Genomic DNA, 230,686 nt, shown 5'->3' with positions numbered 1-230,686 from the left:
ACGACCGGCGCGGTCAGCAGCGAGGCGCCGTGGCCCAGTTGGGGGCGGGTGAGCGACTTCAGCGCCCGGGTGCGGTCGGCCGTACGGCGCAGGAGGACGGCGGTGGGCGTGCGGCGCCCGTCCACCTCCTCCGGGAGGAAGGCGACGTCGACCAGGCGGGTGCCGTTGCCGATGGGCATGCCGGTGTCGCGGGGGCGGTCGTCCACGGGCATGGTGATGCGCAGGGGGCGCGGGCGGGCGCCGTGCTCCCGGTTCCAGTGGGCCAGCGTCAGGGCCGTGCTGACCATGAGCTGGTCGTTCACGGTGTACGGGGCCGACCTGGGGCGGCGGGGCACCGGCAGTTCGGTGACGAGCAGCCCGTTGCCCGGCGACGCCTCGGGCGTGCCGGGGGCGACCCGGGCCGGCGGGGCCCAGGTGGACGGGGTCTCGGGACCGGCCAGGGGCAGGTCGGCGGTGGTGGCGCGGACCGGGGGCGCGGTGGGGGAGTTGTCCTCGCCGCCGTACAGTTCCGCGGCGGTGGCGAGGATGCGGAGGCAGGCGGGGCCGTCCAGGGCGGTGTGGTTGACGGTGAGGAGGAGGACGGTGCCCGCGTGGTCCGGGCCGGCCGGGGCGGGACGGCCGGCGGCTGCGCGGGGTCCGCGCGGGACGCCGACGGCGTCGAACGCCTCGTCCACCGACGGGCCTGCCTGCGCCACCACCTCCACGCGGATCGGCGGGGAGAGCGACAGCGGCGGGGCCTGGGTCAGGGACCTGGTGCGGGCGTCCCGCAGGGCGTGCGGGCCCGGAGGCGGGAACGTCACCACCTCCACCTCCGGCTCCTCGGTCAGCTCCCACGCGTAGCGGAGGCTGTACCAGCGCGTCGGCGCCTGCCGCATCAGGACGCGGGGGTGCCGGTGGAGGGCCTCGGTGAACGCCTCGCGCAGACGGCCGGGTTCGAGGCGGCCCGGCAGGTGGACCTCGATGTGGACGGTCTCGGGCTCCTCCTCCTGGAGGCAGTGGCGGGAGACCTCGTCGACGACCGGGAACGGGATCCGGACCGGGTCTCGGGCGGCCCCGTCGCGGGCCGGATGGTCCAGAGTGGTCATGTCCGCTCCTCCCTCCCGGCGACGCCGTCGTCGTCGTCCACGGTCCGGGCGCCGTCCCTGGCGCCCGCGCCGCCCCCTCCGCCGCTCGCGCCGCCCGCGGGGGCCGCGTCGCCCCCGCCGTCCGCCGGTGCGGCGGCGTCCGGCGTCGGCTTGGTGAGGGGGATGCGGCGGGTCGGGGTGTCCGGCTCCCGGTACGGCGCGCCGGGGCCGCGCGCGGAGATCGTCTCGCTCGCGGCGGGGCCGGTGGTGCGGCTGCGCCGCGGCAACGGCTCCGTCGGCTCCTCCGCGCCCGGCGGTACCCGGAACTCGCGTGTGGAGCCCGGCCGGTCCGGGGACGGCTCGGCGCCCGACCCCACGCTCACCAGCGCCGCGAACAGTCCCAGCAGGGCGAGGAGTTGGGCCACGGGCCCGAACGCGCCCTGGTCCGCCGCCACCGGTTCGCCCGCTCCGGCCGCCGCCGCGACGCCCGCCCCGGCGAGCGCGAGGAACGCGATCGGCACCAGCAGGGCGTGCCGCTTCCGGGCGAGGAGCGCCAGGAGCGGGACCAGCAGCGCGAGGAACCCCGCGATCACGATGCCGACCAGGGTGAGGGCGACCGTGCCGAGCCACGGGCCGGGCGCCGGCGGTGCCGGCTGCTGCGCGTCCGGACCGGGCTCCCGGCGCCGCCACAGCGCCAGCCCGACGAGGGCCGCGAGAGCCACCCCGGCCACGATCAGCCCGGCCTCGTACGTCACGGACGGCTCGAAGGACAGCGTGACCGTGCCGCCCGACCCGCCGGGGATCCGCCAGCCCTGCTGCCAGCCGTCGAGCCGTACGGGGGTCAGCTCGCGGCCGTTCAGGGTGGCCTTCCAGCCGTCGTTGTAGTTCTCGTACGTGGTGAGGTACGAGGCGGCGCCGTCGCCGACGGTCACCTCGCGGCGGTCGCCCAGCCAGTCCCGTATCCGCAGGTCGCGTCCGGTGGCGGCGGGCGCGGTGACCGTGCCGCGGGTCAGCGTGACCTCGGTGACGGCGAGGGCGCCCGAGTCGTCGGCGTCGACGGTGTGCCGTTCGTCGGCGCCCAGCTCCAGCGCCGCGTCGGGCCGCTGGTTCTGGCAGAGCGTCAACTCCAGCGGGCGGCGCTCGGTGAGGTCCCGCACGGTGCCCTTCGCGCTCGTCTCGTACCGCTCGCCGTCGACCTCGACGACCGGGCCCTTCCCGCACGGGAGGTCGACGGCGCGCGTCGGGGCGGGCTGGGGGGTGCGGTACGGGTCGAGCGCCGGGACGTACGCCTCGACCAGGCCGACCGGCAGCCGCAGGTCGTCACCGGCGACGGGGTTGTGGACGGTGAGCCGGGCCGTCTGCGTGACCGTGATGTCGAGGCGGTCGGTGGTGATCGGGTCGAAGCGGACCCAGCCGTTGTCGTCGACGGCGGCGACGGCCGCGCCGTCCGGGGAGCTGATCGCGACCTCGGTGGCCCGGGTGGACAGGCCGCCCGCCGGGGCCAGCACCAGTGAGCCGATGGGCTGCTTGCCCGTCCAGCGCAGGTGGATCGTGGGATCGTCGCCCGCGATCCACGCGGTGGTCAGGTCCCCGTCGGTCAGGTTGCGCGGGGACAACCCGGCGCCGAGGGAGGCGGTGGAGTCGGCGCTCGCCGTGATCCGGTTCTGCTGCTCGGGCGCCACCTCGTACAGCAGCTCGTCCAGCTCCTCGCCCGGCACGGGCACGGCGCTCGCCCGCACCTCGTACGTGCCCGCCGTGGTCGTGCCGAAGACGCGGTGCAGCCCCGGTTCGGTGCCCGTCGGGGAGAGCCCGGTGGGGTCGGCGGCGCGGCGCAGCGAGACCACCTCGGTGGGGGCGCCGGTGCTGTCGGCGCCCTGGGCGTCCGTCGGCAGCCGCAGGGTCCGGGTCACCCGGACGCCGGGGATGTCGATCTCGGAGAAGCCCGCGCCGCCCAGCCCGGTGTGCCGTTCCGCCGAGTCCAGGATCGTGATCTTCAGCCAGTCGGTCTCGCCCGGCCGGACGCCGACCGTCTGCCGGGAGCCGTCGCCCCGCAGGTCGGTGGCGCGCGCCCCCCGCTCGGTCGCCACCTCGATCCGGGTGGGCGCCGACCGCACCCCGTCCTCGGGCAGCGGGGCGACCTCGATCGTCGACGGGACGTCCTGCGCCTCCTCGAAGTCGATCCGCAGCCACTGCCCGTTCGCCGACCCGGCCGCGCCCTCCGCCCAGGCCGTCGCCGGGTCGCCGTCGAAGGCGTTCACCGGGTCGAACTGGGGGAGGTGGAACAGCCAGTTGCCGGACGTCGACGCCGTGACGGACCTCGCGCCCCGCAGCTCCGCCACCGTCTGGTGGCCGAGCCCCTTCAGGGGGAGGATCTGCCGCGGTTTCCGGCCCGCGTCCTGCTCGCTCCCGCTCGGGTTCCGTTCGTCCGCGGTGTACGTGTACGACGTGTTGGCGTTGACCAGGCCGAAGCGGGTGTCCGCGCGCCGCAGCCCGTCGCCGACCACCTGCACGGCGGGGGTGCCGAGACCGGGATGGTGGTCACCGGTCAGCACGGTCGCGCGGTTGCGCATCGACGGGTCGGCGGCCAGCGGCAGCAGCGACTCGGGGCCGCCGGACACCGCGGCGGTGTCCGCGAGCGCCATCAGCCCGGCCTGACCGGGACGCGGCACGTCCTCGGCCGGCCGGTAGATCTCCACGGCCCGCTGCCGCGCGTACAACCCCTCCACCTGCAACGGGGTGTCCTCGGCGATCACCCCGCCGGTCATCACCGGCCCGAGCCCCTTCACCCGCTCGTACCCCGACTGCTCCAGGGTCCGCTTCACGGTGGTGGTGGGCACGGCGCCGATCTGGTCGGGGTCCAGGTCGTTGCGGACGACGACGTAGTACAGGCCCGCCCGGCTCAGATAGTCGGCGAGCCCCGGCACCTCGGCGCCGGTCAGCAGCGCCTGCTCGACGGCGTCCATCGCGCGCCGGTTGCCGGGCGTGCCGAAGGGGACGTAGTCGCGCTGCGCCCAGCGGGACTCGGCGAGCACGTCCAGAGGCTGGTCGATGGTGGAGCCCCAGGTGTGGATGCCGTGCGCGGTGGCCGGCACGACCAGGGCCCGGGAGTCCGGCGAGTACTTCTCCAGCCAGTCGGCCGTGGCCTGCCAGTACCGGGGCAGCTCCTGGAACGCACCGGGTTGCAGCACCGACCCGTTGAGGTACGGCCACAGCAGCCCCGGCAGCACGACCACGGCCGCGGCCAGCGGCGCGAACCGCCGCCCCCGCACCCGCCGGGCCCCCCGCTCCCGCGCGGCCACACCCACGAGGTGCGCCAGCCCGAGGACCAGGGCGAGCGCCGGCCCGGTCTGGAACTTGTAGATGTTCCGGAACGGCACGAGGACCCCGTCCAGCAGGTCCTGGACCACCCCGTGGAACGGCGCCCCGAACGATCCCGCGTACCCGGCGAGCGTGACGAGCGCGACCGCCAGCACCGTCAGCACCAGCCAGCGCCGCTCCGGTATGTCCCGCCGGGCCAGCCCGGCCAGGCCCAGGCCCGCCGCCAGCGCCGACGACAGGACCACCAGCGCCGACGCGGCCACCGACCAGCCCGCCGGCAGCCACGCCTCACCGAAGTGCAGATAGCCCACCCAGTTCCCGGCGCCCCTGAGCGCCTCGGTGGCGGACATGGTGGCCGTCGTGGTCTGCGAGGTCTCCACGTAGGGGAGGAAGTTCTCCCCGTAGAAGCCGAGGAGCAGCAGCGGGACCACCCACCACAGGGTCGCCAGGACCACCCCCGGCACCCACCAGGTGATCAGTGCGCGCCGCCGCGGCCCGGCCGGCCGGCTGAGCAGGTACAGCCCCACGGGCAGCAGCGAGGCGAGGGTGGAGGCGGCGTTGACCCCGCCCATGAACGGGACGAACAGCGCCGACCGCAGCGCCGCCACCCGCGCGGCGTACCGCTCGTCCGTCAGCGGCAGCAGCACCCACGGCAGGAACGCCCCCGGCAGCGCGGCCGCCGACGTCGACCCGACGACGGTGGTGAACACCGGCCACAGCCCGTACGCGCCGGCCGCCACCAGCCGGGACCCCGGGCCGCCGACACGCAGCCGTTCCGCCAGCCGCAGCGCGCCCCAGAAGGCCACCGACACGATCAGCGACATCCACAGCCGCTCCGCGAGCCACACGGGCAGCCCGACGAGATCGCTGACCCCGTAGTAGGGCAGCATCGGCCACAGGTAGCCGACGTACTGGTCCTGGATCCCGCCGAACCCGCCCCGGTCGTGCCACAACTGCCCGAGGTCGGACACGAACTGCCAGGGGTCGGTGGTCACCCCGAGCTTGGTGTCGAACGTCTGCCGTCCCGGCCGCGCGGCGACCAGCAGCACGAACACCACGGCCCAGAACCCCAGCAGCCAGCGGCGCGACCGACGCCCCTCGGGGGGCCGCCCGGTCGTGCCCGCCGGCCGCACCGGCGCGGGAGGTGGAGCCTGGACCGTGCTCGTCATGGTGGACACCGCCGGAGGATGAGAAGGAGGTTCCAGGTGGCGAACTCGCGGAGCCCCGGCGCCTTCACGACGGTCTCCGCGAGGAACGGCCAGTAGCGGGAGCGCGCCGACACGACCGTCACGTCGTCCCGTTCGCGCACCTGCCGCAGGGTGCGTCCGATGTGCACGGCGAAGAGGTTCTCGCCGAGTCTGTGCTTGGCGTCCTTCCCGGTACGGCGCCGATAGCGGGCCCGCGCCCGCTCCGCCCCCAGGTAGTGCCAGGGCGCCCACTCGTGACCGCCCCACGGGGACAGCCAGTTGGTGAACGACACATAGATCAGCCCGTCGGGCCGGGTCACCCGCACCAGCTCACTGAGGAACGTCGGCGGATCCGCCACGTGCTCCAGCACGTTGGAGGAGAACGTGACGTCCGCGACCCCGTCGGCCAGCGGCAGCAGATACCCGTCGGCGACCACGGCGCCGTCGGGCGGCTTCGCCCCCAGCTCGGCGAGGTCCGGCTCGAAGAGGTACGCGTGGGCCCCGCGCCGCCGGAACTCCTCGGTGAAGTAGCCGCTGCCGCCGCCGACGTCGACGACCGTGCGGCCCTCCAGGGGCCCGCCGTACGCCGCGACCTGGTCGGCGGCGTCCCGGGCGAGCAGCGCGTAGCAGGACGCGGGGTCGTCCTGTTCCCTCATGAAGGCCCGGAAGAGGGCGAGGGACCGCCGCAGGGAGGGGTCCTTCGGGGCACCCGGTCGCGCGTTCAAGAGCCCCCACCCCGTACCGCCTCCGCGGCGACCGCCCGGAACTGCCGCACGGTGTGGCCCCACCGGTAGTGCGCCGCCCGCTCCCGTGCCGCCCCGCCCATCCGCTCCCGCCGGTCGGCCGACAGCGCGAGCGCGCACCAGGCCGCGGCGAACGACGACTCCCCGCAGGCCAGCACCCCGGTCTCCCCGTCCACGACGGAGTCCCGCAGCCCCGGCACGTCGAAGGCGACCGACGGTGTCCGCCGCACCGCGGCCTCGGTGACGACGAGCCCCCATCCCTCCACGGCGGACGGGTGCAGCAGCAGCCAGGCCGCGCACAGCAGCCGGTGCTTCTCGGCCTCGGAGACATGCCCGGTGAACTCGACGCCGGGCCCGGCCATGGCCTTGAGCCGCTGCCGCTCGGGTCCGTCGCCGACGACGACGAGCCGACCGCCGGTGACCGGCCTGACCCGCTCCCACAGCCGCAGCAGCAGATCGATCCGCTTGTACTCGACCAGCCGCCCGACGGCGACGAACAGCGGCTCGGGCGACCGTGCGGCGGGCGGCCCCGGCTCCTCGACGCCGTTGTGGACGACCCGGATCCGTTCGCCGTCCACGCCGATCGCGCGCAGCGCCGCCGCCGTGGACGAGGAGACGGCGACCACGAGGTTGCCGCGCTGCGCGCCCGTCAGCGCCCAGTGTTCGAGGCTTCTGCCGAGCCGGGCCGCGGGCGCCAGCGCCCCGCCGAACCGCATCCGCCACAGATCGGTGTGCACGTGGTTGACGAGGCACAGCGTCGGCCCGCGGTGCCACAGCGGTGTCAGGTACGGCATGCCGTTGCACACCTCGACGAGCAGGTCGCAGTCGCCGACCTGACGGGCGAGGGTGCTTCTGGCCCGGAAGTGGTGGCTCAGGTCGCCGCCCGCCGACACGACCCGGTAGTCGCGCAGAGCCGCCGGGCCCCCGCAGAGCAGGGTGACCTGGTGGCCGAGTCTCGTCAGGCCCTCGGCGAGCCGGTGGACGAGGAGCTCGGAGCCCCCCGCCGCCGGGTTACCGAGGTCACGGCGGGCGAGGAAGACGATCCGGCGTGGCGGTGGGGCGCTCGCCGGGGCGTGCCGGACGCCGCGCGGGAACGCGTCGACCAGCGAGAACGGCACGTGCTGGGGCATGGGTGCTCCAACTCGTCTCGGGGTGCGGAACTCAGCGGGGGAGCGGGAGGTTCGCTGCGAGGGTTGTTCCGGTGGGGCGTGTGGGGCGTGCGGGGCGCATGGGGGGAGTGGGGACGGTCCGGTCGGGGTGGTCGGGTCGTGACGGGCGGGTCGTGGTGTGTGCGGTGGCTCCGGTGGGGGCGGGTTCGTGCGGTCGTCGTGCCGGTGCGGGGAGCGAGGTCGGGGGGCATGGGTGGGCTGTGCTCGGGTGGGGTGGACAGTTTTCGCCGAGAGTTTCGAAGCTGCTACTCACCGACGTGACAATTTCCGGGGTTTGTTGAACTGACGCCCTGTCATATCGTGAGCGGACCCTGGGGCGACTCGGACGTTTCGGGACGCCGCCTGCCGCGCACCACCAGGACGGCGCCCGGCACGGCGAGGACGAACCCCGCCACAGCGGCACCGACCGGCAACGTCCGCCCCACCAGCCGCAGCAGTCCGCTGTCCCGCTTCGCCTGCTCGACCGCGAACTTCTGCGTCCCCGCGGTGAACGCCAGCTTCCGGCTGTCGAGCAGCACGGCCGCGTCCTCGGTGCCGCCGGGCGCCCGCAGGGTCCGGCGCGGCCCGGTCTGGGCGTACAGCACGCGTCCCGTGGCCTGGTCGACGACGAGTTCGAGGCCGTGGTTGGCGTACCACTCCTCGGCCTGCACCTGCGGCCGGCCCGGCTCGTCGACGAGGGCGCCGGGCACCAGCCGCGTGCCGGTCCTCGTCGCCGGGACGGTCCCCGTGAAACGCATGCCCTCGTACCCGCGGATCTTCTTGCGGCCCTGGTAGTGGAGCGTGACCGTCGCGCCGAGCGTGTTGTCCCACCAGCGGTAGGAGCGTTCCCGCACGTCGAAGGGGAACTTCAGGTACGCCTCGCCCTCGATGTACGGCTTCTCGCCGCAGCAGTGCACCGGCCGGTTGGTCCTCCGGTCGCTGACCCAGCGGTGAGGGGCGAAGTCCAGCGCGTCGTGCGGGTCGGCGGCCGGCAGCGACGTGTCCGTGTCGACGCTGGTGATCACGTCCCACACGGCCGCACCGCTGCGCTCGCTCTCGGCCACGTCACCGCGTACCCGCTGGGTCACGGTGATCGTCTGGTCCGGCACGGTCCGCACCTGCTCCACGTCGAAGACGCTGCCCGTGCCGGTGTAGACGGCGGTGGTGTCGATGTCGATCGGGTTCACCGCCGCCCGTGGCTCCACGTACCGGGCCAGCAGGGGTGCGAGGACCAGCAGGAAGGTGCCGAGGCCCAGCAGGACCAGGGACAGGGGCGAGGCTGTACGGCGCATCCGGGCACTCCAGGGGCGTTGGAAGGTGCGACTCGGGTAGGCGTCCCGCACGGGGGGACGCCAAGGGGGGAAGGTGCGCGTGACGTATGGGCCGGGAACCGTAGGCGGAGTCTTGACGCAGTGTCAATGCATTGCTGACACTGGGCCGGAGCCGGTGTCCGCGACGGACGGCCGGCCGAGGGGCCGTCGGACGGCCCCGCGAGGTGGACGAGGTGCCGGGACCGTCAGCTGGTCCCGGGGTGCGGGGTGCCCTGGGTGGGGCCGACCTTTCGACCGAGAGGCTGACCCTGCGATGCCGCATGCCGAGACCACGCACCGGACACCGCCAGGCCCGCCCGCCACGGGGGCGACGGGACTCGCGCGGCGCGCCCTCGCCGCCGCGCTCACCATGGTGGCCGCCGCCGCGCTCGCCGTGGCGGCCGCGTTCGGTGTCGTCGCGCTGCTGGAGGCGACCCCGGACCAGCCGAACACCCCGCTCATCACCTACGAGAACGCCGGTCAGGAGCGCTGAGGGGTGACCGGGCGTCCGGGAACCGTCTCAGCCCGCTCCGCCTGGCACGACGTACCGCGTGACCAGGTACGGGAGTTCGCCGCGATCGCCATGGCCGAGGCGCCCGTCCTCGCCGAGGAGATCCTGGCCGAGATCCGCCGCGAGTACCCCCATCTGCCGGTCGTCCTCGACGACTCGGGCGAGCCGATGGCGCTCGTCGGCATCCGCCGCGCCATCGAGGTCTTCGTCCAGCACCTGCAGACCGCCGAGGGCCGCCCGCGGGTGCCTCCCGGGGTCTTCCAGGAGTTCGGCCGGGGCGAGGGCCTGCACGGCCGGAGCCTGGACTCCCTCCAGGCGATCTACCGCCTCGGTGTCCGTCTCGCCTGGCGCCGCTTCGCCGAGATCGGCCAGCGCGTGGAGATGCCGCCGCCCGCCATGTACGAGCTGGTCGACGCCGGGTACGAGTACCTCGACGGGCTGGTGGACCAGTCGGTGCGCGGTTACGCGGAGGCGGCGGCCCGCCAGGCCGGCGAGCGGCTCCGACTCCAGCGGCGCCTCATGGAGCTGCTCCTCGTCGAGCACCACCGGGGCGACCCGGCGGACGCGCTCACCGAACGCGCCGCCCGCATCGGCTGGCCCCTGCCCGAGAAGGTCGCCGTCGGCGTCCTGCTGCGGCCCGCCCGCGAGGCCATGGCCCCGGCCGTCGGCCAGGGCGTCCTGCTCGACATGGAGTACGAGCAGCCCCGCATGGTGGTGCCCGAACCGGACGCCGCCGGGCGCCCCGAACTCCTCCACCGGGCCCTCGCCGGGTGGTCCGGCGCGATCGGCCCGCCGGTGCCGCTCGCGGAGGCGGCGAAGTCGCTGCGCTGGGCGGAGGCCGCGGTGCACCTGATGGAACGCCGGCTGCTGCCCACCGGGGAGGTGCTGCACTGCACCGAGCACACCGAGGCCCTGGTCCTCCTCCAGCCGGAGGAACTCATCGACGACCTGGCCTTACGCTGCCTGGCGCCCCTCGCGCACTGCGGCCCCACCCACGGGCGCCGGCTCGCCGAGACCCTCCTCGCCTGGCTGGAGACCCGGGGCGGCGCCCCCGAGGTCGCCACCCGCCTCGGCGTCCACCCCCAGACCGTGCGCTACCGCCTGCGCCAGATCCGGGAACTGTGGGGGGACGAGATCGACGACCCCGACCGCCGCTTCGAGCTGGAGCTGGTCCTCAGGGCGCAACGGCTCCGGGGCGAGCTGGGCGACCCGCGCGGCCGCCGCTGACGGGCGCGCGGGGGCACTGGTGCCGTGACCGCGAACCCCGGGGGGCCCTCGTGTCACCTCCGCCAGAACAGGTGGTGCGTCACACCGCTCGGGCTGGGCACGACCTCCAGGTGGAACCGGTCCAGCAGCTCGTCGGGGGACTCCCACAGGCGTAGTCCGGACCCGAGTTCCACGGGCGCGACCGCCACGTGCAGGGTGTCGACGAGGCCGGCGTCGAGGAACTGCCGGATGGTGGTGACCCCGCCGCCGAGCCGGACGTCCTTGCCCCGCGCCGCTTCCCGCGCCCGTGCGAGGACCGTGGCCGGTTCGCCGTCGACGAAGTGGAACGTGGTGTCGGAGAGCGTGAACGACGGACGCTCGTGGTGGGTCATGACGAACACCGGCGTGTGGAACGGGGGCTCCTCGCCCCACCAGCCGCGCCACTCATGGTCCTGCCAGGGCCCGCGCTGGGGCCCGAACTTGTTGCGGCCCATGATCTCGGCACCGATGTTGCGTGCGAAGTCCCGTGTGAAGTAGTCGTCGAGGCCCCGGCTCCCCCCGGGATCCGTGCGCATGGGCCAGCTCGCCGTGGCTCCGGCCCAGGCGAACAGCCTCTCGGGACGGTCGCAGCCGAACGGCCGCTCGAAACTCTGGTCCTCACCGGCACCGATTCCGTCACGCGAGACGTTGAAGTTCATCACTCTCAGCAGTTGATCCACGTGTTTCCTCGTCAGGTCCTGTCGGCGTCATCGTGGTGGCGGACGCCCCACATCATGACGTCGAACGGGACGTGGCCGGATCGACAACGGCCCGCGACTTTTCTCGGAGTCGTGCCAGGAGGGGGCCCGGTGGCGCCGCGCGGCCCTGCGCCCGCGTCGCGGCGGAGGGCCCGCCGGCCGCCCTCACCCACCTGCCGGGAAACACGGGGTGTTCTCGGCCATTGCCCGCCCGCACCCCGTTGATTAGCCTGTGTTCGTCATGCCGATCGACTGTTGAAATTTCGAACAAAGTCGTTACCGAGAACGAAGAAACTGTGGGAGGGGGCCGACCGTGGGACGCCTAGTACCTGCTGTGACCCGGGCGCTCGACATATTGGAGCTCTTCCTGGACGGGGACGGCACACTCTCCGCCCCCGACATCGTGCGCAAGCTCCAGCTGCCGCGCACCACCGTGCACGAACTGGTCACCACGCTCGCCGCCCGTGGCTACATCGTGCCCGTGACGGGCCAGCCGGGACGCTACCGCCTCGGTGTCCGTCCCTACCAGCTCGGCAGCCGTTACGCCGAGCAGCTGGACCTGGCCGCCGAGGGCCAGCAGGTCGCCCGTTCCGTCGCCGAGACCTGCGACGAGACGGTGCACGTGGCGATCCTGGAGGGTACCGACGTCATCTACATCGCCAAGGTCGACTCCACGCACGCGGTCCGCATGGTCTCCGCCGCCGGCCGGCGCCTCCCGGCGCACTGCACCTCCGTGGGCAAGATGCTCCTCGCCTCCCTTCCCGAGGCCGAGCTGAACGCCCGGATCCCGGACGACGCCGACCTGGTCGCCATGACGCCCAACAGCATCACCGACCCGGCCGCGCTGCGCGAGACCCTGGCCCGGATCCGTGAGCGGGGTCTCGCCGTGGAGAACCGCGAGTCCAACCCCGACGTCTCCTGCGTGGCCGCCCCGGTCCGCGACCGCACGGGCAAGGTCGTCGCCGCGCTCTCCATCTCGGTCCCCATGATCCGCTGGAGCGAGGACCGCCGCGGCGAGCTGGAGCAGCTCGCCGCCAAGGGGGCCGCGGAACTCTCCGAGCGCCTCGGACACCGGAGCGTGGCATGAGCGCGTACGACATCGCCGTACGCGCGTACGCGACCCTCGGCGAGGGCCCCACCTGGGACGCCGACGCCCAGCGGCTGATCTGGATCGACATCCTCGGCTCCCGGGTGCACACCTACGACCCGGCCTCCGGCCGCCGCACCGTCCTCGTCACCGAGCAGCACGTCGGCGCCGCCAAGCCCCGCGTCGGCGGCGGCCTCGTCCTGAACCTGCGGGACGGTGTCGGGCTGCGCGACACCGACGGCGGCTTCCGCTGGCTGCACCACGAGCCGGTCCCCGGCCGCCGCGCCAACGACGCCGCCGTGGCGCCCGACGGCTCCCTCTTCGCCGGCACCATGCGCTACGACGAGGCCCCGGGCGGCGGCACCCTCGCCCGGTTCACCGCCGACGGCCTCGCGCAGCCGATCCTCGACGACGTCGCCGTCAGCAACGGCACCGGCTGGAGCCCGGACGGGCGGCTGATGTACTACATCGACTCGCCGACCCGGCGCATCGACGTCTTCGACTTCGCGGACAGCGACGGCGTCCGGCTCCCCGTCGACCGGCGGCCGTTCGTGGCGATCGAGGAGGGCGGCGGCTTCCCCGACGGCCTCACCGTCGACGCCGAGGGCTGTGTCTGGGTCGCCCTGTGGGAGGGCGGCGCCGTCCGCCGCTACACCCCCTCCGGCGAACTGGACCGGGTCGTGGAACTGCCCACGCCCCGGCCCACGGCCTGCGCGTTCGGCGGCGCCGACCTGACCGACCTGTACATCACCACGGCCCGGGTCGGCACCGAGAACCCGCATCCGCTGTCGGGTTCACTGCTGGTGGTGCCGGGCGCGGGCAAGGGCCTCGCGCAGCCCGCGTTCGCGGGCTGAGCCCCACCGCGCCGCACGCCTGCCGGCGGCCCGCCGGCCCACCCGCACCGCGGTGGGCCGGCGGGCCGTCACTCACGCGCGGACACGCTGCTCTCCGCGGCGGGGGCCGCCGGGTCCGCCGATGCGCGGGGACCGGGCGAACCGTTGGGGCCGGCCGCGAGGCTGCGGACCTCCTCGATCTCGGCGGGGCTGCGCAGCGCCCGGGAGACGGCGTCGATGTCCTGGAGGAGACCGGTCAGGTCGGAGTGGACGGTGAACCCGGGGCCGCCCGCGTGGCCCGGACCGGCCGTCAGGCCGGGGACGATCAGCGGACCCGGACCCGGACCCGGCGTGCCCGACGTCAGGGAGACGGCCGGTGGCCCGGCGGCGGGCGACGCCTTCCGCGCGGCGATCGCGTCCTGGATGGTCACCGCGGCGGCCAGCGCCCGCGCCCTGCGGGGACCGTGACCGAGGGCGAGGGCCCCGGCACAGGCGCGGCGGTGCAGATCGTCGTCGACGTGGCGGGCCAGCTGGAGCAGGGCGTCGCGGATGAAGGTCTCGCGGCGGGTGAGGCGCAGCTCCGCCGTGGCGCGCAGGGCGAACGGCACCCCGGAGCCGCTGACCGTCCGGGTGAGCAGGTACAGGGGCCGCAGCCGCCAGTGGCTCACCCGCACCCGCCAGCGTTCGTGCAGGTACTGGCCGCCGTGCGGCAGGATGAACCCGACCGCGATGAAGATCGCCGCGACGGCCACCACCGGCGGCGCCACATGGGTGCTCAGCCAGTCCAGGTCGTGGCCCGTCCAGCGGGCGACCAGCGCCGTCAGCTTCGAGGCGTCGTACACCAGGTTGAGCGCGTAGCCGATCCCGAGCGCCTTCAGACCGCCGCGCAGCCACAGGTCCAGGCCCTGGGTGCGGACCCAGCTGCGGATCAGGTGCCAGGTGATCAGGCAGGCCGCGGTGTGGGCGGCGAGGTAGAGGAGGATCTCCTCGCGCATGAAGGGCGTGGTGGCGTAGTACGTGTCCAGGTCGCGCAGCCGCTCCCGGGGGACGTCCGCCAGAGTGAACAGCACCCACAGGCCGACGATCACCGCCGCGTACACGCTGACGACCCAGCGCATGGCGCGGCGGGTCGTCGGGGAGCGGTCGGCCGGGCCGTTGCGCCAGGCGACGATGAGCAGCAGACAGGCCGCGCAGTACGCGGTGATCAGCGAGTACACCCAGGGCGCGGCGATGTTCGGCACGCCGACGACCCGGTTGGTCCAGGCGATCACCGACGGCACCGCGAACAGGAACACGCTGCACGCGAGCAGCAGCAGACCGCCGACCGCCCGCAGCAGCGGGTCCCTCCACAGCTTCACGATGCTGGGCAGCTTGATCACCAGCGCGGCCGTCAGCACGGCCGTGGGGATCCAGAACGAGATGTACAGCCCGCCGAAGAAGTCGGCGGGGCTCATGGCACCGGTCATGGCCGCGGACACGGTGACCCCCCTCATCCGCGCGGCCCGCGGTAGCCGAGGGACGCCTGGAGTGCCTGCCGCACCGACTCCGCCCGGTCGGCCGCGCCGCCGGGGGCCGCGCGACCGGGGGCCGGACCCGCGGCATCGCCGTGCCCGGTGTCCACCCAGGGCCGCAGGGCGGTGGCGAGCCGGTGACCGAAGTCCTCGGCCTCCTGCTCGGCCGAGGCGTGCGAGCCGTTGCGCGCGGCGACCGTGAGGGCGGACCCGGGCCAGCCCGGCCCACCGGACAGCGCGAACGCGGCGGCGTCCGCGCCCGGCACCCGGTGGTGGCTGTGCCCCGCGTGCAGATGCCACAACTCATGCCCCAGGATCACCAGTTGCTGCACGGGAGCGGCCCGCTCCTCGACGATCACCAGGTCGAAGCCGGGGAACTCCATCCACAGCCCCGTCACCTCGATCTCGTCCGGGAACCGCTCGAACCGCAGCTCCACCGGCCGCCCGCCGCGCCGCGCGCTCATCTCCGCGCACAGCGCCGCCCCCAACTCCCGTACCCCCAGGGGGCCGTCCAGCCGCGCCCGGACCGCCCTGGCGAGCCGGGTGGTCAGTCTGCGCCGCTCGGCGGCGGACCGGGCGGGCAGCAGCGCGGCCCGCACCCGGCCGAGGGCCCCGGCCGCCGCGGCGGCCCCGGTCGATCCGCGCGGCCGTGCGCCGCCCGGTTCATGACGGCTCATCTGCCGGGTTCCTCCTCCTCGTCGACGCCGAGCAGCCCTTCGAGCATCACCGCGAGGGCCTCCTGCTTGCGCCGGGTCAGGCGCATCCGCCCCCCGCGCAGCGCGAGGGTCACCACTCCGTGCCGGGTGGCGAACTCGACGAGCGGACTCCCGCCGCCGTCCCTCTCCTGGCCCTCCAGGCCCTCCAGCACCCGCCGCAGTTCCCGGTCCAGGACGGCGGCGGCCGGGTCGGTGAAGAACCGGACGCCCTCCTCGACCCCGAAGAACGCGGCGAGTTCGGTGAGGTCGGGCACGTTCGGCATCTTCTTGCCGAGCAGCAGCTGCCGGGCCCACTCCGGGCTGATCGACAGCCGCTCCGCGACCTCCCTGCAGACGTCGACGGTGCGCTTCCCGCCGCGCGCGAGGTACGCCGTGTGCAGGGCCCGCACCCGCCCGCGCACCCGGTCGTCGATCCGGTCGCCCGGTGGTTCACCCCCGTCGAGCAGGGTCCGCACCACGTCCTCGCCGAGGGCGGTGCGCTCCGACAGGGCGGCCACGTCGAGGAGCCGCCCGCGCTCGGTCCCGCTCCGGGCGGCGAGCACGTCGAGGCGGGCGAGGGTGCGGGGGAGGGGTTCGGGGAGGTCGGGCACGGCCAGACCCTACGCGCCCGGTTGCCTGAACACCACGGAAATCCAACGATCGTTGAAGGCGGACCAACGATCGTTCGCCCGCGCCCCCGGTCACCCCCCTGCCGAGCCCGCCCCTCGCCAGGTCGCCCCGCCCCCGTCCACCCCGTGGACCCCATTGACTCTCTCCACCGGCGAACATAGCGTCACCGTCCGACTGAACGAGCAGCATCCGTGATCTCGAACGAGAAGGACGTCCATGGTCCGCACCGCCCGCTTCACCCTCGACCCCGCCTTCCAGGTCGGCGAGGTCAACCCCCGACTCTTCGGCTCGTTCGTCGAGCACCTCGGCCGCTGCGTCTACACCGGGATCTTCGAGCCGGACCATCCGGCGGCCGACGAGGCGGGCCTGCGCACCGACGTCCTGGAGCTGGTCCGTGAACTGGGCGTCACCACGATCCGCTACCCCGGCGGCAACTTCGTCTCCGGCTACAAGTGGGAGGACTCCGTCGGCCCCGTCGAGGACCGCCCCCGCCGCCTCGACCTCGCCTGGCGCTCCACGGAGACCAACCGCTTCGGTCTCTCCGAGTACATCGCCTTCCTGAAGAAGGTCGGCCCGCAGGCCGAGCCCATGATGGCCGTCAACCTCGGCACCCGGGGCGTCGCCGAGGCCCTCGAACTCCAGGAGTACGCCAACCACCCCGCCGGCACCGCCCTGTCGGACCTCCGTGTCTCCCACGGCGACAAGGAGCCCTTCGGCATCAGGCTGTGGTGCCTGGGCAACGAGATGGACGGCCCCTGGCAGACCGGCCACAAGACGGCCGCCGAGTACGGCCGGATCGCCGCAGAGACCGCCCGCGCGATGCGCCAGATCGACCCGGGCGTCGAACTCGTCGCCTGCGGCTCCTCCAGTCAGTCCATGCCGACCTTCGCCGCCTGGGAGGCGACGGTCCTGGAGGAGACGTACGACCTCGTCGACCACATCTCCCTGCACGCCTACTACCAGCCCGAGAACGGCGACATCGACTCCTTCCTGGCCTCCGCGGTCGACATGGAGTCCTTCATCGAGAACGTGATCGCCACCGCCGACCACGTGGGCGCGAAGCTCAAGTCGAAGAAGAAGATCAACCTCTCCTTCGACGAGTGGAACGTCTGGTACATGTCGAAGTGGCACGAGATCGAGAACTCGGGCGCGCGGGACTGGGCGGAGGCGCCCCGTCTCCTGGAGGACAACTACAGCGTCACCGACGCCGTCGTCTTCGGCTCCCTCCTCATCGCCCTGCTCCGGCACGCCGACCGCGTCACCGTCGCCTGCCTCGCCCAACTGGTCAACGTCATCGCCCCGATCATGACCGAGCCCGGTGGCCCCGCCTGGCGGCAGACCACCTTCTTCCCCTTCGCCCAGGCCGCGCGGTACGGCCGCGGCCGGGTCCTCGACGTACGGGTGGACTCGCCGACGTACGAGACGGAGAAGTACGGGGAGACGGACCTGCTGCACGCGACCGCGGTGCGCGCCGAGGACGGGTCGGTGACCGTGTTCGCGGTCAACCGCAGCCGTACGGAGGCGCTTCCGCTGGAGGTCGCGCTGGGCGGGCTCGACCTGACCCGCGTGGTCGAGCACAGCGTGCTCGCGGACGCCGACCCCGACGCCCGGAACACGCTCACGGAGCCCGACCGGGTCGGTCCGCACCCGGGCGAGGGGACGACGCTGGAGGGCGGGGTCCTGAAGACCGCCCTCGAACCGCTCTCCTGGAACGTGATCCGCCTCGGCTGACGCCCCGGACCCGGGCGCCTCCCACCGGGGGCGCCCCGCCCGTCACAGCCTTGGAACCAAAACGCAATGCCCCCGGCCCGTGCGGCGGGAGAACGCACCATACGATCAAGCCCGAACGTGAGCACGTGCGGGCGAGATCCGTATATACGTACAGACGCGTCCCGGACCCGGCCGACCGCATCGGCCGGGGGCACCGGCGGCGCCGACGTGCGGCGGGCCGTGCCCGGCGCGCTCGAACTGGGAGAACAGCCGGAAGCTGGAAGCTGGAAGTGGGGAAACCGTGCGCCAGAGAGCCCGGATGATCGTGGCGGCCACGGCCGCGCTGACGCTCGCGGCGGGGCTGTCCGGCTGCGGCGGGGACGCGGACGCCGAGTCCGGCCGGGTCTCCCTGACCGTCGTCGCCACCAACTACGGCGACAACGTCCACAAGAACTCGGAGGGTTACTGGGACCGGGTCGTCCTCGCCTTCAACGCCGAGCACCCCGACATCGACGTCAACGTCGACGTGTACGCCCCGGACGAGGTCGACGAGAAGGTCGCCGAGCTGGTCGAGCAGGGCAGGACGCCCGACATCGTGCAGGGCGACGGCTACTCGCAGTACGCCGCCAAGGGCCTCCTCTACAGCGCCGACGAGGTGCTGTCGGTGCCTGTCCAGGCGTCCTTCGTACCGAGCCTCGCCGAAGCCGGCGAGATGGACCGGGTGCAGTACGGGCTGCCGTTCACCGCGAGCACCCGGCTGCTCTACTACAACAAGGACCTGTTCGCCGCGGCGGGCCTGCAGCCCCCGAAGAGCTGGGACGGACTCCTCACGGCGGCCCGGAAGTTGAAGGAGCAGGGCGTGGAGTCCCCGATCGCCGTGCCGCTCGGCCCGGAGGAGGCCGAGGCCGAGACGCTGATGTGGCTGCTGGCCGGCGACGGCGGCTACACCGACGACTCCAACAACTACGACCTCGCGTCCCCCGCCAACGTGCGGACGCTGACCTGGCTCCGGGACAGTCTGGTCGGCGAGGGTCTCGCCGGCCCGATCCCGCCCGGTCAGCTGAACCGCGGCGACGCCGTGCAGACCTTCCTGCGCGGTGACGCTGCGATGGTCAACGGCCCGCTGTCGCTGATCCGTCAGATCGAGGACTCCTCCGACTCCGTGCCCTACGGGTCGGTCCCGCTGCCGAGCCGTGACGGCCGGGCCACGCCGGCCATGGGCACCGCGGACTGGATCGTCGCCTTCAAGAACGACGACCACCGCGAGGCGATGAGGAAGTTCCTCGACTTCCTCTACAGCGACAAGTACGTGATCGAACAGGCCGACGAGTACGAGCTGCTGCCCGTCACCACGACCGCCGCCGACGCGATGCGTGCCGACAAGAGCCACAAGGCGCTGTGGAGCGGCCTGGACACCCTGCAGAACCTGCGCCTCTACCCCGTCGGCGAGACCAACTGGTCCCAGGTGGCCGCCGCCATCCGCGAGCAGATCGGCGGGGCGGTGAAGTCGAACGGCAACCCGCGGACGGTACTGGAGTCGATCGCGGCGGTCGCGAAGACCGCCGAGTGAGCGCCTGACGCGGCGCCCCCTCGCTCGTCCACCGGCCCCCTTCCGCACCGCGCGGGAGGGGGCCGGGGCCGCAGTGCCCCGATCGGCGCAGTGGCGCTCCGCCGTGATCGACGGACGGAAACCGATCAGCCGAGGTCGAGCGAAAGCGGTCACGGTCCGGTCGAATCCGTACGGTTCCGACCAGGCATCATGCCCTCTCGATCTCCTGGGTACGCATCGGGCGAGCACGGCTGGCGTGGGCGGCGTGCGGCAGTTCGCCTTTGACGTCCAGCGCCCCGTGCCCGGGTACTTCGACCCCCATCGAGAGGAGGCGGCTGCGATGCCGGGCGGGGAGACAGACGGCGCAACCGGTGGCACCGGCGGTCCGGGCGGCAGCGTCCTCGGCGCTCCCGCGGGCCCACCCGCCCGCGCTCCGGTCGGCGCTCCGGTCGGCACCTCTGCCGGCGGCCCTGTCGGTGGCCCGTCGCACCGCCGCGGGACGCTCCTGCTGAAACGGCGTTTCACCGGTGAGAACCTGCCCCAGGTGCGGGCCCAGGTCGAGGACGCTGCGGCCGCGGCGGGCCTCGGGGGCGTACGGCTCGGCGAGTTCACCCTCGCGGTCAGCGAGATCGCCGCCAACGCCGTGGAGCACGCGGGCGGCGGGGGCCGGCTGGAACTGCGCCTGCTCCCCGACGAACTGGAGTGCCGGATCACCGACGACGGCCCCGGCTTCGTCCCCGCCATCCCCGAACTCCTCCCCGGCCTCACCGAAGGCTGCCGGGGCCGCGGCCTCTGGCTCGCCCACCTGGTCACCGACCGCCTGACGGTCACCACCGACACCAGGGGAAAGGGCGCCGTGGTGACCCTGGCCCTCCGGCTCACCTGAGGACACCGGCGCCGAGGGCGGCCTTCTCAGGGCGACGCCCCCGGCAGGGCCACGAGGCTCTGCCGGGGGCATCGCCCCATGGGGTTCGTCGGTGGCGGGGGTCAGCCCACCTGGTCAGCCCACCTGGTTGTAGACCGCGCCCGCCGCGGGCCAGCCCAGCGGCTCCGGCTGCTCCTCGGGGGCCGTACGGCCGCGCACTTGGGCGGCGGTGAGGCCCTGGGCGGCGCCCATCGCGCGCCGGTTCGCGGCGGCGGTGGCCATGCCGGGCATCCCGGTCTGGGCGGCGGGCTCCAGCCCGGTGGCGGGGGCGGGCGCCATGCCCGGGATGCCCGGCACGCCCGGCATGGAGGCCACGTTCGGCATCGACGCCACGTTCGGCATCGAGGGGATCGAGGGCCCCTGCGGCAGGGGAGCGGCGGCCGCCGGCATCGGGGCGGGCATGGGCGCCGGCGCGGGAGCGGGCGCCGGGGCGGGGACCGGGGTCGGCATCGGGGCGGCGGGGGCCGGGGCCGGCACGGGGGCCGGGGCCGGGTTCATGCCGGGCATGCCCCCCTGGCCGGTGGCCTGCGCGGCGAGGCCCGCCATACCGGCGCCGTTGGTCTCGCTCATCAGCCGGTCCACGGCCGCCGTACCCGAGCTGTAGCTGGTCCCGGTGCCCAGCTCGGGTACGGCGGCTCCCCTCCTGGACCCGTAGAGAACCGACTCCAGGCCGGACACCAGGCGACGCACGTCCACCTGGGGCCGGACCACGAGTCGCAGGAAGCGACTGGACGAGCCGACCTTGTTGCCGCACTCGCGGACCAGGATCCGGTGCTCGGTGAGCAGCCGGTCACGGACCACGGTGCCCTCGGCGCCCACGGGCAGGCGCACGAAGAGGAAGTTCCCCTGCGACGGATACACCGTCAGACCGGGGAGGGCGGAGAGCTGACGGGCCATGTCCAGGCGGTCGCGCCGCACCTGGTGCAGGCTCTCCATGTACTCGGGGCCGTGGTTCTTCAGCATGAACACCACGTGCTCCGCGAAGGAGTTGAGGTTCCACTTCGGCAGCATCGAGCGGACCTTCCCGGCGAGCGCCGGGTTGGCGACCAGGTAGCCGAAGCGGATGCCGTGCAGCCCGAAGTTCTTGCCGAGTGAACGCAGCACGACGACGTTGGGCCGCATCACCGCGTCCTGCACCGTGCTCGGCTCGGACTCGGCGTCGGCGAACTCCAGGAACGACTCGTCGATGACGATCAGGTCCAGGTCGGCCATCGCGTCCATGAACTGCACCAGCGCGTGCCGGTGCAGGAAGCCGCCGTCGGGGTTGTTCGGGTTGCAGATGACGGCGACCCGGGTGCCGCGCGCCCGGATGAACTCGGCGTACTGGGCGAGGTCGAGGGCGAAGCCGCTGGACTCCTGCAGCGGGAACATGTCGACCCGCTTGCCGGTCTCCATGGGCTGGTCGGTCCAGCGGCCGAAGGTGGGGACGGGGACGGCGAGGGACTCCCGGACCAGCAGATGGTCGATCCAGGTGATGAGTTCGGTCGAGCCGTTGCCCATCGCCACGCACTGCGGCGGCAGTTGCAGCAGGTTGCACAGCTCCGCGGTGATGGTGTCGGCGCTGCTCGGGTAGTACGTGATGATCTCCCTCAGCCTGCTCGCCATCTCGTCGAACATGGCCGGGGTGGGGAAGTAGGGGTTGCACGGTATGCAGAAGTCCACCGGGCCGACCCCGTCGCCGCCCTCACGCGTCAGCGCCGCCATCGAGGGGCTGTGCGCCGTCGCGCTGCGGAACAACGAGGTGACGTTGTCGGCCATGGAACCTCCGTAGGGGGCGGACCCGTTGGGGACGACCGGGTCCGACGACTGAGGGCGGCCCGTGCGGGGGAGCACGGGCCGCCCCTAGATACGGAGCACGGCGGGACGCTGTTCAACCGTCTGGAAGTTGGCTGGAAGTTGTGAAGAACCTGTGCGTCACCGTCGTCAGGTGCCGAACGAGTGGACCGTCGTCGAGCGGTACGTCCGCCCCGGCCGGAGCACCGTCGAGGGATACGCCGGCTTGTTCGGCGAGTCCGGGAAGTGCTGGGTCTCCAGGCACACGGCGTCGCCCTGGCGGTAGATCCGCCCCGACGGTCCGGCGAGCGTGCCGTCGAGGAAGTTCCCCGAGTAGAACTGCAGCCCCGGCTCGGTCGTGGAGATCGTCAGGGTGCGGCCGGAGGACGGGTCGCGCAGGGTCGCCGCCCGCTCCGGGAGATCCGTCCGCCCCTTGTCGAGCACCCAGTTGTGGTCGAACCCCTTGGCGTACAGCAGCTGCTGGTCGCGGGTGCGGACGTCCGCGCCGATCGGCTTGGCCCGACGGAAGTCGAACGGTGTGCCCGCCACCTCGGCCGGTTCACCGGTGGGGATGAGGCCGGCGTCGACGGGCGTGTAGCGGGAGGCGGCGATCTCCAGCTCGTGGCCGTGGGCGGAGCCGCTGCCCTCGCCGGCGAGGTTCCAGTAGACGTGGCTGGTGAGGTTGACGACGGTCGGCCGGTCGGTGGTGGCCTCGTAGTCGATGCGCCAGTCGCCCTGCTCGGTGAGGGTGTAGGTGACCGCGGTCCGCAGGGTGCCGGGGTAGCCCATCTCGCCGTCGGGGCTGGTGCGGGTCAGACGCAGGCCCACGTCCGTGTCCCGAGCGAACGGTTCGACGTCCCACACCGCCTTGTCGAAGCCGTCGGCGCCGCCGTGCAGGCTGTTGCCGCCGTCGTTGACGGACAGCTCGTACGCCGTGCCGTCGAGGGTGAACCGGCCCCCGCCGACGCGGTTGCCGTACCGGCCGATCAGCGCGCCGAAGTAGGGGGAGCCGGCGACGTACTCCTCGACGGTGGCGAAGCCGAGGGAGACGTTCGCGTACCGGCCCTCGCGGTCGGGGACCTCCAGGGACTGCACGATCCCGCCGTACGACAGGACCCGCAGTCGTGTGCCGCCGTTCTCCAGCGACCAGCGGTGGATCTCGGTGCCGTCGGCGAGCTTGCCGAAGACTTCCTTCACCGGATGCTCCTCTCACGGGAAAGGGGGGCCCCGCCCGCAGGCGAGGCCCCCCTTGCGGGTTCCGTCAGGAACCGCCCTTGCGCTTGTTCCACACGTCGAAGCCGACCGCCGCCAGCAGCACCATGCCCTTGATGACCTGCTGCCAGTCGGTGCCGATGCCGACCAGGTTCATGCCGTTGTTGAGGACACCGAGGACGAGACCACCGATGATCGCGCCGAGGACGGTGCCGACACCGCCGCTCATCGACGCGCCGCCGATGAACGACGCCGCGATCGCCTCCAGTTCGAAGTTGAGGCCCGCCTTCGGCGAGGCGGCGTTGAAGCGGGCGGCGAAGACCAGACCCGCGAGCGCCGCGAGCATGCCCATGTTCAGGAAGATCAGGAAGACGACCTTCTTGTCCTTCACACCGGACAGCTTCGCCGCGGGCAGGTTGCCGCCGATGGCGTAGATGTGGCGGCCGATGATCGCGTTGCGCATCACGTAGCCGAAGCCGACGACCAGCGCGCCGAGGATCAGCAGCACGATCGGGGCGCCCTTGTAGCTGGCGAGCAGCATGGTGACCACGAGCAGCGCGGCGGCGATCGCGACGAGCTTGAGGACGAACAGGTTCATCGGCGGCACGTCGAGCGCGAACTCCTGCTGCCGGCGCCGGTCCCGGAACTCCTGGATCACCACGAACGCGATGAGGGCGAAGCCCAGCAGCAGCGTCAGGTTGTGGTAGTTCGTCTCCGGGCCGACCTCGGGCAGGAAGCCGTTGGCGACCTTCTGCAGGCCCTCGGGGAACGGGCCGAGGGTCTGGCCCTCCAGGAAGATCTCGGTGAGACCGCGGAAGACGAGCATGCCCGCCAGGGTCACGATGAACGACGGTATCCCGAGATACGCGATGAAGAACCCCTGCGCGGCTCCCGCGACGGCGCCCACGGCCAGACAGAGCACCACGGCCAGCGGCCACGGGATGTCGTTGTTGACCATGAACACCGCGGCGATCGACCCGATGAACGCGGTCAGCGAACCCACGGAGAGGTCGATGTGCCCGGAGATGATGACCAGCATCATGCCGATCGCGAGGATCAGGATGTAGCTGTTCTGCAGCACCAGGTTCGAGACGTTGCGCGGCAGCAGCAGGTCACCGTCGGTCCACACCGCGAACAGCGCCACGATCAGGCCGAGGGCGATCAGCATGCCGTACTGACGCATGTTGCGGCGCAGGCCGTCCAGCATCAGCTGGAGCAGACCCCCGCCCGCCGCCGCCCCGCTCTTGCCGGGCGGCGCGGGGGCCGGGCTCTTGGCGGTCACTTCCGTGCTCATCGGGTTACCTCTTTGTCCTTCGTCATCTGACGCATCAGCGACTCCTGCGTGGCCTCGGCACGCGGGAACTCACCTGTCAGCCGCCCTGCGGCCATGGTGTAGATGCGGTCGCACATCCCGAGCAGTTCCGGCAGCTCGGAGGAGATGAAGACGACCGCTTTGCCCTCGGCGGCCAGTTTGTCGATGACCGTGTAGATCTCGTACTTGGCGCCGACGTCGATTCCGCGCGTCGGCTCGTCCAGGATCAGCACGTCCGGCCCCGCGAAGATCCACTTGCTGAGGACGACCTTCTGCTGGTTGCCGCCGGACAGCTTGCCCACCGGTTCGAAGACGGTCGGCGCCTTGATGTTCATGGACTTGCGGAAGCCCTCGGCGACCTGACGCTCCCCGTGCTCGTCGACCACACCCCGCTTGGCGACCTTGCCCAGCGCGCTGAGCGAGATGTTCCGGTTGATGGTGTCGATGAGGTTGAGGCCGTAGTGCTTGCGGTCCTCGGTGACGTAGGCGATGCCGTTGCGCACCGCCTCGGGGACGGTCTTCGTCCGGATCTCCCGGCCGTCCTTGAGGACCGTGCCGGCCGTGTACCGGCCGTACGTCCGCCCGAAGACGCTCATCGCGAGTTCGGTGCGGCCTGCGCCCATGAGCCCGGCGATACCGACGATCTCGCCGCGCCGCACGTGGAGCGACACGTCGTCGACCACCTTGCGCTGCTGGTCGATCGGGTGGTGCACGGTCCAGTTGCGGATCTCCAGCGCGGGGGCCGCGCCCTCCTCGGGCTCGTGCGGCGTGCGCTCCGGGAAGCGGTGCTCCAGGTCCCGGCCGACCATCCCGCTGATGATCCGGTCCTCGGTGGTCTCCGCCGACTTCACATCGAGGGTCTCGATGGTCTGCCCGTCGCGGATGATCGTCACCGAGTCCGCGACCCTGCGGATCTCGTTCAGCTTGTGCGAGATGATGATCGAGGTGATGCCCTGCTTCTTCAGCTCCAGGATCAGGTCCAGGAGCTTGCCGCTGTCCTCGTCGTTCAGGGCGGCGGTCGGCTCATCCAGGATGAGCAGCTTCACCTTCTTCGACAGCGCCTTGGCGATCTCGACGAGCTGCTGCTTGCCCACCCCGATGTCGGCGACCCGGGTGTCCGGGTGCTCGTCGAGGCCGACGCGGCGCAGCAGCTCGGTCGCGTGCTTCAGCGTCTCGGTCCAGCTGATGAACCCGCGCGTGGCGTGCTCGTTGCCGAGGAAGATGTTCTCCGCGATGGAGAGGTAGGGCACCAGGGCCAGCTCCTGGTGGATGATCACGATGCCGTGCTGCTCGCTGGCCCTGATGTCCTTGAACTCGCAGGTCGCGCCCTCGAAGAGGATGTCCCCCTCGTAGCTGCCGTGCGGGTGGACGCCGGAGAGGACCTTCATGAGGGTCGACTTGCCCGCGCCGTTCTCACCGCAGATGGCATGGACCTCGCCCTGCTGGACGGTCAGGGTGACGTCCGACAGCGCTTTGACGCCGGGAAAGGTCTTGACGATCGAGCGCATTTCCAGGACGGGTCCCGCCATGGTCGTGCCTTCCAATCAGTGGTTCGGGATCCGCCGGATTACTTGAGGTCGCTCTCCTTGATGTAGCCGGAGTCGACGACGGCCTCCTTGTAGTTGGCCTTGTCCACGCTGACCGGCTCCAGCAGGTACGCCGGCACGACCTTGGAGCCGTTGTCGTAGGTCTTGGTGTCGTTGACCTCGGGCTTCTTCTTGTTCAGCAGCGCGTCGACCATGTTCGAGGCCACCTTGGCGAGTTCACGGGTGTCCTTGTAGACGGTCATGGACTGCTCGTCGGCGATGATCGACTTCACCGAGGCGACCTCGGCGTCCTGGCCGGTGACGATCGGCAGCGGCTTGCTCTTGGAGCCGTAGTCGTCCGACTTCAGCGCGGAGAGGATGCCGATGGAGATGCCGTCGTAGGGGGAGAGGACCGCGTCGACCCGGTCGCTCTTGTACGTGGAGGTCAGGATGTCGTCCATGCGCTTCTGGGCGGTGCCGCCGTCCCAGCGCAGGGTGGTGACCTGGGTGAGCTCGGTCTGGCCGGACTTGACGACGAGCTGCTTCTTGTCGATGTAGGGCTGCAGGACGTTCATCGCGCCCTGGAAGAAGTAGCGGGTGTTGTTGTCGTCGTTGGAGCCGGCGAACAGCTCGACGTTGAACGGGCCCTTCTTGGAGCCGTCCTTCAGGCCGAGCTTGCTGACGATGTAGTCGCCCTGGAGCTCGCCGACCTTCTCGTTGTCGAAGGAGGCGTAGTAGTCGACGTTCTTCGTGCCGAGGATCAGGCGGTCGTAGGAGATGACCGGGATGTCGGCGTCCTTGGCCTGCTGCAGCACGTTGTTCATCGACTTGTTGTCGATGGCGGCGACGATGAGGGCCTTCACGCCCTGGGTGATCAGGTTCTCGATCTGGCCGACCTGCTGATCGGGGTCGTCCTCGCCGTAGACCAGCTTGGTCTTGTAGCCCATCTTCTCCAGGTTGGAGACGACGTTGTTGCCGTCCGCGATCCACCGCTCGGAGGACTTGGTCGGCATCGCGATGCCGATGGTGGCGCCCTTGGTGCTGCCACCCTCCTCCTTGCTGCCGCCCTCACCGCTCTGACCGCAGGCGGACAGGGTCAGGGCCAGGGAGGCGGCGGAGGCTATGGCGGTGAGTGCGGCTCGACGAGTGCGCATGATCATCATCCTTGATGTCTTGGTGCCTGGAACGTTCTGGCGGTGAGGACGGCGCTTCGCGAGCGAGGGAGGAGCCGAAGGAACGCCAGAAGAAGATGTGGGGGATTCTGTGGGACTGCGTCTTCTTCTGTGAAGACAGTTGGCCGGTTCGTTATGCGGGATGACAAAATCGCTTCAGCTCTCCCGGCAGACGCGAGCCGAGCGGCGCCATGTCGCCGTCCGCACCGTGCCGCGCCAGGAGGTCCAGGGCGAGCCGACCGCGCCGCACCCGCTCCTTGGCGGTGGACAGCGTCAGATCGCGCATGTGGTGCCCGTAGGGGTAGATCCCGGGCGCCTTGGACAGGCCGAACTTCAGGTAGATCGGCGCTCCGCGCCGGATCAACTCGGCGACCTCGTACATCCGCACGTAGCCGCCGAGGTCGTCGGGGGCTTCGATGTACATGTCCATCGGGGCGCCCGACACCCGCCGGATCTCGGTGAGGTGATCGAGCGTCAGGTCGCTCGGCACGTTGATCGAGTCGCCGCCCAGATTCTCGTACACGGCGTACGCGGTCGGGTTCACCGGGCCGATGAGCGCCGAGACCTTGAAGGTGGTGTCGGCCGGCAGGATGCCCGCCTCACGGGCGCGGTGCAGCGTCCAGAGCACGCCCTCGTCGGCGACGAGCAGGCACTTCACGCCCAGCTCGGTCGCACGCACGGCGTCCTCCACGCAGCCGGCGACCGCGTCGTGGCCGCGGGCGCGCAGACCGGCGCCCCGGGAGTCGGTACGGGTGGAGCCGCCGATGTCCCACGTGCCGCGCGGCCCGGTGAACAGGCAGAGCTCGATGTCGCGTTCGGCCGTCGCCTCCACCATCTCGGTGATCTCGGCGTCGGTGAGCATCCAGACACCGCTGCCCTGGCTGATCCGGTGGATCGGCACATCGAGCCGCGAGGCTTCCTTGAGGACCACGGCGAGCGCCTCCGGCCCCTCCACGGAGGGGACCTCGGTGCGCCAGCGGCCGCCGCCCGGGAAGGTGTGCGGAGAGGCGTCGGCGGGGTCGAGAGCGGGCGCGTTCAGGCCGAGTGCGGCGAGCGCCTGCTCGCCGGGCCGGCGCGGCGCCGAAGCGGTGGTGTCGGTCACAAGCTGTCCTTCAGGTTCGATATTTCGGACGAGGTTCGCGGCTCTTCGCACAGAGATCTTGGGTGTACGCCGGCACGACGTCGTCAGGTACCCCGTACCGGCGTACGGCTCAGGGGTGTGTCATGGCCGCAGGAGGACCTTTCCGATCTTCGGGTCACCGGACCCCACCAGCTCGATGGCCTCCGGGAACTCGTGCAGCGGCAGCTCGTGCGTGACGAGCGGCAGCGGGTCGAGGAGCCCGGCCCCGAAGACCCGCACCGTGTGCGCCCAGGCGTCCGGCGGTGCCCCGAACACGGTGTGCACCTCCAGCTGCCGCACGACGAGGTCCGTCGGGTCCAGCCCGTCCGCGCCCGACGCCGGGATGCCCGTCAGGACCAGCCGTCCGCCGCGCCGCAGCAGGGCGGCGGCGGTGACCGCCGCGTCCGCGGAACCGGCGGTCTCGATGACGACGTCGAAGTCGCCGGGCAGTTCCTCGTCCTTCGTACGGAAGTCCGAGGCACCGAACCGCCGGGACAGTTCCGCACGGTCCGGACGGGTGCCCACGACGAGCAGCTCGGCCGGTGAGGCCGCCTTCAAGAACTGAACGGCGAACATGCCGAGCGTGCCGGTGCCCACGACGGCCACCCGCTCCCCGGGGACCGCGTTGGCCTTGAGCGCCGCCGCCGCGATGCACGCGGCCGGCTCCAGCAGCGCCGCCGCCGTCAGATCGCAGTCGTCCGGAAGAACGTGCAGCAAGCGGGCGGGAAGCGTCAGCGTGGTGGCCATGGCGCCCGGCTGGGTGAAGCCGGTCTCCTCGTACCCCGCCGAACACAGCGTGGTCTCGCCCGCGTGGCAGCGGTCGCACACCTGGCAGTTCCGGAAGCCCTCGCCGACGACCTTGCGTCCTACAAGAGTTGAAGGAACGCCGTCGCCGACGGAGACCACCGTCCCGGACCACTCGTGGCCCGGAACGAGGGGGTAACGGACGTATCCCTCGGGCCTGTTGCCCTGGTAGACCTCGCGGTCGCTGCCGCAGATCCCGGAGGCGTGGACACGGACCAGCGCCTCGCCCGCCGCGGGCTGCCGGGGCTCGTGCGGGACGAGCCGGTGCTCGCCCGGAGCCTCGATGACGACGGCGGTGGCCGCGTCGGGCGAGTTCGTCACTTGGTCCCCTTGGGCTTGCGCTGCTCCCAGCCCTCGGCCCACAGGTCGAACCGGGCCTGCTGCTGCGGGAACTCCGCCGCCGCGTCCACGTCCAGCTCGACGCCGAGGCCCGGCTCGTGCGACAGGTGGAAGCAGCCGTCCTCGGGGTCGACCTGCGGGGCGCCCTTGATGACCTTCTTGATGTCGGCGTCCGCGAAGTCGTTGAAGTGCTCCAGGATCTTGAAGTTCGGCGCGGTGAAGCCGACCTGGAGCGAGGCGGCGGTCAGCACCGGGCCGCCCACGTTGTGCGGCGCGACCAGCATGTAGTGGGTCTCGGCGGTCGCGGCCAGCTTGCGGGTCTCCCAGATGCCGCCGATGTGGCCGACGTCCGGCTGGATGATGTCGACGGCCTGGCTCTCGAAGAGCTCGCGGAACTCGATCCGGTCGTGGATGCGCTCACCCGTGGCGATCGGCATGTCCACCTTGGCCGCGACCTTCTCCAGCGCCTTCAGGTTCTCCGGCGGCACCGGCTCCTCCAGCCACGCGGGCTTGAAGGGGGCCAGTTCCTTGGCCAGCCGGACGGCGGTGGACGGGGAGAACCGGCCGTGCATCTCCAGCATCAGCTCGGCGTCCGGCCCGATGGCGTCCCGCACGGCCTCGATCAGCGAGACGGCGTACAGGCTCTGCTCGTGGTCCAGCTCGAAGTGGCCGGTGCCGAAGGGGTCGATCTTGAGCGCCCGGTAACCGCGCTCCATGACGCCCCGCGCCGCCTTGTGGTACGCCTCGGGCGTGCGCTCCGTGGTGTACCAGCCGTTCGCGTACGCCTTGACCTTGTCGGTGACCTTGCCGCCGAGCAGCTGCCACACCGGGACGCCGAGGGCCTTGCCCTTGATGTCCCAGCAGGCCATCTCGATGACGGCGATGCCGGACATCACGATCTCGCCGGCCCGGCCGTAGTCGCCGTACTTCATCCGCTTGACGAGGTCCTCGACAGCGAACGGGTCGGACCCGAGAATGTGGTTGGCCTCTGCCTCGCGCAAGTAGCCGAGCAGGGCGTCGGTGTGGCCCAGCATGCGGGTCTCGCCGACGCCGGTGAGTCCCTCGTCGGTGTGCACCTGGACGTAGGTCAGGTTCCGCCACGGCGTTCCGACCACGTGTGTGCTGATTCCCGTGATGCGCACGGTGCTCCCTGTCCTTTATCGGTCTGTTCGAAATTTCGAAGCTCGTTCGAAATGCTGGCGCGACAGTAAGGACGACCCGCTCCGAGTGTCAATGGGTCGAACGCACAAGGGTCTGTCACGAGGGTCCCGGAGGTGGGCGGTGATCAGGGCCTGAGCCGTGCTGGCGGGCCAGTACACGAGGTTCCTACACAACTTTCACGAGGGTGCCTGGGAACGCCGTCGGCGCGCCACATAATCTTCCGGCGTCATGGACTACTGCCACCCGTGCCAACGGCACCTCAACGGCGCCCTGGCCTGTCCCGGGTGCGGCGCACCGGCCGAAGACGGCCGGATGCACAGGGGCGCATCGCCCCTGCCGGGCGATTTCACCACGGACGGACGCGGCGAAGCGCACGAACGCGACGAAACGCACGAGCACGGTGAAACGTACGCGAACGGCGAAGCGCACGGGCGTGGCGAAGCGTACGAGTACGACGGTCCCGGCGGGCGCGGCGAACCGGACGAGCATGTCGAAGCGGCCGGGCGCGGCGAAACGAACGAGCGTGGTGAAGCCCGCGAACGTGACGGTGAAGTGCCCGCGGTCGGCGGTGGGGCGGACGTCGGCGGGCGCCGGGCCGGCCGTGCCGCACGGTCCCGGTCCAGGGGCCGCGAGCGCGGCGACAGTGCCGCCCGGCGGGACCGGCGGGCGGCCGCGCACCGCCGCCGGCGCAAGCGTGTGCTGCTGGTCGGGGCGGGGCTGGTGCTCGCCGCGGGCGGACTGAGCCTCGCCGAACTCGGCATGGAGGCACCGCCGTCGCACCCGAACGCGGCGTCCGTGGACGACGCGGCCACCCCGTCGCCGGCCGACGCGGCGGACGGCGCCCCCGGCGACGACGGCGCCGCCGTGCACGGGACGGCCGCCGCGGACGGCACGTCGCCGGACGACTCGCCCTCGCCGTCCGCCTCGGAGTCCGGGACGTCCGGGGGCGACGAGGACACCGAGGACACCGAGGCCGAGGACGGGGCGAAGGATCGTTCCGCCTCGAACGCCTCGGTCCGCCCCACCGCCGCGCCCCCCGCCGAGTCCGCCCCCCAGGACCCCGACCCCCCGAACCAGGACCCCACCACCCCGAAGCCCACGCCCACCCCCAGCCCTTCGGAGACCTGCACGCGCTTCCTGTGGTGGTGCTCGTAGGGCGCTGAACGGGGTTTCCCGGGCGGCTTGCGGCTTGCGGCTTGCGGCTTGCGGGTTGCCGGCTGCCGGTTGCTGACGGCTGACGGTGGCCGTCGGGCGGGCACGCGCCCCAAATCCCCGTGTACGCACCCCGATCACCCACCTCGTGAGCGCTACTCATCGTCGCCGCCGCCCGCCCGTCGCCCCTCGATCCCGTTGCCCGCAGCGCCCCTTGAGGGCCCCGGCGGGGATCTCGTGGGCGTGGTGATGGTGCCGTGCACACCCCCGTGGCGCTTGTCCACGGCGGTGGCCCGAGTGGGGGCCGCGCCGGTGGGGAAGCCGGGGGGTCGCGATGTCAACACCGCAGGACCTGGGCGTTTTTCGTGGCCGTAACGTGCGTCCCGGAAGGGCCCCGGCGCGCCCCCGGCGGAGGGCCGCGTTATTCAACCGTGACGACTTCCCTGACGCAGCCCTCTTGACCGCCATGAATTGTTAGCGCTCACAATGACCTCCGCATTCACCAGTCGGTTCCCGACGGCACCCGAGGAGGTACGAGCGTCGTGCCAGCAGTGCTCCAACCCGCTTTCCCCGCCGGTGCCATGGGAACGTCCGGAACCCCGGCGTGAAGCCGACGACGCGGAGCGCTCCGCCCGCCGCAGGAGTCTTATCCGCCGACGACCGCCGAGGAGGTGCGGCCGTGACCCACTCACCGCTCCGGCCGCCCACCATGGCGGACGTCGCCCGCCTGGCGGGGGTGTCCCACCAGACCGTCTCCCGGGTCCTGGGGGACCACCCCAACGTGCGGGACGAGACCCGTGCCAAGGTGCAGCGCGCGATCGAGGAGATGGGCTACCGTCGCAACTCCTCCGCGCGGGCCCTGGCCACCCGGCGCACCCGGACCCTGGGCGTGGTGGCCTCCAACACCACGCTCTACGGACCGGCCAGCACCCTCTTCGCGCTGGAGGAGGCGGCCCGGGCCGAGGGGTACCTGGTCTCGACGGTCAGTGTGCGCAAGCTGACCGTGGAGACCCTCTCCGAGGCCCTGGACCACCTCAGCGACGGCGGGGTGGAAGGCGTGATCGCCATCGCCCCGCAGCGGTCGGCGGTCGAGGCGCTCGCCGAACTCCGCCGCCCCTTCCCGGTGGTGGCCGTCGGCACGGGGTCCGCCTCCACGGTCCCCAGCGCCAACGTCGACCAGCACCTGGGCGCCCGGCTCGCCACCGGCCACCTGCTGGCCGCCGGTCACCGCACGGTCTGGCACCTCGCCGGACCCGAGGACTGGCAGGAGGCCGCCGACCGGGTCGCCGGCTGGCGGGCGACCCTCGAAGAGGCAGGCGTGGAACCGCCGATGCCGCTGAGGGGTGACTGGAGCCCGCTCTCGGGCTACCGTGCGGGCCAGGAACTGGCCGGCTGGGTGGGCCGCGGTCTGACCGCCGTCTTCGTCGCCAACGACCAGATGGCACTGGGGGTGTTGCGGGCCCTGCGCGAGGCCGGCGTACGCACCCCCCAGGACGTCGCGGTGGTCGGCTACGACGACATCCCGGAGTCGGAGTTCTTCGCACCGCCGCTCACCACGGTCCGACAGGACTTCTCCACGGTGGGCCAACGGAGCATCGCCCTGCTCCTGGACCTGATCGAGGGCCGGACCCCCTCGGGAACGGCCCAGATCGCCATCGAACCGCAACTCGTCGTCCGGGCCAGCACCTACCCGTACGCCTCCCCGCCGGGGACCGCGCCACCCGGCTGACCCGGCATCCCCAGATCGACCCGAACCCTCACAAGCCATCAGCGTGGCCGACATTTCGAACAATGATCGACAGGCTGGACGCAGTGCGGCCGGTCCATCGAGTACCAGCAGGTCCGTCCCCGGACCTGCTCTTCAAAGGAGAAGACACATGCTCAACAGACGGAACTTCCTCACCGCGGCGGTCGGCGTGGCAGCGGCGGCGGGCCTGTCCGCCTGCGCCAAGGAGGACGAGGGCGGCTCCAGCGGCTCCTCCGGCGGCGGCAGCAAGAAGATCACCCTCGGCTTCTCCCAGGTCGGCTCCGAGAGCGGCTGGCGCAGCGCCAACACCGACTCCATCAAGTCGGCGGCCAAGGAGGCGGGTTACAACCTGAAGTTCTCCGACGCCCAGCAGAAGCAGGAGAACCAGATCTCCGCGATCCGCAGCTACATCGCGCAGAAGGTCGACGTGATCGCCTTCTCGCCCGTGGTCGTCACCGGCTGGGACGCGGTGCTCAAGGAGGCCAAGGCCGCGAAGATCCCGGTGATCCTCACCGACCGTTCCGTGGAGACCAAGGACGAGTCCCTCTTCGTGACGCTGGTCGGCTCCGACTTCACCGACGAGGGCCGTCGTGCCGCCAAGATCCTGGAGAAGGTCCTGGACAAGGCCGGCCACAAGGGCAAGGTGAAGATCGCCCAGCTGGAGGGCACCACCGGTGCCGCCCCGGCGATCGAGCGCGCCAAGGGCTTCAAGGAGATCATGGACGCCGAGCACAAGGACGACTGGGAGATCGTCGTCACGCAGACCGGCGACTTCACCCGTGCCGGCGGCAAGCAGGTCATGGCGGCCTTCCTGCAGTCCAACCCGGACATCAACGTGCTGTACGCCCACAACGACGACATGGCGATCGGCGCCATCCAGTCCATCGAGGCGGCCGGCAAGAAGCCCGGCAAGGACATCCTCATCGTCTCCGTCGACGGTGTGAAGGACGGCTTCGTGGCCATGTCCGAAGGCAAGATCAACGCCATCGTCGAGTGCAACCCGCTGCTCGGCCCCCAGCTGATGGAGGTCGTGCAGACGGTCAAGGACGGCGGCACGGTCGAGCGCTGGATCAAGACCAAGGAGAGCGACTTCATGCAGGACCAGGCCAAGGACGCCCTCCCCACCCGCAAGTACTGACCCGCGCCTTCCGGCAGGGAGCCTCCGGCCGACCGCCCCGTCGGTTCCGGGGCTCCCTGCGGGCCTGAACGAGATCCAAGAGGAGCGCTGCCATGGCAGAGCCACGGCCCGTCCTGGAGATGACGGGCATAGTCAAGGAATTTCCGGGGGTACGGGCTCTGTCGGGCGTCGACTTCCGGCTCTTCCCCGGCGAGATCCACGCCCTGATGGGCGAGAACGGTGCCGGCAAGTCCACCCTGATCAAGGTGCTGACCGGGGTCCACTCCCTGGACGGCGGCACGATCACCCTCGACGGGAAGTCCGTACGGTTCGCCAGCCCGCTCCAGGCGCAGCAGGCCGGGATCAACACGGTCTACCAGGAGGTCAACCTCTGCCCCAACCTGTCGGTGGCGGAGAACATCTTCATCGGCCGTGAGCCCACCCGCTTCGGCCGCATCCAGTGGAAGCGGATGCGCAAGGAGGCGGCGGAACTCGTCGACCGCCTCGGCCTCGACATCGACGTGACCGCGCCGCTGTCCGCGTACCCGCTGGCCGTGCAGCAACTGGTCGCGATCGTACGGTCGGTGAGCACCGGCGACGGCACCGGCGACGGCGAGGGCCAGGGCACCAAGGTCCTCGTCCTCGACGAGCCGACGTCCAGCCTCGACCGGGACGAGGTCCTCGAACTCTTCCGCCTCATGCGGCGGTTGAAGGACGAGGGGGTGGCGATCCTGTTCGTCTCCCACTTCCTCGACCAGATCTACGAGATCTGCGACCGCATGACCGTCCTGCGCAACGGCACCCTCGTCGGCGAGCACATGGTGAGCGACCTCGACCAGGTCGGACTCATCCAGCTCATGATCGGCAAGGAGCTGGACAAGCTGGAGGAGCTGCACGAGCACCAGCTGCGCGCGGACGTCGGCGAGACCCTGCTGCACGCCGAGGGACTCGGCCGCACCGGCCGGATCGCCCCCTTCGACCTGGAGATCAAGAAGGGTGAGGTGGTGGGCCTCGCCGGACTGCTCGGCTCGGGCCGCACCGAACTCGCCCGGCTGCTCTTCGGCGCCGACCAGCCCGACGGCGGCAAGGTCACCGTGGCCGGCAAGCAGGTCCCGATGAACGCCCCCAACGACGCCATCGACGCCGGGGTCGCGTTCTGTTCGGAGAACCGCAAGACCGAGGGCCTGGTGCCGGACCTGACGGTCCGGGAGAACATCATCCTCGCCCTCCAGGCGGCCCGCGGCTGGACCCGGCCCATCCCGGCCGCCCAGCGCGACGAACTCGTGGCCAAGTACATCAAGGCCCTCGACATCCGCCCGGCCAACCCCGAGGCCCGTGTCGGCCAGCTCAGCGGCGGCAACCAGCAGAAGGTGCTGCTGGCCCGCTGGCTGATCACCGAGCCCCGGCTGCTGATTCTCGACGAGCCCACCCGCGGCATCGACATCGGCGCCAAGGCGGAGATCCAGAAGCTCGTGGTGTCCCTCTCCGAGGACGGCATGTCCGTGCTCTACATCGCGGCCGAGCTGGAGGAGGTCCTCCGGCTCAGCCACACCATCGGCGTGCTGCGCGACCGCAAGCTGGTGGCGCGCCTGACCAACGGGCCGGAGATCACCCCCAGCAGGATCCTGGAGACCATCGCGAGCGGAGAACACCAGTGAGCACCCCATCCGCAGCCACGACGTCCCGCTGGCGGGCGCTGACGCACCACCACCTGTTCTGGCCGGTCGCGGTCCTGGTAGCCCTGCTGCTCGTCAACGTGCCCTTCACGCCCGACTTCTTCTCGATCAAGATGACGGACGGCCACCTCTACGGCAGCCTCGTCTCGATCGTGCTGTTCGGCTCGCCGCTGATCCTGGTGGCGGTCGGCATGACCCTGGTCATCGCCACCGGCGGCATCGACCTCTCCGTGGGCGCGGTCGTCGCCATCACCGGCGCCCTGACCTGCTCGTACATCAGTGACCAGGCCGACCAGAACGCGCTGTCGGCGGTGTTCCTGGCCATGGGCGTCGGTCTCGTCGCGGCGGTGGTCTGCGGTCTGTGGAACGGCTTCCTGGTCGCCCGCATGGGCATCCAGCCGATCATCGCCACGCTGATCATCATGGTCGCCGGCCGCGGTGTCGCCCAGCTGATCACCGACGGCCAGATCATCACCATCAACAGCGAGCCGTACAAGCTGATCGGCGGCGGCTACTGGCTGACCCTGCCGTTCTCCATCTTCGTGGTGGCCGTGGTCGTCGCCGTCACGGTGGCGCTGACCCGCCGCACCGCCCTCGGTCTGCTCGTCGAGTCCGTCGGCGGCAACGCCGAGGCCAGCCGCCTGGTCGGCATCCGCTCCCGCCGCATCAAGATCATGGTGTACGTCTTCTGTGCCCTGTGCGCGGGCATCGCCGGCCTGATGATCAGCTCCAACACCTCGGCGGCGGACGGCAACAACGCGGGTCTGTGGATCGAGCTGGACGCCATCCTCGCGGTCGTCATCGGTGGCACGTCGCTGCTGGGCGGCCGGTTCTCCATCGGCGGCACGGTGATCGGCGCCCTGGTCATCCAGACCCTCACCACCACGATCTACACGATCGGCGTCCCGACCCAGACCAACCTGGTCTTCAAGGCCGTCGTCGTCATCGTCGTCTGCCTGCTGCAGTCCCCGAAGTTCCGCGCGAAGGTCTTCGGCGCCAGGTTCGGGCCCAGGTCCGGTGCGGCGAGCGGCGGCAGCGCCGCCGCCGCACCGGCGAAGACCGTCACGACCGCCGAGGCCGCCCCCAAGATGGAGGTGTCGTGATGAGCGCGACCACCCAGACCCCGACGGCCCCGGACAGCGGTACGACGGCGAAGTCCAGGTTCTCCGCGCTGCTGGGCGACCGCAGGCTGCCCGTCCTGGTGACCGCCACGCTCTTCCTCGCGATGTACATCGCGGGTCTGAGCCGCTACCAGAACTACGGCTTCGGCGAACCGCAGGTCTTCCTCAACCTGTTCATCGACAACGGCTACCTGCTGGTGGCCGCCGTCGGGGCGACGTTCGTCATCCTGTCCGGCGGCATCGACCTCTCCGTCGGCTCCGTCATCGGCTTCACGACGATGTTCACGGCCTGGCTGGTGGAGCGCCAGGGGGTGCCGCTGCCGCTCGCCGTCCTGCTCGCCCTGGGCGTCGGAGCGTTCGGCGGCTTCCTGATGGGCTACGTGATCCACAACTTCGAGATCCAGCCGTTCATCGTGACCCTCGCCGGGCTCTTCCTCTTCCGCGGACTGTGCCTGGTCATCAGCAAGGAGTCGATCTCGATCAGTGACTCCTCGGTGAGCAGCCTGGCCCAGACGCGGGTGTCGCTGGGCCTCGGCGAGCTGTCGATCGGCGCGCTCGCGGCCCTGGTGGTCATCGGTGTCGCGTTCTACGTGCTGCACTACACGCGCTTCGGGCGCCGGGTGTACGCCATCGGCGGCAACGAGCAGTCGGCCATGCTGATGGGTCTTCCGCAGGGCCGCACCAAGATCGCCGTGTACACGGTGAGCGGCTTCTGCTCGGCCCTGGCCGGCCTGCTGTTCATGCTGTACATCCAGTCCGGCGACCCGCTGCACGCCGTCGGCATGGAACTCGACGCGATCGCCGCGACCGTCATCGGCGGCACCCTGCTGACCGGCGGCTCCGGCTATGTCATCGGCACGCTGTTCGGCGTCCTCGTCCTCGGCCTCATCAAGAGCATCATCCAGTTCGAGGGCACCCTCAGCTCCTGGTGGACGAAGATCGCCACGGGCGTGCTCCTGTGCGCGTTCATCCTGATCCAGCGCGCGATGACGTCCCGCAACAAGACCTGACCGCGGCGACACCCCCTCTCGGCCCCGAGCGGCCCGGCACACGAACCCCGTGCGCCGGGCCGCTCTCGCTGTCGTCGCCCCCGGGACCGCTAAGCCTCCAGCATGCGCCGCAGCAGGTGCCGCAGGGACTCCCGTTCCTGCGTCGACAGGCCCGCCAGCGGTTCGCGGGCGAAGTCCAGGGACTCGCGCAGGCTGCGCGCGACCCGGAGTCCCTCCGGCGTCGCGGCGGCCAGTTTCACCCGGCGGTCCTTGGGGTCGGGGCGGCGCTCGACCAGACCCCGGGCCTCCAGCCGGTCGACTATCCCGGTCACGTTCGACGGCTCGCAGCGCAGCTTCTGGGCCAGCTGACGCATGGGGAGGGGCTGGAGGGAAAGGAGACCGAGGAGACGGGCCTGCGCTCCGGTCAGGGCGTGCCCGGCCGCGGCGTCCTCGTACTCCGCGTGATAGCGGGCCACGACGGTGCCGATGAGTTCGACGACCTCAAGGGTCAGCGGGTCGGCGTGCGGGGTCGTCCTCTGTGTGGCCATGCTCTCCAGGCTACCCGTTTACTTGACATCATGAAATATTCAGGAGCATGGTTGTTTCAGGTACTGAAGTAACCGCACGGTATGTACGGGCGACCCCGATGCTCCGTACACCGCACGCACCCGCAGGAAGGCCCCCATGTCCGACACCTCCGCCCTCCCCGCCACCAGCCGTGAATGGCACCTGCTCAGCCGCCCCGTCGGCTGGCCGAAGTCCGAGGACTTCGCCCTGGTCGAGGCGGAGATCCGGCAGCCCGCCGACGGCCAGGTCCTGGTCCGGAACGCGTTCCTCTCCGTGGACCCGTACATGCGCGGCCGCATGAGCGCCGCCAAGTCGTACGTCGCCCCCTTCGAGCTGGGCAAGGTCATGCAGGGCGGCGCCGTGGGCGAGGTCGTCGCCTCCGCGGCGGACGGCATCGCCGTCGGCGACCACGTGCTGCACTTCGGCGGCTGGCGCGAGTACGCCACCATCGACGCCCAGCAGGCCGTCAAGGTCGACCCCGACGCCGCGCCCCTGTCCACCTACCTCGGCGTCCTCGGCATGACCGGCCTCACCGCCTACGCCGGTCTGCTGCGCACCGCCTCCTTCAAGGAGGGCGACTCCGTCTTCGTCTCCGGCGCCGCGGGTGCCGTCGGCAGCCAGGTCGGCCAGATCGCCAAGCTCAAGGGCGCCTCCCGCGTCATCGGCTCGGCCGGCTCCGACGACAAGGTCAAGCTGCTCGTCGAGGAGTACGGCTTCGACGCGGCGTTCAACTACAAGAACGGCTCCGTCGCCGAGCAGTTGCGCGAGGCCGCGCCCGACGGCGTCGACGTCTACTTCGACAACGTGGGCGGCGACCACCTGGAGGCCGCCATCGGGCAGCTCAACCGCGACGGCCGGATCGCCGTCTGCGGCATGATCTCCGTCTACAACAACACCGAGCCCGCCCCCGGCCCGAAGAACCTCGCCCGCCTCATCCAGACCCGCGGCCGCATCGAGGGCTTCCTCGTCGGCGACCACTACGACCTCCAGCCGCAGTTCGTCCAGGAGGTCGGCCCCTGGGTCGCGTCGGGCGCCCTCAAGTACCGCGAGACCGTCGTCGAGGGCATCGAGAACAACCTGGAGGCCTTCCTCGGCGTCCTGCGCGGCGACAACACGGGCAAGATGATCGTCAAGCTCTGATCCGGATCCCGTGACGCGACCCGGTCGCGTTCGATGCGCACGGTGGAGTCCGCACCCCTGGACGTGGGGTGCGGACTCCACCGCGTTCCGGCCGCTCGGGCCCGGCCGCCCGGTCCCTCCGGCCTCGCTCCGTGCGCCCCGTTCCGTGCGCCGCGTTCCGCCCGTTCCGGTCGGACCTCCAGGGCCGCCGAATGGGCCGCCCGCACCAGGCCCGCGTTCTCCGGTGCCGCCCCGCCCGGGTACGCCAGGCGGCCTGGCGCGACGTCCGCGCAGCCTAAACATCTAACCCGCTTGCCTAATACCTTTAGGCAACTGCATAATCGTCCTCACTCGACAGGAGGACGACCATGGCACGCGCGGGGCTCACCCCGGAACGTCTCGTCCGGGCGGGCGCGGAGCTGGCCGACGAGGTCGGCTTCGACGAGGTGACCGTCTCGGCGCTGGCCCGGCGGTTCGACGTCAAGGTCGCCAGCCTGTACTCGCACGTGCGGAACTCCCACGACCTGCGGACCCGTATCGCCCTGCTCGCCCTGGAGGAACTCGCCGACCGGGCCGCCGCCGCGCTCGCCGGACGCGCCGGCAAGGACGCCCTGGCCGCCATGGCGAACGTGTACCGCGACTACGCCCGCGAACACCCCGGCCGCTCAGCCGCCGCCCGGATGCGGCTCGACCCCGAGACCGCCGCCGCGAGCGCGGGCGTCCGGCACGCCCGGATGACCCGGGCGGTCCTGCGCGGCTACGACCTGGAGGAACCGGACCAGACCCACGCCGTCCGGCTGCTCGGCAGCTTCTTCCACGGCTACGTCAGCCTCGAACTCGCCGGCGGCTTCAGCCACAGCCTCCCCGACTCCGAGGAGACCTGGATCCGGCTGATCGACGCCCTCGACGCGCTGCTGCGCGACTGGCCCGCCCCGTCCACCCCTTGACCCCAGGTGAGGCATGCACACCGACGACCACTGGATCAGCACCCCCCTCACGGCCGACCTGCTGCGCGGCGCCCTCGACGTGGAGCGCACCGAGCACGGCCTGCTCCCGCACCGGCTCCCCGCCCGCGCCCGCGCCCAGTGCGCCGACCCCCAACTCGCGATGGCGGAGGCCCAGCCCTCCGGCGTACGCCTGGCGTTCCGCACCCGCGCGACCGCCGTCGAACTCGACACCCTGCCCACCAAACGGAACTACGTCGGGGCCCCGCCCCGCCCGGACGGCGTCTACGAACTGCTCGTGGACGGCGTCCCGACGGGCCGGGGGAGCGTCACCTCCGGCCACACCCTCACCATCGACATGACGGCCGGAACCGCCGAGCGGGCAACGGGAACCCCGGGCACCGTCCGCTTCACGGACCTCCCGGACACCGACAAGACCGTCGAGATCTGGCTCCCGCACAACGAGACCACCGAACTGGTCGCCCTGCGCACCGACGCCCCCGTGGAGCCCGCCCCCGACCCCGGCCGCCGGACCTGGCTGCACCACGGCAGTTCCATCAGCCACGGCTCCGACGCCACCGGCCCCACCGGTATCTGGCCCGCCGTCGCCGCGTCCCTCGGCGGTGTCGAACTGATCAACCTGGGCTTCAGCGGCAGCGCCCTGCTCGACCCGTTCACCGCCCGCACCATCCGTGACACCCCCGCCGACCTGATCAGCCTCAAGATCGGCATCAACATCGTCAACCACGACCTCATGCGCCTGAGGGCCTTCGCCCCCGCCGTCCACGGCTTCCTCGACACCATCCGCGACGGCCACCCCACGACGCCCCTCCTCGTCGTCTCGCCCATCCTGTGCCCCATCCACGAGACGACCCCCGGCCCCTGCGCACCCGACTTCAGCGGCATCGGGGAGGGCCGCCTGCGCTTCCGCGCCATGGGCGACCCGGCCGAGGTGCCCCTGGGCAAGCTCACCCTCCAGGTGATCCGCGCCGAACTCGCCCGCCTGGTCGCGGACCGGTCCGGGAGCGACCCGAACCTCCACCACCTCGACGGCCGCGACCTGTACGGCGAGTCGGACGCCGAGGCCCACCCCCTCCCCGACGGCCTCCACCCGGACGACGACACCCACCGGCTCATGGCCCGCCGCTTCGCCGCCCGCGCCTTCGCCGCGGAGGGCCCGTTCGCCCCCTGAGGGCCCCTTTCGCCCCCTGAGGGCCCCTTTCGCCCCCTGAGGGACCCTTTCGCCCCCTGAAGGGCCGCGGCCCCTCCGGCCCGCCCCGCCCACCCCACGGATAAAGTGCCCCCATGCGCGATCTAGGGGTGGGTTTCCGGTATCTCGTCCAGGGCCAGAAGTGGGTGGCCCGGCACGGCAGGCAGTACGGCTTCGGCCTGGTCCCCGGCCTGATCACCCTGGTCCTCTACCTGGCCGCCCTGACCGCGCTGGCCGTGTGGGGCCCGGACTTCGTCGCCTGGTGCACCCCCTTCGCCGACGACTGGTCCAGCCCCTGGCCCGGCCTCTTCCGCGGCTTCCTCACCGCCGTGCTGTTCGCGCTCGCCCTGCTGCTGTCCGTCGTGACGTTCACGGCCATGACCCTCCTCATCGGCCAGCCCTTCTACGAGAACCTCTCCGAGAAGGTCGACCGCGACGTGTCCCCCGACGGCACCGCCCCGGAGTCCGGCCTGCCGTTCTGGCGGGAACTGTGGATCTCGGCCCGCGACAGCCTGCGCATCGTCGTCAGGGCGGCCCTGTGGGGCGTCCTGCTCTTCGCCCTCGGCTTCGTCCCGTTCGTCGGGCAGACGGTCGTCCCCGTCATCGGCTTCTTCGTGACCGGCTTCTTCCTCACCGAGGAGCTGACGGCCGTCGCCCTCCAGCGCCGCCGGGTCGAACTCCGCGACCGTCTGCGGATGCTCCGCTCCCGCCGGATGCTGGTCTGGGGCTTCGGCACCCCGCTCGCCCTCGCCTTCCTCGTGCCGTTCGTCGCCGTCTTCCTCATGCCGGGCGCGGTCGCGGGCGCGACGCTCATGGCCCGCGACCTCCTCGGCGAGGAGACCACGGGCGACGACGACCGCGACGACCGGAGCGGCGGCGGCCCCGGCGGTCCCGGTGGCGGCCACGCGCCCCGGCCCCGGCCGGCGGACCCCTGGACCAAGCCCGGGGTGCGGTGACCGCCGGGGCGGTTCACGACGCGTCCGCGGCCACCCTCACGACGGCCCGCACCTGCGCGATGATGTCCAGCCGGTTCCGCACGAACTCGGGGTCGGTGACCGTCCCGGTCGCCGGGTCGGTGTTGCCCGTCCCGAACTGCAGCACCGGTGTGTGCACATGCCCGCCCGGCAGCGTGTCGTGCAGGCCCAGCCGGTCCCGCAGCAGCGTCGCCCGGTAGGCGATCTCGTTGGAGAGGTAGTTCCCGCCGCCCCCGGCCCGCGCGGTCGAGCCCGCCGTCGGCCCCTCCGGCCGTACGACCGCCGTGGTGCCGCCCGCCGGTATCTCCGTCACGCTCGTGTTGTCGTACACCGGGAAGCGCCCCGTGGCCGCGGCGACGATGTCCGCGTACGGCAGGGTCGTCGACGTCCACTGCGGCTGCGTGGCGGGGTCGGTCACCGGGACGGTCTCGGTGCGCGCGACGTCGTCGTTGTCGGGGAAGCCGCCCCGCCAGGCCCCGTTGGTGCGCTCGATGTCGAAGCGGCCCACCCGGCCCTGGCTGACGGTGGCGAAGAGGTCGACCCGCGGCAGCCGCCCGCGCAGGGTGCGTTCCACCGTCCCGTCGGCGAAGTCCTGCCAGCGGACGGGGAAGACGGCCGTCTCGATCCGCGCCGGACCGTCGGCGGTGCGGATCACCGTGCCGTCGAGCGCGAGCGCCGTCGCCCCGGACGGGTTGGAGATCCGGATGTCCCGGTCCAGGGTGAACGGGTCGAACCCGGTGACGAGGATCCGCTTCAGCCCCTTCCCGTCGGCGGAGCGGGGGTAACGGATCGCGTCCTGCCCCCGCGACGCCTGCTCCAGCCTCCCCAGCAGCGCGGCCCGCCGGACGTCGCTCAGGGCGAACCCCGGTGTCCACTGCCGGACTTCCCGCGTCATCCCCAACCGGGCCCAGTACAGCGGCCGGTCGTCGTCCCGGCTGAGGTCACCGCCCGCCGGACCCCGGCCCTGCGCCCGGTCCACGGCCCGCGTCCACAGCCGCGATCCGGCACGGACGACGATCCGCTCCGCCTGCTCGTACGACCGCGCCCCGGCGAGCGCCCGCTCCAACTCCGGTGCCGCCCGGTCGAATCCGGACCGCCGCAGAATCTCCTGGGGCACCGCGCGGTCGAGCCGCCGCTCCTCGACGGTGAGGGCGGCGGAGGCGCCCTCGGGCGCGGCCGGTCCCGAGGAGGAAGCCGTTGCGGGGCCGGGCACGGCGAGGCCCGCGCACAGGGCCACCAGCCCCACCGCTCCTCGCGCGCCGGTCCTGCCGCGCCGCCCCGACGTGTAACCAAGTCTCTTGAAATGCAAGGGAGTTCGAGTCCTTCCGTGGCTGCGGCGCGAGCGCGCCGCGGGGGGTGTGGCCCGGACCGCGGCAGTATCGCGTGACGGAAGGGGCGCACGCCATGCCACGCGCCGTGCGGGACGCCGTGCCGGACGAGGGCTCAGCCCTCCCGCTCCTCCCCGCCCACCCCTGGCTCCCCGCTCTCCCCGCTCTCCCCGAGCAGGGTCAGGAAGTCGCGGAACGCGCCCGGCATGTCGACGTTCTCCGGGTCCAGCAGCCACTGGTACTGCAGCCCGTCCATCACGGCCACCAGCAGCGGCGCCGTCCGCTCGGGGGTGAGGCCGTTCGGCAGGCGCTCGCCGTACGCGGCGCGCAGCAGCTCCGCCATGGTCGCCCGGACCTTCCCGTACCGCTCCGTGAAGTACTCCCGCGCCGGATGCCCCTCGGTGACGCTCTCGCCGAGCAGCGCCGAGAACGTCTGGACGATGCCGGGCCGCATCGCGTTGTACTCCACCAGCGAGGCCAGCAGGTCCAGCCGCCACCGGTGGTCCGGCACCGCGTCCCACTGGTCCCGCTCCTCCAGCACGGCGACGAGCAGTGCCTCCTTCGTCGGGAAGTGGTGCAGCAGCCCCTGCTGGGTGAGCCCGACGCGCTCCGCGACCGCCGCCAGGCTCGCCGCGCGGTAACCGCGCCCGGCGATCACCTCCAGGGCAGCCCGGACGATCTCGGCGCGGCGCTCCTCGCTCCTGAGCCTCGCGTTCATGGCGTCACCGTACGGCATCCCCCCGGCCTGAACATAACGGCAGGGTAACGAAACCTACCGGTCACCAGGTGGCGGGTGCACGATGGGCGGACCGCACGGACCCGAGACCCTGGAGGAACCCATGGCGGGCATCCACGCACACCCGGCCGACGAGGCGGCCCGCGAGGCCGTCGTCGACACGGCCCTGGCCGCGCTCGACCTCGACGCGAAGGCCCGGCTCCTCGCCGGCCAGGACTTCTGGACGCTGCCCGCCCTCCCCGAGATCGGCCTGGGCTCCCTGGTGATGTCCGACGGCCCGATCGGCGTACGAGGCATCCGCTGGACCGCCGACGACCCGTCCGTGGCCCTGCCCTCCCCGACCGCCCTCGCCGCCACCTGGGACCCCGAACTCGCCCGTGAGGCCGGGGTGCTGCTCGCCCAGGAGGCCCGCCGCAAGGGCGTCCACGTGCTGCTCGCCCCCACCGTCAACCTGCACCGCTCCCCGCTCGGCGGCCGCCACTTCGAGGCGTACAGCGAGGACCCGTACCTCACCGGGGAGATCGGCACCGGCTATGTGCGGGGCGTCCAGTCCGGCGGCGTCGGCACCACCGTCAAGCACTTCGTCGCCAACGACGCCGAGACCGAACGCTTCACCGTCGACAACCTGGTCTCCGCACGCGCCCTGCGCGAGCTGTACCTGGCGCCCTTCGAGGCGATCGTGGAGAACGCCCACCCCTGGGGCATCATGACCGCCTACAACTCGGTCAACGGCACCACGATGACCGAGCACCACCACCTCGTGAACGAGGTCCTGCGCGGGGAATGGGGCTTCGACGGCTTCAACGTCTCCGACTGGACGGCCGCCCGCTCCACCACCGGCGCCCTCACCGGCGGCCTCGACGTCGCCATGCCCGGCCCCGTCACCGTCTACGGCGAGGCCCTCGCCGCCGCCGTACGCGCCGGTGAGGCCGACGAGGCCCGGGTCGACGAGGCCGTGCGTCGTGTGCTGCGGCTCGCCGCCCGGGTCGGCGTCCTGGAGGGCGCGGACCCGGTCGTCACCGAGCCGCCCGCGCCCGTCGACGGCGCCGCCCTGGCCCGCGAGATCGCCCGCCGCTCCTTCGTCCTCGTCCGCAACGAGACGCGCGGCGAGCGGCCCGTGCTCCCCCTGCAGCCGGGTGCGACGGTCGCCCTCGTCGGCGCCGCCGCCCGCGACGCCCGGGTCCTCGGCGGCGGCTCCGCCACCGTCTTCCCCGCCCGTGTCGTCTCCCCGCTCGACGGCCTCACCGCCGCGCTCCCCGAGGGCACCCTGACCTACGCGGTGGGCGCCGACCCCGAGGAGGAACTCGCCGTCGCCGACCAGGGGTTCGTGCTGCGCGCCGTCTGCCGCGACGCCTCCGGCACCGTCATCGGCACCGGCTCCGCGCCGAGCGGGCAGATCCAGTGGATGGGTTCGGACCTCCCCGACGGTGTGACACACGACTCCCTGCACAGCGTCGAACTGACCGGCACCCTCACCCCGCGCGAGACCGGCACCCACACCTTCGGCATCAAGGGCCTCGGCGCGTTCACCCTCACCGTCGACGGCACCACCCACTTCGACGCCGTCCAGTCCGCCGACAAGGACGACCCCTTCGGCGCGATCTTCAGCGCCCCCGTGCCCCGGGCCCGGGTCGAGCTGACGGCCGGCACCCCGGTCGAGGTCTCCCTCACCCACGTCATCGCCCTCCCGGACGACGTGCCGTTCAGCGGCGTCGGCTTCTCCCTCTGCCACCAGGAGCCGCGGCGCGACCCCGACGAGCTGATCGCCGAGGCCGTCGCGGCGGCCCGCGCCGCCGACACCGCCGTCGTCGTGGTCGCCACCACCGAACGCGTCGAGTCCGAGGGCTTCGACCGCGCCGACCTCCGCCTCCCCGGCCGCCAGGACGACCTGGTCCGCGCCGTGGCCGCCGCCAACCCCCGCACCGTCGTGGTCGTCAACTCCGGTTCCCCGGTGGAGCTCCCGTGGCGCGACGAGACCGCCGCGGTCCTCCTCACCTGGTTCCCCGGCCAGGAGGGCGGCGCCGCCCTCGCCGACGTCCTCACCGGCAGCCACGAGCCCGGCGGACGCCTCCCCACCACCTGGGGCTCCCTCGCCGACGCCCCCGTCACCCGCGTGACCCCCGCGAACGGCGAACTCCCCTACGACGAGGACGTCTTCATCGGCTACCGCGCCTGGGACCGGGCCGGCGCGACACCGGCGTACCCCTTCGGCCACGGCCTCGGCTACACCGACTGGACCTACGAGTCCATCGAGGTGACCGGCACGACCACGGCGACGGTGCGCCTGCGCAACACCGGCACCCGACCCGGCCGCGAGGTCGTCCAGCTCTACCTCGCCCCGACCGCGCCCGACGCCGACCGCCCGCGGCGCCGCCTGGCCGGTTTCGCCGTGGTGGAAGCGGCCCCCGGCGAGACGGCGCAGACCACCGTCGAACTCCCGCGCAGGGCCTTCGAGACCTGGGACGGGACGACGAACTCCTGGACGTACGTGAAGGGTTCCTACGAGCTGTCGGCGGGCCGCTCGATCGCCGACAGCCGCGTCGTCACCACGATCGAGGCGTAGCCGCAGGGGCTACGCGCGCACCCCGAAGCCGTAGACCGTCTCCGACCGGTACACCTCGCCCGGCCGCAGTTCCGTACTCGGGAACCGCGGCCGGTTCGGCGAGTCGGGGAAGTGCTGCGTCTCCAGGGCGATCCCGGCACCCGGTCCGAACGGCCCCGCCAGGTGGTCCGCCGTGTAGAGCTGCACGCCCGGCTCGGTGGTGGCCACGGTCAGCACCCGCCCCGACCCCGGATCGCGCAGCTCCGCCACCGCCTCCGCCGCCGCGGTGACCCCCTTGTCCAGCACGAAGTTGTGGTCGTACCCGGCGCCCACCGGCCGCGCCGTCCGGAAGTCGAACCGGGTGCCGGCCACCTCGGCGGGCTCACCGGTGGGGACGAGGTCCGCGTCCACCAGGGTCACCCGTGCCGCGTCGATCCGCAGTTCGTGCCCGCCCGCGTTCCCGGAGGCCGCGCCGGCGAGGTTCCAGTACGAGTGGTTGGTCAGGTTCACCACGGTCGGCGCGTCGGTCACCGCCTCGTACGCGATCCGCAGCGCACCGCCGCCGTCGCCGTCGTCGTCCAGCGTGTACGTGACGGACACCTCCAGCCGCCCGGGGAAGCCCTCCTCCCCGTCCGGGCTGACCCGCGAAAGCCGCACCCCGCCCTCGACGGCCCGGGTGTCCCACACCCGCTTGTCGAAGCCGAGGGGACCGCCGTGCAGGCAGTTCGGCGGGTTGTTGCGCGCCAGCCGGTACTCCCGGCCGTCCAGCGTGAACCGTCCCCCGGCGATCCGGTTGGCGTACCGCCCGATCAGCGCCCCGAAGAACGGCCCCGGGTCACGGAGGTAGCCGTCGAGATCCGCGAACCCCAGCACCACGTCCGCCGTCCGTCCGTCCCGGTCGGGGACCTCCACGGACTGCACGATCCCGCCGTACGTGAGGACCCGCACCCGGATGCCGCCCCGCTCCAGCGTCCACCGGTGCACAGCCGTGCCGTCGGAAAGTGTGCCGAAAAGTTCGCTCATGAGCGGAACCCTAGGTCACGCGTCTCTCCTGCTGACGATCCGGTAGGCGATCTCGGCCAGCCGCGCCTGGCCGTCGACACTGGGATGGAACCAGTCCCACTGGCTGAGCTGGGCCTGCCCGAAGCGGTAGTCGAAGACCGCGTCCCCGTCGTACCGGCAGTGGCGGTCCTCGGCGCACACCTCCCGCAGCACGTCGTTGTACGCCTCCACACGGCTCTGGACGGTCTCGCGCCGCTTCGTCGCCGCCGTGGTGAGGACATCCGGGTCGGCCAGCATGGACGGGCAGATGCCGAGCTTCCACACCTGCTTGCCGAGCGGATTCGTCCGCCCCTCGGACCACAGCCGCTTCAGGTCGGGCACGCTCGCCACGAACACCTGCGCCTTGGGCAGACTGTCACGGAGCGTGTCCATCGCGTCCTCGAAGTCGGCGCGGAAGTCCGCGACCGGGGTCATCTCGTCGGCGGTCGCCCGGCACGCGTCGTTCGCGCCGATCATCACCGTGACCAGCTCCGGCCTGCGCGTCACCGCCCGCGCCACCTGATGGGGCAGGTCGGCCATCCGGGCGCCGGTGACCGCGTAGTTCCAGCTGCGCTCGGCCGCTCCGGTCCGCCCGAGCAGCCGTACGGCGAGGCTGTCGACCGAGGCGTCGCTGCCGGTCGCCCACGACACCTCGGGGCAGTCCGACAGCACCGAGCACGCGTCGAAGCCACGGGTGATGGAGTCCCCGACGGCCGCCAGCGACCGGGGGGTGCTGTCCCAGGCGGGGGTCGGCGACGCGGAGGGCCGGGCCTTCGCGCCGGTGCCCTCGGGTCCGGGGGAGTTGCCGCCGGTGGCGTCGCAGCCGGTCACCGCGAGCAGCGCGGCCGTCAGCACGGCACCGGACACCGCCCTCGAACGGTGGCGTCGCTTCCGCATCCCCTGGTCCCCTCGTCGGTCGTCCCCTGCAAGTTCCCACCCCACTCAACGTCCGGGGGTTCCCGACACGGACGGCGGCGGGACGGATGTGGCGCGCGAAGCAACTGATCCAGCCATTCCGTACGTCCTCCCGGATGGCTGAGTTCTTCCGGGGTCCCACCCCCCGATGGCTCAACCGAAGGGTCGGACACGCGTCCCGCCGGGTGAAACCGCGCTGCTTCCCGGCGCCGGCTCCGACGGTACGTCACACTCCCCGCCCCGCCGCACGGTAGCCTCGGCCCGTGGCCGCTCTGCCACTGCCGTTCCGTCAAACTGCAAGACGTCCCGCTCTGTGGAGGCCCCGGTGACGACACGTGGAGTTCTGTACGTGCACTCCGCGCCGCGCGCGCTGTGCCCGCACGTCGAGTGGGCCGTCGCGGGCGTTCTGGGCACCCGGGTGAACCTCGACTGGATCCGCCAGCCGGCCGCGCCGGGCACCTGGCGCTCGGAGTTCTCCTGGCAGGGCCGGGCCGGTACCGCCTCCCAGCTCGCCTCCGCGCTCCGCGGCTGGCACCTGCTCCGCTTCGAGGTCACCGCCGAGCCCTCCGCCACCGCCGAGGGCGAGCGCTACAGCTGCACCCCCGACCTGGGCATCTTCCACGCCGTCACCGGCATCCACGGCGACATCCTCATCCCGGAGGACCGGCTGCGCGCGGCCCTGACGAGATCCCGCGGCGGCGAGACGGACCTGGAGGCGGAGATCGCCAAGCTGCTGGGCAAGCCCTGGGACGACGAACTGGAGCCGTTCCGCTACGCGGGCGAGGGCGCCCCGGTCCGCTGGCTCCACCAGGTGGTGTAGATCACGACAACCAGGTGGTGCAGGTCCAGGTGGTGCAGGTCCAGGTGGTGCAGGTCACGACAACGCCGAACGGCCCGGACTCCGCACGGAGTCCGGGCCGTCTTCGGTCAACGCCGGTCTCAGATCGTCCTGAACGCCAGCACCACGTTGTGACCACCGAAGCCGAACGAGTCGTTCAGCGCGGCGATCCGGCCCTGCACGGGCAGCTTGCGGGCCTCACCGCGCACCACGTCCGCGTTGGCCTCGGCCTCCGGGTCGAGGTTGTCGACGTTGATCGTCGGCGGGGCCACCCGGTGGTACAGCGCGAGCACCGTCGCGACGGTCTCCACACCACCGGCGCCACCCAGCAGGTGCCCGGTCATGGACTTCGTACCGGAGACGGCCATGTGGTCGGTGTCGTCGCCGAACACCTTGCGCAGCGCCTTCAGTTCGGCGATGTCGCCGGCCGGCGTCGACGTCGCGTGCGCGTTGACGTGCACGATCTCCGCCGGGTCCAGGTCGGTGCGGTCCAGCAGGTTCTGCAGGGCGTGGGCGATGCCGCGCCCCTCCGGCTCGGGCTGCACGATGTCGTGGCCGTCGGCGGAGATGCCCTGCCCGACCGCCTCCGCGTAGACCCGGGCGCCCCGTGCGGCGGCGTGCTCCGCGGACTCCAGGACCACGACGCCGGCGCCCTCACCGAGGACGAAGCCGTCGCGGGCGGTGTCGTACGGACGCGACGCGGCCTGCGGGTTCTCGTTGTTCTTGGACATCGCCATCATGTTGCCGAACGCGGCGATGGGCAGCGGGTGGATCGCCGCCTCGGTGCCACCGGCGACCACGACGTCGGCGCGGCCGGTGCGGATCATCTCGATGGCGTAGCCGATGGCCTCGGCGCCCGACGCGCAGGCGGACACGGGGGTGTGCACACCGGCACGGGCCCCCACGTACAGACCGACGTTGGCGGAGGGGCCGTTGGGCATCAGCATGGGGACGGTGTGCGGGGACACGCGGCGTACGCCCTTGTCCTTCAGCACGTCGTACTGGTCGAGCAGCGTCGTCACGCCACCGATGCCGGAGGCGATGACCGCGCCGACCCGGTCGGCGTCGACGGTGCCGTCGTCGGCGGAGGTCTCGGTGTAACCGGCGTCGGCCCACGCCTCCTTGGCCGCGATCAGCGCGAACTGCGCCGAACGGTCCAGCTTGCGGGCCTGGGGCCGGGGGATGACCTCGGTCGGCTCGACGGCGATCTGCGCCGCGATACGGACCGCCTGGTCGGCGGCCCAGTCCTGCTCCAGGGGGCGGACACCGGACTTGCCGGCCACCAGCCCCTCCCAGGTGGAAGTCGCGTCGCCACCCAGCGGTGTGGTTGCGCCGATACCGGTGACGACCACGGTGCGATTGGTCGAACTCACGGGAATGTTCTCCAACGGTTACGAGGATTCAGCGGCGCCACCGCCGGGTGGCGGGGCAGACGGACTGGTGTCCGGGGACCGGGCGGCCGGACGGCCGGACCCGGTCCCGGCGGATCAGGCCTGGTGCTTGAGGATGTAGTTGGTCGCGTCGCCGACGGTCTTGAGGTTCTTGACGTCGTCGTCCGGGATCTTGACGTCGAAGCGCTCTTCGGCGGCGACGACGACCTCGACCATGGACAGGGAGTCGACGTCCAGGTCGTCGGTGAAGGACTTGTCCAGCTGGACGTCCTCGACCGGGATGCCGGCGATCTCGTTCACGATGTCGGCGAGACCGGCGACGATCTCTTCCTGAGTGGCGGCCATGTCAGGCGCTCCTTCGTAGATATCCAGAGGGTGTGCGTCCGCCGCGTCAGCGGCAGGTGTTGCTGTACCGCGCCGGATCACAAGATCCGGAACGGTTGCCTAGGGGAGGGTAACGACCGTCGCTGCGTACACGAGACCCGCCCCGAAGCCGATGACGAGCGCGGTGTCGCCGCTCTTCGCCTCGCCGGTCGCCAGGAGCCGCTCCATGGCGAGCGGGATCGAGGCGGCCGAGGTGTTGCCGGTGGTGCGCACGTCACGGGCGACCGTGACGTGCTCCGGCAGCTTGAGTGTCTTCACCATCGAGTCGATGATCCGCTCGTTGGCCTGGTGAGGGATGAAGACGTCCAGGTCGTCCGGGCTGATCCCGGCCGCGTCCAGCGCCTGCTGGGCGACCTTCGCCATCTCGAACACGGCCCAGCGGAACACCGCCTGGCCTTCCTGGGTGATCGCGGGGAACTTGACGTTGCCCTCGCTGTCCAGCGGGAGCGTGTCGACGTTGCCGGCCTGGTACTCGTTCCACGGCACCGTCTGCTTGATCGTCCCGGCCTTGTCGCCCTCGGAGCCCCAGACGGTGGGGCCGATGTGCGGCTCCTGGGAGGGGCCGACGACGACGGCGCCGGCGCCGTCACCGAAGAGGAACGCGGTGGCCCGGTCCTCCAGGTCGGTGAGGTCCGACAGCCGCTCGACGCCGATGACGAGGACGTACTCCGCGGAGCCCTCGACGACCATGCCCTTGGCGAGGGTCAGGCCGTAGCCGAAGCCCGCGCAGCCCGCGGAGATGTCGAAGGCGGCGGCCTTCGCCGTGCCCAGCTTGTCGGCGATCTCCGTGGCCACGGCCGGGGTCTGGCTGAAGTGCGAGACGGTGGAGACGACCACGGCGCCGATCTGCTCGGCGGCGATCCCGGCGTCCGCGATGGCCTTGCCGGACGCCTCGATCGACATGGCGGCGACGGTCTCCTCGTCGTTCGCCCAGTGCCGGGTCTCGATGCCGGAGCGGGAGCGGATCCACTCGTCGGAGGAGTCGATCCGCTCCAGGATCACGTCGTTGGGCACCACTCGGACCGGGCGGTAGCCGCCGACGCCGAGGATGCGTGCGTACGGGGCGCCCTTGCTCGGCCTGATCTTCGACATTTCTGTCTGGCTCCTAAGGTCTCAGGCGCCCGCCGCGTCAGCGGCAGGTGTCGATGTCTCGGCGATGAGCTCACGGGCGGCGTCGAGGTCGGCGGGAGTCTTGAGGGCCACCGTCCGCACGCCGGGCAGCGCGCGCTTGGCGAGACCGGTGAGCGTGCCGCCGGGGCAGACCTCGATCAGCCCCGTCACACCCAGCTCCTTGAAGGTCTCCATGCACAGGTCCCAGCGGACCGGGTTGGCGACCTGGCCGACCAGCCGCTCCAGCACCTCGGCGCCGGTGGCGACGGCCCTGCCGTCCTTGTTGGAGACGTAGGTGACGGTCGGGTCCGCGGGCGTCAGGGCCTCGGCGGCCTTGGCGAGCGCGTCCACGGCCGGGGCCATGTGGTGCGTGTGGAAGGCGCCGGCGACCTTCAGCGCGACGACCTTGCGGACGCCCTCCGGCTTGTCCTCCGCCAGGGCGGCCAACTGCTCCAGGGTGCCCGCGGCCACGATCTGGCCCGCGCCGTTCATGTTCGCCGGGGTCAGCCCCAGCTTCTCCAGGTGCGGCACGGTCGTCTCGGGGGCACCGCCGAGCAGGGCGGACATGCCGGTCTCGGTGATCGCGGCGGCCTCGGCCATCGCCAGACCCCGCTTGCGCACGAGGGTCAGCGCGGCCGTGTCGTCGAGGACACCGGCGAAGGCGGCGGCGGTGAACTCACCGACGCTGTGGCCCGCGACCGCGCCGGGGGAGACGTCCCCGAGGGCGGTGGCGGACAGCAGTCCGGCGGCGACCAGCAGCGGCTGGGCGACGGCGGTGTCCCGGATGTCGTCGGCGTCGGCCTGCGTCCCGTAGTGGGCGAGGTCGAGTCCGATGGCGTCCGACCACGCGGCGAGGCGGTCGGCGGCACCGGGGAGTTCGAGCCAGGGGTTCAGGAAGCCGGGCGTCTGGGCGCCCTGGCCGGGAGCGACGAGTACGAGCACTCTCACACTCTCTCTTGGGGACGGTCGAAGCCGCCCGTGAGGACAGGGACGAAGAACAGCAGGGCCTTTTGTAGCCCTCCGACAAAACCCTAGAGCTGGTGATCCCCATCGACCAGACGCCCCAGGATCAGCGCGATCCGCAACGTGAACGCAGAGCGTACATCGGAGGGCGACCAGCCGGTGACGTCAGTCACACGTCGGAGCCGGTAGCGCACGGTGTTGGGATGGACGAACAGCATCCGCGCGGCGCCCTCCAGGCTGGACGCCTGTTCGAGATAGACGCTGAGTGTCTCCAGGAGCGCGGAGCCCGCCTCCTCCAGTGGTCTGTAGATCTCCTCCACCAACTGCTCGCGCGCATTGGGGTCGCCCGCGATCGCGCGTTCCGGAAGCAGATCGTCCGCCAGCACGGGCCGGGGCGCGTCCTGCCAGGCGGAGCATGCCTTGAGGCCCGCGGCCGCCGCCTGCGCGGACCGGGTCGCGGCCAGCAGGTCGGGCACGATCGGCCCCGCCACGACCGGGCCCGCCGCGTACGGCCCGATCAGCGACTTCGCCACCTGCAAGGGGTCGTTGCTGCCGCCGGCGATCACCACGAGCCGGTCGCCGAGCACACCCGTGAGCACCTGGAGCTTGGCGTGCCGGGCCGCCCGGCGGATGGCCTCCACGGTCAGCTCGCTGTCACCGTCGGGGGCCGTGCCGAGGACCACGCACACATGCTCCGGGGAGTTCCAGCCGAGGGCGGCGGCCCGGCTCACCGCGCCCTCGTCGGCCTCACCGCTGAGCACCGCGTTCACGACCAGGGACTCCAGGCGGGCGTCCCACGCGCCCCGTGCCTCGGCGGCCTGCGCGTACACCTGGGCGGTGGCGAACGCGATCTCCCGCGCGTACACGAGCAGCGCCTCGCGCAGCACGCTCTCGTCACCGGGGGCCGCGACCTCGTCGATCGCGGACTCCATGACCTCGATGGTCGTGCGCACCATCTCGACGGTCTGGCGGAGCGTGATCGCCCGGGTCAGCTCGCGCGGCGCGGTCCCGAACACGTCCGTCGAGATCGCCTGGGGGGCGTCGGGGTGCCGGAACCACTCCGTGAACGCCGCGATGCCCGCCTGCGCGACCAGTCCGATCCACGACCGGTTCTCCGGCGGCATGGCCCGGTACCAGGGCAGCGTCTCGTCCATCCGCGCGATGGCCTGCGCGGCGAGGCTTCCGGACGACTTCTCCAGCCGCTTCAACGTCGCGGAGTGCGCGTGGACGTACGGTGCGGTCTCGGACTTGCTGGCTTCTGGTTCGGGCACGGGACCTAGAGTGCCTTATCGCTCCGCACGCTCGCGTCGTAGGGTCCGTGAGCTGGGGCGGGCGTCAGCGGGGGCCGGTGCGGGCCGGAGGGCGCGTGCGGTGCGGGCCGGGGAGTCAAGGCCCGTGTGGGTCGGGCCGGCCGGGGCTACCGTGGGAGCGTGATGGACACAAGGCGCGCCGACGAGCGCTACCCGGGCGGAGACCCCTCGGCCGGTATCTCCTCGTTCCACGCGTTCTCGTTCGGGGCGCACTACGACCCCGACAACATCAGGTTCGGCGCGGTCATCGCCTGCAACGAGGAGCGGCTCGCGCCCGGCGCCGGGTTCGACGAGCACCCGCACAGCCACACCGAGATCGTCACCTGGGTCGTCGAGGGCGAGCTGACCCATCGCGACACCACCGGCCACGAGACCGTGGTCCGCCCCGGCGACGTCCAGCGGCTCAGCGCGGCGGGCGGCGTCCGGCACGTGGAACGCAACGACGGCACCGAGCCGCTGACCTTCGTGCAGATGTGGCTGGCCCCGCTCGACCCCGGCGGCGACCCCGCCTACGAGATCGTCCGCGGCATCGCCGACTCCACCCCGTACGCCGTCCCCGAGGCCGGCGCCATGCTGCATGTGCGGCGCCTGACCGCGCCGGGGGAGCGGGCCGAGGCGCCGGACGCGCCGCGCGCGTATCTGCACGTCGTCCGCGGCACGGTCCGGGTCGGGCCCCATGAGCTGGGGCCCGGCGACTCGGTGCGGGTGGAAGGGGAGACGGGGCTCGAACTGGTCGGGACGGCCGTACCGGCGGAGGTGCTGGTCTGGGAGCTGGCGGACTGACCCCCGGGCCGGCCGGCGCTCCGGTTGCTCAGCGCAGCCCGTCGACGAAGGTCCGCCAGGCGTGCGGGCCGACGAGCAGGACGGGGCCACCGGTGCTCTTGCTGTCGCGCACGGGGACCGCGCCGGGGAAGCCGTCGGCCACCTCGACGCAGTCGCCGCCGGTGCTTCCGCTGTAGCTGGACTTACGCCACCGTGCGTTCCTCAGGTCGGGGCTGTTCTCCATAACGCTCCTCCATCACACGGGTGATCAACGCCGCCGAATCCTCGACGGAGAGGGCGGCGGCCTGGAGATGAGCGTAACGGCGCGCGGCTTCCCTGATGGCGTCAGGGTTGGCCGTCATATGGCCGGAGATGAGGTCCTCCGTGTAGATGATGTCCGGGTCGCCCTCGAAGCGGAGGAGGTTGAACGCCCCGTCCAGGCTGGTGTGTTCACCGGCCCTGTACGGCAACACCTGGACCCGCATCCACCGGTGCCCGGTGAACTCCAACAGCCGGGCCAGTTGGCCCCGCATGACCTCGCGGCCACCGATGGGCCGGTGCAGCACCGCCTCGTCGAGGATCGCCCGGGCCAGCGGCGGCTGTTCCCGCTCCAGGATGCGCTGGCGCTCCATCCGGGCCGCGACCAGGCCGTCGAGGTCCTCCGGCATGCCGGTGGCCAGGACGGCCTGGCGCGTACTCCTCCGTCTGCAGCAGCCCGTACACCACCTGCGCCTGGTATGTGGAGATGTAGGTGGCCTTCGCCTCCATCTCCGCGTACGGCTGGAACCAGCTGGGCAGTTGGCTGCGCAGCACGAGGCCGATCAGCCGGGAGAAGACGCCGTCCGTGCCGAGCGCCGCGTCCACCCGCTCGGAGAAGTCGCGGGTGGGGATCTTCTTCGTGGTCTCGATCTGCCCGATCAGTGAGCCCGAGCAGAAGATGATGTCGCCGAGCTGGGCCTGTCTGAGGCCGTGTGCCTCGCGCTGCCGACGCAGCTCCCAGCCGTAGTAGTCGAGCGGGGAAGCGCTGGGATCGAGTGATTGGATGTGGGCCACCGTGGTGCCTCCGGCCTCCAACGCCTCGCGGCGTTCGTCTCGTTGCGTGATCGAGCGTAAGCGAAGCGTCGCACCCCGGTGAGGTGAATCACGCAATCGTCCCGCCGGTGAGGGACGTGCCTCAGCCCCGGATCTCGGTGAGCACCGCGTCCGTGAACGGTGTCCACGCCTCGATCGCCCACGGGCCGAACGCGCGGTCCGTCAGGGCGACGCAGGCGAGGCCCGCCGTCGGGTCGATCCACAGGAACGTGCCCGACTGGCCGAAGTGGCCGAAGGTGCCCGGCGAGGACGTCGTCCCGGTCCAGTGCGGTGACTTGGAGTCCCGGATCTCGAAACCGAGGCCCCAGTCGTTGGGGTTCTGGTGCCCGTAGCCCGGCAGCACGCCCTTCGTGCCGGGGTACTGCACGGTCATCGCCTCGGCGACCGTCCGCGGGTCGAGCAGCCGGGGCGCCTGCACCTCGGCGGCGAACCGCACGAGGTCGTCGACGGTGGACACGCCGTCCTTGGCCGGGGACCCGTCCAGCGTGGTCGCGGTCATCCCCAGTGGCGCGAGCACCGCCTGCCGCAGGTACTCGGGGAAAGGGATGTCCGTCGCCTTCGCCACATGGTCCCCGAGCACCTCGAACCCGGCGTTGGAGTACAGCCGCCGCTCCCCGGGCGCCGACATCGCCCGGTGCTCGTCGAAGGCCAACCCGGAGGTGTGCGCCAGCAGATGCCGTACGGTCGCCCCCGCGGGCCCGGCCGGTTCGTCCAGCTCGATCGCCCCCTCCTCGTACGCGACGAGCACGGCGTACGCGGCGAGGGGCTTGGTGACCGAGGCCAGCGGGAAGCGGTGACCGGTGGGGCCGTGCGACCCGAGGACGGCGCCGTCCGCCCGGACGACGGCGGCGGCGGCCGTGGGGACCGGCCAGTTCTCGATCAGGGCGAGGCTCTGCAAGGACATGCGACGAGCCTATCCGCCACGTCCTTCTGTCTTCTCGCCGTATTCGCTTGCTTGGAGCGCACTCCAGGGTTTTAGCGTGGTGGGCATGACGGTGATGGAGACCACGAGTACCACCGGCACAGCCAGTACCGACAGTTGCGCCGGACCGCCGCGGCAGCCCCGGCGGCCGGACGGGCAGGACAAGTACACGATCAGCGAGGTCGCCACCCTCACCGGTCTGACGGCGCACACCCTGCGCTGGTACGAACGGATCGGCCTGATGCCGCACATCGACCGCTCGCACACCGGCCAGCGCCGCTACCGCAATCGCGACCTCGACTGGCTGGACCTCGTCGGCAAGCTCCGGGCCACCGGGATGCCGGTCGCCGACATGGTCCGGTACGCGGAACTGGTGCGCGCGGGCGACCACACCTACGCCGAGCGCTTCGACCTCCTCAAGTCGACCCGGGACGACGTCCTGTCCCGGATCGCCGAGCTGCAGGACACCCTGGCCGTGCTCGACCGGAAGATCAACTTCTACGCGGACGCCGGGCGGGCCCTGGCGTCGGAGAGGGCCTCATGACGAACGGCGCGAACGGCGCGAACGGATCGGACGGCACTAGCGGATCGGACAGCACGAGCGGAGTGATCGGCTCGGACGGCGTGATCGCGAAGGTGCGACTGGGGGCGGACGGCCCCGAGGTCGGCGTCCAGGGCCTCGGCTGCATGGGCATGAGCTTCGCCTACGGTCCCTCGGACGCGGCGGAGTCCCGCGCCACCCTGGAGCGGGCGCTGGAACTGGGCGTCACCCTCTACGACACGGCGCACGCCTACGGCGCGGGCGAGAACGAGAGGTTCCTCTCCCCGTTCGTCACGGCGCACCGCGACGACGTCGTCATCGCCACGAAGTTCGGCCTCGCCGTGCACCCCGACGACCCGACGAGGCGGATCATCCGCAACGACGCCCCGCACATCCGCGAGTCCGTCGAGGGCAGCCTGCGCCGCCTCGGCGTCGAGGCGATCGACCTCTACTACATGCACCGCCGGGACGTGGACGTCCCCATCGAGGAGACCGTCGGCGTCATGGCCGAGCTGGTCCGCGAGGGCAAGGTGAAGCACCTGGGGCTCAGCGAGGTCACGGCCGGGGAGCTGCGCGCCGCGCACGCCGTGCACCCCATCGCCGCCCTCCAGTCCGAGTGGTCCCTCTTCAGCCGGGACATCGAGGCCACCGTGGTCCCCGCGGCCCGGGAACTCGGCGTGGCGCTCGTGGCGTACTCGCCGCTCGGCCGGGGCTTCCTCACCGGGTCGTTCGCCAGGGCCGAGGACCTCACCGCCGACGACTTCCGTCGCCAGCAGCCCCGCTTCACCGGCGACAACGCCGCCGCGAACGCGGCCCTGCTGGAGCCGGTCCGCCAGGTCGCCGAGGCCCACGGCGCCTCCCTCGGCCAGGTCGCCCTCGCCTGGGTCCACCACCAGGCGTCCGTGCACGACCTGCCGGTCGTCCCCATCCCGGGCACCCGCAGGCCGGGCCGGATCGAGGAGAACGCCGCGGCCACCAGGCTCGCCCTGACGGGGGCGGACCTGGCCGTGCTGGAGCCGATCGCGGCCGAGGTGGCGGGCGACCGCTACGCGGACATGAGGTCCACGTCGGCGGGCAGGGAATGACAGGCGGTGAGGAGTCCGGGCCTCACAGCTCCGCGAGGAGTTCCGCCTTCTTCGCGCTGAACTCCTCGTCGGTGACCAGCCCCGCCGCGTGCAGCTCCCCCAGATGCCGGATCCGGTCGGCTATGTCGGCCGGGTCCCGCCGGGGTCCGGCCGCCACCGGAGCCAGGGCCCCCGCGCCCGCGGAGCGCGCCGCGGCCAGAACCGCCGCCGCGAACGGCAGCGACTCGTGCACCGGCCCGTACCCCAGCCCGAACACCACGGCGGCCGGATCGTGGTCCGGCTGGGGCGGCCGCTCACCGGCGGTGTCCCGCCGAAGCAGCCGCAGGTACCCCTCGAAGCCCTCCGGGGACCGCCACTCGACGCCACTCAGCGCGCTCACCGGGAAACTCTGGTCCCCGGCCTTCCACTTCGCGGAGGAGGCGCCCGTCCAGGACCACCGGAACGACACCGACCGCCCGTCGAACGACGCCTTCCCGTCGTACGCCTTGAACTGCCGCGGCACCTCCGGCGCCGCCACCAGGAACCGCTCGGCCGGCCCCGACCCGGTCAGCCGGGCCCGCAGTTCGTCCGCGTAGTACTCGGCGAGGGTCTCCCGCTCGGCCGGCAGCACCAGCCGGTACGGATCGGCGTTCTCCTTGAGCTGCTCGGCCGCCGCCTCCATCAGCGGGTCGGCGCCCGGCCGCGGCACGGCCCGCAGCACGACGGTGCCCCGTTTCCCCGGTGCCAGCGTCACCCCCGCGATCGCCTCCAGGGGGACGCGTCGCTCACCGAGCGCCTGGAACAGCTTCGGTGTGCGGATCCCCCGTTCGAAGCGGATGAGCACGGAGTCGGACTCGAACTCCCAGGCGGCATGAAATCCGGCCAGTACGTCACCCATGCGGCTCATCGTATGCGGACGGGGCGGGGAAGTCCCGACCCGTGGCGCACCGCACCATCGCCGCCTCTACGCGCGTCAGGCGGCGCCGGTGTCCGGCAGACCGGCCCGGCACCCGTCGTTCTTCCGCGCGCACTCCACCAGGTGGTAGGCGCCGATCCCGATCTCCGCGAAGTTGTACAGGCTCACGGTCCCGGGCTCGAAGTAGCCGCTGTGCCCCTCCGCGTCGGACGCCGACAGCAGGCGCGCCCCGAACTCCGCCGACATCGGGTCGGCGCCGTGACCGAGCCCGCCTACCTCCAGGTACGGCACGTCCTGCACCCAGTCGTCGGCGTCCCGCATGGCCCACACCCGGGCGGCCGTGTGCAGCCCGGAGACCTTCGCGGTCCGCATGCCGGGGCTGCCGGCGACCGCGATGTCCGTCACCCGTGACGGCAGGGAACGTGCGGCGACGCCGCACACCACCGAGCCGTAGCTGTGGCACACCAGAGCGACCGTGGACCTGCCGGGCAGCGCCCTGACCAGCTTGTTCAGCCGGATCGCGCCCTGTTCGGCGCGGAGCGCGGTGGCCGAGTCGAGGCCGAGGCCGTCGGGCGCGGTGTAGTCGGCCCAGGCGATCACGGCGGTCCGCGTCCGGGTGCTCGCCGTGCGCTCTGCCCGGTACAGCGCCTCGGCCATGCCGACGGGCGCCGAGTAACGGCGGTTGGTGCGCTGGAAGGTGAGGACGTCGGTGTCGACGCCGGGGACGACGACCGAGACGCGCTCCGCCCGGTCGAGGTCGCCGAAGACCTCGGCCACCCGGCCGGTGCCGTCGGGGTCGAAGGCGAGGATCTGCCGGTCCTCGTCCGCCAGCGAGGCGTAGCGGTGCATGCGCCGGGTCGCCTGGAACAGGCCGGTCTCGGAGAGCCGCTCGTCGTGCGTGAGGGCCCGCTCGCGCTTGCTCTGCTGCCGGAGCGCGATGCGGTTGGCGCGGTAGCGCAGCTCGACGGGGGCGCCGTTCATGTTGCCGACCGCGAGTGGGTAGCGGTGGGCGAGCCGCCGCTGCTGCCGGTCGGTGAGCGAGGCGAAGAACGCGGTCAGCCGCTGCGGGGACGCGTCCGCGTCGGGCAGTTCACGCCCGTCGAGGTGTCCGTGCCGCCACGCCGAGAGCGACGCCTGCAGTGGGGACTGCGCCCGGTGGTTGCGGATCGCCGTCCAGCCGGTGGTCGCCAGCATCACGAAAACCACGGCCAGCGCCAGCAGTGCGCGCCAGACGTTCAGTTGCGGGGAGGAGTCGAAGGAAGTCACTGAAAGGACACACTAGGAGAACGGAAGGGTCTCGCGTTAACCGAGTGAGAGGGATCACGTTTCGACTGCGTCCGTTCCGTACAGTGCGTGCAGAACGCCCTCACGGTGAGGTGCTGCGGGATCTCAGCCGGTCCGCCACTTCTCGGCGAGTGAGGGCCGTACGGCGTCCAGGTGGGCGGCGGTCAGTTCGCGCATCGCCTCCATGCTGAGGTCGCCGCCCATGGCCCACAGGCGCTCGGTGACGCGCATGACCCCGGCGAAGACGGCCACCGCCACCCGCGGCCGGGGGTCGGTGCGCACATCGAGTCCCTCGCGCTCGGCGACGATCGCCTCGATCTCGCGGGCCACCTGGTCCGCGCGGCGCAGATGCGCGGCGAGCAGCGCGGGCGTCGACTCGATCATCCCGTAGCTGCGCAGATAGAGGTCGACGGGGACGATCTCGGCGACGGCCTCACCCATGGCGTCCCAGCCCTCCAGGACGGCGTTGCGCAGGGCCTCCAGCGGGGCCTCGTGCGCGGGGCGGGCCCGCAGCGCCGCGAAGAAGTGCTCCTGGCCGAGGTCGAGGACCGCGAGGGCGGCCTCCTCCTTGCCGGCGAAGTAGCGGAAGAAGGTGCGCTGCGAGACGTCCACGGCCTCGGCGATCTCGTCGACGGTCGTCGCCTCGTACCCCTGGGTCGTGAACAGCTCCAGGGAGGCCCGCAGCAGGGCGTCGTGGGTGCGCTGCTTCTTCCGTTCCCGCAGCCCCGGCCGCTCCGCCGCCGTCGCCTCCGCCGTCTCCATGAACCCTCTTCTCCACCCGGTCCGTGCTCCGAGTGACGTGACAGTTACCGACTTGTGAACTCGTTTGTCAACTGTCAGTGGCTGTCATTAGCCTCGCACGCATGACTAGTCAGACCACTGTCGACAAGACGGGACCGGGGGACCAGGCGCCAGCAGCCCCGTCGGACCCGACACCGGGCCAGGGGCGGGGCCTGCGCGGCCACCCGTGGTTCACCCTCCTCACCGTGGCCGTGGGCGTCATGATGGTCGCCCTCGACGGCACCATCGTCGCCATCGCCAACCCGGCCATCGCGGACGACCTCAAGGCGAGCTTCGCCGAGGTCCAGTGGATCACCAACGCGTACTTCCTCGCGCTGGCGGTCACCCTCATCACCGCGGGCAAGCTCGGCGACCGCTTCGGCCACCGCCAGACCTTCCTCATCGGTGTCGTCGGCTTCGCCGCCGCCTCCGGAGCCATCGGCCTGTCGGACTCGGTCGCCTTCGTGGTGACCTTCCGCGTCTTCCAGGGCCTGTTCGGCGCGCTGCTCATGCCGGCCGCGCTCGGTCTGCTCCGCGCCACCTTCCCCGCCGAGAAGCTCAACATGGCGATCGGCATCTGGGGCATGGTCATCGGCGCCTCCACCGCGGGCGGCCCGATCCTCGGCGGCTTCCTCGTCGAGAACGTCAGCTGGCAGTCCGTGTTCTGGATCAACGTCCCCGTCGGCGTCCTCGCCGTCGCCCTCGGCGTGGGGATCCTGCTCGACCACCGTGCCGAGAACGCCCCGCGCTCCTTCGACATCCCCGGCATAGCCCTGCTCTCCGGGGCCATGTTCTGCCTGGTCTGGGCGCTCATCAAGGCCCCCGAGTGGGGCTGGGGCTCCGGCACGACCTGGACGTTCGTCGCGGCGTCCCTCGTCCTGTTCGCGCTGTTCGCCTTCTGGGAGACGCGGGTGAAGGAGCCCCTGATCCCGCTGGGCCTCTTCCGCTCCGTCCCGCTGTCCGCGGGTGTGGTCCTGATGGTCCTGATGGCCATCGCCTTCATGGGCGGCCTGTTCTTCGTGACGTTCTACCTCCAGAACGTGCACGGGATGAGCCCCATCGACGCCGGTCTGCACCTGCTGCCGCTCACCGGCATGATGATCGTCGGCTCGCCCCTGGCCGGCGCGCTGATCACCAAGGCCGGGCCGCGCATCCCGCTGGCCGGTGGCATGGCCCTCACCGCGATCGCCATGTACGGCATGTCGACCCTGGAGACCGACACCGGCAGCGCCGTGATGTCCCTCTGGTTCGCGCTCCTCGGCCTCGGCCTCGCCCCGGTGATGGTCGGCGCCACCGAGGTCATCGTCGGCAACGCGCCGCTGGAGCTGTCCGGTGTCGCCGGTGGTCTCCAGCAGGCCGCCATGCAGATCGGCGGCAGCCTCGGCACGGCCGTCCTGGGCGCCGTGATGGCCTCCAAGGTCGACGGCGACCTGCCGGGCAACTGGGCCGACGCCGGTCTCCCGCCGCTCACCGGCACCCAGCTCGACCAGGCGTCCGAGGCCGTCCAGGTCGGCGTGCCGCCGGTCGCCGAGGGCACCCCGCCGGAGATCGCCGCGAAGATCGCCACGGTCGCGCACGACACGTTCATGTCGGGCATGTCGCTGGCGTCCCTCGTCGCCGCCGGGGTGGCCGCCGTCGCCGTGCTGGTCGCGTTCCTGACCAAGCGGGGCGAGAACGCGGAGGCGGGCGCCGGGGCGGCGCACATCTGACCCTCCGCGGAGCGCCGAGCGCGGGTTTCCGCCCGCGTTCCCCCATCAGGGTGACAAGGCCGAAGATCACTCCCGCCGGTCGCGCGCCGCAGGTCACAGTGGGTCAAGTCCTCCGCACGGCACGGGTGTTCGACGTCGGAGGGTCCGGGGGTCCTGGGGCGCGCTGCCGGAGGGGGCAGCGCGCTCGGGCACGTCCGTCGACACTCCCCGGTTTCGCCCTTCGTCGCGGGGTACCCGACATCGCGTACCCGAACTGACGGCGAAGTCGAGGGAGTTGTTGACGATGGCGGGTTTCGGACAGAGCGCGCGCAGGCACCCCCGCTCGCGTGGCCGCACGTGGTCTCGGTCCGGGCCGGATCGCGCGACCCTCGGCATCATCGGAGTCGTCTGCGCGGTCGCGGGATTCTTCGTCCTCGGGATCATCCTCGGTCCCGTCGCGATCGTCTGCGGCTGGCTGGCGATGAACCGCAGTTGGTCCGGCACCCGCTCCGTCCCCGCCCTGGTCGCGGTCGTCCTGGGCGCCATCGACACGCTCCTGGCCGTCCTCTGGCTGGCCGGCACAGCCACTCCCGGGGCCGGACTCTTCTGACCCACAGGAGTGCGGGGAAAAGGGCAGGGGCCCTCGGCAACGACAGCCGAGGGCCCCTTCTCCAGTTGCGCGGGTACAGCAGAGCCAGGGGCGCGGGGAACTGCGCAATGGGCCGACGAAGGCGAAGGGCCCCCTGCCCCGACTCCGGGCAGTGCAGCCGCCCTCAGGGGCGCGGGGAACTCCGCGACCGGCCACGGCGCACCCGCACCCGCCCCACCCACGTACCCCCACGGCCCTCGGCGCTCCCATGTACAGCCTCGTCTCAGGACACCGCTCAGCGCCGCTGCTCCGGCACCCCCCTCCCCGCCCGCAGCGCCATCACCTCGGCCCGCAGCAGCCGTACCTCCTCGGTCAGCTCCGCTATCGCCGCGGTCTGCCGCCGCTCCTCCGCGTCGTCCTTCTCGAACCGCGCGATGAACCACGCGGCGATGTTCGCGGTCACCACACCCAGCAGCGCGATCCCCGACAGCATCAGCCCGACGGCCAGCACCCGGCCCAGCCCGGTCGTCGGCGCGTGGTCCCCGTACCCCACGGTCGTCATCGTCGTGAACGACCACCACACGGCGTCGCCCAGCGTGTGGATGTTCCCGTTCGGCGAGTCCCGCTCCACGGAGAGCACGGCCAGCGACCCGAACATCAGCAGCCCGATCACCGACCCGCCGACATAGGTCGTGAGCCGTATCTGCGAGGCCATCCGCGCCCGCTGGCCGACCAGCAGCAGCGTCGCCACCACCCGCAGCAGCCGCAGCGGCTGGACCATCGGCAGCAGTACCGCGCACAGGTCGATCCAGCGCGACCGCACGAACTCCCACCGCTGCTCGGCGAGGCCGAGCCGTACCACGTAGTCGAGCGCGAAGGCCGCCCACACCGTCCACTCGGCGGCGTCGCACCACCACTTCACGTCCGTGCTCACGTCCGGCCGGACGATCGGCACGGCGTACGCGACGGCGAACACCGCGGCCAGAGCGAACAGCGGTCGCTGCGTTCTCTGTTCCCACCGGATCTGCGCCGAGGCGGCTCGCTCCTTCATGGGCGCTTTCATGGGCGCATCGTAGGAAACGTGAAGGGGTGGTGAACCCGTGGGTTCACCACCCCTTGACACGGTGGTCCGCGCTCGCCGCCCGAGGCCGGCGCCTCGTCCCCGCGGCGGAGCCGCCGGAAGGGGCGCGGGGAACAGCGCGGCAGGCCCTGCCGGCGCGCGGACGCACCGGCTCTCTCAGGGGTGGCGCCTACGCGTCGCCGCCCGCCGCCCCGGGGTCGGCCGCGGAGACGTCCAGCAGCTGGTAGCGGTCGATGGCCTGCTTGAGGACCGAGCGGTCGACCTTGCCCTCACGCGCCAGCTCGGTCAGCACCGCGACCACGATCGACTGGGCGTCGATGTGGAAGTACCGCCGCGCCGCGCCCCGCGTGTCCGCGAAGCCGAAGCCGTCCGCGCCGAGCGACTGGTAGGTGCCCGGCACCCACCGCGCGATCTGGTCCGGCACCGACCGCATCCAGTCGGAGACGGCCACGAACGGCCCCTCGGCCCCGCTCAGCTTCCGCGTCACGTACGGGACCTGCTGCTCCTCCTCCGGGTGGAGGAGGTTGTGCCGCTCGACCTCGACCGCCTCGCGGCGCAGCTCGTTCCAGGAGGTCGCCGACCAGACGTCCGCCCTCACGTCCCACTCGGAGGCGAGGATCCGCTGCGCCTCGACCGCCCACGGCACCGCGACACCGGAGGCGATGATCTGCGCGGGGATCGAGCCCGCCTCGCCGGCCTTGAAGCGGTGGATGCCCTTGAGGATGCCCTCGACGTCCACGTCGGCGGGCTCGGCCGGGTGCTGGATCGGCTCGTTGTAGACCGTGAGGTAGTAGAAGACGTCCTCGCCGGGCCGTCCGTCGGCTGTCTCGCCGTACATCCGGCGCAGACCGTCCTTCACGATGTGCGCGATCTCGAAGCCGAACGCCGGGTCGTAGGCGACGCAGCCCGGGTTGGTGGAGGCCAGCAGCTGCGAGTGCCCGTCCGCGTGCTGCAGGCCCTCACCGGTCAGCGTCGTACGCCCCGCGGTCGCACCGAGGACGAAGCCGCGCGCGAGCTGGTCGGCCATCTGCCAGAACTGGTCGCCGGTGCGTTGGAAACCGAACATCGAGTAGAAGACGTAGACCGGGATCAGCGGCTCGCCGTGCGTCGCGTACGCCGAACCGGCCGCGATCAGCGACGCCGTGCAGCCCGCCTCGGAGATGCCGTCGTGCAGCATCTGCCCCGTCGGCGACTCCTTGTACGCGAGCAGCAGGTCACGGTCCACCGCCTCGTACTGCTGCCCGAGCGGGTTGTAGATCTTCGCGCTCGGGAAGAACGAGTCCATGCCGAAGGTGCGGTACTCGTCGGGCGCGATCAGCACGAACCGCTTGCCGATCTCCTTGTCCCGCATGAGGTCCTTCAGCAGTCGTACGAACGCCATGGTGGTGGCGATCGACTGCTGACCGGAGCCCTTCTTCACACTCGCGTACGTCTTGTCCTCGGGCAGCGGCAGCGGCTTCGCCCGCACGACCCGGGTCGGCACATACCCGCCGAGCCCCTTGCGGCGGTCGTGCATGTACTGGATCTCCTCGGAGTTCCGCCCGGGGTGGTAGTACGGCGGAAGCCCGCTCTCCAGCTCCTTGTCGGAGATCGGCAGGTGCAGACGGTCGCGGAAGCCCTTGAGGTCGGCGACGGTCAGCTTCTTCATCTGGTGCGTGGCGTTGCGGCCCTCGAAGTTCGGCCCCAGTGTCCAGCCCTTGATGGTCTTGGCGAGGATGACCGTCGGCTGGCCCTTGTGCTCGTGGGCCGCCTTGTAGGCCGCGTAGATCTTGCGGTGGTCGTGACCGCCGCGGCCCAGGTGCAGGATCTGGTCGTCGGTCATGTTCTCGACCATGGCGCGCAGCCGGTGGTCGCCGCCGAAGAAGTGGTCACGGATGTACGCGCCGGTCTCGGTCGCGTACGTCTGGAACTGGCCGTCCGGCGTGGTGTTCATCTTGTTGACGAGCACACCGTCGCGGTCCTGGGCGAGCAGCGGGTCCCAGGTGCGGTCCCACACCAGCTTGATCACGTTCCAGCCGGCGCCCCGGAAGACCGACTCCAGCTCCTGGATGACCTTGCCGTTGCCGCGCACCGGGCCGTCGAGGCGCTGGAGGTTGCAGTTGACGACGAAGGTCAGGTTGTCGAGGCCCTCACGGGCGGCGAGCGTGAGCTGGCCCAGCGACTCCGGCTCGTCCATCTCGCCGTCGCCGAGGAACGCCCACACATGGGACTTGGAGGTGTCGGCGATCCCGCGCGCCTCCATGTAGCGGTTCATCCGCGCCTGGAAGATCGCGCCCAGCGGACCGAGGCCCATGGAGACGGTCGGGAACTCCCAGAAGTCAGGCATCAGCCGCGGGTGCGGATAGCTGGACAGGCCGTGGGGAGCCTTCGACTTCTCCTGGCGGAACGCGTCGAGCTGCTGCTCGCCGAGCCGGTCCAGCAGGAACGCGCGGGCGTAGATGCCGGGGGAGGCGTGCCCCTGGAAGAAGATCTGGTCGCCGCCGTCGCCCTCGTCCTTGCCCCGGAAGAAGTGGTTGAAGCCCACGTCGTAGAGGGAGGCGGACGACGCGAAGGTCGCGATGTGGCCACCCACGCCGATGCCCGGGCGCTGGGCCCTGGACACCATCACGGCGGCGTTCCACCGCGTGGCGTTGAGGATCTTCCGCTCGATCTCCTCGTTGCCCGGGAAGAACGGCTCGTCCTTGGTGGCGATGGTGTTGACGTAGTCCGTGCTGCGCATCTCGGGCACGGCCACGCGCTTCTCGCGGGCCCGCTCGATGAGCCGGAGCATCAGGTAGCGCGCGCGCTCACGCCCGCGCTGGTCCACGGCGGCGTCGAGCGAGTCGAGCCACTCCTGGGTCTCCTCGGGATCGAAGTCAGGGACCTGACTCGGAAGGCCGCCAATGATGATCGGATTGCGATCGGATCCGGAAGCCACGCTGTTCCTTAGCTGTCAGAGGGCCACTCTTCATGGGTTCTTGTGGGTGCCTGCACCGCCCCCATCGTGTACCTCGGGGGCGCAAACGTCATCTCTACCGTGAGGTAACCCATCAGGTCCCCCGCTCTGTCACAGTAGGAAGGACATGCGGCTCCCGTACCCCCGAGCGGTTGCCGAATGCGCAAACCGGACAGAATGGTGTGGTGTGCGTCACGCGGCGCGCGGATTCGATGCCTGGAGTTGCGTGGACACGGCCCGGATCGTCACCGTTTCGGCGGTCTCGCAGGCTGGGTACTTGCGCGATCCGTCCCGCCCGTGTGGACTACGGCCAACGCTTCGCGTACGCGCGTGGCTGATTCCCCGGGGGCGACCCCACCCGAAACATGATCAGGAGGCAACCCGTGAGCGCGACCGCGGACCACGCGGAGGAGCGGACGAACCCTGCCGCGAGGCTGGGGTTCCAGCCCGAGCAGGTGGTCCAGGAGATCGGCTACGACGACGATGTCGACCAGGAACTCCGCGAGGCCATCGAGGAGGTCATCGGCAGCGATCTCGTCGACGAGGAGTACGACGACGTGGCCGATGCCGTCGTGCTGTGGTTCCGAGACGACGACGGCGACCTGACCGATGTGCTGGTGGACGCCACCACGTACATCGAGGAGGGTGGCTCGATCCTGCTGCTGACGCCCAAGACCGGGCGGGACGGCTATGTGGAGCCCAGTGACATCTCGGAAGCCGCGACGACCGCGGGGTTGTCCGCGTCGAAGAGCGTCAGCGTCGGCAAGGACTGGAGCGGCAGCCGCCTGGTGACGCCGAAGGCGGCGAAGTCCGGCAAGAAATAGCGCTTCGCCCGAGTACTCGGCGGGTTCCGCGTCGAGGCGGCCGCGGCGTCGCCCCGGCCGCCTCACGCGGTTCCCCGCGCCCCCGGACGGGCACCCCTTCAGGGCCCGTCCGGGGGCGCTCCGTTTCCCGGCCGGTCACCTGCGTAGGCTGGGCCACCCGAACAGCCCCACGAAGGGACGCAGGAAATCATGGCGATCCAGGTCGGCGACAAGGCACCCGACTTCGAGCTCAAGGACAACCACGGCGCCACGGTGAAGCTCTCGGACTTCCGCGGCGAGAAGAACGTGGTGCTGCTCTTCTACCCGTTCGCCTTCACCGGGGTGTGCACGGGCGAGCTGTGCGAGCTGCGGGACAACCTGCCGAAGTTCGTCAACGACGACGTCCAGCTGCTGGCCGTGTCGAACGACTCCATCCACACCCTGCGGGTCTTCGGCGAGCAGGAGCGGCTGGAGTACCCGCTGCTGTCGGACTTCTGGCCGCACGGCGAGGTCTCCCGCGCCTACGGTGTCTTCGACGCTGACAAGGGCTGCGCGGTGCGCGGGACGTTCATCATCGACAAGGAGGGCGTCGTGCGCTGGACGGTCGTCAACGCCCTGCCGGACGCGCGTGACCTGAACGAGTACGTCGCCGCACTCGACACCCTGTGATTCGTCGGCTCCAGGGCCTGCGGTTCTCGGGAACCCGTCACTAGGATCGACACGTTGATCCGATACCAACGCACGACGGGGCTCCCCGCCCCAGACATCTATGGGAGGACTTCGTGGGAGTCAGCCTCAGCAAGGGCGGCAACGTATCGCTGACCAAGGAGGCCCCGGGCCTGACCGCGGTCATCGTCGGTCTGGGGTGGGACATCCGCACCACCACCGGCACCGACTTCGACCTCGACGCCAGCGCGCTGCTGCTCGACGCGTCGGGCAAGGTCAGCAGCGACGCCAACTTCGTCTTCTTCAACAACCTCAAGAGCCCCGACGGCTCCGTGGAGCACACCGGTGACAACCTCACCGGCGAGGGCGAGGGCGACGACGAGCAGATCAAGGTCAACCTCGCCGCCGTCCCGGCCGAGATCGAGAAGATCGTCTTCCCGGTCTCGATCTACGACGCCGAGAACCGCCAGCAGTCCTTCGGGCAGGTCCGCAACGCCTTCATCCGCGTGGTGAACCAGGCCGGCGAGGCGGAGATCGCCCGTTACGACCTGTCCGAGGACGCCTCCACCGAGACCGCCATGGTCTTCGGCGAGCTGTACCGGCACGGCGCCGAGTGGAAGTTCCGCGCCATCGGCCAGGGCTACGCCTCGGGCCTGCGCGGTATCGCCCAGGACTTCGGTGTGAACGTCTGAGCCACCGGGGAAGAACCATCCGGCTCACCGGTCCGGCGCCGCAGTCGTTCTCGACCGCGGCGCCGGACGCGCTCGTACACCACAACTGAACACTCGCAGCAGCTCGACAACGGGGAGGACCAGCACCATGGGCGTCACACTCGCCAAGGGAGGCAATGTCTCCCTCTCCAAGGCCGCGCCGAACCTCACTCAGGTGATGATCGGGCTCGGCTGGGACGTCCGGACCACCACCGGAGCCCCCTTCGACCTCGACGCCAGCGCGCTGCTGTGCCAGGGCGGCCGGGTGCTGGGGGACGAGTGGTTCGTCTTCTACAACAACCTGACCAGCCCCGACGGCTCGGTGCAGCACACCGGTGACAACCTCACCGGCGAGGGGGACGGCGACGACGAGTCGATCATCATCGACCTCTCCCGGGTGCCGGTGGCCGTCGACAAGATCGTGTTCCCGGTCTCCATCCACGACGCGGACAACCGCGGCCAGTCCTTCGGACAGGTCAGCAACGCCTTCATCCGCGTCGTCAACCAGCTCGACGGCCAGGAACTGGCCCGCTACGACCTCTCGGAGGACGCCTCCACCGAGACCGCGATGATCTTCGGCGAGGTCTATCGCTACGGCGGGGAATGGAAGTTCCGCGCGGTCGGCCAGGGGTACGCGTCAGGCTTGCGCGGTATCGCCCTGGACTTCGGGGTCAATGTGTCGTAGGGCCCCGCGCCCCTGCGCTATATGCGCAAAACCTGGGGACTGGTGGGGTCCGAGGGGTGCCCGACTAGACTTCGGCTTCGGAGTCAATGTTTGGTAAAGCCGCGCGCGGCGCGGGGGAACCCCGTACACACACGATTGGGTAGCCAGTGGTTCTGAAAACCTTCGGCTGGTCGTTCGCGGTCACCGCGCTCGGCTTGGTTGCAGCGGTTCTCTACGACGGATGGACGGCGCTCGGGCTCGTCGCCATCCTGTCCATCCTGGAGATCTCGTTGTCGTTCGACAACGCAGTGGTCAACGCCGGGATCCTGAAGAAGATGAATGCCTTCTGGCAGAAGATCTTCCTCACCATCGGCATCCTCATCGCCGTGTTCGGCATGCGCCTGGTGTTCCCCGTCGTGATCGTCGCGGTCAGCGCCAAGCTGGGCCCGATCGAGGCGGTCGACCTGGCCCTCACCGACAAGAACCAGTACCAGCAGTACGTGACCGACGCCCACCCGTCGATCGCGGCCTTCGGCGGCATGTTCCTGCTGATGATCTTCCTCGACTTCATCTTCGAGGACCGGGACATCAAGTGGCTCGGCTGGCTGGAGCGCCCGCTGGCCAAGCTCGGCAAGATCGACATGCTGTCCGCCTGCATCGCGATGATCGTCCTGCTGATCACCTCGATGACCTTCGCGACCCACGCCCACCAGCACGGCGGCACCCACGTCGACAAGGCGCAGACCGTGCTGATCTCCGGTCTCGCGGGCCTCATCACCTACCTCATCGTCGGCGGTCTCTCCAGCTTCTTCGAGAACCGCCTGGAGGAAGAGGAGGAGCGCGAGCACGAGGCGGAGGAGGAGGCGGAGCGCGCCGGCAAGCCGCGTTCGGCCGTCGCCCTCGCCGGCAAGGCCGCGTTCTTCATGTTCCTCTACCTGGAGGTCCTGGACGCGTCGTTCTCCTTCGACGGCGTGATCGGGGCGTTCGCCATCACCAACGACATCGTCCTGATGGCGCTCGGTCTGGGCATCGGCGCGATGTACGTCCGGTCGCTCACTGTCTACCTGGTCCGCCAGGGCACCCTCGACGACTACGTCTACCTGGAGCACGGCGCGCATTACGCGATCGGCGCCCTCGCCGTGATCCTGCTCGTCACCATCCAGTACGAGATCAACGAGATCATCACCGGCCTCATCGGTGTCGTCCTGATCGGCTGGTCCTTCTGGTCCTCGGTCCGCCGCAACAAGGCGCTGGCGGCCGCGGAGGGAAAAGCTGAGGCCTCCAAGGAGGAGGTGACGTCCGGCGTCTGACCCCCGAGGCGGGTTCGACCCGGAGGCCGGGGCCGGTGTGACCGGTTCCGGAGTGTGACTGCCCTCCAGGTGAGGGAACGCTCTGAGCGGGGCGGCCGACGAGGACGCGTCCTCGTCGGCCGCCCCGCTGGTGGTTGACGCGACGACACGGCAGTTGTGGGGCGGGCATGAGTTTCCTGGACAACCTCTGGCGCGGGCGGGCCACGGAGTTCGACGCGGGCAACGCGGCGACCAACGCCATCGAGCTGACCAAACGGCACCAGAAGGTGTCCCTCAGCAAGCAGGGCGCCGCCACGGGCCATCTGCGCGTCAACCTGTCCTGGCGGATGCGGACCTCCGACATAGGCGGCCCCAAGCGGCAGAGCGTGCTGCGGCACCCCTTCAGGGCGCTCAAGCCGGAGGCGGTGGTGGCGCACAGCCAGAGCATGGTCAACGTCGACCTCGACCTCGGCTGCCTCTACGAACTGGCCGACGGGACGAAGGGGGTCGTGCAGCCGCTGGGCGGCTTCCTCGGCGACATCAACGACCCGCCGTACATGCGGCTCAGCGGCGACGACCGGTTCGGGTCGGGGTCCGGCGAGACCATGTACATCAACCTGGACCACCGCGACGACTTCAAGCGGATGCTCGTCTTCGTCTACATCTACGACCAGACGCCGGCCTTCGACCGTACGCACGCCGTCGTGACGCTGTACCCGAGCAACGGCCCCCGGATCGAGATCGGGCTCGACGAGCGCCATCCGCAGGCCCGGTCGTGCGCGGTGGTGATGATCGAGAACGTCAAGGGGGAGATCGTCGTGCGCCGGGAGGTGAAGTTCGTCTACGGCTTCCAGGCGGAGCTCGACCGGCTCTACGGGTGGGGCCTGCAGTGGGGGCGCGGCTTCAAGACCAAGGCGGAGCGCTGACCGCGGCCCCGCCCGCCCCCGTCCCCTCCCGCGCCCCGAGCGGGGGGCGTCCCCGCCCCCCGGACGCTCACCTGCCGATGAACTGCGGGCCCTGCGGAGGGAGCCGGACGTCGGACGCCGGGCCGGCGCCCGCGGGCTGCGGGTAGCCGTAGGCCGGGGCCCCGGTGGTCGCGGGGGCCTGCTGGGTGTGCGGATAGCCGTAGGCGGGCTGCGGCGGCTGCTGGGTGGGCGCGGCCGGGGGGTAGCCGTACGCCGGCTGGGACGGGACGCCGGTCGTCGGCTGCTCCGGGGGGAGCGGGGCCGAGATCTCCGGTGCCGGTGCCTGCGTCGTGGACGTCTGGTTCGCGGCGGCGGCCGCCGCCTCCGACTCGTCGACCGAGATGCCGAAGTCGGTGGCGAGGCCCTGGAGGCCGTTGGTGTAGCCCTCGCCGAGGGCGCGGAACTTCCAGCCGCCGCCCCGCCGGTAGAGCTCGCCGCAGATCAGCGCGGTCTCCTCGCCCGTCTCCGGCTTGATGTCGAAGTACGCCAGCGGCTCCGCGTCGGAGACCGTGGCGTCGTACAGCAGGATGCGCAGGGATCGTACGTGGTCGAAGGTGACGTCGTCGGCGGAGGCGACCAGGAGAATCTGGCCGACCGCGGACTCGACACCGGCCAGGTCCGTCTGGATGGTGTCCGTGAGGCCGTCGGCGACGCGCTTCTTGCCGAGCCGCCACACCGTGCCCGAGGGATGGCGCGGCTGGTTGTAGAACACGAAGTCCTCGTCGGACCGTACCCGTCCGTCGGGGCCGAGGAGCAGCGCCGAGGCGTCGACTTCCGGGGCACCCTGTCCGGGCGCCCAGCGCAGCACGGCGCGGACCGCCGTGGCTTCGACCGGGACGTTCGACCCCTTCAGCATCGCGTGCGTCATGGCGTTCATCCTGCCCTCTCGGTCCTGATCACGACAACGCGGGGGCGAGGACCGGCCGGTCGGGTCGTCGGGCGGCCGACATGGCGGGGTTACCAGAACTTCACTGCCGGAGGGAACTGAAGACACACATTTGTACGTACTATTACCGGCCACCTTCACGACCGGCCGCCCAGCAGCCACGGGGGATCTCCATGCGTCACTTCGGGCACATCGCCCCTGAGGAGCGTCAGCGCCTCTTCTTCCGCGAGCCGGGTGTCTTCACCGCCGACTCACCGGCCCGGGTGCTCTCCGCCGCTCTCGGCGCCACGCTCTACAGCCCGGCGACCCGGGAGCGCCTCGCCGACGACATCGTCAAGCAGGCCGGGCGCGGCGTGGTCTCCATGGTGCTGTGCCTGGAGGACTCCATCGGCGACGCGGAGGTCGAGGGCGCCGAGGAGAACCTGGTCCGGCAGTTCGCCGACCTCGCCGCGCGGCCGGACGCCGATCTGCCGCTGCTGTTCATCCGGGTCCGCTTCCCCGAGCAGATACCCGACCTCGCACGGCGGCTCGGCCCGGACGTACGGCTGCTGTCCGGATTCGTCCTCCCGAAGTTCACCGAGGAGCGCGGCATCGCCTTCCTGGAGGCGCTCACCGCCGCCGAGGCGGCGAGCGGCCGGCGGCTGTTCGCGATGCCCGTGCTGGAATCGCCCGAGCTGATGTACCGGGAGACGCGCGTAGAGGCCCTCCAGGGCATCGCCCACACGGTGGACAAGTACCGCGACCGCGTCCTCGCCCTGCGCCTCGGCGTCACCGACTTCTGCTCCTCGTACGCGCTGCGCCGGGCACCCGACATGACCGCCTACGACGTCCAGATCGTCGCCTCCGTGATCGCGGACGTGGTGAACGTACTGGGCCGGGCGGACGGCACCGGATTCACGGTGACGGGGCCCGTGTGGGAGTACTTCCGGGTCCAGGAGCGCATGTTCAAGCCGCAGCTGCGCACCAGCCCGTTCCTGGAGAACCGCGCCGGGCGGCTGCGAGAGACACTGATAGAACACGCCCTGGACGGACTGCTGCGCGAGATCTCCCTCGACCAGGCCAACGGTCTGCTCGGCAAGACCTGCATCCACCCCTCGCACGTGGCGCCCGTGCACGCGCTGTCCGTGGTCAGCCACGAGGAGTTCGGCGACGCCGAGGACATCCTGCGCCCCGAACGGGGCGGCGGCGGGGTCCTGCGCTCCGCCTCCCGTAACAAGATGAACGAGGTCAAGCCGCACCGGGCCTGGGCGGAAAGGGTTCTGCAGCGGGCCGAGGTCTTCGGTGTGGCCAACGAGGACATCGGCTTCGTGGACCTGCTGGCCGCCGGCCTGCCCGACTGAGGAGCCGCGCCGCCCGCACCCGTCGTGGCCGCCCGCACCTGTCGTAACCGACGAAGGAATCGATGAACAACGCAGTGAACGACCCGATCTGGTCCGGGACCTGGGTCGCCGAGCGGCTCGGGGTCGAGCTGGTGGGCGGCGCGGAGCTGAGCGGTCTCCTGGGGCTCGCGCTGCGCCGCAACCCCAAGCGGGCGCACCTGCTCGTGTCCAACGTGCTCGGCAAGCACGTGCCGCAGTCGCCGGCCGTCGTGCACGGACACGGGGTCGCCCTCGGCCGCCGGGTGCGGGACCTGCTCGGGGCCGACGGGGCGCGGGACTCGGTCGTCCTCGGGTACGCCGAGACCGCGACCGGGCTCGGGCACTCCGTCGCGGACGGGCTCGGCGACGCGCCCTACCTCCACTCCACCCGGCGGCCCGTCGACGGGGTCGCCCCGGCCGGCGGCTTCGAGGAGTCCCACTCCCACGCGACGTCGCACCTGCTGCTGCCGGAGGACCCGCGGCTGCTGGCCGGGACGGGGCCGCTGGTCCTCGTCGACGACGAGTTCTCCACCGGCAACACGGTCCTCAACACCATTCGCGCGCTGCACGAGCGGTATCCGCGCGAGCGGTACGTCGTCGTCGCGCTGGTCGACATGCGCTCGCCGCAGGACCAGGGGCGGCTCGCCGGGTTCGCCCGGGAGATCGGGGCGCGCGTCGACCTGGTCACCACCGCCAAGGGGACCGTGCGGCTCCCGGAGGGGGTGCTGGAGACCGGGCAGGCGCTGGTCGCCGAGCACGAGGGCGCCCCCGCCGCCCCGGTGTGCGCGGGGCGGGTCGACCGGGTCGAGCTGGGCTGGCCCGACGGGCTGCCCGACGGCGGGCGGCACGGGTTCACCCCCGCGCACCGCGCGCGCCTGGAGGCCGCGCTGCCCGGCATGGCCGCCCGCCTCGCCCGGGCCCTGCCCGAGGGCGCCCGACGCGTGCTGGTGCTCGGCTTCGAGGAGCTGATGTACGCGCCGCTGCGGCTGGCGACGGAGCTGGAGCGGCTGGTGGCCGGGGCCGGAGTACGGTTCTCCACCACCACGCGCTCGCCCGTGCTGGCCGTCGACGACCCCGGCTACGCGATACGCAGCCGTATCGTCTTCCCCGCCCACGACGAGCCCGCGGACGGCCCGGGGGAGCGGTACGCGTACAACGTGGCCGGCGGCGGCTTCGACGCGGTGATCGCCGTCGTCGACTCGACCGCCGACACCCCAGCCCTCCACGCGCACGACGGCCTCCTCGCCGGCCTCGCCGCCCACACCCCGGCCGTCCTCCTCGCGGTCGTCCCGTCCTACGTCCCTTCCCGCGTCGCTCCCGGCGTCCCGCCGGAGCACCGGACGCCGTCCCCGCACCCCACCGAAAGGTCCTTCATGCTGCCCGAGCCCCTGCGCGGCCCCGCGTTCTCCTCCTATGCGGCCGAGGAGGTCGGGTGGCTGCTGCAGGACCTCTCCGAGGTGACCCTGGAGGCGCCGACCGAGGAGCGGGAGGAGGCCATCCAGAGCGGCGGGGCGCACTACGCCGAGTCGCTGCCGGTGGAGTACCAGCCGAGCGAGCAGTACCAGGCCCTCTTCCACAGCGCCCTGGACGCCTCGGCCGAGCGGATCGCCGTGGCCGTCGGGGTCGTCACCGAGACCGTGCTGGCGGAGCGGTCCCCGCGCCCCGTCCTCGTCTCGCTCGCCCGCGCCGGGACGCCCGTGGGCGTGCTGATGCGCCGGTGGGCGCGGCAGCGGCACGGCGTCGAACTGCCGCACTACGCCGTCTCGATCGTGCGGGGCCGCGGCATCGACGCCAACGCGCTGCGCTGGCTGGCCGCCCACCACGACCCGGCGGACGTCGTGTTCGTCGACGGCTGGACCGGCAAGGGCGCGATCACCCGTGAGCTGGCCGCCGCGATCGAGGAGTTCGAGCAGGCCGAGGGCATCACCGGGTTCGACCCGGAGATCGCGGTGCTCGCCGACCCCGGTTCCTGCGTGCGCACCTACGGCACCCGTGAGGACTTCCTCATCCCCTCGGCGTGCCTCAACTCGACCGTCTCCGGACTGATATCGCGGACCGTGCTGCGCGCGGACCTCGTCGGACCGGACGACTTCCACGGCGCCAAGTTCTACCGCGAGCTGGCCGGAGCCGATGTGTCCGTGGAGTTCCTGGACGTCGTCTCGGCCCGCTTCGCCGACGTCGCCGACACCGTCGACGCCCGCGCCAAGGACCTGCTGTCCGAGGACCGGACCCCCACCTGGGAGGGCTGGGCTGCCGTCGAACGGATCAGCGAGGAGTACGGGATCCACGACGTCAACCTGGTCAAGCCGGGCGTCGGCGAGACCACCCGGGTGCTGCTGCGCCGGGTACCGTGGAAGATCCTCGCGCGGGCCGGGGCGGGCGCGGACCTCGACCACGTAGGCCTGCTCGCCCGGCAGAGAGGGGTACCGGTGGAAGAGGTGGCGGAGCTGCCGTACACCTGTGTGGGACTGATCCACCCCCAGTACACGCGGGGCGCGACCGGCGCCGACGGCAAGGCGGTGACGGTCTGATGCCCGGCCCCCGTGTGCTCGTCGCGAGCGACCTCGACCGTACGCTCATCTACTCGACCGCCGCGCTCGCGCTGACCATGCCGGACGCGCGGGCGCCCCGGCTGCTCACCGTCGAGGTGCACGAGAGCAAGCCGCTGTCGTACCTGACCGAGACGTCGGCGCACCTGCTCACCGAGCTGGGCGACGCGGCGGTGTTCGTGCCGACGACGACCCGGACCCGCAAGCAGTACCAGCGGATCAATCTGCCGGGGCCCGCCCCGACGTACGCGATCTGCGCGAACGGCGGCCATCTGCTGGTCGACGGGGTCTCGGACCCCGACTGGCACGCGGGCGTGACCGCGCGGCTCGCCGACGAGTGCGCCCCGCTGGAGGAGGTCCGCGACCATCTCGCCGCCACCGCCGACCCGTCCTGGGTGCGCAAGCACCGCATCGCCGAGGACCTCTTCGCCTATCTCGTCGTCGAGCGCGAGCTGCTGCCCGAGGAATGGGTGAAGGAACTCGCGGAGTGGGCGGAGAACCGGGGCTGGACGGTCTCGCTCCAGGGCCGCAAGCTCTACGCCGTGCCGAAGCCGCTGACGAAGAGCGCGGCGATGCGGGAGGTCGCGCGGCGGACCGGGGCGCGGCTGACGGTGGCCGCGGGCGACTCGCTGCTCGACGCCGATCTGCTGCTGGCGGCGGACCGGGCGTGGCGGCCGGGGCACGGGGAACTGGCGGACGCCGGCTGGTCGGGGCCGACGATCACGGCTCTGCCGGAGCGGGGCGTCCTGGCCGGGGAGCGGATCCTGCGGGAGTTCCTGCGCGCCGCGCGGGAAGGGTGACGCCGACGGCGCGGAGCCGGGGCGCGGGGCCGGGGGCCGGTGGGGCCCCCGGGGCCGGTCAGAGGGCGGAGGTGCTCCGGTCGGCGGGCCGCGGGTCGTCCGCGGCCCGGCCCGCGGCGTCCTCGCGGCGGCTGCCCCGTCCCTTGCGGATCCGGACGATCACGAACGCCACCACCGCCAGCGCCGCGGCCCCAAGGACGATCTTCGAGTACGTCGAGACGACCGCCGTCACCTCCGCCCAGTTGGCGCCCAGGAAGTAGCCGGCCAGCACGAAGAGCGTGTTCCAGATCGCGCTGCCCAGCGTGGTGAGGAGCGTGAAGACGGGCAGCGGCATGCGCTCGACGCCCGCGGGCACCGAGATCAGGCTGCGGAAGACCGGGATCATCCGGCCGAAGAAGACGGCCTTGGTGCCGTGCCGGAGGAACCACGCCTCCGTCCGCTCCACGTCGGAGACCTTGACGAGGGGCAGCTTCGCGGCGATCGCGAGGGTGCGGTCGCGGCCCAGGAGGGCGCCGACGCCGTAGAGGGCGAGGGCGCCGATGACGGAGCCCGCCGTGGTCCACAGCAGCGCGGCGTAGAGGTTCATCCGGCCGGTGCTCGCGGCGAAGCCGGCGAGGGGGAGGACGACCTCGCTGGGGATCGGCGGGAAGAGGTTCTCCAGGGCGACGGCCAGACCGGCCCCCGGTGCCCCCAGCAGATCCATCAGTCCTATGATCCACAGGGGTGCGCCGCTCATCGACTCCGCTTGCATGGCTGTCATGGGCGCAGGCTAGGGGAACGAAGCTGAAGGGAGCCTGAGATGCGGATGAACGCTCCGGGGCCCGAGGCCGTTGAACCCGGTGTGGTCAACCGCAGCATCCGCCGCCGCAGCATCCGCCGCCCCCGCCGCCACCCGCCCGGGGCGCAGGGCCGGACGCGGAGGCCGAGCCGCCCACCGCGACCGTCGACAGGAGCTTGACGGTGTCCTGGTGGCCCGAGGGGCAGTCCGCTGGGGCGGACGACTCGGCCATCGGACGGCTCAGTTCGAAGGTGTCGCCGCAGGTGCGGCAGCGGTATTCGTAGCGAGGCATGTGCTCAGGCTAACCGGCGGCGGACCGCCGTCAGGAGGGCTTGTTTTCGACGGATCAGTCACACTGGCCAAATATTCACGCTGCCGACCGGGGCGGTTGTGAAAGTGACTGATAATTTGTGATCGCTGTGTGGAGACCGGGCAGCCGGGGGACCGGGGCCGGGGGGCTCACGGTCGCGGGAGTGGCGGCTGGGACGGTCCACGCGGGCGATGCCAAGTGGGAGGGGGGACAGTCATGACCGCTGTCCTGTGTCGATCGGGAGTCACGTCCCCCGGTCGCTATGTCGCCGTGGGCGGGCGAAAGGTTGCCGCGTTCCGCCGGATCGCCGCCGCGCAGCACGAGAGCCGTCCCCGCAGCGGAGCGCGCCATGGCCGGTACTGAGGGAGAGGGCCGTGTGCCCCGCCGCAGGGGAGCGGCACGCGAGCAGCGGGAGCAGAGCCTCCCGGAGTCCGAGTTCACCATGGAGCTGAAGGCCCCGCCCCCGCCGGCCGACGAGACCATGGAGCTGAAGGCCCCGCCCCCGCCGGCCGACGAGACCATGCAGCTGCGGGTGCTCGAACCGGGCATGCTCGACAGCCGGCCCGAGCAGTCGGCGGCGAGCGGCAGACGGGACAGGCGCAAGGCGGCACGGCCGTCGGTTCGCGCCAGATTCCTGGCCGCCGTGGGCCCGCGCCTCGCCCCCCTGGCCCCGTACGCCCGCCGAATACGTCCGCAGTACCCGCGCCCCGGCCGTACCGACTGGCGGCGCTGGGTGCCGTCCTGGCGGCAGTCGCTGGGCGCCGGAGGGCTCGCCGTGGGGTTCAGCACCATGCTGCTGACCATCGCCTACGCCGCCACGGACATACCCGAGGACCTCAACACGTTCGCCACCCAGCAGGACAACGTGTACTTCTGGTCCGACGGCACGCCCATGGCCCGTACCGGCTGGGTGCGGCGCCAGGCGATGCCGCTGAAGGACGTCCCCGAGGACGTGCGCTGGGCGGTCCTCGCGGCGGAGAACGCGAGCTTCTACTCCGACCCCGGCATATCCGTCAGCGGTATCACCCGGGCCCTGGTGCGCACCGTGGGTGAGGGCGACACACAGGGTGGCTCGACGATCACCCAGCAGTACGTCAAGAACGTCTACCTGACCCAGGACCGCTCGCTCGGCCGCAAGTTCGACGAGGCGATGCTCGCCCTCAAGCTCGACAACCAGATGAGCAAGGACGAGATCCTGGAGGGCTACCTCAACACCAGCTGGTTCGGCCGCGGCACCTACGGCATCCAGCGGGCCGCCCAGGCGTACTACGGCAAGGACGTCAGCGAGCTGAACGCGAGCGAGGCGGCCCTGCTCGCCTCCCTCCTCAAGGGCGCCGGACTGTACGACCCCTCCCTCAGCCGCTCCAACCACGCGCGGGCCGTCGAGCGCTGGGGGTGGATCCTGGACCGGATGGTCGACATCGGCAAGCTCTCCAAGGCGGAGCGCGCCAAGTACCAGAAGTTCCCCGAGCCGCTGAAGCAGTCGAACCAGTACGACACCGGCAAGCAGAGCGACTACCTGGTGGAGCTGGCCGCCCAGTACGCGAAGAAGGCCGCGAACATCTCGGACCAGGAGTTCGACATGGGTGGCTACCAGATCTACACGACCTTCGACCGCGAGCGGCAGACCGAGCTGACCGACGCCGTCACCAAGGCCCGTGAGAGCGTCACGAAGGACAGCCCCAAGAAGGCCAGGTCCGCCCACTTCGGGGCGTCCTCCGTCGGCGCCGACGGACGGATCCTCGCCGTCTACGGCGGCCCCGACCACCGCAGACAGGGCTACAACGAGTCCAACGCGACCACCGTCCCGTCCGGCTCCGCGTTCCTGCCGTTCGTCTACGCCGCCGCCCTCGAACACGGCGTCGTCAAGGAACGCGACGGACAGCCGACACCTGTCACCCCGCAGACGGTCTACAACGGTGACGACGGGGTCGTCGTGACCACGCCCGAGGGCCCCTACTGGGACCGCAACGGCAAACGGGTACGCGCCCGCAACGACGGCGAGCGGTCCTACGGCCAGATCACCCTGCACGACGCGCTCGCCAAGTCCGTGAACTCACCGTTCATGCAGCTCGGCATGGACACCGGACTGGACAAGGTGCGTTCCACCGCCGAGGCGGCCGGCCTGCTGTCGTCCAGCTTCGGCGCGCAGGTGCCCGCCCTGTCCGTCGGCAGCGCCACCCCCAGCGCGATCCGCATGGCCAGTGGCTACAGCACGTTCGCCGCGGACGGCCGGCACACCGAGCCGTACTCGGTGCGGAAGATCACCCACAACGGATCCAAGGTCCAGATGTCCACACCCAAGCCGAAGCGGGCGATGGGCGCCGCGGTGGCCCGGCAGGTCACCGAGGCGCTCACGGACGCCTTCCGCAACGACCACCCCGCCTCGCCCGGCGCCGCCTCCTACGAGGTGGCCGGCAAGGGCGGGACGACCCAGGACGACAAGGCCGCCTGGTACGTCGGCACGGCGGAGAAGGTGTCGACCGCGGTCGTCGTGTACCGGATCGACCTGTCCAAGAGCCTGGAGCCGCTGCCGCTCGACGGCATCGCCGGAACCCCCGGAGCCGGCGTGCCCTACGACATCTGGTCCCGTGCGACGAGCGTCGGCTGACGCCCGACGAGCACCCGACCCGCCCCCCTCGCAGAATGAGCCGCACATGAAGCCTGGCAGCACGTCACACAAAGGGCGCCGCCGCAAAGCACGTCAGCCCCGCCGCACCACCCGGCCGCAGTTCGTGACCCTGGCCGCGCTGCTCGTCGTCGCCTCCCTCGTCGGCGGCTACATGGTGCTGAACCGCACGACCAGTACCGCGCCGACCGCGTCGTCCTCCGGCGGCGGGAACAGCAAGGGCAACACCGCCAAGAACTCCACCGAGCGGAAGTGGGACGGCAGGACGAAGGTCATCGGGGACGGCTCCACGTCGTACACCGGCCCGCAGAAGGGCCAGCTGAAGGCCGTACCGCTCAAGCCGGGCGAGAAGCCCCCGCAGTTCGTCGTGTTCTCCTGGGACGGCGCCCTGGCCGGCGACGACAACCTCTTCGAGCACTACCGGCAGATGGCCAAGCGCTACGACGCGCACATGACGTTCTTCCTCACCGGCATCTACCTGCTGCCCAAGGACAAGAAGAACCTCTACGACCCGCCGCAGCACGACAAGGGCTCCGCCGCGATCAGCTACCCCACGAACGACCACATCCGCACCACCATCGAGGAACTCGGCGAGGCCTGGCGCGAGGGCAACGAGATAGGCACCCACTTCAACGGCCACTTCTGCGGGGCCAAGGGCGGCGGCGACTGGAGCGTCGCGGAGTGGAAGCAGGAGATCGAGGAGTTCAACTCGTTCCTGGAGAACTGGAAGACGAACACCGGCTACACGGACATGGATCCGCTGCCGTTCGACGTCAAGGCCATCACCGGCGGCCGTGCGCCCTGCCTGGAGGGGCAGAAGAACCTGCTGAAGGCGGTCAAGGACTTCGGCTACCGCTACGACGCCAGCTCGCCGGGCGCCTTCCAGGTGTGGCCCGCGAAGAAGGAGGGCGTCTGGGACTTCCCGCTGCAGATGCTCCCCTTCAACGACGAGTACCAGGCGCTGTCGATGGACTTCAACTTCCTCTACAACCAGTCCGACGGGCAGACCCAGGGTGATCCGGCCATGTTCCCGACCTGGCAGCAGGAGACCATCGACACCTATATGGCCGGCTTCAACCGCGTCTACTACGGCAGCCGCGCCCCGCTGTTCATAGGCAACCACTTCGAGCAGTGGAACGGCGGCATCTACATGAACGCCGTCGACGAGATCATCAAGAACGTCTGCACCAAGAAGGACGTGAAGTGCGTGTCCTTCCAGGAGTTGGCCGACTGGATGGACGTACAGAAGCCGTCGACCCTGGCGAACCTGCGTAATCTGGACCCCGGTCAGTCCCCTGACTGGGCGACGGTAATCAAGTAGCCTTCCCGTTCTCCGACTTGTTATTCCCCCCGGCCTTACTCCGGTTGAGGAGGTCATGTAAAGATTTGGGCCCCGGGTACGACCAACTCGGGGGCAAGGAGAATGCAGTGAGATCAAGGACGTTGAGCCTCGCAGGCTCGACCGTCGCGGCGGCCGTACTGGCCACCGCGCTGCTGCCCATGACCGCCGCGCAGGCCGCCGGGTCGACACCGAAGGTGACGAAGGCGACCAAGGACGCGTTCGGCCGGGTCGCGGACAACGTGCTCACCGACCGCACGGCCGTGCTGGTCGGGAGCAAGGCGGCCCGCAAGTCGCTGAAGCCCACCGGCGGTGTCAAGCTGTCCAGCGCCCAGAAGAAGGTCGAGGACGGCAAGCTGAGCGCCCTGCGCGCCACCAAGGCGCGTCTCGCGGCCCTGGGCGAGGCCTACACCTCGGCCGACACGCAGGTCACCGTCGACAGCACCAAGGTCAAGGGCACGAAGGCCACGGTGAAGATCACCGAGCGGACGACCCTGAAGTACAAGAAGATACGCGGCGACGAGCCCGCCTCCACGGGCTTCGAGGCGCACCACCAGCTCACCTACACGGCGTCCGGTGGCACGTGGCAGCTGACCGCCATGAAGTCCACGGACGGCGGCGCCCAGCGCATCAACGACCCCGCCGTCCCGGCGGCGGACGCCAAGCTGAGCCGTACGCCCATGGCCGTCTACCAGGCGCCCAAGGCGGCCACCAGCTGGCCCGCCCCGTCCGCGCCGAAGACGATCAACGGCGGGAAGTACAACTACCAGGCGATGGTGGCCTACACCGAGAAGTACTGGAAGAACTACAACCCGGCGTACCGCAAGTACAACTCGCTCGGCGGCGACTGCACCAACTACCTCAGCCAGGGCCTCCTGGCCGGTGGCTGGCAGCAGATCTCCACCGTGACGCCCGAGGAGTACGACACCTGGTACTACGCCTCCAACGGCACGGCCGACGCGTGGATCGGTGTCAACGAGTGGTCCTGGTTCACCCAGACCGCCAAGCGCACCACCCCGCTGGCGAACGTCTACCAGATGGACCTCGGTGACGTCCTCCAGGTCGACTTCAACCGGGACGGGTCCAAGGATCACTCGATGATGGTGACCTACCGCAGCGGCAGCGGTGTCCCGTACCTGACGTACCACGACGCGGACACGTACCGCCGTTCGGTGGCGAGCATCATCGCCTCGTACCCCAACGCGAACTACTACGCGTACCGCACCTGAGGCGGCCGCCGACTCCCGTCGGTCCGCTCAGGAGCCTCGGCCGGCGCCCTCTCCGTCCTCGGTGAGGGCGCCGGCTCGCGTCTGCCGGCTCTCCTCGATCTCGGCCCGCATACGGTTCTCCCGCTCGGCCTGGGCCGGATGACGGGCCCGCCAGTACGGGCTCTCGTGCGGCAGCGCCGAGCCGACCCTGCCGTACATCCCGAACGTCATCAGCAGAATGCCGACGACAAAGCTGAACAGCACGTTCTGGATGCGGAAGGCGAGGAAGTTGGAGTCGGTGTCCAGCAGCGCCAGGTTGCCGAAGCCGCTCAGGACGAACAGGACGCCCAGCGTCATGTTCAGCGTGGAGGCGAAGTTGCCGCCGATCACCATGCCGACGAGCAGCAGCAGCCCCACCGCGATGGACAGGACGCTCAGCGTGCCGTTGGTGTTCAGCCCGGCGACCTGGTCCCCGCCCGTGTCGAACCAGCCGATCCTGTCGATGAGTCCGAGGATGCCGAAGGTCACCAGGAACAGGCCCATCAAGCCCGCCCCGAACCGGTAGACCCGGCTCAGCCGGTGGTCGACGGGAAGGTGCTCGTCGAGCCTGATCCGCCGCCGGGGACCCGCGTGCTTGCCCCTGGCCCGCGGAGAGTGCGTGGCATGCGTGGCCATGTCCGCCTCCTAGGCGTGAGCGGAGGCCCTGCTTACCCCTTCAGCATCCGCCGCTGCGCCCCGGTGGGCAAACCGGAGCCCCGGCTCGTCAGGCCCCCGCGCCGCGTTCCCTGCGGATCTGGTCGACCACCCGGGACACCGTCTGCCGTACCGACTCGGTCTCCGTCAGGAAGTGCCAGTAGTCGGGGTGCCGGCCCTCCAGCGTGGCGACCGCGCGGTCCAGCCGGGCCACGGAGTCGTCGAGCGGGCGGGCGTGCCGGGGGTCGGGCGTGGAGCGGCCCGCCATGGCGAGCCGCTGCGCGTCACGGATCGCGAACCGCGTGCGGTCGATCTCCTGCTGGGGGTCCTTCTGCACCTCGTTCAGCCGCCGCAGCCGGTCGCCCGCCGCGGAGACCGCCTCGTCGGTCCGGTTCAGCAGCGCCCGCACGGTCGACAGCAGCGCCGTCGCGTCCGGCCAGCGCTGCGCGTCACGCGCGGCCCGTGCCTCGCGCAGCGTCCGCTGGGCCTGCTCGACGTCGGCCGCGGCCTGGTCCGGCACCTGCTGGAGGTCCTGCCAGCAGGCCGCCACGAACCTGCGCCGCAGCTCGCTCAGTATCTGCGGCACCTGGCCCGCCCGGGTGGCCAGGGCCTCCGCGCGGGTCCGCAGCGACACCAGCCGGTGGTCGATCTCCGCGGCCTTCTCCGGCAGCCGCTCGGCCTCCGCCCGTACCGTCTCCGCCTCCCGCACGACCCGGTCGGCGCGCTCCAGCGTCTCCGCCACGCCGTGCCGGCCGGCCCCCTGGTTGAGCTTGGTCAGTTCCGGGGCGAGCGCGGCGAGCCGCGCGGCGAGGTCGTCCGCCTTCAGCCCCGACTCCCGTACGGCGTCCAGGGCGTTGGAGGCGGCGAGCAGACCCTGCCGGGCGCGCTCCACGGCCGGGGCGAGCCGGGCCAGCTGCGTCTCGGCCTTGCCGAGCAGCGGGCCCAGTCCCTCGGTGAAACGGTCCAGCTCCTGCTTGACCCGCCCCAGCTCGTCCTTGGCGGCGGTCAGCTCGGTCCGGGCGCGGGCGGCGGCGGACGCCTCCAGGTCGTCCCGGTCCAGGTCATGGGCGTCGACGGCGGCGATGTACCGGCCGCTGACCTCGTCGATCCGCCGGCCCAGCGCCTCGAAGCCGGAGACGGCCCGGCGGGCGGCGGGGGAGTCGTCCACCGCGGTGATGGTCTCTATCGAGATCCGCAGGTCGCGCTGTGCGGTGTCCAGCTCGTAGAACGCGGCCGCCGCCGCGTCCTTCGCCGCCTGCGCCTCGGCCCGCTGGCCCTCGGCCCGCCCGCCGAACCACCGCCGGGTCCCGCCCCCGGCGAACGCCGCGGGCAGCGCCAGCGCGGCGAGCAGGGGCAGACCGAGGAGCAGGAGCGCGTCGCGGGCGGCGGAGGGCCGGGGGGAGCGATCGGGGGAGGGCCAGGAGAAGGGCCGGGGCGAACGCTGGGGGGAGTGCCGGGAGGAGCTGCGGTCGGGCCGCTGACGTGCCGGTCCGGCTGCTCGTCGTGGTGCACGGCTGTGGGGTTGTCGTGCGCTGGGCACAATCGGCGTGTACGGCTCTGCTGGTGTCGCCGTCACATCCCTCTCCCGTGCTGTCATCCACCCTGACCGGTGCCATTCTCCCACCGGTCGAGGAGGAAAACACGGGCCGATCGGTTCGGGGACGAAAACACCGGGACGGGACGGGACGCTCGGTGCGGTGCGGTGCGGTGCGGTGCGGTGCGGTGCGCGGGGCCGGGGTGGTGCTGTGCGCGGGGGAGGGGGTGGTGTGCGCGGTGAGGGGGCGGAGCGAGGGCGGCGGCCGGTGCGGGGCGGTCAGCCGGTGTGCCGCACGGTGACCGAGCCGTCCTCGGTGTGGGCCCTCACCACATGGGAGCTGCCGGAGTCACGGGGCACGGACACGGTCACCGAACCGTCGTCGCTCCCGGTCGTCACCCGGTACGCGGCCTCGCGGGGCAGCCCTACGGTGATGGAGCCGTCGTCGCTGCGGGACTCCACCAGGTCGGGCACCGCGTCGAGTTCGAGCTTGACCGAGCCGTCCTCGCTGGTGGCCCGGACGCTGCGGGACTCGACGCCGACCGCGTGCACCGAGCCGTCGTCGCTGTGCATCTCCAGCGGGCCGCTGCTGTCGCTGACCCGCACCGAGCCGTCCGTGGTGCGGATCCTCAGCGACCGGCTGAACCCCTTCGCGTGGACGCTGCCGTCCCCGTCCTCCACGACGACGGCCACGTCGCGCGGCACCTCGATCCGGTGCCTGGCGGAGCAGTCCGCGACGATGCCGGAGCACTCCAGCCGGAGCCTCAGCCGGTCGTCCTTCATCTCCCACGTCACCCGCGGGTCCCCGCCGACCACGACCCGGCCCTCGAACCACCGGGTCACCTCCACCTCGTCCACGTCCGCCGCGACCAGGTCCAGCGCCGAGTCGTCCGAGTCGACGGTGAGCGTACGGCCCTCCAGCGCGAAGGCCCGGTGCTCCGGCTCCCGGTCGTCCCCGGCGTCCGCCCCGCACGCGGCCACGGACGCCATGAGCACGACGGCGAGCCCGGCGACGGCCACTGCCCCCGCGCGCGACCTGCGAGCCGTGCGTGTCGTATGTGTCCTTCCGGCTGCACGAGCAGCACGAGCCATGGCGATCTCCCCCTGGGGCCGGTCCCTGCTGAGTCCGCCGGCGTCCGCCGAGCGTGCCTCGACCGTACGGAGCGCGGGGGCGCGGGGGGATCCGGGCCGCTCCCGGATCGGAGGTGGGGATAACCCCCGGTTAACGGTTTGCGGGGCACGGCCCGCGGCAATGTAGGCTGTCGGCTCGTACTCGGGTGCGTAGCTCAGGGGTAGAGCGCCTGCCTTACAAGCAGGATGTCGGCGGTTCGAAACCGTCCGCGCCCACCGACCGGCTGACCCATGTCGACAGCCGTGAGACGGCCCCTCGGAGCACGCTCCGAGGGGCCTCTCCCATGCCCTGAGTGCATCACGGGTCCACATCCCCGTGCCGGACCACCGCGCCGCGTCAGTCCTCGTCCTTAGAGGGCTCCTGTGCCGTCTCGCGTGCGTGTTTCAGCAGACTGCGGGCCGTGACGCGTTCCTCCGTGGCCACCTCCGCCCAGAAGCGGTGGCAGCTGACGAACACCGCCAGTTCGCGCTCGCGTTCGCGGAGCTTCTCGACCTCGGCCTGTTCGTCCTCTGTCCAGCCGGGGGAGGCGGGGCGCTCGATCTGCCGCCAGCCCTTGTCGTCGCTGAAACCGTCCAGGGGCTCGACGGACCAGGGCAGCCGCTTCAGCAGCGCCAGGAGCTCGGCCCGGACCTGATGCAGCTCCTCCTGGCCGGCGAGGAGGTCACTGGGGAAGTCATAGGTCTTAGCCACACGGCAATGCTACGCCTGTTCGATTTTGTGGCGCGAGTTTCCGGTTCCGCTTCGGGGTGGTGTCATGCCAACGGGTGACTGGACGCTGATGTCGGCCGCCGTTTCCAGGGGCAGCCAGTGGAAGCGGTCGCGTACGTCGGCCGGGGCCGCGGCCAGGTGCCGTTCGATCGCCGCACGGTTCTCCCGCAAGCGCCGCCAGCCCTCGTAGTGGACGGGGAGGACCGTGCGGGGCGTGAGGATCCTCCGAGGAACGTGCCGGTGTCCTGCAATTCGCTCGGATTCGAGAGAGCGGGGTGGGAATGGGGTGTGCGCGGGAGACTGGGCTCATGTGCCGAAGCATCAAGACCCTGCGACCGCCCGCGATCCCCGAGGAGGCCACCGAGGACGACATCCGGGCCGCCGCCCTGCAGTACGTCCGCAAGGTGTCCGGTTTCCGCGCGCCCGCCGCCCACAACCGCGAGGTGTTCGAGCACGCCGTGGAGGCCGTCGCCGCCGCCACGGCGGAGCTGCTGGCGGGGCTGGAGGTGCGGGGCGGCGCGGCCCGGCGGGCCGGGTAGGGCCCGCGCCCGCGCCAACGGCGCCATGACCTGCCCGGGTCCCGCGGTCCTCAGGCGGCGGTCCGTGGCTGCCGCATGAAGTACGCCGCCGCCGCGCCCGCGCCGAAGAGGGCGGCCAGGGAGACCGCCGTCGCGAGCCAGGTGGGGCCCAGCCAGTGGGCGCCGAGATAGCCGAGGGCCACGCTGTAGCCGGCCCACGCCAGGCCCGCCAGCGCGGACCAGGGGACGAAGTCGCGGGCGCGGTGGCGGGCGGCGCCCGCGCCGAGCGAGACGACCGAGCGGCCCGCGGGCGCGAAGCGGGCGATGACGACCAGCAGGCCACCGCCCCGGGCGAGCGCCGCGCCGAGACGTTCCTGCGCGGTGGTCAGGCGCCGGGAACGGGCGATCGCGCGGTCCAGGCGCGCACTGCCCGCCCACGCCAGGCGGTACGCCACGAGGTCACCGAGGACGGACGCGGTGGCCGCCGCGAGGATCAGGACGAGCACGTCGGGGACGTCGCGGGGGATCGCGCCCGCCGCCGTCTCCGCCGCGGCCGCCGTGGCCGCCGCGACGACCAGGACACCGCTCGGCAGCACCGGGAGGAACACGTCCAGCACGATGGACGCGGCCACGACGGCGTAGATCCATGGGCCGGAGGTCAGCCAGCCCAGACTCTCAAGCACCGAGCACTCTCCTGTTGTCCCCCGACGTCACGGTGATCCCGTGATAGCCGAACAGCGTACGCCCCGGGTACGACAGAGAGCCCACAGGGGCTCATGTGTCCGTCACGGACGGTTCGTCGGAGGCTGTTCGTACGACCGCGAGGAGCCGGGAGGAGAGGGGGTGGGGAGCCGGGAGGACGTGCGCGACCGCCGGGGGCGTGTGGCGCCCCCGGCGGCCCGGTGCTGCCGCGGCGGAGATCCGCGAGGCGGCCTCGCGGCCCGGCGGTCTGCCGGAGGCTCAGGCCGCCACCGGCTCCCGCTTCCTCGCCTCCCTGTTCTGGGCGTTCGAGTGCCGGGCGATGAACTTGTCCAGGCCGAGCGCGCCGGAGCCGGTGAAGACCAGGAGGAACATGGCCCAGCAGTAGAGGGCCGCGCCCTCGCCGCCGTTCTGGACGGGCCACAGGGCCTGCGGCTGGTGGACCTTGAAGTACGCGTAGGCCATGGCGCCCGAGGCGATGAACGCGGCGAAGCGGGTGCCGAGGCCGAGCAGGACCAGGCTGCCGCCGACGAGTTCGATGACGGCCGCGTACCAGCCCGGCCAGACTCCCGCGGCGACGGTTCCGCCCTGCCCGTCGACGCCGCCGAGGAGGCCGAAGAGGCCCTTGGCGCCGTGGCAGGTGAACAGCAGTCCGATGACGATGCGGAAGAACCCGAGGACGTATGGCTGGGCGCTGTTGAGGCGTCCGGTCATGTGGGGTGACTCCTTCGGTATCACCCGGTCCCGTGGGACCGGTGGGGACGGGATTACCGGCGGGTCACTCCAGTTATGCACTGCTCCTCGATGCTTACAAGTTCAACATCTGGCCAGGTCCTTACCTCCGCTTGGTCGGTTTTTCCCCCCGTTACCGCGCGTAGAACGGCTCGTGCCACCGCGTCCGCGTCCGAGAGAGTGACCGAATCCACGCCAGGGCGGGCTCCCGCTGCGGTCACCCAGTGCACCCCCTCCGTCGGCACCCCCAGGGCGAACCGCCGCTCGTGCGGCACCCCGTGACGGTCCCTCACGTGGTACGGCCGCGTGGTCACGTCCAGTCCGCCCGTCTCGTGCCCGTCCACCCGGTGCGGGCGGCACGCGCCCTCGCGCAGCAGCCCCGCGAGCAGGTCGTCGCCGGTCCGGCGCAGGTCCGGTTCGGGCAGCCGTGCCTCGACGAGCGTCGTGACCCGTACCTCGGAGCCCGGCACGGCGGGGGAGCGGGCGAGCCACGCCCCGTCGTCCTGCCGCACCTCCAGGCCGGGGCCGAGGACCGTCAGGACGCCCGCCTCGATCAGCGCGGCCATCTCCTCGATGCGGCTGCGCGGCGGCCCGATGGAGAGGAAGGCGTTCAGGGGGGTGTACCAGCGGTCCAGGTGCTCCCGGCGGGAGTCGCCGGTCAGCCCCCCGTGGTCCACGATCAGCCGCAGCTCGTTGCGCAGGTCCCGCAGCACGTCCAGGGCCGCCTTCTCCGGGCCCGCCACGTTGCCGAGCGCGGCCCGCGCGGCATCCTCGCGGAGGTGGGCGAGCAGCCAGGCCCGCCACGCCCCCGGATCCGGGAACACGAGCCCCGCGTGCGGTCGCGAGACACGCTCCCAGGACCAGCGGTCGCGCTCGGGCACCCCGAACGCGTCGAGGACGGCGGCCTCCTGGCGGCTGCGGTGCGGGGTGGCCAGGAACCGCTCGCGGAAGGTGTCGTCGCCCGTCTCCCGTGCGCCGCGGGTCCGCCTCAGCGCCTCGTAGTAGACCGTCTCCACCTCCTTCGCCACCAGCGGCCATATCTCGGCGAGGAAGTCCGGTGCCTCCCCGGAGTCGGCGCGCTTGCGGAAGCCGGCGATCACCTCGGGCGTCAGGACCAGCGGCAGATGCCGGCCGTAGGGGCCCTTGGCGTTGTCGCCGCGCGCCTGGTACGGCACTCCGCGCCGGGAGCCGGCGTAGAGGCGGGGCTCCCGGCCCGACGGGAGGTAGCGCGGCGACCGGGGCCGCCGGGCGCCCGGCTCCCGCGCGTCCTCGCCCTCCTCCCGGTCGTACACGAAGCGGCCGCCCCGGCCCGTCGTCAGCAGGGCCATGTGGTCGAAGAAGTTGAGGCCGAGTCCGCGCAGGAGGACCGGCTCGCCGGGGGCGAGGCAGGAGAGGTCGAGGTCGGCCGGGTTGGCGGGCGGGAGGTGGCGCAGACCGTGCCGGGCGGCGTACGCCGTCGTACGGCGCTCCTCCTCGTCCGGGACCGTGGGCAGGTGGCCCTGGGCGAGGACCACGGCGGCGAGGTCCGTCAGGACGCGACCGTTGGCGAGGGTGAGGCGCTGGCCGCCGTCGGGGGCGTCGTCGAGACGGACCGCACGGGTGCGGTGCGTCCGGATCCGGACCGCGGGCGGCGCGCCCCGCACCACCTCGGCGAAGACCCACTCCAGGTAACGGCCGTACTGGGCGCGGGTCGGGTAGTCGTCGGGGCCGGGCGCGGGCGGGCCGCCGGGGCCGGCCTGGACGGCGGCCCACTCGTGCAGGCTCGGCCCCGGGCGTATCGGACCGGAGCAGTCCACGCTCTCGTCGGTGAACAGGGTGACCTGCGAGGCCACGGTGTTCATCAGCAGTTCCGGGGACTGGTCGGTGCGCCACACCCGGCCCGCACCCGGCGGGGCCGGGTCGACGACGTGGACGGTCAACCGGATCCCGGGGCTCAGCAGTTCGGGCGCGGAGGCGCAGAGGCGTTCCAGGACGCTGGTGCCGCGGGGGCCGGCGCCGACGAGAGCGACGCCGATGTCACTGGTCCCTGGCAACTCGGACAAGGGGGTAACTCCCGTGCGTGTGGGGCGCATCGTGGGGCGCGGTGCGGCGAACCGCCCGAGAGGAAGCGGACGGTCCGCCTCATCATGCCGTCGGACGGCACACGAACGGAGCACTGAAGCCCTTCCGGGCGCCCGGTGTGGGATGCCTCACGCGCATCCCGGACAACAGGGGTAACAACCGTGTCCTATGGCGGTATTAGGGAGTGAGTACCGACTCCGCGACCGTCTCCAGCCGGGCCTTCTCGCCGCGTCGCGCCCGCGCCTGCTCGAACCGCAGCCGGGCCGAACGGCCGCGCAGGGTCAGGGTCATGAGCTGGTTGCCGAACCAGGGGCCGCCCGCCTTGCGCCAGTCGATCGACGGCCGCCGGCTGCGGCCGTGCCGTCCGAGCAACCGGCCGATCGCCCGCCCCGTCCGGCTCCAGCCGAAGTGGAAGCCGAGTTTCATGGACAGCGGGACCGAGTTGTGGACCGGGGAACAGGTGAGTTGCAGGACGCGGGCGTCCGGCACGGCGGGGGCGTCGGCGGGCCAGGACGGCTGGGCTACGTAGGCGTGGTGCACGTCCCCGGAGAGCACCAGCACGGTCGCCGGGGCGCCGTCCCCCGAGCCGGCCTCGGCCGTCAGCGCGGTCAGCGCGTCGAAGGACTCCGGGAACGCCGCCCAGTGCTCCAGGTCCGCCGCCCGCCGCACCTTCTCCCCGAAGCGCGCCCACCGCTCCCCGCGCGCGCCCCGGCACAGGGCCGCGTTCCACGCCTCGGCGCCGTGCACGAGGTGCGGCAGCAGCCAGGGCAGCGAGGTGCCGATGAGGAGGTGGTCGCACGAGCCGGGGTCCGCCAGCGCCTGCTCCCGCAGCCACGCGGCCTCGCCCGCGTCCAGCATCGACCGGTCCGCCTCGTCGAGGACCCGCGCGGCCCGGCTGTCGAGCATCAGCACGCGCACCCGCCCGAAGTCCCGCCGGTAGCTCCAGCGGACCGAGGCGGGGTCCCGGTCGGCCTCCGCGGCGTGCGCGCGCAGCACGTCCGTACCGTCCGGGGCGGCGCGTACGGCGGCGTGGACCGGGTCGGCGGCCAGTTCGGCGGGGGAGAGGTTGCCGAGGTGCTGGTGGACCCAGTACGACATCAGCCCGCTCAGGATGCGCTCCTGCCACCACGGGGTGGCCCGCATGTCGGCGAGCCAGGACGCGCTGGTGTTCCAGTCGTCGATGACGTCGTGGTCGTCGAAGATCATGCAGGTGGGCACGGTGGACAGCAGCCAGCGGATGCCCGGGTCGAGCCAGGACTCGTAGTACAGGTGGGTGTACTCCTCGTAGTCCGTGACCTGGGCGCCCGGCGGGTCCCGCAGGTCCCGGCGGGAGGCGAGGTAGGCGCGGGTGGCCCTGGAGGTCTCGTCCGCGTAGACCTGGTCACCGAGGAGCAGCAGGACGTCGGGGCGCTCGTCGCCCGACCCGGCGGCGATGCGGGAGGCCAGCGCGTCCAGCGCGTCCGGGCCCACCGGGTCGGGCTCGCCGTGCGGCGGCGCGGCCCAGCGGCAGGAACCGAAGGCGACGCGGACCGGGTCGTCGCCGGCCGGGGTGTGGATCTCGGACGGCGGGAAGCGGGAGTCGGGCAGGGGCCAGACCGGGGTGTCGTCGAGGAGGACCTCGTACGACGACACCGTGCCCGGGGTCAGGCCCGTCACCGGCACCAGCGCGTAGTGGTGACCGGCGATCTGGAAGGTGGGGGACGTGCCGCCCCCGCCGCCGGAGCAGCGCACCTCGGCCGTGCAGGGGCGGCTCGTCTCGACCCAGACGGTCGCGGCCGAACCGTCCACGTACCTCAGCAGTGGGCCAAGGCGCAGTTCCGCCATCGGCGATCACCCGCTCCCTCTCTGGTCGGGGGCCCCGGGGACGCGCCGTCCCTCGGGACCACCCTCCTCCGTCGCCCCGTACGGTACGGAACGACGGGGGAGGTCGGGGAGGTTCCGGGCCACCCGAGCGCGTCGGGTGCGTCAGCAGTTGGCGAGGTAGCCGGTGAGGGCGCTCTTCTCGGCGGAGTCCACCGAGAGGTCGTAGTAGTACTTCACCTGGACCCAGGCGCGGACGTACGTGCAGCGGTACGCGGTGCGCGACGGCATCCAGGTGGCGGGGTCCTGGTCGCCCTTGGCCTGGTTCACGTTGTCGGTGACGGCGATGAGCTGCGGGCGGGTCAGGTCGTTGGCGAACTGCTGCCGCAGCGAGCTGCTCCAGTTGTCGGCACCGGAGTCCCACGCCTCGGCCAGCGGCACGAGGTGGTCGATGTCCAGGTCGGAGGCGGCGGTCCAGGTGGCGCCGTCGTAGGGGGAGTACCAGCTGCCGCTGGTGGAGGCGCAGGCGGAGTCGGTGACGACGTTCGACCCGTCCCGCTTGAGGACCGTCTCGCGGGTGTTGCAGGTGCCGCTGATGGTGATCCAGTGGTTGAACAGGTCCCGGCTGTAGCCGGTGCGGTCCTCGGTGGCCACGGTGAGGGTGGCGAGGTAGCTGCGGGCGGTGGCGGCGCTGACCGGGGTGGGGAGGGCGGCGGAGGCGGTGGGGGCGTTGAAGAGCGCGGCGGAGGCTATCAGTCCGCTGAGCGCGGTGAGTATGCCGAACCGTCGACGCGCGTAGAACCTGCGCATGGGAACTCCTTGTGGGGCCGGGGGGTCGGGGGTGCGAGCGATTGAAGGGTCGCGGTGGGGCGTTACCGGCGGATGAGCGTCGGGTGAGAAGTTAATGACGTGCACATGGCACGACAAGGGGTCCGGCCGGGATTGGTGCGCAGGCGCCTCGTGGCTCGGGGGCGCGTGGTACGTCGGCGGGTGCGGGCGCGTGGCGATTTCACGGGCGACCCCCACCCGCCCGCACCCGGGAAGCGGCCCCGGCGGCGCTCCCGCGGAGCGTCGCGTACCATGGACGCCGCAGAAGGGGAGTAGCTCTTCGCCGGACCGTCGACATACTGCTCAGCTCGTCTGAGCCGGCGCCCGGAGGCGGCCCGCGGACAAGGGCCCGCCAGCGAGACCTTCGGCAAGCAGTGCACACCCGTGCGACCCCGCACGGGTGAACGTGTGCTGCCGTGCCGAGGTGTCGCGTCAGCGGACGGTTTCTCTCGGTGGGGCAGCCCGACCGATTGAGGACCCTTGATCAGCTTCAGTGTCACGGCGCTCGTCTTCGGCGTCGTCTTCCTCGCCGAACTCCCCGACAAGACCGCGCTCGCCGGCCTCGTCCTCGGCACCCGCTACCGCGCCTCGTACGTCTTCGCCGGCGTCGCCGCCGCCTTCGCCGTGCACGTCACGCTGGCGGTCGCCGCGGGCAGCGTCCTCACCCTGCTGCCCCAGCAGATCGTGCAGGCGCTGACCGGTGTGCTGTTCCTGGGCGGCGCGGCGGTGCTGCTGATGCAGAAGGGCGGGGACGATGACGGCGAGGAGATCCGCAAGCCCGAGAACCAGAGCTTCTGGAAGGTCTCCGGCGCGGGCTTCATGCTCATCCTCGTCGCCGAGTTCGGCGACCTGACCCAGATCATGACGGCGAACCTCGCCGCGCGGTACGAGTCCCCGCTCTCCGTGGGGCTCGGCGCGGTCCTCGCGCTGTGGGCCGTGGCCGGGCTCGGGATCGTCGGCGGCCGGGCGCTGATGAAGAAGGTGCCGCTGAAGCTGATCACCCAGATCGCCGCCGTGCTGATGGCGGGGCTCGGTGTGTGGAGTCTGTGGGAGGCCGTGACGGGATGACGAAGGGGGTGGCGGTGAGCCCTGTTTGTTTTGTACCGTGGGGAAACAAAGTGGCTCCCGCCCGCATTCCCTGACCGGTGGGCGGGGCCGCCTTGTCCCCCGCAGGGCCGTACCGCCGTCTCACGACCGTCCGGCCCCTTCCCGCGTTCCCGCGCCCTGGAGTCCGCCGATGCCGGCCACGACCGTTCTGACCGCCCGCGCCTTCCTGCTCGACATGGACGGCACCCTCGTCAACTCGGACGCCGCCGTCGAGCGCGTCTGGCGGCGCTGGGCCGAGCGGAACGGGCTCGACGGCACCGAGGTCATGCGGGTGGTCCACGGCCGTCAGGGGTACGCCACGATGGCCGTCCTGCTGCCGGACCGGCCCATGGAGCTGAACCACGCGGACAACGCGCGGATGCTGGAGGAGGAGACCGCGGACGTGGACGGGGTCGTCCCCGTCCCCGGCGCGCCGGAGTTCCTCGCCGCCCTCAACGCCGGCGCGGTACCGCACGCGCTGGTGACCTCCGCGAACGTCCCCCTCTCCACCGCGCGGATGACCGCCGCCGGGCTGGCCCTGCCCGACGTCCGGGTCACCGCCGAGTCCGTCGGCGCGAGCAAGCCCGACCCCGAGGGGTTCCTGAAGGGCGCCGCCGAACTGGGCGTCGCCCCCGAGGACTGCGTCGTCTTCGAGGACTCCGAGGCGGGCATCCTCGCGGGCCGCGCCGCCGGCATGCGCGTCGTCGGCATCGGATCACGCGCGGCCGCCCACGGGCCGGACGTCGTGGTGCCCGATCTGCGCTCCGTACGGGTCGAGACGGACGGCGACGGGCTGGTCCGGCTGCACATCGCCTGAGGGCTGTGGAAGTGCTTCGGGGCCGATCGGCGTGAGTGCGCGGGGGCGGAGTCACAGGTACGTCGGACCGGTTGAGCTGGAGGCCACGGTCCGGCCTGGCGGTGGCGGGTGCCGAATCGGCTCGGCGGCTGACTTCGACCGCTGGATCGCCGAGCGATCGGCAGCCGAACTGAGGGAGCCGTTCACCTTCGTGGTCGGCACCGATGGTGTGCTTCGGCTGGCGCCGCGGCGAAGTGAACACGTGGCTTGTGCGGGCGGGCACATGGTTCTGAGTGCCGGCGAGATCGGCTTCACGCATACGGCAGACCGGTGGGCCGTGGACGAGGTCAGCACCCAGTCCACCGGATACTGTCCGGACGTCACCTCCTGGCCGGCAGTGGCTCAGGCGCTGGACGACGTAGGGCTCGGGCGGCCCTCTGGCTTCACCCATGAGGTGGTGTTCCGGCGGTGCCCCGACTGCCAGGAGCACAACATCGTGCGTGAGAACGACTTCGTCTGCGTCTTCTGTGGCGGCGATCTACCGGAGGCGTGGAACGTGGATCCCACCGTGTGACGCGATACACGGCCTGGAGCCGCGCGCCGCGCCCCGCCCGGCGCATGGTGCGGCGGGCGGGGCGGGGCGTGGTGGCTGTCAGGCTTCGGGGTTCTTCGGGCCCGTCTGCTGGACCACCTCGAAGGACCAGACGGTCGAGGCGGACGCGGCCGGCTTGGGGCGGTCGGCCGGGGGCTGCTCGCCGCCGCCCTGGTGGGCCTGCTTCATCGGCCCCTCCATCCACGCCTCGAAGGACGCCTCGTCGCGCCACCGGGTGTACACGAGGTAGTTGTCGGTGCCGTCGACGGGACGCAGCAGTTCGAACCACTCGAACCCGTCGGAACTCTCCACCGCCCCGGCGCGGGAGGCGAACCGCTTCTCCAGCACCTCGCGCTGCTCGGCAGGGACCGTGAGGACGTTGATCTTGACGATGCTCATGGTGTCATCCTGCATCACGGGTGGACGGGGGGTGTGCCGCCCCCGGCGCGCCCGCGGTGGGGGCGGCCGGGGGTTGTGGGGTGGTCGGTGGGGGCGTGGCGGTCAGGGTTCCTGGGTCTCTGCTTCCAGGCGGGCTCGGGTCGCGAGGCCGTAGACGCCGGGCTCGTCGTCCTTCGAGACGGCCCGGGTGATCTGGTAGTCGATGACGGCCTGTTCGACCTGGCGGTCGAAGTTCTCGTCGATGTCGCCGTTGTAGAGGCCCACCTGGCGCAGCCGGAGCTGGAGTTCGGTGACCTCGGGGTCGTCGTCGCCGAGGCGGAGCGTCTTCGGGGCCTCCAGCTGGCTGTCGCCGTTGTGCGCGTCGTCGGCCGTCGACCTGTCGGTCGCCCGGGCGCTGGGCGACGCCTCGCTGGGGCTGGGCGACGGCGACGCCGACGGTGACGCGGACCCTTTCGAGGCGGAGGGGGACGGGACCCCGGACGGCTTCGACCGCCCCGCACGGCCCGGCGGCGCCGGCGCGGGCGCCCCGCCCGCCGTGGCCTCCTCGGGCGTCTCCACCGGCGTCTTGCCGCCGTCCACCGTGGTGTCCGGCGCGCTCGCCCGTACGTCGTCCGGGAGCGCCCCGTTCCGCTCGGGCGCCTCGTAGGAGAAGAGGCCGCTCATGACGCCGGCCGCCGCCATCACACCGGCCGCAGCCGTGCCCCCGAGGGCGACGATCAGCCCCGTACGGCGGCGACGGGCGGCGGAGCGGGGGCGTGCGGGGGGCGTGGGGCGGGTGTGCGGGGATCCGGGAGAGGGCGCGGGCGGCGGGACCGTGAGCGGCCTGGTGCGGTCGTCGGCCGTCGGTGGGGTCGTGCGCGGGGCCCGGAAGGCCGCCAGAGGCATCGTCGTCGCCTCGGCGGGCTCGGCGGGGTCCGTGGCGCCGGGGTGTCCGTGGTCGTCCCCGGTGCCGCCCAGTTCCACGTACGGGCGGATGCGCAGCGGGTCGAAGTCCTCGGCGGCGGCCGCCTGTGCGGTGCGGGCTTGCAGGAGTGCTTCGGAGGCGCGTCGGCCACAGCCGCAGGACGGGCTTCCGTCCGTGGCCCGGGGAGCGAAGCACTCCGGGCATATGTGACTGGTCGGTTCACTCACGTGTGGTCCCTCCCCGTGAAGACTCCCGAGTTTATGCAAACCGTCGTCACACAACCTCCCGATCGTCACAGGAGTGACGGGCGCCGCAACGGCTCGACAGGCCATAACCGGTCACACCGCCCACGATGGAATGAAAACCGGAGGGATCAGGAAACCGGGGACGCTGTACGGGCCCTCGCCGTACGAGCCCCCGCTGTACGAGGCCCTCGGAGGCGCTCGGGAGGTCCGCATGACCGACGACACCGCGCACGACGACGGCGGCGGCACGCCGGGGCGTGCGGAAAGGCACACGCCGGGGCACGCGGCAGGGCACACGCCGGGGCATGCGGCAGGGCACATGGCGGGGCACACTCCAGGGGGTACGGCAGGGAGTGCTACGGCAGGGAGTGCGGCGGGAGAACCGGAGGGGGAACCGGCGGTCTCCTCGGCGGACGCCGGCGGCGCCCCGGTCCGCGCGGAACCGTCCGGTGCCCGGCGTCGCGCCGCGGGCGGCTCCGCCGAGCACGTGCCCGGCGGGGTCATGGTGTCCATCGGGGCCCTGCTGCTCGGGATGCTGCTGGCCGCGCTGGACCAGACGATCGTGTCGACGGCGCTGCCGACGATCGTGAGCGATCTGGGCGGGCTGGACCATCTGTCGTGGGTCGTGACGGCGTACATGCTGGCCGCGACGGCGGCGACCCCGCTGTGGGGGAAGCTCGGGGACCAGTACGGCCGCAAGCGGCTGTTCCAGACGGCGATCGGGATCTTCCTCGTGGGGTCGGCGCTGTGCGGAGCGGCGCAGGACATGCCCCAGTTGATCGGGTTCCGGGCGCTGCAGGGCCTGGGCGGCGGCGGGTTGATGGTCCTGTCGATGGCGATCGTCGGGGATCTTGTCCCGCCGCGTGAACGGGGGCGCTACCAAGGGCTGTTCGGGGCGGTGTTCGGGGCCACCAGTGTGCTCGGGCCGCTGCTGGGCGGGCTGCTCACCGAGCATCTGAGCTGGCGCTGGGTGTTCTACGTCAACCTGCCGGTCGGGGCGGTCGCGCTGATCGTCATCGCCGCCGTCCTGCACGTCCCCCGCAAGGCCGAGCGGCACGTCATCGACTACCTCGGCACCTTCCTCATCGCCTCCGTCGCCACCTGCCTGGTCCTCGTCGCCTCCCTCGGCGGTACGACCTGGGGCTGGGGGTCGCCGCAGGTCATCGGTCTCGCCGTGCTGGGCGTGGCGCTCGCCGTCGTCTTCGTGGCCGTGGAGCGGCGGGCGGTCGAACCCGTGCTGCCGCTGAAGCTGTTCCGGGTGCGCACGTTCACCCTGTCCGCCGTGATCAGCTTCATCATCGGCTTCGCGATGTTCGGGGCGATGACCTTCCTGCCGACGTTCTTCCAGGTCGTGCGCGGTGTGTCGCCGACGATGTCCGGTGTGCACATGCTGCCGATGGTGTTCGGCCTGCTGCTGTCGTCGACGGTGTCCGGGCAGATCGTCAGCCGTACGGGCCGCTGGAAGGTGTTCCCCGTCGCCGGGACCGCGGTGACGACGCTCGGTCTGCTGCTCCTGCACCAGCTGGACGCGCGCAGCGGTGACGGCGAGGTGGGCGCGTACCTCTTCGTCTTCGGTCTCGGGCTGGGCCTCGTCATGCAGGTGCTCGTGCTGATCGTGCAGAACGCCGTGCCCTACGAGGACCTGGGCGTCGCCACCTCCGGCGCGACCTTCTTCCGGTCCATCGGGGCCGCGTTCGGGGTGGCCGTCTTCGGCACGGTCTTCGCGGCGCACCTCGGGGACAAGCTGGCGAGCGCCCTGGGCGGTGCGCGGCTGCCGGCCGGCGTCAGCGTGGACGGGCTGAAGGCGGACCCGCGTGAGATCGCCCAGCTGCCGTCCTCGCTGCGGCCCGCCGCCCTCGACGCCTACGCCGAGGCCATCACCGACGTCTTCGTCTACGCGGCCCCGGTCGCCCTCCTCGGCTTCGTGCTCGCCTGGTTCCTGCACGAGGACCGGTTGCGCGCCTCGGTGACGGCCCCCGACGGCACGGAGACCTTCGCCAGCAACCCCGTCGAGCGGTCGTCGTACGACGAGGTGTGCCGGGCGCTGTCGCTGCTCGGGTCGAGGGAGGGCCGGCGGGAGATCTACCGGACGATCACCGCGCGGGCCGGTGAGGACCTGCTGCCCGCCGCGAGCTGGCTGCTGCTGCGGATCCGCAGGTACGGCTTGGTCGAGCCCGGGGCGCTCGCCGAGCGCAGCACCGTGCCGCTGGAGGTGATCATGGGCGCCTCGCGGCAGGTCGAGGAGCGCGGGCTCGCCCGCCGTGACGGTCTCGACCTGGTGCTGACCGGCACCGGGCGCGCGGTCGCCGACCGGCTCGCCAAGGCCCGTGAGGAGTCCCTGGCGGAGCTGCTGGGCGACTGGTGGGGGCCCGACCGGCCGACCGACCTGGTCCGTCTGGTCGAGCAGCTCACCGACGAGATGTGCGGTTCGGACGCCGAGTGCCCGCCCGGCCGACGGCCGGTCGGCCGCCCGTCGGAGCCGCCGACCGCACCAGTGTCTTCGTGAACCAGTGGTCCGCGTACGGGTCGTCGTTGTGCGGCTCGCTCTCCTCGTAGCCGAGCCGCGCGTACAGCGCGCGTGCCTCGACGAGGTCGGCGCGGGTGTCGAGGACGATCCGCCGGGCGCCCAGGCGCCGGGCCCGGTCCTCGGCCGCCGTCACGAGCAGCGCGGCGCCGCCCTTGCCGCGGGCATCCGCGCGGAGGTAGACCCGTTTCAGCTCCGCCGTGGCCGGTGCCAGCAGCCGTACGCCCGCGGTGCCGGCCGGCTCGCCGGCGTACCGCGCCACCAGCAGCACCCCGTCCGGCGGCGCGAGACGGTCCCCGGTGTTCGCCGCGATCTCCCGCTCCAGCTCGTCGGGGTCGGTGGGGCGTCCCTCGTGCAGCAGGTACCAGCGGTCGCTGACCTCCGTGTAGTACGCCCGCCAGAGCGCGGCCGCGACGGGCGAGTCGAACGGTTCGGGGGCGATGGACCAGGCGGTCGTCGGGGAGGCCATGGCGGGGATTGTCGGCGATCGGGGGAGACGCATGCGAGCGGGTTTCGCGGGGGCCGGGGGCGGGGCGGACGGTGGACGTCGGGCGGCGGCTCGCGCTGGGCACCGGTGGGCCGTTGTTCCGGTCCGGGGTCAACGGCGGCTGTTTCGGGGTGACTTCGGCCGCCGTGCGGGTCGCGCGGGGAGTCGTGGGCCCGGTCGCGGGCCCGTCGTCGCCGTTTGAACGAAACGGTTCGGGCAACCCGGTGCGAGAGACGGCCCGCCGAGCCGAGAATCCCTGGGCCGACGAACCTGGAAGGCACTCATGTCCACAGGCGTGATCATCGCTTTGATCGTGATCGTGGCGGTCGTGGTCGTTCTCGCGGCCGTCCTCACCCTGCGCGCCCGCGGCGCCTCGAACGGCGGCGGATCGCTGAAGCGGCGTTTCGGACCCGAGTACGACCGGACCGTGGCCCGCCATGACGGCGACGAGCGGGCCGCCGCCCGTGAACTCGCCGAGCGCGTGAAGCGTCACGGCGCCCTGGAGCGCCGGCCGCTGTCGAGCGCGGAGCGCGAACTGTACGAGGCCCGCTGGGCCGCCGCCCAGGAACGCTTCGTCGACTCGCCGCGCGAGGCGGTCGTCGAGGCGGACCGGCTGATCGCCGAACTGGCCGGTGCGCGCGGCTTCCCGGACGGCGGACGCCACGAGACCCAGTTGGAGGCGCTCTCCGTCCACCACGCCCACCACGTGGACGGCTACCGCCGGCTGCACCGCGCGGCACAGGGCGCCGGTTCCCCCGGCACCGCCACGGCCGACGGCCGTTCGGGCGCCGGCACCGAGGAGCTGCGCGAGGCCCTGGTCGAGGGCCGTGCCCTGTTCGAGGACCTGGTGGCACCCGGTCGGCGCGACGCGCGGGCCGACGGTGGCACCGGGACGCCGGCCGACCGTACGGCGGCCGACCGCCGTACGGCCACCGCACCCGCTCGCCCCGACGGCCGGCAGTCTCAGCCGTGGGGCCTGACCAGGCGTCATGCGAAGGGGAGTTGAGGGCGATGACCGAGCACACGACGACAGGTGACGGCGACACCCGGGGACGGCGCGAGCAGCGCCCCGCGGCCACCGGCACCGCCTACACCACGGGCGCCAACCGAACCAGCGGCCCCGGAGTCACGAAGGGCACCATGGATCCCAACCGCACCACCGGACCCGACGACACCACGGGCACGCCCGGTCCCGGCCACACCACCGTTCCCGGCCACACTCCCGGCCCCGCCCACACCCCTGGCCCCGGCGGTACCCCCGCCACCGCCCCCGCCACGGGCACGGGCACGCCGGGCCCGGCCGACGGCAAGGGCGCCACCGGCTCCCGGGGCACCCAAAGCACCCAGGGCACCCGGTCCCCGCTCGTGGCGGGCCACGAGGGCGAGGGCCGCGCCGAAGGCCGGGCGTCCGGTGCCTCCGCCGGTTCCGCCGGGCATCTGCTGCCGAACGAGGAGACCGACAGGCTCAGCCTGCGGCTGCGGCACGCGGTCGGCGGATTCGTCGACGGGCCGCGGTCCGCCGTGGAGGAGGCCGACCACGTCCTGGAGGAGGCGGCCTCCCGCTTCACCGACGCGGTGAACCAGCGGCGCCGCACGCTGCGCGCCACCTGGCAGTCGGGCGGCGGGGAGCGCGGCTCCTCCGCCGACACGGAGCAACTGCGGCTGGCCCTGCGCGACTACCGCGAACTGACCGAACGCCTGCTCCGCCTGTAGCGGCACCCCCGTAGCGGCACCCTCGTAGCGGTGCCCCTGAACGAGGCCGCGCCCCCGGTCGTGCACGGGGACGCGGCCTCCCGCGTGTACGGCCTCCCGCGGGCGCGGCCCATCCGCCGGCGGCCGATGGTGTCAGGGGGTCCGGCGGGCGGCCCGCCACTCCTCCACGATCGCCTCGACGTCGTACGGCTTCAGGCCCAGCGGCGGTCCCGGCGGCGGGCGGAACATCATGGCGCGGATCTTCGCGTTCACATCGGTGATGATCTTCCGCACGGCCCGCTCGGACGGGGCCTGAGCCGCGGCGGCCAGCGCGTCCTCCGCCTCCTTGCGCAGCTCCAGCGCGGGCGGCAGCACGGACAGCCCTTCACGGGCCATCTTCCGCCTGATCCACCACAGTTCGTCGTACGTCGTGTCGTCCCCGTCGAGCGGTCGGCCCGCTCCGGGGAGGTGGGAGAAGTCGCCGCGCGCCTCCGCGTCGCGGATCTGCTTGTCGACGAAGGACTCGAAGCTGACACCCGGTGGCTTTCGCTCGGTCATGCCTCCATTGTGCCGGACCCCTCACAAGCGGACGATCCGGCGATTTATCATGCGGCGGCGGTGCGCCGAGCGCGCCGTGTCCAGCGACAATCGGAGTTTGACCCGTTAGGAGCGGTACGTGCTCGAACTCACCATGGCCTCGGTGTCCGAGGCGGACGCCGGGGCGACGGCCGGCATGCAGATGGCCGACGCGCCCAGCGAGCCGGGCGCCGTGCTCCGGGTGGGCCGGGACCGGGCGGTGTGCCGTCTCGTGACCCCGGACGACTGGCTGTTCGTCTCCCGTGTCCACCTGGAGTTCCTCTGCGGCCCCGACGGCACCTGGCAGGTGACCTGGCTGCGCGGTACGCACGCCGAGCCCTCCTCCGAGGTGCGCCTGGCCCTCCAGGGCCACTCGCCGCAGCCGCTGCCGTACGGCGGCACCGCGAAGCTCCCGCAGGGCGGCTCCGGCGAACTCGTCATCCTCGACCGCACGGGCCCCCGCAGCGTCAACGTCGGGTTCTACCACGAACTCTGAGACCGCCCCCGAGGACGGCGCCGCGGCCCGGCCCCGCCGTCCTCGGGTCAGTCCACGACGCGGGCCAGCGCGAAGCCGTCGTAGCCCTTGGTGCCGACGGTCTGGACGGCCGTGCCGTCCAGCTTCGGGTGGGTGGCGATGAGGTCGATGGCGGCGCGGGTGCCGAGGACGTCCGGGTCGGTGCTGTCGGGGTCGGCGACGCGGCCGCCCCGTACGACGTTGTCGACGATGATCAGGCTGCCCGCGCGGGTCAGGCGCAGCGCCCACTCGACGTAGTGCGGGTTGTTGGCCTTGTCGGCGTCGATGAAGACCAGGTCGAACGGTTCGGGGTTCTCGTCGGCCAGCCTGGGCAGCGAGTCCAGGGCCGCGCCCACCCGTACCTCCACGAGCGCGTCCAGCCCGGCGCGCGCGATGTTGCGGCAGGCGACCTCCGCGTGCCCGGGGTCGTACTCCAGGGAGATCAGCCTGCCGCCGTCGGGCAGCGCGCGGGCCAGCCAGATCGTGCTGTAGCCGCCGAGCGTGCCGATCTCCAGGATGCGGCGGGCGCCCTGCACGCGGGCGAGGAGCTGGAGCAGCTTGCCCTGGTTGGCGGCGACGTTGATGTGCGGGAGCCCGTGGGCCTCGCTGTCGCGCAACGCCGCCTCCAGGGCCGCGTCATTGGGGGAGAGGTGGGTCGTGAAGTAGGTGTCGACGTCGTCCCACGTCTGTGAGCTGCTCATGGACCTGCGCCCTTTCCGACGGTCGGCTTTCCGGCAGCCGGTTTTCCCGAAGCCGGCTTTGCGACAGCTGGTCTTCCTCAAGCCGGCTTTCCCGCAGCCGGCATTCCGACAGCTGGTGAGATCGGCTGACTGGTTGCGCTGACGAATGTAGGCGCAGGTCCCTTCGCTGTCAGGCGTGCCGCGTGCGTGTTCCCGACGTTCGGACTCAGGCGCCCGGACCGGGCTCGTGGTCCGCCGGCGGCTCGGGAGCGGCCGGGGGCACGGGAGTCGCCGGGGGCACGGGCGCGCCGTAGGGCTGGCCGCCCTGCGGGTACCCGGCGTGCGGGCCGCCCGGCGGGACCCAGGGGCCCGGTGCCATCGGGGGCGGCGGCTGCTTGCGGGCGTTGCGGCGGAGCACGATCGCGACGGCCACCGCCTTGACCGCGAGCACGGCCATGCCGAGCCCGAAGGTGAACAGCCAGCCGGGCATGCCGCCCACGGTCCACATCTCGTCCACGTGGATGACCTTTCGATAGGGGTCGTCGGCCGCCGCCCGCCGCAGCGTGTGATCGCCGGAGATCCGCGACGGCCGGGGGAAGTCCTGCTCGACGGCCGTCAGGAAGTCGGTGCCGCCGGCGGTGAGGTCGCCGAGCGCGCCGCCGGCCGTGCCGATGCGGCCCGCGAAGGTGACCCGTGGCTCCTCCCCGCCGATCGCCGAGCCCGGCTCCATCCGGTGTGCGGCGAGGATGTACAGGTCGAGGGCCTGCGGGGTGGTGGCGAGCCTCGACAACCGCATCGGGTACACCGGCGCGTCGCTGGCGAAGGTGAGGTGCAGCGGGTCGAGGGCGCCGCCGAGCGGGACGTCCCCGGCCGTGTCCCGCGGCACCAGCTTGATCGCCACGTACTCCCACTTCTGGCGGACGTACGGTTCCAGCGCGGTGTCCAGCCGGGCGGGCAGCGCGAAGCCGTTGTCGTCGAGCCAGTCGCCGAGGGCCCCGGAGTCGGTGGCGGTCAGCCGGGCCACGTCGAACGGGCCGAGCCGCTCCCTGCCGACGACGTCCACGGCGCCGTCGCCGGGCGCCGCTCCGGCCGCGCCGTCCTCCTCGGACGCGTCGAACGGCCAGTCGCCCGACCGCGGCCAGAAGTACTGCCGTTCGCGGTACTCGGGCGCCGTCTCCTCGGCGAGCCGGTCGAAGAGGGCCGCGTCACCCAGCTCCACCGACGCCCGGTTCGGCACCGGCATGATCCACGCGGCCGTCCGGGCGTCCCCGGCGACCGTCAGACGCATCACGATCTGCTCCTCGCGGCCGTCCCAGCGCACCACGGACGTCTCGCGGCCCACCGACACCCTGTGCCGTCCCTCCGGCACCATCGCCCCGCACCCGCAGGCGTACGCCGGTGCCACCAGCGACGCCAGCTGGAACCCGAGCAGTGCCAGGACGAGGACCGCCAGCCGTCCAGGTGTCCCGCGTGCCGGGCGCGTCCGCCCCCGTGGGAAACCGTTCGTCGTCCACGCCGCTCTCCGTGCCGTCCCCCGTGTCATCCTCCGTCGCCCTTCCCGCCGTACGTCCGTGCGGGGGCCCATGCTTCCAGGTGATTGTCCGGGGCCGGTCACAGCCCCGGCCGGGCTGTGCATCCGTGATCCCGGTCGCGCCCTTGAGTCCTTCGGCCGCCCCGCGCGCACTATCGTCTTCCGGACGAAACACGGGCGGCCGTCAGGTGAAGCCGAGGTTGCCCGCGTCTCATCAGAAGGACCCTGGGGCGGTACGAGGCCCATCCCCGGGACGGCGAACGGGGCGGGAGGGACGACAGGGCGTGGCGAACGCGGAACAGAGCGGACCGGGCGGTGCCGTCGGCACGGGTGCGGCGGCGCCCCGGCTGGGGGCGGTGCGCACCGTGCTCTGGCTGGTCGTGGCGGTCCTCGCGGCGCGACAGATCGCGGTCGTCCTGCGCACGCCGAGGAGCGAGCGGCTGACGGACCTGGAGACCTGGGTCGGACCGGACGGTGTCCTGCACGTCGCGGGCTCGCTGTACGACTCGACGCGGTTCACGGGTACCCCGTTCGGCGGACTCGTCCTCAAGCCCTTCACCCGTGCGGCCGAACAGGCTCTCGGCTGGGGCTGGACCTTCGGCACCCTGTTACTGGTCGTGGCCCTCGGTCTGGTGGCGGCCCGCGCCCTGCCGCAGCCCGTCACCCGTCGAACAGCTCTGCTGGCGGCGCCCGTCGCGGTCACCGTGCTGATGCTGTCGCTGCCGGTCCGCAACGCCCTCCACCTGGGGCAGACCAGCATCATCCCCGTCCTGCTCGTCCTCGCGGGCTGCTTCGCGGTCCGCGGCGAACGCGTCAGCGGTGTCTTCACCGGGATCGCCGCCGCCTTCCAGCCGACGGTGCTGCTGTTCGCGCCGCTGCTGTGGTTCACCGGGCGCCGCCGGGCCGCCGCGAGCACCGGCGTCACCTTCGCCGGCGCCACCGCGCTCGCCTGGGCCGCGATGCCGCACGACTCGTACGCCTACTGGGTGCACCATCTGGCGGGCGTGGGTCTCGGCGGCCGGGCGGACGACCTCGCCAACCAGTCGCTGCACGGGGCGTTGCTGCGGTTCGGCCTCGAAGGCCCGCTGGAGATCGCGGTCTTCCTGGTGCTGGCCGCCGTCGTCGCCGTGCTCGGCGTGCGCCGTGCCATCCACTACGCCCGTGACGGGCAGCTGCTGCTCGCCGTCGCGATCACCGGCTGTGTCGTGGTCGCCGTCTCGCCGACGTCCTGGCAGCACCAGTTGCTGTGGGTGCTGCCGGCGGCGGTCGGCCGGGTCGGCAAGAAGGCCTCGGCGCGGTACGTGTGGCCGGTGGCCGTCGTCCTGGTGATGACGCTGCCCGCGAAGATGATGGTGCCGAACGTCGGCGTCCTGCACCCGGTGCGGGACAACGTCGTCCTGCTGACCGCGCTGGCGTCGGCGCTGGTGGTGCCGTTCCTGTCGCGCACCTCGGCGTACTACCGGCATCCGGTCCCCACCGTGTACGCCCCGAAGGCGGAGACCCGCTTCAGCCGGGCCCCGCTGCTGCGCCGGGTCGCCACCCGCCCCAACCTGCTGCTCGAACTGCTGCTGATCCGCGTCACGTACGCCGCCTACCAGCGCACGCGGCTGGAGGCGGCCGGCAGCCGGGCGGTCGCGGAGGAGCACGCCGGGCAGATCCTCGCGATCGAGAAGGCCCTGTTCCTCGACATCGAGCACGGGGTCAACCACGCGGTGGTGCGCATCGGCTGGCTGCGGAACTTCTTCGACTTCTACTACACGTCGTTCCACTTCGCGGTGCCGCTGACCGTCCTCGGTCTCCTGTACTGGCGCCGTCCCGCCGACTACCGCTGGGCCCGCACCGCCATCGGCCTCACCACGCTCCTCGCGCTCGTCGGGTTCTTCTTCTACCCGCTGGCGCCGCCCCGGCTGATGCCGGGCCTCGGCATCATCGACACCATCCACGGCGTCCAGGACTTCTCCAGGCCGGACTACGGCACGCTGACCCAGCTGACCAACCAGTACGCGGCGATGCCGTCGCTGCACTTCGGCTGGTCCCTGTGGTGCGGGCTCACCATCGCGATCGTCGCGCCCCGGTGGTGGATGAAGGCCCTCGGTCTGCTGCACCCGGCGTTCACGGTCGCGGCGATCGTCGCGACCGGCAACCACTGGGTGCTCGACGCGGTCGGCGGGGCCGCCGTCGTCGGCGCGGGCTTCGCCCTCACCTACGTCCTGACGGGGCCACGGGCGCAGCCGGGCAAGGACGACGGGACGACGGACGACGAGGTCCCGCGGACCGCCGCGAGCGGCCCACGGGACCCCGTCCGCGGTTGACCGCCGGCCGGTCCGCAGGGCGTCCAGGGACGCCCCGTCCGCGCGAGACGAAACGGGGGAAGGACCGCTCGACCTCCCCAGGTCATGGTCCTTCCCCAGCCAGCTCGACCCGATTACCCCGTCCGGCCGGGGCCATGCCTGCGCATCGACCTCTCTTTTCCCGGCGTGAGGGCCACCCGGCCGTCACGAGGGTTCCTTCGGTGAGTGACGCATGAACGGGCGGGAGCCGGCGCCGCGCCGGACGGGCCGGGCCCGGTGAACGAGGCACGCCGTCGCCCGTCCTCCGGTGACGGGGGCGAGGGTGGTGACGGCGGCGGTGTACGCAGGTTCAGGCAGCCGGGAACCGAGGCAACAGCGCCCGCCGCGCCGGGACAGGGGGACCGTCCCACCTCCGATGAGCCGGGCGAACGGGCAGCCGTCGGGATGCGCTCGGGACGCGCGGGCGCGGGTGCGGGCGCTTGCACGGACACGGGTGCGGGCGCGGGGGACGGGCCGACGGCGCCGGGAGGCCGTCGGCCCGAGTCGGGGGCGGGGGTGTCGGTCCGCGTCGGGGCGGAGGGGGCGGCCCGTGCCGACCCGAAGGCGTCAGTCCGCGCTGACCCGGAGGTGCTTGACCCCGTTGATCCAGGCCGAGCGCAGCCGGTCCGGGGCGCCCACGAGCCGCAGGTTCGGCAGGGCGTCGGCGATCGCCTGGAAGATGAGGTCGATCTCCAGCACCGCCAGGGACTTGCCGAGGCAGAAGTGCGGGCCGCCGCCACCGAATCCCAGATGGGGGTTCGGGTCGCGGGTGATGTCGAAGGTGTCGGGGTTCTCGAACACTTCCGGGTCGTGGTTGGCGGAGGCGTAGAAGATGCCGACGCGGTCGCCCTTCCTGATCCGCTTGCCGCCGAGTTCGGTGTCCTGGGTGGCGGTCCGCTGGAAGGAGTTGACGGGCGTGGCCCAGCGGACGATCTCCTCGGCCGCCGTCGCCGGGCGCTCCCGCTTGAACAGCTCCCACTGGTCGGGGTGGGTGAGGAAGGCGTGCATGCCGTGGGTGATGGCGTTGCGGGTGGTCTCGTTGCCCGCGACCGCCAGCATCAGCACGAAGAACCCGAACTCGTCCGAGGCCAGGCTCCCCTCGTCCTCGGCGGCGACCAGGGTGCTGACGATGTCCCTGGCCGGGCACTGCTTGCGGTCGGCGGCCATGTTCATGGCGTACGAGATGAGTTCGGTGGCCGACTCCTGGCCGACCTCCTCGGTGATGGCGTACTCCGGGTCGTCGTAGGAGATCATCCGGTTCGACCACTCGAAGATCTTCGCCCGGTCGTCCTGCGGGATGCCGATCAGCTCCGCTATGGCCTGCAGGGGCAGTTCGCAGGCGACCTGGGTGACGAAGTCGAAGGGGCCGGGCTGGGCGAGCGCCTCGCGCGCGATGGACCGGGCCCGCTCGCGCAGGTTGTCCTCCAGGGCGCGGATCGCCCGCGGGGTGAAGACCCGCTGGACGATCTGCCGTACCCGGGTGTGCTCCGGGGGGTCCATGTTCAGCAGGATCAGCCGCTGCGCGTCGATGGCGTCCCGCTCGATGTGCTCGTTGAACCGGATGATCGCGGTGTTCAGGAACGACGAGTACAACTCGGGGTGTGTGGAGACGTACTTGACGTCCGCGTGCCGGGTGACGGCCCAGTAGCCCTCGTCCCCGAAGCCCGCGAGGCCCGGTGTCTGCGGGACCCAGTGGACCGGTTCCGTACGGCGCAGCTCGGCGAACTCGGGGAGGGGGACACGGCGGTGGAGCAGATCCGGGTCGGTGAGGTCGAACCCGTCGGGCAGCGCTGGACAGGGCATGGTCGACTCCCGTCGCTCAGACGGTCTCCGACGGACCGGTGCTGACGGCCCATCAGTTATCCGGGTCGCCGTGACCGTAGTAACGCGTTCTGCAAGTCGCAAGGGCTACGGCGACCCGAATCCGTCGGGGCGGGTCAGTCGGGCAGCCGGTCCAGCAGCCACGCGCCGAGCTCCGGGGTGATCTCGGTGTGCGCCGTCGTGATCGAGGAGCAGATGAAGTCGTCGACCTCGGCGTCGTCCGGGGGCAGGTCGTCGATGGCCGCGTACAGGTCCTTCTGGTGGTCGAGGTCGCGGACCGCGATCGCGCTGACCGAGGGGACGAAGCACACGTGCTCGTGCCGCAGGTCGATGCCGGCGCCGAACTTGCGCAGCATGTCGGCGAGGATGCCGTACGAGCGGAGGGTGCCGCCGGGGGCGCCGTCGAACTCGGGGAAGTCGCTGGTCAGCACCATCTTCTCGGCCTGCGGGAACCGTCGTTTCAGCTCGGCGACGATGACGTCCACGCCCTGCGCCTGGGTGTGGAAGGCCGTCCCCGGGTAGATCCGCTCGACCTTCAGCGCGGTCTCCCCGGGCGGGATCGCGGGGCCCGTGCCGTCGCCCCGGCCGTTGGCGAGCGCCAGCTTCCTCGGGATGGCGGGCCATCCGCCGACCTGCGACAGCTCGTTGAGGAACCGCGTGCGCTCGGGGGCGATCGCGGTGTCGCCGGTCTCCGGGTTGTGGTGCCGCCAGAGCATCTGCCGGGCGGCCGGGCTGTTCATCTGCCGAGCGAAGGGGTTCGGCACCGGGATGAAGTGCGAGAACGCCTGGAGGCCGACGGGGACGACGGCGCCGCGGTGCGGGGTGTCGTAGGAGAAGTACACGGCGGTGCGGTGGTCCATCCGCATCGTTTCCATTTTCGCGAGGGCGTAGCGGGTGACCAGGCCGCCCATGCTGAAGCCGCCGACCGCCAGCCGCGCGTCCCCCAGTTGCTGGGCGATGGTCCGCTGGACGGCTGCCATCGCCGCCTGCGCGTTGTCCAGGATCGAGGCGCTGCGCTCCTCGAAGCCGATGAGGATGACGGTGTGGCCCCGGCGACGCATCTCGCTCAGCAGGGGAAAGGCGCCGCCGTCGAGACCGGTGTACAGCCACGTCAGATTGCTGCGGCCGGAGTTGAACCCGTCGGCCAGCACCACGGGGCGGAAGACCCCCTGCTGGTGCTCGCCGTAGAAGACGTGCGCGAAGCCCTTCGGCAGGTCCCACCGCTCGTCCGGCTCGGGGACCGTGTACGCCAGGGGCGCCGTCGGTTCGGCGCTCACGGGGGTGGCGAGGGTGAACTCCCCGACGCTCTGCTCCGCCTGCTCGTGCTGTTGCTCGGACAACGTGGTTCGTCTCCTTCCGCGCGCACGGCACAGCAGCCCGTCGGACGGGCTGGCGGACTGTGCGGGTGGCGCGTCCTCATCGCAGCAGTGCCACCGGGGGTCCGCCACGCGACACCGGGCGCTTCATCCGTACGAAGGGAGTGGGAGTGAGGAGCGGTTACCTCAGCGGGGTCACCCCTGTGGCCCAGTGGCGCGCCGTGAGCGCGGGGATGACCACGCCTTCCGGGGCGCGTGGTGCGCCCGCGTGCGGTGGAATCCGCCCGCGGATCGCGTGCGCGCCGTGCACGACCCTTGCGGCGATGTGTGTCACGTCGGCACGCTGTCAGGAGAACTAGAACGCGTACTAGTTCTGCGTGGCGGGCCGGGCCGGGACGCCCCGCGCCGCGCGGGTAACCGTTGAGAGGATCCCCATGGCCGCGGAACCCGTGATCGTCGAAGCCGTACGCACCCCCATCGGCAGGCGCGGTGGCGCGCTCGCCAACCTGCACCCCGCCTACCTGCTGGGCGAGACCTACCGTGAACTCCTCGGCCGTACCGGCATTCCCGCCGACTGCGTCGAGCAGATCGTCGGCGGCACGGTCACCCACGCCGGCGAGCAGTCCATGAACCCCGCGCGCACGGCCTGGCTGACCATGGGCCTGCCGTACGAGACGGCCGCGACGACCGTCGACTGCCAGTGCGGCTCCTCGCAGCAGGCGTCGCACATGGTGGCCAACATGGTCGCGGCCGGGGTCGTCGACGTCGGTATCAGCTGCGGTGTCGAGGCGATGTCCCGTGTGCCGCTCGGGTCGGGCTCCAAGCACGGCCCCGGCAAGCCGTTCCCCGACGAGTGGAACGTCGACCTCCCCAACCAGTTCGAGGCGGCCGAACGGATCGCCCGCCACCGGGACCTGACACGGGAGGACGTCGACGCGCTCGGCCTGCTCTCGCAGGAGCGGGCCGCCGTCGCGTGGGCCGAGGAACGCTTCAAGAAGGAGACGTTCGCGGTTCAGGTTCCCACGACCGAGGAGGAGCAGGCCGCCGGGCAGGGCATGTGGCGCCTCGTGGACCGCGACGAGGGCCTCCGGGACACCTCCGCGGAGGCGCTGGCCCGCCTGAAACCGATCATGCCGACCGCCGTGCACACCGCCGGCAACTCCTCGCAGATCAGCGACGGCGCGGCGGCGATCATGTGGGCGTCGAAGCGGATGGCGCGGGCGCTGAAGCTACGGCCGAGGGCCCGGATCGTCGCCCAGGCCCTCGTGGGCTCCGACCCGCACTTCCACCTCGACGGCCCGATCGACGCGACGAGGGCGGTGCTGGGCAAGGCCGGGATGTCGCTCCGCGACATCGACCTCGTCGAGATCAACGAGGCGTTCGCGTCCGTGGTGTTGAGCTGGGCGCGGGTCTTCGAGCAGGACCTGGGGAAGGTCAACGTGAACGGCGGCGCGATCGCGCTGGGTCACCCGGTGGGCGCGACGGGAGCACGGCTCATCACAACGGCGCTGCACGAACTGGAGCGCACGGACAAGGAGTTCGCCCTGGTGACGATGTGCGCCGGGGGCGGACTCGCCACCGGGACGATCATCCAGCGGTTGTAGCGGCCCAGCCGACGAAGGTGACGAACGCGGCGGGGCCCAGGGAGAGATGGGGGCCCGCCGGGTTCTTGGAATCGCGGAGGAGGAGGGTGGGGGCGGGGGAGGAGGCGGGGAGTGTGGCGATCTCTACACAATCACCGCCCTGGTCGCTGCTGTACGACGACTTGCGCCAGGTGAGGGGGCCGAGGAGGGTGCACTCCAAGCACTGGCCGCCTTCGTCGCCGCTGTAGCTGGACTTACGCCATTGGGTCGCTGTCGGCACCACGTTGCTCTCCATAGCGTTCCTCCATCACATGCCGGATCAGCTCCGCCGATTCTTTGAGGGAGAGAGCGGCGGCTCGGAGATGATCGTATCGGAGCGAGCACTTCTTGACGGTGGCTCGGTTCGCGGTCGGATGTCCGCTGCCATAGCCCTCGGTGTAAACGATGGCCGGGTCCTGCTCGAAGCGATAGAGGTCGAATGAGCCTTGGAGCGCTGTGTGCGCTCCAGCCTTGAAGGGCAGCACTTGGACGTTGATCCGTGGGTTGACCTCCAAGGCCAACAGTTTCAGCAGTTGACCTCGCATGACGTCCGCCCCGCCGATCTCCTGGTACAGCGCGGCCTCGCTGAGGATCGCCCAGTAGACAGGTGGCTCTTCCTTCTCGAAGATGCGCTGCCGTGCCAGCCGTGCGGCGACGCGGTCATCCACGTTGGTGGCGTCGAGGCTGCCGAGCACGGCCTTCGCGTATGCCTTGGTCTGAAGTAGGCCGAGAACCATGTGAATCTGGAATGAGCAGATCTCGGAGGCCCGTGCTTCAAGCTCCGCCACGTGTTGGAAGTAGGCCGGAAGCTGACTGCGCATCACCAGTGTGACGAGGCGGGACAGCAAGCCTCCCGTATCCAACGCCACATCCGCCCGCTCGCTGAACTCCGGCGTCGGCACCTTCCTCGCCGTCTCGATCTGCCCCACCAGCGACGAGGTGTAGCCCAGGATGTCGCCCAACTGCCGCTGTGTCAGGCCCGCGGCCTCCCGGCAGCGACGCAACTCGTAGCCGTAGTAGTCGAGCGGTGAGGCACCGGGGTCGAGGGTGTTGATCTGGGTCATGGCGCTGTCCCCTCGTTGAAGCTTGAACTCACTGTTGAACGGGTTGTGCCCGTTCTGTCGCCGACAGTAGTTGCGCCAGGTCACCCTTGTGGTGTGAACGGACACATTCCCCCCATCGTGCTGGGCGCTCCTCCCGCCCAGCACCGGATGTGCTTCACCGTCGGTGAGCACTCCGCGCATCACATCCGCCGCATCGTCCGCTCCTACCTCGACGAGTGGGAGATGCCGGAACTGACCGACGCGGTGGAACTCGGGGTCACGGAGCTGCTCGCCAACGTCGTGCGGCACGTCCCGGACCGCCGCTGCACCCTGCTGTTGCTGCGCTCGCCGGGCGGCGTCCGGGTGGAGGTGACGGACGGGTCCGCCCGGCTCCCCGTCCTGCGCACCGACACGTCGCCGTACGCGGACGGCGGCCGGGGTCTCGTGCTGCTCGACGCCGTGGCGGACACGTGGGGCGTCGGCAGGTGGAGCGACGGCAAGACCGTCTGGTTCGAGTGCCGGGGCGGCGGACAGGAGCGGTCCGCGTGAGCGGCACGGTGGGGCGCCCGGCGTACCGGCCCCGCGCGCGGGCGGACGGCGCGTACCGGGGACCGCTGGTGGTCGTGGGCCTGGACGTCCTGCACCGGCCCGTCCTCTACCGCGGTGACCGGTACGACTGGGAGGCGTTCGTGCGGGCCGGCGGGAAGGAACCCGCGCGGGGTGACTGCATCTGCCCGGCGCTGGGACACCGTCTCGCGGAGGGCCTGCCGTACCCGTATCCGTAGGCGCGGCGGCGGTCGGGCGGGGCGTGCTCAGCGCCCGGACTCCAGGGAGGTCGCGAGGTGTTCCGCAGCCTTCCTCGGAGGCGGTCGGTCTCGTGGAGCGGAATGTAGGTGGTGAGGGTTGCTCAGGGTGCCGCGGAATCCACGCAACCGCAGCGGTGTCTCAACTGGGCAGCTTCCGTGCGACGATTTCGACCTTCCTGGTGGCCTGGCGGATGGCCGCGTCGTCCCTGGGCGAAGGCGGCGGCCCCCGGGGATCGGGGGGCCGCCGCCTTCGGCTGCGATCCGGCTGCTCGCGCGTGGCGCGTTACTGCCGGTGCCTCAGTACCAGTTGTTGGCCTGCCAGAAGTTCCACGCGCCACACGGGCTGCCGTAGCGGTCCTTCATGTAGTCCAGGCCCCACTTGATCTGCGTGGCGGCGTTGGTCTTCCAGTCGGAACCGGCGGAGGCCATCTTCGAACCGGGGAGCGCCTGGACCAGGCCGTAGGCACCGGAGGACGCGTTCGTCGCGTTGACGTTCCAGTCGCTCTCGTGGTCGACGATCTTGGAGAAGCAGCTGTACTGAGCGGGGTTCGCGATCATCTTCTTCGCGGTCGCCTGGGCCTTCGCGGCCTGCGAGGGCGCGGCCTGCGCGGGCGCGGCGGCGAACAGCGCACCGGCGGTGGCGGCGACGACGGCGGTGCCGGCGAGAGCCTTCTTCGGGGAGGCGATGCGGCGGAGAAGGGTGCGAGTCACGGGGAACCTTTTCTTCGGGGGCGCGGACGTCGCGGGCATGCCGTCACCGCGTGCGCTGCGGTGGGGGCGTACGTCGGCGCCGAGCCCGTGGGGGTGGCCGGCGCCGTGCGACTCGTCCACACAAGCAGCCGGGGAGAGCTGTCCGCAAACACCCCTTTTGCTAGTTGTGGCCGTAGGTGAGCGCGGGGCCCGCTCTGTGATGTGGCTCTCAATCCGCAGGTCAGAGGCCCTTGCGACGTGGGCATGCCATGCCTTTCGGGCTACGGCCCCGCTTCGTATGTGACCTGCGCCCTGTGGGGTGGTTCACCGCGCACACAACGGTCCGTGTACGGGCGTCGACGGCGCGTTCAGGGCATGGGCGGGTCGAAGGTGACCGGGGTCTCGAAGGCCGCCCGGCGCGTGGCCCGCCGCAGCGCCCGCAGCACGGGGGCGCCGAGCGTGAGGGTCAGGACGACGGTGACGACGGCCCGGCCCAGGTCCCAGCCGAGGGAGGTGGCCAGGCAGTAGGCGACGAACCGGGCGAGGTTGGCGGCGGGGGAGGCGTCCGCCTGGAAGGCGATGTTCGAGGCGAGCGCGTCGATGAAGGGCCAGCCGTAGAGGTTCATGACCGTGCCGTAGACGAAGGCCGCGACGAAGCCGTACGCCGACAGCAGCAGGAGTTCGGCGCGGCCCCGCAGCCGCCGGGCGCCCGGCAGCAGCCCGGCGCCCATCGCGAACCAGCCCATCGACAGCATCTGGAACGGCAGCCACGGCCCGACGCCGCCGGTCAGCAGCGCCGACGAGAACATCGTCACCGCGCCCAGCGTGAAGCCGAAACCCGGGCCGAGGACGCGCCCGCTGAGCACCATCAGGAAGAACATGGGCTCCAGCCCCGCCGTCCCCGCCCCGATCGGGCGCAGCGCGGCGCCGGTCGCCGCGAGCACCCCGAGCATCGCCACCGCCTTCGCGCCCATCCCCGCCTCGGAGATCGCCGCCGCGACGACACCGACGAGCAGCACGAGCAGCCCGGCGAACAGCCAGGGGGCGTCCTGCGCGTGCGCGCTGACCTGCGACCCGGGGGATGCGAAGAACGGCCAGGCGAAGGCGGCGACACCGATGAGGCTGACGAGCGCGAGAGCGAGGAGGGAACGGGGAGAGAGGGGGACGGGACGGGGGCCCGGGTGAGGGCGAGGGGTGGGGTGGCGGTGGAGGTGGAGGTGGGGGTTGGTGCCGGGGGCGGTCGGGTGGGTCGGTTCGGTCGGATGGGTCGGCTGGGTCGGGTCGGTCGGGTGGGGCGGCTGGGTCGAGTGCCTGGTGTTCGTCACGGCCGCTCCCGCTCGGCTGCGCGCAGGGCGGCCAGGGCGTGGCGCACCTGGGCCGTGGTCAGCCACTGCTGCGGGGCCAGGATCTTCGTGACCTGCGGGGCGAAGGCCGGGGAGCCGACCACCACCTCGGCGGTCGGTCCGTCGGCGACCACCTCCCCGTCGGCGAGGATCAGCACGCGGTCGGCCACCTCCGCCGCCAGCTCCACGTCGTGCGTGGCCAGCACGATGGCATGGCCCCCGGCGGCGAGCCCGCGCAGGGTCGAGACCAGGCGGGCCTTGGCCGCGTAGTCGAGACCCCGGGTCGGCTCGTCCAGGAGCAGCAGCGGGGGCCGGGCCGTCAGCACGACCGCGAGGGCGAGCGCCAGCCGCTGGCCCTCCGACAGATCACGGGGGTGCGTGGCGTCCGTCACCCCGGGCAGCAGTGCGTCCACCAGTCGGCGGCACGTGCCCGGTTCCGCGTGCGCGTCCCGGTCCGCCGCCGCGCACTCGGCGGCGACGGTGTCCGCGTACAGCAGGTCCCGGGGCTCCTGCGGTACGAGTCCGACCCGGCGTACGAGGTCCCTCGGCGCCGTCCGGTGCGGTCGCGCTCCGCCGACGAGCACGGAACCGGCCGTCGGGGCCACCAGGCCGACCAGCGCCGACAGGAGGGTGGACTTGCCGGCGCCGTTGCGGCCCATGAGGGCGACGGTCTCACCGGGGACGACGGAGAGGTCCACGTTGCGCAGGGCGGGGACGCTGCCGCGCCGCACCGCCAGCGAGGCGACCTCGGCGAGCGGGGCGACCTCGGCGACCGGGGTGGCTGCCGGGAGGGTCGAGGGGGCGGTGGGGGCTGTCGAGCGCTCGGGTGGGCCGATCGGGTCCGGGGCCGGTGTGCGGGAGAGCAGACGGCGGAGGCGGGGGAAGGCGGCCGTGGGCGACGGCGACGTGGACGTGGACGTGGACGGGCTGGGCGCGGGATCCGGGTGCCCCTGGACGGGGGCGGTGTGGGGCGGGGTGCCGGGAGCGCCGGGAGGGGTGTGGGGCGTGAGGGAGGCCAGGCGGGCTCGTAGGGGCTCCGCTCTGCGGCGGGCGTCCCGCACCGTCAGGGGGAGGGGCGTCCAGTCGGCGAGGCGGCCCAGGGCCACCACCGGGGGGTGCACCGGGGAGACGGCCATCACCTCGGCGGGGGTGCCCACGACGGGGCGCGCGCCCGGCGCGGGGAGGAGGACGATCTGGTCGGCGTACTGGACGACGCGTTCGAGGCGGTGCTCCGCCATCAGGACCGTCGTGCCGAGGTCGTGCACCAGACGCTGGAGCACCGCCAGGACCTCTTCCGCCGCCGCCGGGTCCAGCGCGGAGGTCGGCTCGTCCAGGACCAGGACGCCGGGGTGCGGGGTCAGCACCGAACCGATGGCGACCCGCTGCTGCTGGCCCCCGGAGAGCGTCGCGATGGGCCGGTCGCGCAGGGCGGCGAGCCCGAGGAGGTCCAGCGTCTCCTCCACCCGCCGTCGCATCACGTCCGGCGGCAGGCCCAACGACTCCATGCCGTAGGCGAGTTCGTCCTCGACCGTGTCCGTGACGAAGTGGGCGAGCGGATCCTGCCCCACCACGCCCACGACGTCGGCGAGTTCGCGCGGCTTGTGCGTACGGGTGTCCCGGCCCGCCACCGTGACCCGGCCGCGCAGGGTGCCCCCGGTGAAGTGCGGTACGAGCCCGTTCACCGCACCCAGCACGGTCGACTTGCCGACGCCCGACGGCCCCACCAGCAGGACGAGTTCGCCCTCCGGGATCTCGAAGTCGATGCCCCGGACGGTGGGTTCGGCCGCGCCGTCGTACGTGACGGACACGTCCTCGAAGCGGATCATGCGTCTTCCTTGCTGGGCGAGAGGACCGTGGGGGCGGCGACCCTGGTGGCGGGGGTGGGGGTGGGTGTGCGCGTGGGGGCTGCGGTGGTGGCGGGCGCGGAGGCCGCCGGGGGCGGTGGACCGGGCACCGCGAACGACGGCAGCAGGCCCACCAGGAGTGCCGCGGCCGGCCACAGCGGGAGGTCCGGGGTGGTCAGGGGCACGACGCCGGGGTGCAGGGCGGCGGCGTCGTACGCCTCGCAGAGGACCAGGAGCACGGCGACGGCGGCGCCCGACGCCGCCACCAGCGACGCCCGTACGCCCCACGGGTCCGGCCGGTAGCGGGTGCGGGGCGAGCGGCGCCCGCCCAGGCGCAGGCCCGCGAGCGCGGCGGCCAGGCCGGTGAGCAGGACGGGCAGACCGTACGTGCCGCCGGCCGCGGTCAGGACGCCGTACGTGCCCGCGCAGACGCCCAGCAGTCCGCCGAGGGTCAGGGCGGCCGTCGTGCGGCGGACACGGGCCGGGACCTCGGCGGTACGGCCGTAGCCGCGTGAGTCCATCGCGGCGGCCAGCGCCACCGACCGTTCCAACGCGCCCTCCAGCACCGGCAGTCCGACCTGTGCCAGACCGCGCAGGCCCCGGTCCGGCCGCCCGCGCAGCCGCCGGGCGGCCCGCAACCGCTGCACGTCCGCCACCAGATGCGGGGCGAACGTCATCGCCACCACCACCGCCACGCCCGCCTCGTACAGCGCGCCCGGCAGCGACTTCAGCAGCCGGGCCGGGTTCGCGAGGGCGTTCGCGGCACCCACGCAGATCAGGAGCGCGGCCAGCCGCAGCCCGTCGTACAGCGCGAACAGCACGCCCTCCGCCGTCACCCTGCCGCCCAGGCGGATGCCCTGCGCCCAGTCGGGCAGCGGGACCTCGGGCAGCACGAGAAGGGTGTGCGTGCCGGGGATCGGCGAGCCCAGCACCACGGCGAAGGCCAGCCGGACGACCAGCACCGCCAGGCCGAGCTTCACGAACGCGGTGTACGAGCGGGCCCACGGGGCGTCCGTGCGGTGCGTCGCCACGACGTACCCCGCCACGGCTATGAGGAGGGCCAGGAGGAGGGGGTTGGTGGTGCGCGACGCGGCGGTACCGAGCCCGAGGGCCCACAGCCACCAGGCGAGGGGGTGCAGGTGGTGGCTCCGGTGCCCGCGCCGCGGGGAGTGGGCCGGGTGGGCGGGGTGCGTGGCCCGCGGCCGGTGGGTGTCCCCCGCGCCGCGGGCCGACGGTCCCCGCCTAGCCACGGCGGCGTCGCCCGGCCTGCCACACCGCCGCCGCGCCGAGCACCGCGACGGCGCCGACGCCGACGAACACGCCGACGGACGGGCCCTTCCCGTCGGACGCGCGGGCGTTCTCCGACGCGGCCGGGTCGTCGGACGCGCCGGAGGTCCCGGCGGTGCCGGACGTGCTGCCGGACGTGCCGGAGCTGCCGGCGGACGCGTCGGGGCCGTCATCGGCGACCACCTCCCCGCACCCCTTCCGGGGGTACCCGGCGATCGCGCAGAGCAGCGCGTTCGTGTCGTACCGGAGCGGCTTCGCCACGGCGGCCAGCGCGTCGGCGGTGGTCGCGTCCGACGGCACGCGCGCACAGGCGGTGCGCGCCGGCGGGGGCGTCTCACCCGCCGGGGCGTCCGCGGCGGTGCCGAAGTCGAGGACGAGCGCGATCCGCTTCTGTCCGTCACGGGCGTCCGTACCCGCGCAGATGGTGTCGAAGCGGGCGGTGCCGCGCGGCTCGGCGGCGTCGTCGGAGTCCTCGCTGACGGCGAACCGGAAGCCCTGGACGTCCCCGTCCGAGGGCCGTGCCGTCGACGGCCCCTGCGTCGCGTACGCCCAGCCGGAGCCGTCCGCCTCCCGGTCCCAGAAGGACCAGTACCGGTAGGCGGCGGCATGGGCCGCTCCGCCCAGCCCCAGCAGCGCGCAGAGCAGGAGCAGGGTCGCCGCCGACGCGGCCGTGACGCGCCCGCCGGTGCGGGTCATGCCCGTCGCCGCTTCCGGGTGAGGTGCGTCAGGGCCGCCGCGGCGAGCGCGGCGAGTCCGAGTCCGGCGCCCAGGACGACTCCGGTCGCGATGCCGCCGTCGTCCCCGTCCCCGTCGGCGGCGCCGTCGCCCGGCACGCCCGACCGGTCGGCCACGACCTGCGCCGGGCCGGTCCCCGCCAGCCGGGCCACCAGGTCCGTGCCGCCGAAGTCGCGCGGGTCGGTGCCGGCGGCGTGCGCGGCGAGGATCAGCTGCGCGTACGCGGCGGGGCCGGACTTCGCGGCCCAGGGGCCGTGGTGCTTCTCCAGCCAGGCGAGCGGCTTCGCGGTGGCCTCCGTGTCCCCGGCGGCGGCCAGCGCCACGACCGCGTCGGCGGTGTTTCCGACGTCGGGCTGGTCCTCGGCGCCCGCGAGGGCGGACTTCAGGTAGCCGTCGGAGGTGAGGGCCCCGGCGAGGTACACGGCACCGTTGTGGGCCGCGTCCTCGGGCGAGGTGCCGTCGGCGCACGCGGCGGCGGCCCCGGACGCCCCGGACCCGCCGGTCTTCCCGGACTCCCCGGCGTCGACGACGAACCCTTCACCGAGGCTGCCGACCACGGCGGCGGCCGTGGCGTCGGCGTTGGCGGCCAGCCCGCCCTTCTTGTCGGGCTGGTAGGCGAAGGCCCCGCTGCCCTCGGTGCCGGCGGCGCACGGGAGGGCGAGGGCGCGCAGGGCGTCGAAGGGGGAGCGGCCGGCCTTCTTCTGCCCGCCGGGCGCCTCGCCCACGGCGGCCAGCGCGCCGATGACGACGGACGTGGAGTTCGCGTCGCTGGGCCCGCCCGCGGTGAAGCCCCAGCCGCCGTCGTCGTTCTGGTTGTCCTTCAGCCAGCCGACGGCCCGCTCGGCCTGCGCGTCGTGCCCGCCGACGGCGGCGAGTGCCTGCACCGCGGCGGCCGTGCTGTTGGTGTCGACGGCCGCCTTGGCGTCGCACTTCGCGTTGGCGTCGGCGCGGTACGCGGCGAACGCCCCGTTCGCGCACTGCTGCCCGAGCAGCCAGTCGACGGCCCCGGCGCCGGGCTTCTCGCCCACGGCGTCCAGCGCGACCAGCGCGAGCGACTGCCGCCAGACGCCGTCGTACTTGGGGTCCGTCGACCCGTACAGACCGGTGGATATCGCCTGCGACGGCGACGCGGACGGTGCGGCGGGCGCGGTGTCGTCGGCGAGGGCGGCCGGTGCGAGTCCGGTGCCGGCCCCGGCTGTGGCGGCCAGTACGGCGACGACCGCGGCGCTGCGGCGGACATTCATGATCGGCGGTGCCTCTCCCTGACGGGAGCCGGGCGCCACGGCGCGACGCCGGGCGGCTCGGCTCCGTATTCCTCGACGGGTGCCGTGCACCGGCGGACGCCGGTGACGCGAGCCGGTCACAGTTCCGCACAGGGCAGTCCGACTCGCCGATCGCACGGACGGCTTCGGCTCACGGTTGCGGGTCAGTGCCGGATTTGCACCGGCTTCCCCCTGTACGGGCGTGACGACCCGGCCACTCTACCTGCCGGTACACACCACACCGAGGGCCACCCGCACCGGGAGGGTAGGTTCGGCGGCATGCGGACGGGGAGACTGCTGGGCGCGGGGCGCACGGCGGACGTGTACGAGCTGACGGACGACGTGGCCGAGGGCTGCGTCGCCGAGGGCCGCGCGCCCGGCGTCCATGGCACCGGCGTCCACGGCATCGGCGGTCCCGGGGCCTGGGCGCTGCGCCGGTACCGGGACGGCTGGGGTGACGCGCGGGCCGAGGCCGAGGTCATGGAACACGTCCGCGCTCACGGCTACCCGGTGCCACGCGTCCGCACGGCCACCCGCACCGACCTGGTCCTCGAACGCCTTTCGGGCCCGACCATGCTGGAGGCCATCGCCGCGGGTGCCCTCCCGCCGCGCGAGGCCGGTGCCGAGCTGGCCCGCCTCCTGTGCGCGCTGCACACGCTCCCGCCCCGCCGCTCCAGCGACTCGACGGCCCGCGTCCTCCACCTCGACCTGCACCCCGAGAACGTCCTCCTCACCCCGGACGGCCCCCGCGTCATCGACTGGGCCAACGCCGAGGAGGGCCCGCCCGGCCTCGACTGGGGCATGTCGGCGGTCATCCTCGCCCAGGTCGCGGCCGACCCGGCCGATCCCCGCGCACCGCTGGCGCACGCCGTGCTCACCGGACTCCTCTCCCACCGCCCGCCCGAACCCGCCTCGGGTCTGACGGACGACGGCCTCCCGGAGGGCGGTCTGACGGAGGACGGTCTTGCGGAGGCGATCACCCGTCGGTCGAGGAACCCGACGATGAGTGCGCGAGAGGTGCGACTCCTCGATCTGGCGGAGGAGTTGATCCGCGCGGTCGGTGCCCGCTGAGGCGGGGCGCGTCACTGCCCCGTCTCACACCGCCACGTACGTCACCGGGTCGCTCCCCGGTACCGCCTCCGCTCGGCCCAGTTTCACCAGGCGGCGCAGGTGGGCCTCCGCCTCGGCGACGGCGATGGTCCTGGAGCTGTGGGGGATGTGGGCCCAGGGGCGGTTCCACTCCATGCGTTCGGCCAGCTGCCACGGGGTGAGTGGGGTGGTGAGGAGGGAGCGCAGGCCGGTGAGGCGGGACTCGTGGTGTGCGAGCAGCTCCCGTACGCGGGCCGGGGCGTCGGTGAACGGGTACTGGTGGGCCGGGAGGACCTCGGCCGGGCCCAGCCGGGCGACGCGTTCGAGGGAGTCGAGGTAGTCGCCGAGCGGGTCGGTCACCGTCGTGTCGTCGGGGTCCTCGTACAGGCCGATGTGCGGGCTGATCTCGGGGAGGAGGTGGTCGCCGGAGAACAGCCGCCCCCGGCCCGGCAGTTCGGCGGGATGGTCCTCCTCCAGGTGCAGGCAGACATGGCCGGGCGTGTGGCCGGGCGTCCAGATCGCGCGCAGGCGGCGGCCGGGCAGGTCGAGGAGTTCACCGGGGACGATCTCGCGGTCGGGGAGCGCGGGGGAGAGGCCGGGCAGGGTGCGGTGGCCGCGCGGCGCGCGCAGCGGGGCCACGTGCTCCTCGGGCGCGCCAGCCGCCGTCAACTTGGCCGCCATGTACGTGAACCAGCTCTCCGGTCGCGTCTCCCGCGTGCGCCGGACGACCGAGGCGTCCGCCGCGTGCATGGCCAGCCAGGCGCCGGACGCCTCCCGCACCCTGCCCGACAGGCCGTGGTGGTCCGGGTGGTGGTGGGTGATCACCACGCCCACGATCTCCCCGACCGACGTACCGCACGCGGTGAGACCCGCGCACAGGGTGTCCCAGGAGGCCGGGTCGTCCCAGCCGGTGTCGACGAGCACGGGCCCGCGATCGGTGTCGACGACGTACACCAGCGTGTGGCCCAGGGGGTTGTCCGGGATGGGGACCTGAAGGGACCGGACGCCGCCGCCGTGGTCGTACACCTGCGTCATGGGCTCCCCAATCGCCGCCGTCCGGCCACTATAACTAGAACAGGTTTCGATGGGAGGCCGGGTCAACCGTCCCAGGTCCCTGGCCTGAGCCCTGCCCGCGCCCCAGCCCGCGCCCCGGCCCCGAACCGTCACGCCGCGGCATGCCCGCACGGCGCGCCGTACCCCCACGGGGGCCGCCCCGTGTCGCCCGCCCCCGTGGACTCCTCGAACCGGAGCTGGTATCAGTTCCCGTATCGCCCTATCTGATGCATCGTCAGAAATTGGCTCCGGGGAGGCAGTCGGCCATGACCGAGCTCGTGGAACACGGACAGCTGTTCATCGGCGGGGAGTTGACGGACCCCCTGGGCGCGGACGTCATCGAGGTGGTCTCGCCGCACTCGGAGCAGGTCATCGGCCGCGTCCCGCACGCCTCACGCGCCGACGTCGACCGGGCCGTGGCCGCCGCGCGGAAGGCGTTCGACGAGGGGCCGTGGCCCCGGGCGACGCTCGACGAGCGCATCGAGGTCGTCGCCCGCATCAAGGACGCCTTCGCCGTGCGCCACGAGGAGTTCGCCCGCCTCATCAGCGCCCAGAACGGCACCCCGTTCACCTCCAGCGTCATGGTGCAGGCCCTCGCCTCGATGATGGTGTGGGACGCGGCGATCACCACGGCGCGGAACTTCACCCACGAGGAGCACCGCGACGGCGTGCTCGGGAAGATCCTGGTGCGCCGCGAACCGGTCGGCGTCGTCGCGGCCGTCGTCCCGTGGAACGTCCCGCAGTTCACCGCCGCCGCCAAACTCGCCCCCGCCCTGCTCGCGGGCTGCCCCGCGATCCTGAAGGTCTCGCCCGAGACCCCGCTCGACGCGTACCTGCTCGCGGAGATCGCCGCCGAGGCCGGGCTCCCGGAGGGCGTCCTGTCGATCCTCCCGGCCGACCGCGAGGTCAGCGAGTACCTCGTCGGGCACCCGGGCGTCGACAAGGTCTCCTTCACCGGCTCGGTCGCCGCAGGCAAACGCGTCATGGAGGTCGCCGCCCGCAACCTCACCCGCGTCACCCTGGAACTGGGCGGCAAGTCCGCCGCGGTGATCCTGCCGGACGCCGACGTCCGGACCACCGTCAACGGCATCGCGCCCTTCGCCTGGATGATCAACGGCCAGGCGTGTGTCGCCCAGACCCGCATCCTCGTCCCGCGCGGCCGCTACGACGAGTTCGCCGAGGCATTCGCGGCCGCCGCGTCCGCGCTCAAGGTCGGCGACCCGCTCGACCCGGCCACCGAACTCGGCCCGCTCGTGGCGCGGCGGCAGCAGCGCCGCAGCCTCGACTACATCCGCATCGGCCAGGAGGAGGGCGCCAAGATCCTCACCGGCGGCGGCCGCCCCGCCGGCCTCGACCACGGCTGGTACGTCGACGCCACCCTCTTCGGCGACGTCGACAACTCCATGCGCATCGCCCGCGAGGAGATCTTCGGCCCCGTCATCTGCCTCCTCCCGTACGGCGACGAGGCCGAGGCCGTACGGATCGCCAACGACTCCGACTACGGCCTGAGCGGCAGCGTGTGGACCGCCGACGACGAGCGCGGCATCGAGGTCGCCCGCCAGGTCCGCACCGGCACGTACTCCGTCAACACCTTCAGCCTCGACATGTTCGGCCCGTTCGGCGGCTACAAGAACTCCGGCCTGGGCCGCGAGTTCGGCCCCGAGGGCTACAGCGAGTACCTGGAGCACAAGATGATCCACCTGCCCGCCGGGTACCAGCCGCCCACCACGGGCGCCACCGGTGCCACCGACGGCTCGGGCGGCTCGGGTGAGCGGACGGCGGGCTGATGGGCGACCGCTGGCACGTCGAGGTCGACCGGGCGCTCTGTATCGGCTCCGCCCAGTGCACCCACCTCGCCCCGGACGCCTTCCGCCTCGACACCGCGATGCAGTCGCATCCCACCGAACCGGAGACGGACGCCGGCGAACCCGTCCTGAGGGCGGCGGAGGGCTGCCCGGTGGAGGCGATCTCGATCGCCCTGTCCGGCAGCGGCGAACCGGTGTTCCCGCCGGAGGAGTAGCGGCACACCACCCCTTGCGCCGTGCCGAGCGGGCGCGGCGAGGGGGGTGAGCGGGTGGCGAGCGGATGGGTAAAAAAATCCCTTTCAGGGGTTTGCGTGGGTCTATGGGCGGTCTACTCTGGAATTAGGCCTACGGGACGAGTGAGGGAGTCCGACCGGAGTAGCCGACATGGGCGTGAGGCGAAGGTCTCCGCCGGTGCCGACGTCGACGGTAGGGCTGAGAGGCCGGAAGGTCGCTGGTACAGGACCGGACGGCGACCCCCAGTACCTGATCCGGGTCATGCCGGCGCAGGGAACCCGTCTCGTAGGTCGCAGGCGTCTCAGTCCCCCCGTACGCGTGACGAGCCCCGGCCGCTACCGCGGCGCCGGGGCTCCTTCTCGTCCTCGGGCGCCGTCAGGTCGATCAGACGGCATACCGTCTCGATGTCGATCTTCACCTGGGCGATGGAGGCGCGGCCGGAGAGCCAGGTGATGAGCGCCGAGTGCCAGGTGTGCCCGATGACGCGGACGGCGGAGAGCTGCTCGGCGGTGGGGCGCTCCAGCCCCATCGCGTCCAGGATGATCGCCGTCGTCTGGTGGGAGACCTGGTCCACCTCGGGGCTGACGCTGCGGTCGGCGAACGTCAGCGCGCGGACCATGGCGTCCGCGAGGTGCGGCTCCCTCTGCAGCGCGCGGAAGGCCCGCATCAGGGTCTCCGCCACCCGCTCCGCGGCCGTGTCCCCGGTCGGCGGCTTCTTCCGCAGCGTGCCGTGCATGTGCTCCAACTGGTCCTGCATCGTGGCGACCAGCAGATGGATCTTGGACGGGAAGTAGCGGTACAGCGTGCCCAGGGCGACCTGCGAGGACTCGGCGACCTCACGCATCTGCACGGCGTCGAAACCGCCCCGGCTTGCCAGTTGCGCGCTCGCGTGCAGGATCCGGCGCCGACGGGCCTCCTGCCGCTGGGTGAGGGGCGGCGAGTCCCGCCGCGGCTCCGGACGCGGCTCCGGGCGCGGTTCCTGTCGTGCGCTACTGGCGTCCACCTTGGCTTCCGCAGGCATGGGTACCGTTCCGTGACAGTCGGTGAGGGTGTGCGATCCGACAGCATGCCAGGGTGCGCGCCGTGGCGTGAATCACCCGATCCACCGCTCACCGCGGCCCTACCTGCCGGTAGATTCAGTGCTCCTCGAACGATCAAGTCTGTAACTTGTTCTAGATTACCGTCCCGACGTAATCTCACCGGACAACACAGGCAGAAGGGGGCCGAGAGTGACCGCTGAGGCCAGTGAGGCGGGGCATCGGGCAAGCCCCGCCGCCGACGGCGGCCGACCGCTCAACATCGCGCTCCTCACCTACAAAGGGAACCCGTTCTGCGGGGGCCAGGGCGTGTACGTACGGCACCTCTCGCGTGAACTCGCCCGCCTCGGCCACCGGGTGGAGGTCATCGGCTCCCAGCCCTACCCCGTCCTCGACGAGGACGCGGTCCCCGGCGACGGACCGGGCGGGCTCTCCCTCACCGAGCTGCCCAGCCTCGACCTGTACCGGCAGCCCGACCCCTTCCGTACCCCGAAGCGCGACGAGTACCGCGACTGGATCGACGCGCTCGAAGTGGCGACGATGTGGACCGGCGGCTTCCCCGAGCCCTTGACGTTCTCCCTCCGCGCCCGCCGCCATCTGCGCGCCCGGCGCGGCGAGTTCGACGTCGTCCACGACAACCAGACCCTCGGCTACGGCCTGTTGGGCGACGTGGGCGCGCCCCTCGTCACCACCATCCACCACCCCATCACCGTCGACCGGCAGCTGGAACTGGACGCCGCCGAGGGCTGGCAGCGCCGCACCTCCGTACGCCGCTGGTACGCCTTCACCCGCATGCAGAAGCGCGTCGCGCGCCGGCTGCCGAGCGTGCTCACCGTCTCCGGCACCTCGCGCCAGGAGATCGTCGACCACCTCGGCGTCCGCGGCGACCGCATCCACGTCGTCCACATCGGCGCCGACACCGACCTCTTCTCGCCCGATCCGTCCGTCGCGCGGATCCCCGGCCGGATCGTCACCACCTCCAGCGCGGACGTGCCGCTGAAGGGCCTCGTCTTCCTCGTCGAGGCACTCGCGAAGGTCCGCGCCGAGCATCCCGCCGCCCACCTCGTCGTCGTCGGCAAGCGGCCCACCGAGGGCCCCGTCGCCCAGGCCATGGAGCGGTACGGCCTCGACGGCGCCGTCGAGTTCGTCAAGGGCATCTCCGACGCCGAACTGGTCGACCTGGTCCGCTCCGCCGAGGTCGCCTGCGTGCCCTCCCTGTACGAGGGGTTCTCGCTGCCCGCCGCCGAGGCCATGGCCACCGGCACGCCCCTGGTCGCCACCACCGGCGGCGCCATCCCCGAGGTCGCCGGACCCGACGGCGAGACCTGCCTCGCGGTGCCCACGGGCGACGCGGGCGCCCTGGCCGCCGCGCTGAACCGGCTCCTCGGCGACGCCGACCTGCGGGCCCGCCTCGGGCACGCGGGCCGCGCGCGGGTACTGAGCCGGTTCACCTGGGCCAGAGCGGCCGAGGGCACGGTCGCCCACTACCGCGAGGCGATCGCCCGCGCCGAGGGACGCCCGCCCGGGGCCGCCACGAGCACCGCGCCCCGCGCCGTACCGGCGGCGGACCACACCGCCGACGACACCGCCGACCACATCGCCGACCGAGCCGTCGACGCCCACGAGGCCGTCGAAGAGGCAGTTGAAGCAAACCGCGAAAGCGCCGACCGCGAAAGCAGGGCCACGTGCTGACCGTCGACTTCTCCCGGTTCCCGCTCGCCCCGGGGGACCGCGTCCTGGATCTCGGCTGTGGAGCGGGCCGGCACGCCTTCGAGTGCTACCGGCGCGGCGCCCAGGTCGTCGCCCTCGACCAGAACGGCGACGAGATCCGCGAGGTCGCCAAGTGGTTCGCGGCGATGAAGGAGGCCGGCGAGGCCCCCGACGGCGCGACCGCCACGGCCATGGAGGGCGACGCCCTCGCCCTGCCCTTCCCCGACGAGTCCTTCGACGTCGTGATCATCTCCGAGGTCATGGAGCACATCCCGGACGACAAGGGCGTGCTCGCCGAGATGGTCCGCGTGCTCAGGCCCGGCGGCCGCATCGCGATCACCGTCCCGCGCTACGGCCCCGAGAAGGTCTGCTGGACACTGTCGGACGCCTACCACGAGGTCGAGGGCGGCCACATCCGCATCTACAAGGCGGACGAACTGCTCAGCAAGGTCCGCGGCGCCGGCCTCAAGCCGTACGGCACCCACCACGCGCACGCCCTGCACTCGCCGTACTGGTGGCTGAAGTGCGCGTTCGGCGTCGACAACGACAAGGCGCTCCCGGTCCGCGCGTACCACAAGCTGCTGGTCTGGGACATCATGAAGAAGCCCCTGGCCACCCGGGTCGCCGAACAGGCGCTCAACCCCCTGATCGGCAAGAGCTTCGTGGTGTACGCGACGAAGCCGCACCTGCCGCGGATCGCCGACACCGACACCGACAGCGCCGCCGAGGGCGACGCGGCGGCGGCCGGGGCCGAGGCCGGGGCGGCCGCCCAGTGACGACGCCCCGGACGGAACACCTGGTCCTGCCCGGGGTCCTGACCGCCGAGCAGGCCGCCGCCACCGTCCGCGGGATCCTCGCGGTGCAGCGGCAGGACGGCGCGATCCCCTGGTTCCGCGGCCACCACCTGGACCCCTGGGACCACGTCGAGGCCGCCATGGCCCTCGACGCGGCCGGCCAGCACGACGCCGCCGAGCGCGCCTACACGTGGCTGCTGCGGCACCAGAACGAGGACGGCTCCTGGTACGCCGCCTACGCCGACGGCGACGCCGACGCCATCACCGACCGCGGCCGTGAGACCAACTTCGTCGCGTACATAGCCGTCGGCGTCTGGCACCACTACCTGGCCACCGGCGACGACACGTTCCTCGACCGCATGTGGCCCGCCGTCTACGCGGCGATCGAGTGGGTCCTGCGGCTCCAGCAGCCCGGCGGGCAGATCGGCTGGAAGCGCGAGGACGACGGCACGCCCGTGCCGGACGCCCTGCTGACCGGTTCCTCGTCCATCCACCACGCGCTGCGCTGCGCGCTCGCCATCGCCGAGCAGCGGGAGGAACCGCAGCCGGACTGGGAGCTGGCCGTGGGCGCGCTGCGGCACGCGATACGCCGCCACCCCGAGCGGTTCCTCGACAAGGACCGCTACTCGATGGACTGGTACTACCCGGTGCTGGGCGGCGCGTTGACCGGCGCGGAGGCCAAGTCCCGTATCGAGGAGGGCTGGGACCGCTTCGTCGTCCCCGGCCTCGGTGTCCGCTGCGTCGTCCCCAACCCGTGGGTGACGGGTGGCGAGTCCGCCGAACTCGCCCTCGCGCTCTGGGCGATGGGCGATTCCGACCGGGCCCTGGAGATCCTCCAGTCCATCCAGCACCTGCGCGACCCCGCGACCGGCCTGTACTGGACGGGCTACGTCTTCGAGGACGGGGCCGTCTGGCCCGAGGAACTGACCTCGTGGACGGCGGGCTCCCTGCTCCTCGCCGTGGCCGCGCTGGGCGGCGACGAGGCGACCTGCGCGGTGTTCGGCGGGGAGCGACTGCCGCGGGGCCTGGACGACATCGAAGAGTCGGACTGCTGCTGAGGTCCGCCCTCCGGGTGGGGTGGTTGCGCTTGGTGGCTGGCAGCCGGTCGTCCGTGGCCGCTCGCGCAGTTCCCCGCGCCGCGCCCCTGAGAGACCGGGGGCCGGCCCCTGCTTTCACGGGGCACGGGGAACCGCGCGACCAGCCCCCACTCAGCCGCAGTCACCCAGCGGCCGCAACCCACCCGCGCCGTTCCGCGAAGCCCTCGCGGTCAGTGTCGGTGCATGCGGTTCGCGATGGCGTGGCCCACGAACAGGTAGACCACGGCGGCGAGCCCGTACCCCGCGACGACCCGCGCCCACTGCTCGTCGAAGGTGAACAGGTCGTGGGACCAGCCGGCGAGCCAGCGGGCCGCGTCATGGACGAACTGCACGAAGTCGTTCGCGCCGTTCGCACCGAGCAGGTACATCACGATCCACAGGCCGAGGATGAAGGCCATCACGTCCGCGACGATCGCTATGGCCCGGCCCGCCTGGTTGGAGCCGCTGTATCGAGACATGCTTGACGGGTTGCCGCTCACGCGTGGCTGAAACCCTAGGAGTTCAGCTCGGCCAGCACCCGCAGCGTCGGCGGGTCCGGCGACACGACGAGCAGATCCGTCACCGGCCCCTTCCGCCACACCTCCAGCCGCTCGGCGATCCGCTCCCTCGGCCCCACCAGCGAGATCTCGTCGGCGAACGCGTCCGGCACCGCGAGCACGGCCTCCTCGCGACGGCCGTCGAGGAACAACGCATGGATCCGCCGGGCCTCCTCCTCGTACCCCATGCGCGCCATCAGGTCGGCGTGGAAGTTGCGTTTCGCGTGCCCCATCCCGCCGATGTAGAAGCCGAGCATGATCTTCACGGGCAGCAGCCCCTCGGCGACGTCGTCGCACAACTGCGCCCGAGCCATGGGGGCGACGAGGAACCCCTCGGGCAGAGCGCCCCACGACGCCTCGTAGACGTCCGTCCGCGCCGGCGACCAGTACAACGGCAGCCAGCCGTCCGCGATCCGCGTGGTCTGCGCGATGTTCTTCGGCCCCTCGGCGCCCAGCAGGACCGGCAGACCGGACCGGAGGGGATGCGTGATGGACTTCAGCGGCCTGCCCATGCCGCTGCCGTCCGGACCGCGGTACGGCAGCGCGTGGAACCTCCCGTCCAGCTCGACCGGGGCCTCCCGCCGCAGCACTTGCCGTACGACGTCGACGTACTCCCGCGTCGCCGTCAGCGGCGACCTCGGGAACGGCCGCCCGTACCAGCCCTCCACGACCTGCGGACCGGACAGCCCGAGCCCGAGGAGCATCCGCCCGCCGGAGAGATGGTCGAGGGTGAGCGCGTGCATGGCGGTGGTCGTCGGCGACCGCGCCGCCATCTGCGCCACGGCCGTACCGAGCTTGATCCGCGACGTGCGCGCCGCGATCCAGGTGAGCGGCGTGAACGCGTCCGACCCCCACGACTCGGCGGTCCACACCGAGTCGTACCCGAGCCGCTCCGCCTCCTGGACGAGCGGCACATGATCCGCCGATGGACCGCGCCCCCAGTACCCCAGTGCCAGACCGAGCCGCATACGCCGCCTCCTGACGCTCCGTCAGTTCAGCTGACCAGGAGGGCGACTGTACGACAACGGCCCCCCGCTCGGAAGAGCGAGGGGCCGGTCGTACGGCGAGGGGGCGGCGTCGCGCTCAGCCGCGCTGGATGCCGGAGGTGTCCTGGAGCACACCGCGGCGGCCGTCCTGGGTCTGGGCGACCAGGTGGGCACCACGCTGCTCCACCGCCAGGTACCAGGTGCCGGGGGCCAGTTCGGCGATCGTCGACTGCGAGCCGTCCTCGGCGAACAGCGGACGCGCCACGGGCACGGCGAACCAGAAGGGCGAGAAGTCACCGGCGGGCGGCTGCGGAGCGGCCTGCGCCTGCTGCGGCTGACCACCGAACGGCGTGCCCGGCTGCCCCTGCTGGGGCTGGCCCGCACCGAACGGCGCCTGGGCACCGGCACCCGGGTAGCCGTAACCACCGGGAGGCTGGGCTCCGTAGGGCTGCGGGGCCGCCGGACGCGGGGCGCCGACGAGGGCGGCCTTCAGCGCGGGGACGAGGGGGGTGGCGACGGCCGCCGCGGCCATGATCAGGGTCGCGATGAGGGCGAGGATGAGGCCGGCACCGGCGTCGGCGCTGTTGCTGCCCGAACCGCTGCCGATGTTGTCGGCGCCGCCGGCCGGGTCGAAGATGTTGCCCAGCGCGCTCCACGCGGCGAAGACGGTGAACGCGATGCCGAATTGACCGAGGTCGATCCCGGCGATCTTCGGCGCCTGCGGCAGGCCCCTGGCGATGACGATGAACGCGGCGCCGAAGAGTCCCGCCAGCACGACGCTGAGGAGCACCGGACCGCTCTCCCAGAGGTTCGGGAGTTCGAAGCTGTCGGGAACCCCGTCGAGGGAGTAGTTGTCGAGGAACGACGCGATGAACAGCAATACCGCTGCTCCGATCACGACGCCGTCGCCTCTGGTGAGGGAGCGGATATTCACTTCAGGTCCTTCGTCAGTCGTCTCGTCATCGGTGTGGAGGCGTCGCTGTTCACCATGGCGCCGACAGGCTCTGGTGCGAAGCGCGGGGGTGGCCCCTCATCGTAGGGACGACCTTATCGTCCACCCGACGTAGGCGTACGTCGGGATTGCCACGATGATCACGACTCTCCCCCTACCCGCGCAGGAAACTCACGATTCCCTCAGAGATCCCCTGCGCGGCCTTCTGCCGCCATGTGCCACTGGTCAACAGTGCCGCGTCCTTGCTATCGCGCATATTGCCGCACTCGATGAACACCTTGGGAACCGTTGACAGATTGAGACCGCCCAGGTCCTGACGTGTGACGAGACCGGTACCTCCGCCCACGTAGTTGGAGGGAGCGCTGCCCGTCTCGCGGACGAACTTGCCCGCGAGGCGTTCCCCGAGATCGCGGGAGGGGCCGACGATGGGCCGGGTGTCGGCGGAGCCCTCGTGCACCGCGCCCGGCAGGATGATGTGGAAGCCCCGGTTGCCGGCCGCCGAGCCGTCCGCGTGGATCGAGACCACCGCGTCGGCCTCCGCCGCGTTGCCGAGGCGGGCCCGTTCGTCGATGCAGGGCCCCCACTCCCGGTTGCCGTCGTGCGTGAACTTCACGGTGGCGCCCTGCTGTTCGAGGAGCGCGCGGGCCCGGCGCGAGACGTCCAGGGTGAACTCCGCCTCCGTGTAGCCGTCGTTGGTCGACGTCCCGGTGGTGTCGCACTCCTTCATCCCGGTGCCGATGTCCACCTTGCGGTTGATCTCGGCGGTGTGCCGGAAGTTCCCGGAGTTGTGGCCGGGGTCGATGACGACGACCTTGCCCTTCAGGGGCCCGTCGGCGGCGGCACCGGAGGAGGCCGTCGGGCTGGCCTTCTCGCCGTCGGCACCCTTCTTCCCGTCCTTGTCGTCCTGGCCGGCGCCGTCCTCGGAGGCGGTCGGCCCGGCGGAGGGCGTCGACGACGGGGGAGCGGTTCTCGGCTCGTCGCGCGCGGCCGCGCGCTGCGACCCGTCGTCCCCGCCGCCGGGGTCGCCGACGGCCTGCCACACCCCCCAACCGGCCACCGACCCCACCACGACGGCGGCGACGGCCACGGTCAGCGGGCGGCGCAGAGGCGAACGGCGGGGCTGGGGCGGATCGAAGTCCGGTCCTACGTACGACACGCCTGCCACCATACGGGGCGGGCCGGCGCCGGCGGCTGCACGACGCCGTACCGCCCTGTCCCGTCCCCTGTCCGCCCTCTCCCCGCCGCCCCTCCCGCCCCGTCCCGCCGCCTCGCCGCCCGGACGGGCTGTGACCGGCGGATGGGCGGACGCCCGGTCGCACGGTAGAGTCGGGCGATTACTGCTTGTCGTGGGGCAGGGCCCGGCCGGGCGGTGGCAGGGCCCTGGGGGGAGGGCCTGCAAGGAATGAGTCGTCGCTCCAACGGATTGGTCGGGGTCTGGGCCGAGGCACAGCGCCAGCAACAGCGTCAGCTGGAGGCGCGGGCCAGGCAGCAGCGGGAGTACGAGCGCCAGCAGCGCGCGTACCAGCGGGAGGTGGCCCGCAGCCACCGCGAGCAGCAGCAGGCGTACCGGCAGCAGCGTGAGGCGGAGGCCCGGCGGCGTACCGAGGAGCTGGACGCGCAGGTCGCCGCCCTCCAGGGGCTGCTGGCCGCCGGCTGCCGGGCCCCGGCGTTCCGCGCCGCCTCCCTCACCCGCTCCGAACGGCTGGAACCCTTCGCGCCCGGCGTGCTCGCCCAGCCGGTGCCCATGCCGGACCCCGCCCACTACCAGGCCCAGGGCGGCTGGACCGCCGGCCGGCGGGCCCAGGCGCAGGCCGAGGCGCGGGCCCGCTTCGAGCAGGACTGGCAGGCGGCCCAGGCGGCGGAGGCGCAGCGGCAGCGCCAGCTCGCCCAGTACCAGCGGCAGTACCAGCAGTGGGCGGACGGGCAACGCGCCGAGATCCGCCGGCACAACGCGGGCGTCGCCGAGATGACGACGGCCCTGCGCGCCGGCAGCGACCCCGAGGCCGCCGTCGCGTACTTCTCCGCCGCGCTCTACGCCTCTGCGGCCTGGCCCGAGGGCTTCCCCCGCCAGGTCTCCGCCGCGTACGACGCGGCCGCCCGCGAACTCGTCCTCGACTGGGAGCTGCCCCGCTTCGACGTGGTCCCCGAGACGAAGTCCGTGCGCTACCTGTACAACGCCGACCAGGACAAGGAGACGGCCCGGCCCGTCACCCAGCGGCGCGCCCTCTACCGGGACGTCCTCGCCAGTTGCGTCCTGCTCGTGCTGCACGACCTCTTCGCGGCCGACGAGTTCGGCGCCCTGGAGACGGTCACCCTGAACGGGTTCGTCGACGACCACGACCCGGCGACCGGCCGGCGCGCGCAGATCGTCCTCGCGAGCGTCATGGCGCCGCGCGCGGTGTTCACCGGCCTGAACCTGGAGCAGGTCAGCGCCGTCGACTGCCTGCTCGACGGGCTCCGCGGCCAGTTGTCCGCCAAGCCCGACCAGCGCACCGCCGTACGGCCCGGCCGCCGGCCCGCCGACGTCGGCAACGGTGTCGTCACGCACGGCGGCGACGAGGAGCCGGACCTGCTGGAGATGGACCCCGTCGCCTTCGAGGCGCTGGTCGCCGAACTCTTCCAGGCCATGGGGATGCAGGCGGTCACCACCCAGCGTTCCAACGACGGCGGGGTCGACGTCGACGCACTCGACCCGGCGCCGATCCGCGGCGGCAAGATCGTCGTGCAGGTCAAGCGCTACCGCAACACCGTCCCGCCGACGGCCGTCCGGGACCTGTACGGCACCGTGCAGCACGCGGGCGCCAACAAGGGCGTCCTGGTGACGACGTCCAAGTTCGGCCCCGGCTCACACACCTTCGCGAACGGCAAACCGCTCGAACTCGTCTCCGGCAGCGAACTCGTCGACCTGCTGCACCGGCACGGGCTGCGCGGTCGCCTGGGTACGGGCGGTGGGCGCGCCGTCCCCGCCCAGCGGACGGCGCCCGACCCCCGCCAGGCACTGGCCACGGCCCCGGACACCCCGCCGGGCGACGCCGACGACCACAGTGTGCTCGGCATGGGCTGGAGCGGCACCGTCGCCCTGGACGTGTGCGCGCTCGTCTGCCACGGCAACCGGGTGCTCAGCGACGACCACTTCGTCTTCTACAACAACCCGCGCACCCCCGACGGCACGGTCCGCGCGCTTCCTCCCGCGGCACCGGACAAGGCCGCGATCCGGGTCTCCTTCGACGCGCTGCCCGCCGAGGCCGACCGGCTCGTCCTCGTGGCGGCGATCGACCCGGCCGTGAACCCCGAGGCCGACCTGTCCGGTTTCACCGACGCCCGCATCCGGCTCCTGGACGCGTCCCGCACCGAACAGGGCCGGCTCGACGTCTCCGACGGCCGTCCGGGCGAGACGGCCCTGGTCCTCGGCTCCTTCCGCCGCCGCGCGGGCGGCGACTGGGACTTCGTCCTGGGAGGGAAGGGCTATCGGGGCGGCCTGGAGGAGCTGGTCCAGGACTACGGGATCGAGGTGGCGTAGACGACGGGGGCGGTGCCGATGCGGACGCTGCCGGGCGGTCCCGTCGCTGCCGGGGGCGGCGCGCGTCGGCCGTCAGACGCCGGCGGCCACGCGCCGCAGCACCCGTAGTGATTCCGTCGCCGAGACCTCCGTGAAGGCACCCGAGGCGAGGGCCCGCAGGTAGACGCGGTACGGGGCCTGGCCGGTGAACTCGTCGACCGGGTCGGGGAACACGTCGTGGATGACGAGCAGGCCGCCGTCGGCGACATGCGGGGCCCAGCCCTCGTAGTCTGCGGTGGCGTGCTCGTCGGTGTGGCCGCCGTCGACGAAGACGAGGGCGAGGGGCGAGTTCCAGACCTTCGCCACCTGCGGGGAGCGGCCCACGAGGGCGATCACGTGCTCCTCCAGACCCGCCCGGTGCAGGGTGCGGCGGAACGTGGGCAGCGTGTCCATCAGCCCGATCTCGGGATCGACGGTCTCCGGGTCGTGGTACTCCCAGCCCGGCTGCTGCTCCTCGCTGCCCCGGTGGTGGTCGACCGTGATCGCCGTGACGCCCGCCTCGCGCGCCGCGTCCGCGAGGAGGATCGTCGAGCGTCCGCAGTACGTGCCGACCTCCAGCAGCGGCAGGCCCAGACGCCCCGCCTCCACGGCCGCCGCGTACAGGGCCAGCCCCTCGCCCACGGGCATGAACCCCTTGGCCGACTCGAACGCGGCGAGGATCTCCGGCTTGGGGGCCGCGGGCATGGGGTCCTCCGTGGTGGCGTGGGCGGGCGCGGGGGTCGTACCGGCGACCAGGGCCGTACGAACCGGGGCCCCATGCTGCCATGCGGTCCGTCGGCGGCGTCAGCACACCCGGCGCCTCACCGGCTCGGCGGCGTCAGCACACCCGGCGCCTCACCGGCTCGGCGGCGTCAGGACACCCGCTCGACCGGGCGTTCGACGGCCGCCTTGTCGTCCGTGCTGCTCGCCAGGAGGGTCGGGCCCGTCACGGGACGGCGGCCGGGGAGGAACACGGCGAGGAGGATGCCGACGGCGACCGCGGCGGTGGCGATCAGGAACGAGACCCGGAAGCCGTGCAGGGTGGGGATCGCGACCCCGCCCGCGTGGTGCGCGGTGTTGGCGAGCACCATGCCGATGACGGCGCTCGACACGGACGTGCCGATGGAGCGCATGAGGGTGTTGAGGCCGTTCGCGGCGCCCGTCTCGGAGGGGGCGACGGCGCCGACGATCAGCGCGGGCAGCGAGGAGTAGGCGAGGCCGATGCCCGTGCCGAGGACCACCGACACCACCACCGTCTGCCAGGCGGCGCTCATCAGCCCGAGGCCCGCGCCGTAGCCGACCGCGATGATCAGCAGGCCGAGGATGAGGGTGCTCTTGGGGCCGTACCTGGCGGAGAGCCGCGCGTAGACGGGCGCGGTGAACATCATCGTCAGGCCGAGCGGCGCCACGCACAGGCCCGCGACGACCATCGACTGGCCGAGCCCGTAGCCGGTGGCGGTGGGCAGCTGGAGGAGCTGCGGCAGGACCAGGGAGACGACGTAGAAGGAGACGCCGACCATGATCGACGCGAGGTTGGTGAGGAGCACCTCGCGGCGGGCGGTCGTGCGGAGGTCCACCAGCGGCGCGGCGATGCGCAGCTCCAGGACGCCCCACAGGAGCAGCACCAGGGCCGACGCGGCGAACAGGCCGAGCGTGGTCGGGGCGGTCCAGCCCCAGTCGCTGCCCTTGGTGATCGGCAGGAGGAACAGGACCAGGCCGGCGGAGAGACCGAGCGCGCCCAGGAGGTCGAAGGAGCCCGCCGCCCGCGTCCTCGTCTCCGGCACGGCGACGAGGGTGAGGACGATGGAGAGGACGCCGAGGCCGGCCGCGCCGAAGAAGAGGACGTGCCAGTCGGTGTTCTGGGCGACGGCCGCGGCCAGCGGCAGGGCGAGTCCACCGCCGACGCCGATGGACGAGCTCATCAGCGCCATCGCGGAGCCGAGGCGTTCGCGGGGCAGCTCGTCCCGCATCAGGCCGATGCCCAGCGGGATCGCGCCCATGGCGAAGCCCTGGAGCGTGCGGCCCACGATCATCGGGACCAGGGCGCTGGTGAAGCCGCTGATCAGCGCGCCGACCACCATCACCGCCAGGCTGGCGAGCAGCATCCGGCGCTTGCCGTGGAGGTCGCCGAGACGGCCCATGATCGGGGTGGCCACGGCACCCGAGAGAAGCGTGGAGGTCAGGACCCAGGTGGCGTTGCCGGGGGTGGTGTCGAGGAGCTGGGGGAGATCCTTGATCACCGGGACCAGCAGGGTCTGCATCACCGCGACCACGATGCCCGCGAAGGCCAGTACGGGAACGATCCCGCCGTTCGTTCTCGCGGCGGGCTCGTGGGCGACGGGTGGGTGCGGATGCGTCATCGAGGGGGGCCTCCTGGCCGGACGAGGGTGCGTGACAGCTGAACCTCGTCGACCAGGGCAACTATTCCGATGGTGCGCGAGGCCAGGGAAGTCTTGACCGGCCCATGGGAATGTGATCATCCGTCAGCTCGCCGGTGCGGCGGCGCGGCCCTCCGGTGGCCCCTCCGGTTGTCTGACACAGTGTCAGGAGTCTTCACAAGTGCACGTGCCTCGGCTATACAGAGGGTCGCCGGACTGGAACGCGTTCTAGAAGGGCGGGTTCCGGACCCCTGTGACGACCTCGGCGCGGCCGCTGGTGCGGACGGTCGTGCCGAGGTTCCGAGGTTCTTCCGAGAACAGGAGCCCCATGCCCATCGACGCAGCCAAGGCCCTCGCGGCCGAGCCCCGTTCCGCCGAGATCGCCTGGACCCGCAAGGACGTCCTGCTCTACCACCTCGGTGTCGGCGCCGGCGTTCCCGCGACCGACCCCGCCGAGCTGCGCTACACCCTGGAGCCCCGGCTGCACGTCCTGCCGAGCTTCGCCACCGTCGCGGGCGCCGGCTCACCGGACGTCATCGGAGGCCTGAACGCCCCGGGGGTGGACGTCGACCTCGCCAAGGTCCTGCACGGCGGCCAGCGCGTCGCCCTGCACCGGCCGCTCCCCGTCGAGGGCCGGGCGACCGCGACCTCCCGGGTCGCGGCGGTCTACGACAAGGGAAAGGCCGCCGTGCTCGTGATGCGCACCGACGTCGCCGACACCGACGGCCCGCTGTGGACGAACGAGGCCCAGATCTTCGTCCGCGGCGAGGGCGGCTGGGGCGGCGAACGGGGCCCCTCCGCCCGCCGGGAACCGCCGTCCACCGCCCCCGACAAGGAGGTCGAGCGCGTCGTACGCGAGGACCAGGCGCTGCTCTACCGCCTCTCCGGCGACTGGAACCCGCTGCACGCCGACCCGGAGTTCGCCGCCCGCGCCGGGTTCGACCGGCCGATCCTGCACGGGCTGTGCACGTACGGGATCACGCTCAAGGCCGTCGTGGACACGGTGCTCGACGGGGAGGTCGCCCGGGTCCGCGCGTACGGCACCCGCTTCGCGGGAGTCGTCTTCCCGGGGGAGACCCTCCGCATCCGGATGTGGCGGCCGGACGACCGCTCGGTGCGGGTCGCGGTGAGCGCCGTCGACCGGGACGACGCGCCGGTGCTGGCGGACACCGTCGTCGAGCACGAATGACCAGCTCAGCACAGTCGTACGTCATGTACGCCGGACAGGTTCAGCACTCCTGACGGGGCACTGCCGGCGGGTACTCCTGAGGGGAGCCGCACCATGCGCGCAGCCGTACTGCACGAGATCGGCCAGGACAAACTGGAGGTCCTCGACGACGTCGAGACGGCGGGCTTCGGGCCGGGCAGGGTGAGGATCCGGGTACGGGCCACCGGGCTGTGCCACTCGGACCTGTCCGCGATGGCCGGGGTGCTGCCGCAGCCGGGCCCGTTCGTCCCCGGACACGAGGGCGCCGGCGAGATCCTGGAGGTCGGGGAGGGCGTCAGCGGCCTGAAGCCCGGCGACCGCGTCGTCGTCTGCTGGCTGCCGGCCTGCGGCAGCTGCCCCGCCTGCAAGCGCGGCCAGACCCAGCTGTGCCTCGCCGGGTTCCTCAACGCCGGCACCCCCAACTTCAGACGTCCCTCCGGTGACGTCTTCGGCTTCGCGGGCACCGGCACGTTCGCCGAGGAGGTCGTCGTCGACGCCGGGTGCGCCGTGCCGATCCCCGACGACGTGCCGTTCGACGTCGCCGCCCTCATCGGCTGCGGGGTCACCACCGGGCTCGGCGCGGCCCTCAACACCGCCGACGTGGAGGCCGGTGCCTCGGTCGCCGTCATCGGCTGCGGCGGTGTCGGCATCTCGGCGATCCAGGGCGCCCGGCTCAAGGGCGCCGCCGAGATCGTCGCCGTCGACCCGGTGGCCGCACGCCGTGCGGCGGCCCTCGGGTTCGGCGCCACCAAGGCGGTCTCCCCGGAGGAACTGGCCGAGGCCAAGCAGTCCGTCACCGGCGGCGAGGGCTTCGACTACGTCTTCGAGGTCGTCGGCCGCTCGGCCACCGCCCGCACCGCGTACGAGAACACCCGGCGCGGCGGGACCCTCGTCGTCGTCGGCGCGGGCGCCATGGACGACTTCCTGCAGCTCAGCATGTTCGAGCTGTTCTTCGACGAGAAGCGCATCCTGCCCTCCATGTACGGCGGCGGCGACGTCCTGCGCTCCTACGAGCGGGCCATCGCCCTGTGGCGGGCCGGCCGCATCGACCTGGAGGGCCTCATCACCCACCGGGTCCCCCTCGCCGACATCAACGAGGCGCTGGACCAGATGCGCACGGGTGCCGCGCTGCGCACCTGCATAGAGATCTGACCGCCATGTCATCGCCACTGGAGGGACTGTCGGCGATCGTCACCGGCGCGGGCCGGGGTCTCGGCCGGGCCGAGGCGCTGGAGCTGGCCCGGCTCGGCGCGGCCGTCGTCGTCAACGACTACGGGCAGCCGGGCCGGGACGGCAGCGGCGGCGCGTCCACCGGACCCGCCGAGGAGGTCGCGGCGGAGATACGGGCCGCGGGCGGCCACGCCCTCGCCCACACCGGTGACGTCTCCGACCACCGCCAGGCGCGCGAACTGGTCGAGTCGGCGGTCGGCGCGTTCGGGAAGCTGGACATCCTGGTCAACAACGCGGGCATCCTGCGCGACCGGATGGTCTTCTCGATGTCCGAGGACGAGTGGGACTCGGTGATCCGGGTCCACCTCAAGGGCCACTTCAACACCACCCGCTTCGCGTCCGCGCACTGGCGGGAGAGGTCGAAGGCGGCCGGTGCGCCGGTGTACGGGCGGATCGTGAACACGTCGTCGGAGGCGTTCCTCGCCGGTTCGGCCGGTCAGCCCAACTACGCCGCGGCCAAGGGCGGGATCGTCGGCCTGACCACGTCCTCGGCGCAGGCGCTCGCCCGGTACGGCGTCACGGCGAACGTGATCTGCCCCCGCGCGCGGACCCGGATGACGGAGGACGTGTTCGCCGGCCTCGCCCGCCCCGCACAGGGCCCCGACCCGCTCGCTCCCGAGCATGTCGCCCCGCTCGTCGGCTACTTGGCCTCGCCCGCCGCCGGACACGTCAACGGACAGCTCCTCGTCGTCCACGGCGGCATGGTCGCGGTCGTCGAACGCCCGCGGGTGCGGGCGCAGTTCGACACCAAGCAGGACGTGTTCACCTACGACGAACTGGACGGCCTGCTCACCCCGTACTACGCCGACCGCCCCCAGGGGGAGACCTTCGCGGCGACGGAGGTGCTGGGGCTGCGCAGGCGCGACCGCGCCGACTGACCGGCCGCGCCGCGACGGCCCGCCCCGCGCATCGGCCCGCCCCGCGCATCGGCCCCGTGCGACAGTCCCACGCGACGGCCCCGCCCCCCTTGGTGACGGGGGCGGGGCCGGGTGTGGCGGTGGTGATGCGGTGAGCGGTCCGGTGTCGGATTGACGTTTCTTCATATCGACGGTCCGGACCGGCCGTAGAAGCACCGCAGGCACACCGGAGAGGTGCCGGAAAGGACTTGTGCCGCGGTGTCAGGCGGCCGTCGTCGTCTCCGCCTGCTCGACCGGCTTGCGGTGACGCCCGCGAGGCGTCGTCTCGGCGTCGTGGGCCGAGATCTGGCCCCGGTGCCTGCCATGGCCTTCCGCCTCGTGGGGGTCGGCAGTGGGCGGCTGAGTGATGTGTGCGTCGCTCATGGAAAGTGTTCCCCGTCGGCATGATCTTCTGACAGGCGGGTGAGTTTATCGGGCTTCGGCACACGATCCGAAGGCGCCCAAGGGCGTGTCGGCCTCCGCCGTGACGCCTTGGCCGAAACTCGCACGGGCCCGGCGCGGGCGCCTCACCCGACGGTCACCTCCTCGCTCACCCGCCCTATGAGCGGCGCCTGTTGCAAGGGCACCGGCCGGGCGGCGACGGCGAGCCCGCCCACCGGCGCACGCTCGGCTCCGGGAGGCAGGCCCGCGACGCCCGCCCCGTCCGAGGGACCGGGCGTACCGGGCGCGCCCGGGGTGTCCGGCGCGCCGTACGCACCCGCCGACGCCCCCGCGCCCACCGACACCACCCCCCGCGCATCCTCGTGCGCCGGTTCCCCGAGTGCCGCTCCCACACGTGCCGTTCCCCCATGTGCCGTTGCCTCGTGCGCCGTTGTCTCGTGCGCCGGTTCACAGGTGTCCGGCTCGTCCCCCCACGGCACCCCGACCCGTGCCACCCCGCACCCCACCGCCCCGGTGGCATACGGCAGGTGCAGCACTCCGTCCCTGGTCCACAGGCCGGCCCCCGTCAGCCATCCCTCGGGGGCGGGCAGATGGTGGACCTGCCGGGAGGCCGGGCGCCACAGGCCGACCCAGCTGTCGCGGGCGCCGTCCACGCGGAGCGCGACCGCGCAGCTCTCCGGGGTCAGGATCTGGCCCGGCTGGATGGCGAAGGGGGTCATGCGGTGGCCGTCGGGGACCCGCAGGCACTCGGGGAAGCGGACCGGCAGGGTGCTGCCCAGCACGCCCCAGCCGAGCCGGTCACGGCCGGGCGAGGGCGCGTCCGAACTGATCAGCAGCAGCCCGCTGTCGGGGTCGGCCAGCAGCAGCCGGTCGTCGCTGTCGTCGGCGATCTGGAGGAGGGGCGTGACCTCGCCCCGCTCCAGGTCCACCACGACCGTCTTCGTCCGGCCGTCCGACTCCCGGTCCAGGGCGAGCAGCCGGCCCGCCCCGTCCAGCCAGACCCCGCCCGAGCACCGCCCCGCAACCTCCGCCACCCGCTCCGGCCCGAACGCTCCGCCCGCCACCAGCCACACCGCCGTCGAGCTCGGGCCCACGGCGAGGGCGTACGCCCACTCCCCGCACGGGCCGGGCGGCAGCAGCCGCAGCTCGGTGGAGGGGTCCAGGCACTCGACGGCGCCGAGGAGCAGTTCGCCGGTGCCGGGGCCGGTCGGGTAGAGGAGCGAGAACAGATGCCGCTCGGCGGCCGGTCGGTGGATGAGGACCCGGCCGTCGGTCAGGGGGAGGACCTCGGTGCCGGGCTCCTCGGGCTGGTTGGCGGGCAGCGGCACGGCGTACGGCTCGGGACCGTCCAGGGTCCAGCGCTCGGGGAACCAGGCGTCGTCCCCGGCGAGGGCGAGACGTGCCCCGTAGCTCCCGTCCGCGGTGATCACGCAGCCGGGCGGTGACGCGGACCGCGTCCGCGCCCCGTCGCCCAGGGCGCCTTCCTCGCTGTCGTCGTGCCCCTGTCCCGCCTCGTTCCCGTGGCCCGTCGTGGGGGATGGGGATGCGCAGGCCGTCATCGTTCGATCACCTCCGGCCACGAAGCTAGTTTTCGCACGCACAGACGTGGGACAACCGGGCTTCCCCTTCACACATAAGGGTGCTCGTCCCGCGATTCACCTGAGGGAACGGCGAGACATGTGCTGACGACAGCCTCCGGGGGCGCGGACGGACGCCCGGGGAGCGGGTCGCGACGGGGGCGGGGAGCGTCCGGCGAGGCGGGTGGGGAGCGGACGGCGAGGCGGGCGGGGAGAGGTGGGCGCGGCGGCCGGGGCGGCGGGGGCGCGGCGGGGCCCGGTGGGCGGACGTCCCGGGGGCTGGTCAAGTGACCCGTGGCCGGTCGGGGACGGCAGTGGTGCAGGTAGCCTTTGTCCGTGCCCCGTCTGTCTGAAGTCATCGCCGAGCTCGACGCCCTCTGGCCGCCCGCGAGGGCCGAGGGGTGGGACGCGGTCGGCACGGTCTGCGGCGACCCCGACCAGGAGGTCACCCGGGTGCTGTTCGCGGTCGACCCGGTGCGGGAGATCGTCGAGGAGGCGGTCGAGCTGGGGGCGGACCTGCTGGTCACCCACCATCCGCTGTATCTGCGTGGCACGACGACCGTGGCGGCGTCCACCTTCAAGGGCCGCGTCGTGCACACCCTCATCAAGAACGACATCGCCCTGCACGTCGCCCACACCAACGCGGACACCGCGGACCCGGGGGTCAGCGACGCCCTCGCCGGGGCGCTGGACCTGCGGGTCGTACGGCCCCTCGTGCCGGACGCCACCGATCCCGCCGGGCGGCGCGGTCTCGGCCGCGTCTGCGAGCTGGACCACCCGCTGACCGTGCGGGAGCTGGCCGCGCGGGCCGCCGAGCGGCTGCCCGCCACCGCGCAGGGCATCCGGGTCGCCGGCGACCCGGAGGCGCCGGTCCGCACGGTCGCCGTCAGCGGCGGCTCCGGCGACAGCCTCTTCGACGCCGTACGCGCGGCCGGTGTAGACGCGTTCCTCACCGCGGACCTGCGCCACCACCCCGCCTCCGAGGCCGTCGCCCGGACGACGGAGGCCGACGCCACCCCCCTCGCGCTGCTCGACGCGGCGCACTGGGCCACCGAATGGCCCTGGTGCGAGCTGGCCGCCGCCCAGCTCGACGAGATCTCCGACCGGAAGGGATGGGACCTGCGCGTCCACGTCTCGAAGACGGTCACCGACCCCTGGACCGCCCACGCGGCGTCCACCACCGCCACCGAGAACCTGGGAGCCCCCAACTGAACGCCGCGCCCGCCGACCAGATCCGACTCCTCGACGTCCAGGCCCTCGACGTACGCCTCCAGCAGCTCGCGCACAAGCGGAGGTCGCTGCCCGAGCACGCCGAGATCGAGTCGCTCACGAAGGACCTCACCCAGCTGCGGGACCTCCTCGTCGCCGCGCAGACCGAGGAGAGCGACACCGCCCGCGAGCAGACCAAGGCCGAGCAGGACGTGGACCAGGTGCGCCAGCGCGCCACCCGCGACCAGCAGCGCCTGGACTCCGGCGCGGTCAGCTCCCCGAAGGACCTGGAGAACCTCCAGCGCGAGATCGTCTCCCTCGCCAAGCGGCAGGGCGACCTGGAGGACATCGTCCTGGAGGTCATGGAGCGCCGGGAGTCCGCGCAGGAGCGGGTCGCCGAGCTGACCGAGCGGGTCGGCGCAGTCCAGGGCAGGATCGACGACGCGACCGCCCGCCGGGACGCCGCCTTCGAGGAACTCGACGGCGAGGCCGCCTCGGTGACCAAGGAACGCGAGGTCATCGCCGCGTCCGTCCCCGCCGACCTCCTCAAGCTGTACGAGAAGCTCCGCGAGCAGCAGGGCGGCATCGGCGCGGCCAAGCTGTACCAGCGCACCTGCCAGGGCTGCCGCCAGGAGCTGGCCATCACCGAGCTGAGCGAGATCCGCAAGGCCGCGCCCGACACGGTCGTCCGCTGCGAGAACTGCCGCCGCATCCTGGTGCGCACCTCGGAGTCGGGTCTGTAGCCGGGACCGGCGGCGGCGCTGGTCGACAAGCCAAGAGGCAGGTGTGGTGCGGGAGTTCATCGTCGAGGCCGACGGGGGGTCCCGGGGCAACCCGGGGCCCGCGGGCTACGGTTCGGTCGTCCTCGACGGGGCGACGGGGGAGCCGCTGGTGGAGGCCGCCGAGTACATCGGGGTCGCCACGAACAACGTCGCCGAGTACCGGGGCCTCATCGCGGGCCTGAAGGCGGCGTACGCGCTTGACCCGACGGCGACCGTCCGCGTCCGCATGGACTCCAAGCTCGTCGTGGAGCAGATGTCGGGCCGCTGGAAGATCAAGCACCCCGACATGAAGCCGCTGGCCGCCGAGGCCCTGCGGGTCTTCGCACCCGGTCAGGTCACCTACGAGTGGATCCCGCGCGACCGCAACAAGCACGCCGACCGGCTCGCCAACGAGGCGATGGACGCCGGGAAGCGTGGCGAGCAGTGGTCGCCGGCCGCGTCCACGGCGGACCTCGACACCCGCGCGACCCGGCGGGGGACGGGGGCTGCCGCGTCCGCCGCCGTGCCCGAGCCGTCGGGCCCGCCCGGGGACGCGACCGCGGGCGCGGCCAGGGCGAGGGCCGCGCTGGCGGGGGCGCGGGGCGAGACCGGCTACGGGAGAGAGGCGGGTGGGGCGGGCGCCCCTGCGGCTGCCGCTGCCCCTACCAGTGCCGATGCCCCTGCCTCTGCCAATGCCGCTGCCGCTGCCGCTGCCGCTGCCTCTGCCTCTGTCGCGAAGAGGATCGCGTCGAGCGCCGACGTCCGCGCCGCGAAGAACGTCGCCTCCGTCGCCCCCGATCTCGGTACCCCCGCGACCTTCGTGCTGCTCCGGCACGGGGAGACGCCCCTGACACCCCAGAAGCGGTTCTCGGGGAGCGGCGGCTCCGACCCGTCCCTCTCCGACGTCGGCCGCCACCAGGCGGAACGGGTCGCCGCCGCGCTGGCCCTCCGGGGGACGATCCAGGAGGTCGTGTCGTCGCCGCTGGCCCGCTGCCGGGAGACGGCGCAGATCGTCGCGGCCCGCCTCGGACTGGGCGTGACCGTCGAGGAGGGGCTGCGGGAGACCGACTTCGGCGCCTGGGAGGGGCTCACCTTCGGCGAGGTGCGGGAGCGGTACCCCGACGACATGAACGCCTGGCTCGCCTCGCCGGACGCGGAGCCCACCGGCGGCGGCGAGAGCTTCGGGGCGGTTGCCCGCCGGGTCGCCGCCACCCGCGACCGGCTGACCGAGGCGCACCGGGGCCGCACGGTGCTGCTCGTCAGCCATGTCACCCCGATCAAGACCCTGGTCCGCCTGGCTCTCGGCGCACCCCCCGAGTCGCTGTTCCGCATGGAGCTGTCGGCGGCCTCGTTGACGGCCCTGGCGTACTACGCCGACGGCAACGCCACGCTCCGCCTCCTCAACGACACGTCACATCTGCGCTGAGCAGGTCGTCGCGCATGCCGCGATGCCGTTCCGGTGCGGGGAGCCGGTGGGGTCCGGTGCGGGTCCGGTTCGGGGAGCCGTTGGGTCCGGTGCGGGCTTCGGTGCCCGTCAGTGCACCTCGGTCACCAGCACGTCCAGCGTCCACGCCTTCCCGGCCCCGGCCGGAGGCTCCACCTCCACCACGTACCCGAGGTCCCGCAGCGCCTCCACCAGGTGCGCCGGGTCCTTCGGCGCGGCACCGGCCGACAGCAGACTGCGGACGATGCGGCCCTTGGTCGCCTTGTTGAAGTGGCTGACCACCTTCCGGGTCGGCGCGTGCAGCACCCGTACCGTCGCCGTGCGCCCGGCGATCTCGCCCTTCGGCTTCCACGCGGAGGCGTACGCCGAGGACCGCAGATCCAGGACGAGCCCACCGCCGGCCGCCTCGGGGAGCGCCGACGCCATCGGTGTACGCCAGTGCGTGCCGAGCGCGCCCACGCCGGGCAGTTTCACGCCCATCGAGCAGCGGTACGACGGGATGCGGTCCGTGACGCGGACGGCGCCCCACAGCCCGGAGAAGACCAGCAGCGAACGCGCCGCCCGCTGCTTCGCGGCGGTGTCGAGGGAGGCGAGGTCGAGGGCGTCGTACAGCACGCCGGTGTAGATCTGGCCGGCCGGGCGCGCCCCCGCCGTCCGCAGCTCCGCGTTCTTGGCGACCTCGCCGCGCAGCCCCTCGCTCAGGCCGAGCACCTCGCGGGCCTTGTCCTCGTCGCCCGCGCACAGCTCGACCAGCTCACCGAGCACGGCCTCCCGCGCCTGGTTCAGCGCCGGGAGGGAAAGGGACTCCAGCTTCAGCGGAGCGCCACCCGCTGAGGGGGCCTTTCCTTCGGACGGGGGCAGCAGGACGAGCACGGGTACTCCTTCGGATAGGGCTCCGCGACAGCGTACGGGGTGCGCGCCGGACGTCCGGCCACCCGGCCACCCGATCGGCCGGCCCGCGGCGGGCCCTCGCCGGCACGTTTCGTCGGTATGTCGGCTCCTGTGCCGAGGCGGGGACCCGGTCGGCCCGCACACGGCCTTTGTCGGCATGCCGTCCTGGCCGCCCCGCCCTAGGCTCGACGCATGCCCCGCCGCCACCTCCGCGTCCTGGGCGCCCCCGAGGCACCCCTGCGGGCGGCCCTGCGCGCGCTCCGCGGTGAACTCGGTGTGCCCGACGCCTTCCCGCTCCAGGTCCTCGTCGAGGCGGAGCACGCCGCGAAGTCGCCCCGGCTCCCGTCGTACGACGCCACGGACATCCCCCTGTTCACCGTCGACCCGCCCACCTCCACCGACCTCGACCAGGCGATGCACCTGTCCCGCCGTCCGGGCGCGGTCGGCGGCCGGGGCTACCGGGTCCGGTACGCCATCGCCGACGTCGCCGCGTTCGTCACCCCCGGCAGCGCACTCGACGCGGAGACCCACCGCCGGGCGACGACCCTGTACTTCCCCGACGGCAAGGTCCCCCTCCACCCCGCCTGCCTCTCCGAGGGCGCCGCCAGTCTCCTCCCGGACCACACCCGCCCGGCGGTGCTGTGGACGCTGGACCTCGACGCGGACGGCCGTACCGTGGGCATCGACGTGCGCCGGGCCCTCGTCCGCAGCCGCGCCAAGCTCGACTACGCGTCCGTACAGAAGGAGATCGACACGGGCACCGCCGAGGAACCCCTCGCCCTGCTCAAGGAGATCGGACACCTGCGGGAACGCCTGGAGGTGGAACGCGGCGGCATCTCCCTCCACGTCCCCGAACAGGAGATCGTCGAACGGGACGACATCGGCGGCCGTGAGACCCCGGGGGCGTACGCGCTCGAACTCGCCTACCGGGCGCCCCTCCCCGCCGACACCTGGAACGCCCACATCTCCCTGCTCACCGGCATGGCCGCCGCGGAGCTGATGCTCGGCGGCGGCACCGGGATCCTCCGCACGCTGCCCGCCGCCCCGGACGGCGCCGTCGGCCGGCTCCGCCGCACCGCGACGGCGCTGCGCATCGACTGGCCGCACCACGTCTCGTACGCGAGCCTGGTCCGCGCCCTCGACCCGCACGAACCCCGCCACGCCGCGTTCCTCCAGGAGTGCACGACCCTGCTGCGCGGCGCCCACTACACGGTCTTCCGCGACGGCGCCCTCCCCGGCATCACCACGCACTCCGCCGTCGCCGCGCCCTACGCCCACTGCACGGCCCCGCTCCGCCGCCTGGTCGACCGCTACACCGCGGAACTCTGCCTCGCCACGGTCGCCGGCACCCCGGCCCCCGCGTGGGTCCTGGCCGCCCTCGACCCCCTCCCGGACGAGATGTCCGGGGGCAGCCGCCTGGCGGGCCGCGTGGAGCGCGAGTGCGTCGACCTCGTGGAGGCCGCGCTGCTCGGCGACCGGGTCGGCGAGGTCTTCGACGGCTGGGTGGTGGACGTCGAGGAGGAGCGGAACGGCAGGGGCGAACCGACCAGTGGGATCGTCCAGTTGGAGTCCCCGGCGGTCATCGGTCGCGTCGACGCCCGGGACGGCACACCGCTCCCGCTGGGGGAACGGCTGCGTGTACGGCTCACCCAGGCCGAGCCGGGAGTGGCGAAGGTCCGCTTCGTACCGGCGTGACGTCGCCCCCGGCCCGGCGGAGCCGGTCGATCTCGCGCACGAGCACCTCCGCGTCGTCGGCGTGGAACCGCACGAGCCGGACTGCCCTGGGGCGTCCGAGGAACGTCAAGTACTGGGCGTCGTGGGACAGTTCGAGGGTGACGGTGGTCCGCGAGCCGCTCTCCAGGCTCAGCTCCCCGTCCTTCCTCTCGTGCGTCAGGCACAGCTCGCGGCGGACCGAGGAGACGGCCGCGAGCGGGACGAGGAGGTCCACGGAGGCGAAGCGGCGCAGCCGCAGCGCGGTGTCGGTGAGGACGTGGGGCCGGGTCACCGAGGCGGCGTGCAGTCCGGCGACGACCAGGACCGTGTAGAGGTCGAGGACGAGGAAGACCAGGTGGGCCGTCGGATGTCCGCTCAGCAGCACGGACACGGTCACCGTCTCGACGACGCACACGAAGCCGAGGCCGAGCATCATCGCGCCCTGCCCGCGCGCGTACCCGAAGGCCCGCCCCTCACCGACCCCGTGCGGTCGCCGCGCCATCCACCGGAACAGGGAGGCGAGCAGCAGGAGTTCATGCCGGACGAGGGCCCGGCCGACCCGGTGGGCACCGCCCAGGAACGCGGGCGTCGACTTCCGCGCCCCCCGTGCCCCCTGTGTCCCCTGCGTTTTTGGTGTCTCCGGTGTCTCCGGTGTCCTCGGTGGGTTCATCGTCGGTCCTCCGTGAGTATCCGGAACGTGCGGCGGACGGCCTCCGCCTGGGCTGGAGCGAAGTCGGCGAAGAAGGCCCGCAGGAAGCCACTGCCGCCGCCGTCGCCGCGGGTGTCGGAACCGCCGGTGCCGGTGCCGGTGCCGAGCCCGAGGTACTGGTCGAGGTCGGGTGGGATCAGCTCGGCGGGGATCAGGTCGGCGAGGAGCCGGGCCGCCTCGTCCACACGAGGGTCGTCGAGGCCGGCGCCGTCGAGGTCGTCGAGCAGCGCGTACGCGTCGTGGGCCCGTTCCACCGCGCCGGGGGTCGCCACCATGGCCTCCAGCCCGGCCAGCAGCTCGGCCCGGGCCTCCGGGGACGCCGTCGTCTCCAGGAGCACGAACACCTCCCGGTCCTTGGCGGCCATGGGGGACTCGGGCAGCACGGATCCGAACCTCCCGAAGAGGGAGGCGAGTTCGGGCGAGACGGGTCCCTCCGCGGGCAGCCGCCCGAGCCGCGCGTCCTCGATCAGGACCCGCAGCCGGGCGCGCCGCTCGCGGAGCGCCGACTCCTGCCGCGCGAGGTCCTCGTCCAACTCGGCCAGTACCTCGACGAGTTCGCGCCCGGCGTCGTCGGCCAGCACGTCCCGCACCTCGGCCAGCCCGAGTCCCAGCTCCGTCAGCCGCCGGATCCGCGCGAGCACGACGGCGTGGCGCAGGGTGTAGTCCCGGTACCCGTTCGCCCGCCGCTCCGGCTCCGGCAGCAGCCCCAGGTGGTGGTAGTGCCGCACCGCCCGAGTGGTCACCCCGACGGTCGCGGCCAGCTCTCCGATCCGCATGGCACCAGTAGAAACGTTGACGTCGCGGCAGGGTCAAGCCGCACGGGACGGGCCGACGCCCGACGGGCAGCGCCCTCGTGCGCCACGATCGAGAGAACGGTCCCCGATCTCACGGCCAGGTGATCAGCCTGGGCCTGGGTGACGCCCGCTCCCTGGCGGAGGTGGCGCTCACGGTGATCGGCTACGCCACGGCTCCGCTGATCACGGCCCGCCATCTGAAGCAGGCCCCGACGCTGGCTCTGACAGCCCCGGCGCTGCTCCTGTCGGCGCTCGTCCACGCCCCCGCGGCGGCCCTGGCCCGGCCGACGACCATGCCATGTCCTCACCCTCGGTCCTCGCCTCCCTGGCGGGCCTGGGCGTGATCTGCACGGCGTCCGCGTTCGTGGTCTTCCTGGAACTGATCCGCGAGGTCGGCCCCACGAGGACGACGGTCTTCACGTACGTCAACCCGGCGGTGGCGGTGGCGGCGGGCGCGCTCTTCCTGGACGAGCGCCTGACGGGGACGGTGCTATCGGCGTTCGCCCTGATCCTGGCGGGCCCGTTCCTGGCGACGGCGGCGTCGGCGCCGAGGCGGACGGAGCGGACAGGGGAAAGGGGGCCGACGCCGCCGCGGCCGACACCGCCCGGACCGAGGCGCCCCGGCCGCCCGGTACCATGGTCCACACGGCAGACGAGCCGGGCGGACGGCCGCGTGGAGTCCCCCTAGGGGGGCTTCCCGAGGAACGTCCGGGCTCCACAGGGCAGGGTGGTGGCTAACGGCCACCCGGGGTGACCCGCGGGACAGTGCCACAGAAAGCAGACCGCCGGGGACCTCGGTCCTCGGTAAGGGTGAAACGGTGGTGTAAGAGACCACCAGTGCCCAGGGTGACCTGGGCAGCTAGGTAAACCCCACCCGGAGCAAGGTCAAGAGGGGCCGCTGTAGAAGGCGGCCCTGCGCGGACGTTCGAGGGCTGCCCGCCCGAGTCCGCGGGTAGACCGCACGAGGCCGGTGGCAACACCGGCCCTAGATGGATGGCCGTCTCCCCGGCCGCCGCGAGGCGACCGGGTGACAGAACCCGGCGTACAGCCCGACTCGTCTGCCGCCCTGTATTTCCGCAGGTCAGATGCCGTGTGCACTGCTGAGCGAACCCTCGGGGTCGAATCCGGGGCGAATCTCCGCAACGGGCATCGTCGTTTCCGTCCGCTGCCCGTGCCGCATGTTCGGGCATTCCGGATGTCAGACGCGGTCCGGTGTCGCTCCGGAGGGGGACATCTCACATGCTGATGCGGTCGGAGGTACATGTGCGAGATGTCTTCTCGCCGACGAGCTTCTTTTGAACTCGATCACCGATGGTGCGTCCGGCGGCGGACCCTGTTGGAGGTGATCACTGGCGAGAGCGTCTCGCTGACCATCCTGCGGGGAACGAGCGGCTGATGGCCGAGCTGTGCCTGGCGGGTGTCATCCGTGGCCGGCGCCGCCGCACCACGGTCCCGGAGCCGTCGGCACCCCGGCCGCCGGACCTGGTCGACCGCGACTTCACCGCCTCGCGGCCGCGAACCACATGCGAACCGAGCTCCCGCTGGACGCAGTGGAGATGGCGCTGTGGAGGCGGAGGATCAAGACTCGGGGCAGCTCACGTTCCGTCTGTACCCGGTGCGTCGATGCCCAGCGACACCAATCGCAGGTCGGCTTCGGACCTCGCCACGGAAACATGGTGTCCGGGCTGTCCAGGCGCGATCCATTCCGTCAGCCTTTCAAGGTAGGCCCGCACCGTCACGCCCTCTGCTGCGGCTGCCGCCGCCAAGCGGTCGTACGTGGCGGTCGAGACACGAAGGTCCCTCTCAGGCATCGGTCGGCTGCCTCCCTTCGGACAGCAGGTCGAGCAGTTCCTCCGCCCACGACGGGTCGTAGCGGTCGAGGCGGGGCACGCCCCCCTTGTCGGGATCGCCGGTCCACTGGACGTGGGCGCCGGGGTTGTGGACCGCGTACCCGCCGGGCGCGAACAGGTGAGGGCTGCCCTGGATGTGAGGCCCCTGGGCGACGCGGAACTGCTCGTACACCTCCGCGCGGCCGGCACCGCGCTCGAGAGCGCGGGCCAGGGCCTGTTCGTCGACGTGCTCACACCCCGCGGCGACGTCGAGGATCTCGGGGAGAATGCTGACGCACCGGCTCTCGACGTAGAACGCGTGGCGCAGTCCGGCGTCCAGTTCGTCGCTCCCGCGCAGGCCACCGACGGACGGGTCCTTCGCGGCTTGGACGGCTTCCATCGCGGGCAGCATCGTCGAGGGGTAGTCGTACTCCCGCCCGGCCCACAGACGCCAGCCGAGGTCGGGTCGGTGAGCGGAGATCACCACGATCTCGGGCTCCACGATGAACTTGGGCGTGGGCTGGTGGTTGAACAACTCCAGCGGGAAGGCCCGGTGGTCGATCAGGAGATCCTGCTCCCGCGCTCGGGCCGCGGTGCGCAGCGTGTGCAGGGCGAGGGTGGCCCAGGGGCACCCCGGATCGGACCAGACGGTGACGGATCGTGGTGCCGGGGCAGTGCTCATGGTGTCCTCCTCGGTGGCGGGACCACACCGGGGTCCCCGACGTGTGTGTCGCGTTGTCAAATCCCATGGTGACGCGCGTGCGGTGCCCGGTGCCCGATGCCGGCGCTACTTCGTCAAGTCGCCCTGCAGCGGGCTCCGCAGAGATGCCCGCCGACCGGGACGGTGGTCCGGACACCGTCCGAACCGTGCGCTCCGGACAGGGATTTCCCGTGGAGAGGGAGGCGGTGGTGGCCCGGCCACCACCGTCCGCCACAAGTCCTGTGCTCTGCGTACCTGGGAAGGGAACCCTGCCTGGCGCACATTGAACGGGCAGCCCTTCGGATCGTCTTCGTCTACTCCCGATGGAGGGTCCGTTCATGAGTGTGGTCGCGCTGAGCCCTGACCAAGCACAGAGTCCGATCACGCACGAGCCGTCGTACGCACCTTCGTGCAAGGTGTCGCTGACGGAAATGTGTTCACTGCTTTTCGCCTCTCTGCCCCGCAGCGACCAACGTCGCAAGGGCATGGAGTACATACGTGGTCTGCTGGAGGTGAGAGGACGCAAGTCGATACGCAACATCGCCACGCTTGTCGGTGGAGAGGCGACGGAACAGAGTCTGCACCACTTCATCAGCGACTCGAGCTGGGAATGGGGACCGGTGCGCCGGGCACTGGCCCGGTACACGGTGAGCGCGGTCCCACCACAGGCTTGGGTGGTGCGGCCCATGGTCATCCCGAAGGCAGGGCGGCACTCCGTCGGAGTGGAGCGGCGCTTCTTCCCGGAGCACGGGCAGATGCTCAACGCCCAGCAGGCCGTGGGCGTATGGGCGGTCGGTGAGGATGCGAGCGTGCCGGTCAACTGGCGGCTGCAGCTCTCCCCGGCCTGGCTCGCCGAGGAGCGCCGGCGCCGCGCGTCCATACCGGACGACGCGTCGGCGGAGACCCTCGGCGAATGCGCGCTCCGGGCCTATCTGGAGACCGCGGCCTGGCGACTGCCGTCCCGCCCCCTGGTGATGGACGCCCGCGGCGGTGACATCACCTCGACGGTGTCGCAACTCCTCGACCGGGGCATGCCGATGATGCTCAGGGTGGACGACTCCCTGCGGCTCTCGGTGCGGGACCCCGCGCTGAAGGGCTTCGGCGCCACCCCCAGGCCGGTGCGCCAGATCATGAACGCGAGCCGGGGCCTGCAGCGGCCGGTGGTGTGGCCGGGCGACGGCGCGGGGACGGCCAGGTGCTCCGGGCTCGTCACCGCCGTACACGTGGCGCTGCCCGCCCCCGCGGGCCGGCCGGCCCCCCGCGGGCACGGTGACCTGCTCCTGCTGGGGCTGGGGAACAACGACGGGCGCCGGCCGCGGGAGGTGTGGCTGACCGACCTGACGTCGGTTCCGCCCGCGTTCCTGATGCGGCTGCGGGGGATGATCCCCCGGGTCGACCAGGACCTTGCCCGCAGAGCGGGCCAGGTGGGGATCCGCGACTTCGCCGGACGCTCCTACCGCGGCTGGCACCGCCACGTCACCCTCGCGTCCGCCGCGCACGCCCTGGCGGCCCTGGGCGACACCGACGACGCCGAACTCGGCTATGCGTCCTGATCCCCGGCTGTGTCGCCGCCCGGCTCGTCGCGTTCCCGCAGCACACGCCGTATCCGGGACATCCGGAGCGCGAGCTGGATCTCCAGGGCGCGTTCGGGCTTCTGCCAGTCCGAGCCGATCAGTTCACCGATGCGTTCCAGACGGCGGGCCACGGTGTTGGGGTGCACGTGGAGCTGCTCGGCCGCGTACGTGGGACTGCCGCCGTTGTCGAAGTAGGCGTCCAGAGTGCGCATCAGTTCCGTCAGCCGCTGCTCGTCGTAGTCGAGTACGGCCCCTATGGTGCCTTGGATGAACCTTTCGGCGTCCACCTGGTCCGACAGCAGCAGCCCCAGGAACCCCAGCTGGTGAGTCGAGGCGGAGGTTCCTGTGGCGCCCAGGGCGGTCATCGCGTCGAGGCAGCGTGCCGCATCCCGGTACCCGTGGAGGACCGCACCGGGGTCCGACACGGGTCCGGAGCCGCTGACCGTGGGCGGACTGCCGGGCAGGGACGACAGCTCGTCGTGCACCGTCCGGGCCGCGGTGCCCGGGTCGGTGCCCGGCAGCAGCAGCACGATGTCGCCGTTGTGCGTCGTCTGGAGCCCGTTCAGACGGCGTGCGCATGTCGACGCCCGGGTCACCGCGTGTGCCTGCGCGCCCCCTTCGAGGCGGGCGATCACGACGACGTGCGGCTGATCGAGACCGATGCCCAGCCGGCGGGCGCGCCGCTCCAGCAGATCCCGGGGGCGGGGCCCACTGATCAGCAGGTCTTCGAGCAGTTCGTCCCGGAGCTGCTCCTCCACGGCCGCGCCCCGGCCCTCCTGGAGAGACAGCAGCACCGCGACGACGCGCGCCACGTACCGCAGGAGGTCCGCGGTGTCGCCGGTCAGGGCCGGACCGGCCTGGACGTACAAGGCGCCTAGGTGGTGACTGCCGGCGAGGACCGGCACGGACCAGATGCCGTCCTGCAGAAGGGCGGGCGCGGGATCCAGCAGGACACCGGTGGCCTTCGTGGCGCGGGCGAACTCCTCGCCGCGCTCGGACAGGTCACCGGCCGCGGCGATCGTCGTACCGTCCGGGCCGCACAACAGCACCGGAGCACCCAGTCTGACGTGGAACTCCTCCACCAGCAGCTGCGGGTCACAGCCGTCGAGCACCAGGGAGAGCAACGCCCCTTGGGCCTTGGCGAGCCCGCGTGCGTCGGCCAGGTCCGCCTCGGCGCGCGACAACTGGTCCCGCAGGGCCGACATCGCCGCGAGTGTCTCGTCCAGGTACACGGCCCGTGACAGCGCCACACCGCCGATCTCGGCGAGCATGTTCGCCAGCGCTATCTCGTCCGCGGAGAAGTGCCGCACACTGCGGTCCGCCACGTGCAGCGATCCGGCGAAGGCGGTGCCCCGGCTCAACGGCACGGCGAGCACGGCGTGCAGTCCCTCGGCGCCGATCCACTGATCGAGCTCGGCGGAGTGCCGGAAACTGTCGTCCGTCAGGTAGTCGGAGGTCCACAGTGGCGCGCGGTGTGCCAGTACTGCGGCTGCGAGCCCGGTTCCCTCCGGTAATCGCAGCCGCGTGTTGAGCATCGTGACGTGACCGTCGAGCGAGTGCAGCCGGAGCGCCCCGTCGTCGGCTGCTGGCAGGGTGACCCACGAGACGTCGACGCCGAGCAGCAGCCGCGCCCGGCGCGTGATGATCTTGAGAGTGTCCTCGACCGTGTGCGGGCTCGCCAGATCGGAGGCCGTGTCGACGAGCGTGGCGAGGGAGGCGCTCCGCTGCTGACGACGCTCGAGCCGGGCCTGGATGCCCAGAGCCAGCCGTTTGATCCGTTCCACCGTGCGCAGGTCGCCGCCGGTCACGCCCTGTCTTCGTGCCTCCTCGACCACGGCTTCGAACCGGTTCGCCGACCCTTCACCGGCCAGGAGGTCCAGCAAGGCGAGCACAGCCGTCACCGCTTCGTACTTCGTCCCCGACACGACGCCCTCCGGTGTCTCGATTCCCAACCGCCGGCAGTGACGGTGCACGAGGCCGAGTGGCACGGGTCGCAGCTCCACCGGTGCAACGGGGAGGACACCCGTGTGCATTCCGCGAGCCGAGAGCCGAGAGCCTCTCTTCCTACGTGGTGACCTGGTGGCTTGCGGACCGCCACGATGGCCGCCAAGCAGGCTCACGGCTCGCTGTCCCTGGCGAACCCCCATGGAAATTATGCCAGTTGACGGCTCTGGGAAACGGGGTGTGTGCCGTCACACCCGTGTGGTGTGACGGCACACCCGGATCGGGGCTGCCGGCGTCAGAGCGACAGGAGCGAGACGATGGCAGGGCCGAAGGCGGCACCGAGGAGATAGGCGAGGTTGAACAGGCCGATGGCCGGAGGGCGTTGGTCGTCGGGGACGGCCGAGGCGGCGCGCACTGCGAACGCTCCCTGGCCCGAGGCCGCCGCGATCGAGGTCAGGGCCTGGGCGGCCAGCAGGACCGCGGCGGATGTGCCGACGACTGCCAGCACCGTTCCCGCGAGGGCGAGACCCACCAGCGCGGTGATCACGACCCGGTGCCCTGTCCGCGCCGAGACCGCCACGACGAACCAGGAAAGTGCACCGCCCAGCAGCAGCGGCCACACCATGGCGACGCCGATCTCACTGGTGGACCACGACGTGTGATCCTCCAGCCGCTCCGGAATCGCGTACATCATGCCGAAGTTGACCACCGCCAGGCACAACGCGAGGCCCGCTGAGACCAGGAAGCCCGGGTTGCGGACCAGGACGGCGGGGACGAAGCCCCGCGGCCGCGCGCGCACCTGGGCCGCCAGCGCTCCCGCCGCGAGGACGGAGCACACGCCGGCCACCAGAGGCGTGTGCGGCACGAACACGAACGCGGTGACCAGCGCGGTCAGCAGCACCGCGCCCAAGGGGTCGAACGGTTCCCGCCCTGCGGGAGCGCCGTGCCCGCACCGGGCCGCCGCGAAGGGCACGGCCACCGCGCTCAGCACCGGCAGCGCCAGGGCGGCCTGCCAGGACAGCACGTCGTTGACGAGGGAACCGGCCAGCGGCGCCGTCGAACCCACCACGGCGAGCGAGGCGGTGACCAGTCCCATGGCGCGGGCCGAGCCGGCCAGGCTCATGGCCGTCGCCGTGAGGCCGGCCGTGCCGAGACCCATCAGCGCGGTGCCCAGGACGAGGACCGGCAGGACGGGTATGCCGGCCACCAGACCCGCCCCCAGCAGGACGAGCAGACCGCACACGGTGAGCGCGCTGCGCGCCCCGCGGCGGTCCAGCAGCCCGGCCAGCAGCGGCGTTCCGACGGCTATGCCCCAGCCGAACGCGGTCACCGTCCAGGTGGCGGCCCCGGTCGAGACGCCGAGGTCCTTCGCGGCGTCGTCCAGGACCAGGGCGGGGCCCGCGATGCCGAAGGACAGCGGGCCGGCCATGAGGGCCAGCCAGAGGGCCGCGGGTCCGCGGAACGGGTCGCGGGTGTCGGTTGCTTGAGGTTTTCTGCCCGGCGCGGCGGGACCCGGGGCGCCGGACTCGGCGAGTGAGTTGCTCATCTGTGCTCCCTGAGCGGTCGGTCGTCGCTGGACCACCCTGGCCCGGTCCGGCGTGCAGCCCTTCGGGGGAGAAGGCGCCTGCCGGGCCAGGGAGTCGGGGATGGGGGCAGGAGGGAAGCGGGGCGGGGCGGGCCGGGCGCCGACCGGGAGCCCCGCTGCCGCCTGCCCGGGGGATCAGCCGTCCAGTGTCGGGTAGTCGGTGTAGCCCCGGTGGTCGCCTCCGTAGAAGGTCTCCGGGTCCGGCGTGTTGTAGGGGCCGCCGGCCTTGATCCGCGCCGGCAGGTCGGGGTTGGCGAGCCACAGCGAGGCGATGCTCACCGCGTCGCACAGGCCCTCCGCCAGGACCGCCTCGGCGGCCTCGGGCGTCACCGCGGCCTCCTCGCCCGTGGCGTGCGGGTTGAGGATGAGGACGCCCGGCCACTCGCGCCGGATCAGCTTCGTGATGTCACGGCCGCCGAACTCCATCAGGTGGACGTAGGCCAGGTTGAGCGGCGCCAGGGCGCGGATCAGGGCCTCGTACAGCGCGGCGGAGTCGCTCTCCTCGATGCCGTTGGCCGTGTTGGCGGGGGAGAGGCGGATGCCGACCCGCTCGGGGCCGATCGCGTCGCTGACCGCCTGGGCGACCTCGACGGCGAAGCGGATGCGGTTGTCGATGCTGCCGCCGTAGGCGTCGGTGCGCAGGTTGGTGTTGTCGGCGAGGAACTGGTGGATCAGGTAGCCGTTGGCGCCGTGCAGTTCCACACCGTCGAACCCGGCGTCCATCGCGTACTTGGCGGCGGAGATGTGGTCCTCCACCGCACGGGCGATGTCCTCCAGGTCCATGGCCTTGGGCGTGGGGTGGTCCAGCATGCCCTCCGGCGTGTACATCCGGCCGCCCGAGGCCACCGCCGAGGGAGCCAGCGGCAGCGCGCCGTCGGGGTAGAGGCTCGGGTGTCCGATGCGGCCCGAGTGCATGATCTGCACGAAGATCCTGCCCTGCCGCTCGTGCACCGCGTCGGTCACCCGACGCCATGCCTCCACCTGCTCGGGCGTGTGCACGCCCGGTGTGTCGATGTATCCCTGCCCGATCACGCAGGGCTGCGTGCCCTCGGTGATGATGAGGCCCGCTCCGGCGCGCTGTCCGTAGTAGTCGGCCGCCAGCGGGGTCTGTACGCCGTCCCTGGCCCGGCTGCGCGTCATCGGCGCCATGACGAGCCGGTTGGGCAGCGTCAGCTTGCCCAGGGGCAGCGGTTCGAAGAAGTGGCTCACAATCTCCTCCATCGGGGAACCGGCTTGTTCCACACCGTAGGAAGGGGGGAGGTCAGGCCGAATCAGTAAGATTTCTTAAACCGGATACGTACGTCGGCACGGCTTGCCTACCGGTGGGCCGCATCACGGGGAGTGGGGGCACCTACGTGCTGTACGGCAGGTCCACCGAGCTTGCGGCGCTCGAAGAACTGACCGCCCGGGCCCGTGAGGGACGCAGCGGTGCCCTGGTCCTGCGCGGTGAGGCGGGCATCGGGAAGACAGCCCTGCTCGACCGGGCGGCGCAGTCGGCGTCGGCGTCGGGCATGCGGGTCCTGCGGGTCACCGGGGTCGAGCCGGAGGCGGACCTGGCCTTCGGCGGGCTGGTGCAGCTGCTGTGGCCGGTGCAGGACCGGCTGGACGGGTTACCCGAACCCCAGGCGGACGCCCTGCGGGCGGTCCTCGGGACGGGCCACACCCGGACGCAGGACAGGTTCCTGACCGGCCTGGCCGTGCTCACGCTCCTGGCGGACCTGGCCGAGCAAGGGCCGCTGCTGTGCCTGGTGGACGACGCCCAGTGGCTGGATCAGGCCACCTCCGACGCGCTCCTCTTCGCCGCCCGCCGGCTCGCCGCCGAGCAGGTGGCCATGGTGTTCGCCACCCGGGACGAGGGGTTCGCCGCCCCCGGGCTCACCGAAGTGCGCCCCTCCCGGCTGGACACCGGCGACGCGGTGAGCCTCCTCGCCGACCTGGGGCTGCCCCCCGCCCTGCGGGACCAGGTCATCGCCGAGTCCGCCGGGAACCCGCTGGCGCTCATCGAGTTCGGCGCCGCGCGCCGCGACGACCCCGGCAGCTTCACGCCCGTGACCGTCGCCGACCGGGTGCTGTCGTCGTACCGCACCCAGATCGCCGCGCTCCCCGAGAAGACGCGGCTGGCGCTGTTGTTCGCCGCGGCCGAGGGGCGGGGTGACCTGCCGCTGCAGATGAAGGCGGCCCGCACGCTCGGCGTGGGTCTGGAGGACCTGGAGGACGCGGAGCGGGCGGGGCTGATCCAGGTGACCGAGAGCACCGTCGTGTTCCGCCACCCGCTGATCGGGACCGCCGCCTACCAGGGAGCCGTACTGGCCCGGCGGATCGCCGTCCACCAGGCGCTGGCCGACGCCGCGGAGGACCCCGACTGCCGGGCCCGCCACCTGCCGCTGGCCACGACCTCACCCGACGACGAGGTCGCCTCCGAACTGGTCGCCGCCGCCGAGCGGGCCGCCGACCGCAGCGCCTACGCCGCCGCCTCGCTCCTGCACCAGCAGGCCGCCCGGCTCACCCCAGACCGCCGCGCCCAGGTCCACCGGCTCACCGATGCCGCGACCTGCGCCCTGAACGCCGGTCACGCCGGCCAGGCCCGGGACCTGGCCGATCAGGCCGAGCGCATGACCCCCGAACCGGAGGACCTGGCCCGGCTCGCCCCCGTGCGGGCCGCCGTGATGTTCGAGTCGGGGGACCAGCGGGAGGCCGCACGCCTGCTGCTGCGGCGGACCCACACGGCCGGCCCCGGCCTCGGCCCCGCCATGCTCCGCACCGGCGCCACGTACGGCTGGTTCGCCGGCGACGCGGACTCCGTGCGGGAGGCCGCCGAGCGGCTGGCGTCCCTCGGGGAGGCCGACCCGATGGTGGAGGGCATGGCCCACCTCGTCGACGACGACTACGCCCGCGGGCTGCCCCTGCTGGCGCGCGCCGTCGCCGCCGGCCAGGACGGCTCGGACGCGGCGCGCACCCGCGCCCTGCACAGCGCGATCCTGCTCGGCGACGATGCCACGGCCATGGAACTGGCCGCGGCCGAGGTGGCCCGCTGCCGCGCGCAGGGCCTCATCGGGGCCCTGCCCCAGGCCCTGCACCTGCTGGCGGAACGCCAGGTGCTCGCCGGGGCCCACCGGGACGCCGAGGCGTCGGTGGCCGAGGCCGTGGAGATCGCCCGCGACACCGGGCTGCGCGAGCGCGTCGCCTGGCTCAACGGCGTTCCCGCCCGGATCGCCGCGATCGAGGGCGACGAGCAGCGCTGCCGCGACCTCATGCGGGACGTCCCCGACGTCGGCCGGGTGGCCGGCGAGAGCGCCCTGAGCCTGCTGGAACTGGCGTGCGGTGACTACGAGGCGGCCCTCGGCCGGCTGGAGACCGCCGTCGGCCCGGGGCCGCAGCGCCACACCGCGATGGCCATGGCCACCGTCGCCGATCAGGTGGAGGCCGCGGTACGGCTCGGGCAGCCCGAGCGCGCGGAGCGGCCGATGCGCGCCTTCGAGGCCTGGGCGCGGGCCGGCCGGCAGCCGTGGGCGCTGGCGGTGGCCCACCGGTGCCGGGCGCTGGTCGACGGGCGCGAGGAGGACTACCGGGAGGCGGTCCGGCTGCACGGACAGGGCCGGCGGCCCTTCGAACGGGCCCGTACGGCGCTGCTGTACGGGGAGTGGCTGCGCAGGGCCCGGCGCCGCAGCGAGGCCCGTGACACGCTCCGGTCCGCCCTGGGGGACTTCGAGCGGCTGCGCGCCGTGCCCTGGGGGGAGCGCGCGCGTGCGGAGCTGCGTGCGGCGGGTGACGCGACGACGGGCGCCAAGGCCACCGCGGAGAACGTCCTCGACCGGCTGACCCCGCAGGAGCTGCAGGTGGTCCGGCTGGCGGCCGACGGCAACAGCAGCCGGGAGATCGCCGCGCAGCTGTTCCTCAGCCCCAGGACCGTCGAGCACCATCTGTACAAGGCCTATCCCAAGCTGGGCGTCGGCTCCCGGCGGGAACTGGCACGTCTCAACCTGGTCTGAACGGCGTGGACCTGACAGAGAACGAGGCGGATCTGACAGAGACGGTTCCGATCTGACAGATCCGCGACGGCGTCCGGGCCGCTCGCGGACGAGGCCGGGGCCTCTTTGCCAGAATCCCTGACCATGATGCGTGCTGCCTACATTGAACAGCTCGGATCTCCGGACGTCATCCGTTACGGTGATCAGCCCACGCCGGAACCGGGGCCGACCGACGTCCTGGTGGACGTCACGGCCGTCTCGGTCAACCACGTCGACACCTTCGTGCGCTCGGGTGCCTGGCGCACCCCGCTCACCTTCCCCTTCGTCATAGGCCGGGACCTCACCGGCACCGTCGCCGCGGTCGGCACCGGAGTCCACCGGTTCCGGCCCGGCGACCGGGTGTGGTGCAACAGCCTCGGCCACGACGGCCGTCAGGGGGCCGCCGCCGAGCGGGTGGTGGTGCCCGTCGACCGGCTGTACCGCCTGCCGGAGGGCGCCGACCCGTACGAGACCGTCGCGCTGGCCCATCCGGCCGCGACCGCCTACCTCGGCCTGTTCACCCACGGGCGGCTCCGCTCCGGTGAGACCGTCGTCGTGGCCGGCGCGGGCGGGAACGTCGGGAGCGCCCTGGTGGTGATGGCCGCCGCCGCGGGCGCCCGGGTCGTGGCCGTCGCCTCCGCGCGGGACGCCGGGTACTGCCGCGGCCTCGGCGCCGACCACGTCGTCGACTACCGGGACCCCGACGTGCCCGGCCGCATCCGCGCCGCCGCCCCGGCCGGTGCCGACCTCTACCTCGACGCCTCGGGCACCAACGACCTGGAGACCGCGGTGGACCTGCTCGCCGGGCGGGGGCGGATCGTGCTGCTCGCCGGACTGCGCTCCCGGCCCGTGCTGCCGGTGGGGCCGCTCTACCTGAGGGACCGTTCCATCCACGGCTTCGCCATCTCGCACGCCACCTCCGGGGAACTCGCCGAGGCCGCCAGCGCCATCAACCGGCTGGTCGCCGACTGCAGCCTCAGGCCCCGGGCCGTCGAGCGGCTGAACCTGAGCGACGCCGCCGAGGCCCACCGCCGGCTGGAGGAGGGCAAGGTGCACGGAAAACTCGTGCTGAGTGTCACCGACGGCACCTGAGGGGAACGGGGCGCACGGCGCCGGTGAAATGCGGGAATTCAGACCTGACAAATGAGAAAGCCGCTCTTTGACCGGCGCCGGGCAGCCTCGACAGAATTCTGCACATGACTCAGTCAATCATCGACACCTCGCCGCTCTTCGAGCTCAAGGCCGAAATTCACATTTCCGCGACCCCGCTCGAGGTCTACTCCGTCGTCAGCGATCTGCCGCGCAGCGCCGAATGGAGCCCCGAATGCCGGGGCGGCACGTGGGTCTCCGGCGAACCGTCCACCGTCGGCGCCGTCTTCCGCGGCGAGAACCTCCGCAGCGAGGACGTCGTCGCCTGGGCGCCCCTGGTGCGCGGCGTCTGGCACACCGAGTGCCGCATCACCGCCGCCGAGCCCGGCCGCACCTTCCAGTGGATGATGCTCACCCACGCCCGCGAGGACCAGGAGAGCATCTGGGGCTTCGACATGGCGCCCGCCGAGGACGGCTCCGTGCTCACCCACCACTTCCGCATGGGCCGCGCCACCGCCGGCATCCACAAGATCGTCGCCGACCTCGACGAGGACGACCGCAAGCGCTTCGTGGCCGACTGGACGGCCAAACTCGAGCAGGACCTCGACGCCACGCTGAAGCGCATCAAGGACGTCATCGAAAAGCGGTGACCATTCCCGGTGAACCGTACGGGAGCCTGAATTCAAACGGCCCGCCGCACGGCTGAGGAACAGTCACGGCGGATGAGAGGGTGGGCAGATGTTTCTCCAGCGCATCGGAAACAAGGGAATTCGGCTGGGCACGCTCTTCGACCGGGCCGCGGCCCGGCACCCGGCGAATCCCGTGATTCTCGACCATGATCTCGACGTCGCTCCGGAGCGCGGGCGCCGCATGACGCTGACGGAGGTCGCCGACCTCGTCGACGACCTGGCCTCCCGGCTGTGGGCGGCCGGCGTCCGGCCCGGGGAGCGCGTGGTCGTCCACAAGACCGACGGGTTCGACATCACGCTCCTGGCCTGCTCCACGGCCAGGATCGGCGCCGTCCCGGTCCTGCTGTCCCCGAAGCTCGACGGCGCCACCGTGTGCGAGCTGGTGCGCCGCGTGGACCGGCCCTACCTGGTGACCGACCAGGACAAGCTGGACCACCACCTGCCCGCCGAGATCTTCGGCCTGGCCCGGCAGGTGCTCCTGGCCTCCGGCAGTCACGACGAGGCCGTCACGCTCGCCTCGCTGGCCGGCTCGACCCGGGTCGCGCCGGTGACCATGCCCCCGGACCACCCGACGCTGGTCACCCACACCTCCGGCACCACCGGAACGCCCAAGCTGGCGGTGCACACCGGGCGCACCTTCCAGGCCCGCTACCGCCCCCAGGGCACGGTGGCCTCCCTGGTGGGCCGCAGCGAACCGGTGGCCATCCACGTGTCCTTCGTGCACTCGCGGATGTTCACCGCCATGCCCATCACGATCCTCCAGGGACACCCGCTGATCATCCTCCGGGACGACGACCCGGAGGTCGTGGCCGAGGTGTTCCGCCAGGCCCCTCCGGGCCTGATAGAGGCGCACCCCAACACGTTCCTGCGCTGGGAGGTGCTGGTCGACGACCCGCGCCGGCCGCTGGCGAACGTGAAGTACTTCAGCAGCACCTTCGACGCCATCCACCCGCGCACCGTGCACCTGATGCTGACCGCGTCCCGCCGCGAGTCACCGCAGTTCGTCCAGATGTACGGGCAGAGCGAGGTCGGCCCGATCGCCGGGCGCACCTACACCAAGAAGCGCGGCGCGGACGCCGACGGCCGCTGCGTGGGTTCCCCGTTCCCCGGCATGACGGGCGTGCGGGTGGTCAGCCGGGACGGCAAGCGGCCCACCAAGTCGAACCCGGGCTACATCGAGGTGCGTTCCGACGGACGGATCGTCACCTACCTCGGTGAGCACGCGCGCTGGGAGAAGCAGGCCGACGGCGAGTGGTGGCGCATGGGCGACCTCGGCTACCGCACCAAGTGGGGCTGCCTGCACCTGCTCGACCGGGAGGTCGACGAGATCAAGGGCATCGACAGCACCCTGGAGATCGAGGACACCCTCTTCGCCCGGATACCGGATCTCGTCGAGGTCATCATCGTCCCGGACGAGGACGGCAGGCCCCTGCCCGTGGTGTGCACCCGCGACGACAAGCCGCTCGACCCGGCGGCCTGGAGGTCCGCGGTGGTCGGTCTGCCCGCGATGGCGGAGCCCGTGCAGTGGAAGCTCGACGACCTGCCGCAGACCGCCACCACCAAGATCAAGCGGCTGGAGCTGGCCCGGCTGCTGAAGGCGGAGCGGACGGACGTGTAGGTACCGGATCCCGCACCGTCGCCTCTTCGGGGCGCGGGCCCGTCCCCCCGTGGGCCCGCGCCCCCGTCACCCCCCGCACGGCGGCCCGGCGCCACGCGCCGGGCCGCCGCCCCCAGCCGAGGAGTTGCCCCCGATGACGGCACTGCGCGCCTCCCGACGCAGGATCGAGCACTGGGATCCGGAGGACGAGGAGTTCTGGGAGCGCACCGGCAAGCACGTCGCCCGACGCAACCTCGTCCTGTCCATCCTCTCCGAGCACATCGGGTTCTCGATCTGGAGCATGTGGTCGGTCCTGGTGCTGTTCATGTCCCCGGCCATCGGCCTGGGCTTCGCCCCGAGCGAGAAGTTCCTGCTGGTGGTCACCCCCACCCTGGTGGGGGCACTGCTGCGACTGCCCTACAGCTACGCCGTGACCCGGTTCGGCGGGCGGAACTGGACCGTGTTCAGCTCGGTCCTGCTGTTCGTGCCCGCGGTGCCGGCGCTGTACTTCGTCCAGCGGCCCGGCACACCCCTGTGGGTGTTCCTGCTCATCGCCGCGACCGCGGGCGTCGGCGGCGGCAACTTCGCCTCCTCGACCACCAACATCGCCCACTTCTTCCCCCGGCGTCACCAGGGCTGGGCGCTCGGTCTCAACGCCGGCGGCGGCAACCTGGGCGTCGCCGTCATCCAGCTCGTCGGCCTGCTGGTCATCGCCACCGCGGGCGACACCCACCCCGCCTACGTGATCGCCGCCTACCTGCCGCTGATCGCCCTGGCCGCCGTGCTCGCGGCGCTCGGCATGGACAACGTCGACACCGGCCCGGCCTCGACGGGCGCGCTGCGCGAGGCGGTGGGCAACCCGCACACCTGGTGGATCTCGCTGCTGTACCTGGGCACGTTCGGCTCGTTCATCGGGTACGGATTCGCCTTCGGGCTCGTGCTGCAGAACCAGTTCGGCTCGACACCGCTGGAGGCCGTCGGGTTCACCTTCCTCGGGCCGCTGCTCGGCTCGCTGTCCCGCCCGCTGGGCGGCCGGCTCGCCGACCGCTGGGGAGGCGCCCGGGTCACCTTCTGGAACTTCCTCGCCATGGGCGCCGGCACGCTCCTGCTGCTGGTGGCCTCGGCCCACCACTCGCTGGCGCTGTTCGTCGCCGCCTTCACGGTGCTGTTCGTGCTCAGCGGCCTGGGCAACGGCTCCACGTACAAGCTGATCCCGGTCGTCTTCGCCGGGCAGGCGGAGGCCGCCGTCACCGCCGGCCACGACGCGGCCGAGGCCTTCGCCCGGGCCCGCCGCCTGACCGGCGCGGTCATCGGCATCGCCGGTGCCGTCGGCGCGCTCGGCGGCGTCGTCGTCAACCTGGCCTTCCGGGCGTCCTACGGCAGCCGCGGCACGGGCGAGCCGGCCTTCTGGTTCTTCCTCGCCTTCTACGCGGTGTGCGTGGGCGTCACCCTGCTGGTCTACCTGCGCACCCCGCACGGCACCCCGACGGGCGACGCGCGGCAGGCGTGGCGGGCCGGACGCCCGGCCGGTGAGTCCTCGGAGGTCACCCGTGCCTGACAACGCGCCGCGCACGAGCGTGGCGACGCACTGCCCGTACTGCGCCCTGCAGTGCGGCACCCGCCTCGGCCACGGCGCCTCGGGAACCGTGGTGGAACCCTCCGACTTCCCCGTCAACGACGGCAGCCTGTGCCAGAAGGGCTGGACCGCGCCCGCGGTGCTCGACGTCCCGGACCGGCTGCGCCGGCCACTGCTGCGGGGCCCGGACGGCCGTCTCGCCCCGGTCGGCTGGGACACCGCTCTCGACACGGTCGCCGCGCGGCTGCGGCGCATCCGCGACGAGCACGGCCCGGACGCACTCGCCGTGTTCGGCGGGGGCGGCCTCACCAACGAGAAGGCCTACCTGCTGGGCAAGTTCGCCCGACTCGCCCTCGGAACCAGCCAGATCGACTACAACGGCCGGTTCTGCATGTCCTCGGCCGCCGCGGCAGGCAACGCCGCCTTCGGCCTGGACCGCGGACTGCCGTTCCCCGTCGCCGACCTCGACACGGCCGACACCGTCCTGCTCGCCGGCGCCAACCCCGCCGAGACCATGCCCCCGTTGATGCGGCACCTGCGCAGCGCCGACCTGATCGTCGTCGACCCACGCCGCACCAAGACCGCCGAGCGGGCCGCCCTGCACCTGCAGCCGGTGCCCGGCACCGACCTCGCGCTGGCGCTGGGGCTGCTGCACATCGCCGTGAGCGACGGCTGGTGCGACAAGGAGTACGTCCAGGAGCGCACCACCGGCTTCGACGCGGCCTGGCGGCGCGCCGTCACCTGGTGGCCCGAGCGCGTCGAACAGGTCACCGGCGTCCCCGTCGCCGAACAGCGCGCCGCCGTGGAGCTGCTGGGCGAGGCGCGCCGGGCCTACGTGCTGACCGGACGGGGCGCCGAGCAGCACAGCAAGGGTGCCGACACCGCCGCGGCCTTCATCAACCTCGCCCTCGCCCTGGGCCTGCCCGGGGTCGCCGGCAGCGGCTACGGCTGCCTGACCGGACAGGGCAACGGCCAAGGCGGCCGCGAGCACGGGCAGAAGGCCGACCAGCTCCCCGGCTACCGCATGATCACCGACCCGGAGGCACGGGCCCACGTCGCCCGGGTCTGGGGCACCACACCGGACGCCCTGCCCGGCCCCGGCCGCAGCGCCTACGAACTGCTCGACGCGCTCGGCACCGAGGGCGGCCCACGCGCCCTGCTGGTGTTCGGCTCCAACCCCCTGGTGTCCGCGCCCCATTCCGCCCACGTCGCCGACCGGCTGGCAGCCCTCGACCTGCTGGTGGTGGCCGACTTCGTGCCCTCGGAGACCGCGCGGACCGCCGACGTCGTCCTGCCGGTCGCGCAGTGGGCCGAGGAGGAGGGCACCCTGACGAACCTGGAGGGCAGGGTGCTGCGCCGCCGCCGGCTACTGCCCCCGCCGGAGGGCGTGCGCACCGACCTGGAGGTCCTGCACGGCCTCGCGGTCCGGCTCGGCGAACCGGCCCACCGCTACCCGACGGCGCCGCGCCAGGTCTTCGACGAACTGCGCCGCGCCTCCCGCGGCGGTACGGCCGACTACTCCGGCGTCACCTACGAGCGGCTGGACGCGGGGGAGGCCCTGCACTGGCCCTGCCCCGAACGCCCCGGCGGGCAGCCGCACCCCGGCACGCCCCGCCTCTTCCTCGACGGCTTCGCCACCCCGGACGGCCGCGCCCGGTTCGCCGAGGTCGACCACCGCGACCCGGCCGAGACGCCCGACGCCGAGCACCCCCTGTACGCCACCACCGGCCGGGTCCTCGCCCACTACCAGTCCGGCGCGCAGACCCGCCGCGTGCCCGAACTCAACGACGCCGCCCCCGAGCCGTACGTCGAGATCCACCCCGACACCGCCGAACGCGCGGGCCTGCGCGAGGGCGGCACGGCCCGCGTCACCTCGGCCCGCGGCACCACGGTCGCGCGGGTCAGGCTGGTCGGCAGCATGCGCACGGACACGGTGTTCCTGCCGTTCCACCATCCCGGCGCCGGCCGGGCCAACCTGATCACCGGCACCGCCCTCGACCCCCGCAGCAAGATGCCCGAGTTCAAGGTCTGCGCCGTGCGGATCGAACCCGGCACCGACGCGCCGTGAGGCCCGCCATGACCGCCACGCACCACGTCCTCGTCGTCGGCCACGGACCCGCGGCGCACCGGCTCGTCGAGCGGCTGCGGGCGCACGGACACCGCGGCCCGGTCACCGTCCTCGGCGCGGAGCCGCGGCCGGCCTACAACCGGGTGCTGCTCACCTCCGTCCTCGACGGCAGCCTCACCGCCGGTGACCTGGAACTACCCGCCCCACCCGACGGCGTGCGCGTCAGGCCCGGCGTCACCGCCACCGCCGTCGACCGCGCCCGCCGCCTGGTGCGCACCGACACCGGCGAGACCCTCCGCTACGACCGGCTGGTGCTCGCCACCGGCGCCCGGCCGAGGATCCCGCGGCTGCCCGGCGTACTCACCGCGGACGGCCGGCTCACCGAGGGCGCCACCACCCTGCGCACCCCCGACGACGCCGAACGGCTCGCGGACGGACGCGTGGTGGTGCTCGGCGGCGGCGTGCTCGGCATCGAGTCCACCCTCGCGCTGCTGCGCGCCGGCCGCGACGTCACCCTCGTGCACCCCGGGCCGCACCCCCTGCACGACCGGCTCGACGGCACCGCCGGTGCCCTGCTCGCGGGCCGGCTGCGCTCCGTCGGCGCCCTCCTGCGTACGGGGCGCGCCGCCGTGGAGTACCGGCCCGGCAAGCTGGTCCTCGACGACGGCGAGGTCCTGCGGGCCGACGCGCTCGCGCTGTGCACCGGAGTCGAACCCGAGACCGCGCTCGCCCGGCGCGCCGGACTGGCCGTCCGCACGGGCATCGTCGTCGACCGGCGCCTGCGCACCGCCGATCCGCGCATCCACGCCCTCGGGGACTGCGCCGAGTTCGGCGGCGAGGTGCCCGGACTGGTCGGCACCGCCTGGGAACAGGCGGAGAGCCTCGCCCGGATCCTCGCCGGTCACGACACGCACCACCGCGCCGGCCGGCCCGTGCTGCGGCTGAGGGCGCCCGGCCTCGACCTGGCCTGCCTCGGTCCGCCCGACCCGTCGGGCGCCACCCGGCACATCACCCTGTCCGACCCCGCCCGGGGCCGCCACGCCGCGCTCGCCCTCGACGGGGACCGCGTCGCGGGCGCGGTCCTCATCGGCCTGCCGCGCGCCACCGCCGCGCTCGCCCAGCTGTACGCGCGCGACCTGCCGGTGCCGTCCGACCGGTTCGCCCTCCTGCTGGGCACCGCGGCCGGCGCACACCGCGCCCGCGTCGAACTGCCGGACGCGGCGGTGCTCTGCCACTGCAACCACGTCACCAAGGCCGACCTGCTGCGCGCCTGGCGCGCCGGTGCCCGCGACCTGACGGGGATCGCCGCCGCGACCCGCGCCACCACCGGCTGCGGCGGCTGCGCGGGCGACGTCCGCCTGGTCCTCGCGTCGGCGACCGGAACCTCGGCCACGGGAACCTCGGCCACGGGAACCTCGGCGACCGGAGGTAACAGCGCATGACCCGCACCCCGCGCACCCTGGTGGTCGTCGGACACGGCATGACCGGCCACCGCCTCGTCGAGCACCTGAGGGCCCACGACCGGCACGGCACCTGGCGTGCCGTCGTCCTGGCCGAGGAGCCCCGCCCCGCCTACAACCGGGTCGCCCTGTCGTCCTACCTGGAGGGCAGGAGCGCCGCCGACCTCACCCTCGCGGACCGCGCCTTCCTCACCGACCCCCTGGTGGAGCTGCGTACGGCCGCCCCGGTGACCGGCATCGACCGGCGGGCCCGCACGGTCACCACCGCCGACGGCACCGTCACCCGCTACGACGCCCTCGTACTGGCCACCGGGTCCCGGCCGTTCGTGCCGCCCGTGCCGGGGCGCGACCTGCCCGGCTGCTTCGTCTACCGCACCTTCGACGACCTCGACGCCCTCCGCGAGGCGGCACGCGAGGGCCTCCCCGGTGTCGTGGTCGGCGGCGGCCTGCTCGGCCTGGAGGCCGCCAACGCGCTGCGGCTGCTCGGCGTTCGACCCCACGTCGTGGAACTCGCGCCGCGGCTGATGCCGGTGCAGCTCGACGACGGGGGAGCACACGTGCTCACCCGGCTCGTCACCGGTCTCGGACTGCGGGTGCACTGCGGCACCGCCGTCCGCGAGATCCGCCCGGCCGCCGACGGCCGGGTCGGCGGGGTCACCCTCACCGACGGCACCGCGCTCGACGCCCGGCTGGTGGTGTTCTCCGCGGGCGTGCGCCCCCGCGACGAACTGGCCGGACCCGCCGGACTCGCCACGGGCGCACGCGGCGGCTTCCTCGTCGACGACCTGTGCCGCACCGACGACCCGCGCATCTGGGCCGTCGGCGAGTGCGCGGCCGTCCGGGGCCGCACCTACGGGCTGGTCGCCCCCGGCTACCGGATGGCCGAACTCGTCGCCGACCGGCTGCTGGACCGCCCCACGACCCCCTTCGCCGACCCCGACACGGCCGCGAAGCTCAAACTCCTCGGCGTCGACGTGGCCAGCTTCGGCGACGCCCACGCCGAGACCGAGGGCGCCGTGGAGTACGTCCTGCGCGACGACACGGCCGGCACCTACGCCAAACTCGTCCTCGACCCCGAGGGGCGGGTCCTGCGCGGCGGCGTCCTCGCCGGCGACGCCACCGCCTACCGCACCCTGCGCGCCCTGACCGGCCGCGAACTGACCGCCCCGCCCGACCGGTTGCTGTCCGCGCCGGGCCCCGGCGGCCCGCCGCCCCCGCACCGCGCGGCGGACGCGGCCTGACTTGACGGAGTAACGACCGGCGGTTGGCGGCCGGCCCGGCACCGGGACGACGATCACTGTGCCCCATGGTGCGCGCCGCGCCGCCCCCGACAACACCGAGGCGGGAAATGAGGTTCACCAGATGCCCAGTCGCACAGTGGTCGTCCGGACGACGGCGGGACGAGTGGCCGGAGAGCGGGCCGACGGACTGACCGTCTTCCGGGGCGTGCCCTACGCGGCTCCTCCGGTGGGCCCGCTGCGGTTCTCCTCGCCCCGGCCGCCCGAGCCCTGGCAGGGCGTACGGGACGCCACCGCCTTCGCGGCCCCCTCCCTGCAGGGCGACTACCTGCCCGACAGCAGCGAGGACAGCCTCTACGCCAACGTGTGGACCCCGGACGTGGCGGGCCGTCTGCCGGTCCTCGTCTACATCCACGGCGGCGGCTGGATGCTCGGCGCGGGCAGCGAGCCCGACTACGACGGTGCCCGCACCGCCGTCCACGGCCGCATGGTCGTCGTCAACTTCAACTACCGCCTGGGCGTGTTCGGCTGGGGCCTGCACGAGGACCTCACCGACCCGACCACGGGATCCTGCGCGAACTGGGGCCTGCAGGACCAGGTCGCGCTGGTGCGCTGGGTGCGCGACAACGCCGCCGCGTTCGGCGGCGACCCGGACAACATCACCGTCTCCGGCACCTCCGCGGGCGGCTCCAGCACCTGGCAGCTCGCCCTGCTGCCCGAACTGCGGGACATCATCAAGAGGATCATCCCGATCAGCGTCAAGCACGTGTGGGAACCGGCCAGTTCCACCACGCCCAGGGAGTCCCGCGGGGTCTACCGGTACCTGGCCCGCCGCTTCGGTACCACCGTGCCGGGCCTGCGCGGCGTACCGGCCACCGAACTGCGGGACGCCTTCGACGAGGTGTACGCGGGCAGCCCCACCGAACGGTTCGTGCAGGGCGCACGCGAGTACCGCGGGCCGATCGTCGACGGGCGGTGGATGCGCGGCTACGACCACGCCCTGCCCACCCCGCGCATCCCGATGATGCCCATCTACTGCCGCACCGAGGGCTCCTTCTTCACCACCGGACCCGGATACCCCTACCCCGGCCCGCACCCGGCCGACGACGCCGGACTGCGCGCCGCCGTCCGCGAGGTCCTCGACAAGGGCGCCGTCAAGGTCACCGACGAGCAGGTGGACGACTGCGTCGCCCACTACCGGCGGGCGTCCGAGGAGGAGGGCCTGCCCCGGGACCCGGTGTCGGTGTGGACACAGGTGTGGGGCGACGGGCTGTTCCGCTACCAGATCGTGCGGCTGGCCGAACGGCACGCCCGCGAACGCGACCCCGCCGCCTCGCCGCAGTACCTGATGGAGTTCGCCCACCCGCTCAGGCCGCCGTACGCCGGCACCACCCCGCACGAGGCCGTCGCGAAGTTCCTCTTCGGCACGTTCGCGCTGCCGGTCAACGCTCCCGACTACGGGCACGGACCACTGGAGCGGCGGATCTCGGACACACTGATCGACCTGGTGGCGGCCTTCGCCCGCGGCGGGACACCGAGCAGCGAACACGCGCCCGCCTGGCCGGTGTTCACCCCGGACCGGCCCACCGTGATGGTCCTCGGCGGCGAGCGGGTGGCACGGGTCGGCACGGTGTCGGCCCAGCCCCACCTGACCTACTGGGACCGTGCCGGCTGGGTGCCGCGGCCCTGAGCACCACTCCATCCCCCCGCCCTGCACCACCACAGCAACGAAAGGACTGGGACTTCGATGTGCGGACTCACAGGCTGGGTCGCCTACGACCACGATCTGTCGGTACACGGCGGGACGGCGTCGGCCATGACGGAGACGCTGGCGTGCCGGGGCCCCGACGACCGCGGTGTGTGGATCTCACCGCACGCCGTCCTCGGGCATCGCCGGCTCTCCATCATCGACTTGGAGGGTGGCCGCCAGCCCATGCACGTCACCGATGAGGGCGACGGCCTCCCCGTCCTCGTCTACACCGGCGAGGTGTACAACTACCGCGAGCTGAAGGAGGAACTCGTCGGTCTCGGCCACGCCTTCCGCACCTCCAGCGACACGGAGGTCGTCCTGCACGCCTACCTGGAGTGGGGCGAGCACTTCGCCGAACGCCTCAACGGCATGTACGCCCTCGCCCTGTGGGACCCGCGCACCGAGGAACTCCTCCTCGTCCGCGACCGCATGGGCGTCAAGCCCCTCTTCTACTACCCGACGCCCGACGGCGTGCTGTTCGGCTCCGAGGCCAAGGCCATCCTGGCGCACCCCGACGCCGAGGCGGTCGTCGACCGCGAGGGCCTGGCGGAGATCTTCGCCATCATCAACACCCCCGGCCACGCCGTCTTCCAGGGCATGCACGAGGTGGTGCCCGGCACCGTCGTGCGCTTCCACCGCGGCGGCCACACCATCCGCACCTACTGGCAGCTGGAGGCCCGCCCGCACACCGACGACCTCGACACCACCGTCACCCGCGTCCGCGAACTCCTCGAGGACATCGTCGAACGCCAGCTCGTCGCGGACGTCAAGGTGGGCACCCTGCTCTCCGGCGGCCTCGACTCCAGCGCCATCACCGCGCTCGCCGCCAAGGTCTTCCGCGACCAGGGCAAGCAGGAGCGCATCAAGGCCTTCTCCATCGACTTCAAGAACAACGAGGAGAACTTCCGCGGCAACGGCATCTGGATGGACCCCGACACGCCGTACGCCATCGACGTCGCCCGCCGCTCCGGCGCCGAGCACGTCATCGTCGAGCTGGAGAGCCACCACGTCCTCGACGAGGACGTGCGCATGCGGGTGCTGCGCGCCCAGGACCTGCCCATCTCCACCGGCGACATGGAGCACTCCCTCTACCACCTGTGCAAGGCCCTCAAGGAGCAGGTGACGGTCGCCCTGTCCGGCGAGACCGCGGACGAACTCTTCGGCGGCTACAACTGGTTCTTCGACAAGGAGGCCGTGGAGGGCGACACCTTCCCCTGGTACGACGCCTGGCGCCGGCTCGGCGGCCTGGACACCATGAGGGAGATCGGCCTCTGGGACCGGCTCGGCCTCGACGAGTACGTCGCCAAGCGGTACGCCGAGGCGCTCGCCGAAGTGCCGCGCCTGGAGGGCGAGTCCGCCGACGAGGCGCGGATGCGGGAGCTGTCTTACCTCAACATCAGCCGCTGGGAGAACTTCCTGCTGGACCGCAAGGACCGCATCAGCATGGCCGCGAGCCTGGAGGTGCGGGTGCCGTTCACGGACCACCGGCTGGTGGAGTACGTCTTCAACGTGCCGTGGGCCATGAAGACCTTCGACGGCCGTGAGAAGAGCCTGCTGCGCGCCGCCGCGAGCCACGTCCTGCCCGAGTCGGTGCTGGAGCGCAAGAAGAGCCCCTACCCGTCCACCCAGGACGTGGAGTACGTGCGGGCCCTGCGCGCCAAGGTCGAGGCCCTGCTGGACGGTTCGCCCGTGCTCGACCTCGTGCCCGCCGAGGGCATCCGCAAGCTGCTGGACAAGCCCGTCGAGTCCTACGCCGGTCTCGGCGGCCTGTGGGGCATGCGGGCCGTGATGGAGCGCCTGGTCGAGTTCGACGCGTGGGTGAAGGAGTACGACGTCCGCGTGGAGTGGTGACACTCCCAGCGCCGCGGCGTGCGGCGTGCGGCATCCGGTCGAGCCGCACGCCGCACCGCCGTGCGAACCCGACCCACCTCTCGCACCGGAAGGACGCTCATGGACACCTCAGGCATGCCCCTCGTGGTCGACGACTCGCCGGAGTGGGGCAGCAAACAGCTCGACCTCGACGCCTACCTCACCCGCATCGGCTACCGGGGGCCGCGCGAGACCTCCCTCGCGGCGCTCCGCTCCCTGCACCGCGCGCACCGGGACTCCGTCTGCTTCGAGAACGTCGACATCGCCCTGGGGCGCACGGTCTCCCTCGACATCGACGCCGTCCAGCGCAAGATCGTCCAGGCGGGCCGCGGCGGCTACTGCTACGAGACGAACCTGCTGTTCGCCGCCGCGCTGGACCGCTTCGGATTCCCCGTCACCCGGCTCCTGGTCCGCATCCGCGAGGGCAGCGGCAAGCGCCGGTTCCGTTCCCACACGGCCCTTCTGGTGCGGGCGGACGACACCGTGTGGCTGGCCGACCCCGGCTACGGCTACGCCGCGCTCATCGAACCTCTCGCTCTGCGTCCCGGAGCGGAGAGTACGGTCGCCGGCTGGTCGTGGCGGTTGACGACGGAGGACGGCCACTGGCTCCTGCAGTACCGGCGGCCCGAAGGCTGGTTCGACATCTACGCCTTCCGCGCCGAGCCCCAGTACGCCGTCGACTTCCAGGCCGCACACTACGTCAGCTCCACGCGCCCCGGCTCGCCCTTCGTCGGACAGCTCGTGGTGCAGAGGGCCAACGACGAGGAGCGGTACCGGCTCAGGAACAACGAGTTCATGACCGAGTACCGCAGCGGCGAGCAGCGCCTGCGCGTCCTGCGCCCGCACGAGACCGTGGACGCCGTACGCACCACGTTCGGGCTGCCGCTCACCGCGGAGGAGGAACGGCTGCTGCACGACTTCCTCGCCGCCCGACGGTGACGGGCGCGTGACCGTACGAGAACTCCCCGCCCCGCACGGCGACGCGTGCGGGGCGGGGAGTTCTCGTGCCGGGCTCGTCAGACGCTCGTCGCCCGCAGGGCCAGCGCCGCCAGCACGGCCTCCACGACACCCTCCGGGGTGCGCCCGCTGGTGTCGACGACCGCCCGGGCGACCTCCGTGTAGAGCGGACGGCGTGCCGCGGCCAGCGCACGCCACCGCCGGTGCGGATCACCCGCCAGCAGCGGCCGGCCGGGGTCCCGGCCGATCCGCCGCACCGCCTCGTCTGCGTCGGCGTCGAGGAGGACCACCGGCAGCCCGGACAGCAGCGCCCGGGTACGCGGATCGAGGACCGCCCCGCCACCCAGCGCGAGCACGCCGTCGTGCCCGGCCAGGGCCCGGGCCACCGCCCGCGCCTCGATCGCCCGGAAGGCGGACTCGCCGTCGTCGACGAAGATCTCGGCGATGGTCCGGCCCTGCTCGGCGACGACGTCCTCGTCGGTGTCCCGGTAGGAGACGCCGAGCCGCTCGGCCAGCCGTTGCCCGACGGTGGACTTGCCCACGCCCATCGGGCCGACCAGCACGACCAGCGGCCCGCTCATCGGACGGCGAGGTGGTCGAGGTACGAGGTGACGTTGCGGCGGGTCTCGGCCACGCTGTCGCCGCCGAACTTCTCCGCCACCGCGTCCGCCAGCACCAGCGCCACCATCGCCTCCGCCACGATCCCGGCCGCCGGGACCGCGCACACGTCCGAGCGCTGGTGGTGCGCCTGGGCGGCCTCGCCCGTGGAGACGTCCACCGTCCGCAGGGCCCGGGGCACGGTCGCGATCGGCTTCATCGCGGCCCGTACCCGCAGCAGTTCACCGGTGGACAGACCGCCCTCGGTGCCGCCGGAGCGGCCCGAGGCCCGTCTGACGCCCTCCTCGGTCGCGAGGATCTCGTCGTGCGCCTCGGACCCCGGCACCCGCGCCAACTCGAAACCGTCACCCACCTCGACGCCCTTGATGGCCTGGATGCCCATCAACGCGCCGGCGAGCCGGGCGTCGAGCCTGCGGTCCCAGTGCACGTGCGAACCCAGACCCACCGGCACGCCGTAGGCCAGGATCTCCACCACACCACCCAGGGTGTCGCCGTCCTTGTGGGCCTGGTCGATCTCGGCGACCATCGCCTTCGAGGCGTCCGCGTCCAGACAGCGCACCGGATCCGCGTCCAGCCGCTCCACGTCCGCCGGCGTCGGGTACACACCCTCCGGAGCCTTGGCCGAGCCCAGTTCCACGACGTGGCTGACGATCTCGACGCCGGTGGTCTCCTTCAGGTACGACCGGGCCACCGCGCCCAGCGCCACCCGGGCCGCCGTCTCCCGCGCGGAAGCCCGCTCCAGGATCGGCCGGGCCTCCTCGAAGCCGTACTTCTGCATACCCGCCAGGTCGGCGTGGCCGGGCCGCGGACGGGTCAGCGGGGCGTTGCGGGCCAGGCCGGCCAGTACCTCCGGGCCGACCGGGTCGGCCGCCATGACCTGCTCCCACTTGGGCCACTCGGTGTTGCCCACGGTGATCGCCACCGGCGAGCCGAGTGTGAGGCCGTGCCGGACACCGCCGAGGAGGGTGACCTCGTCCCGTTCGAACTTCATCCGGGCACCGCGGCCATGGCCCAGCCGCCGCCTCGCCAGATGGTCCGCCACCATGTCCGTGGTGATCGGCACGCCGGCGGGAAGACCCTCCAGCGTCGCCACGAGTGCGGGGCCGTGGGACTCACCCGCGGTCAGCCAGCGCAACCTGCTCAACGGTGCCGCGCTCCTTTCCCGTCGCGTGGGGGAGAACCTCCTTGATGAGGTCGCCGACGATGCGCACGCCGTCCTGGGTGAGCACCGACTCGGCGTGGAACTGCATCGACGCGAAGTGCGGGCCGCGCAGCGCGTGCACCTCACCGGTGTCGGGATCGCGGCTGACCTCCACCACGCCCACCCCCTCGTACTCGGCCTTGTCCTCCTCGGCGCGGGCGGCGAACGTGTTGTAGAACCCGACCCGTTCCCGGGCCCCGAACAGGTCGATCTCCCGCTGCACGCCCTGGTTCGGCACCGCCCGGCGCACCAGCGGGAAACCGAGCAGCGTGCACAGCGTCTGGTGGCTGAGGCAGACGGCGAGGAACGGGCGCCGCTCGTCGAGCAGGGAGCGCACCGTGGCACGCAGGTGGGCGATCTTCGGGTGCTCGACGTCACGCGGATCGCCCGGACCGGGCCCCATCACCACGAGGTCGTAGCCGTCCGTGGAGTACGGCTCGTCGAAGCGGCGGACCGTCACCCGCAGTCCCAGGGAGCGCAGTTGGTGGTCCAGCATGGACGTGAACGTGTCCTCGGCGTCGACGACCAGCACGCGGCGTCCGCTCAGCTCCGGACCGGGCCGCGCCCCGGCGCCGTGGCCGGCCAGCCAGAAACCGGCGAGGGTGGCGTTGCGCTGCTCCAGCGCCGACCGGACCTGCGGATGGTCCGCGAAGCGGGTCGGCCCGTGGCTCTCGATGGCCGCGAGCAGCCCCGCCGCCTTCGCCGCCGTCTCGGCGACCTCGCTCTCCGGGTCGGAGTGCCGTACGAGCGTGGCGCCGACACCGATCCGCAGCCGGCCGGAGGCGTCGATGTCGGCGGTGCGGATCAGGATGGAGGAGTCCAGCGCCCGCTCGCCGTGCTCGTCGCGGCCGATCAGCGCGACGACGCCGCTGTAGTAGCCGCGCCCCTCGGGTTCGTACCGGTTGATGACCCGGCAGGCGTTCTCCAGCGGGCTGCCGGTGACGGTCGGGGCGAAGAGCGTCTCGCGCAGGATGTCGCGCGGGTCGCGCGTGCTGTGCCCCTCGATGAAGTACTCGGTGTGGGCGAGGCGGGCCATCTCCTTGAGGTACGGCCCGACCACCCGGCCGCCCTCCTCGCAGATCCGGGCCATCATCTTCAGTTCCTCGTCCACGACCATGTACAGCTCGTCGGCCTCCTTGCGGTCGGCGAGGAAGTCGAGCACCTCCGGCAGCGCCGGGCCCGTGGACGGGTAGCGGTAGGTGCCGCTGATCGGGTTCATCACCGCCAGGCCCTCGCGCAGGCTGATGTGCCGCTCGGGAGTGGCGCCGACGAGCGTGCGCGAGCCGGTGTGCACCAGGAACGTCCAGTAGGCGCCGCTCTCGCGTTGCAGCAGGCGCCGGAAGACCGCCAGCGCGTGCCGGGGGGTGTAGCCGGTGATGTCGGCGGTGTAGGTGCGCTTGATGACGAAGTTGGCGCCCTCCCCGGTGCCGATCTCGTCCGTGACGACCCGGCGGACGGTGGCGGCGTACTCCTCGTCCGGGACGTCGAAGCGGCCGCCGGACAGCTCCACGGGAAGGTCGGGGATCCGGGTCAGCACCTCGGTGACGGGCACGGTGGCCTGACCGGTGACGGTCATGGCCAGCAGCGGCGTGCCGTCGTCGGGGCAGTCGAATCCGCGCTCCGCGATCTGCCGGTAGGGCACGAGGGCCAGGACCTCGTGGCGGGGCCCGCCGGATGTCTCCGCGGCGTCGGGCAGGGGCAGTTCGGCGAGGGTGCGCGGCTCGGCCGCCTCGCCGACCACGACGTCCAGCACGCCCGGACCCGTCGTCTCGGGGCGGTGCAGCAGGGCGTACGCGGCCGGTGGCCGCTCGCCCAGGATCCGGCCGAGCAGGTCGCCGCTCGCGGTGCCGGTCATGCCAGGACCTCCTTGGTGGTGACGACGACGGCGCAGCGCTGCGCCGCGTACTCCAGGGCCAGCCGGTGGTGGTACGCGGAGAAGTCGGCCACGGCGTCGGCCACCAGGAACGGCTGGATGTCATGGGTGAACGCCTCGACGGCGGTCATCAGCACGCCGACGTGGGCGTACACGCCGCACAGCACCAGCTGGTCCCGGCCGGCGGCGCGCATCCGCTGCAGCAGGTCGGAGCGGAAGAAGGCGCTGTAACGCCACTTGGTGAGCTGCCAGTCGTCCGGGGCCGGGGCCAGTCCGTCGACGACCTGCCGGTCGGCGGGGGCGGTGCGCATGCCCGGGCCCCAGAAGTCCTTGAGCAGGCCCCGCTGTTCGTCGGTCATGCCGCCGGGCTGCGCCGTGTACGCCACCGGCATGCCGAGCCCGGCGCAGTGCTCGCGTACCTGCAGGGCGTTGCCCACGAGTTCCTCGCGCAGGCCGTCGGGCAGGGGCCGCAGGAAGTAGCGCTGCATGTCGTGCACCAGCAGGACGGCGCGGTCCGGGTCGACGGACCACTGAGCCACGTTGCCGGGCAGGTCGCCGGCCGTCGGCATCGGGTAGGGGGTGATCTCGGGTATGCCTGCCATGAGTTGCTCTCCTGGTCGCCTCAGGTCGGTGGGGGGTCTGGGCTCAGGCGCCGAGCGCGGCGCCGCCGTCGACGGTGAGTTCGTGCAGGGTGATGTGGGAGGCCTCGTCGGACAGCAGGAAGGCGACGGCGCCTGCGACGTCCGAGGGGCGGGCCACCTTGCCCAGCGGGATGCCGACCCGGAACGCGTCCGGCTGCCCCTCGATCGTGTGCTTCGGGCCCGACTCGTCGTGCCACATGGAGGTGAGCATCGGGGTGCTGGTGGAGCCCGGCGCCACCACGTTGCAGCGGATGCCGTCCCGGGCGACCTCCAGGCCCAGGCTCTTGGTGAACATGGTCGCCGCCGCCTTGGACGCGGCGTAGGCGGCCATCTGCACCCGCGGGGTGGCGGCGGCGTTGGACGCCACGGTGACGATCGCGCCGCGCCGGCGCGGCAGCATGCGGTTGACGACGGCCCGCGACATCAGGAAGACGCCGGTGGCGTTGACGGCGAACGTCGTCGTCCAGTCCTCGTCGGTGAGGTTGCGCACGGTGCCCAGACGCAGCACACCGGCCCCGTTGACCAGGTATTCCAGCGGGCCGAGCTGCTCCTCGGCCGTGCGGACCACGGCGTCGACGTCGGCGGCGCTGGTGACGTCGGCGGGCAGGGCCAGCGCCTCCAGGCCGTCCGCGCGCAGCTTGTCCACCACCTGCCGCAGCCGGTCGGCGTCGCGGTCCACGGCTCCCACCACCGCGCCGCGTTCGCCGAGGACGCGGGCCACCGCCTCGCCGATGCCGCCCGCCGCCCCGGTGACGAGTGCGACCTTTCCGTCCATCTTCAGGACCTCCTCATCTGCGTGTCTGCCCGACGGCCGTGCCCCGTGCCGGTCGGGGTGGGTGGCGGAGCTGTCAGCCGAGCCAGGCCGAGGCCACGGCGACGGCCTGGCTCGGGTTGAGGCGCGGATCGCAGTAGGACGTGTACTTGTCCGCGACGTGCTCGACGCAGGCGTCGTTGGGGACGCACTCGGTGACGTCGTCCGGCGTGGTCTCCAGGTGCAGCCCGCCGATGATGCCGCCCTCGGAGCGGACGGCCTCCTGGAACTCCTGGATCTCCCGCTCGATGGTCTCCAGGAAGCGCGTCTTGAGACCGCCCGGCAGGGTGACGGTGTTGCCGTGCATGGCATCGGTCAGCCAGATCACCGGATGGCCGGCCTCGCGGGCCGCGGCGACGAGCTTCGGCAGGCGCTCGCCGACGGAGGCGGCCCCCATGCGGGCGATGAGGGTCAGCCGGCCCTTCTCCCGGTCCGGGTCGAGCCGTTCGCACAGCCCGAGGAGCTCGTCGGCCGTCACCTTGGGCCCGATCTTGCAGGCGACCGGGTTGGCGACCCGGGACAGCAGGGCGACGTGCGCGCCGTCGAGCTGGCGGGTGCGCTCGCCGATCCAGGGCCAGTGCGTGGAGGTGAGGACGAGCCGGCCCCGGTCGTCGCGGCGGACCAGGGGAAGTTCGTAGTCCAGGATCAGCGCCTCGTGGCTGGTCCACACCGGCGGCTCGACGGCGTGCCGCCGTCCGGCCTCCTGCCAGCCGAGGTGCGTCATGATCTCGCGGGCCGCCCGGTAGCAGGCCAGCATGCGCCCGGGCTCGGGGCGCCGGCTCACCGGGTCGGGCTCCGGGCCGTTGACCATGTGGCCCCGGTAGGACGGCAGTTCCACACCCCCGACCAGTTCGGTCGGGCTGGAGCGGGGCTTGCCGAACTGACCCGCGATCCGGCCCACGCGGATCACCGGCTTGTGCGTGATCATCTTCAGCGCGCCGCCCAGCAGGTCCAGCACCGCCGTCTTCCGGGCGACATAGCCGGGCGTGCACTCGGCGGGGTCCTCGGCGCAGTCGCCGGACTGGACGACCAGGGCCTCGCCCGAGGCGACCCGGGCCAGCAGCGAACGCAGTGTGTCGACGTCCGCCGCGTCGACGAGGGCCGGGCGGTGGGCCAGGGTGTCCGTGACCTGCCGCACCCGCGCCGCATCACCCCACTCGGGCTGCTGACTGGCCGGTTTGTCCTTGATGTCGAGCAGAGCGTCGTCCACTGGTGTCTCCTTTGGCGAAGGGCGTGACTGCGGCGCGCCATCGCCGGGGCAGAAAACCCCGCGAGCGCGGCCGTGCGGGTCTCGGACGTGGGCCGGCGGGGACGGGCGCACCGGGGTGTGCCGGGGCCGCCGGTCATCGGACAAGCCGCACGAGCGGCGCCGCCGCGGGCCGTGCGGGTGGTGCCCGTCCGCGTGCCGGAGGCGCGACGACCGCCGCTTTGTTCGGCACGCGTAATAGCTCTGGTGATAGCTCCGGTCCTGCGATAGGTGACGGGAACGCCGCGGCCGGGAATTGCTCGCTTTGCGGCGGAACCGGACGCCGGGACACACAAAGGCGCTGCCCCGCAAATGCGTTACCGGCCGGAGGTGATGCTTTCCGGTTCAACCGGTTCCGGTGCCGGGCCGGGAAACCGGAACGGCCGTCACCGGGCCGTGCCCGGCCCGGCCCGGCCCGGATCCGACGGGCCGTTCGAGCGCCGCCCCCGGGGGAGCCGCTACGGGGCGCGGCGAGAGAAAACAGGTCGTTCGCCCAGGTGGCGAGCCCTTCGGTGTCGGTCGGCGTCCGGGGTGCGGACAAGTCCCGTGCAGGGCCGGCGAGGACGGCGATGTGGGTCGTGCACGCGGTGCTCCCTTGGCAGACGGAGTGGCCGTGCCGGACCTCGGGACCGGCGGTTCGCTCCGATCCTGTATCGGAAGTGAAGGAAGACCCAATGGCGATCGACGCACTTCGTCAAATAGCCGCTACTTCATCAAGTCGATGTCGGAACCACTTTGCGCCAATGTGGCATGACACCCGTAGTTCATCTCGGGTGCATGCGAATAGCCTGACGGTGAAGCTTGAACTCGCCATGCACTAGCAAGGAGTGACGACCCACCATGTCGGACCGGCTGAGGCAACCGGGCGTGCTGGAGCTGGACGAACTGGTCGCGGAGGGTGTCTCGCCCTGGCTGGACGGACTCACCCGCGGTCACCTCGCCTCCGGATGCCTGACCCGGCTCATCGCGCGCGCCGGCGTCCGTGGCGCCACGTCCGACCCGGCCGCGCTGGCGGCGGCGGTCGAGAGCGACGACGCCTACCGCGAACAACTCGCGGGCCTGGCCTCCGACGACATCTGCGCCGCCGACGCGGTGCGTGCGGTGGCGGCGCATGACGTCCGCTGGGCCTGCGACGAACTCCGCCCGGTGTACCAGGCCACACGCGGCCTGGACGGCCTGGTGTCGATGGACCTGGACCCGCGCCTCGCCCACGACGTCGAGTCGGCCGTGGCGGAGGCGGAGCAGGCGCTGCGCGCGGTGAACCGGCCGAACGCGATGGTCAAGCTGCCGGCCACCACGGAGGGGATCGCCGCGATCAGGGAGTGCGTCGGTGCGGGCTTCCCCGTCCATGTCACCGGGGTCTTCTCGGCCTCGCGCTATCGCGAAGCCCTCGACGCCTATGCGGAGGGCCTCCAGCGCGCGCTGGCCGACGGCCGGCGACTCTCGGCGCTGGCCTCGGTCGTCTCACTGCCCGTGGGCCTGTTGGACGCCGAGGTGGACGCGCGGCTGGAGGAGCTGGGCACCCCCGACGCCCTGGCGCTGCGCGGCGAAGCCGCTGTGGCGCGGGCCCGCCACTTCTACCGGATGTACGACGATTGGTTCGGCGGCGCCGACTGGCGGGCCCTGGCCGCCGCGGGAGGCCATCCGCAACGGCTGATGTGGACGTCCACGACCGTGACCGACTCCTCGTCGTCTCTCACCCGCTACGTCGAGCAGCTCGTCACCTGGGGCACGATCACCTTGATGACCCTGCCCACCCTGGAGGCGGCCACCCGCCGGCTCGACATGTGCGGTGACACGTTGATGGGCCGTCACGGTACGGCTCTGGAGATCTGGAGACGACTGGAAGGCCTCGGCGTCGACGGCGAAGAGATCGCCAGGAAGCTGGAAGCCGAGAGCGTCGAAGGGCTGACGGCCGCGTGGCGCGACCTGTACGCGGCAGTGGACGCGGGGCGGCACACGACTCACCGGACGTGACCGGGCCGGGGGCCGGAGGCGGGGCCGGGAGCTGCCGACAGGCGCGGCGGCGGAAAGCCGGGGACAGCCGGCTTTCCTCCATCGGAACTCCACGTGAGCGGGCCGTTCGTCATCGCCTCCGCAGCCGGCGGGCCGTCACGGGTGACGCGTCTGCCGTGGACCTTCACAGCCCCTGTTCGATGCGGGCGATGAGCGCCTGCGCCGCCGCCGTCTGTGTGGCTGTCGGCGTCCCCTTGTCGATCCGAGAAGTGATCCAGTCGCTGATGTCGCCCAGACGTGCCCGCGCCCGTTCCACGTGTTCGTCCACGCCCTGCGTACCGCCCGCCACATACGTGGTCCGAGCTGCCTCGATCGAGGTCCGCACCTGCCGTGCCCGCTCGCGTGCCGTCGGTGCACCCGGCGCGTCCAGGCCGGCCACCAGGTCACGCAGTTCTCCGGCCGCCCCCTCGGCCTCCCCGAGGCCGCCGAGGACGGTGTCGACGCCGAAGCGGTAGGTCCCCGACCCGACCTCGAACACGGCAGCCCCGTCCTCCATGCGGAGGAAGCGGACCCCCTTGGCGGCGTCGGCGGGCCGGCCGCCCTCGGTGACCGCCCAACGGGTCCCGGTCGGTACATGCACCTCCGCGACGGTGTTGACCGGCACCGTCACCTTCAGGCCGAAAGCGCCGTCGCCGGTGCTCCACTTCGACGACAGACGGCCGTAGACGGTACTGAGGCTTCCGGAGCCCTCCGTCAGGTTCCCGCCGGGCACCGGCGCGATCCGGGACCGCTTGTAGCCGGGCTCGATCGCCGAGAGGCCGCCGATGTTCTGGAACATCCAGTCGCCCACGGCGCCGTAGGCGTAGTGGTTGAAGGAGTTCATGTCGACGGGGCCGAATTCACCGTCGGGCATGATCGAGTTCCAGCGCTCCCACATGGTGGTGGCACCGCCCGCGACCTCGTAGCCCCAGGACGGGTAGTCCTCGTGCAGCAGCATCTTGTACGCCAGGTCGTCCCGGCCGATCCTGCTGAGCGCGGGCAGCAGCAGCGGTGTGCCGATGAAGCCGGTCCGCAGGTGGTGGTCGGTGAGCGCGAGCTTGGCCACGAACCTCTCGCCGACCTTCTCGGCCAGTGCCGGATCCGTGACGAGATCCATGCCGAGGGCCATCGCATAGCCGGTCTGCGAGTTGCCCTTCACGGTGCCGTCGGCGGCGACGTAGGCCCTGGTGAAGGCTTCGCGTATGTCGGCGGAGAGCTTGCCGTAGTCGGACGCCGCCGCGTCGTCGCCCAGGGCCTCGGCGACCTCGGCCATCATGCGGGCGTTCTCGGCGTAGTACGCGGTGCCCAGGATGCCCTGCTCGGTCGGGTCGTCCAGGTGCAGCCAGTCGTTGGTGAAGAACGCGGTGCGGCCCGGCTCGAGCAGGTCCTGTCCCGCGCTGTTGCGCACGAACTGGAAGAACTTCCGCATGGCGGGGTAGTTCTCCCGCAGGATGCTGGTGTCGTCGTAGGCGCGCCACACGTGGTACGGCACGGTGATCATCACGTCGGACCACCCGACACCGCTCTCGCCGAACTGGCCCTGCGGGGTGGGCACCACCGCCGGCAGGTCACCGTCGGCGTACTGGGAGTTGCGGACGTCCGCCATCCAGTGCGACAGGAACGCGCGGGTGTCGACCAGGTAGTTGGCCGTCGGTGCGAACAGGCTGATGTCACCCGTCCACCCCAGGCGCTCGTCGCGTGCCGGGGTGTCGGTGGGGATGGACAGGAAGTTGCCCCGCTGGCTCCAGGAGATGTTGCTCACCAGTTGGTTGAGCATGCTGTGGGAGGTCTTCAGCGTGCCGGTGGACGGGAGGTCGGATCCCCACACGACGCCCTTGACGCCGGACAGCGCGGGAGGCTCGGTCACCCCGGTGATCTCGATGTAGCGGAACCCGTGCTGGGTGAAGGTGGGCTCGTAGGTGACCGGTCCGGACTCGGCGAAGGTGTAGCGGTCGGTGACCTTGGCGCTGCGGAAGTTGTCGGTGTAGAGGGTGCCGTTCTTGTTGAGCACCTCCGCGTAGCGGATCTTGACCGTCTGGCCGGCGGAGCCGGTGAGGGTCAGCCGGGAGACTCCGACCATGTTCTGGCCGAGGTCGTAGACGTAGGTTCCGGCGGTGGGCTCCGTCATCCTCCGGGCTTCGAGTACCTGGGTCCGGCGCACCGGCTCGTCGCTCTGCGGGACCAGGAGTGCGGTGCGGGAGTCCAGGCGTGCGGCGGGCTCCCACGCGGCGTCGTCGAATCCCGGCCGGCTCCAGCCCGGAGGCAGCAGCCGGGCGTCGTAGGTCTCGCCGTCCTGCAGGTCCGCCTTGACGTAGGGACCGTCCGACGCCTTCCACGAACCGTCCGTGGCGATCCACTGGACGGAGCCGTCGGTGTAGGTGATGCGCATCTTCGCCACCAGGGCGGGTGTGTTCCCGTACTGGCGGCTCCAGCCGAGCCCGACCTTGCCGGCCCACCAGCCGTCCGCCAGGGAGGCGCCGATCACGTTGTCGCCGCTTTCGAGCAGCCTCGTCACGTCGTAGGTCTGGGACTGGATGCGCTTGTGGTAGTTCGTCCAGCCGGGGGCAAGCACCTGGTCGCCGACCGGCCTGCCGTTGAGCTCCAGCTCGTACAGGCCGAGTGCCGACGCGTAGACGCGGGCGGAGGCGACCTGCTTGCCGGACTCGGTCGTGAACTCCTTGCGCAGAAGCGGCTGCGGCCGGACCGCGGGTCCGTACAGGGCGTCCGAGGTGCCGGACACCACGAGGGCCGAGTCGACGATCTCACCGCCGGTGAACGGGTTCCGTCCGGAGGCGAAGTCGGTGTCGAGCAGCGTGCCGCCGTCGGCACCGGTCACGACGGCGTCGTAGACCGTTCCGCGTTCACCGCAACAGGCGTGGGTGCGGAAACCGATGTAGCCCTTGGTGAACGTGGAGTCCGTGAAGGTGTTGACCAGCTTGCCGTCGAGGGTCGTCCTGATGGTGGTGCCCGCCACGTCGTAGCGGACGGTGTGCCGGCCGGCGAGGAGACTGGCGTCGGTGAAGCCGTGGGACGCGAGATCCACCTGCTGGACCACGCTGTAATCGCCCTTGACCTGCTTGTGCAGCCTCAGCATCGGAGTCGAGCCCGTCACGTTGAACTGCCACATGTACCCGTTGGCCGCGTCGGAGGCACGCAGGAACATGCCGAAGGCGGCGCTGTCGAGCGTGAACTCGACCGTGGCGCTGTAGTCGGTCCACTTGTCCAGCTCGCCGGGAACCGCAGGGCGAGTGATCCACTCGGCGGCGTCCCAGTCGCCCGAGTCCAGCAGGCCGGTCTCGAAGTACGCGTTCGCGCTCCACGGGCTGGCGACTCCCTTGTCGTCCCAGGCCCGCACGCGCCAGTGGTAACGAGTGGCCGCCTCCAGGCCCGGACCGCCGTACCGCACGCCCACCTGGCGGTCGGACTCCACCCTGCCGGAGGACCACACGTCGGCGGACCCCGGCGTGCGCCCGACCTGGATCTCGTAGGCCTTCTGCGATGTCGCCCGCCGGGCCGACACCAACTGCCAACCGAAGACCGGGTCCTCACCACCGACGCCCAGCGGGTTCAGTCGGCCATGGGTGGTCAGTGCGCTCACGGTGAACCGGGTGCCCGAAACCGGCGCCGCGGAGGACGTGGACCCCGGCAGGGTCGCCGCGCCTCCGATCACGGCACACGCGACAAGGCCTCTGAGGAGCACGAGAAGAAGTGATCGTTCACGGCGCATGGCATCTCCTTGCTGTATCACTTCGAAAGGCAGGTGGTGACGGCCGGCGTCGCCGCACTGTCCGTTGTCGACGTCAGTGCGCTGTGCCGCTCAGCAGGGCTTCGCTCGAGCGGGAGGGGCCCTCACCGCAAACCTCTCCGCTCACAGCACTGGAAGTCTGATGAAGATCGTGGGTGCCGGCAGCGGCCCACGCCACGCCGGGCGGACCGGATTCCCGCTCCCTCCCGCTCCCAAGACATACCCCGCGGTGACACGATCCAGCGCACCGCCGACCGGGCCCGTGCCCACGCGCCGTCCCGCTCCCCGCAGGGGTCCACGCCGGACGGCACGCTGCCCGAAACGGCCGACACCATGGGGGATTCCCCCTCCCCTCCCCAGCGATACGAAGGAGTCTCGCATGCCCGTCCCCCGCACCCAGGGGCCACGTCCCGGGGTACGCGCAAGACACGGCCGACCCGCACCCGCCGCGGTCCTCGCCGCCCTCCTGCCCCTCCTCTGCCTGGTCACCGCATCTCCCGCCCCGGCGCTCAGCGGTGACCTCCGCATGCACGACCCGAGCGTCATCAAGGCGGGCAACTGCTACTACGGCTTCTCCACCGGGTTCGAGAACGACGCGTTCAACCCCAGCGGATCCATCACCATGGATGGGGCGGGGACCTCCGGTGAGCGGGTCGACGACCCGGCCGGCATCGTTCGGCACGGTGCCGGCTGCACCGTCGAACGGTAGGTCCATGACGGGAGTGTGCGCTGACGGGCGACATCGACGCCTTGATCGCCGCGGGGCGCTTGATCGAGCCGGAGGGCGGCCTGATGCCTGGGCAGGGTTCCTGATCGGTCCGCCGGGTACCCTGAACCACATCGTCAACGCGGCCCGACGGGCTTCCGCTCCGCCCCGGTGGAGTCTCGAAGGACATGCCCCCACCCGCACGAGTCATTTCGTGCTGCCTGGGGGAAGTCCTTGCTGTTCCGCGCGTCCGCGAAAACGGTCGCCGTCATGGCACTCGACGGTTCGCTGTTCCTGCACCTCACCGAGCAGTTCGTGCACCTGCACGGCTATCGGCCAGGCACCTCGGAGGTGCGTTCCTGGGAGCGCAGCATCCCCGTCCTGGCCGCCGCGCTCAACGACGCCGGCCTGGGCGACGTCGAGGTCATGCTGGAGTACGCGCTCCCGCTGAACAGCAAGCGCGCCGATGTCGTCCTCGCGGGAGTGCACCCGGTCACGGGCGAGCCGTCGTACGTCGTGGTGGAGCTGAAGCAGTGGAGCCAGGTCCTGCCCCACGAGGACGATCCCACCCTGTGCCACGTGGAGCGCTACAGCCACCCGGTCCTCAACCCCGTCGAACAGGTGCGGCGCTACTGCGACTACCTGGTCAACTTCAACGGAGCGGTGGCCGATCACGGACATCGGATCAGCGGAGTGGCGTTCCTGCACAACGCCACGGAGTTCGACGTGGCCGGTCTGCGGGACATCGAGCGCGACGGCCGCGGGCTGCTCTTCACGGGGCAACGCCGCGGTGAATTCCTCGATCACCTTCGGTCGAGGCTGAGCGACGAGCGTTCGGGTGCACGGGCTGCGGACGAACTGCTCTCGGGTGCCACGGTGCCGTCGAAGCAGCTGATGGCCGTGGCCGCCGAGGAAGTGCGTGAGCGGCAGCAGTTCGTGCTTCTCGACGAGCAGCAGGTCGCCTACCGCATGGTGCTCAACGCGGTGGAGAGGGCGAAGCGGGCCGACCGCAAGGAGGTCGTCATCGTCACCGGCGGCCCCGGTACCGGGAAGAGCGTGATCGCGCTCCAACTGCTCGGGGAGCTCTACCGGAGGGGCGTGGCCGCGGTCCACGCGACCGGCTCGCAGTCGTTCACCAAGACCATGCGCAAGGTGGCCGGCTCCCGGAAACGTGAGGTCCAGGATCTCTTCAAGTACTTCAACAGCTTCATGACCACGGAGAAGAACAGCCTGGATGCTCTGATCTGCGACGAGGCGCACCGCATCCGGGAGACCTCCGCCAACCGCTACACCCGCGCGGAGCTGCGGACCGGCCGGGCACAGGTCGACGAACTCATCGACGTCGCCCACGTACCGGTCTTCTTCCTCGACGAGCACCAAGTGGTGCGGCCCGGCGAGATGGGTACCGTGGACGACATCCGTGCGGCCGCGGCCAGACGGGACATCGTCTGCCGTGTCGTGCCCCTGGACAGCCAGTTCCGCTGCGGAGGCAGTGACGCCTACCTGCGCTGGGTGGTGCGGCTCCTCGGCCTCGAGCCCGGCGGGCCGGTCGTGTGGGAGCCCGACGACCGCATGCAACTGCTGGTCGCGGAGAGCCCCGAGGAGTTGGAGGCGTTCCTCGACGCCCGCCGCGCCGAGAAGTACGGTGCCCGGATGTCCGCCGGCTACTGCTGGCGGTGGTCCCCCGAGCCCAAGCCCGGCGATCCCCTGCCCCTCGACGTCGTCATCGGGGGCTGGGCCCGGCCATGGAACCTGCGCGGGGACCGGTCGGTCTCCGGTGCGCCCCCGTCCGCGCTGTGGGCCACCGACCCCGCGGGCTTCGGGCAGATCGGCTGCGTCTACACGGCCCAGGGCTTCGAGTACGACTGGTCCGGCGTCATCATCGGCCCGGACCTCGTCTGGCGGGGTGACCGTTGGGTCACCGACCGCACCGCGTCCAAGGACCCGGTGTTCAAGAAGTCCACATCGGACACCGACGTGGACCGTCTCATCCGGAACACGTACAAGGTCCTGCTGACGCGGGGCATGGTCGGCACGATCGTCTACTCGACCGATCCGGAGACCCGGGACAAGCTCCGGGAACTGGTGTCCGGCCGCGCGGAGTCACGGCCTGTGGCGTTCGAGGAGCCCCTTCAGCGGCGTTGAGCGCGCGGTATCCGGCCAGGAAGGCTGTGCTTCCAGCCGACCGGTGGGGCATATGCGCCGGGGGAGACGATCACTTCTCTAAGATCCCAGGCGTCATCGCGGCCCGACGGGCTTCCCACGTGGACATGCCCCCACCCGCACGAGTCACTCGTGCCCTGGGGGATCCACCTCGTGTCCATGCTCCTGCTGAAACTGGCGGCGCGGGATCTGCTGAACCTGAACTCGAGGCGCCGTATGGTGCCCCACCTCGCCGCCAGGTGGAAGCACTTCCTCAACACCGACGCTTCGTTGACTGAACGTTCCGCCTGGGCGGAGAGCCTGGTGCATCTCGCCGAGGACCTGGTCGCCGCCGACCGTGGGAACGTCGAGATGGTCGTCGAATGCGCGGCCACGCTCGACGAGACCGACCGGGCCGGGGACCCGCGGCTCATCGACGTCGTCCTCGTGGGCCACCATCCCGAGGAGAACGGCCTGTCCGTCCAACTCGTCGAGCTGAAGCGCTGGTCGACGGTCACCCGGGTGGAGCGGGCGACCGCGGAGCTGGTGCATGTCCCCGGTATGGGGAGGAAGAAGCATCCGGCGCTGCAACTGCGCGAGTACTACGAGGCGTTCACGAGTGCCAGAGGACCGCTGCACGGGCTGGACTACGAGTGCGGCGGCTTCGCCTATCTGCACAACGCCACCGACGCCGCAGTGCTCCCACTGGTCGGCGTGGACGCGCCGACCGGTGCCTACGCCCGTGTCTACACCAGCGACCGCCGCCCCCAACTGCTGTCGGACCTGCGGAGCAGCTTCGCCGCCGACGGTGCCGACTCGGCGGCCGAGATCCTGTTACGGAGCATGGGCCTGCGCAACACCCCGTTGCTCGACGCCATGATCCGCTCCAGCGGCGAGGACACGGTCTTCACCCTGCGTGGCCGACAGAAGGAGGTCGCCGACCAGATCCTCGGCACCGCCGCCAAGGTGCTTCCCGATCCCCGGCGGCCCGCCCTCGTCCCCGACGAGCGTCGCGTGGTGTTCCTCGTCACCGGTGGTGCCGGTACGGGCAAGAGCGCCATCGGCCTCCAGATCAAGGCCGAACTGGAGGCGGACGGCCATACGGTCAAGTACGCGAGCGGCAGCAGGGCCTTCAACGGCGCACTGCAGGAGCACGTCGGCTTCGGCGACCGGGAGTTCAAGGAGACGTTCACCTACTTCAGCAACTTCGTCACCCCGCCAGACCCGCCGCTGGACGTGCTGATCTGCGACGAGGCACACCGTCTGCGCGACCGCTCCACCAACCGCTTCTGGAAACCCGAGGACTGGGGCACCAAGCCCCAGGTGGACGAACTCCTCGACGCCTCCAGGTTGACCGTGTTCTTCCTCGACGAGGGGCAGTCCGTGCGCCCGCAGGAGGTCGGCACCGTCGCCCTCGTGGAGGACGCGGCACGGCGCTACGACGCCCACCTGGTCCGCTGCAGTCTGCGGGAACAGTTCCGGTGCGGCGGCAGCGACGCCTACATCCGCTGGGTGCGCGGCGCGCTGGGGGTGTCCGGCGCGGAGCCGGAGCCGTGGACCCCGGACGGCCTGATGCACGTCGAGGTCGTCGACACCCCGGAGGAACTCGAACGGATCATCCGCTCCGAGGCCGCGGCGGGAGCGTCCGCGCGCATGGTCGCCGGATACTGCTGGCCCTGGACGAAACCCCTGGGCAAGGAGAAGCGGCTCGAACCCGACGTCCGGATAGGTGACTGGCACCGGCCGTGGAACGCGGACAGTGAGTCCTTCTGCGAGAACAAGACCGTCCCACCGTCCAAGATCTGGTCCGTGCACGAGAACGGCCTCGGCCAGATCGGCTGTGTGTACACCGCGCAGGGCCTGGAATGGGACTGGTGCGGCGTGATCATGGGCGAGGACATGGTCCGCCGGGGCGACCGCTGGGTGTTCCGCCGGGGCAAGGAGCGGGCGGACAAGGAAGCGGGCGTCAAGCGCGTGGCCGTTCCCGGGTCGTTCGATCCCAAGGTGAGGCCGAAGAGCGTGGACGACGACGAGTTCGCCCGCCTCGTCCGGCACGCCTACCACGTGCTGATGACCCGGGCGAGCCGGGCGACCGTGCTCTACTCCACGGACGAGGAGACCCGGACCTACCTGAAGGGGCTCGTCGGCGACGTCCAGATCCACGGTCTGCGCCCCACCTGGGAGAACCTGCCGGAGCAGGCGCGACAGCCACATCTGCCCCGTCCCGCCCGAGGAAGGCGTCGCCGCAGGCAGCGTCGGAAGAAGGACACTCCGCCCGGAGAGCTGCGTCTTTTCTGAAACGGTGGACCGGTACGTGGAGTGGCGGGCTCCCGGGCCCGCCACCTGCCGGTCAGAAGACCAGGCGCGCTACCACGACAAGGGCCGTCACCAGCAGATTGGTGATGACTCCCACCGTGACGTCGACCAGAATCTGACGAATCCGGTCACGACGCGCAAGGTTGTACTCAACGGGGTTCATCGGGTTCCACTCCAGAGCGTGAGCTGGGAATGGCAGGGATCGCCCTACCGGGCATCCGCAGTCACACCGCGTGAAGCACGCGATGGAGACCACTCGTCGCTCATCGCCGAGGATGGCACCTGGAACACCGCCGACGTACCCTCCGGGAAGGTGCGCAGCGGGTAACCACGTTAGTGCACACGCGAGTTGAAGCAGATCGATTTCGGACGCTCCTGCGTCCGGCCCGGACACCGGACGCGGGCGCCGGACGCGAGGACACCCGACGCGAGGGCGCCGGACGGGAGGACGGCGTAGATCGCGATGGCCTCGGCTGTGCGGATTCTGCGCATGTCCACCCGAGGGGATGGGTGAGGCTCCACCATAGGGATGGTCCGCACCCCGCAAGTCGCCGAATTCGGGCGATAAAGGTGGAATCTCCCGTACTCCCGTCCTTCACCGCCTCTTTTCACGGCACAGCCAGCCACTAGGATCTGGACCCTGGGTCTGCCCATGGGGAACGGCGGCCCTTGCAGGACACGAGGAGCGGGGAACAGGCATGCGGGAAGGCCGGTGGGTCACGGTCACCGAGTCCGAGTTCGATCACGAACGCCGCGGCCTGGAGGCGATCCGGGAGAAGCTCCCGGACTCCGACCCCTGGCGTGCCTGGTCGAACTTCACCTTCACCGCGAACACCGGCCACGTCCGCGAGGTCGACCTGCTCGTCGTCGCCCCCGGCGGCGTCTGCATGGTCGAGCTGAAGGACTGGCACGGCTCCGTCACCTCCGAGAACGGCACCTGGGTGCAGACCACTCCCGGTGGCCGCCGCCGCACGCACGGCAACCCGCTGCACCTGGTCAACCGCAAGGCCAAGGAACTGGCCGGCCTGCTCGCGCTGCCCGGCAACAGGCGGGTCTGGGTCGCCGAGGCCGTCTGCTTCACCGACAACAGCCTCCGCGTACGGCTGCCCGCCCATGACCAGAACGGCGTGTACACCGTCCACCAGCTGGTCGAGATGCTCAAGGCACCCCCGCGTGACGAGCGGCGCCGCGTCACGGCGATCGGCTCGCGCGAGATCGAGGCGGCCCTCAAGAACATCGGCATCCGCAAGAGCGACGCGCAGTACAAGGTCGGCCCGTACGAGCTGCAGCGGAAGTCCTTCGACTCGGGGCCCACCTGGGCCGACTACCTCGCCCGCCACAGCGACCTGCCCGAGGCCGCCCGCGTCCGCATCTACCTCAGCGAGCGCGGCTCCGACGCCTCCCTGCGCCAGTCCGTCGAGAACGCCGCCCGCCGCGAGGCCGCGGTGCTGGGCCGTTTCAAGCACCCGGGCGCCGTCCAGCTCAAGCAGTACTTCCCCTCCGGGCACGCGGCCGGTCCCGCGCTGATCTTCGACTACCACCCGGACACGTTGAAGCTGGACGAGTACCTGGTCCAGTACGGCGAGAAGCTGGACATCCTCGGCCGGATGGCGCTGGTCCGCCAGCTCGCCGAGACGATGCGCTCCGCGCACGCCAGCCGCATCCACCACCGGGCGCTCGCCGCCCGCTCCGTGCACGTCGTCCCCCGGCCGCGCGGCCGCAAGGGCCGGGCCGTCGGGGAGGAGGCCGCCTGGCTGACTCCGGACCTCCAGATCTCCGACTGGCAGATCGCCACCCAGCGCAGCGGCGACTCCTCCCAGGGCCAGGGCATGACCCGCTTCGCGCCGACCGCCCTGTCCGCGATGCACCTGGCCGACGACGCCGACGCCTACCTCGCCCCCGAGCTGACCGCCCTCAACCCCGACCCGGTCCACCTCGACGTGTACGGGCTCGGCGTCCTCACCTACCTCCTGGTCACCGGCAAGGCCCCGGCCGCCAGCCAGGCCGAGCTGCTGGCCCGCCTTGAGGCGGGCGAGGGACTGCGCCCCAGCTCCCTGGTGGACGGCCTGTCGGAGGACGTGGACGAGCTGGTGCAGGCCGCCACCGCCTACCGGCCCGGCCAGCGCCTGTCCAGCGTGGACGAGTTCCTGGAGCTGCTGGAGGTCGTCGAGGACTCCCTGACCGCCCCGGCCTCGGCGCCCACCGCCACGGAGGCGCCCGCCGTGGAGGACGGGACCCCGGTCGACAAGGACCCGCTGGATTCCGTCGCCGGTGACGTGCTGGCCGGCCGCTGGGAGATCCGCCGCCGCCTCGGCACCGGCTCCACCAGCCGCGCCTTCCTCGTCCGCGACCTCCAGGCCGAGACCCGCAAGACCCGCCCGCTGGCCGTGCTGAAGGTCGCCCTCTCCGACAGCCGGGGCGAGATCCTCGCCCGCGAGGCCGAGGCCATGGGCCGCCTGCGCCCCCACTCCGGCATCATCCGCCTCGTCGAACCCGAGCCGCTGCACATCGCCGGCCGTACGGTCCTGGCGTTGGAGTACGTAGGCGACGAACGCGACGACACCGGGCAGGGCGGCGAGGCCGGGTCCCGCCCGCGCCGCCGCGAGGAGACCGTCGCCCGCCAGCTCCGCGACAACGGCCGCCTCCAGGTCGACCAGCTGGAGGCCTACGGCGACTACCTCTTCGGCGCCGTCGACTTCCTGGAGGGCGAGGGCGTCTGGCACCGCGACATCAAGCCCGACAACATCGCCATCCGCATCCGCCCCAACCGCACCCGCGAACTCGTCCTCATCGACTTCTCCCTCGCCGGCTACCCGGCGAAGAACACCGACGCGGGCACCGACGGCTACCTCGACCCCTTCGTCGACGCCATCACCCGCGGCTCCTACGACTCGCACGCCGAGCGGTACGCCGTCGCCGTCACCCTGCACCAGATGGCCTCCGGCGAACTGCCCAAGTGGGGCGACGGCAGTGTCCCGCCCCGCATGACCGAGGCGAAGGAGTGGCCGTACCCGACGATCGCGGCCGAGGCCTTCGACCCGGCCGTACGGGACGGTCTCGTCGCCTTCTTCCAGAAGGCCCTGCACCGCGACGCGGCCCAGCGGTACCCCGAGCTGAAGCCGATGCGGGACGCCTGGCGCAAGGTCTTCCTCGACGCCTCGCAGACGGTCCCGTCCAGCCACCGCACCCGCGCGTCGGCCCCGGCGCCCACGACCGCAGGGGAGGGCCTGCCCGCCCAGGGCGCCGCCGCGGCGGCCATCGCGGACGCAGAACCCGAGAGCGCCGAGCAGCAGCGCGACCGGCTCGCCGCCGAGGTCACCCGGGACACCCCGCTGACCGTCTCCGGCCTCACGCTCGCCGCCCAGTCGTTCCTGTACGGCCTGGGCATCACGACCGTCGGCGAACTCCTCGACTACAGCCGCCGCAAGCTCGTCAACGCCCCCGGCCTGGGCGCCAAGACCCGCAACGAGGTCCAGCAGCGGCAGCGGGAGTGGGGCGAGCGGCTGCGCGAGATCCCCGTCTCGCCGCTCACCCCGAAGGGCCGGGCGGAGGCCAAGGAGGAGCTGGAGCAGCTCACGGCCGCCGAGTCGGCTCTGGTCGGCCACCTCGCGACGGGTGAGTCGGCAGGTGCGCTGCCCGCCCGCACGCTGCGCTCGGTCAGCCTCGACACCCTCGCCACCGTCTTCGTGCCCGCCGTCAACAACAACGGCTCCAACCGCAACAAGGCGGAGATGGTGCGGCTGCTGCTGCGGCTGCCCGACGAGCACGGGGTCCTGCCGGACATCGGCGTCTGGCCGAAGCAGAAGGACGTCGCGGAGGCTCTCGGGCTGAGCTACGGCAGTGTCTCGCTGTTGCTCAAGGACGAGCGCAAGCGCTGGAAGGCGGAGCCCGCCGTCCAGGCACTGCGCGAGGAGATCATCGACCTGCTGGTCGGCATGGGGCGGGTCGCCTCGGCGGTCGAGATCGCGGACGCCCTGGCGGTCCGGCGCGGCACGCATCTCGCGGGACGCGAGCAGCGGCGCGCGATGGCGCTGGCGGCCGTACGGGCCGTGGTCGAGGTGGAGCAACTGGTGCCGCAGGATGCCGAGTTCCAGCACCAGCCGAACCGCAAGGCGACGGACGAGTCCCTGGGCGCCGGCCTCCTCGCCCTCGATGTGCGGGAGGACGACGGCCCGGACACCCCGACCGCGCCGGGCCTGCTGGAGTACGCGACCCGTCTCGGCCGTACGGCGGACCGGCTGGCCAAGCTGGACACCCTGCCGACGGCCGCGACGGTCCTGGCCGAGCTGGGCGCGCTGACGGTGCCGCCGGGCGCGGTCAACTGGGACGAGCGGCGCATGGTCGAGCTGGCGGCAGCCGCCTCCGTGAACGCCGCCGCCACGCCGCGCCTGGAGATCTACCCGCGCGACCTGCCGCTGGTCCGGGCGCTGCGGCTCACCCAGGCCGGGCTCGTCCGCTGGATTCCGGGCGTACCGGAGGGGCGGCAGCCCGGCCTGACGGGCGAGGACGTGCACGAGCGGGTGCGCGCCCGCTTCCCCGAGCTGGTCGTGGTCGACGGCCGGGGCGGCACCTCCCACGACCTCCCGACGGGCGGCCCGCTGACCAAGGCCCTGCGCGACGCGGGCTTCGAGCTGTCGCTGAACACGCGCGAGGACACGGGCACGCTGCGGTACCTGCCGACGCGGGTGGACGACGCGTCCAGCTACCTCACGACGGGCGCGTGGCGGCAGTCGACGCGTACGGGCGCGGTGACGCGGTACGCCGACGACCCGCAGCTCGCGGGCGCGGTGCGCGCGGAGGAACGGCTGCTCGCGTCGGCCCGCCGGGACGGGTACCGGGTGCTGACCGTACGGCAGCAGTTGGTACGGGACGCGGTGCGGGAGCTGGGCGCGGAGCGGCTGGGCGCGGGTGCGGTGTCGGTGACGGAGCTGTTCCTGGAGGCCCTGCACGCGCAGGTCACGCCGGGTACGAAGCCGACCTGGGAGACCCTGCTCAAGGCGGACGCCGCCGAGCCGGGGTCGAAGGGGGCCGTGAAGTTCGCGGAGTACGTGCGGACGGCGTGGGGCGCGGTGGAGCCTCGGGTGGCGGAGCTGCTGGGCGACGGTGGTGGGGGTGGTGGCGGGGCCGGTTCTGTCCGTCCCGCCGGTCCTGTGCTGCTGACGGAGGCCGGGGTGTTCGCGCGGTACGACGCGATGGGCGTCCTGGACCGGCTGGCGTCGGCGGCCCGGCGGGGCGGGCGGGGGCTGTGGCTCCTGGTCCCGCAGAGCGACCCCTCGCGTGAGCCCCGGCTCGGGCAGGTGGCAGTGCCGTACCAGGCCGGCCTGGGGGAGTGGATTCAGCTTCCGGACACGTGGGTGGGCAACGCCCATCGGGGGTCCGGCGAGGGCGAGGGCGCGGCGAGTGCCGGTGCCAGTGGTGTCGAGGGAGACGTCAAGTGATCGACCGCAAGGCTCTGTTGAACGACCTGAAGCAGCAGGTCAAGGCGGTCGAGGCCGACCTCGGGCGCCAGGTGAAGGCGCTGGGGGATGTCGGCGCGCGGCTGAAGGCCGAGTACGACCAGGCGCGCAAGCTGGGGCGCACGGCGGCGACATGGACCTCGTGGCTGGACGAGCGGGTCACGCAGGTCGCGGTGGCGTGGGTGCTGGGGACGGTGTTTGTACGGTTCTGCGAGGACAACCGACTGATCCCGGAGCCGTATCTGACGGGGCCGGACGGTGACCGGCGGGAGCTGGCGGAGTCTCGGTACGACGCGTATGTGGAGTCGGACGAGAACCCGACGTACCGGGGCTGGCTGGAGAAGGCGTTCGAGGAGCTGGGCCAGGGCCAGGCGGGACGTCTCCTTTTCGACAAGCGGCACAACCCGCTGTACCAAGTCCCGCTGTCCCATGACGGTGCGCGGGAGCTGGTCGAGTTCTGGCGGGGGAGGGACGAGGCGGGCGTCCTCGTCCACGACTTCACCGACCCGCTGAACGAGGACGGCACGGAGGGGTGGGACACGCGGTTCCTGGGTGACTTGTACCAGGATCTTAGTGAGGCCGCACGTATGACGTACGCGCTGCTCCAGACTCCGGAGTTTGTGGAGGAATTCATCCTCGATCGGGCGATGAACCCGGCAGTCCGGGAGTTCGGGTACGAGGATCTGAAGATGATCGACCCCACGTGTGGGTCGGGGCACTTTGTGTTGGGGGCGTTTCGACGGTTGGTGTGGCTGTGGGGAGAGAAACAGTCAGAGCGGGACGTGTACGAGCGGGTGCGAGCTGCGCTGGACTCGGTGCACGGGGTGGACGTCAATCCGTTTGCGGTGGCTATTGCGCGGTTCCGGCTGTTGGTCGCAGCTATGGCAGCGAGCGGGGTGCGGACGCTGGCGGAGGCTGGCAACTACGAGTGGCCAGTGCATTTGGCTGTCGGCGACTCGCTGATCAAGCACAGATACCGACAGGGCAGCCTGTTCGACAGCTCGAACGATCAAGGCTCGGACGAACTCGCAGACTTCAAGTACGAAACTGAGGATGTGCACGAGTACAAAGACATCTTGCAACCGGGGCGGTATCACGTGGTGTTGGGGAATCCGCCCTACATCACAGTGAAGGATAAGAAACTCAATCAGCTTTACCGTGACCTGTACGACGCTTGTGCGGGTAAGTATGCGCTCTCGGTTCCGTTCGCTCAACGGTTCTTTGAACTGGCGAAGGTGGGGGATGCCGAGAGCGGACTTGGATACGGCCTGGTGGGGCAAATTACCGCGAACTCTTTTATGAAGAGGGAATTCGGAACGAGATTGATTGAGGCATACTTCGGTCATGAGGTGGAGTTGACTGAAGTGATCGACACCTCGGGTGCGTATATTCCGGGCCATGGGACGCCAACCGTCATTCTTGTGGGAAAGCGACGCGGGGGAAATAGGCGCTCAGAGACAATTCGCACTGTTCGTAGTGTGCAGGCGGAGCCCAGTGCCCCGGCGAAAGCAGATGAAGGCAAGGTCTGGCGGGCCATTGTTGATCAGATCGATAAACCGGGTTCTGTGAGTCAATGGGTATCGGTCGATGACCTAGAGCGCAAGCGTTATTTCAGTGAGCAGCCTTGGGTTCTGGCGGACGGTGGACTGGAGCTCAACGAAGCCATCGAGAAGGGTTCTGCAAGTAAGCTGCGAACGCATCTGCCCCGCGATATCGGATTCGCCAGCTTTCCTGGTCAGGATGACGCCTTCATTGGTACGCCAGATGCGCTACGGCGTCAGGGAATTAGGTCAGACGTTGCGAGGATGCTTATCACTGGCGAAGTTGTTCGCGATTGGGATACGCACTGTGCGGAGAGTGCGATTGCTCCTTACGATTCAGATCTCAAACCGCTTCCATACGACGTGAGTAGCCCGTGGGGACGTCGCCTGTGGGTAACTCGTAGCCACTTGCGTTCTACAACCGACTTTGATGGCCAAACTCAACAAGACCTCGGCAAACCGTGGTGGGCTTGGTACCGCTGGGTGCCGGAGCGCTATCGCACACCCCTCACGCTCACGTTCGCCGAAGTGGCCACCCACAACCATTTTGCGCTGGATCGCGGAGGGAAGATCTTCAATCGTACTGCGCCTGTGATCAAGCTCAAGGAGGGGGCCACCGAAGAGGACTACCTGCGCCTCCTTGGGCTGCTAAATAGCTCAACGGCAGCATTCTGGCTGAAAATGACCTGCCATAACAAAGGTAGGCCTGGGGCTGAACAAGCAGGTGCGGATGAACCTTGGGAGCATCGGAGTCAGTACAACGGCACTAGTGTCGCTGAGTTGCCCCTACCGTCTCCCCTCCCAGTCGGGCCAGGAACCACACTCGATGCGTTGGCCCAAGAGCTTTCTTTCACCGCACCTTCTTTCATTGTGACCTCTGGCGTACCCACTGCCGCAGCCCTGCGAGAGGGGCGTCATGCATGGGAATCTATCCGGAGACGGATGATCGCCCTCCAAGAAGAATTGGACTGGGAGGTCTATTCCTTGTATGGCCTGCTCGGGGAGGCGATCACGGTCCACGAGGCTATTCCCGAGGTGAATCCAGGCGAGCGTGCCTTCGCTATCGTGCTTGCCCGTAAGTTGCAACGCGGCGAAGTGAAAACGTCTTGGTTCAAGCATCGCAACCACAAGTTTGACCCGGTTACTGAGATCCCCGCCCACTGGCCCGCTTCCTACCGGGAGATCGTCCAGAAGCGGATCGACGCCATCGAGTCGAACCGCGCTATTGGCATGGTGGAGCGCCCCGAGTACAAGCGGCGCTGGGCCACCGAGGGCTGGGATGCGCTCCAGGAGAAGGCCCTGCGCTCCTGGCTGCTCGACCGGATGGAGAACCGCGAGCACTGGTTCGACGAGAACGGTCAGCCCACCATCCGCACCCTGGCCCGCCTCACCGACGCTCTCTCCCGTGACGAGGACTTCGTCTCCGTTGCCAAGCTCTACGCTCCCCGCAAGGAACTGGCCAAGGTCGTCGCCGAGCTGATCACCGACGAGCATGTGCCGTTCCTCTCCGCCCTGCGCTACAAGCCCTCCGGGCTGAAGAAGCGGGCCGACTGGGAAGAGGTGTGGGACCTCCAGCGCAAGGAGGACGCCGCGCCCGACGAGCCCGCCAAGCGGAAGATCCGGGACTCCATCCCGGTGCCGCCGAAGTACACCTCGGCCGACTTCCTCCGCCCCTCCTACTGGAGGGCGCGCGGCAAGCTCGACGTGCCCAAGGAGCGGTTCATCTCCTACGGCCAGACCAACGCCGCCACCCCAGAGCTGTACGGGTGGGCCGGCTGGGACCAGCGGGAGCAGGCGCAGGCCCTCGCCACGTACTTCACCAACACCGCGCTGTCCACCGAGGAGATCACGCCCTTCCTCGCCGGCCTGCTGGAACTGCAGCCGTGGCTGTACCAGTGGCACAGCGAGTTCGACATGCTCTACAGCGGCTCCCCGGCGGACTTCTTCGCCGGTTACCGCCAGCAGAAGCAGGGCGAGCACGGACTCACCGACGACGATCTCCGTGCCTGGCGTCCTCCGGCCGCGACCCGAGGTCGTCGCGCAGCAGCGAAGCCGTAGTCAGGATTAGTTCGACGTCGGTCGGTTTGGGGGCCACCCGGGGCGTGCGCGGGTGGCCCCCTTGCTGCACGCGCAGCTCCGCCCACACGGTTTTACCCGGGGCGGCATGGCGAGGGGTGACGCCCCAGTCGTCCGAAAGGGCGGCGACGAGGAGCAGGCCCCGGCCCGACTCGGACAGCGAGTCGGACACCGCAGGGCTGGACGGAGGCTGCTTCTCGGCGCGGGTGTCGGTCACCTCGACCCGGACGATGCCCTCGCCCAGGACGAGGTGAAGGTGGAAGTCCCGGCCGGGGACATGCCCGTGGCGTACCGCGTTGGCGGCGAGTTCCGCCGTGATGAGGGTGAGCGTTTCGTTGACGGGGGTGGTGTAGGGGTGGCCCCAGTCGTCCAGGCGGTGCGAGACGAGTCGGCGGGCGAGACGGGCACCGCGCGGCGTTGAGGTGAAGCGCATGGTGAACTCGCGTTCGGGCGCGAGGCGTCGTGGCATATGCCCGTTCGGGGGAGTTGCTGACTTCATGGGGTAAACGGTCGCGGACTCTGCGTAGCTTTGACCAGGAGCGATGCGCTGACGAGTACGGGCTGTACACGCGGGCGGTGCGCTTGTACGTGGTGATGGGCGTGACCGGTTCCCGGGCCCCGAGTTGGCCGACCGGGCGGTTGTACGAGAGGAGCTGCGGCGTGGACGACGAGGTTCAGCAGCCGGAGTACGAGGTCGGTACGGGCATGCTGTGCGTGTTCGGGAGGCAGTTGAAGCTGTTCCGGGAGCGGGCGGGGATGGACCGCGCGGCGCTCGGGTCGCTGACCGGGTACTCGGCCTCGACGATCGCGTCGTTCGAGCAGGCGAGACGTATCCCGCCGCCGAAGTTCATCGACCGGGTTGATGAAGTGCTGGACGCGGGTGGGGTGTTGAGTGCCAGCAAGGAGGAGGTGGCTCGGGCTCAGTACCCGGCGTTCTTCCGGGACGCGGCCAAGTTGGAGGCCGAGGCGGTCGAGCTCTACGTGTACGAGACCCACGTGGTCAACGGCCTGTTGCAGACAGAGGAGTACACGCGGGCTCTGCTGGGGATGAGGCGTCCACTGCTGGACGAGGCGACCATCGAGCAGCGCGTTGCTGCGCGGCTCGTACGGCAGGAGATCTTCGACAGGTGGCCCGCTCCGTTGCTGAGCTTCGTCATGGAAGAAGCGGTTGTGCGGCGGCCGCTCGGAGGTGAGCAGGTATGGCGCGGACAGCTTGAGCAGCTCCTCTTGCTCGGCCAGAAGCGAAACGTCGAGCTTCAGGTAATGCCGCTCGACCGTGAGGACCACGCTGGTGTGGATGGCGCGTTCACCTTGCTGATGCCAAGGCAGGGCCAGCAGGTCGGCTACATGGAGGCTCAAGGTCGGAGCACGCTGGTCACCGAGCGAGATGCGGTCCATGCACTGTCCGCACGCTATGGGATTATCCGAGCGCAGGCCCTCACCCCGAGTGAGTCCCTGGCCTTCATCGAGGAGCTGTTGGGAGAGAGATGAACGCTGAAACAAAGCGCGGTCCCGCGCCTGCGCTTGTCTGGGTCAAGAGCAGCTACAGCGGCGCCGAGGGCGGTCAGTGTGTCGAAGTAGCCGCCAGCTTCGCCAGGGTCCACGTCCGCGACTCAAAGGACACAACCCGCGCCGCCCTGGCCGTAGACCCCACGGCGTGGACCGCGTTCGTCGAGTTCGCAGCACTCTGAGAGGCGCTGGGCCCTCGGCAGGTGTGCACGTGCTGAGGGCCCAGCGTTTCTCTCAACAGAGGGCAGACCTCCCGCGTTCGGCATCAGGTCTACGGGTCCCTGTCCGCTCTGGGGATGAGCGGCTGCCCGCCGGGGAGGGGCTGGTGCGCGAGCTGACGAGAGTCGCTTCTCTGAAGCATGGCCTGCCGCCCGGTTCGGTCAGTGCAACGCCCGCCGCGCCGCACTGATGAGACGGTGCGCGTCAACGCCGTACACCGCGGACTCCCGGAGTGTCCTCCATGTACGCAGGTAGGTGTCCACGCTGGCCTCGTCGTCGATCCACAACTCCGCGTGCCAGTTCTCCACGATCACCTGGCGGTCGTCGTAGATCCAGAAGGCGGTGGCCGGGGGGATCATGAGGGCGGCGGAGAGCGGGATGATCCCCAGTTCGACCGTGGTGAGGCCGATGACTCCCATGAGGCGGTCGAGCTGGGCGGCGAGCACCGACGGAGGGCAGATCTGGGCGTGCAGGGCGGCTTCCCACAGGATGAGGTGGAAACGCTTCGACGAGTCGTAGAGCGCTTCTTGCCGTTTCATCCGGGAGCGCACTGCCTGCTCGGTGTCGCGCGGCGATCTCTGTAGCTCCGCGTATCTCGTGAAGATCGACTGCGCGTAGTCCGGCGTCTGGAGGATCCCGAAAATCATGGACGACTCCCAGCCACGGAACACAGAGGCGTCGGCATGGGCGCGCAGGTGAGTGTCCTGGACCGCCTTGTGCCCAGAGGCCAGCTGTCGCCGCCATGACCGGATGTGCGACTCGAAGCCCCGCAGCCGCCCGAGCAGTTCGTCGTACGCCTCCGGTTGGCCGGTTGCCTCCGCCCACCTGCGCAGGCAGTCGGGCGTTGGTGTTGTCCGGCCGTTCTCCAGCTTGCTGACCTTCGACTTGTGCCATCCGCACCTGTCGGCGAGTTCGGTACCGGTGAGACGGCTACCGGGGGCTGACAGCCGAAGCTCCCGGAGGCGTATCCCGAGAGCTTCGCGCGCCTTCTGGTAGTCCGTGCTCACCGGTACACACCTGTTTCTGTTACTCCTTCACGGCCAGGCCGGCCGTGAACTCCTCGAACGGGACGGCGTGGTGCATGGCCGCGTCGCGCACCATGGAGTACCGCACCACTTCGGCGGGCTCCGTGATCAGTTCGACCCCCACCAGGTTGTCGGCATCGTCGAACTTGAGCAACGCGACCATCCGTGAGTCGAAGATCCAGAAGTCTTCGGAGGGGAGGTTCAGCCGGTCGGCGTCGACGCGCCGGAGATTCATGATCCGCTCGCCGACAGCGCTGTTGCGGCGCGCGTTGTCGAGCAGGTACAGCTGTCCTGCCGTGGGCGGGTCGTCGACGATGCGCACCCGTCCGACTCGCTTGCCGAGCGCGGCTTGTGCGCGCCGGTTGGCACACCACTCCGAGTCCTGGTCGTCCCAGTCCACCGGCTCACCTCGGGTGAACTGGGCGTAGGTCTCGGTGATCTCGTCCGACGCGTAGCGACGCCGAGTTTCCAGCCGCCAGGCCGTGTGCTCGAACCGGGTGAAGAGCCGGTCGAACTCGTCGAGGTCGATGACCTTCGCTTTGCGGGTCACGTCCTTGGGCCCCCAATCCACGAGGAGTTCGCGTGGCACCACGACCGGCACCTCGCCCTCGCCCAGGTGCCGGAGTCGGGCGATGTCCTCGGGGTCGGTGAGTGGCGGGCCGTGCACGATGACCTCGCCCGTGTCGAGGTCCTCATGGACAGAGGGACACCCATTGACGCCGCTACCCGTCCCGTTGAAGCGCAGCCGTCGCACCATGAGCAGTTCCTTTCGCGGGGGAACGATGGGTCAAGCCTCCCCAAGGGCGGTGCCTCATGCGTGCTGTTCAGCCGGGCCATGTGAGGAACTTCGAGGAACTCCCCCGCGAAGTCAAGCAACATCGGGGAACTTCTCTGTCTCCCGGGCCCTGTCCTTCCCTAACGTCTCGTTCATGGTCACAGCGCAACAGGCTCAGGACACCGACCCTCTCGCGGCCGCAGAGGCCCTGAAGGCGGCACTTTCTCAGGCAGGCATCGTGCTGCCCTCGCTCGCAGTCGATGCCGGCTCGCCCGCTCTCGGGCTCGTGGAACTGGGCCGCGTACGCGCCGACGTGGCCATGCGACTCGCAGATGCGCTCCGGCAAGGCAGCGAGAAATGAGCAGCCCGCGAAGAGCTGGCGGGGACGGCGGCCTGCCGCCAACCCGGATGCCGTGGCGGCTCTCCACTTAGCCCTCGCTGGAGCGGGATGTACAAGACGCCGGTGCCGCGCTTCCAGCCCACGAGGGGCCGCCATGCGGAACGGGCCCGCATCAGTCCGGCACGACCTCTCTCCGAAGGAGTAGTCCATGACCGCGATCATCGACCGACCCACCAGCACCCGCACACGGGATCCCAAGGAACTCCTCGACGCCGTCCAGCCCCGCATCAAGCACCTGACGATCAACGTGCTGGACGGCGGCATGACCCTGTGGGACCGCGAGATCGCCCTGCTGCTGCGCGACCACACGATGGTCCGCGACATGGCCGAACGGATCCTCGGCAACGCTGTCATGTACACCATCGGCTGCATGGAGCACCCCGAGGTCCACCTCGGAGTCGGCAAGCTCGTCGACATCGGCGTTCACCAGCTCATCCTCGACACGCCCGTGTGGTGGGCACTTTGCGAGGCGTACAACGCGGGCCGCTACAAGCACCACGCACCGTTCATCGAGCGCCGTCGTGACGGTCTGTGCCTGCGCACAGCGGAGTTCCTGAAGTCCATCGGCTTCGACATCGACGAGGAGCTGTGGGCGATCGACGGCACGGACTGCTCGCCGTGCGACAACAAGGTCCCCGACAGTCACTGAACGGCCCTACCCTGGCCCCTGCCCTCGGTCCCCCGCAGGACAGGGGCCGCCCTGCGAAGAGGAATCGTCTTGCCCGCACAACACGACATCGCCGCCGAGACCGAGCTGTGGGACACCTTCGCCGCTTCCGCCTTCAAGGACGACGCGGAGCCGAGTTTCTGCTGGACCCAGTACGCCGGTCACGGACCTGGCCCGGAGCTGCTGGGCAACCCGCGTTCCGTTCTGGAGATCGGCTGTGGCACCGGCCGCGCCCTGGCCCACCTCGCTGAGCGCGGCATCGCCGCTCGCGGAGTGGACCTGTCTCCCGTCATGGTCGAGAAGTCCAGCGCGAAGTGGGCTGGCACGGGAGCGGAGTTCGTGTGCTCCGAGGTGCTGGAGTACCTGAGCGATCACGAGGACGCGTACGACGCCGTCTACTCGATCTTCGGAGCCGCCTGGTTCACCGACCCGGGCCGTCTCTTTCCCCTGGTCCGCCAACGGCTCAGGCCCGGCGGCGTCTTCGCGTTCTCGCAGCCGCCGGCCATCCCTGGCGCGTACGGGCCGCAGGGCATGTACAAGGGAGGCTTCGCGGGCAAGGCGATGTTCACCTACCGCTACAGCTACCGCCCGGCCGTCTGGGAGCGCCTGCTCACCCGGGCCGGGTTCGCCACGGCCGACGCGCGGGTCCTCGACGCGCCTCACCCCGGTCACATCGGGACGCTCCTCGTGCGCGCGGTCGCTCCGTGACGGAACCCGGCGGGGTATTCGGCGCGCGTGCGAGCCGGCCTCAGTAGTGGTAGCGGGCCTTGAGGATCTTGACCTCCTTCTCGTCCACCCGGTAGACGAGCCGGTGCTCGTCGTCGATCCGCCGTGACCAGTAGCCGGACAGGTCGCCCTTCAGGGGCTCCGGCTTGCCGATGCCGGTGAAGGGCGTGCGCTGGATCTCGGCGATCAGCCGGGTGATCCTGCGGGCCATGGCACGGTCCGAGCCGAGCCAGAACAGGAAGTCCTCCCATCCGGCCGGGTCGCAGCGGACGCTCCTCACCCGTCACCCGCCAGTTCGTCCAGTTCTGCCATGGTCCTGGTGACCACGGTCTCGCCGGCCCTGTCCCGTGCGAGGGCTTCCATGAGGCTGCGCGCGTTGGCGGGGGAGCGCAGCAGGTGGACGGTCTCCTGCCAGGAGTCGTAGTCGTCGGCGGACATCAGCACCGCGTCGCCGCTCTTCGAGCTGATGCGCACGGGGGTGTGGTCGTCGTTGACGCGCTTGATGAGTGGGAAGAGGTCCTTGCGGGCCTCGCTGGCGCTCATCGTCATCTGCGGCACCCCTCTCTTGGTTGTACTGAAAAAAGGTACCGAAATGGTACGACTTTCTCGTACGGGGAAACTTCCCTCTTGTGCCTGGACACCGACAGCTTCGGCGATGCGGCGGGCGAAGTCTTCGACGTCCCGTGAGAGTGAGCGCTGCGTTGGCGTGGGTGGTGTAGGGGTGGCCCCAGTCGTCCAGGCGGTGCGAGACGAGCCGGCGGGCGAGACGGGCACCGCGCGGGTTGAGGTGAATGAGCGGGGCTCTGTGGTGCGCTGCGAGCGCGATGGGCGTGGCTGGTGGCTCGAACGGGCGGAGCCACCCGCGCCGAAGCCTGCGCCGGGGTGTGCTGGGTGGCCGTGTCGGGGGTCGGTGCCTGCGAAGTGGTGTCGGGGGGCAGGTCTCCCCGCGCCCGCTCAGAACAGTGCTGTGCCCTCGGCGTCGGTGTCCACGATGACTGGCCGGGGCCTGGCGGGGAGGCCGTCCAGGCGGTCGGGGACGGCCGCGGCTGCCACGGCAGGAGCCGTCTCGGCCAACCAGATGCGAAACCGCTCGACCGCTTCGCGGTAGGGGACCCGGGCCAGGACACGGTGCTCGCCGGAGGGGCAGCAGTCGACGGCGACCGTGAGCAGGCAGGAGCGGGGCGCTTGGGGACTGCCCGTCCAGGAGACACGCAGGACACCGCAGGGCTTGCGCCCGCGAGAGGCGTGGTGGGTCGGGCGCAGTGATCGGCAGGCTATGTGGGCGGTCCATGCGGCGAGGTGCGGCAGGGGCAGCGTGGTGCGTACCCGGCAGCCGGGGCAGCGGTGCCAGTGGCGGAGCCAGTCGTCGGTGTCGGTGTCGAAGAGGCGTGTGTAGCGGTTCGCCACGCGGATGTCGTTGCTGTACAGGTGGTCGGGGCGTTCCAGTGTGTTGCAGGACTGGCAGACGGGGGCGCGGACGTAGCCGTGTTCGTGGCAGTGGTCGAGGACGGCGGCGGACGCGGTGCCGCAGACGGCGCATGCCCACTCGGCCACCCTGCGGGAGGTACCGGGCTTCCTGCTGAGCACCGAGTACAGCTGGCCTTCCAGCTCTCTGCCGTACGGGCGCGGGCGCGGTGAGGCGGTGGGGCCCTCGGGGCTCGTCGTCTGCCGACCGTCGGCGGCTGGGGCCCGCCCGGGGCGGGAGGCCGGCTCGGTGGCGGCCGGGCTCGTCCGGCGGGTCCGTGTGGTGTGCGCCCACCGCGTTTCGGCGTGCTCGGCCGCGTCGAGCAGTCTGACCACGGCGCGCGGCAGCCACCATGTCCGCCGCGTCTCGTCGTGGATCCGCTCCACGAGCATCTGCCGCCAGTCGATCCCCGCCAGATGGTAGGGCCGGCCGACTCCATGGCGTGCGGCCCGCGCAGGGCCGCCCGACTCCCGCTGCAGCTCGGCCGTGATGCGCCGACGCCAACGCAGCGACGTTTCCTCGGTGCGCTCCTGCCCTGGCGCGCCTCGGAACGGGCCGACGCGGACCAGGTCCCGCCGATCCATCCCCGTCGCGTTCAGTTCCGCGGCCGCCCGGCGCACCTCGACCTCCAGAACCCTCCACTGGCCGCCGCTCGCCCTCACCGTCCCCACCGCACAGCCGCCGAGCAGGACGTACCCCACGCGGGCCTGGGCAGGGGAGCGGGTGAATGCCCCGGAAGCCGTCGGCACAGCGCTGTCGGCCGTCAGATCGACCCACAGGGCGTCCGCGGCGCCCAGGGTGATCAGGCCGTCCGTCCGACCGGGCATGGCGCGCTCTGACATACCGACAGGCTAACGGCCCCTCCCTCACGGGGCGTTGGTCTCCGCGTCGGCGAGGATGCGGCCGAGTTCGGCGGAGGCGGCGCGGCGGGCGTCCTTGTCGTCGCTGGTGGCGACGGTGTGTTCGCATGCGTGGATTCGCATGCGTGGAAGCGGGCGGCTCGTTCGGGCCACCGCTGGACAGCGACCCATGCCCACCAGTGATCGACGAAGTGGCGGACGGGCAGGAGGCTGAACTCGTCGCGTGCCTGGTTTATGGCGACACGTGAAATGCCGCCGGAAGTGCGCCTGTTACGCGCCAAACGCCCCCCCCGGTGTGGCTGTCAGCGCGCGGTGAACCGTCCGTTACGGATGGTGGGGCTCCGGGGCAGGAGTCGGCTTGCACCTGTCTCATCCCATGGCGCCTGCGCTTCCCCGCGGTGCTGCTGGCGGCAGCGAAGCATCCGGGTGTGCGTATCAACAGGGAGGCGTACCTCCGCAGTGCGCTGGCTCGTCACTGCTCCGAGGACGACATCCGAAGAGCGGTAGAAGAGTCTCCCGCTGCGGCGGGCATCGACGTCGAGGTTCTCGACAAAGTGGCCAACGACTCCATCCGCTTCGAAACCGCCAAGGTGAGCGCTCTCTCCGCGGCTGCCGGGATACCCGGCGTCCTCGCTCTTCCCGCCACCGTGCCCGCCGACCTGGCCCAGTACTTCGGCCACATGCTGCGTATCGCGCAGAAGCTCGCGTACCTCTACAGCTGGCCCGATCTGTTCTCCGACGACGGCGATGACGTCGATGACGTCGATGACGCGACCATGGGAGTACTCACGCTGTTCTTCGGCGTGATGTTCGGCACCCAGTCGGCGAACACCGCTGTGGGGAAGGTCGCGGCGATGATGTCGGAGCAGGCTGCCAAGAAGTTGCCCCAGAAGGCTCTTACCAAGGGTCTCATCTATCCCATCGTCAAAAAAGTCGCAGGCTCCCTCGGCATCAAGATGACAAAGGATTCCTTCGCGAAGAGCGTTTCGAAGGCCATTCCCGTCGTTGGGGCCGTTGTCTCCGGCGGGCTCACCCTTGGGGGCGGCGCGCACGGACGGTGGGCGAGGGGGAATGAGGTGGGTTTAGCGTCGATGCTGTGACCAGGTGTCCGTTCAGCCGTTGCCACGACCCACATTGCACCTCACCTGTTCCGAATCAAAGTGAACTCGGTCTCGAAAACATTTGCATCCAGTGCAGAATCTTATCTGTATCCCGATCGGCGAGGAAGAGTTCAAATCCATCGCCTCTGAATTTGATACTGATCATGCTCAGTACCTCTTCGGGATAGTTCTCCAGAAAGGAGACCAGGGATGCGGTCTCGTCGTGTAGTTTGGTATTTACGCCAACCCTTCCGAGTCTTCTCTTGTATGTGTGCAGGAGGTCACTCCGTCGAACTTCTCCTGATTCCGATTCATCTATTTCCTGAAGGCGGTCAACCAGGCTTCCTTGGCATACCCCAGCAAGCGCTGCTGAGGTGACTAGTTCCTTCAACCTATCCTGGTCCATGGCCCTCCGTTAACGCTTATCTCGGCGCCTGTGACTGTTCCTCGAATCAACACCTCTCCCTCGTCGTACGGGAACGAGATGCCTGGAACTCTAGAATAGGTCGCTCCGTCTGCGTTGGGTATCCTCAACACGACTCCTGGGCCGTTCCCTCTGTAGCTCTCTTCTAGCGCCATTTCCTCATAGTAGGTGGTCCAGGACGTGAAGATGCTGTCTGTTCGGCCGCCGACGTGGAGCTGTGGATCAGAATGTCCGCCGAGTGGTCTGGCTTCCCCACGCAGAGCGTCCTCATACATCTTGAGGTAATGGGCAGGGCTGTGTTCATTGGCGTACCCTACGCCGCGGTACAAGTGTGGTTCCTCTTCCGGGTCCCAGCTCCCACCATTTTCACATTCATCCGGAGCGAGGCCGAGGCGGTCGGTCCAGGTGTGCGGGTTGGGGATATAGGTGGCCGGGTTGGGTGCGGGCGAGAGCCCGAGGGGGTCCGGGGTCAGGTAGCGGGCCGTCTCGGGGTCGTAGTGGCGGAAGTAGTTGTAGTGAAGGCCCGTCTCGGGGTCGTAGTACTGACCGGGGAAGCGGAGAGGGGTGTAGGCGGTGCTGTCGGCCGCCCAGGCCGTCGTGCCCCACAGCGTGCTACGGGTCCGCCACGCGATCTCGCCCTCCTCGTCGACGAGTTCGCTGGGTGTGCCGACCAGGTCCGTGACGATGGCGAAGAAGCGGGAGTCGATCTCCTCCTGGGGAGCGTCTGCCGCCGTTATTCGTTCGGTCTGGGTGAGGGGGCGCAGGCCCTGGTGGTCCCAGGTGAGAGTGACCGGGTTGGGCAGGGCCGTGGATGTGGTGGTCTGTTCGCAGAGGGTGGTGCCGTCCCAGGTGAAGACGACGTGCTCGACCACCGTTTCACCGTCGTCCGCCAAGCGGAGTTTGGCCGTACGGCGGCCCAGCGGGTCATACGTGTACCGCCAGCGCGTGCCGTCCGGGGTCGTCACGGACGTCAGGCGGTCCTCGGCATCCCACTCGTACCGCCAGGTGTCCGGTCTGCGGGACAGGCGGGTCTTCTGGCGCAGGGTGATGCGGCCCAACGCGTCGTGTTCGTAGCGGACGCCTCCCGCGCGGGTGATGCGGGTGCCGGTGTAGGCGCGGAGGCCGGTGGCCTCCTGACCGGGGTGGTCCGACGGCCAGGACGCCGAGGTCTGGTTGCCCGCCTCGTCGTAGGCGTATCTCTCCGTCCAGTTCGCCGCGTGGACCGCTGTCACGCGGCCTGCCGTGTCGAGGTCGAAGCGGCGGGTGCCGGAGAGTCGGTCGTCGATGCCGGTCAGATTGCCGTCGGCGCGGTAGGTGTACGCGCGGTGTTGGATCGAGCGGCCCGACGTGCCGGTCACCGACTGGGTGGTCAGGCGGCCCACGGGGTCGAATGTGTGCGCCAGGGTGACCGTCTCGCCGATCCGGCGGGTCAGTTCGCGGCCGGCCTCGTCGTAGGTGAAGTCGATGGTGTGGCCCGCGGCTGTCATCCCCGTGCGGCGGCCCGCCGCGTCGTACGTCCAGGTCGTCGTCACGCCGGTCGGGGTCGTGCGGCCTGTTCGGCGGCCCAGATCGTCATACGTGTACGTCAGTTCGCGGCCGTCGACCGTCTCCGCGCGCACCCGGCCGAAGCGGTCGCGCAGGATCGTCAGTGTCTTACCGTCCGGGCCCGTCGCCTGGGCGAGTTGGTCCGTCATGTCGTACGCGTACGTCGTGACGTCGCCCGCCGCGTTCTTGCGGAGCAGCCGGCCCAGGGCGTTGCGTTCGAACGACACCACCTGGCCGAGGGTGTTCGTGCGGGACGTCAGGCGGCCCGCCGCGTCGTGTGCGTAGGTGAGGGTGCGGCCGTCGAAGTCCGTCTCGGCGATCAGGGAGCCTGCCGGGTCGTACTCGTAACTCCAGGTCAGGCCCTGCGGGTTGGTGACCTTCGTGAGCCGCAGCTCCAGGTCGTACGCGAACTCGTGGCGTACGCCGTCAGGGCCCGTGCGGGCCGTCAGCAGGTCGAAGTGGGTGTACTCGAAGCGGGAGACGCCGCCCATCGGATCGGTGTGGGTGGTGCAGTTGCCCTCACCGTCGTACGTCCACGACTCCGTGGTGCCGTCGGCGGCCGTGCGGCGGGCGAGGTGGCCTTCCACCGTCCACTCCAGCCGGGTCACCGCACCTGTCGGGTCCGTGAGGGTGACGGGTCTGCCGAAGGGGTCACGTTCGTAGCGGGTGACCGCGCCGAGCGGGTCGGTGATCTCCAACGGGAGACCGGCGGGGTCGCAGCGGACCGTCGTCGTGTGGCCGAGGGGGTCGGTGACGGCGGTCGGGCGGCCCGTGTCGTCGTAGGTGAAGTGGGTGGTGAGGCCGGTGGGGGCGGTCACCGAGGTGCGGTTGCCGCGTTCGTCGTACGTCTGGCGGGTCACCGTGCCGTCCGGGTTCACCACCCGTGTCGGCAGGCCGAGGTCGTTGTACTCGGCTCTCGTCTCGCGGCCGTCCGGGCGGGTGACGACCGTGGGGTTGCCTGACTCGTCGTAGCGGAACGTGGTCGTGTGGCCCAGGGGGTCCGTCAGGGACAGCAGGCGGTTGTAGCGGTCCCGTTCGTAGCGGGTGACCGCGCCCAGGGGGTCGATGTCGGCGACCACCTGCCACGCCTCGTTGATGAGGAAGCGGCGGGTGTGGCCCTCGCCGGTCGTGGTGGTCGTGACGCGCAGGCCCGTGTCGGGGTCCGTGTCGTCGTACGAGACGCGCAGGGCCATGTGACCGTCCGTGCCGCCCTCGGCGACACAGCGGTCCTGGTCGTCGTACTCGTACGAGTAGGTGGAGTCGTTGGTGTCCGTCCAGGAGGTGACGCGGCCGGCCTCGTCGTAGGTGAAGCGGAGGGGGAGGCCGGAGGAGTTGACGACCTCGGTGAGGTTGCCGTCCGTGTAGCCGTAGCGCTTCAGTTCCTGACCGGTCGTGGACAGGTGGAGAGCCGTGACACGGCCGGCCTCCGTGGTGACGCGTACGTCGTATCCGGCGCTGGAGACGATGCCGAGCGGGGTACCTTCGGGGTCGTACTCGAAGGTGAGCCAGTTGCCGTTGCGGTCGTCGATCTGTTCGAGGACGGCGAGATCGTCCCGGCGGTCGGTGAAGTGCCAGGTACGGCGCGTGGCGGGGTCGGTGACCGTGTAGCCGCCGTCCTCGCGGGCCAGGGGCCAGCGGGGGCCGTGGCCCGGGAGGGTCGGGGCGCCCGGCGCGGGGTGGGGATAGGCGAGGAGCAGGCCGTCCTCGGTGACGAAGATGACGCCCTCGGAGTCGATCTCCAGGCGCTGGTCGACGGTGGACGACCAGGACGGGCCGAACCACTTGCCCAGGTGGTAGCCCGACTCGACGCGGCGTCTGAACACCAGGGGCAGGGCGCCGGGCAGGCTCACGTCTGTCTGGGGGAGGTACATCCGACCGGTGGCGAAGTCGATCGGGTCGGAGCCCCGCGACTCCACCGCGTCGGGCTGACGCGAGTCCCGGCCGGGAGCGTCGCTGACCCTCTCGCGCGCCGGCACGTCCGGTTTCCTGCCCGACTCGAGCACGTCCTCGACGGTGTGTCTGAGCGTGCCTTTGACGCCGCCCGTCGCCACTCCACGCGCTGCCCCCGCCCCCTTGGTCCCGAGGAGGTCGAGGACGACGCGGCCCCCGTATTCGGACGGGTCCTTCCTGGCGGACTGCCAGGCGTCCTTGAGGGCCCGGTCGGGGTGGGCGACCGTCGACGTGAGCCCCGCGAGCGTCATGTTGACGTTCTGGTAGTACTCGGCGGGGTGGGCGAGGTTGTACGGGTCGAGCGCGTTCATACCGCGGCCGAAGTTGATGAGGCCCGCGCCGCCCTTGACGACGCCTCCGGCGACATGGGCGAGCTCCACGGCCGATGACGCACCCTGGTCGACGAAGTTGGCGGCGAGCTTGAGGGCGGGCGGCAGTTCGGCGGGGGCGTGCTCCAGGGCTGCCCTGACCGAGGTGGCGGCGGTGCGGGCGGCCTCGTTGCGCTGGCGGCGGGCCTCCTTGAGGAGTGCGTGGGCGCGGGCGATGTCCGCCTTGCCCGGGTCGCTGAACTCCGCCGGCTTGGGGCCGGGGTCCTCACCGGCCTTCACCTTCGCGTTGTAGGCGTCGACCTTGGTGTTGTACGCCTCCACCGCCGCCTTGGACGCCTGCACGCCCGCCCGGTAGGCGTCGATGGCGTCCTGGGCCTGGCCCTGGGCCCACTTGACCGTGTCCGCGTACGAGTCGAGCGCCTTGGCGGCCTTGTCGCAGGCGTCCGCCGCGTGCATCCACTTCTTGGGGTGCATGGCGAACTTCTCGCGGAAGGTGTCGGCGGCCCGGCCCTTCCAGTGGGAGGAGTCCAGCTTGCGCATGCCGTCGCCGACCTTGTCGAAGGCCGTGTGGAAGTCCTTGAGGTGCTTGGCGCTCTCCTGGATACGGCCGACATTGCCGTGGATCAGTTCGTCGGCCTGCTCGGTCTCCCCGAGCTGCTGTTCGCCGGGGGCGGCGCCCAGGGCGGACGCGGTGCTGTCGCCCCAGTCCTCCACCTTGTCCGCGACGCCCCGGAGGCCCATGTCCTCCAAACGCTCACCGGCGTAGTCGGTGCCCGCGTCGATGCCTTCGCCGAGGAGCTTCTTGCCGTCGTCGTACACCTCCTCGGCCTTGCCGACGACCGTGTTGGCGGCACCCTTGAGCCTGTCCTCCACACCGTCCGGGATCCAGCCACCCATCAGCTGCCGTCCCCGCTCTGCTGCTCTCCCTCGGCCTGGGCCGCCTGCTCGCGTTCCTCGCGGGAGGGGCCGTACAGCTGGTCGAGCGACGCCTCGTACTCCTGGTCGGTCATGCTCATCGCCTTCTGCGGGTCGAGGGGCCCGTTCTCGAGGAGGGGCGACGTCATCACATCGCGCTGGGCGTCGTTCCAGGCCCGGTCGGTGTTCTTCTGCGCCTCCTCCCAGGACTCCGCGCTCCAGTCAGAGGTGGCGAACATGTGGTTGTCGCCGACCTCGCTCCAGGACATCCGGGTGACCTGCTCCTCGCTCAGGTGAGGGTTGCCCATGACGGAGTTCACCGCGATCTTGAGGGTGCCGTCGACGTACTGGTCGGTCTCGTGGAACGTCCCCGCCGCCAGACCCACCGCGTCCGCGAAGGCGCTGCCCTCCAGGATCAGCGTGCGAACCCCCCACTCCCAGCGCTCACAGAACGTGTCGAGCGCCGACGTCAGTGCTCCGTGCCCCAACTCCAGGCCGGACAGCGCCAGATCGGAGAAACCCCGGCCCACGCTCGCCTCGCCGACCATGCCGAGTTCACGAAGCTCCGACATGGCCAGGTTGATACCTTCGGTGATCAGGGCAAGCCCCTCCACCTGAAGGTCCTTGCCGTCGCCTCCGCCGCCCCCGCCGCCGCTCATCGAGTCAACTCCTGCCCGTTCGGGGCGATCCCGTTCATGCCGTTCGTGCCTGCGTCCACGTTCACGTCCACGTCCGCGTCCAGCGCCGCCGCGTCCGGCACGATCCCCATGACCGGCGGGAACAGTGCGCCCTGACCCTCGGTGCCGACGTCCAGCGCCACCCCGTACGGCACCGGCATCGCCGGGATCGCCACATCCAGCAGCCGGGCACCCAGGACACGGTCGTACGTCCACTCCCGCGCTCCTTCGCCCCTTGCGATGGCGAACCGGGCCAGGGAGGGCTCGTCCGAGAAGGCGTAGATCCAGCGGATACCGCCGAACTCCCCGGTGAGCGGGTCGCCGTCCGCCGACAGGGGCACCAGGACCGCCGTACGCCGGAACTCACCGAGCAGAGCCGCGGCTTGGCGCCGACGACGGCGGTGGAGGATGACGGCCTGGTCCGTGGCAGGCCGCGCAGGAGCGGCATCCGGAACGCGTTCACGAGGGGACGGGGGAGTGGCCTCGGCCGGCTCCGCCGGGGCGGTCGGCTCCAGGTAGTCGTAGATCCTGGACCGGCGCGTTCCCTCCGCCGCTCCACCGCCTCCCCCGTGATCGGACATGCGCGCGATCATCGCATCGACGCACGACGAGCTGCAACGCCGAAGCCTTTGCCGCAGGGACGGGTCACGTGCGCCCGGAGCGGTCGGCACGCTGCACGTCCTCGACTCCGGACGACGTCCTGGCCGTGACGCGACCTGGACCGTGCTGCCGCGTTCCAACGCCAACAGCATCACGGCTCGTAGCCGGGTTCGCCACGGCCGACGCGCGGGTGCTCGACGCGCCCCGCCCCGGGCGCATCGGGACGCTCCTCGTGCGCGCGGCCAACTCCGTGCCTCCGCCCCTTGAAGAGGTCGCGCCCGGCAGGGGCCGCATCTCCCGTCCATGCCACCGGAGTTCGGCTGTTCGGGAGGGAAGCGCTGGTTGCGCGGAGGACCGGCGTCCGAGGGCCTTCGCGGCCTACGATCGGGACATGACGGTCATCCCTCCCGTACGGTCGGCTGGCCGGCGGACACCCTTCGGGCGGATGCCGAAGCTCGTCCTCGGCCTGGTCGTCCTCGCCCTCCTGGCCGCCGCGGTCTTCGCCGGAGCAGCACTTCGCAGGTCGGGGACAGGGCCGGCGGAGATCACCTTCCGGATATCCGGATACTCCGACACCGTCGTGCTGACCGTGCCCGGAGCGTCCCGGGACGGCTGTACCTTTTCCGCCAAGATCACCACGTGTACGACGACCGTACAAGTGAGCGGGGAGGGTCGGGCCCATGTGCGCGCGGGTACGGCGGGGGCGCCGCCACCCTCGTCGGTCCGGTTGCTCTACTGGGGGTGCGGCGAGGGGGGCGGCGTCGCATCCTGCACCCTCGCCGGGTCCCCGCGCGGCTCACCGGTGCGTGTGAGCACCTCTGATCCCAGGGACGAGGCGGCACGGCAGCAGCGCTGTGCCGACGCCGTCGAGGCACCGGAGCCGGAGTCCGGGGCGGCAGTCACCCGCAAGGTCAGTGCTCGGGCCGGGTGGCCGGGGTCCCGTGCGGTCGCTCACGACGGCCGGCCCGTGACTTGCCGCCGTACGTCCGCGACCGACGTTCCCGTGGGGGTTCGAACAGGTCGACCGGCGTGGAGTACCCCCTCCGCCCGTGGCCGTCGGTCAGTGAAAGGCGTGTAGGGCATATGGGGCATGGGGGTACGGTGGAGGGCGTGGTGACGGCGAGTGTCCACCTCGGCGAGGGGACGGAGGGCTTCGGCGAGTGAGGGTGATGGTCGGCGGTGGGGGAGCGGCCGTGCTCGGCTCAGAGCTTGACGACGACGACGCGGTCGGCGCACAGCTTGCGCATGTCGTCCTCGTCCGACGTGAACACGGTGACCGGGCCGGGCTGCCGCAGGGCGACGGCGGCGAGGGCCGCGTCGATGGCGTACTTGTGGCCGTGCAGACCCGTCTCCTTGAGGAGGCCGGTGGCTTCCTTGCCGATTTCCTCCGTGACCGGCTCGACACGGATCTTGGAGAGAGCCCAGTGCCACTTGGGGTGGGAGCGGGTGGGGTCGTAAGCCTCGATGAGCGTCATGGAGGTCGTGACGACCGGGATGCCGCCATCGTCGGCGTGCCTGAGGTAGGCGCCCATGCGACGCTCCCCGCGCACCCACCGCGAAAGTCCTTCGCTGTCGAGTACGTAGACCCGGTTTCCGGTCATGCGGCATCTCGCTTGTGCTTGTGCGGCTGCTCACGTACCTCGCGGGCGCGGGTCCGCTCGGCGTGCTGCCGCTCCAGGTCGCGATGCTCGGCCTCGACCTCGGCCAGTTCCGCCTCGGTGATCTTCCCGTACTCGGACTCCCACCACTGCACGGCCTCGTGCAGCCGCTCCTGCTCCCGTCGGCGCTCTATGGCCTGCGTCACATAGCGGCTGAACCCGCCGGGGCCGACCTCGGCACGGATGGCCTCGGCGAGCTCCTCGGGAAGCGTCACGGTGTACTTCTTTGTTGCCATACCGTCGACCATACCGAGAGCCTGATCGGGCAGCCAGCCAGCGACAGACATCCCACACGATCGAGTACAAGCGGTGGCGGAGGCCACCAGATGGAGAGCGTGACCGGTAATGGCACAGCAGCCGCCCCTCCTCCGCGATGTCATCGACATCAAGGAGTCCATCTCCACCTCGGACTTCGTGCTGTCCCTCGCCGAGGCGACGACACCCGAGGGCGCCCGGCACGCGCTCACGGACTACGTCGTCACCGAGCGGCTGCTGGAGAACTTCGACGAGGCGCTGGCCCTCATCAAGTCCGCGCTGGACGGGCACCGCTCCAAGGCGGCGTACCTGCACGGCTCGTTCGGTTCCGGTAAGTCGCATTTCATGGCCGTGCTGTACGCGCTGCTCAGCGGCGACCCGGCCGCCCGTGCCCGTACCGAGTTCGACCCGGTGCTGACCAAGCACGAGTGGCTGACCACGGACGGCAAGAGGTTCCTGCTCGTGCCGTACCACATGCTCGGCGCGAAGGCCCTCGAACAGCGGGTGCTCGGCGGGTACGTCACCCACGTCAAGAAACTGCACCCGGACGCCCCGACCCCGCAGGTGTACCGGACCGACTCCCTCTTCGCGGACATCCGCGCCATGCGCGCCAACATGGGCGACGAGGCCGTCATCCGGGGGCTCGGCACCGGCGTGGACGACGATGACGAGGACGAGTGGGGCGAGGGCTTCGCCTGGACCTCGCAGCTCCTGGACACCGCGCTCGCCGCCGAGGAGAACCACGAGGCGGGCACCGCGCTCAACCTCACCAACCCCTCCACCCCGGCCGAGCTGCGGGCCAAGCTGGTCAACGACGCCGGCACGACCCTCCTCCCCGGCTTCACCAGGAACGCCGCCGAGGACGAACACGGCTTCATCTCCCTGGACGCCGGTCTGTCCGTCATCGCCGAGCACGCCAAGTCGCTCGGCTACGACGGGCTCATCCTGTTCATGGACGAACTGATCCTCTGGCTCGCCACCCTCATCCACGACCAGAGGTTCGTCGCCCGCGAGGCCAGCAAGATCACGAACTTCGTGGAGGGCGGCGACGCCCGCCGCGCCATCCCCGTCGTGTCGTTCATCGCCCGCCAGCGCGACCTGCGCGAGCTGGTCGGCGAGGAGGTGTCCGGCGCGGCCGAGTCGTCCATCCAGGACACCCTGAACCTGGCCTCCGGCCGGTTCGACAAGATCACCCTGGAGGACCGCAACCTCCCGCAGATCGCCCACGCCCGCCTCCTCAGGCCCAAGAACGACGAGGCGGCCCGGCAGGTCGACGCGGCCTTCGAGCAGACCAAGCGGGTCGGCCCGCAGGTCTGGGACACCCTCCTCGGCTCCGAGAAGGGCACCACCGGCGCGGACGCGGAGTCGTTCCGGCTGACGTACCCGTTCTCGCCCGCGTTCATGGACACCCTCGTCCACATCTCTTCCGCGCTGCAGCGCTCCCGCACCGGTCTGAAGCTGATGGGGCAGCTGCTCGCCGACCACCGCGACGAGCTCCGCCTCGGACAGCTCGTCCCCGTCGGCGACCTCTACCCGGTGATCGCGGAGGGCGGCGACAAGCCGTTCACCGACAGCCTGAAGGTCGTCTTCGAGGCCGCCGACAAGCTCTACAAGACCAAGCTGCGGCCCTACCTGCTCAGCTCGTACGACATCACCGAGGACGACGTCGAGCAGTACCGCAACCGGCCCGAGTCCCTCACCGACCCGAAGCGGCTGAACGGCTGCCGCATGTTCGTCGGCGACAACCGGCTCGTGTGCACGCTGCTGCTGTCGGCGCTCGCGCCCAGCGTGCCCGCGCTGTCCGAGCTGACCATCCGGCGGCTCGGCGCGCTCAACCATGGGTCGGTGCTCGCGCCCATCCCGGGCGCCGAGGTCGGCATCATCAAGAACAAGGTCGCCGAGTGGGCGGCCAGGTTCCCCGAGATCAAGGAGACCGGCACCGACGCCAACCCCGGCGTACGGCTGGAGCTGTCCGGCGTCGACGTCGACTCCGTCATCGCCAACGCCCAGGTCAACGACAACCCCGGCAACCGGGTCGCGCTCGCCCGCCGCCTGCTCTCCGAAGAACTGGGTGTCGAACACGGTCAGTTGAGCGACCAGCTCAGCTTCACCTGGCGCGGCACCGCCCGCACCGCCGAGATCGTCTTCGGGAACGTCGCCGACGAGGACGAGCTGCCCGACCACGACCTGATGCCGCAGGAGGAGGGCCGCTGGCGCATCGCCATAGACCTCCCCTTCGACGAGGGCGAATGGGGCCCGGTCGAGGACGTCAACCGCATCCGGCGGCTGCGCGAACGCCAGCAGGGCGAGCGGTCCCGTGTGGTCGCCTGGCTGCCGGCCCATCTGTCCGCGCAGCGTTTCGCCGACTTCCGGCGCCTCGTCGTCATCGACAAGGCCCTCGCCGACGAGCACCGCTTCGACACCCAGTACGCCGGCCACCTCAACGCCGACAACCGCAGCCGCGCCAAGGGCCTCCTGGAGACCCAGCGCGAGGCCCTGCTCAAGCAGGTCAAGGGCGCCTTCAAGCAGGCGTACGGACTCGCGCAGAAGCAGGCCGCCGACGTCGTCCCCGACTTCGACGACCACCTCGTCGCGCTGCCCGACGTCGACGGTCTCACCCTGTCCTTCGGGCAGAGCCTGCACGACGGCATCCGGCACGTCGCCGGCAGGCTGCTCGCGCACCAGTACCCGGCCCATCCCGACCTCGATCCCGACGCCACCGGCATCGCCGTGAAGCCGGCCGACACCAAGAAGGTGTTCGCCCACGTCCGCGCCGCCGCCGAGGCACGCGACGGGCGGGTGGAGGTCCCGGCCGCCGACCGCAGGCTCATGCAGCGGATCGCCGGGCCCCTGCGGCTCGGGCAGCAGAAGGAGGCGTACTTCGAGCTGTCCCGCTACTGGGCCGACCACTTCCGCCAGCTCGCCAGCTCCCACGGCGTCACCGGGGACCTGTCCCTGATCACGCTCACCGACTGGACCGACAAGCCCGACCCGCGCGGCCTGCCCGACTTCCTCGCCCGGCTCGTCGTCGCGGCCTTCGCCGAGATGGACGACCGGGTGTGGGTGCGGGTCGGCACCGTCCTCGACCCCGCGCCCGAGCTGTCCGCGATCAAGGACCATGACGCGCTGCGCAGCCAGCCACTGCCCGCCGAGTCCGACTGGGACACGGCACGGCAGCGCTTCGAGACGATCTTCGGGCAGAAGGCTCCCGCCCTGCGGCGCGGCCGGATGGTCAACCAGTTCGCCCGCCAGATCATCGAGGCAGCCCGCGCCCACCGGGACCACACGGCCGACCTGGTGCACCAACTGGAGGCCCACGCCGCCTTCCTCGGCCTCGACCAGACCGCGGACACCGGACGGCTCCCGCTCGCCCGGCGCTCCCTGCAACTGCTCGACGCCCTCACGGCGGAGGCCGGCAAGGGCGCGGCCGGGGCGAAGAAGACCGTGGAGGCCCTCGCCTCCTTCGACCTCGGCGAGACAAGCGCCGACCGGTACGGCACCTCCATCAAGCAGGCCCGCAGCGTCGCCGAGGCCGTCGCCTCCGCGCCCTGGAGCACCCTCGAACTCGCCGCCGGACTCGGTCCCGAGGGCGCGGCCCTGCTCGACTCGCTGCGCAACGTCGCCCGCGACGACCAGCGCACCGCCGACCTGCGTGACGCCCTGGCCCGTACCCAGCGCGAGGTCGTCGCCCTCGTGAAGCGCAGTCAGGCCGCCGCCACCCCGCCTCCCGCGCCCGTCGCGCCGCAGGCCAGGGCCGACGACCTGGACCTGGGCACGCCTTCGAACGATCCGCGGATCCCCTTCACCGCGCCGGAGACGCCCGCACCGGCCTCGTCCGGCAGCGGTACCGCCCGCAGGTCCGGCGGCCGTCGTACGACCGTGGCCCGGGCCGCCGCCGACCTTCAGGCGGAGCTGTCCGAACTGGTCGCCCGCCATCCCGACGCGACCATCGAGATCACCTGGAAGGTCGTCGAATGACGGACACCGCCACCGTCGCCCCGGGCGCCGTCCGGCTGAACACCGCGACCGTCACCCAGTACCTGTCCTCGCAGTCCTCCCTCGCAGCCTCCCTGACACGAGAGGGCGGGGGCAGGCGCCGGGTCGTGCTGCTGCGGTCCGCGCCCCAGTGGGACGGTCCCGCGGAACCCGCCTGGGCGGAGGGACGGACGGCCGGTGTCGCGGTGGCGCCCTCGCCGCTCGCCGTCCACGAACTCGTCCTCGACCACCTCGCGGGCCGCAGGCCCGGCCCCGCCCTGCTGGTCGTGCTCACCGACCGGGAGCAGCACGAGCTCGACCCGGCGATCCTGGCGCGCGTCCACAAACTGCGCATCGACACCGTCGACAGCTGGGACGTCGTCCGGGAGGCGTTCGGCGCCCGGCAGATCGACCCGCGGCTCAAGGACGTCAACTGGGCCGCCGAAGCCCTGCTCGACGCCACGCCGCCCGGCGGCTGGCCTCCCGTACCCGGCGGCTGGCTGTCCCGCCAGTACGCTCTCACCGCGCTCACCCAGCGCCGCCTGCGCCTCGGCCGCTACGACACCGAGGGCGGCACGCGGCGCCCAGGTGACGACCGGCTCGACGCCCAGACCCTGCTGCACTGGTCGACCCGCCCCGGTGCTCCCGAGCGACTCCTCGGGCTGCGCGGCCCGGAGCGCGCCGGGCTGACCGCCTTCCTCGGCGAGGAGGACCAGGCCGGCCTCGCCGGACGCGCCCTGCTCGCCCTCGTGGACGCCGAGCGGGGCGCGGACGCCGCAGCCTTCGGACTCGTCTGCGCGGCGCTGTGGCAGCACGCCGAGCCCGCCCCCGAGACGTACCAGGCCCGGGGCCGCGCCGAACGCTACTTCGGCGACCAGCCCCCGGCGGTCGGCGAACAGCTCGACGCCCTGGTGAGTGTCTTCGGCCGGGCCGCCGAGGAGTACGTCACCACGTTGCTGGCAGCCGGGCACCGTAGCGCTGGCCGCGACGGGGACCAGGCCCGCGAGGCACGCCGGACGTCCGGCACCGTACTCGACCGCGCGGCCGTGCTGGCGCGCCAGTTCGGGGCGGAGCTGGCCGTCGGGGCGAGCCCCGTCCTGCGCGGCGGACTCGAGGCCCGGTTCACGGCCGTCGGACGGGCGCTCGCAGACGGTGACAGGGGCACGGTGGCGGACGCAGTCCTGCGCCTGGCGGACCACCGGCTCGCCGCCGAGCCGGAGGAGTCCGCCCGCGTCGAACGCGCCCGCATGGGACAGCGCCTCGCCCGCTGGCTGCTGACCGACACACCTGCCGAGAGTCCCACGGTGGCCGACGCCCTACAGCGGCACGTCGCCGAGACCGGCTGGGTCGACCTCGCACTGGAGCACATCGAGGCCGGCGGCGACCCAGACCCCGTCCTCAAGGCCGCCTACGACACCCTCGCCACAGACGTCCGGGACAGACGACGGCACATCGACGCGTCCTTCGCGCGCTCCCTGGCCGCCTGGACGCAGGCCGGCACCCGGCCCGGCAGCATGCTCACCGTCGAGACCTTCCTCGACCGGGTGGTCGGACCGGTCGTCCGGCGCGGGGAGGAGCGGCGGGTACTGCTGCTCGTGCTCGACGGCATGAGCGCGGCCATAGCGAACGAACTCGCCGAGGAACTGCGCGACTCCTGGGCCGAGTTCGACCCGCTGCCCGAGGGCGCTCCGCAGCGTCGGGCCATGGCCGCCGCCCTGCCCACCGTGACGGCGGTGTCCCGTACCTCACTGTTCGCGGGCACGCTGATGAAGGGCACCCAGACCGACGAGAAACGGCTCTTCCCCACGCTGAGGCTGTGGGGCGGCGCCCCGGCCGGCGTGTTCCACAAGGACGACCTGCGCGGCGAGTCCGCCGGCGACACCTTCGGCCCGGCGCTCACGGAGGCGCTCGCCGACGGCCGGACGCATGTCGCCGTGGTCCTCAACGCCATCGACGACCGCCTCGCCAAGGAACAGAAACTCGGTGACGGGGCCTGGCGGGTCGGCGACGTGCCCGGCCTGCGGGACCTGCTGCGGGTTGCGGCGGCCCAGGGCATGGCCGTCATCCTCACCAGCG

The 230,686-nt window shown here is 71.8% G+C and carries 187 protein-coding genes, 1 tRNA gene, 1 other RNA gene, 3 pseudogenes and 1 riboswitch (2 of these 193 cut by a window edge); of the genes and pseudogenes, 92 read left to right on the top strand and 100 right to left on the bottom strand.

Annotation, left to right across the window (positions count from 1 at the left end):
* From GSY65_RS11055 to GSY65_RS11035, 5 genes are all read right to left on the bottom strand, one after another.
* Positions 1–1,085 carry the 5' portion of a condensation protein gene (locus GSY65_RS11055; RefSeq protein WP_159767170.1) on the bottom strand. It extends 319 nt beyond the left edge of the window, so only the first 1,085 of its 1,404 coding nucleotides appear in the window; its start codon is at positions 1,083–1,085; the stop codon falls past the left edge of the window.
* Positions 1,082–5,551, bottom strand: a complete 4,470-nt coding sequence (locus GSY65_RS11050) for an alpha-(1->3)-arabinofuranosyltransferase domain-containing protein (RefSeq protein WP_159775799.1) — start codon at positions 5,549–5,551, stop codon at positions 1,082–1,084. Before GSY65_RS11050 ends, GSY65_RS11055 begins: the two co-directional genes overlap by 4 nt.
* Positions 5,548–6,225 carry a class I SAM-dependent methyltransferase gene (locus GSY65_RS11045; protein ID WP_159775798.1) on the bottom strand — a complete coding sequence of 226 codons (678 nt, stop codon included), beginning with the start codon at positions 6,223–6,225 and terminating at the stop codon, positions 5,548–5,550. Before GSY65_RS11045 ends, GSY65_RS11050 begins: the two co-directional genes overlap by 4 nt.
* Before the next feature lie 65 nt (positions 6,226–6,290).
* A complete protein-coding gene (locus GSY65_RS11040) occupies positions 6,291–7,442 on the bottom strand; it encodes a glycosyltransferase family 4 protein (protein WP_159767169.1) in 1,152 nt (383 codons plus the stop codon).
* A 332-nt stretch (positions 7,443–7,774) separates the two neighbouring features.
* Positions 7,775–8,752 carry a DUF3068 domain-containing protein gene (locus tag GSY65_RS11035; protein ID WP_159767168.1) on the bottom strand — a complete coding sequence of 326 codons (978 nt, stop codon included), beginning with the start codon at positions 8,750–8,752 and terminating at the stop codon, positions 7,775–7,777.
* Between the two features lie 292 nt (positions 8,753–9,044).
* On the opposite strand from GSY65_RS11035, the gene GSY65_RS11030 reads away from it, so the two are divergent.
* Entirely contained in the window at positions 9,045–9,263 is a 219-nt protein-coding gene (locus GSY65_RS11030) for a hypothetical protein (protein WP_159767167.1), read from the top strand.
* 3 nt (positions 9,264–9,266) lie between these two features.
* Complete coding sequence (locus GSY65_RS11025) at positions 9,267–10,508, top strand: PucR family transcriptional regulator (RefSeq protein ID WP_159767166.1); 1,242 nt, start codon at positions 9,267–9,269, stop codon at positions 10,506–10,508.
* Positions 10,509–10,561: 53 nt separating this feature from the next.
* Here the strand turns inward: GSY65_RS11025 and GSY65_RS11020 are convergent, their stop codons facing one another.
* Positions 10,562–11,206, bottom strand: coding sequence for a dihydrofolate reductase family protein (locus GSY65_RS11020; RefSeq protein ID WP_159767165.1), 645 nt, complete (start codon positions 11,204–11,206; stop codon positions 10,562–10,564).
* A 331-nt stretch (positions 11,207–11,537) separates the two neighbouring features.
* Here GSY65_RS11020 and GSY65_RS11015 point away from each other — a divergent pair, with 331 nt between their 5' ends.
* Together GSY65_RS11015 and GSY65_RS11010 are read left to right on the top strand one after the other, a co-directional pair.
* Entirely contained in the window at positions 11,538–12,311 is a 774-nt protein-coding gene (locus GSY65_RS11015) for an IclR family transcriptional regulator (RefSeq protein ID WP_159767164.1), read from the top strand.
* A complete protein-coding gene (locus GSY65_RS11010) occupies positions 12,308–13,165 on the top strand; it encodes an SMP-30/gluconolactonase/LRE family protein (RefSeq protein ID WP_159767163.1) in 858 nt (285 codons plus the stop codon). Before GSY65_RS11015 ends, GSY65_RS11010 begins: the two co-directional genes overlap by 4 nt.
* A gap of 68 nt (positions 13,166–13,233) precedes the next feature.
* On the opposite strand, the gene GSY65_RS11005 is transcribed toward GSY65_RS11010, so the two are convergent.
* From GSY65_RS11005 to GSY65_RS10995, 3 genes are read right to left on the bottom strand one after another with little or no spacing between them, the layout of a single operon-like run.
* Positions 13,234–14,610, bottom strand: a complete 1,377-nt coding sequence (locus GSY65_RS11005) for an MAB_1171c family putative transporter (RefSeq protein WP_236579736.1) — start codon at positions 14,608–14,610, stop codon at positions 13,234–13,236.
* Between the two features lie 23 nt (positions 14,611–14,633).
* Complete coding sequence (locus GSY65_RS11000; RefSeq protein ID WP_236579735.1) at positions 14,634–15,332, bottom strand: toxin-antitoxin system, toxin component; 699 nt, start codon at positions 15,330–15,332, stop codon at positions 14,634–14,636.
* On the bottom strand, positions 15,329–15,961 hold the full coding sequence (locus GSY65_RS10995; protein WP_159767162.1) for a transcriptional regulator: 633 nt from the start codon (positions 15,959–15,961) through the stop codon (positions 15,329–15,331). The genes GSY65_RS11000 and GSY65_RS10995 overlap by 4 nt, the downstream gene beginning before the upstream one ends.
* Positions 15,962–16,196: 235 nt before the next feature.
* Here GSY65_RS10995 and arfA point away from each other — a divergent pair, with 235 nt between their 5' ends.
* The 3 genes from arfA (at position 16,197) to GSY65_RS10980 (ending at position 20,125) form a co-directional block, all read left to right on the top strand.
* Entirely contained in the window at positions 16,197–17,711 is a 1,515-nt protein-coding gene (gene arfA, locus GSY65_RS10990; protein WP_159767161.1) for an arabinosylfuranosidase ArfA, read from the top strand.
* Between the two features lie 280 nt (positions 17,712–17,991).
* Positions 17,992–19,260, top strand: coding sequence for an ABC transporter substrate-binding protein (locus tag GSY65_RS10985; RefSeq protein WP_201452508.1), 1,269 nt, complete (start codon positions 17,992–17,994; stop codon positions 19,258–19,260).
* A 319-nt stretch (positions 19,261–19,579) separates the two neighbouring features.
* Positions 19,580–20,125, top strand: a complete 546-nt coding sequence (locus GSY65_RS10980; protein ID WP_159767160.1) for an ATP-binding protein — start codon at positions 19,580–19,582, stop codon at positions 20,123–20,125.
* Positions 20,126–20,239: 114 nt separating this feature from the next.
* On the opposite strand, the gene GSY65_RS10975 is transcribed toward GSY65_RS10980, so the two are convergent.
* From GSY65_RS10975 to GSY65_RS10940, 8 genes and pseudogenes are all read right to left on the bottom strand, one after another.
* Positions 20,240–21,922, bottom strand: a complete 1,683-nt coding sequence (locus tag GSY65_RS10975; RefSeq protein ID WP_159767159.1) for a pyridoxal phosphate-dependent aminotransferase — start codon at positions 21,920–21,922, stop codon at positions 20,240–20,242.
* Between the two features lie 165 nt (positions 21,923–22,087).
* Positions 22,088–23,137, bottom strand: a pseudogene (locus tag GSY65_RS10970) (aldose epimerase family protein); the annotation flags it as partial.
* A gap of 61 nt (positions 23,138–23,198) precedes the next feature.
* The gene (gene mmsB, locus GSY65_RS10965) at positions 23,199–24,443 is read right to left on the bottom strand and encodes a multiple monosaccharide ABC transporter permease (RefSeq protein WP_159767157.1); all 1,245 of its coding nucleotides are present in this window, start codon (positions 24,441–24,443) and stop codon (positions 23,199–23,201) included.
* Positions 24,440–25,990, bottom strand: coding sequence for a multiple monosaccharide ABC transporter ATP-binding protein (gene mmsA, locus GSY65_RS10960; protein ID WP_159767156.1), 1,551 nt, complete (start codon positions 25,988–25,990; stop codon positions 24,440–24,442). The genes mmsB and mmsA overlap by 4 nt, the downstream gene beginning before the upstream one ends.
* Positions 25,991–26,028: 38 nt before the next feature.
* Positions 26,029–27,141 carry a multiple monosaccharide ABC transporter substrate-binding protein gene (gene chvE, locus GSY65_RS10955; protein ID WP_380966025.1) on the bottom strand — a complete coding sequence of 371 codons (1,113 nt, stop codon included), beginning with the start codon at positions 27,139–27,141 and terminating at the stop codon, positions 26,029–26,031.
* 151 nt (positions 27,142–27,292) lie between these two features.
* Positions 27,293–28,261, bottom strand: a complete 969-nt coding sequence (locus tag GSY65_RS10950) for a hypothetical protein (protein WP_159767154.1) — start codon at positions 28,259–28,261, stop codon at positions 27,293–27,295.
* A gap of 120 nt (positions 28,262–28,381) precedes the next feature.
* Positions 28,382–29,404, bottom strand: coding sequence for a zinc-dependent alcohol dehydrogenase (locus GSY65_RS10945; protein WP_159767153.1), 1,023 nt, complete (start codon positions 29,402–29,404; stop codon positions 28,382–28,384).
* Positions 29,401–30,564: a mandelate racemase/muconate lactonizing enzyme family protein gene (locus tag GSY65_RS10940; protein ID WP_159767152.1), complete on the bottom strand. Its 1,164-nt coding sequence runs from the start codon at positions 30,562–30,564 to the stop codon at positions 29,401–29,403. The genes GSY65_RS10945 and GSY65_RS10940 overlap by 4 nt, the downstream gene beginning before the upstream one ends.
* A gap of 247 nt (positions 30,565–30,811) precedes the next feature.
* Here GSY65_RS10940 and GSY65_RS34670 point away from each other — a divergent pair, with 247 nt between their 5' ends.
* The 6 genes from GSY65_RS34670 to yjfF all read left to right on the top strand — a co-directional run bounded on the left by GSY65_RS34670 (position 30,812) and on the right by yjfF (position 38,406).
* Complete coding sequence (locus GSY65_RS34670; protein ID WP_443043207.1) at positions 30,812–31,738, top strand: SCO2400 family protein; 927 nt, start codon at positions 30,812–30,814, stop codon at positions 31,736–31,738.
* Positions 31,739–32,414: 676 nt separating this feature from the next.
* Positions 32,415–33,464 (top strand): LacI family DNA-binding transcriptional regulator, encoded by a 1,050-nt coding sequence (locus GSY65_RS10925; protein WP_159767150.1) that lies wholly within the window; start codon positions 32,415–32,417, stop codon positions 33,462–33,464.
* A gap of 148 nt (positions 33,465–33,612) precedes the next feature.
* On the top strand, positions 33,613–34,620 hold the full coding sequence (locus GSY65_RS10920; protein ID WP_159767149.1) for an ABC transporter substrate-binding protein: 1,008 nt from the start codon (positions 33,613–33,615) through the stop codon (positions 34,618–34,620).
* 92 nt (positions 34,621–34,712) lie between these two features.
* A complete protein-coding gene (locus GSY65_RS10915; protein WP_159767148.1) occupies positions 34,713–36,257 on the top strand; it encodes a sugar ABC transporter ATP-binding protein in 1,545 nt (514 codons plus the stop codon).
* Entirely contained in the window at positions 36,254–37,378 is a 1,125-nt protein-coding gene (locus GSY65_RS10910) for an ABC transporter permease (protein ID WP_159767147.1), read from the top strand. The genes GSY65_RS10915 and GSY65_RS10910 overlap by 4 nt, the downstream gene beginning before the upstream one ends.
* Positions 37,378–38,406 carry a galactofuranose ABC transporter, permease protein YjfF gene (yjfF, locus tag GSY65_RS10905; RefSeq protein WP_159767146.1) on the top strand — a complete coding sequence of 343 codons (1,029 nt, stop codon included), beginning with the start codon at positions 37,378–37,380 and terminating at the stop codon, positions 38,404–38,406. The genes GSY65_RS10910 and yjfF overlap by 1 nt, the downstream gene beginning before the upstream one ends.
* A gap of 89 nt (positions 38,407–38,495) precedes the next feature.
* On the opposite strand, the gene GSY65_RS10900 is transcribed toward yjfF, so the two are convergent.
* Entirely contained in the window at positions 38,496–38,933 is a 438-nt protein-coding gene (locus GSY65_RS10900; protein ID WP_159767145.1) for a MarR family winged helix-turn-helix transcriptional regulator, read from the bottom strand.
* A 136-nt stretch (positions 38,934–39,069) separates the two neighbouring features.
* Between GSY65_RS10900 and GSY65_RS10895 the strand changes: the two genes are divergently transcribed.
* The 4 genes from GSY65_RS10895 to GSY65_RS10880 all read left to right on the top strand — a co-directional run bounded on the left by GSY65_RS10895 (position 39,070) and on the right by GSY65_RS10880 (position 43,181).
* Positions 39,070–40,092, top strand: a complete 1,023-nt coding sequence (locus GSY65_RS10895) for an NADP-dependent oxidoreductase (protein WP_159767144.1) — start codon at positions 39,070–39,072, stop codon at positions 40,090–40,092.
* 347 nt (positions 40,093–40,439) lie between these two features.
* Positions 40,440–41,018, top strand: a complete 579-nt coding sequence (locus tag GSY65_RS10890) for a TetR/AcrR family transcriptional regulator (protein ID WP_159767143.1) — start codon at positions 40,440–40,442, stop codon at positions 41,016–41,018.
* A gap of 13 nt (positions 41,019–41,031) precedes the next feature.
* Positions 41,032–42,207, top strand: coding sequence for a GDSL-type esterase/lipase family protein (locus GSY65_RS10885; RefSeq protein WP_159767142.1), 1,176 nt, complete (start codon positions 41,032–41,034; stop codon positions 42,205–42,207).
* 113 nt (positions 42,208–42,320) lie between these two features.
* Positions 42,321–43,181: an EI24 domain-containing protein gene (locus GSY65_RS10880; protein ID WP_159767141.1), complete on the top strand. Its 861-nt coding sequence runs from the start codon at positions 42,321–42,323 to the stop codon at positions 43,179–43,181.
* A 13-nt stretch (positions 43,182–43,194) separates the two neighbouring features.
* Here GSY65_RS10880 and GSY65_RS10875 read toward each other — a convergent pair whose 3' ends face one another.
* Both GSY65_RS10875 and GSY65_RS10870 read right to left on the bottom strand, forming a co-directional pair.
* Positions 43,195–44,445, bottom strand: coding sequence for a pyroglutamyl peptidase (locus tag GSY65_RS10875; protein ID WP_201452780.1), 1,251 nt, complete (start codon positions 44,443–44,445; stop codon positions 43,195–43,197).
* A 197-nt stretch (positions 44,446–44,642) separates the two neighbouring features.
* Positions 44,643–45,263: a TetR/AcrR family transcriptional regulator gene (locus GSY65_RS10870; protein ID WP_159767139.1), complete on the bottom strand. Its 621-nt coding sequence runs from the start codon at positions 45,261–45,263 to the stop codon at positions 44,643–44,645.
* Between the two features lie 103 nt (positions 45,264–45,366).
* On the opposite strand from GSY65_RS10870, the gene GSY65_RS10865 reads away from it, so the two are divergent.
* Positions 45,367–47,826 (top strand): glycoside hydrolase family 3 protein, encoded by a 2,460-nt coding sequence (locus tag GSY65_RS10865; protein WP_159775794.1) that lies wholly within the window; start codon positions 45,367–45,369, stop codon positions 47,824–47,826.
* Between the two features lie 9 nt (positions 47,827–47,835).
* On the opposite strand, the gene GSY65_RS10860 is transcribed toward GSY65_RS10865, so the two are convergent.
* Complete coding sequence (locus GSY65_RS10860; RefSeq protein WP_159767138.1) at positions 47,836–48,828, bottom strand: aldose epimerase family protein; 993 nt, start codon at positions 48,826–48,828, stop codon at positions 47,836–47,838.
* 15 nt (positions 48,829–48,843) lie between these two features.
* Complete coding sequence (locus GSY65_RS10855) at positions 48,844–49,743, bottom strand: SGNH/GDSL hydrolase family protein (protein ID WP_159767137.1); 900 nt, start codon at positions 49,741–49,743, stop codon at positions 48,844–48,846.
* 343 nt (positions 49,744–50,086) lie between these two features.
* Between GSY65_RS10855 and GSY65_RS10850 the strand changes: the two genes are divergently transcribed.
* Positions 50,087–50,581 (top strand): DUF3145 domain-containing protein, encoded by a 495-nt coding sequence (locus GSY65_RS10850; protein WP_159767136.1) that lies wholly within the window; start codon positions 50,087–50,089, stop codon positions 50,579–50,581.
* Positions 50,582–50,700: 119 nt separating this feature from the next.
* Here GSY65_RS10850 and GSY65_RS10845 read toward each other — a convergent pair whose 3' ends face one another.
* The 5 genes from GSY65_RS10845 to fasR form a co-directional block, all read right to left on the bottom strand.
* Positions 50,701–51,972 (bottom strand): beta-ketoacyl-[acyl-carrier-protein] synthase family protein, encoded by a 1,272-nt coding sequence (locus GSY65_RS10845; RefSeq protein ID WP_159767135.1) that lies wholly within the window; start codon positions 51,970–51,972, stop codon positions 50,701–50,703.
* A gap of 114 nt (positions 51,973–52,086) precedes the next feature.
* Positions 52,087–52,335, bottom strand: a complete 249-nt coding sequence (locus GSY65_RS10840) for an acyl carrier protein (protein ID WP_159767134.1) — start codon at positions 52,333–52,335, stop codon at positions 52,087–52,089.
* A gap of 99 nt (positions 52,336–52,434) precedes the next feature.
* The gene (locus tag GSY65_RS10835; protein ID WP_159767133.1) at positions 52,435–53,466 is read right to left on the bottom strand and encodes a ketoacyl-ACP synthase III; all 1,032 of its coding nucleotides are present in this window, start codon (positions 53,464–53,466) and stop codon (positions 52,435–52,437) included.
* A gap of 21 nt (positions 53,467–53,487) precedes the next feature.
* On the bottom strand, positions 53,488–54,426 hold the full coding sequence (locus GSY65_RS10830) for an ACP S-malonyltransferase (RefSeq protein ID WP_159767132.1): 939 nt from the start codon (positions 54,424–54,426) through the stop codon (positions 53,488–53,490).
* 89 nt (positions 54,427–54,515) lie between these two features.
* Positions 54,516–55,718, bottom strand: coding sequence for a fatty acid biosynthesis transcriptional regulator FasR (fasR, locus tag GSY65_RS10825; RefSeq protein ID WP_159767131.1), 1,203 nt, complete (start codon positions 55,716–55,718; stop codon positions 54,516–54,518).
* A gap of 162 nt (positions 55,719–55,880) precedes the next feature.
* Between fasR and GSY65_RS10820 the strand changes: the two genes are divergently transcribed.
* Positions 55,881–56,540: a pirin family protein gene (locus GSY65_RS10820; RefSeq protein ID WP_159775793.1), complete on the top strand. Its 660-nt coding sequence runs from the start codon at positions 55,881–55,883 to the stop codon at positions 56,538–56,540.
* A gap of 28 nt (positions 56,541–56,568) precedes the next feature.
* Here the strand turns inward: GSY65_RS10820 and GSY65_RS10815 are convergent, their stop codons facing one another.
* The 3 genes and pseudogenes from GSY65_RS10815 to GSY65_RS10805 form a co-directional block, all read right to left on the bottom strand.
* Complete coding sequence (locus GSY65_RS10815; RefSeq protein WP_159767130.1) at positions 56,569–56,763, bottom strand: DUF397 domain-containing protein; 195 nt, start codon at positions 56,761–56,763, stop codon at positions 56,569–56,571.
* Positions 56,723–57,572 (bottom strand): annotated as a pseudogene (locus GSY65_RS10810) (helix-turn-helix domain-containing protein). The gene GSY65_RS10815 and the pseudogene GSY65_RS10810 overlap by 41 nt, the downstream one beginning before the upstream one ends.
* 121 nt (positions 57,573–57,693) lie before the next feature.
* On the bottom strand, positions 57,694–58,515 hold the full coding sequence (locus GSY65_RS10805) for a serine hydrolase domain-containing protein (RefSeq protein WP_159767129.1): 822 nt from the start codon (positions 58,513–58,515) through the stop codon (positions 57,694–57,696).
* 85 nt (positions 58,516–58,600) lie between these two features.
* On the opposite strand from GSY65_RS10805, the gene GSY65_RS10800 reads away from it, so the two are divergent.
* Together GSY65_RS10800 and GSY65_RS10795 are read left to right on the top strand one after the other, a co-directional pair.
* A complete protein-coding gene (locus GSY65_RS10800; RefSeq protein WP_159767128.1) occupies positions 58,601–59,077 on the top strand; it encodes a MerR family transcriptional regulator in 477 nt (158 codons plus the stop codon).
* Positions 59,074–60,159, top strand: coding sequence for an aldo/keto reductase (locus tag GSY65_RS10795; protein ID WP_159767127.1), 1,086 nt, complete (start codon positions 59,074–59,076; stop codon positions 60,157–60,159). Before GSY65_RS10800 ends, GSY65_RS10795 begins: the two co-directional genes overlap by 4 nt.
* Before the next feature lie 22 nt (positions 60,160–60,181).
* Here GSY65_RS10795 and GSY65_RS10790 read toward each other — a convergent pair whose 3' ends face one another.
* The 3 genes from GSY65_RS10790 to GSY65_RS10780 form a co-directional block, all read right to left on the bottom strand.
* Positions 60,182–61,036, bottom strand: a complete 855-nt coding sequence (locus GSY65_RS10790; protein ID WP_159767126.1) for a DUF4429 domain-containing protein — start codon at positions 61,034–61,036, stop codon at positions 60,182–60,184.
* Positions 61,037–61,111: 75 nt separating this feature from the next.
* Positions 61,112–62,320 (bottom strand): alpha/beta hydrolase, encoded by a 1,209-nt coding sequence (locus GSY65_RS10785; protein ID WP_159767125.1) that lies wholly within the window; start codon positions 62,318–62,320, stop codon positions 61,112–61,114.
* A gap of 123 nt (positions 62,321–62,443) precedes the next feature.
* Positions 62,444–63,100 (bottom strand): TetR family transcriptional regulator, encoded by a 657-nt coding sequence (locus tag GSY65_RS10780; RefSeq protein ID WP_159767124.1) that lies wholly within the window; start codon positions 63,098–63,100, stop codon positions 62,444–62,446.
* 101 nt (positions 63,101–63,201) lie between these two features.
* On the opposite strand from GSY65_RS10780, the gene GSY65_RS10775 reads away from it, so the two are divergent.
* Both GSY65_RS10775 and GSY65_RS10770 read left to right on the top strand, forming a co-directional pair.
* Positions 63,202–64,827, top strand: coding sequence for an MFS transporter (locus GSY65_RS10775; RefSeq protein ID WP_159767123.1), 1,626 nt, complete (start codon positions 63,202–63,204; stop codon positions 64,825–64,827).
* A 283-nt stretch (positions 64,828–65,110) separates the two neighbouring features.
* Complete coding sequence (locus GSY65_RS10770; RefSeq protein WP_159767122.1) at positions 65,111–65,416, top strand: small hydrophobic protein; 306 nt, start codon at positions 65,111–65,113, stop codon at positions 65,414–65,416.
* 274 nt (positions 65,417–65,690) lie between these two features.
* Here the strand turns inward: GSY65_RS10770 and GSY65_RS10765 are convergent, their stop codons facing one another.
* Both GSY65_RS10765 and aceE read right to left on the bottom strand, forming a co-directional pair.
* On the bottom strand, positions 65,691–66,446 hold the full coding sequence (locus GSY65_RS10765) for a potassium channel family protein (protein ID WP_159775792.1): 756 nt from the start codon (positions 66,444–66,446) through the stop codon (positions 65,691–65,693).
* A gap of 199 nt (positions 66,447–66,645) precedes the next feature.
* The gene (gene aceE / locus GSY65_RS10760) at positions 66,646–69,393 is read right to left on the bottom strand and encodes a pyruvate dehydrogenase (acetyl-transferring), homodimeric type (protein ID WP_159767121.1); all 2,748 of its coding nucleotides are present in this window, start codon (positions 69,391–69,393) and stop codon (positions 66,646–66,648) included.
* Positions 69,394–69,794: 401 nt separating this feature from the next.
* Between aceE and GSY65_RS10755 the strand changes: the two genes are divergently transcribed.
* From GSY65_RS10755 to GSY65_RS10730, 6 genes are all read left to right on the top strand, one after another.
* Positions 69,795–70,235, top strand: a complete 441-nt coding sequence (locus GSY65_RS10755; RefSeq protein ID WP_201452507.1) for a DUF3052 domain-containing protein — start codon at positions 69,795–69,797, stop codon at positions 70,233–70,235.
* 189 nt (positions 70,236–70,424) lie between these two features.
* Positions 70,425–70,883, top strand: a complete 459-nt coding sequence (locus GSY65_RS10750; protein ID WP_159767119.1) for a peroxiredoxin — start codon at positions 70,425–70,427, stop codon at positions 70,881–70,883.
* Positions 70,884–70,996: 113 nt separating this feature from the next.
* Positions 70,997–71,572, top strand: coding sequence for a calcium homeostasis/redox stress adaptation protein (locus GSY65_RS10745; protein ID WP_159767118.1), 576 nt, complete (start codon positions 70,997–70,999; stop codon positions 71,570–71,572).
* Between the two features lie 127 nt (positions 71,573–71,699).
* A complete protein-coding gene (locus GSY65_RS10740) occupies positions 71,700–72,275 on the top strand; it encodes a TerD family protein (RefSeq protein WP_159767117.1) in 576 nt (191 codons plus the stop codon).
* Between the two features lie 146 nt (positions 72,276–72,421).
* Positions 72,422–73,564 carry a DUF475 domain-containing protein gene (locus GSY65_RS10735; RefSeq protein WP_159767116.1) on the top strand — a complete coding sequence of 381 codons (1,143 nt, stop codon included), beginning with the start codon at positions 72,422–72,424 and terminating at the stop codon, positions 73,562–73,564.
* A gap of 167 nt (positions 73,565–73,731) precedes the next feature.
* Positions 73,732–74,469 carry a TerD family protein gene (locus GSY65_RS10730; protein WP_159767115.1) on the top strand — a complete coding sequence of 246 codons (738 nt, stop codon included), beginning with the start codon at positions 73,732–73,734 and terminating at the stop codon, positions 74,467–74,469.
* A gap of 67 nt (positions 74,470–74,536) precedes the next feature.
* Here the strand turns inward: GSY65_RS10730 and GSY65_RS10725 are convergent, their stop codons facing one another.
* A complete protein-coding gene (locus GSY65_RS10725) occupies positions 74,537–75,376 on the bottom strand; it encodes a TerD family protein (protein ID WP_159767114.1) in 840 nt (279 codons plus the stop codon).
* Between the two features lie 191 nt (positions 75,377–75,567).
* Here GSY65_RS10725 and GSY65_RS10720 point away from each other — a divergent pair, with 191 nt between their 5' ends.
* The 3 genes from GSY65_RS10720 (at position 75,568) to GSY65_RS10710 (ending at position 80,101) form a co-directional block, all read left to right on the top strand.
* Positions 75,568–76,734, top strand: a complete 1,167-nt coding sequence (locus GSY65_RS10720) for an HpcH/HpaI aldolase/citrate lyase family protein (RefSeq protein WP_159767113.1) — start codon at positions 75,568–75,570, stop codon at positions 76,732–76,734.
* A gap of 62 nt (positions 76,735–76,796) precedes the next feature.
* Positions 76,797–79,283 (top strand): phosphoribosyltransferase, encoded by a 2,487-nt coding sequence (locus tag GSY65_RS10715; RefSeq protein WP_159767112.1) that lies wholly within the window; start codon positions 76,797–76,799, stop codon positions 79,281–79,283.
* A complete protein-coding gene (locus GSY65_RS10710; protein WP_159767111.1) occupies positions 79,283–80,101 on the top strand; it encodes an HAD family hydrolase in 819 nt (272 codons plus the stop codon). The genes GSY65_RS10715 and GSY65_RS10710 overlap by 1 nt, the downstream gene beginning before the upstream one ends.
* Before the next feature lie 58 nt (positions 80,102–80,159).
* Here the strand turns inward: GSY65_RS10710 and GSY65_RS10705 are convergent, their stop codons facing one another.
* Together GSY65_RS10705 and GSY65_RS10700 are read right to left on the bottom strand one after the other, a co-directional pair.
* Complete coding sequence (locus GSY65_RS10705; RefSeq protein ID WP_159767110.1) at positions 80,160–80,861, bottom strand: DedA family protein; 702 nt, start codon at positions 80,859–80,861, stop codon at positions 80,160–80,162.
* Between the two features lie 85 nt (positions 80,862–80,946).
* Positions 80,947–81,171, bottom strand: coding sequence for an FmdB family zinc ribbon protein (locus GSY65_RS10700; protein ID WP_159767109.1), 225 nt, complete (start codon positions 81,169–81,171; stop codon positions 80,947–80,949).
* A gap of 499 nt (positions 81,172–81,670) precedes the next feature.
* Here GSY65_RS10700 and GSY65_RS10695 point away from each other — a divergent pair, with 499 nt between their 5' ends.
* The 3 genes from GSY65_RS10695 (at position 81,671) to GSY65_RS10685 (ending at position 86,386) form a co-directional block, all read left to right on the top strand.
* Positions 81,671–83,800, top strand: a complete 2,130-nt coding sequence (locus GSY65_RS10695; RefSeq protein ID WP_159775791.1) for a transglycosylase domain-containing protein — start codon at positions 81,671–81,673, stop codon at positions 83,798–83,800.
* A gap of 46 nt (positions 83,801–83,846) precedes the next feature.
* A complete protein-coding gene (locus GSY65_RS10690) occupies positions 83,847–85,139 on the top strand; it encodes a hypothetical protein (protein ID WP_159767108.1) in 1,293 nt (430 codons plus the stop codon).
* Positions 85,140–85,246: 107 nt separating this feature from the next.
* Positions 85,247–86,386 (top strand): amidase domain-containing protein, encoded by a 1,140-nt coding sequence (locus GSY65_RS10685; RefSeq protein WP_159767107.1) that lies wholly within the window; start codon positions 85,247–85,249, stop codon positions 86,384–86,386.
* Between the two features lie 27 nt (positions 86,387–86,413).
* Here GSY65_RS10685 and GSY65_RS10680 read toward each other — a convergent pair whose 3' ends face one another.
* The 3 genes from GSY65_RS10680 to GSY65_RS10670 all read right to left on the bottom strand — a co-directional run bounded on the left by GSY65_RS10680 (position 86,414) and on the right by GSY65_RS10670 (position 89,612).
* Complete coding sequence (locus GSY65_RS10680; protein WP_159767106.1) at positions 86,414–87,040, bottom strand: DUF4383 domain-containing protein; 627 nt, start codon at positions 87,038–87,040, stop codon at positions 86,414–86,416.
* Positions 87,041–87,128: 88 nt separating this feature from the next.
* Complete coding sequence (locus GSY65_RS10675) at positions 87,129–88,655, bottom strand: hypothetical protein (protein ID WP_443043206.1); 1,527 nt, start codon at positions 88,653–88,655, stop codon at positions 87,129–87,131.
* Between the two features lie 216 nt (positions 88,656–88,871).
* Complete coding sequence (locus GSY65_RS10670) at positions 88,872–89,612, bottom strand: DUF4097 family beta strand repeat-containing protein (RefSeq protein ID WP_159767104.1); 741 nt, start codon at positions 89,610–89,612, stop codon at positions 88,872–88,874.
* Between the two features lie 255 nt (positions 89,613–89,867).
* Here GSY65_RS10670 and GSY65_RS10665 point away from each other — a divergent pair.
* Positions 89,868–89,939: transfer RNA gene (locus GSY65_RS10665), tRNA-Val, on the top strand.
* A 121-nt stretch (positions 89,940–90,060) separates the two neighbouring features.
* Here GSY65_RS10665 and GSY65_RS10660 read toward each other — a convergent pair.
* Positions 90,061–90,414 (bottom strand): hypothetical protein, encoded by a 354-nt coding sequence (locus tag GSY65_RS10660; protein WP_159767103.1) that lies wholly within the window; start codon positions 90,412–90,414, stop codon positions 90,061–90,063.
* Between the two features lie 326 nt (positions 90,415–90,740).
* Between GSY65_RS10660 and GSY65_RS10655 the strand changes: the two genes are divergently transcribed.
* The gene (locus tag GSY65_RS10655) at positions 90,741–90,971 is read left to right on the top strand and encodes a DUF2277 family protein (protein ID WP_159767102.1); all 231 of its coding nucleotides are present in this window, start codon (positions 90,741–90,743) and stop codon (positions 90,969–90,971) included.
* 50 nt (positions 90,972–91,021) lie between these two features.
* Here GSY65_RS10655 and GSY65_RS10650 read toward each other — a convergent pair whose 3' ends face one another.
* The 5 genes from GSY65_RS10650 to GSY65_RS10630 all read right to left on the bottom strand — a co-directional run bounded on the left by GSY65_RS10650 (position 91,022) and on the right by GSY65_RS10630 (position 97,052).
* A complete protein-coding gene (locus GSY65_RS10650; RefSeq protein ID WP_159767101.1) occupies positions 91,022–91,633 on the bottom strand; it encodes a DedA family protein in 612 nt (203 codons plus the stop codon).
* A 277-nt stretch (positions 91,634–91,910) separates the two neighbouring features.
* Positions 91,911–92,363 (bottom strand): DoxX family protein, encoded by a 453-nt coding sequence (locus tag GSY65_RS10645; protein WP_159767100.1) that lies wholly within the window; start codon positions 92,361–92,363, stop codon positions 91,911–91,913.
* 53 nt (positions 92,364–92,416) lie between these two features.
* Positions 92,417–94,453, bottom strand: a complete 2,037-nt coding sequence (locus GSY65_RS10640; protein WP_159767099.1) for an FAD/NAD(P)-binding protein — start codon at positions 94,451–94,453, stop codon at positions 92,417–92,419.
* Positions 94,454–94,619: 166 nt separating this feature from the next.
* Positions 94,620–96,266: an alkaline phosphatase D family protein gene (locus tag GSY65_RS10635; protein ID WP_159767098.1), complete on the bottom strand. Its 1,647-nt coding sequence runs from the start codon at positions 96,264–96,266 to the stop codon at positions 94,620–94,622.
* A gap of 141 nt (positions 96,267–96,407) precedes the next feature.
* On the bottom strand, positions 96,408–97,052 hold the full coding sequence (locus tag GSY65_RS10630) for an HNH endonuclease family protein (RefSeq protein WP_159767097.1): 645 nt from the start codon (positions 97,050–97,052) through the stop codon (positions 96,408–96,410).
* Positions 97,053–97,550: 498 nt separating this feature from the next.
* Here GSY65_RS10630 and GSY65_RS10625 point away from each other — a divergent pair, with 498 nt between their 5' ends.
* The 3 genes from GSY65_RS10625 (at position 97,551) to GSY65_RS10615 (ending at position 99,526) form a co-directional block, all read left to right on the top strand.
* A complete protein-coding gene (locus GSY65_RS10625) occupies positions 97,551–98,138 on the top strand; it encodes a TMEM165/GDT1 family protein (RefSeq protein WP_159767096.1) in 588 nt (195 codons plus the stop codon).
* A gap of 169 nt (positions 98,139–98,307) precedes the next feature.
* Positions 98,308–98,973, top strand: coding sequence for an HAD family hydrolase (locus tag GSY65_RS10620; RefSeq protein ID WP_159767095.1), 666 nt, complete (start codon positions 98,308–98,310; stop codon positions 98,971–98,973).
* A 31-nt stretch (positions 98,974–99,004) separates the two neighbouring features.
* On the top strand, positions 99,005–99,526 hold the full coding sequence (locus GSY65_RS10615) for a hypothetical protein (protein WP_159767094.1): 522 nt from the start codon (positions 99,005–99,007) through the stop codon (positions 99,524–99,526).
* Positions 99,527–99,604: 78 nt separating this feature from the next.
* Here GSY65_RS10615 and GSY65_RS10610 read toward each other — a convergent pair whose 3' ends face one another.
* A complete protein-coding gene (locus GSY65_RS10610) occupies positions 99,605–99,943 on the bottom strand; it encodes an antibiotic biosynthesis monooxygenase family protein (RefSeq protein WP_159767093.1) in 339 nt (112 codons plus the stop codon).
* 102 nt (positions 99,944–100,045) lie between these two features.
* Complete coding sequence (locus GSY65_RS10605) at positions 100,046–101,074, bottom strand: peptidoglycan-binding domain-containing protein (protein ID WP_159767092.1); 1,029 nt, start codon at positions 101,072–101,074, stop codon at positions 100,046–100,048.
* Positions 101,075–101,594: 520 nt separating this feature from the next.
* On the opposite strand from GSY65_RS10605, the gene GSY65_RS10600 reads away from it, so the two are divergent.
* Positions 101,595–103,598 (top strand): DHA2 family efflux MFS transporter permease subunit, encoded by a 2,004-nt coding sequence (locus tag GSY65_RS10600; protein ID WP_443043205.1) that lies wholly within the window; start codon positions 101,595–101,597, stop codon positions 103,596–103,598.
* Here GSY65_RS10600 and GSY65_RS10595 read toward each other — a convergent pair.
* Entirely contained in the window at positions 103,501–104,118 is a 618-nt protein-coding gene (locus GSY65_RS10595) for a GNAT family N-acetyltransferase (RefSeq protein WP_443043204.1), read from the bottom strand. The genes GSY65_RS10600 and GSY65_RS10595 overlap by 98 nt on opposite strands.
* A 268-nt stretch (positions 104,119–104,386) precedes the next feature.
* On the opposite strand from GSY65_RS10595, the gene GSY65_RS10590 reads away from it, so the two are divergent.
* Together GSY65_RS10590 and GSY65_RS33700 are read left to right on the top strand one after the other, a co-directional pair.
* Positions 104,387–105,109 (top strand): hypothetical protein, encoded by a 723-nt coding sequence (locus GSY65_RS10590; protein WP_159767090.1) that lies wholly within the window; start codon positions 104,387–104,389, stop codon positions 105,107–105,109.
* Positions 105,110–105,114: 5 nt separating this feature from the next.
* Positions 105,115–105,816 carry a hypothetical protein gene (locus GSY65_RS33700; RefSeq protein ID WP_236579732.1) on the top strand — a complete coding sequence of 234 codons (702 nt, stop codon included), beginning with the start codon at positions 105,115–105,117 and terminating at the stop codon, positions 105,814–105,816.
* A 132-nt stretch (positions 105,817–105,948) separates the two neighbouring features.
* On the opposite strand, the gene GSY65_RS10580 is transcribed toward GSY65_RS33700, so the two are convergent.
* Positions 105,949–106,353 (bottom strand): J-domain-containing protein, encoded by a 405-nt coding sequence (locus GSY65_RS10580; RefSeq protein ID WP_159767089.1) that lies wholly within the window; start codon positions 106,351–106,353, stop codon positions 105,949–105,951.
* A gap of 118 nt (positions 106,354–106,471) precedes the next feature.
* Here GSY65_RS10580 and GSY65_RS10575 point away from each other — a divergent pair, with 118 nt between their 5' ends.
* Positions 106,472–106,867, top strand: a complete 396-nt coding sequence (locus tag GSY65_RS10575; RefSeq protein WP_159767088.1) for a hypothetical protein — start codon at positions 106,472–106,474, stop codon at positions 106,865–106,867.
* A 47-nt stretch (positions 106,868–106,914) separates the two neighbouring features.
* On the opposite strand, the gene GSY65_RS10570 is transcribed toward GSY65_RS10575, so the two are convergent.
* Positions 106,915–107,586, bottom strand: a complete 672-nt coding sequence (locus tag GSY65_RS10570) for an O-methyltransferase (RefSeq protein WP_159767087.1) — start codon at positions 107,584–107,586, stop codon at positions 106,915–106,917.
* A gap of 205 nt (positions 107,587–107,791) precedes the next feature.
* The gene (locus tag GSY65_RS10565) at positions 107,792–109,108 is read right to left on the bottom strand and encodes a DUF2330 domain-containing protein (RefSeq protein WP_159767086.1); all 1,317 of its coding nucleotides are present in this window, start codon (positions 109,106–109,108) and stop codon (positions 107,792–107,794) included.
* A gap of 272 nt (positions 109,109–109,380) precedes the next feature.
* On the opposite strand from GSY65_RS10565, the gene GSY65_RS10560 reads away from it, so the two are divergent.
* Entirely contained in the window at positions 109,381–111,408 is a 2,028-nt protein-coding gene (locus GSY65_RS10560) for a bifunctional glycosyltransferase 87/phosphatase PAP2 family protein (RefSeq protein WP_159767085.1), read from the top strand.
* A 585-nt stretch (positions 111,409–111,993) separates the two neighbouring features.
* Here the strand turns inward: GSY65_RS10560 and GSY65_RS10555 are convergent.
* Together GSY65_RS10555 and GSY65_RS10550 are read right to left on the bottom strand one after the other, a co-directional pair.
* A complete protein-coding gene (locus GSY65_RS10555; protein ID WP_159767084.1) occupies positions 111,994–113,229 on the bottom strand; it encodes a cytochrome P450 in 1,236 nt (411 codons plus the stop codon).
* Positions 113,230–113,363: 134 nt separating this feature from the next.
* Positions 113,364–114,587, bottom strand: a complete 1,224-nt coding sequence (locus GSY65_RS10550) for an esterase/lipase family protein (protein ID WP_159767083.1) — start codon at positions 114,585–114,587, stop codon at positions 113,364–113,366.
* Positions 114,588–114,997: 410 nt separating this feature from the next.
* Between GSY65_RS10550 and GSY65_RS10545 the strand changes: the two genes are divergently transcribed.
* Complete coding sequence (locus GSY65_RS10545; RefSeq protein ID WP_159767082.1) at positions 114,998–116,167, top strand: steroid 3-ketoacyl-CoA thiolase; 1,170 nt, start codon at positions 114,998–115,000, stop codon at positions 116,165–116,167.
* Here GSY65_RS10545 and GSY65_RS10540 read toward each other — a convergent pair.
* Both GSY65_RS10540 and GSY65_RS10535 read right to left on the bottom strand, forming a co-directional pair.
* A complete protein-coding gene (locus GSY65_RS10540) occupies positions 116,151–116,441 on the bottom strand; it encodes a DUF397 domain-containing protein (protein WP_159767081.1) in 291 nt (96 codons plus the stop codon). The genes GSY65_RS10545 and GSY65_RS10540 overlap by 17 nt on opposite strands.
* The gene (locus tag GSY65_RS10535) at positions 116,401–117,249 is read right to left on the bottom strand and encodes a helix-turn-helix domain-containing protein (protein WP_159767080.1); all 849 of its coding nucleotides are present in this window, start codon (positions 117,247–117,249) and stop codon (positions 116,401–116,403) included. The genes GSY65_RS10540 and GSY65_RS10535 overlap by 41 nt, the downstream gene beginning before the upstream one ends.
* Positions 117,250–117,342: 93 nt before the next feature.
* Here GSY65_RS10535 and GSY65_RS10530 point away from each other — a divergent pair, with 93 nt between their 5' ends.
* A complete protein-coding gene (locus GSY65_RS10530) occupies positions 117,343–117,777 on the top strand; it encodes an ATP-binding protein (protein WP_443043203.1) in 435 nt (144 codons plus the stop codon).
* A complete protein-coding gene (locus GSY65_RS10525) occupies positions 117,774–118,013 on the top strand; it encodes a hypothetical protein (protein ID WP_159767079.1) in 240 nt (79 codons plus the stop codon). The genes GSY65_RS10530 and GSY65_RS10525 overlap by 4 nt, the downstream gene beginning before the upstream one ends.
* 318 nt (positions 118,014–118,331) lie before the next feature.
* Here GSY65_RS10525 and GSY65_RS10520 read toward each other — a convergent pair whose 3' ends face one another.
* The 6 genes from GSY65_RS10520 to GSY65_RS10495 form a co-directional block, all read right to left on the bottom strand.
* Complete coding sequence (locus GSY65_RS10520; protein ID WP_159775788.1) at positions 118,332–118,784, bottom strand: transglycosylase SLT domain-containing protein; 453 nt, start codon at positions 118,782–118,784, stop codon at positions 118,332–118,334.
* A 308-nt stretch (positions 118,785–119,092) separates the two neighbouring features.
* Positions 119,093–120,049 (bottom strand): ECF transporter S component, encoded by a 957-nt coding sequence (locus GSY65_RS10515; protein WP_201452506.1) that lies wholly within the window; start codon positions 120,047–120,049, stop codon positions 119,093–119,095.
* A complete protein-coding gene (locus GSY65_RS10510) occupies positions 120,046–121,893 on the bottom strand; it encodes an ABC transporter ATP-binding protein (protein WP_159767078.1) in 1,848 nt (615 codons plus the stop codon). The genes GSY65_RS10515 and GSY65_RS10510 overlap by 4 nt, the downstream gene beginning before the upstream one ends.
* Positions 121,890–123,161 (bottom strand): energy-coupling factor transporter transmembrane component T, encoded by a 1,272-nt coding sequence (locus GSY65_RS10505; protein WP_328707488.1) that lies wholly within the window; start codon positions 123,159–123,161, stop codon positions 121,890–121,892. Before GSY65_RS10505 ends, GSY65_RS10510 begins: the two co-directional genes overlap by 4 nt.
* A complete protein-coding gene (locus tag GSY65_RS10500; protein ID WP_159767077.1) occupies positions 123,154–123,894 on the bottom strand; it encodes an SCO2322 family protein in 741 nt (246 codons plus the stop codon). Before GSY65_RS10500 ends, GSY65_RS10505 begins: the two co-directional genes overlap by 8 nt.
* A complete protein-coding gene (locus tag GSY65_RS10495; protein WP_159767076.1) occupies positions 123,891–125,177 on the bottom strand; it encodes a prenyltransferase/squalene oxidase repeat-containing protein in 1,287 nt (428 codons plus the stop codon). Before GSY65_RS10495 ends, GSY65_RS10500 begins: the two co-directional genes overlap by 4 nt.
* Positions 125,178–125,308: 131 nt before the next feature.
* Positions 125,309–125,387, bottom strand: a riboswitch (cobalamin riboswitch).
* An 87-nt stretch (positions 125,388–125,474) separates the two neighbouring features.
* On the opposite strand from GSY65_RS10495, the gene GSY65_RS10490 reads away from it, so the two are divergent.
* Complete coding sequence (locus GSY65_RS10490) at positions 125,475–126,266, top strand: phosphotransferase (RefSeq protein ID WP_159767075.1); 792 nt, start codon at positions 125,475–125,477, stop codon at positions 126,264–126,266.
* Positions 126,267–126,290: 24 nt separating this feature from the next.
* Here GSY65_RS10490 and GSY65_RS10485 read toward each other — a convergent pair whose 3' ends face one another.
* Entirely contained in the window at positions 126,291–127,319 is a 1,029-nt protein-coding gene (locus tag GSY65_RS10485) for an MBL fold metallo-hydrolase (RefSeq protein ID WP_159767074.1), read from the bottom strand.
* A gap of 284 nt (positions 127,320–127,603) precedes the next feature.
* On the opposite strand from GSY65_RS10485, the gene GSY65_RS10480 reads away from it, so the two are divergent.
* Together GSY65_RS10480 and GSY65_RS10475 are read left to right on the top strand one after the other, a co-directional pair.
* On the top strand, positions 127,604–129,124 hold the full coding sequence (locus GSY65_RS10480) for an aldehyde dehydrogenase (protein ID WP_159767073.1): 1,521 nt from the start codon (positions 127,604–127,606) through the stop codon (positions 129,122–129,124).
* The gene (locus GSY65_RS10475) at positions 129,124–129,357 is read left to right on the top strand and encodes a ferredoxin (RefSeq protein ID WP_159767072.1); all 234 of its coding nucleotides are present in this window, start codon (positions 129,124–129,126) and stop codon (positions 129,355–129,357) included. Before GSY65_RS10480 ends, GSY65_RS10475 begins: the two co-directional genes overlap by 1 nt.
* Positions 129,358–129,677: 320 nt before the next feature.
* On the opposite strand, the gene GSY65_RS10470 is transcribed toward GSY65_RS10475, so the two are convergent.
* Positions 129,678–130,397: a TetR family transcriptional regulator gene (locus GSY65_RS10470; protein ID WP_159767071.1), complete on the bottom strand. Its 720-nt coding sequence runs from the start codon at positions 130,395–130,397 to the stop codon at positions 129,678–129,680.
* Between the two features lie 208 nt (positions 130,398–130,605).
* On the opposite strand from GSY65_RS10470, the gene GSY65_RS10465 reads away from it, so the two are divergent.
* From GSY65_RS10465 to GSY65_RS10455, 3 genes are read left to right on the top strand one after another with little or no spacing between them, the layout of a single operon-like run.
* Positions 130,606–132,105: a glycosyltransferase family 4 protein gene (locus GSY65_RS10465; RefSeq protein WP_159767070.1), complete on the top strand. Its 1,500-nt coding sequence runs from the start codon at positions 130,606–130,608 to the stop codon at positions 132,103–132,105.
* The gene (locus tag GSY65_RS10460; protein WP_159767069.1) at positions 132,099–132,899 is read left to right on the top strand and encodes a class I SAM-dependent methyltransferase; all 801 of its coding nucleotides are present in this window, start codon (positions 132,099–132,101) and stop codon (positions 132,897–132,899) included. Before GSY65_RS10465 ends, GSY65_RS10460 begins: the two co-directional genes overlap by 7 nt.
* Positions 132,896–133,975, top strand: coding sequence for a prenyltransferase (locus tag GSY65_RS10455; RefSeq protein ID WP_159767068.1), 1,080 nt, complete (start codon positions 132,896–132,898; stop codon positions 133,973–133,975). The genes GSY65_RS10460 and GSY65_RS10455 overlap by 4 nt, the downstream gene beginning before the upstream one ends.
* A gap of 209 nt (positions 133,976–134,184) precedes the next feature.
* Here the strand turns inward: GSY65_RS10455 and GSY65_RS10450 are convergent, their stop codons facing one another.
* The 4 genes from GSY65_RS10450 to GSY65_RS10435 form a co-directional block, all read right to left on the bottom strand.
* The gene (locus GSY65_RS10450; RefSeq protein WP_159767067.1) at positions 134,185–134,472 is read right to left on the bottom strand and encodes a hypothetical protein; all 288 of its coding nucleotides are present in this window, start codon (positions 134,470–134,472) and stop codon (positions 134,185–134,187) included.
* Positions 134,473–134,507: 35 nt separating this feature from the next.
* Entirely contained in the window at positions 134,508–135,518 is a 1,011-nt protein-coding gene (locus GSY65_RS10445) for an LLM class F420-dependent oxidoreductase (RefSeq protein ID WP_159767066.1), read from the bottom strand.
* Positions 135,519–135,633: 115 nt separating this feature from the next.
* A complete protein-coding gene (locus GSY65_RS10440) occupies positions 135,634–136,470 on the bottom strand; it encodes a DUF5336 domain-containing protein (RefSeq protein ID WP_159767065.1) in 837 nt (278 codons plus the stop codon).
* A 172-nt stretch (positions 136,471–136,642) separates the two neighbouring features.
* Positions 136,643–137,644 carry an N-acetylmuramoyl-L-alanine amidase gene (locus GSY65_RS10435; RefSeq protein WP_159767064.1) on the bottom strand — a complete coding sequence of 334 codons (1,002 nt, stop codon included), beginning with the start codon at positions 137,642–137,644 and terminating at the stop codon, positions 136,643–136,645.
* 246 nt (positions 137,645–137,890) lie between these two features.
* On the opposite strand from GSY65_RS10435, the gene GSY65_RS10430 reads away from it, so the two are divergent.
* On the top strand, positions 137,891–140,008 hold the full coding sequence (locus tag GSY65_RS10430; protein WP_201452505.1) for a restriction endonuclease: 2,118 nt from the start codon (positions 137,891–137,893) through the stop codon (positions 140,006–140,008).
* Between the two features lie 72 nt (positions 140,009–140,080).
* Here the strand turns inward: GSY65_RS10430 and GSY65_RS10425 are convergent, their stop codons facing one another.
* Entirely contained in the window at positions 140,081–140,731 is a 651-nt protein-coding gene (locus GSY65_RS10425; RefSeq protein WP_159767063.1) for a class I SAM-dependent methyltransferase, read from the bottom strand.
* Between the two features lie 167 nt (positions 140,732–140,898).
* Entirely contained in the window at positions 140,899–142,386 is a 1,488-nt protein-coding gene (locus GSY65_RS10420; RefSeq protein ID WP_159767062.1) for an MFS transporter, read from the bottom strand.
* A 346-nt stretch (positions 142,387–142,732) separates the two neighbouring features.
* Here GSY65_RS10420 and GSY65_RS10415 point away from each other — a divergent pair, with 346 nt between their 5' ends.
* The 3 genes from GSY65_RS10415 to GSY65_RS10405 all read left to right on the top strand — a co-directional run bounded on the left by GSY65_RS10415 (position 142,733) and on the right by GSY65_RS10405 (position 145,719).
* The gene (locus GSY65_RS10415) at positions 142,733–143,593 is read left to right on the top strand and encodes a MaoC/PaaZ C-terminal domain-containing protein (protein ID WP_159767061.1); all 861 of its coding nucleotides are present in this window, start codon (positions 142,733–142,735) and stop codon (positions 143,591–143,593) included.
* Positions 143,594–143,686: 93 nt separating this feature from the next.
* Complete coding sequence (locus GSY65_RS10410; protein ID WP_159767060.1) at positions 143,687–144,763, top strand: Zn-dependent alcohol dehydrogenase; 1,077 nt, start codon at positions 143,687–143,689, stop codon at positions 144,761–144,763.
* Positions 144,764–144,768: 5 nt separating this feature from the next.
* A complete protein-coding gene (locus GSY65_RS10405; protein WP_159767059.1) occupies positions 144,769–145,719 on the top strand; it encodes a 3-oxoacyl-ACP reductase in 951 nt (316 codons plus the stop codon).
* Positions 145,720–145,959: 240 nt separating this feature from the next.
* On the opposite strand, the gene GSY65_RS33245 is transcribed toward GSY65_RS10405, so the two are convergent.
* Both GSY65_RS33245 and GSY65_RS10400 read right to left on the bottom strand, forming a co-directional pair.
* The gene (locus tag GSY65_RS33245; RefSeq protein ID WP_099964147.1) at positions 145,960–146,121 is read right to left on the bottom strand and encodes a hypothetical protein; all 162 of its coding nucleotides are present in this window, start codon (positions 146,119–146,121) and stop codon (positions 145,960–145,962) included.
* A gap of 143 nt (positions 146,122–146,264) precedes the next feature.
* Positions 146,265–147,698, bottom strand: coding sequence for a hypothetical protein (locus tag GSY65_RS10400; protein WP_236579731.1), 1,434 nt, complete (start codon positions 147,696–147,698; stop codon positions 146,265–146,267).
* A 354-nt stretch (positions 147,699–148,052) separates the two neighbouring features.
* Between GSY65_RS10400 and GSY65_RS10395 the strand changes: the two genes are divergently transcribed.
* From GSY65_RS10395 to GSY65_RS10385, 3 genes are read left to right on the top strand one after another with little or no spacing between them, the layout of a single operon-like run.
* Positions 148,053–148,928 (top strand): Nif3-like dinuclear metal center hexameric protein, encoded by an 876-nt coding sequence (locus GSY65_RS10395; protein ID WP_159767058.1) that lies wholly within the window; start codon positions 148,053–148,055, stop codon positions 148,926–148,928.
* On the top strand, positions 148,925–149,668 hold the full coding sequence (locus tag GSY65_RS10390; protein WP_159775780.1) for a zinc ribbon domain-containing protein: 744 nt from the start codon (positions 148,925–148,927) through the stop codon (positions 149,666–149,668). Before GSY65_RS10395 ends, GSY65_RS10390 begins: the two co-directional genes overlap by 4 nt.
* Before the next feature lie 46 nt (positions 149,669–149,714).
* The gene (locus tag GSY65_RS10385; protein WP_159775778.1) at positions 149,715–151,112 is read left to right on the top strand and encodes a bifunctional RNase H/acid phosphatase; all 1,398 of its coding nucleotides are present in this window, start codon (positions 149,715–149,717) and stop codon (positions 151,110–151,112) included.
* A 108-nt stretch (positions 151,113–151,220) separates the two neighbouring features.
* Here the strand turns inward: GSY65_RS10385 and yaaA are convergent, their stop codons facing one another.
* Positions 151,221–152,003: a peroxide stress protein YaaA gene (yaaA, locus tag GSY65_RS10380; RefSeq protein ID WP_159767057.1), complete on the bottom strand. Its 783-nt coding sequence runs from the start codon at positions 152,001–152,003 to the stop codon at positions 151,221–151,223.
* Between the two features lie 210 nt (positions 152,004–152,213).
* Here yaaA and GSY65_RS10375 point away from each other — a divergent pair, with 210 nt between their 5' ends.
* Positions 152,214–153,716 carry an RNB domain-containing ribonuclease gene (locus tag GSY65_RS10375; protein ID WP_159767056.1) on the top strand — a complete coding sequence of 501 codons (1,503 nt, stop codon included), beginning with the start codon at positions 152,214–152,216 and terminating at the stop codon, positions 153,714–153,716.
* Here the strand turns inward: GSY65_RS10375 and GSY65_RS10370 are convergent.
* Complete coding sequence (locus GSY65_RS10370) at positions 153,667–154,404, bottom strand: hypothetical protein (RefSeq protein ID WP_443043202.1); 738 nt, start codon at positions 154,402–154,404, stop codon at positions 153,667–153,669. The genes GSY65_RS10375 and GSY65_RS10370 overlap by 50 nt on opposite strands.
* A complete protein-coding gene (locus GSY65_RS10365) occupies positions 154,401–155,219 on the bottom strand; it encodes a MerR family transcriptional regulator (RefSeq protein WP_159767055.1) in 819 nt (272 codons plus the stop codon). The genes GSY65_RS10370 and GSY65_RS10365 overlap by 4 nt, the downstream gene beginning before the upstream one ends.
* A gap of 119 nt (positions 155,220–155,338) precedes the next feature.
* Between GSY65_RS10365 and GSY65_RS33695 the strand changes: the two genes are divergently transcribed.
* From GSY65_RS33695 to rnpB, 3 genes and pseudogenes are all read left to right on the top strand, one after another.
* On the top strand, positions 155,339–155,581 hold the full coding sequence (locus tag GSY65_RS33695) for a hypothetical protein (protein WP_236579730.1): 243 nt from the start codon (positions 155,339–155,341) through the stop codon (positions 155,579–155,581).
* A pseudogene (locus GSY65_RS34665) lies at positions 155,536–155,709 on the top strand (EamA family transporter); the annotation flags it as partial. The gene GSY65_RS33695 and the pseudogene GSY65_RS34665, both read left to right, overlap by 46 nt.
* 181 nt (positions 155,710–155,890) lie before the next feature.
* Positions 155,891–156,298, top strand: an RNA gene (gene rnpB, locus GSY65_RS10355) — RNase P RNA component class A.
* A 742-nt stretch (positions 156,299–157,040) separates the two neighbouring features.
* Here the strand turns inward: rnpB and GSY65_RS10350 are convergent.
* Positions 157,041–157,748, bottom strand: coding sequence for a DsbA family oxidoreductase (locus GSY65_RS10350; RefSeq protein WP_159767054.1), 708 nt, complete (start codon positions 157,746–157,748; stop codon positions 157,041–157,043).
* Positions 157,749–158,104: 356 nt separating this feature from the next.
* Between GSY65_RS10350 and GSY65_RS10345 the strand changes: the two genes are divergently transcribed.
* A complete protein-coding gene (locus tag GSY65_RS10345) occupies positions 158,105–159,319 on the top strand; it encodes an IS701 family transposase (RefSeq protein WP_443043201.1) in 1,215 nt (404 codons plus the stop codon).
* Here the strand turns inward: GSY65_RS10345 and GSY65_RS10340 are convergent.
* The 3 genes from GSY65_RS10340 to GSY65_RS10330 form a co-directional block, all read right to left on the bottom strand.
* On the bottom strand, positions 159,307–161,265 hold the full coding sequence (locus GSY65_RS10340) for a helix-turn-helix domain-containing protein (RefSeq protein ID WP_201452504.1): 1,959 nt from the start codon (positions 161,263–161,265) through the stop codon (positions 159,307–159,309). The two genes, GSY65_RS10345 and GSY65_RS10340, sit on opposite strands and share 13 nt — an antisense overlap.
* Before the next feature lie 314 nt (positions 161,266–161,579).
* On the bottom strand, positions 161,580–162,830 hold the full coding sequence (locus GSY65_RS10335) for an MFS transporter (protein ID WP_159767051.1): 1,251 nt from the start codon (positions 162,828–162,830) through the stop codon (positions 161,580–161,582).
* Positions 162,831–163,004: 174 nt separating this feature from the next.
* Positions 163,005–164,090 (bottom strand): alkene reductase, encoded by a 1,086-nt coding sequence (locus tag GSY65_RS10330; protein WP_159767050.1) that lies wholly within the window; start codon positions 164,088–164,090, stop codon positions 163,005–163,007.
* Between the two features lie 134 nt (positions 164,091–164,224).
* Between GSY65_RS10330 and GSY65_RS10325 the strand changes: the two genes are divergently transcribed.
* The 11 genes from GSY65_RS10325 (at position 164,225) to GSY65_RS10275 (ending at position 181,151) form a co-directional block, all read left to right on the top strand.
* Positions 164,225–166,858, top strand: coding sequence for an ATP-binding protein (locus GSY65_RS10325; protein ID WP_159767049.1), 2,634 nt, complete (start codon positions 164,225–164,227; stop codon positions 166,856–166,858).
* A 126-nt stretch (positions 166,859–166,984) separates the two neighbouring features.
* On the top strand, positions 166,985–167,968 hold the full coding sequence (locus GSY65_RS10320) for an NADPH:quinone reductase (RefSeq protein WP_159775774.1): 984 nt from the start codon (positions 166,985–166,987) through the stop codon (positions 167,966–167,968).
* 104 nt (positions 167,969–168,072) lie between these two features.
* Positions 168,073–168,615: an SRPBCC family protein gene (locus GSY65_RS10315; protein ID WP_159767048.1), complete on the top strand. Its 543-nt coding sequence runs from the start codon at positions 168,073–168,075 to the stop codon at positions 168,613–168,615.
* Positions 168,616–168,703: 88 nt separating this feature from the next.
* A complete protein-coding gene (locus GSY65_RS10310; protein ID WP_159767047.1) occupies positions 168,704–170,272 on the top strand; it encodes a class I adenylate-forming enzyme family protein in 1,569 nt (522 codons plus the stop codon).
* A 133-nt stretch (positions 170,273–170,405) separates the two neighbouring features.
* Positions 170,406–171,809, top strand: a complete 1,404-nt coding sequence (locus tag GSY65_RS10305) for a nitrate/nitrite transporter (protein WP_159767046.1) — start codon at positions 170,406–170,408, stop codon at positions 171,807–171,809.
* The gene (locus GSY65_RS10300; protein ID WP_236579728.1) at positions 171,802–173,895 is read left to right on the top strand and encodes a molybdopterin oxidoreductase family protein; all 2,094 of its coding nucleotides are present in this window, start codon (positions 171,802–171,804) and stop codon (positions 173,893–173,895) included. Before GSY65_RS10305 ends, GSY65_RS10300 begins: the two co-directional genes overlap by 8 nt.
* Positions 173,896–173,903: 8 nt before the next feature.
* Entirely contained in the window at positions 173,904–175,337 is a 1,434-nt protein-coding gene (locus GSY65_RS10295) for an FAD-dependent oxidoreductase (RefSeq protein WP_159767044.1), read from the top strand.
* On the top strand, positions 175,334–176,596 hold the full coding sequence (locus GSY65_RS10290; RefSeq protein ID WP_159767043.1) for an FAD-dependent oxidoreductase: 1,263 nt from the start codon (positions 175,334–175,336) through the stop codon (positions 176,594–176,596). The genes GSY65_RS10295 and GSY65_RS10290 overlap by 4 nt, the downstream gene beginning before the upstream one ends.
* Before the next feature lie 121 nt (positions 176,597–176,717).
* Entirely contained in the window at positions 176,718–178,283 is a 1,566-nt protein-coding gene (locus tag GSY65_RS10285) for a carboxylesterase/lipase family protein (RefSeq protein ID WP_159767042.1), read from the top strand.
* A 57-nt stretch (positions 178,284–178,340) separates the two neighbouring features.
* Positions 178,341–180,194 carry an asparagine synthase (glutamine-hydrolyzing) gene (gene asnB / locus GSY65_RS10280; protein ID WP_159767041.1) on the top strand — a complete coding sequence of 618 codons (1,854 nt, stop codon included), beginning with the start codon at positions 178,341–178,343 and terminating at the stop codon, positions 180,192–180,194.
* 99 nt (positions 180,195–180,293) lie between these two features.
* The gene (locus tag GSY65_RS10275; RefSeq protein WP_159767040.1) at positions 180,294–181,151 is read left to right on the top strand and encodes an arylamine N-acetyltransferase family protein; all 858 of its coding nucleotides are present in this window, start codon (positions 180,294–180,296) and stop codon (positions 181,149–181,151) included.
* 77 nt (positions 181,152–181,228) lie between these two features.
* Here GSY65_RS10275 and GSY65_RS10270 read toward each other — a convergent pair whose 3' ends face one another.
* The 6 genes from GSY65_RS10270 to GSY65_RS10245 all read right to left on the bottom strand — a co-directional run bounded on the left by GSY65_RS10270 (position 181,229) and on the right by GSY65_RS10245 (position 187,523).
* A complete protein-coding gene (locus tag GSY65_RS10270; protein WP_159767039.1) occupies positions 181,229–181,750 on the bottom strand; it encodes a shikimate kinase in 522 nt (173 codons plus the stop codon).
* Complete coding sequence (aroC, locus tag GSY65_RS10265; RefSeq protein WP_159767038.1) at positions 181,747–182,931, bottom strand: chorismate synthase; 1,185 nt, start codon at positions 182,929–182,931, stop codon at positions 181,747–181,749. The genes GSY65_RS10270 and aroC overlap by 4 nt, the downstream gene beginning before the upstream one ends.
* On the bottom strand, positions 182,900–184,843 hold the full coding sequence (locus GSY65_RS10260) for an anthranilate synthase family protein (protein WP_159767037.1): 1,944 nt from the start codon (positions 184,841–184,843) through the stop codon (positions 182,900–182,902). Before GSY65_RS10260 ends, aroC begins: the two co-directional genes overlap by 32 nt.
* Complete coding sequence (locus tag GSY65_RS10255) at positions 184,840–185,463, bottom strand: isochorismatase family protein (protein ID WP_159767036.1); 624 nt, start codon at positions 185,461–185,463, stop codon at positions 184,840–184,842. Before GSY65_RS10255 ends, GSY65_RS10260 begins: the two co-directional genes overlap by 4 nt.
* Before the next feature lie 43 nt (positions 185,464–185,506).
* Positions 185,507–186,277 carry a 2,3-dihydro-2,3-dihydroxybenzoate dehydrogenase gene (locus GSY65_RS10250; protein WP_159767035.1) on the bottom strand — a complete coding sequence of 257 codons (771 nt, stop codon included), beginning with the start codon at positions 186,275–186,277 and terminating at the stop codon, positions 185,507–185,509.
* Positions 186,278–186,350: 73 nt separating this feature from the next.
* Entirely contained in the window at positions 186,351–187,523 is a 1,173-nt protein-coding gene (locus GSY65_RS10245) for a 3-deoxy-7-phosphoheptulonate synthase (protein ID WP_159767034.1), read from the bottom strand.
* A gap of 876 nt (positions 187,524–188,399) precedes the next feature.
* Between GSY65_RS10245 and tal the strand changes: the two genes are divergently transcribed.
* Entirely contained in the window at positions 188,400–189,536 is a 1,137-nt protein-coding gene (gene tal / locus GSY65_RS10240; RefSeq protein WP_159767033.1) for a transaldolase, read from the top strand.
* Positions 189,537–189,699: 163 nt separating this feature from the next.
* On the opposite strand, the gene GSY65_RS10235 is transcribed toward tal, so the two are convergent.
* Entirely contained in the window at positions 189,700–193,152 is a 3,453-nt protein-coding gene (locus GSY65_RS10235) for a family 78 glycoside hydrolase catalytic domain (protein ID WP_201452503.1), read from the bottom strand.
* A 526-nt stretch (positions 193,153–193,678) separates the two neighbouring features.
* Here GSY65_RS10235 and GSY65_RS10230 point away from each other — a divergent pair.
* The 3 genes from GSY65_RS10230 (at position 193,679) to GSY65_RS10220 (ending at position 198,445) form a co-directional block, all read left to right on the top strand.
* On the top strand, positions 193,679–194,008 hold the full coding sequence (locus GSY65_RS10230; RefSeq protein ID WP_236579727.1) for a hypothetical protein: 330 nt from the start codon (positions 193,679–193,681) through the stop codon (positions 194,006–194,008).
* 231 nt (positions 194,009–194,239) lie between these two features.
* Positions 194,240–196,150 carry a DUF2075 domain-containing protein gene (locus GSY65_RS10225; protein ID WP_159767031.1) on the top strand — a complete coding sequence of 637 codons (1,911 nt, stop codon included), beginning with the start codon at positions 194,240–194,242 and terminating at the stop codon, positions 196,148–196,150.
* A 177-nt stretch (positions 196,151–196,327) separates the two neighbouring features.
* Complete coding sequence (locus GSY65_RS10220) at positions 196,328–198,445, top strand: DUF2075 domain-containing protein (RefSeq protein ID WP_159775772.1); 2,118 nt, start codon at positions 196,328–196,330, stop codon at positions 198,443–198,445.
* A 52-nt stretch (positions 198,446–198,497) separates the two neighbouring features.
* Here GSY65_RS10220 and GSY65_RS33690 read toward each other — a convergent pair whose 3' ends face one another.
* On the bottom strand, positions 198,498–198,626 hold the full coding sequence (locus GSY65_RS33690) for a DUF6408 family protein (RefSeq protein ID WP_225618227.1): 129 nt from the start codon (positions 198,624–198,626) through the stop codon (positions 198,498–198,500).
* Positions 198,627–199,161: 535 nt separating this feature from the next.
* On the opposite strand from GSY65_RS33690, the gene pglW reads away from it, so the two are divergent.
* Positions 199,162–203,901: a BREX system serine/threonine kinase PglW gene (pglW, locus tag GSY65_RS10215; protein WP_159767030.1), complete on the top strand. Its 4,740-nt coding sequence runs from the start codon at positions 199,162–199,164 to the stop codon at positions 203,899–203,901.
* Positions 203,898–207,518, top strand: coding sequence for a BREX-2 system adenine-specific DNA-methyltransferase PglX (pglX, locus tag GSY65_RS10210; protein WP_159767029.1), 3,621 nt, complete (start codon positions 203,898–203,900; stop codon positions 207,516–207,518). Before pglW ends, pglX begins: the two co-directional genes overlap by 4 nt.
* Here pglX and GSY65_RS10205 read toward each other — a convergent pair.
* Complete coding sequence (locus tag GSY65_RS10205) at positions 207,445–208,035, bottom strand: ATP-binding protein (protein ID WP_159767028.1); 591 nt, start codon at positions 208,033–208,035, stop codon at positions 207,445–207,447. The genes pglX and GSY65_RS10205 overlap by 74 nt on opposite strands.
* Positions 208,036–208,196: 161 nt before the next feature.
* Between GSY65_RS10205 and GSY65_RS10200 the strand changes: the two genes are divergently transcribed.
* Together GSY65_RS10200 and GSY65_RS10195 are read left to right on the top strand one after the other, a co-directional pair.
* A complete protein-coding gene (locus GSY65_RS10200) occupies positions 208,197–209,027 on the top strand; it encodes a helix-turn-helix domain-containing protein (protein WP_159767027.1) in 831 nt (276 codons plus the stop codon).
* Complete coding sequence (locus tag GSY65_RS10195; protein ID WP_159767026.1) at positions 209,024–209,227, top strand: DUF397 domain-containing protein; 204 nt, start codon at positions 209,024–209,026, stop codon at positions 209,225–209,227. Before GSY65_RS10200 ends, GSY65_RS10195 begins: the two co-directional genes overlap by 4 nt.
* Before the next feature lie 198 nt (positions 209,228–209,425).
* On the opposite strand, the gene GSY65_RS10190 is transcribed toward GSY65_RS10195, so the two are convergent.
* Both GSY65_RS10190 and GSY65_RS10185 read right to left on the bottom strand, forming a co-directional pair.
* A complete protein-coding gene (locus tag GSY65_RS10190) occupies positions 209,426–210,271 on the bottom strand; it encodes a helix-turn-helix domain-containing protein (protein WP_159767025.1) in 846 nt (281 codons plus the stop codon).
* Positions 210,272–210,290: 19 nt separating this feature from the next.
* Positions 210,291–211,046 carry a DUF6879 family protein gene (locus GSY65_RS10185; RefSeq protein ID WP_159767024.1) on the bottom strand — a complete coding sequence of 252 codons (756 nt, stop codon included), beginning with the start codon at positions 211,044–211,046 and terminating at the stop codon, positions 210,291–210,293.
* 172 nt (positions 211,047–211,218) lie between these two features.
* Between GSY65_RS10185 and GSY65_RS10180 the strand changes: the two genes are divergently transcribed.
* The 3 genes from GSY65_RS10180 to GSY65_RS10170 all read left to right on the top strand — a co-directional run bounded on the left by GSY65_RS10180 (position 211,219) and on the right by GSY65_RS10170 (position 212,839).
* A complete protein-coding gene (locus tag GSY65_RS10180) occupies positions 211,219–211,425 on the top strand; it encodes a hypothetical protein (protein WP_159767023.1) in 207 nt (68 codons plus the stop codon).
* 187 nt (positions 211,426–211,612) lie between these two features.
* Entirely contained in the window at positions 211,613–212,113 is a 501-nt protein-coding gene (locus tag GSY65_RS10175) for a hypothetical protein (protein WP_159767022.1), read from the top strand.
* Between the two features lie 69 nt (positions 212,114–212,182).
* A complete protein-coding gene (locus GSY65_RS10170; protein WP_159767021.1) occupies positions 212,183–212,839 on the top strand; it encodes a class I SAM-dependent DNA methyltransferase in 657 nt (218 codons plus the stop codon).
* A gap of 40 nt (positions 212,840–212,879) precedes the next feature.
* Here GSY65_RS10170 and GSY65_RS10165 read toward each other — a convergent pair whose 3' ends face one another.
* From GSY65_RS10165 to GSY65_RS10155, 3 genes are all read right to left on the bottom strand, one after another.
* The gene (locus GSY65_RS10165) at positions 212,880–213,137 is read right to left on the bottom strand and encodes a Txe/YoeB family addiction module toxin (protein ID WP_159767020.1); all 258 of its coding nucleotides are present in this window, start codon (positions 213,135–213,137) and stop codon (positions 212,880–212,882) included.
* Complete coding sequence (locus GSY65_RS10160) at positions 213,134–213,406, bottom strand: type II toxin-antitoxin system Phd/YefM family antitoxin (protein WP_159767019.1); 273 nt, start codon at positions 213,404–213,406, stop codon at positions 213,134–213,136. The genes GSY65_RS10165 and GSY65_RS10160 overlap by 4 nt, the downstream gene beginning before the upstream one ends.
* Positions 213,407–213,811: 405 nt before the next feature.
* Positions 213,812–215,164 carry an endonuclease domain-containing protein gene (locus GSY65_RS10155; RefSeq protein WP_159767018.1) on the bottom strand — a complete coding sequence of 451 codons (1,353 nt, stop codon included), beginning with the start codon at positions 215,162–215,164 and terminating at the stop codon, positions 213,812–213,814.
* Positions 215,165–215,580: 416 nt separating this feature from the next.
* Here GSY65_RS10155 and GSY65_RS10150 point away from each other — a divergent pair, with 416 nt between their 5' ends.
* Positions 215,581–216,282: a hypothetical protein gene (locus GSY65_RS10150; RefSeq protein WP_236579726.1), complete on the top strand. Its 702-nt coding sequence runs from the start codon at positions 215,581–215,583 to the stop codon at positions 216,280–216,282.
* Positions 216,283–216,337: 55 nt separating this feature from the next.
* On the opposite strand, the gene GSY65_RS10145 is transcribed toward GSY65_RS10150, so the two are convergent.
* From GSY65_RS10145 to GSY65_RS10115, 6 genes are all read right to left on the bottom strand, one after another.
* On the bottom strand, positions 216,338–216,688 hold the full coding sequence (locus GSY65_RS10145; RefSeq protein WP_159767017.1) for a hypothetical protein: 351 nt from the start codon (positions 216,686–216,688) through the stop codon (positions 216,338–216,340).
* Positions 216,670–221,427, bottom strand: coding sequence for a putative T7SS-secreted protein (locus GSY65_RS10140; RefSeq protein ID WP_159767016.1), 4,758 nt, complete (start codon positions 221,425–221,427; stop codon positions 216,670–216,672). Before GSY65_RS10140 ends, GSY65_RS10145 begins: the two co-directional genes overlap by 19 nt.
* Positions 221,427–222,104 (bottom strand): hypothetical protein, encoded by a 678-nt coding sequence (locus GSY65_RS10135; RefSeq protein ID WP_159767015.1) that lies wholly within the window; start codon positions 222,102–222,104, stop codon positions 221,427–221,429. The genes GSY65_RS10140 and GSY65_RS10135 overlap by 1 nt, the downstream gene beginning before the upstream one ends.
* Positions 222,101–222,703 (bottom strand): hypothetical protein, encoded by a 603-nt coding sequence (locus tag GSY65_RS10130; RefSeq protein ID WP_236579725.1) that lies wholly within the window; start codon positions 222,701–222,703, stop codon positions 222,101–222,103. The genes GSY65_RS10135 and GSY65_RS10130 overlap by 4 nt, the downstream gene beginning before the upstream one ends.
* 1,221 nt (positions 222,704–223,924) lie before the next feature.
* Complete coding sequence (locus tag GSY65_RS10120; RefSeq protein ID WP_159767014.1) at positions 223,925–224,323, bottom strand: hypothetical protein; 399 nt, start codon at positions 224,321–224,323, stop codon at positions 223,925–223,927.
* Positions 224,320–224,616, bottom strand: coding sequence for a hypothetical protein (locus GSY65_RS10115; protein ID WP_159767013.1), 297 nt, complete (start codon positions 224,614–224,616; stop codon positions 224,320–224,322). Before GSY65_RS10115 ends, GSY65_RS10120 begins: the two co-directional genes overlap by 4 nt.
* A 109-nt stretch (positions 224,617–224,725) precedes the next feature.
* On the opposite strand from GSY65_RS10115, the gene pglY reads away from it, so the two are divergent.
* Positions 224,726–228,613, top strand: a complete 3,888-nt coding sequence (pglY, locus tag GSY65_RS10110; RefSeq protein ID WP_159767012.1) for a BREX-2 system ATPase PglY — start codon at positions 224,726–224,728, stop codon at positions 228,611–228,613.
* Positions 228,610–230,686, top strand: the 5' portion of a protein-coding gene (gene pglZ / locus GSY65_RS10105) for a BREX-2 system phosphatase PglZ (RefSeq protein WP_159767011.1). Its footprint extends 845 nt past the window's final position; 2,077 of the gene's 2,922 nt are visible here — the first part of the coding sequence; its start codon is at positions 228,610–228,612; the stop codon falls past the right edge of the window. The genes pglY and pglZ overlap by 4 nt, the downstream gene beginning before the upstream one ends.

This window comes from Streptomyces sp. HM190 (assembly GCF_009857135.1).
In the GTDB taxonomy this organism is placed as follows: domain Bacteria; phylum Actinomycetota; class Actinomycetes; order Streptomycetales; family Streptomycetaceae; genus Streptomyces; species Streptomyces heilongjiangensis.
This window is presented reverse-complemented; position numbering and strand designations above follow the sequence as displayed.

Bases quoted from the DNA above. Each gene is read 5' to 3' on its own strand.
- GSY65_RS10535 (WP_159767080.1), bottom strand. From the start codon at position 117,249: ATGACCCAGATCAACACCCTCGACCCCGGTGCCTCACCGCTCGACTAC.
- GSY65_RS10450 (WP_159767067.1), bottom strand. From the start codon at position 134,472: ATGTCTCGATACAGCGGCTCCAACCAGGCGGGCCGGGCCATAGCGATC.
- GSY65_RS10795 (WP_159767127.1), top strand. From the start codon at position 59,074: ATGACGAACGGCGCGAACGGCGCGAACGGATCGGACGGCACTAGCGGA.
- GSY65_RS10370 (WP_443043202.1), bottom strand. From the start codon at position 154,404: ATGAACCCACCGAGGACACCGGAGACACCGGAGACACCAAAAACGCAG.
- GSY65_RS10295 (WP_159767044.1), top strand. From the start codon at position 173,904: ATGACCGCCACGCACCACGTCCTCGTCGTCGGCCACGGACCCGCGGCG.
- GSY65_RS11035 (WP_159767168.1), bottom strand. From the start codon at position 8,752: ATGCGCCGTACAGCCTCGCCCCTGTCCCTGGTCCTGCTGGGCCTCGGC.
- yjfF (WP_159767146.1), top strand. From the start codon at position 37,378: ATGAGCGCGACCACCCAGACCCCGACGGCCCCGGACAGCGGTACGACG.
- GSY65_RS10205 (WP_159767028.1), bottom strand. From the start codon at position 208,035: ATGAAGTCAGCAACTCCCCCGAACGGGCATATGCCACGACGCCTCGCG.
- GSY65_RS10350 (WP_159767054.1), bottom strand. From the start codon at position 157,748: ATGAGCACTGCCCCGGCACCACGATCCGTCACCGTCTGGTCCGATCCG.
- pglY (WP_159767012.1), top strand. From the start codon at position 224,726: ATGGCACAGCAGCCGCCCCTCCTCCGCGATGTCATCGACATCAAGGAG.
- GSY65_RS10900 (WP_159767145.1), bottom strand. From the start codon at position 38,933: ATGGCCACACAGAGGACGACCCCGCACGCCGACCCGCTGACCCTTGAG.
- GSY65_RS10630 (WP_159767097.1), bottom strand. From the start codon at position 97,052: ATGCGCAGGTTCTACGCGCGTCGACGGTTCGGCATACTCACCGCGCTC.
- GSY65_RS10680 (WP_159767106.1), bottom strand. From the start codon at position 87,040: ATGGCCACGCATGCCACGCACTCTCCGCGGGCCAGGGGCAAGCACGCG.
- GSY65_RS11005 (WP_236579736.1), bottom strand. From the start codon at position 14,610: ATGACCGGTGCCATGAGCCCCGCCGACTTCTTCGGCGGGCTGTACATC.
- GSY65_RS10895 (WP_159767144.1), top strand. From the start codon at position 39,070: ATGTCCGACACCTCCGCCCTCCCCGCCACCAGCCGTGAATGGCACCTG.
- mmsA (WP_159767156.1), bottom strand. From the start codon at position 25,990: ATGGCGGGACCCGTCCTGGAAATGCGCTCGATCGTCAAGACCTTTCCC.
- GSY65_RS33245 (WP_099964147.1), bottom strand. From the start codon at position 146,121: ATGAGCGACGCACACATCACTCAGCCGCCCACTGCCGACCCCCACGAG.
- GSY65_RS10480 (WP_159767073.1), top strand. From the start codon at position 127,604: ATGACCGAGCTCGTGGAACACGGACAGCTGTTCATCGGCGGGGAGTTG.
- mmsB (WP_159767157.1), bottom strand. From the start codon at position 24,443: ATGAGCACGGAAGTGACCGCCAAGAGCCCGGCCCCCGCGCCGCCCGGC.
- GSY65_RS10775 (WP_159767123.1), top strand. From the start codon at position 63,202: ATGACTAGTCAGACCACTGTCGACAAGACGGGACCGGGGGACCAGGCG.
- GSY65_RS10335 (WP_159767051.1), bottom strand. From the start codon at position 162,830: ATGAGCAACTCACTCGCCGAGTCCGGCGCCCCGGGTCCCGCCGCGCCG.
- GSY65_RS10730 (WP_159767115.1), top strand. From the start codon at position 73,732: ATGAGTTTCCTGGACAACCTCTGGCGCGGGCGGGCCACGGAGTTCGAC.
- GSY65_RS10815 (WP_159767130.1), bottom strand. From the start codon at position 56,763: ATGGAGAACAGCCCCGACCTGAGGAACGCACGGTGGCGTAAGTCCAGC.
- GSY65_RS10485 (WP_159767074.1), bottom strand. From the start codon at position 127,319: ATGACGCAGGTGTACGACCACGGCGGCGGCGTCCGGTCCCTTCAGGTC.
- GSY65_RS10375 (WP_159767056.1), top strand. From the start codon at position 152,214: ATGCCCCGCCGCCACCTCCGCGTCCTGGGCGCCCCCGAGGCACCCCTG.
- GSY65_RS10285 (WP_159767042.1), top strand. From the start codon at position 176,718: ATGCCCAGTCGCACAGTGGTCGTCCGGACGACGGCGGGACGAGTGGCC.
- GSY65_RS10740 (WP_159767117.1), top strand. From the start codon at position 71,700: ATGGGCGTCACACTCGCCAAGGGAGGCAATGTCTCCCTCTCCAAGGCC.
- GSY65_RS10115 (WP_159767013.1), bottom strand. From the start codon at position 224,616: ATGGCAACAAAGAAGTACACCGTGACGCTTCCCGAGGAGCTCGCCGAG.
- GSY65_RS10155 (WP_159767018.1), bottom strand. From the start codon at position 215,164: ATGTCAGAGCGCGCCATGCCCGGTCGGACGGACGGCCTGATCACCCTG.
- GSY65_RS10915 (WP_159767148.1), top strand. From the start codon at position 34,713: ATGGCAGAGCCACGGCCCGTCCTGGAGATGACGGGCATAGTCAAGGAA.
- GSY65_RS10655 (WP_159767102.1), top strand. From the start codon at position 90,741: ATGTGCCGAAGCATCAAGACCCTGCGACCGCCCGCGATCCCCGAGGAG.
- GSY65_RS10500 (WP_159767077.1), bottom strand. From the start codon at position 123,894: ATGACCCGCACCGGCGGGCGCGTCACGGCCGCGTCGGCGGCGACCCTG.
- GSY65_RS10595 (WP_443043204.1), bottom strand. From the start codon at position 104,118: ATGCGTCTCCCCCGATCGCCGACAATCCCCGCCATGGCCTCCCCGACG.
- GSY65_RS10185 (WP_159767024.1), bottom strand. From the start codon at position 211,046: ATGGTGCGACGGCTGCGCTTCAACGGGACGGGTAGCGGCGTCAATGGG.
- tal (WP_159767033.1), top strand. From the start codon at position 188,400: ATGTCGGACCGGCTGAGGCAACCGGGCGTGCTGGAGCTGGACGAACTG.
- GSY65_RS11000 (WP_236579735.1), bottom strand. From the start codon at position 15,332: ATGAGCCGTCATGAACCGGGCGGCGCACGGCCGCGCGGATCGACCGGG.
- GSY65_RS10820 (WP_159775793.1), top strand. From the start codon at position 55,881: ATGGACACAAGGCGCGCCGACGAGCGCTACCCGGGCGGAGACCCCTCG.
- GSY65_RS10305 (WP_159767046.1), top strand. From the start codon at position 170,406: ATGACGGCACTGCGCGCCTCCCGACGCAGGATCGAGCACTGGGATCCG.
- GSY65_RS10365 (WP_159767055.1), bottom strand. From the start codon at position 155,219: ATGCGGATCGGAGAGCTGGCCGCGACCGTCGGGGTGACCACTCGGGCG.
- GSY65_RS10510 (WP_159767078.1), bottom strand. From the start codon at position 121,893: ATGATCCGCTTCGAGGACGTGTCCGTCACGTACGACGGCGCGGCCGAA.
- GSY65_RS10145 (WP_159767017.1), bottom strand. From the start codon at position 216,688: ATGGACCAGGATAGGTTGAAGGAACTAGTCACCTCAGCAGCGCTTGCT.
- GSY65_RS10710 (WP_159767111.1), top strand. From the start codon at position 79,283: ATGCCCGGCCCCCGTGTGCTCGTCGCGAGCGACCTCGACCGTACGCTC.
- GSY65_RS10555 (WP_159767084.1), bottom strand. From the start codon at position 113,229: ATGCCCTGTCCAGCGCTGCCCGACGGGTTCGACCTCACCGACCCGGAT.
- GSY65_RS10870 (WP_159767139.1), bottom strand. From the start codon at position 45,263: ATGCCGTACGGTGACGCCATGAACGCGAGGCTCAGGAGCGAGGAGCGC.
- GSY65_RS10855 (WP_159767137.1), bottom strand. From the start codon at position 49,743: ATGCGGAAGCGACGCCACCGTTCGAGGGCGGTGTCCGGTGCCGTGCTG.
- GSY65_RS10315 (WP_159767048.1), top strand. From the start codon at position 168,073: ATGACTCAGTCAATCATCGACACCTCGCCGCTCTTCGAGCTCAAGGCC.
- GSY65_RS10270 (WP_159767039.1), bottom strand. From the start codon at position 181,750: ATGAGCGGGCCGCTGGTCGTGCTGGTCGGCCCGATGGGCGTGGGCAAG.
- GSY65_RS10645 (WP_159767100.1), bottom strand. From the start codon at position 92,363: ATGACCGGACGCCTCAACAGCGCCCAGCCATACGTCCTCGGGTTCTTC.
- GSY65_RS10720 (WP_159767113.1), top strand. From the start codon at position 75,568: ATGCGTCACTTCGGGCACATCGCCCCTGAGGAGCGTCAGCGCCTCTTC.
- GSY65_RS10160 (WP_159767019.1), bottom strand. From the start codon at position 213,406: ATGACGATGAGCGCCAGCGAGGCCCGCAAGGACCTCTTCCCACTCATC.
- GSY65_RS10430 (WP_201452505.1), top strand. From the start codon at position 137,891: ATGAGTCGTCGCTCCAACGGATTGGTCGGGGTCTGGGCCGAGGCACAG.
- GSY65_RS33690 (WP_225618227.1), bottom strand. From the start codon at position 198,626: ATGAACCCCGTTGAGTACAACCTTGCGCGTCGTGACCGGATTCGTCAG.
- GSY65_RS10975 (WP_159767159.1), bottom strand. From the start codon at position 21,922: ATGGCCGACAACGTCACCTCGTTGTTCCGCAGCGCGACGGCGCACAGC.
- GSY65_RS11050 (WP_159775799.1), bottom strand. From the start codon at position 5,551: ATGACGAGCACGGTCCAGGCTCCACCTCCCGCGCCGGTGCGGCCGGCG.
- GSY65_RS10840 (WP_159767134.1), bottom strand. From the start codon at position 52,335: ATGGCCGCCACTCAGGAAGAGATCGTCGCCGGTCTCGCCGACATCGTG.
- GSY65_RS11030 (WP_159767167.1), top strand. From the start codon at position 9,045: ATGCCGCATGCCGAGACCACGCACCGGACACCGCCAGGCCCGCCCGCC.
- GSY65_RS10490 (WP_159767075.1), top strand. From the start codon at position 125,475: ATGCGGACGGGGAGACTGCTGGGCGCGGGGCGCACGGCGGACGTGTAC.
- GSY65_RS10540 (WP_159767081.1), bottom strand. From the start codon at position 116,441: ATGGAGAGCAACGTGGTGCCGACAGCGACCCAATGGCGTAAGTCCAGC.
- GSY65_RS10260 (WP_159767037.1), bottom strand. From the start codon at position 184,843: ATGACCGGCACCGCGAGCGGCGACCTGCTCGGCCGGATCCTGGGCGAG.
- GSY65_RS10580 (WP_159767089.1), bottom strand. From the start codon at position 106,353: ATGACCGAGCGAAAGCCACCGGGTGTCAGCTTCGAGTCCTTCGTCGAC.
- GSY65_RS11040 (WP_159767169.1), bottom strand. From the start codon at position 7,442: ATGCCCCAGCACGTGCCGTTCTCGCTGGTCGACGCGTTCCCGCGCGGC.
- GSY65_RS10690 (WP_159767108.1), top strand. From the start codon at position 83,847: ATGAAGCCTGGCAGCACGTCACACAAAGGGCGCCGCCGCAAAGCACGT.
- GSY65_RS10920 (WP_159767149.1), top strand. From the start codon at position 33,613: ATGCTCAACAGACGGAACTTCCTCACCGCGGCGGTCGGCGTGGCAGCG.
- GSY65_RS10600 (WP_443043205.1), top strand. From the start codon at position 101,595: ATGGTGTCCATCGGGGCCCTGCTGCTCGGGATGCTGCTGGCCGCGCTG.
- GSY65_RS10320 (WP_159775774.1), top strand. From the start codon at position 166,985: ATGCGTGCTGCCTACATTGAACAGCTCGGATCTCCGGACGTCATCCGT.
- GSY65_RS10310 (WP_159767047.1), top strand. From the start codon at position 168,704: ATGTTTCTCCAGCGCATCGGAAACAAGGGAATTCGGCTGGGCACGCTC.
- GSY65_RS10410 (WP_159767060.1), top strand. From the start codon at position 143,687: ATGCGCGCAGCCGTACTGCACGAGATCGGCCAGGACAAACTGGAGGTC.
- GSY65_RS10700 (WP_159767109.1), bottom strand. From the start codon at position 81,171: ATGCCTCGCTACGAATACCGCTGCCGCACCTGCGGCGACACCTTCGAA.
- GSY65_RS10610 (WP_159767093.1), bottom strand. From the start codon at position 99,943: ATGAGCATCGTCAAGATCAACGTCCTCACGGTCCCTGCCGAGCAGCGC.
- GSY65_RS10475 (WP_159767072.1), top strand. From the start codon at position 129,124: ATGGGCGACCGCTGGCACGTCGAGGTCGACCGGGCGCTCTGTATCGGC.
- GSY65_RS10695 (WP_159775791.1), top strand. From the start codon at position 81,671: ATGGAGCTGAAGGCCCCGCCCCCGCCGGCCGACGAGACCATGCAGCTG.
- arfA (WP_159767161.1), top strand. From the start codon at position 16,197: ATGGTCCGCACCGCCCGCTTCACCCTCGACCCCGCCTTCCAGGTCGGC.
- GSY65_RS10570 (WP_159767087.1), bottom strand. From the start codon at position 107,586: ATGAGCAGCTCACAGACGTGGGACGACGTCGACACCTACTTCACGACC.
- GSY65_RS10805 (WP_159767129.1), bottom strand. From the start codon at position 58,515: ATGTCCTTGCAGAGCCTCGCCCTGATCGAGAACTGGCCGGTCCCCACG.
- GSY65_RS10135 (WP_159767015.1), bottom strand. From the start codon at position 222,104: ATGAGCGGCGGCGGGGGCGGCGGAGGCGACGGCAAGGACCTTCAGGTG.
- GSY65_RS10860 (WP_159767138.1), bottom strand. From the start codon at position 48,828: ATGAGCGAACTTTTCGGCACACTTTCCGACGGCACGGCTGTGCACCGG.
- GSY65_RS10345 (WP_443043201.1), top strand. From the start codon at position 158,105: ATGAGTGTGGTCGCGCTGAGCCCTGACCAAGCACAGAGTCCGATCACG.
- GSY65_RS11045 (WP_159775798.1), bottom strand. From the start codon at position 6,225: ATGAGGGAACAGGACGACCCCGCGTCCTGCTACGCGCTGCTCGCCCGG.
- GSY65_RS34670 (WP_443043207.1), top strand. From the start codon at position 30,812: ATGGACTACTGCCACCCGTGCCAACGGCACCTCAACGGCGCCCTGGCC.
- GSY65_RS10750 (WP_159767119.1), top strand. From the start codon at position 70,425: ATGGCGATCCAGGTCGGCGACAAGGCACCCGACTTCGAGCTCAAGGAC.
- GSY65_RS10520 (WP_159775788.1), bottom strand. From the start codon at position 118,784: ATGCCCGCGACGTCCGCGCCCCCGAAGAAAAGGTTCCCCGTGACTCGC.
- GSY65_RS10675 (WP_443043206.1), bottom strand. From the start codon at position 88,655: ATGACAGCACGGGAGAGGGATGTGACGGCGACACCAGCAGAGCCGTAC.
- GSY65_RS10590 (WP_159767090.1), top strand. From the start codon at position 104,387: ATGTCCACAGGCGTGATCATCGCTTTGATCGTGATCGTGGCGGTCGTG.
- GSY65_RS10405 (WP_159767059.1), top strand. From the start codon at position 144,769: ATGTCATCGCCACTGGAGGGACTGTCGGCGATCGTCACCGGCGCGGGC.
- GSY65_RS10425 (WP_159767063.1), bottom strand. From the start codon at position 140,731: ATGCCCGCGGCCCCCAAGCCGGAGATCCTCGCCGCGTTCGAGTCGGCC.
- GSY65_RS10140 (WP_159767016.1), bottom strand. From the start codon at position 221,427: ATGGGTGGCTGGATCCCGGACGGTGTGGAGGACAGGCTCAAGGGTGCC.
- GSY65_RS10565 (WP_159767086.1), bottom strand. From the start codon at position 109,108: ATGACACGGGGGACGGCACGGAGAGCGGCGTGGACGACGAACGGTTTC.
- GSY65_RS10415 (WP_159767061.1), top strand. From the start codon at position 142,733: ATGCCCATCGACGCAGCCAAGGCCCTCGCGGCCGAGCCCCGTTCCGCC.
- GSY65_RS10715 (WP_159767112.1), top strand. From the start codon at position 76,797: ATGAACAACGCAGTGAACGACCCGATCTGGTCCGGGACCTGGGTCGCC.
- GSY65_RS10120 (WP_159767014.1), bottom strand. From the start codon at position 224,323: ATGACCGGAAACCGGGTCTACGTACTCGACAGCGAAGGACTTTCGCGG.
- GSY65_RS10495 (WP_159767076.1), bottom strand. From the start codon at position 125,177: ATGAATGTCCGCCGCAGCGCCGCGGTCGTCGCCGTACTGGCCGCCACA.
- GSY65_RS10980 (WP_159767160.1), top strand. From the start codon at position 19,580: ATGCCGGGCGGGGAGACAGACGGCGCAACCGGTGGCACCGGCGGTCCG.
- GSY65_RS10130 (WP_236579725.1), bottom strand. From the start codon at position 222,703: ATGTCCGATCACGGGGGAGGCGGTGGAGCGGCGGAGGGAACGCGCCGG.
- GSY65_RS10470 (WP_159767071.1), bottom strand. From the start codon at position 130,397: ATGCCTGCGGAAGCCAAGGTGGACGCCAGTAGCGCACGACAGGAACCG.
- GSY65_RS33700 (WP_236579732.1), top strand. From the start codon at position 105,115: ATGACCGAGCACACGACGACAGGTGACGGCGACACCCGGGGACGGCGC.
- GSY65_RS10275 (WP_159767040.1), top strand. From the start codon at position 180,294: ATGGACACCTCAGGCATGCCCCTCGTGGTCGACGACTCGCCGGAGTGG.
- asnB (WP_159767041.1), top strand. From the start codon at position 178,341: ATGTGCGGACTCACAGGCTGGGTCGCCTACGACCACGATCTGTCGGTA.
- pglW (WP_159767030.1), top strand. From the start codon at position 199,162: ATGCGGGAAGGCCGGTGGGTCACGGTCACCGAGTCCGAGTTCGATCAC.
- GSY65_RS10640 (WP_159767099.1), bottom strand. From the start codon at position 94,453: ATGCGCCCCACACGCACGGGAGTTACCCCCTTGTCCGAGTTGCCAGGG.
- GSY65_RS10400 (WP_236579731.1), bottom strand. From the start codon at position 147,698: ATGACGGCCTGCGCATCCCCATCCCCCACGACGGGCCACGGGAACGAG.
- GSY65_RS10445 (WP_159767066.1), bottom strand. From the start codon at position 135,518: ATGCGGCTCGGTCTGGCACTGGGGTACTGGGGGCGCGGTCCATCGGCG.
- GSY65_RS10790 (WP_159767126.1), bottom strand. From the start codon at position 61,036: ATGGGTGACGTACTGGCCGGATTTCATGCCGCCTGGGAGTTCGAGTCC.
- GSY65_RS10420 (WP_159767062.1), bottom strand. From the start codon at position 142,386: ATGACGCATCCGCACCCACCCGTCGCCCACGAGCCCGCCGCGAGAACG.
- GSY65_RS10770 (WP_159767122.1), top strand. From the start codon at position 65,111: ATGGCGGGTTTCGGACAGAGCGCGCGCAGGCACCCCCGCTCGCGTGGC.
- GSY65_RS10195 (WP_159767026.1), top strand. From the start codon at position 209,024: ATGAACGCTGAAACAAAGCGCGGTCCCGCGCCTGCGCTTGTCTGGGTC.
- GSY65_RS10800 (WP_159767128.1), top strand. From the start codon at position 58,601: ATGACGGTGATGGAGACCACGAGTACCACCGGCACAGCCAGTACCGAC.
- GSY65_RS10880 (WP_159767141.1), top strand. From the start codon at position 42,321: ATGCGCGATCTAGGGGTGGGTTTCCGGTATCTCGTCCAGGGCCAGAAG.
- GSY65_RS10250 (WP_159767035.1), bottom strand. From the start codon at position 186,277: ATGGACGGAAAGGTCGCACTCGTCACCGGGGCGGCGGGCGGCATCGGC.
- GSY65_RS10620 (WP_159767095.1), top strand. From the start codon at position 98,308: ATGCCGGCCACGACCGTTCTGACCGCCCGCGCCTTCCTGCTCGACATG.
- GSY65_RS10220 (WP_159775772.1), top strand. From the start codon at position 196,328: ATGCTCCTGCTGAAACTGGCGGCGCGGGATCTGCTGAACCTGAACTCG.
- GSY65_RS10545 (WP_159767082.1), top strand. From the start codon at position 114,998: ATGGCCGCGGAACCCGTGATCGTCGAAGCCGTACGCACCCCCATCGGC.
- chvE (WP_380966025.1), bottom strand. From the start codon at position 27,141: ATGCGCACTCGTCGAGCCGCACTCACCGCCATAGCCTCCGCCGCCTCC.
- GSY65_RS10835 (WP_159767133.1), bottom strand. From the start codon at position 53,466: ATGTCGAAGATCAGGCCGAGCAAGGGCGCCCCGTACGCACGCATCCTC.
- GSY65_RS11010 (WP_159767163.1), top strand. From the start codon at position 12,308: ATGAGCGCGTACGACATCGCCGTACGCGCGTACGCGACCCTCGGCGAG.
- GSY65_RS10765 (WP_159775792.1), bottom strand. From the start codon at position 66,446: ATGAAGGAGCGAGCCGCCTCGGCGCAGATCCGGTGGGAACAGAGAACG.
- GSY65_RS10635 (WP_159767098.1), bottom strand. From the start codon at position 96,266: ATGGCGGAACTGCGCCTTGGCCCACTGCTGAGGTACGTGGACGGTTCG.
- GSY65_RS10705 (WP_159767110.1), bottom strand. From the start codon at position 80,861: ATGACAGCCATGCAAGCGGAGTCGATGAGCGGCGCACCCCTGTGGATC.
- GSY65_RS10885 (WP_159767142.1), top strand. From the start codon at position 41,032: ATGCACACCGACGACCACTGGATCAGCACCCCCCTCACGGCCGACCTG.
- GSY65_RS10180 (WP_159767023.1), top strand. From the start codon at position 211,219: ATGGTCACAGCGCAACAGGCTCAGGACACCGACCCTCTCGCGGCCGCA.
- GSY65_RS10290 (WP_159767043.1), top strand. From the start codon at position 175,334: ATGACCCGCACCCCGCGCACCCTGGTGGTCGTCGGACACGGCATGACC.
- GSY65_RS10255 (WP_159767036.1), bottom strand. From the start codon at position 185,463: ATGGCAGGCATACCCGAGATCACCCCCTACCCGATGCCGACGGCCGGC.
- GSY65_RS10330 (WP_159767050.1), bottom strand. From the start codon at position 164,090: ATGGAGGAGATTGTGAGCCACTTCTTCGAACCGCTGCCCCTGGGCAAG.
- GSY65_RS10780 (WP_159767124.1), bottom strand. From the start codon at position 63,100: ATGGAGACGGCGGAGGCGACGGCGGCGGAGCGGCCGGGGCTGCGGGAA.
- GSY65_RS10230 (WP_236579727.1), top strand. From the start codon at position 193,679: ATGCCCGTCCCCCGCACCCAGGGGCCACGTCCCGGGGTACGCGCAAGA.
- GSY65_RS10890 (WP_159767143.1), top strand. From the start codon at position 40,440: ATGGCACGCGCGGGGCTCACCCCGGAACGTCTCGTCCGGGCGGGCGCG.
- GSY65_RS10865 (WP_159775794.1), top strand. From the start codon at position 45,367: ATGGCGGGCATCCACGCACACCCGGCCGACGAGGCGGCCCGCGAGGCC.
- GSY65_RS10175 (WP_159767022.1), top strand. From the start codon at position 211,613: ATGACCGCGATCATCGACCGACCCACCAGCACCCGCACACGGGATCCC.
- GSY65_RS10725 (WP_159767114.1), bottom strand. From the start codon at position 75,376: ATGACGCACGCGATGCTGAAGGGGTCGAACGTCCCGGTCGAAGCCACG.